The organism is Pseudomonas sivasensis (assembly GCF_013778505.1).
Taxonomy (GTDB): Bacteria; Pseudomonadota; Gammaproteobacteria; order Pseudomonadales; family Pseudomonadaceae; genus Aquipseudomonas; species Aquipseudomonas sivasensis.
Genome location: NZ_JAAOWU010000002.1, coordinates 113,476 through 337,668, shown reverse-complemented (window position 1 = coordinate 337,668; position 224,193 = coordinate 113,476). Strand labels below are relative to the sequence as shown.

The following is a 224,193-nucleotide window of genomic DNA, read 5'->3' as shown; positions in this document are numbered from 1 at the left end:
CGTGTGCTGTCGCTGCCCGGTACACCGCCGGAACCCGAACCTGTTTCACCGCTGCCTACGCAATTGCGTTGGGCTCAATAACTCACTTGTCCCGCGAAGGAAGAACACCATGACTATTAAAGCTATCAACGTGCGTAACCAGTTCAAAGGCACCATCAAGGAAATCGTAGTCGGCGACGTGCTGTCGGAAATCGACGTGCAGACCGCGTCCGGTATCGTCACTTCCGTGATCACTACTCGCTCGGTCAAAGAGCTGGAGCTGGTGATCGGCAGCGAAGTGATTGCCTTCGTGAAGTCGACTGAGGTGTCGATCGCCAAGTTGTGATCACTTGGACCGCTATCGGGAGCAAGCCCCCCTCCCACATTTTGAATGTGTTCACAGATCAATATGTGGGAGGGGCGGTGCGACGATTCGACTTGCCCCCGATGAGGCCCGCCCAGCCAACCCAGGGTTCAGCGCTTAGGCAGATACGCCGGTAAATACAGCCCCACATACGCATCAAACACACGCATCCCTTCCTCGGCCATCCGCGGCGTAATCAGCCCATGCTGATGCACCGAGCGCGCGTAGACGCGATCACTCAGTTCCAACGCCAGCGCAAACACATCCACATCAGTCGGCAAGGTCGGCACTTCGAAGTGACGGCTGAACACCGCCAGCATCAAATCCCCTAATTCCAGATCATGCTGACGATCCGCCTGGGTTACTTCGGTCAGCCCGTGCTGGGCCAGGATCAATTGGCGCGCGGCGGCGTCGTTGCTGTAGATGGTGAGCATGCGCTGCTCGACCACGTAGGACAGGTCCCGCCAGTGCTTGAGTGAGTCATGGTCGATGGGGGCCTGGATGGCCGCGCGGAATGCTGCGTGGACGTCAGCGGTTAATGCTTCCAGCAACGCGGGCACACTGGCGAAAAAGTGATACACCGACGACGGCGGAATCTGCGCGCGCTCGGCCACGCTGTAGATCGACAGGCCGGCCACGCCTTCGGCGGCCAGCAAGGTGCGGGCGGCGTCGAGAATCGCGTCGATCCGCGCCTGGCTGCGTGCGCGGGGTTTGCGAGGGGCGGCGGGGCGGGTGGTCATGGAAGTCTCCTACAAGGCAGCGGGCATTGTATGAGTAGGAGTCTGTGTTGTCTTCCAGGCCGCCATCGGGAGCAAGCCGCCTCCCACACTTTGATCTGTGAACATTCAAATGTGGGAGGGGGCTTGCCCCCGATGAGGCTGGCTCGGTCTTCTGGAAGAAACCCAAAAAAAACGCCGCAGACCATAAGGTCTGCGGCGCTCTTTTTTCTGCAGCCGTCGTTTAGACGGTATGCAGGTACCAGTTGTACTCAAGGTCGGAGATGGAGTGTTCGAACTCTTCCAGCTCACTTTCCTTACAGGCGACGAAGATATCGATGTATTTAGGGTCGATGTACTTGGCCATCACCTCGCTGTCGTCCAACTCGCGCAGGGCATCGCGCAGGTTGTTCGGCAGGCTCTGCTCGTTCTGCTCGTAGCTGTTGCCTTCCACGGGTGCGCCCGGTTCGATCTTGTTGGTCAGACCGTGGTGCACGCCTGCCAGGACCGAAGCCATCAACAGGTAAGGGTTGGCGTCGGCGCCGGCTACACGGTGCTCGATACGTACGGCGTCGGACGAGCCGGTCGGTACGCGAATCGCCACGGTGCGGTTATCCAGGCCCCAGCACGGCGAGTTCGGCACGTAGAACTGTGCGCCGAAACGACGGTAGGAGTTAACGTTAGGGCACAGGAACGCCATTTGGGCGGGTAGGGTCTCCAGCACACCGCCGATCGCGTGACGCAATGCGGCGTTCTGCTCGGGATCCTCGCTGGCAAAGATGTTCTTGCCGTCTTTGTCCAGAATCGAAATGTGTACGTGCAGCCCGTTGCCTGCCTGGCCTGGGTAAGGCTTGGCCATGAAGGTGGTGTCCATCTCATGGTCGTAGGCGATGTTCTTGATCAAGCGCTTGAGCAGTACAGCGTAATCGCACGCTTTGATCGGGTCGGCGACGTGGTGCAGGTTCACTTCGAACTGCGCCGGGGCACTTTCCTTGACGATGGCGTCAGCCGGGATACCTTGCTCTTTGGCACCTTCCAGGATGTCCTGGAGGCAGTCGACGTATTCGTCGAGGTCGTCGATCAGGTAGACCTGTGTCGAGTGCGGGCGTTTGCCGGAGATCGGCGAGCGGGGCGGTTGCGGGCGGCCGTTCACGTTCTCCTGGTCGATCAGGTAGAACTCAAGCTCGAAGGCAGCGCAGATGGTCAGACCGAGGTCGTCAAATTTGCTTACAACTTGGCGGAGCACTTCGCGTGGATCGGCGAAGAAAGGTTCACCTTCAAGTTCGTGCATGGTCATCAGCAATTGCGCGGTAGGGCGCTTTTGCCAAGGTTCATTGCACAGGGTGTCGGGGATTGGATAACAGATTCGGTCAGCATCACCGATGTCCAGACCCAGGCCGGTGCTTTCCACCGTCGAGCCGTTGATATCCAGGGCAAATAAAGAGGCAGGCAGGTTAATGCCCTTCTCGTAAACCTTGTGGAGGCTGGTGCGTTCGATGCGCTTACCGCGCACCACACCATTCATATCCGCAATTAGAAGGTCTACGTACAGAACCTCAGGATGATCCTTAAGGAACGCGTTCGCTTCGTTAAGCTGAACGGCACGCGGGGGTACCGACATGATGCAACACCTTTGTTGTTAAAAATATCAATCATTGATCTTTTCTGGTTTCAGTCAACCCGAACGGCATGCCGAAGTCAAGCGAGGCCTTTTTTGCCCTAAAAAAGCGCCGTGAAGGCATTTTTGGGGCTTTTTGGGGCGGTTTTTTGCATTTGATTCGCTTGGGACTCGCAGGCTTGAGCGGGCCGTGTTGTATTTTTTACGGGGGTGTTGTGTAAAAAAATGAACAAGGCTAAGCTCGATTCAAACCCATAACAGCAATAATACCGGGGTGCTTCATGTTTCACCTGCCGCCGCTCGGCGTCTCTGCCTGCTCCAGCCAGGCGTTGTCCGCAGTTCGTTCGCCCCGCGTGAATGTCCCTGCACCGGCCAATATTCTTGACGGCCAGTCCGACCTCTTCTTTGCCACCTCAACTGCCTCTGACCGGCTCCCGTCCACGGAACCGATCATGATTCTGCACGACTTTGGCGTGAGGAATGCAACGCTGCAGCAAATGGCAGGTAAGCTCCTACCCTGAATGAACAAAACGACGCGGATGCTGCGTCAACCAACGCCTGGCCTTTAATGGATGCCAGGAAACCCAGCCCAGAGGCATTTATGAGTAACAACCTCGACCAGCTCACCGATTGGTTGAAAGACCACAAGATCACAGAAGTCGAATGCATGATTGGCGACCTCACCGGCATCACCCGGGGCAAGATCTCGCCGACCAACAAGTTCATCGCCGAAAAAGGCATGCGCCTGCCCGAGAGCGTTCTGCTCCAGACCGTGACCGGCGACTATGTCGAAGACGACATCTATTACGAATTGCTCGACCCGGCCGATATCGACATGATCTGCCGCCCCGACCAGAACGCGGTATTCCTGGTGCCTTGGGCCATCGAGCCCACCGCCCAGGTGATCCACGATACCTACGACAAGCAAGGCAACCCGATCGAGCTGTCGCCGCGCAACGTGCTCAAGAAAGTCCTCAAGCTCTACGCCGACAAAGGCTGGCAGCCCATCGTGGCGCCGGAGATGGAGTTCTACCTGACCAAACGCTGCGAAGACCCTGACTTCCCGCTGCAACCGCCGATTGGCCGTTCCGGGCGCCCGGAGACCGGTCGTCAGTCCTTCTCTATAGAAGCCGCCAACGAATTCGACCCGCTGTTCGAAGACGTCTACGACTGGTGCGAACTGCAAGAGCTGGACCTCGACACGCTGATCCACGAAGACGGTACCGCGCAGATGGAAATCAATTTCCGTCACGGCGATGCGCTGTCCCTGGCTGACCAGATCCTAGTGTTCAAACGCACGATGCGTGAAGCAGCGCTCAAGCACAACGTGGCGGCCACCTTTATGGCCAAGCCGATGACCGGCGAGCCCGGCAGCGCGATGCACCTGCACCAGAGCATCATCGACATCGCGACTGGCAAGAACGTCTTCTCCAATGAAGACGGGAGCATGAGCCAGCTCTTCCTCAACCACATTGGCGGCCTGCAGAAATTCATCCCTGAATTGCTGCCGCTGTTTGCTCCCAACGTGAACTCGTTCCGCCGTTTCCTGCCCGACACCTCGGCGCCGGTCAACGTGGAATGGGGCGAAGAAAACCGCACCGTCGGCCTGCGCGTACCGGATGCCGGCCCGCAGAACCGCCGCGTAGAAAACCGCCTGCCGGGGGCCGACGCCAACCCTTATCTGGCGATTGCCGCCAGTTTGCTGTGCGGCTACATCGGCATGGTCGAAGGCCATAACCCGAGCGCACCGGTGGTAGGTCGTGGTTACGAACGACGCAACCTGCGTCTGCCGTTGACCATCGAAGACGCCCTGGAACGCATGGAAAACAGCAAGACCATCGAGAAATACCTGGGTCAGAAATTCATCACAGGCTACGTCGCGGTCAAGCGGGCCGAGCATGAAAACTTCAAGCGCGTGATCAGTTCGTGGGAGCGGGAATTCCTGCTCTTCGCCGTCTGATGCGCCGGGCGCACGGGGTAACCCGCGCGCCCTTAACTGAAAAGTCTAGGAGATTGGTATGTCCAGCAACAACCCGCAAACCCGTGAATGGCAAGCCTTGAGCAACGATCACCACCTGGCGCCGTTCAGCGACTTCAAGCAATTGAAAGAGAAAGGCCCACGGATTATCACCAAAGCCCACGGCGTTTACCTGTGGGACAGCGAAGGCAACAAGATCCTCGACGGCATGGCCGGCCTGTGGTGCGTGGCGATCGGTTATGGTCGCGATGAACTGGCTGACGCCGCCGCCAAGCAAATGAAAGAACTGCCGTACTACAACCTGTTCTTCCAGACCGCTCACCCGCCGGTGCTGGAGCTGGCCAAGGCCATTTCCGACATCGCACCCGCCGGCATGAACCACGTGTTCTTCACCGGTTCCGGCTCCGAAGGCAACGACACCATGTTGCGCATGGTCCGCCACTACTGGGCGATCAAAGGCCAGCCGAACAAGAAAACCATCATCAGCCGCAAGAACGGCTACCACGGCTCCACCGTGGCCGGCGCGAGCCTGGGTGGCATGACTTATATGCACGAACAGGGCGACTTGCCGATCCCGGGCATCACCCACATCGCCCAGCCGTACTGGTTCGGTGAAGGTAGCGACATGAGCCCCGAAGAGTTCGGGATCTGGGCCGCCAACCAGTTGGAAGAGAAGATCCTCGAATTGGGCGTGGACACCGTCGGTGCCTTTATTGCCGAGCCGATCCAGGGTGCCGGTGGCGTGATCGTCCCGCCCGCCACTTACTGGCCGCGCATCAAGGAAATCCTCGCTAAATACGACATCTTGTTTGTGGCCGACGAAGTAATCTGCGGGTTTGGCCGTACCGGTGAGTGGTTCGGTAGCGATTTCTACGACCTCAAGCCAGACATGATGACCATCGCCAAGGGCCTGACCTCGGGTTACATCCCTATGGGCGGCCTGATCGTGCGCGACGAAGTGGTCGAGGTGCTGAACGAAGGCGGTGATTTCAACCACGGGTTTACCTACTCCGGTCACCCGGTGGCCGCAGCGGTGGCCCTGGAAAACATCCGCATCATGCGTGATGAAAAAATCATCGAGCAGGTCAACAGCGAAACGGCACCCTATTTGCAGCGTCGTCTGCGCGAGCTCAATGATCACCCGTTGGTGGGCGAAGTTCGCGGAGTGGGTCTGTTGGGCGCCATTGAGCTGGTGCAGGACAAGGCCACGCGCAAGCGTTATGAAGGCAAAGGCGTGGGCATGATTTGCCGCAACTTCTGTTTCAACAATGGCCTGATCATGCGCGCCGTGGGCGACACCATGATCATTTCCCCGCCACTGGTGATCAGCAAGGCTGAGATCGACGAGTTGGTGACCAAGGCGCGCAAGTGCCTGGATCTGACTTTGGCGGCATTGCAGGGCTAAGTGCTAGGCTCAGTGCGCAGAGCACTGGGCAGTTATAAATGTAGGGGCTTTGGTTGAAAGCCCGCCCCTGAACTTGCCAGACTGTCGCCCTGTTTTGTTGCCCTCTGGAAGGGCCGCAGAACATGAAAAAACGTGGCCCAAAAAAGAAAAATTGGAGCATCACCAAATGAAGGCATTAGGTTTGAAGAACGCTGGCAAGACCCTCCTCGCCTTGTCCCTGATGGGCGCAATGGCGGGCGCGGCCCAGGCAGACGATAAGGTGCTGCACGTCTACAACTGGTCCGACTACATTGCACCGGACACCATCGCCAACTTTGAAAAAGAGTCGGGCATTAAAGTGGTGTACGACGTTTTTGACAGCAACGAAACCCTGGAAGCCAAGTTGCTGGCAGGCAAGTCCGGTTACGACATCGTCGTGCCGTCGAACAACTTCCTCGCCAAGCAGATCAAGGCCGGTGTCTACCAGGAGCTGGACACGTCCAAGCTGTCCAACTACAGCAACCTGAACAAGTCCCTGCTTAAAGCCGTGTCGGTCAGCGACCCGGACAACAAGCACGCCTTCCCGTACATGTGGGGTTCGATCGGCATCGGCTACAACCCGGAGAAGGTCAAGGCTGCGCTGGGCGTGGACAAGATCGACTCGTGGGACATCCTGCTCAAGCCTGAGAACATCGCCAAGCTCAAAAGCTGCGGCGTGAGCTTCCTCGATTCGCCGACCGAAATGCTGCCAATCGCGCTGCATTACCTGGGCCTGCCGACCGACAGCCAGAAGAAAGAGGACCTCAAGCAAGCCGAAGCGCTCTTCCTGAAGATCCGTCCTTCGATCGGCTACTTCCACTCCTCCAAGTACATCTCGGACCTGGCCAACGGCAACATCTGCGTGGCCGTGGGTTACTCGGGTGACATCCAGCAGGCTAAATCCCGCGCGGCTGAAGCCGGTGGCAAAGTGAAAGTTGCCTACGACATTCCGAAAGAAGGCGCTGGTAGCTTCTTCGACATGGTCGCCATCCCTAAAGATGCCGAAAACGTCGACGCCGCTTACAAGTTCATGAACTACCTGCTCAAGCCGGAAGTCATGGCGTCGATCACCAACAGCGTGCGTTTCCCGAACGGTAACGAGAAGGCCACCGCACTGGTCGACAAAGACATCACCAGCGATCCGGGCATCTACCCGCCAGCCGATGTGCAAGCCAAGCTCTACGCCATTGCTGACTTGCCAGCCGCAACTCAGCGTGAAATGACGCGCAGCTGGACCAAGATCAAATCGGGCAAGTAAGCCTTAAAACCTGTGGAAGGGGGCTTGCCCCCGATGGCGTTGTATCAGAAACACATGCGCAAGCTGACACACCGCCATCGGGGGTAAACCACCTCCCGCACATTAAATGACAGAAAGTTTTGCCGGATCGGTTTATCGAGGGTAAGTTGCGCGCCGGTTTTGTTGCCGGGCAACAACTTCAGGCCCAACTATTTAAGAGGACCTCCACTTGCCAATTTCTTTATTTCGCAAAGCCATGCTGGTGGGCGCAGGTGTCACGCTGGCTGTCAGCGTGCAGGCCGCATCGACGGTGCATATTTATAACTGGTCGGACTATATCGGTACCGACACCCTGGCCAACTTCGAAAAGGCCACCGGCATCAAGCCCGTGTATGACGTGTTTGATTCCAACGAAACCCTGGAAGGCAAGTTGCTGGCCGGACGTACCGGCTACGACGTAGTCGTGCCGTCCAACCACTTCCTCGGTAAGCAGATCAAGGCTGGGGCGTTTCAGAAACTCGACAAATCGCTGCTGACGAATTACGCAAATCTTGACCCGGCCTTGCTCAAACGCCTGGAAAAGAACGACCCAGGCAACCAGTACGCCGTGCCGTACCTCTGGGGTACCAACGGCATCGGTTACAACGTCGACAAAGTGAAGGAAGTGTTGGGCGTCGACAAGATCGACTCCTGGGCTGTGCTGTTCGAGCCGGAAAACATGAAGAAGCTGGCCACCTGCGGTGTGTCGTTCATGGACTCGGCAGATGAAATGCTGCCGGCGGTGCTCAACTACATGGGCCTGGACCCTAACAGCACCAACCCTGAAGACTACAAAAAGGCCGAAGAAAAGCTGCTTAAAGTACGGCCCTACGTGACCTACTTCCATTCGTCCAAATACATCTCGGACCTGGCCAACGGCAACATCTGTGTGGCGGCCGGTTTCTCTGGCGATGTGTTCCAGGCCAAAGCCCGTGCGGCTGAGGCAGGCAAGGGCGTGAACATCGCCTACGCGATTCCAAAAGAAGGCGGCAACCTGTGGTTTGACGTGCTGGCGATCCCCAAGGACGCCACCAACGTTAAACAGGCCCACGCCTACATCAACTATTTGCTGCAACCTGAGGTGATCGCCCAGGTCAGTGATTACGTCGGTTACGCCAACCCTAACCCAGGGGCGGACAAACTGATGGAGCAATCGATACGCACCGACGAAGCGGTTTACCCACCGCAGGCGGTTCTCGATAGGACATTCGTCAACTTCGAGCTACCCCCGAAAGTGCAACGTTTAATGACCCGTAGCTGGACCAAGGTCAAGACGGGCAAGTAAGGCTCAAATTATCCAAGGGTCGTCCGTATTGGGCGCTCTGCACTCTTTTTTTCTGGGAGTTTCGTAAATGGCAGTTGCCTCCGGCGCCTACAAGAAAGCCCTCGAAGGGGACCAGACACCGAAGAAGGTGTTGGTCAAAATCGACCGGGTCACGAAGAAGTTCGACGAGACGATTGCCGTGGACGATGTGTCCCTGGAAATCAAGAAAGGCGAGATCTTCGCCTTGCTCGGCGGTTCGGGTTCGGGCAAATCCACGCTGCTGCGCATGCTCGCAGGTTTCGAACGCCCGACCGAGGGTCGCATCTACCTCGACGGTGTGGACATCACCGACATGCCGCCGTACGAGCGGCCGATTAACATGATGTTCCAGTCCTATGCCCTGTTCCCGCACATGACCGTGGCGCAGAACATCGCCTTCGGCCTGCAACAGGACAAGATCCCCAAGGCCGAAGTCGACGCCCGCGTAGCCGAAATGCTCAAGCTGGTGCAGATGAGCCAGTACGCCAAACGCAAGCCGCACCAGTTGTCCGGCGGCCAGCGTCAGCGTGTGGCCCTGGCCCGCTCCCTGGCCAAGCGCCCGAAACTGCTGCTGCTCGATGAGCCCATGGGCGCCCTCGACAAGAAACTGCGTTCGCAGATGCAACTGGAGTTGGTGGAGATCATCGAGCGCGTCGGCGTGACCTGCGTGATGGTGACCCACGACCAGGAAGAGGCCATGACCATGGCCGAGCGCATCGCAATCATGCACTTGGGCTGGATCGCACAGATCGGCAGCCCGATCGATATCTACGAAACCCCTACCAGCCGCCTGGTGTGCGAGTTCATCGGCAACGTCAATATTTTCGACACCCAAGTGGTGGACGACGCCGAAGGCCACGCCGTGCTCAAGTGCCCGGACTTGGACCGCGACATCTACGTGGGCTACGGCATCGCCACCTCGGTGGAAGACAAGTCGGTGACCTACGCCATCCGCCCGGAAAAACTGCTGGTCACCACCGAAATGCCGACCTGCGAGCACAACTGGTCCAGCGGCAAGGTGCACGACATCGCTTACCTGGGCGGCCACTCGGTGTTCTACGTGGAACTGCCGAGCGGCAAGCTGGTGCAGTCCTTCGTCGCCAACGCCGAGCGCCGTGGTCAGCGGCCGACCTGGGGTGATCAGGTTTACGTGTGGTGGGAAGACGACAGCGGCGTGGTACTTCGCTCATGAACACAAAAAAGCTCAAGCGGCGCTTGAACCGCCTCGTCCCGAGCGGCAAGCAGGTGGTCATCGGGATTCCGTTCCTGTGGCTGTTCCTGTTTTTTGCCCTGCCGTTTTTCATCGTCCTGAAAATCAGCTTTGCCGAAGCCGACGTGGCAATCCCGCCGTACACCGAGATCTACACTTACGTTGAGCAAAAGCTGCAAGTGGTGCTGAACCTGGCCAACTACAGCTTGTTGGCAGGTGATGAGCTGTATATCGCTGCGTACCTGGGCTCGCTGAAGATGGCGTTCTTCAGCACGCTGCTGTGCCTGCTGATCGGCTATCCGATGGCGTATGCCATTGCCACTGCGCGCAAAGAGATGCAGACCGTGCTGGTGCTGCTGATCATGATGCCGACCTGGACCGCGATCCTGATCCGCGTGTATGCGTGGATGGGCATCCTCAGCAATAACGGCTTGCTCAATGGTTTCCTGATGTCCATGGGGCTGATCAACGAACCATTGCAGATCCTCAACACCAACATCGCGGTGTACATCGGCGTGGTCTATTCGTACCTGCCGTTCATGATCCTGCCGCTGTACGCCAACTTGGTGAAGCACGATCAGAGCCTGCTGGAAGCCGCATCCGACTTGGGTTCGAGCACCTTCAACAGCTTCTGGAAAATCACCGTGCCGCTGTCCAAGAACGGCATCATCGCCGGCTGCATGCTGGTGTTTATCCCGGTGGTGGGCGAGTTCGTGATTCCGGAACTGCTGGGCGGCCCGGAAACCCTGATGATCGGTAAAGTGTTGTGGCAAGAGTTCTTCAACAACCGTGACTGGCCGGTGGCGTCTGCCCTGGCGGTAGTGATGCTGGCGATCCTGATCGTGCCCATCATTCTGTTTAACCGCAGCCAAGCCAAAGAGATGGAGGGCAAGATATGAAGCGCGTCAGTTTCTCAAGCTTCATGCTGGTGGCGGGGTTGTTGTTCATCTACCTGCCGATGTTGATCCTGGTGATCTACTCGTTCAACGAATCCAAGCTGGTAACGGTGTGGGGCGGTTGGTCGATCAAGTGGTACGTGGGCCTGCTGGACAACACCCAGTTGATGGGCTCGGTGGCACGTTCCCTGGAAATCGCCTGCTACACGGCGGTGGCCGCTGTTGCGCTGGGTACGTTGGCGGCGTTTGTGCTGACGCGCATCAGCCAGTTCAAGGGCCGCACGTTGTTCGGCGGCCTGGTGACCGCGCCGTTGGTGATGCCGGAAGTGATCACCGGTCTGTCGCTGTTGCTGCTGTTCGTGGCTATGGCGCAGATGATCGGTTGGCCCCAGGAACGTGGCATCGTCACCATCTGGATCGCCCACACCACGTTCTGTGCGGCGTATGTGGCGGTGGTGGTGTCGGCGCGTTTGCGTGAGCTGGACCTGTCGATTGAAGAGGCGGCCATGGACCTCGGCGCGCGGCCTTGGAAGGTGTTCTTCCTGATCACCATCCCGATGATCGCGCCATCGTTGGCGGCAGGCGGCATGATGTCGTTTGCGCTGTCCCTGGATGACCTGGTACTTGCCAGCTTCGTCTCGGGCCCGGGTTCGACGACGTTGCCGATGGAGGTGTTCTCGGCGGTGCGTCTTGGGGTTAAACCTGAGATCAACGCCGTCGCCAGCCTGATTCTGTTGGCGGTGTCGTTGGTGACCTTCCTGGTGTGGTTCTTCAGCCGTCGTGCCGAAGAGATGCGCAAGAAGGCCATCCAGCAAGCCATCGAAGAAGCCGCTGCCGATGGTTGGCAGCAGCCGGACAGGCGTCGGGCTCCAGCGCCGGTCTAAAGGCCTGCGCGGTCCAAATGTGGGAGGGGGCTTGCCCCCGATGGCAGTGGGTCAGTCAATAGACGCAGTGACTGACACTCAGCAATCGGGCGCAAGCCCCCTCTCACATTTGATGCATTTCAGGTCCAAGGCGATTTGCGAATCACCTCGACAAAGTTCATCGGTTTGAACCCCGACTCCTGATCCACCAGCACATCCGTCTTCACGTTGCCAAACGTGGTCTGCGGGCGATGGCGCAAGCCATCGGCGAACGCACAGATGATGCACTCCTTGAACCCTTCACCCCGTGGATGCGCATGCACCACTGCTTCGCGCTGCTCACTGCTAAACGCGGCGTAGTCCATGCCCAGCACGTCCATCTCCACCCCGGCAGTCACCAGCGCGACGGTGGGGCGCAGATGCTGCGGCACACCTGGCGTAGTGTGCAGGGCGATGGACAGCCACACCTGTTCGATATCGTCATCGCTGAGCCCGTAAGGTTTGAGGAAGGCCGCCGCCGCGTTGGCGCCGTCCACTTCGAAACGCTCGTTATCGCTGCGATACCCTTCCACCAGGCCCAAGTCATGGAACATCGCGCCCACGTAGAGCAACTCCGGGTTATAGGCCAACTGCTTGCGCTCACCGCTCAATGCGCCGAATAGAAATACCCGCCGCGAGTGGTGGTAGAGCAGATCGGATTCGATGTCACGGATGTACTCGGTGGTGGCCTTGGCCAGGGCGCTGTCGGGGATCTTGATACCGGCGATGGTGGTGGTCATGGTTGCTCTCCTCTGGAAAGCAATCAGTTTGGTCGCTCGTCTGTGCAGCGGCCATCGCGGTGAGGGCGCGATCCCGGCCAATGTGCCGACACATCGTGCCAAGCAGAAATCGACTAGGGTGTAGCGGGCGATATCACTCTCGAAGCCTGCGAAAATCCCAATGTGGGAGGGGGCTTGCTCCCGATAGCGGTGGCTCAGTCAATAGATGCAGTGACTGACCCTCAGCAATCGGGAGCAAGCCCCCTCCCACAGGGTTTGCATTTTATTCCGCTAGAAAAAGGTGTCTGTGAGCATGCACAAGACCGTCGCCATCCTGATCTTCCCCGGCGTCCAGTCGCTGGATGTGACCGGCCCCATGGATGTGTTCTGCGAAGCCAACCGCTTTCTGCCGCCCCAGGATCACTACCAGATAGAGGTCATCGGGCTAGGCCACGGCACCATGGCCGCCTCCAATGGTTTGGCATTGCAGGCCCACCGGCATTACAGCGAAGCCCTGCAGGCCTATGACCTGCTGCTGGTCGCCGGTGGCCCGCAGTTGCCGTTCGAAGATTTCGGCTTGTCGTTCGATGATTGGCTGCGTGGCGCCAGCGCTCGGGCGCGACGTTTTGGCTCGATCTGCAACGGCGCCTTCATGCTGGCGCGCGCTGGATTGCTGGACGGAAAAACCGTCACCACCCATTGGAACTACGCCGCTGACCTGGCGCGCCTGTGCCCCTCGGCCCAGGTCGAAGCCGACCGCCTGTACGTCCAGCACGGCAACCTCTACACCTCGGCCGGGGTCACGGCGGGCATCGATTTGTCGTTGTACCTGCTGGCCCAGGACCACGGTCCGGAAGTGGCTTTGAGCGTGGCCAAGCGCCTGGTGGTGTTCACCCAGCGTTCGGGCGGGCAGTCGCAGTTCAGCCCGTTTCTTACACCCCACGCCGAAACCACATCGGCGGTAGCGCTGGTGCAGCTGTATGTATTGGCGAATTTGACCGGGGATCTGACCATCGCCGACCTGGCAAGGGCCGCCAATATGAGCGCGCGCAATTTTTCTCGGGTGTTTGCCCGTGAGGCGCAGGTTACGCCTGCGGAATTTGTTGAGCGGGCCCGGGTGGATGCGGCGCGGGTGATGCTTGAAAGTACTCACGCGCCATTGAAAACCGTGGCGTACCAATGCGGTTTTCGCGATGCCCAGCACATGCGCAGTGTGTTCAATCGCCGCCTGGGGGTGACGCCGCAGCAGTTTCGGCTCAACTTTGCGCCCCCAGCAACGGCGTAGACCAACTGTAGGCGTTGGCTTGCATAGGGCTATCGCGCCGGTAGTAGCTTCAAGGTGCCGCGCGTATTCGCCGTGACTTCCTCATCACTGAAATGCGCTTGCTCGTAACCGCCTTCGATATAGGTCTCTGCCTGGTCGCCATAGTGCTTGTCAAACGGCACACCGCTTTGACCGACCGGGTTGATCGTCAGCGCGTGGGCCACATCGGCGAAGTCGATCAGACGGCGGGTCGAAGGGCCGTAGGTCACCGGCCAGGGCGCTGGGCCGATGGCGGCCGACTGATTGTTCGGCACTTCGTGAGTGCCGGGCGCCGGGAAGGGGCCGACGTTGAGAATCAGGTCCAGCGGCTTTTGCGAACCCAGCGGATGGCCGTGGGTCAGGGTATGGGCCTTGCCCCACTGCCACTGTGTCGGGTCATCGCCGAAGGTGGCTTTCAGGTGCGTGAGGCTGTTGTCCCAGGCGAGTTTGACGGTGTCGGCGCGCTTGCCGTCCCACCAGGGTGAGTCCGGGTCGGCAGCCAGGCGGGGCAGGGCGGCGTCGATTACGCGGGTGGTGAGCAGGGTCTTGAACATGGCGTCACCCAGTTTCGGGTGGAAGGCTGCATCGGCGAGGTTGAACAGGAACTGGTTGAACAGCGTGGCACTGATGGAGTCGAGTGGGTAGTCACCCTTCCAGCTTGCAAGCTGTTCCACCTGTTTCAACTGTGCCGGGTCTTTGACCACCTCACGCAGCACCGGCAACAACGGCGCCAGCAGCCGCGGGCCGAAGGCGGTAGTGGTACCCAGTTGCAGGGCCTGGCTGTTGTTCACATCCCACTTCACGCTTTTGTCGCTTAACTGCGCGTTCAACTGCTGGCCACGGTCGGCCAGATTGTAATAGCCGGGGATTTCCATGCCGGTGGGTGATGCCGGTTGGGCATTGGCCGAGACCACATAGCCACGCGCGGGGTTTTCTTCCTGGGGGTTGGCGCTGAACGGGTAGAAGCCCAACTTGTCGGCCTGGGCGGTGCTGCCGTCGAGGATAAATCCAGGGTTGACGCCGGCCGGACGAATCGGCAACTGCGCCGCCGCCCACCAGCCGATATCGCCCTTGGCGTTGGCCCACACGATATTCAGCCCCGGCGCCGACACTTTGGCCGCCGCCGCACGGGCCTTGGTCAGGGTGTCGGCGCGGTTGAGCTGATAAAAGCCGTCGAGGATCGGGTTCTGGGTGTCGAGGAAGGCCCACCACATGGCGATGGGCGTCTTGCCGGCGCTCTCGCCGAGTACGTCATTGATAATCGGCCCGTGGGGCGACTGGCGCAGGGTGAAGGTGACTGGCGTCTGGCCCTTCACCGCGATCTGTTGTTCGCTGCTGGTCATGTCGACCCATTGGCCCTGGTACCAGACCTGGTTGGGGTTGTCCGGGTTGAGCTTCTCGGCGATCAGGTCGACGTCGTCGTTCTGGAACATCGTCAGGCTCCAGCCGAAATCCAGGTTGTGCCCCAGGAAGGCCACTGGCACCAGCGCGTTGTGATAGCCATACAGCTCAAAGCCCGGCGCCGACAGGTGCGCCTCGTACCACACCGACGGCACCGAGAAGCGGATATGCGGGTCACCCGCCAGTAGCGGCTTGCCGCTCTTGGTGCGGCTGCCGCTGATGGCCCAAGCGTTGCTGCCTTCGAACTGCGGCAAGCCGTTGTCGGCCAAGGCCTGTTCGCTCAGGGACGCGATGGCACCGAGGGTTTGCCAATCGCCGGCAGCCAGGTTGAGTGCGCCTTTGGGTTGCCAGTCGAGGTCGAACACTTTCAGGTAGTTACCGCCCAATTGGTCGCGAACGTAGGTCAACAAGGGCTCGGTGCGAAACGCGGCGGCAAAGCTGTAGGCCATATATCCGGCGACGCTGATGGTGTCTTCGGCGGTGAACCGGCGCTTGGGGATGCCCAGCACGTCAAACTCCATGGGGCTGGCGTGGGTGTCCTGATACTGATTGATTCCATCCAGATAGGCTTGCAGGGCCTTCCAGGACGCAGACTCGTGATCCATCTGCTCCACGTAGCTCAAGGCCCGCTCACGGATGCGCAGGCTGCGAAAAAGTTTGTCGGTCTCCAGCAGCTTGGGGCCGAGTACTTCGGCCAACTCTCCACGGGACAGGCGCCGCATGATCTCCATCTGGAACAACCGGTCCTGGGCGTGCACATAGCCCAGGGCGCGATACAGGTCTGTCTCGTTGTCGGCGCGAATATGCGGCACGCCACGGTCGTCGTAGCGCACCGTGACCGAGCCTTGCAGGTTGGCCAGCGTGACCGAGCCCTGGCGAGTGGGCTGCTTGCTGTACACGTACCAGCCGCCGCCGAGGGCGATCAGCACCAGCAGAACCGCGAGAACCCGCAAGACGCGCTTCATGAACTTTCCTTACCGGGAGTGGAGTGACTAACGATCTTCAGGCCACGAACAATAGCAGCCCACTGCCAAGGTGTGAGTGGCATTCACTTCGCGCCCCGCTTGGAGTGCCTTCAGGATCGGCTCGATAAAACTGTTGCTGGCGTTGCACGTCAGGCCTTCGCTGTACGGCCCGAAATACGCGAGCTTGCCCGTGCGATCCCAGATGCCCACGGCCGGGCTGGCCGGTACTTGGTCGGCGCCGGGCAGGGCGGTGAGGATCTTCATGCTGCGCAGGTTGTCTGGCAAACGGCCGTGGCTGTCAGGTTTTTGCAGGGCGTAGAACTCGACGCCTTGTGGCGCGTATTGCTCGATCAACTCGCCCAAGTGTTGCTGGTTACCGACGTTGCACGGGCAGGCCGGGTCCCAGAAGTGCACCAGGCGGATCGGGCCAGGCCCGCTCAGCTCGGCGGGCAGGCGCAGTGCATCGCCGGAAAACACCGCTGTGTGTTCGCTGAAGGCGCGCAGGTAGCGGCCCTGGAACCAGTCATACGCGGCCCACAGCGCGACAGCGCAGATGATCAGGATCAGGCTGGCGAACAGGGTGGTACGGTAGGGTTGTCGCATCCGGATCTATCCTCGAAGGTCGCGTAGCTTGCCATGCTTGTCCTGACAGATGAATATCGCAGCTCGATATTCATCTGCCCTGTGCGTTAAGTCTGGAACCCCTTATGCCCGTTACCTTTGACCCCGATCATCTGCGCGACAGCTTGCGACCCCTGGTGGATGCGCAACCGCTCAGCGCCGAAGCGCGGGTGTACCAGCGCTTTTATGGATTGGACCTGGCCGCGCGCAAAGTGCCGGCTGTGAGCCGCCTGGGGCGCTTTGAGGTGCGCGGGTTCGAGGTGGTGGGGCAGGTGTGGTCGCCCCCACAACCGGTGGCGACGATGTTTATGTTTCACGGCTTCTACGACCACATGGGCCTGTACCGCCACGTGGTGGACTGGGCGCTGGACCAGGGTTTTGTGGTGATCGCCTGCGACCTGCCGGGCCACGGCCTGTCCAGCGGCGCGCGGGCCAGCATCGATGATTTTGCGGTGTACCAGGAGGTGGTGCAGGCGCTGTTCGCCCAAGCCCAGGCGCTGAAATTGCCGCAGCCCTGGCATCTGTTTGGGCAGAGCACGGGCGGCGCGGTGGTGGTGGACCATTTGCTCAACCAGGGGGCCGACAGCCCGGCCCAAGGCAAGACCTTCCTGCTGTCACCATTAGTGCGGCCGCGTGCGTGGGGGTGGTCGCAGGTCAGTTATTACCTGCTGCGTCCGTTCGTCAAAGGTATCGCCCGGCGTTTCAGCGAGAACACTAACGACCCCGCCTTCAAGCCGTTCCTGGAGGCCGATCCGCTTCAGCCGCGCCAACTGCCCACCGCCTGGGTGGGGGCGTTGGCGCGCTGGATCAAGCGCATCGAAGCCGCACCGCGCAGCCCCCGGAGGCCGGTGATTGTGCAGGGTGAGGAAGACATGACGGTGGACTGGCAGCACAATTTGCAGGTGCTTCGGGGTAAGTTCGACCAGCCTGAGGTGCTGATGCTGAAGCGGGGAAGGCATCACCTGGCGAATGAGATTCCCGAGATTCGTGAAGAGTACTTCCGGTATTTGACAGACCATTTGAAATAACACAATCCAAATGTGGGAGAGGGCTTGCTCCCGATAGCGGTGCATCAGTCAGCTTATCTGTAGCTGACCCACTGCCATCGGGGGGCAAGCCCCCTCCCACATTTTCTACTGCGTCAGGCTTGAAGTGCTTTGGCCGACCGCCAGCCCCGCGCGAATCGCTGCCAGCGCCGCCTGGTAATACGCCTTACCTTCCGGCGACTCTGCAAACGTGGCGAACTCTTCCAGCTCCGGGTCGGACAAATCCCGATAGACGTACAGCAGGGTGTTGTTCAGATCCTTATCGATCTGCTGCATCAGCCGTTCACGTTGACCATTCAACATGCCCTGCGCCTGACCACCGCCCAGCAAACCGGGAATCATTTGGCTCAAACTGTCGGCCGCCACGCCGGCAATCGCCAGGCTGACTTCCGCACCGGCCTCGCGGGCGGGCAGGGCCTGGGCCAGGTGGCCGATGATCAGGCTGCGGGTGGCGTCGGCTTCGATTTTCGGCAGGCCTTGGGCGTTTTTGGCCAGCTGGTCGCGGCGGGTGGCCAGCAGCTCTGCGGCGACAATCTTGCGGCCCAGCGGTGATTGGAAGAACGCCAGGGCAGGCTTCGGATCCGCCAGGTTCTTGCGCAATTGCGCCTCGGCGCGCTGGTCCATGGCCTGGGCGGCAAAGCGCTTATTGCTGTTGTCCACCAGCGCCTGGTACACCGCCGGCGGCAGGCTATTGCGGTAGCGCTGCTGGGCGGCACTGAGGGCGTCATTGAAATGCGCACGTTGTTCGGCCCAGCCGGCGACCTTGTACAACTGGTCATGGCCGTCTGCCCAAGCGGGCAAAACGCAGAACATCAGCAAGGAAAAAAACAAACGACGCATATGGACTCCTGTCAGTCGGCCACTATTGTCCGTGTCGGGCGTAGGATTTGTCGAGAAGTCCTATCAGTCACCTGACTAAAGTGTATTGAGACGCTCGACGGCGCTGTCGGATTTGAAGGCGTATGGATACTATGCGCGCCATGCAAATACCCCTTGATCACCCCCTGCTGCAACGCATTGTCGACGACTTGGCCGAGAAAGGTTGGTCGCAGCAGAACGGCTTCCTGCCCCAGGCTCTGACCCTGGAACTGGCGGCTGAGTGCCGTAAACGTGCGGCCGAGGGTGAATTGGCACCGGCGGCGGTGGGGCGCGGACCATCCCAGGAGATCCGCGAGGGCATTCGCGGCGACCATATCCAGTGGCTGGAGGAGGGCGACGCCGCCGTCTGCGACAGCTACATGGCGTTGATGGACAGCCTGCGCCTGGCGATGAATCGAGGGCTGTTTCTCGGTCTGGAAGACTTCGAAAGCCACTTCGCGATGTACCCACCAGGGGCGTTTTACCTCAAGCACCTGGACCGTTTCCGCGACGATGACCGGCGCATGGTTTCGGCGGTGATCTACCTGAATGACGCCTGGCTGCCCGAGTATGGTGGCCAGTTGCGCATGTACCTCAAGGACGGTGTTGAATACGATGTGGTGCCTACCGGCGGTTGCCTGGTGGTGTTCCTGTCGGGCGAAGTGCCCCACGAAGTTATGCCCGCCACGCGCGAACGCCTGTCCCTGACCGGCTGGTTTCGGCGGCGGGGCAACGAGCCGTTTTAATCATGCAAAAGATACTGATCAGCCGCTGCCTGCTCGGGCACAAGGTGCGTTATGACGGCGGAGCCAGCGGGCCGTTCGATCAACTGGCTGCGTGGCAGGCCGAAGGCCGTGTGGTTGCGATCTGCCCGGAAGTGTCGGGCGGTTTGCCGACGCCCAGGCCCTCTGCCGAAATTCCCGGCGGGCAAGGCATCGATGTCTGGGAAGGTCGGGCCAAAGTACTGACTGCCGAGGGCGAAGACTTCAGCGCCGCCTTCCTAGACGGCGCCCGCCAAGCGTTGGCGCTGGTGCAGCGCCACAACATCCGCGTCGCCATCTTAAAGGCCAATAGCCCATCCTGCGGCAACCTGCTGACCTATGACGGCACCTTCACCGGCGTAAAGGTGAGCGGCGAGGGCGTCACGGCGGCGCTGCTCAAACGCCATGGGGTGCAGGTGTTCAGTGAGCTGGAGTTGCCGGAGGCGGCACAGGCGTTGGCGCTTCTGTAGAGGCATCCCCCTCTAACCACTTCTGCGACAGCGCTTTCAACCGGCCATCGTCCTTCACCCGCTTCAACGCCCCGTCCAGGCTGGTCTTGAACGCCGGGTTGCCTTTCTGGAACGGGATTGCCAGCTCGGGTTTCTCGCTATAAGCCTCGCTGAAATCGAACTGATCCTTAAGCTCGGCAGTCAGAGCGATATGGTTGATGGCCACGTCGTATTTGCCGGTGGCAACCCCTGGCAGCAGGTCGGCGCCATCAGTGGTGATAAACGAGGGGCGCACGTCCATTTCTTTAGCCAGCAGTTCTCCGAGTTCGACTTCAAAACCGGTGAGTTTTTCGCCTTCCTTGAAGTTATAGGGCGGGGTGTTGGCTTCAAGGGCGATGCGCAGTTCACCGCGATCATTGACGTCGTCGATCAGTTCGGCATGAGCCAAGGGGCTCAGAAGGGGAAGCAAAAGTAACAGGCCAGGCGAAAAGCGCATGGTCACTCCTAAAGAATTCGAATGTGCGAGACGCCGTTCAGCATCGCTTTGCTATGGTGGTGAGTGACTTGGACAGCAATTTATCGCGAAGTTGTCATAACCCTACAGATTTCACAGAAAAACTGGAGAAGCGAATGAAAGCCCTTTTGTCCCGTGCAACGATTGCCAGCCTGTTGCTGGGCGCCTCGGTGTTGGCAAATGCCGCTGATGTGCCTCGTACCCCAGCACCCAAGGGCGCGGAGGTGTTTATCGTCTCGCCCAAAGATGGCGCCACCGTCGACAAAACCTTCACTGTCAAATTCGGCGTCAAGGGCCTGGACCTGGAGCCGATCGACAAGCAGGTGCCTAACGCCGGCCACCACCACTTGCTGGTAGACCAGGACGTGCAGTCGCTTAAAGCCGACGAAGCCATTCCGGCCACTGCAACTTCGATTCACTTCGGCAAGGCGCAAACCGAAACCGAACTGACCCTGACTCCAGGCAAGCACACCCTGCAGCTGGTAGCTGGCGACAACGTGCATCGCCAGTTCGAACCCACTGTAGCGTCGAAAGTGATCACGGTTAACGTCAAGTAAGATGTGTTCAGACAAAAAAATGGGAGGCCCCTGCGGGTCTCCCATTTTTTTGTGCAGCGTTTAAAGCGTTAGAACAACACGCGGCTACGGATAGTGCCGTTGATGTGCTGCAGCTTCTCTTGCGCCAGGTCCGAGTACTCGGCGTCGACGTCGATCACCACGTAGCCAACCTTCTCGTTGGTCTGCAGGAACTGACCGGAGATGTTGATGCCGTTTTCCGCGAAGACCTTGTTGATCTCCATCATCACGCCAGGGATGTTCTGGTGGATGTGCAGCAGACGGTGCTTGCCAGGGTGAGCCGGCAGGGCCACTTCCGGGAAGTTCACAGACGATACCGACGTACCGTTGTCGCTGTACTTGACCAGCTTTTCCGAGACTTCCAGGCCGATGTTGGCCTGCGCTTCAGCGGTGGAGCCGCCGATATGCGGAGTCAGGATCACGTTGTCCAGGCCACGCAGTGGGCTTTCGAAGATATCGTCGTTGGAGCGAGGCTCCACCGGGAACACGTCGATGGCGGCGCCGATCAGGTGCTTGTCCTTGATCGCGTCGGCCAGGGCGTCCAGCTCGACCACAGTGCCGCGCGCGGCGTTGATCAGGATGCCGCCTTTCTTGATGGCGCGGATTTCCTTCTCGCCGATCATCCACTGGGTCTCAGCGGTTTCCGGAACGTGCAGGGTCACGATATCGGACATGCCCAGCAGCTCGGTCAGGCTCGACACCTGGGTAGCGTTGCCCAATGGCAGCTTGGTCAGGGTGTCGTAGAAGAACACCTGCATGCCCAGGCCTTCAGCCAGTACCGACAGCTGAGTGCCGATCGAGCCATAACCGACGATGCCCAGCTTCTTGCCGCGGATTTCGAAGGAGTTGGCCGCGCTTTTGATCCAGCCGCCACGGTGGCAGGAAGCGTTCTTCTCCGGGATGCCGCGCAGCAGCAGGATGGCCTCGGCCAGCACCAGCTCCGCAACGGAACGGGTGTTGGAGTACGGTGCGTTGAACACCGCGATGCCGCGTTCGCGCGCAGCGTTGAGGTCGACCTGGTTGGTGCCGATGCAGAAACAGCCGACAGCCACGAGTTTCTTGGCGTGATCGAAGATTTCTTCGGTCAGCTGAGTGCGGGAGCGAATGCCGATGAAGTGCGCGTCGGCGATCTTTTCCTTGAGCTGGGCTTCCGGCAGAGAACTGGTGATGTACTCAATGCTGGTGTACCCGGCGGCTTTCAGAACGTCGACAGCCGATGGGTGGACGCCTTCCAGAAGAAGGAACTTGATCTTGCTCTTATCGAGAGAAGTCTTGCTCATCTGCGTAAACCTGTATCCCGGAGAAAAATGGCAGGGAATCGAGCAGCGCAAGCTGACCCGGACGGCAGGAAAGCCGTCACCGCAGAAACGCCCTTGGGCTCTGTCCTGCGGGGGCGGTATGCTAGCATACGCGCCCCGCTAAACACCTATTCCTGCGACGTGAAGCGTTCTCAGGATGACCATGAATTGTTCGAGAGTTCTGTCGATGACCCATCCTGCCCTGATTGATGAGCTAAAGACCCTGGTTGAGCCCGGCAAAGTGCTGACCGACGCCGACTCCCTGGAGACTTACGGCAAGGATTGGACCAAGCACTTCGCACCCGCGCCCACCGCCATCGTGTTCCCCAAGACCATCGAGCAGGTACAGGCCATTGTCCGTTGGGCCAATGAGCACAAGGTGGCACTGGTGCCGTCTGGCGGTCGCACTGGCCTGTCTGCAGCTGCTGTTGCGGCCAATGGCGAAGTGGTCGTGTCCTTCGACTATATGAACCAGATTCTGGACGTGAACCTCACCGACCGCACCGCCGTGTGCCAGCCGGGCGTGGTCACAAAGCAGTTGCAGAACGTCGCCGAAGAAAAAGGCCTGTACTACCCGGTGGACTTCGCCTCGTCCGGTTCCAGCCAGATTGGCGGCAATATCGGCACCAATGCCGGCGGGATCAAGGTTATTCGCTACGGCATGACCCGTAACTGGGTCGCCGGCATGAAAGTCGTCACCGGCAAAGGCGATGTGCTGGAACTGAACCGCGACTTAATCAAGAACGCCACCGGCTACGACATGCGCCAGCTGTTCATCGGCGCTGAAGGCACCCTGGGTTTTGTGGTCGAGGCCACCATGCGCCTGGACCGTGCGCCGAAGAACCTGACCGCCATGGTGCTCGGCACCACCGACTTCGACTCGATCATGCCGGTGCTGCACGCGTTCCAGAGCAAGCTGGACCTGACCGCGTTCGAGTTCTTCTCCGACAAAGCCCTGGCCAAAGTGCTGGGTCGTGGCGATGTGCCGGCACCGTTTGAAACCGAGTGCCCGTTCTACGCACTGCTGGAATTCGAAGCCACTACCGAAGAAGTCGCCAACCACGCGCTGGAAACCTTCGAACACTGTGTCGAACAGGGCTGGGTGCTGGACGGCGTGATGAGCCAGAGCGAAACCCAACTGCACAACCTGTGGAAACTGCGCGAGTACATCTCCGAGACCATTTCCCACTGGACGCCGTACAAGAACGATATCTCAGTCACTGTCTCCAAAGTGCCAGCGTTCTTGAAAGAAATCGACGCGATCGTCGGCGAACACTATCCGGACTTCGAAATCGTCTGGTTTGGCCACATCGGTGACGGCAACCTGCACTTGAACATTCTCAAGCCGGAAAGCCTGAGCAAGGACGAGTTCTTCGCCAAATGCGCCACCGTGAACAAATGGGTGTTCGAGACCGTTGAGAAATACAACGGCTCTATCTCCGCCGAACACGGCGTGGGCATGACCAAGCGCGATTACCTGACGTACAGCCGTTCGCCGGTCGAAATTGAATACATGAAGGCCGTCAAAGCAGTGTTCGACCCGAACGGGATCATGAACCCTGGCAAGATCTTCGCTGTTTAACCGCCCCCCGAAGGAGTCGTTCCATGAGCTACCAGCACAAGTATGTCGACGGCACCAACATCCACTTCCCGGTGGGTAAAGTGGTGTGCATTGGCCGTAACTACGCCGAACATGCCAAGGAACTGGATAATCCAGTGCCGACCGAACCGTTGCTGTTCATCAAGCCCGGCAGCTGTGTCGTGGCGCTGGAAGGCGGTTTTGCCATCCCTGCCGACCGTGGCTCGGTGCACTACGAAGCGGAAATCGCGGTATTGATCGGCAAACCGTTGTCGAACAAGCCAAGCCGTGAAGAAGTGCTGGACGCCATCTCCGGCTTCGCCCCGGCCCTGGACCTGACACTGCGTGACAAACAGGCCGAGCTGAAAGCCAAGGGCCTGCCGTGGGAAATTGCCAAATCCTTCGACGGCGCGGCAGTGATCGCACCGTTCGTGGTGGGCAGCACTTTCCCGGACGTGACCGATATCGGCATTCGCCTGACCATCAACGGCGAAGTGCGCCAGGACGGCAACAGCTCGCAGATGCTCAACCCGATCATCCCGATGATCCAGCACATGGCCGGCTGCTTCTCGCTGCAGGCTGGTGATGTGATTCTCACCGGCACCCCGGCTGGCGTGGGTCCGCTGAATGTGGGTGATGAGTTGGTGTTGGAATTGGCGGGCGTGAATCGCTTCGACAGCAGCGTTCGATAAGCACCTGGCCAACGCGGTCAAACCTGTGGGAGGGGGCTTGCCTCCGATGGCGGTGTATCAGTTAAGTGGATGTTGACTGACGCGCTGCTATCGGGGGCAAGCCCCCTCCCACATTGGAGTTGTGTCGGCCGGTAAAGCCCCGGGTTTTTGCATTTTTTTCACACGCCATCCGGATAATCCCCAGCCTCCAGAGCGCGGGCCCGTCGATCCTGTGCTATCACCTAACGCTGACTTTCCGGAAAAAGCGCCCCATGGCCGTGTCCCTGCCCTCCGCCACACCCAAGCCGCGTTCCCGTTTTGCCCTGCGCTGGTATTCCTGGCTGTTTCTGGCGGGGGCCATCTTTTATGGCGTTGCCTGGGCCATGCATTGGGATGACCGCGGCGTGCTGTGGGTGCTGGAGCGCTTCGAGACGCCCACCGAGCGCAGTGAAAGCGTATGGCTGCCGGACTACCACGCGGTCATCGACGCCAAGGTGTTACCGGGAATGGAGAAGGACGAAGCCTCGGACGTCGCCTACAACCCGCAGACCAAAACGCTGTTTTCCGTCATGGGCAAAAACCCGTTCCTCGTTGAGTTGAGCCTGCAAGGCGATGTGCTCCGCAAGATGCCGCTCAATGGCTGGGAAAATCCGGAAGGCGTGACGGTCCTGGAAAACGGGCTGATGGCAGTGGTCGACGAGCGCCAGCACAGCCTGACCATCGTCAAGGTCGACGCGATGACCCAACAGTTGAACAAGGCTGATTTCCAGGCCTACGACCTGGGCCCGTCCAAAGACCAGAACAAAGCTTTTGAGGCGATCACCTGGGACAAGCGCAACCAGCAGCTGGTGTTGGGCGAGGAGCGCCCGCCGGCATTGTTTACCTGGAAAAGCGACGGCAGCCAGATCCTGAACGGCGATAAACAAAAACTCGCCAGCAAAGAACTGGACATGCGCAACCTCTCGGCCCTGGCTGTCGATCCGCGCACCGGCCACCTCCTTGCGCTTTCGGCCGACTCTCACCTGTTGCTGGAGCTGGACGAGAAGGGCGAACAAGTCAGCTTCATGACCTTGCTGGGCGGCTTCAATGGTCTCAACAAAACCATTCCTCGTGCGGAAGGGGTGACCATGGATGAGGAAGGCACTCTGTACATAGTGAGTGAGCCGAATCTGTTCTATCGTTTCGAAAAGCAGAAATAATCGACCAGTTACGTCGGATATTTCTCTATCAGCGGCATTCGCCAGACATCCGGGCGCGTTTAAGTTTAAATTCAGACAGGCGTGATATTCATTCGCCACTTTTGATTTTGAGCCCGCCCAATGCGCCGACTTGCCCGCCCCAAGCCCATTCTTTTTCTGTTCGTGCTGATCGCCTTGATCTGCGCCGGGGTCGCTGGGCAGCACTTTCGCTTGTTCGAGCGCGCTTGGTTCAATTGGCAGGCATGGCGTCATCCCGCCGATGAGCGTTCCATTGGCCTCGCCGATTACCGGGTAACGCTGGAGGCCCAAGTCATCGAGGGGCTCGATGACGATGTCTCGGCACTCACCTATGACCCTGTGCGCAAAAGCCTGTTTACCGTGACCAATCAAAACGCCGAACTGATCGAGTTGTCGCTGGACGGCAAGATCCTGCGGCGCATTCCCTTGGTGGGATTTGGTGATGCCGAGGCCGTGGAGTTCATCAGCGACAACATCTACGTCATCACCGATGAACGCCAACAGCGCCTGATCAAGGTGCATGTGGACGACGACACCCAGTTCCTCGACGCCGCGGATGCAGAGCAAATGACCCTGGGCCTGCATGTAGGTGGCAACAAGGGCTTTGAGGGGTTGGCCTATGACTCAGTGGGCAAGCGCCTGTTCGTGGCCAAGGAGCGCGATCCGATGTTGATCTATGAGGTCCACGGGTTTCCTCATTTCAAGCCGGAAAAAACCTACTCGGTGCACGTGATCAATAACCCCAAGCGTGACGCCGGGCTGTTTGTACGCGATCTGTCGAGCCTGCAATACGACGAGCGCAGCGGCCATCTGCTGGCGCTGTCGGATGAGTCATTTTTGGTGTTGGAACTGGATATCGACGGTCGCCCATTGAGCAGTCTTTCTCTACTCAATGGGCGCCATGGCCTGAAAAAACGTGTGCCTCAGGCCGAAGGGATCGCCATGGACGACGAAGGTACGTTGTACCTGGTCAGCGAGCCGAACCTGTTCTACGTGTTCAAGAAACCCAGTCCCTGACATACCGCCATTCGGGGGCAGGCCCCCTCCCACATTGGATTGGTGGTGTCCTCAGGCCTTGAGGGTTTTCACGCCTTCTGAAGTGCCCAAGAGCAGCACATCCGCCGGACGCGCAGCGAACAGGCCGTTGGTGACCACGCCGACGATGGCATTGATCTGCGTTTCAAGCTCCACCGGATTGGTGATCTGCATATTGAATACGTCGAGGATGATGTTGCCGTTGTCGGTCAGCACGCCTTCGCGGTACACCGGATCGCCGCCCAGCTTCACCAGCTCGCGGGCCACGTGGCTGCGGGCCATCGGGATGACTTCCACCGGCAGCGGGAATGCGCCGAGCACCGGTACCAGCTTGCTGGCGTCGGCGATGCAGATGAAGGTCTTGGCCACGGCCGCGACGATCTTCTCGCGAGTCAGGGCTGCGCCGCCGCCCTTGATCAGGTTCAGGTGCGCGTCGCTCTCATCGGCGCCGTCGACATAGAACTCCAGGTCGCTCACGGTGTTGAGCTCGTACACCGGAATGCCATGGCCTTTCAGGCGTGCGGCAGTGGCTTCGGAGCTGGCCACGGCGCCATCGAACGCGCCCTTGTGCTGGGCCAGCGCATCGATAAAGCAGTTGGCAGTGGAGCCGGTGCCGACACCGACGATGCTTTTGTCGTCGAGTTTAGGAAGGATTAAATCGACAGCGGCCTGTGCCACTGCCTGTTTGAGTTGATCCTGGGTCATGCGGGCTCCGGAACGGGCGGGGAGTAAAGAGGGGCGCGAGTATAACCCAACAAAACCTCGGGATTCGTGTGGTCGTACGGCCAAAAGCCGGGTTAGACTCCTCGGCCCTGCCCAACTCGCCCAGTGATTCCCGCCGATGCTTGAACAGTACGTCAAAAAGATCCTCACCTCGCGCGTTTACGACGTTGCCGTAGAAACCCCGCTGCAGACCGCCCGCCAGCTCTCCGAGCGGCTGGGCAACAAGGTCTGGCTCAAGCGCGAAGACTTGCAGCCGGTGTTCTCGTTCAAGATTCGCGGCGCGTACAACAAGCTGACTCAGTTGACGGCTGAAGAGCGCGCACGCGGCGTAGTCACGGCGTCGGCGGGCAACCATGCGCAGGGCCTGGCCCTGGCGGCCAAGGTGCTGGGGGTCAAGGCCACTATTGTGATGCCCAAGACCACCCCTGAGATCAAGGTCGAAGGCGTGCGCTCTCGCGGCGGTAAAGTGGTGCTGCATGGCGACTCTTTCCCAGAGGCGCTGGCCTACTCGCTGAAACTGGTCGACGAAAAAGGCTACGTCTACATTCACCCCTACGATGATCCGCACACCATTGCCGGGCAGGGCACCGTGGCGATGGAGATTCTGCGCCAGCATCCAGGGCCGCTGGATGCGATCTTCGTACCCGTGGGTGGCGGTGGTTTGATCGCGGGCATCGCGGCGTACGTGAAATACCTGCGCCCGGAAATCAAGGTCATCGGCGTCGAGCCGGACGACTCCAACTGCCTGCAAGCTGCCATGGCCGCGGGTGAGCGCGTGGTCTTGCCGACGGTTGGGATCTTTGCCGACGGCGTGGCGGTGGCGCAGATCGGCCAGCACACCTTTGAAATCTGCAAAGACTATGTCGACGAAGTGATCACCGTGAGCACCGATGAAATCTGTGCGGCGATCAAGGACATCTACGACGATACCCGCTCCATCACCGAGCCAGCAGGCGCGTTGGGTGTGGCCGGGATCAAGAAGTACGTTGAGACCCGTGGTGTCAGCGGCAAGACGTTCGTCGCCATCGACTCCGGGGCCAACGTTAACTTCGACCGCCTGCGCCACGTGGCTGAGCGCGCTGAGTTGGGTGAAGGCCGTGAAGCCATCATCGCCGTGACCATCCCTGAGAAACCGGGCAGCTTCAAGGCGTTCTGCGAGGCCGTGGGCAAGCGCCAGATCACCGAATTTAACTACCGTTACCACTCCGGCAGCGAGGCGCACATCTTTGTCGGCGTGCAGACCCACCCGGAAACCGACCCGCGCAGCGCGCTGATCGCCAGTCTCACCGAGCAGGGTTTCCCGGTGCTCGACCTGACAGAGAACGAACTGGCCAAGCTGCACATCCGCCATATGGTCGGTGGGCATGCCGCGCACGTCAGCAATGAAGTGGTGTTTCGCTTTGAGTTCCCGGAGCGTCCGGGGGCGCTGTTCAACTTTCTTAACAAGTTGGGCGGGCGCTGGAATATCTCGATGTTCCACTATCGCAACCACGGCGCGGCTGATGGTCGTGTGGTCGCCGGCCTGCAAGTGCCGGCGAACGAGCGTCACCTGGTACCGGCAGCGCTGGAGGCGATTGGCTACCCGTATTGGGATGAAAGTGATAACCCGGCCTACAAACTGTTCCTCGGTTGAGCGACTACGCTGATTGGGGGCAGCCTCTAAGGAATACGAAACATGGAAACCCTGATCACCCTGAAAGTTGTCCACATCGCGGCCACCGTGGTGTTGTTGCTCAGCGGCCTTGGCTTGGCGCTACTGGCCTGGCGTAAACGCAGCGCCGGCCCAGCCGTCACCGTGCAGCGTCCGTGGGCGTTTGTGTGGTTGCTGATGGGTATTTGTATGGTGAGCATGCCGTTCACCGGCTGGTGGCTGGTGCACCTGGTCGGCTGGCCATTGGGGCAGACTTGGATTCTGGGCTCCAGCATTCTCTACACCGTGGCGGCGCTGGCGTGGTTCTGGCTGGTGGCACGGCTCAATCGCTTGCGGAAAGGCGAGGGCGGCAGCCTGAATTTCACTCTGGTGCTGGCGGTGGTGAGCCTGGTGGGGTTTGTGGCGATTGCCGGGCTCATGGGCGCCAAGCCGGTTTAACGCGGTGAGGGCTTCTGTGGTGAGCGAGCTTGCCCCGCGCTGAGCTGCGAAGCGGCCCTGACAAAGGCCCGCATTTTTCCTGATAAGACCGGTTGGCAGGTTTTGGGGCTGCTTCGCAGCCCAGCTCGGGGCAAGCCCGCTCACCACGGTTACTCGCTACGCAGCGTAATCACCGGCCAACCACGTTTCTCGGCTTCAGCGCGCAGATTCGGATCCGGATCCACCGCCACCGGATGCGTCACTTGCTCCAATAGCGGCAGGTCATTCATCGAGTCGCTATAGAAGTAGCTGTCTTCCAGGCTATACCCCGTTTCTTCCAACCAACGATTCAAGCGCGTCACCTTGCCTTCTCGGAAGCACGGCACGTCAGTGCTGCGCCCAGTGTATCGGCCATCTTCCATCTCGCACTCGGTGGCGATGAGGGTTTCAACGCCCAGGCGTGCGGCAATTGGCGCGGTGACGAAACGGTTGGTGGCGGTGATGATCACCAGCTTGTCGCCAGCGGCGCGGTGCTTGGCCAGCAGTTCGACGGCCAGTGGCAGCATGATCGGCTCGATGCAGTCGCGCATATAGTCGTTGTGCCACTCATCCAGTTGGGCCATTTCGGTGCGGCCGAGGATTTCCAGGCAGAAATTCAGGTAGGCGGCGTTGTCCAGCTTGCCGGCCAGGTAGTCCTGATAGAACTCGTCGTTGCGGGCCTTGTAGGCTACCGGGTCGAGAATCCCGCGTTCGCACAGGTAATCGCCCCACGCGTGGTCGCTGTCACCGCCGATAAGGGTGTTGTCCAAGTCGAATAAAGCCAGGCGCATTGCAGTTACTCGCTGAAAAGTCTGTAAAAAGGCGTCCAGAATACGGTCTTTTCACAAGAGTGCACATAAGCTAAGAAGCCTCGTTGCCGCTTGCGCAACCTTTGTGGAACAATGCGGCGACATGCGTTTGCGAGGTTGTTGCCGTGATCGACCCCGATGGTTTCCGTCCTAATGTCGGGATTATTCTTACGAATGATGCCGGACAGGTGCTATGGGCTCGCCGAATCAACCAAGATGCCTGGCAGTTTCCTCAAGGCGGAATCAACCCCGACGAAACCCCTGAAGACGCCTTGTACCGTGAGTTGAACGAAGAAGTCGGCCTTGAGCGCGAAGATGTGCAGATTCTGGCCTGTACCCGTGGCTGGTTGCGCTATCGTTTGCCGCAACGCCTGGTGCGTACCCACAGCCAACCGCTGTGCATCGGCCAGAAGCAGAAATGGTTTCTCCTGCGCCTGATCTCCAACGAGCAGCGGGTGCGGATGGATTTGACCGGTAAACCGGAGTTCGATGGCTGGCGTTGGGTCAGCTATTGGTACCCGTTGGGCCAGGTGGTGACATTCAAGCGCGAGGTTTATCGTCGCGCTCTCAAAGAGCTTGCCCCGCGCCTTTTAGCGCGCGACTGACGACGGAGTTCGACCCCGAGCCATGCTCAATACGCTGCGCAAGATCGTCCAGGAAGTTAACTCCGCCAAGGATCTCAAGGCGGCGTTGGGGATTATTGTGTTGCGCGTCAAGGAAGCCATGGGCAGCCAGGTCTGCTCGGTTTACCTGCTGGACCCAGAGACCAATCGTTTTGTGCTGATGGCCACGGAGGGCTTGAACAAGCGCTCCATCGGCAAAGTCAGCATGGCGCCCAATGAAGGTCTGGTGGGCCTGGTGGGGACGCGTGAAGAACCCCTCAACCTTGAAAACGCGGCCGATCACCCGCGTTATCGCTACTTTGCCGAAACCGGCGAAGAGCGCTACGCGTCATTCCTCGGCGCACCGATCATTCACCACCGCCGCGTTGTCGGCGTGTTGGTCATCCAGCAAAAAGAACGTCGCCAGTTCGACGAAGGTGAAGAAGCCTTCCTCGTGACCATGAGCGCGCAGCTCGCCGGGGTTATTGCCCACGCCGAGGCCACGGGTTCGATTCGCGGCCTGGGCCGTCAGGGCAAGGGCATCCAGGAAGCCAAGTTCGTCGGCGTACCGGGTTCGCCGGGTGCTGCCGTCGGTACGGCGGTGGTCATGCTGCCACCGGCCGACCTGGATGTGGTGCCGGACAAGACCGTCAACGACATCGACGCCGAAATCAAACTGTTCAAGACCGCCCTGGAAGGCGTGCGCGCCGACATGCGCAACCTGTCGACCAAGCTGGCCACCCAGCTGCGCCCTGAAGAACGTGCGCTGTTCGACGTTTACCAGATGATGCTCGACGACGCGTCCCTCGGGAACGAAGTCAAAACCGTGATCAAGACCGGCCAATGGGCCCAGGGCGCACTGCGCCAAGTGGTCACTGATCACGTCAACCGTTTCGAATTGATGGACGACGCCTACCTGCGCGAGCGTGCCTCGGATGTGCGCGACCTGGGTCGCCGTCTGCTGGCTTACCTGCAGGAAGACCGCACTACCAACCTGGTCTACCCCGACAACACCATCCTGATCAGTGAAGAACTGACCGCTACCATGCTCGGCGAAGTGCCGGAAGGCAAACTGGTGGGCTTGGTCTCGGTTCTCGGTTCGGGTAACTCCCACGTCGCGATCCTGGCCCGCGCCATGGGCATTCCGACGGTGATGGGCCTAGTGGACCTGCCGTACTCCAAGGTCGATGGCATCGACATGATCGTCGATGGCCATCGTGGTGAAGTCTTCACCAACCCCAGCGACGTGCTGCGCAAGCAATACGCCGAAGTGGTGGAAGAGGAGAAACAACTGGCGCTGGGCCTGGATTCATTGCGCGAGTTGCCGTGCGTGACCACCGATGGTCACCGCGTACCGCTGTTGGTGAATACCGGACTGCTGGCCGACGTGGCCCGGGCGCAGCAGCGCGGTGCCGAGGGCGTGGGGCTGTACCGCACCGAAGTGCCGTTCATGATCAACCAGCGTTTCCCGAGTGAGAAGGAGCAGCTGGCGATTTATCGCGAGCAACTGCAAGCCTTCCATCCGTTGCCGGTGACCATGCGCAGCCTGGACATTGGCGGCGACAAGTCACTGTCGTATTTCCCGATCAAGGAAGACAACCCCTTCCTCGGCTGGCGCGGGATTCGCGTCACGCTCGACCACCCGGAAATTTTCCTCGTACAGACTCGCGCCATGCTTAAGGCCAGCGAAGGGCTGAACAACCTGCGCATCCTGTTGCCGATGATCTCCGGCACTCATGAGCTGGAGGAGGCGCTGCATTTGATCCACCGCGCCTGGGGCGAGGTGCGCGATGAAGGCGCTGACGTACCGATGCCGCCGATTGGCGTCATGATCGAAATTCCAGCGGCGGTGTACCAGGCCAAAGAACTGGCGCGGCAGGTGGACTTCCTGTCGGTCGGCTCCAACGACCTGACCCAATACCTGCTGGCCGTGGACCGCAACAACCCACGGGTAGCCGATCTCTACGACTATCTGCACCCGGCGGTGCTGCAAGCGCTGCAACACGTAGTGCGCGACGCCCATGCCGAAGGCAAGCCGGTGAGCATCTGCGGTGAAATGGCTGGTGATCCGGCGGCGGCGGTGCTGTTGATGGCGATGGGCTTTGACAGCCTGTCGATGAACGCCACCAACTTGCCGAAGGTGAAATGGATGTTGCGCCAAGTCGAGCTGAGTATGGCCAAGGATCTGCTGGCTGAGTTGATGACCATCGACAACCCGCAAGTTATCCACAGCTCGCTGCAATTGGCGCTGAAGAACCTTGGGCTGACACGGATGATCAATCCGGCCTCTGCCAAGACCCTCTAACGCCTGGCGGCGATCAAAAATGTGGGAGGGGGCTTGCTCCCGATGGCGGTGTGTCAGTACCAGATATTCTGACTGACACACTGCCATCGGGAGCAAGCCCCCTCCCACATTGGTTTTGTGGTGTGTCTAGAGCGTGAGTTCGACTTCCCCGAGTCGGCCACCATGGGGCCCAAAGCTACGCTCCACCATCCGCCGCGTGCCATCGGCATTTACAATCAGCGCCGTACTCGCCCGTGTTCCATAACTTGGGCTGGCGATAAATACGCTCGATAACAGGCTTTCAGTCGCCAACCCCACGCCGGTATCCGGCAACTCAGCAAAGGGCGCGATCTGCGGATCGCTCAGAATCTCCAGTAGCGCTTCGGGTTGCGGATTGTTCAGCAACTCACTCAGCGCAGCTTTGGCCTTAAGCAGTTTCGGCCAAGGCGTATCCAGCCCTGCGTTGGATAACCCGTACACGCCCGCTTTCAACTGCGTGGGCTCGGTGTGATTGGCGTTGTAATGCCACAACTCATCCCGCGTGCCCACCAGCAGGTTAAACCCGGCGTATTCAATCGATCGGCCGTTAACGTCGGCCAAGTAGTCGTCAATGGGCAGTGAACCACTGAGGAACCCCGCGACCAGTTCGCCGCGTGACTTTCGTGCCGGCGGTTGGTGGGGATCACGGATATTGGTCAGGGCAGCAAATCGCCCATCGGCATTCACGCCAAGCCAAGTGCCGCCTGCTTCCTGATCGCGACCGGCATAGATTTCGGGCACGTCCGGCCACTGGGCCAGCGGCAGACTGGGGCGGGCATAGAACTCGTCACGGTTGGCCGCGACGATCAGCGGTTGGGCGTGGCCCGGCCGCCAGGCGAAAACAATCAGGCACATCAGGCGATTCCCTTTTGTGTTTTTTGCCACTCTACCCACACCGGCAGCGGTGTTCCATCGTATCCAGTTGGGCCGCATGCCTTCCATCCGTTAACATGCCGGACTTGATTCGGGGGCTCCCATGGAATTTCTGCTGTATTTGCTGCTGGGCGCCTGTGCGGGTGTGCTCGCCGGGCTGTTTGGCGTGGGCGGCGGGATCATTATCGTGCCGGTGCTGGTGTTCAGCTTCACCTTGCAGGGCTTCGACCCGCAGGTGCTGACTCACTTGGCCGTAGGCACATCCTTGGCGACGATCATCTTTACCTCGGTCAATGCCGTGCGTGAGCACCACCGACGTGGCGCGGTGCGTTGGCCGATCTTTGTGTGGATGACCGTGGGCATCCTGATCGGTGCAGGTTTCGGTGCGCTGACCGCCGAGGCGATTTCCGGTCCGCATTTGCAGAAGATCATTGGCGTGTTCGCGCTGATCATCGCCGTGCAACTGGCCCTGGAGGTTAAGCCCAAGGCCAGTCGAACGGTGCCAGGCAAGGTCGGCCTGACCCTGGCCGGTACGGTGATTGGCTGGGCTTCGGCCATTTTCGGCATCGGCGGCGGCTCGCTGACCGTGCCGTTTTTGACCTGGCGCAGCGTGCCGATGCAACAGGCGGTGGCCACCTCGTCCGCCTGTGGCCTGCCGATTGCCCTGGCCAGTGCATTAAGTTTCATGATTCTGGGCTGGCATGACCCGCTGTTGCCCGCTCATAGTCTAGGGTTCGTGTATTTACCGGCGCTGCTGGGCATTGCCCTGACCAGTATGGTGTTTGCCCGCTTTGGCGCACGCCTGGCGCATCGGTTGTCGCCGCGGTTGCTCAAGCGGTTGTTCGCCGGCTTGCTGTTTTGCGTGGGCTTAAACTTTTTGCTGTAACGCAGACTTAATCGCGTCCGGGCATGGTCCGGTCGCCATAACGCATGATTTAACGAGGAGTCGCAATGCTGCCTTACCCGCAGATCGACCCGGTGGCTCTGGCCATCGGTCCGCTGAAAATCCACTGGTACGGGTTGATGTACCTGATCGGCATCGGCGGCGCCTGGCTGCTGGCCTCCCGCCGCCTGAACCGTTTCGACCCGACCTGGACCAAGGAGAAACTCTCCGACATGGTCTTCTGGCTGTCCATGGGGGTCATCGTCGGCGGGCGTCTGGGGTATGTGCTGTTCTACGATCTGTCCGCCTACATCGCCAATCCGACACTGATTTTCGAAGTGTGGAAGGGCGGCATGGCGTTCCACGGCGGGTTTATCGGCGTAATGATTGCTGCCTGGTGGTTCGGCCGCCGCAATGGCAAGTCGTTCTTCCAACTGATGGACTTCGTTGCGCCGCTGGTGCCGATTGGCCTGGGCGCCGGGCGTATCGGTAACTTCATCAACGCCGAGCTCTGGGGCAAGCCGACCGACGTGCCGTGGGCCATGGTATTCCCGCCGTTCAGCGACCCGGCACAACTGCCGCGCCATCCGTCGCAGCTATACCAGTTCGCACTGGAAGGTGTGGCACTGTTCCTCATTCTGTACATCTTCTCGCGCAAACCGCGCCCGACCATGGCCGTTTCCGGCATGTTCGCGCTGTTTTACGGCATCTTCCGTTTCATCGTCGAATTCGTACGTGTGCCGGATGCGCAACTGGGCTACCTCGCGTGGGGCTGGCTGACCATGGGTCAGGTGTTGAGCATCCCAATGATCCTCGTGGGCCTGGGCCTGCTGTGGTGGGCGTACAATCGCCCGCAGCCGCTGAAGAACACCGCGCTTTAAATTCGAATGCCGGGGCCTGCGTGCGGGCTCCGGCTTCAACGATACGGGTACTTACATGAAGCAATATCTCGAACTACTGAACGACGTCGTGACCAATGGCCTGACCAAGGGCGATCGCACCGGCACCGGCACCAAGGCCGTGTTCGCCCGTCAGTATCGGCATAACTTGGCCGACGGCTTCCCGCTGCTGACCACCAAGAAGCTTCACTTCAAAAGCATCGCCAATGAGCTGATCTGGATGTTGAGCGGCAACACCAATATCAAGTGGCTCAACGAAAACGGCGTGAAGATTTGGGACGAATGGGCCACCGAAGACGGCGACCTGGGCCCGGTCTACGGCGAGCAGTGGACTGCCTGGCCGACCAAAGACGGCGGCACGATCAACCAGATCGACTACATGGTGCACACGCTCAAGACCAACCCCAACAGCCGTCGCATTCTGTTCCACGGCTGGAACGTCGAATACCTGCCGGACGAAACCAAGAGCCCACAGGAAAACGCGCGCAACGGCAAACAAGCCCTGCCACCGTGCCACCTGCTGTACCAGGCGTTCGTGCATGACGGCCATCTGTCGATGCAGTTGTACATCCGCAGCTCCGACGTATTCCTTGGTCTGCCGTACAACACCGCGGCCCTGGCGTTGCTCACCCATATGTTGGCGCAACAGTGCGACTTGATCCCTCACGAGATCATCGTCACCACTGGCGATACCCATGCCTACAGCAACCATATGGAACAGATCCGGACCCAACTGGCGCGTACACCGAAGAAGCTGCCGGAGTTGGTGATCAAGCGTAAGCCGGCGTCGATCTACGATTACAAGTTCGAAGATTTTGAGATTGTGGGCTATGACGCTGATCCAAGCATCAAGGCCGATGTCGCTATCTAGCGTCTGACGCCGTCCAATGTGGGAGGGGGCTTGCCCCCGATTGCGGTGGGTCAGTCACCCAATACTTAACTGACCCACCGCCATCGGGGGCAAGCCCCCTCTCACATTTGGCCCGTTTAATGGCCGTGGCTTCTGCCTACATGTGAGGGCTCAGCCTCGCTGGCCTGCATACTCCCGCTGACCTCCAACTGCTGCAAAATCCCACAGTGATCCCCGCCGCCACAGCGTTGGCGCAAGTCCAGCAACTGCACCTGCAACGCCAATAGCCCGTCGATCCGCGCTTTCACATGGTGGATATGCTCGTCGACCAACGCATTCACGCTTTCGCATTGGTCCTGTGGACTGTCGCGTAGGCTGAGCAGGCTGCGGATTTCTTCGAGGGTCATGTCGAGGCTGCGGCAGTTGCGGATAAAGATCAGCCGCTCGGTGTGCGCCTGGGTGTACACGCGGTAGTTGGCGTCGGTGCGCGCCGGCGGCGGCAGCAGGCCTTCTTTCTCGTAATAACGGATGGTTTCCACCTGACAGTCAGTCAGTTTGGCCAATTCGCCGATCTTCATGGGAGCAATCTCCAAATGGGTGCTTGACCCTATAGTGGCTACAGGGTCTTTACTTGGCAACAGGCACCTTTACGGACGCGACCGAATGAGCGACTCCATCCACACCCCGCATAAACACGATCACGATCACGATCATGATCATGATCATGGCCCCAAGAAACTCACGCCTGTGCATAACCACGGCCACGGTGGTGCCTGCTGTTCCGGCACTCCAGCACCGGAGTTGGTGCAATTGAGCGAAGCGCCCACCGCCGGCTCGCGCCTCAGCACCTTCCGCATCGAAGCCATGGACTGCCCCACCGAGCAAACGCTGATCCAGAACAAACTGGGCAAGTTGGCGGGTGTGCAGCAACTGGAATTTAACCTGATCAACCGCATCCTCGGCGTCACCCACGACTTGCCGAGTACCGCGCCGATCATCGATGCCATCAAGTCCTTGGGCATGCAGGCCGACCCGATCGAGGAAGGTACCCCGGCTGCCGAACCGCCTGCCAAAAAACACTGGTGGCCGTTGGCGTTGTCCGGCGTCGGTGCGTTGGGCGCCGAAGTGCTGCACTTCACGAATGCCGCGCCGACGTGGGTCATTGCCCTCGTGGCGCTGGTGTCGATCCTCAGCGGCGGCCTCACCACCTATAAAAAGGGCTGGATCGCCCTGAAGAACCTCAACCTGAACATCAACGCCTTAATGAGCATCGCCGTGACGGGCGCGATCCTGATCGGCCAGTGGCCGGAAGCCGCCATGGTGATGTTCCTGTTCACCGTCGCCGAGCTGATTGAAGCCGAGTCCCTGGACCGTGCGCGCAATGCCATCAGCGGCTTGATGCAGATGACCCCGGAACAGGCCACGGTGCAGCAGGCCGACGGTAACTGGGTTGAGCAGGAGGTTAAAAGCATCGAACTGGGCGCCATCGTCCGGGTTAAACCCGGCGAGCGCATCGGCCTGGACGGTGAAGTCACCGCAGGTCAATCCACCATCGACCAGGCGCCGATCACCGGGGAAAGCCTGCCGATTGAAAAAACCGTGGGCGATAAAGTCTTCGCCGGCACCATTAACCAAGCCGGCTCCCTGGAATACAAAGTCACGGCAGCGGCCAATAACTCCACACTGGCGCGGATCATCCACGCCGTCGAGCAAGCACAAGGCGCACGGGCTCCGACCCAGCGCTTCGTCGACAGTTTTTCCAAGGTCTACACCCCGGCCGTCTTCCTGTTTGCCTTGGGTGTAGCGATTATTCCGCCGCTGTTCATGGCCGGTGTCTGGTTCGACTGGATCTACCGCGCCCTGGTGCTGCTGGTGGTTGCCTGCCCCTGCGCGTTGGTGATTTCCACTCCGGTGACGATCGTCAGCGGCCTGGCGGCGGCGGCGCGCAAAGGCATCCTGATCAAGGGCGGCGTGTACCTGGAGGGTGGTTACAAGCTCGACTACCTGGCGCTGGACAAGACCGGCACCATCACGCACGGCAAACCGGTGCAGACCGATTACTTGGCGTTGTTCCCAAACGTCGAGGACAGCGTACCGGCCCTCGCCGCCAGTTTGGCTGGGCGTTCTGACCACCCGGTGTCGTTGGCCATCGCGAATGCGGCTGTGGATAAAAACCTGCCGGTGCACGTTGTGGATAACTTCGAAGCCCTGGCCGGTCGTGGTGTGCGCGGCGATATCAAGGGTGAGACTTACCACCTGGGTAACCACCGTCTGGTGGAAGACCTCGGCCTGTGCTCGCCTGAGCTGGAAGAAAAGCTGTTCGCGCTGGAGAAGCAAGGAAAGTCCGTGGTGTTGCTGCTCGATAAGTCCGGCCCCCTGGCGCTGTTCGCCGTGGCCGATACCGTCAAGGACAGCAGTCGCGAGGCCATTCAGCAATTGCACGAGTTGGGCATCAAAACCCTGATGCTCACCGGCGACAACACCCACACCGCCCAGGCGATTGCGGCCCAGGTCGGCATCGACCAGGCTCAAGGCGACCTGTTGCCCACCGACAAACTGCAAGCCATCGAAACCCTCTACGGCCAAGGCCACCGGGTGGGCATGGTCGGCGACGGCATCAACGACGCCCCGGCCCTGGCCCGTGCCGAGATCGGTTTTGCAATGGCCGCCGCCGGTACCGACACTGCCATCGAGACTGCCGACGTGGCGCTGATGGACGATGATTTGCGCAAGATCCCGGCATTCATTCGTTTGTCGCGGCAAACGTCGAGTATCCTCAAGCAGAACATCGCCCTGGCGCTGGTGATCAAGGCGATCTTCCTCGCGGTCACTTTCCTGGGGATGGCCACCATGTGGATGGCGGTCTTCGCCGACATGGGCGTGAGCCTGCTGGTGGTGTTCAATGGCCTGCGCCTGTTGCGCAAATAAACGATGAGAGGGCGGTGTGCTGAGTGCTGAGCTGAAGGCGTTTTTTATGGTCGCCCGCCTGGGCAGCATTACCCAGGCGGCGAAAAAACTCGGCCTGAGCCAGCCCACAGTCACCACCCAGATCCGAAACCTGGAAAGCCAGTACGGCGTTGAGCTGTTCTACCGCGGTGGTCGCCGCCTCACGGTCAGTGACGACGGCGCCCGGTTGCTGCCGATGGTCAAGGCGTTGTTGCAGCAGGAAGCGGACATCGAGTTTTTCCTGCGCAACAGTGGTCAACTCCAGGGCGCTTTGCGCATTGCCGCGACAGCGCCGTATTACATCCTCGACCTGGTCAAAGCCTTTCGCGAACGCCTGCCCCATGTGGAGGTGTCGGTGGACATCGGCAATTCTCAGCAGGTACTCGAAGCGCTGGACGAGTACCGCGTAGACGTCGCCGCCTCTTCGCAGTTGCTGGAAGACCCGCGCCTGATCCGCCGCGTACTGGGCACCGATCCGCTGGTGTTGGCGGTGCACCGCAATCATCCCCTGGCCAAGCTTGATCATGTGCCATTGACTGCCCTGGCCGGACACACCTTATTGATGCGCGAAGCAGGTTCCACCACCCGACGGCTTACCGAGGAAATGTTGCAGGGTGCTGGGGTGAGCTATGGGCCGTTGCTGGAGATCGGCAGTCGCGAGTCAATCCGGGAGGCGGTGTTGCGCAATATCGGTATCAGCATCATTGCTCGACAGGAAGTGCCCCATGATCCGCAGTTGCGGGTGTTGACCATTGAGAATGCGCCGCAGATTCTGGAGTACCTGTACTGCCTCAAAGAACGAAAAGGCGCTCGCCTGCCGGCGGCGTTTCTAGGGTTGGCGCAGGAAATGTCGCCAATTTAGAGGTTTGGTGGCTGCCTTGAGGGCCAATCGGGGGCAAGCCCCCTCCCACATTTTGATCTGCGAACACATTCCAAGTGTGGGAGGGGGCTTGCCCCCGATTGCGGTAAACCAGGCACCCCCCACCAAATCACCTACACAAATCCACCAATACCACTATCACTCCCTTTTGCCTTTCTGCCACAAGAGGGACGCATTGCCCGCCTAGCATGGCCTTCATCAGTTCGATGAGGTGCCACCATGAACACAGTCCTGACCCAACCCGGCGCGCCAATGAAAGTGCGCGGTATCCAGAAACGCTTCGGCGCCTTTACCGCGCTGGACCACGTGTCCCTGGACGTCGCCGCCGGCGAGCTGGTGTGTCTGCTGGGTCCGTCTGGCTGCGGCAAGACCACCTTGCTGCGTTGCATCGCCGGCCTGGAGCGCCAGGACAGCGGCGAACTTTACCTGGGTGATCGCGATGTTTCCCTGCTGCCACCTCAGGCGCGGGACTACGGCATTCTGTTCCAGTCCTACGCGCTGTTTCCCAACCTGACCATCGAAGCGAACATCGGCTACGGCCTCACCGGCAGTGGTCGCGATGAAGTGCGCCAGTGTGTTGGGCAGATGCTGGAACTGGTCGGTCTGGTCGGCAGCGAAAAGAAATACCCCGGCCAGCTGTCCGGCGGCCAACAGCAGCGCGTTGCCCTGGCCCGCGCCTTGGCGCCGGCCCCTTCGTTACTGCTGCTGGACGAACCCATGTCCGCCCTTGACGCCCGCGTGCGTGAGCACCTGTGCACCGAGCTGCGCCAGCTGCAACGGCGCTTGGGCATCACCACGCTGATGGTCACCCACAACCAGGACGAAGCCATGTTGATGGCCGACCGTATTGCCGTAATGAACAACGGTAAGGTCGAGCAATACGCCACGCCCCAAGAAATTTACGACCGCCCGGCCACGCCGTTCGTGGCGGAGTTTGTCGGCCAGGGCAACTGGCTGCCGTTCAGCCGCAACAGTGCCAGCCATGCCCAGGTCGGCGGGATGAACATGCGCCTGGCCGAGGATGCCGGTGTGGCCACGTCCGGCCGCCTGTTCTGCCGACCGGAAGCCATCAGCGTCAACCCGCCAGTGCATGAAGAAAACCTGTTCGCGGCCAAGGTCCGCGAGATCACCTTCCTCGGCAACCGCTGCCGCATGAGCTTTGAACTGGACCAACTGCCGGGCCACCCGCTGCTGGCTGAACTGGCCCCGGAGGCGATGCCGCGCCTGGGCGCTCAAGACATCTGGGTCGCCTTGCCGCCGCGCAGCCTGCAGGTGTTTGCCTGAGATGGCCGCTGTCATGACCCTGCCGCGGCAAGTTTCCCGCGCCGAAACCGGCGACCGTATTTTTGTGCTCGGCGGCAAACTGCTCTGGCTGTGCCTGCTTAGTGTTGCCGTGTTGATGCCGCTGCTGGCGATCTTCTGGCGCGGCTTCAGCAGCGAGGCCGGGCAGGGCGGTGGCCTTGTGGCCGCTCGGGAATTAATCACCAGCGAGAACTTCCACTGGCTGCTGGGCAATAGCCTGAAAGTCTCCCTCAGCGTGGCGGCCATTGTCGTACCGCTGGCCTACCTGTTTGCCTACGCGCTGCAACGCACGTTGATTCCAGGCAAGGCGATCTGGCGAGGCCTGTCGCTGCTGCCGTTGATGGCACCGTCGATGCTGCCGGGCATTGCGCTGGTTTATCTGTTCGGTAATCAGGGCATGCTGCGCGGGCTGCTTTCGGACAACATCTACGGCTTCTGGGGGATTGTGCTCGGGGAAGTGATCTACACCTTCCCGCACGCGTTGATGATCCTGCTGTCGGCGCTGTCCCTGGCGGATGCGCGGCTGTTCGATGCCGCCTCCAGCATGGGCGCCAGCCCGGCACGGGCGTTTCGCAGCATCACCTGGCCGGCCACGCGCCAGGCGGTGTTCGCCGCATTCTGCCTGGTGTTCACCTTGACCATTACCGACTTCGGCGTGCCCGTGGTGGTCGGTGGTGATTACCAAGTGCTGGCGTTGGAAGCCTACAAGGCGGTGGTCGGTCAGCAACAATTCGGTCGCGGCGCGTTGATCGGCATGGTGTTGCTACTGCCGGCGCTGTTCAGTTTTGGCGTGGATGCGTGGTTGCGCCGGCGTCATGGCGACGCCATGAGTGGCCGTGCCCAGGTGTTCCAGCCCACGCCATCGCGGGTAAGGGATGGCTGCTACCTGGCCATCGTCCTACTGATCTGCGCGGTGTTGCTGCTGGTGTTCGGCATGGCGGTGTACTCCTCGCTGGTGAAATTCTGGCCGTACAACCTGTCGCTGTCGCTGAACCACTACCAGTTTGAAGACACGGCGGGCGGCGGCTGGCTGGCCTATCGCAACAGCCTGCGCATGGCCTTGTGCACGGCACTGATCGGCAGTGTGCTGATCTTCACCGGCGCCTATCTGATGGAAAAAACCAAAGGTCAGAAGGGCCTGAACCTGGCGCTGCGCATGCTCAGCTTTGTCCCGATGGCCGTGCCGGGTTTGGTGCTGGGCCTGGGCTACGTGTTCTTCTTCAACCTCAACGGCAACCCGCTGCACGTGTTCTACGGGACCATGACCCTGCTAGTGGTGTGCACCATTGCTCACTATTTGACCACTGCGCAGATGACCGCCACCACCGCGTTGCGCCAGCTGGACGCCGAGTTTGAAGCAGCCGCGCTGTCGCTCAAGGCGCCGCTGTACCGTCATTACCTGCGCGTCACCGTGCCGATCTGCCTGCCGGCGCTGCTGGATATCGTGCGCTACCTGTTTGTATCGGCGATGACCACCGTATCGGCCGCGATTTTTCTCTACAGCCCCGACACCATCCTCGCCGCCGTCGCCGTGTTGAACATGGACGACGCCGGCAATGTGGGCGGCGCGGCGGCCATGTCGACCCTGATCCTGTTCACCTCGGCCGGCGTCTCGCTGCTGCTGGCGTGGGCCTCACGTGGCGCGCTGCGCCGATCCCAAGCCTGGCGCCAGACCGCGCCCGGCCAATAACCCTTAAAGGAGGTATTCCATGTTCAAGCCCCTGACGCTGGTCGCTGCCGTACTCACTGCATTCAGCCTGAATGCCTTCGCCAAAACCGAACTGACCGTGTACACGGCCCTCGAAGCCGAGCAGTTGAAGACCTACAAAAAGGCGTTCGAGCAAGCCAACCCTGATGTTGAAATCAAGTGGGTACGCGACTCCACCGGCATCATCACGGCCAAGCTGCTGGCCGAGAAAGATCGCCCGCAAGCCGACGTGGTCTGGGGACTGGCGGCCTCCAGTCTGGCGATCCTCGACCAGCAGGGCATGCTCGACAACTACGCGCCTAAGGACCTGGACAAGATCGGCAAAAACTACCGCGACGCTGCCAACCCCCCGGCCTGGGTCGGCATGGACGTGTGGGCCGCGACCATCTGCTTCAATACCGTCGAAGCCGAGAAACAGGGCCTGACCAAGCCGGTGAGCTGGCAAGACCTGACCAAGCCTGAGTACAAGGGCAAGATCGTCATGCCCAACCCGGCATCGTCCGGCACCGGTTTCCTGGACGTAAGCGCGTGGCTGCAGACCTTCGGCGAGAAACAAGGCTGGCAGTACATGGACGACCTGCACCAGAACATCGGCCAGTACGTTCACTCCGGTTCCAAGCCTTGCAAGCTGGCGGCTTCGGGGGAATTCCCGATTGGTATTTCGTTTGAATACCCGGCGGTACAGCTCAAGCGCCAGGGCGCGCCGCTGGACATCATCCTGCCCAAAGAAGGCCTGGGTTGGGACATCGAAGCGACTGCCGTGATCAAGGGCAGCGCCCATGCCGACGCGGCGAAGAAACTGGCGGACTTTTCTGCCAGCCCTGCGGCGATGGAGTTGTACAAGGACAACTTTGCCGTGCTCGCCCAGCCGGGAATCGCCAAGCCGCAGACCGAATTGCCAGCGGACTACGAGCAGCGTTTGATCAAGAACGACTTCGGCTGGGCCTCCAAAAACCGCGACAGCATCCTGACTGAATGGCGTAAGCGCTATGACGGAAAGTCGGAGAAGGTAGCGGGTCAGTAAGGTTTTCGTTAGGGCTGATGGCCCTAGCGGGAGCAAGCCCCTCCCATAGTCGACCGAGTTCCTGCATGAGAATGCGGTCAACTGTGGGAGGGGGCTTGCCCCCGATGGCGGTCTTGAAAACAGGACATCACTAAATGACACACCACAGCGACCTGCTGATCATCGGCGCCGGCATCCTCGGCCTTTCCCACGCTTATGCAGCCGCCAAACGCGGCCTCAAGGTCAAAGTCTTCGAGCGCAGCGCCACGCCGTTGGGCGCCTCGGTGCGCAACTTCGGCCAGGCTCTGGTCACCGGCCAACCACCGGGGCCGATGCTCGACCTGGCGCGGGAAAGCCGTGCGATCTGGGGGCAGTGGGCGCAAGTCGCCGGGCTGCAACTTAAGCGCAACGGCTCGTACTTGTTCGCCCGCACCGAAGCTGAAGAACACCTGCTGGAAGCCTTCTGCGCCGGTCGCGCGCAGGAGTACGGCTATAACGTCGAGTTGCTGCAAGGCGCAGCAATGAAGGATCTGTACGGCGGCCAGTTCCGCCACCACCGCGCCGCGCTGCATGGCAAGGACGATCAACAGCTGTATTCGCGCGAGGCGATTCCGGCGCTGATCAACTACCTGACGCAAGCGCTGAACGTGGAGTTTCATTTCTCCACGCTCGTGCGCGACGTGGAGCCGGGGCAACTGCACAGCACGGCGGGGAGCTTTCGTGGCGAGCAGATCATCGTCTGCTCCGGCCACGATTACCAAACCCTGCTGGCCGAATCGATTGCGCCGCTCAACCCGCAGGTCTGTCGCCTGCAAATGCTGCGCGCTCGGCCGGTGCTCAACCTGAACCTGCAACACGCCTTGCTCACCGGCCTCAGTTGCGTGCATTACGGTGCTTTCGCCGACTTGCCGGAAGCCGCGCCGGTGCAGGCGCAGATCCTTCGCGAAGCACCGTACCTGCATGAGCATGGCATTCACTTGCTGATCAGCCCGACGCCTCACGGCGAACTGATCATCGGCGATTCCCACGAGTACGGCAGCGATGCGTCGCCCTTCAACGCCGAACAGGTCGACGACTGGATGATCGAACTGGCCCAGCAGACCCTGGGCTGCAAGATCCAGGTGGTGGAGCGTTGGCAGGGCGTTTATGGCTCGCGTGGACCGGCGCCGTTTTCGTTCTTGCGGGCGGCGCCAGGCGTGAGTGCAGCGTTGATGCACACCGGCGTGGGCATGAGCGTGGGACCAGCGATGGCCGAGCGCAATATCCGCGCGTTGTGTGGGGAGGCGTGATGAACCGGGAACAGGTGATTACCGACGTCTTCGGTTTGTACGAACAGCACGGCACGGCGGACTACATCGGCGAGCCGGTGTCGCAGATCGAACACATGTCCCAGACCGCGCAGTTGGCCATGGCAGAAGGTTTCGATGATGAAGTGGTATTGGCAGCGTTCTTTCACGACATCGGCCATCTCTGCGGCCAGGGCAACGCGAACATGGGTGGTTATGGCGTGGTCAGCCATGAGCGGTTGGGGGCGGATTACCTGCGTCGGGCAGGGTTCAGCGAACGCATGGCCAGGCTGGTGGAATATCACGTGCAGGCCAAGCGCTACCTGACCTTCAGTCAGCCGGATTACTACGCGCGCCTGAGCGAAGCCAGCCGTCGAACCTTGGCTTATCAGGGCGGCGTGATGACGGCCGATGAGGCACGGGCCTTCGAGCAAGACCCGCTCCATGCAATCAGCCTGCGCCTGCGCCACTGGGACGAATTGGCCAAGCAAATGCACGTGCCGGTGCTCGATCTGCGGGCACTCAAGGCCAAGGCCGCACGGCTACTGGCTGCGTAGATTGGCCTTACGCCAAACGCAGATACGCCGCCTAGAACGCCGGTGGTCGGCTCACTAAGGTGTTTGCTTCTTTAATTCAAGGAGCAACGCTGATGCGCTACTTAAAAGTGACGGCCCAGGACATGAGCGGCAATGGTCAGGCGGACACGGTTATCCTGCACTTCTATGAGCAGCAGGCAGGCTGTCCCGATGAGCTGATCCACGAGATCTTTGCGGTGGACATGAGCGCGGATGGCAGGGTCGACCTGCAATGGGCGGACGACCTTAACCCCATTACCCGCCCCAGCGGGTTGGAAAAGCATCGAGTGGACACCTTTGCCGACAGCTTTTTGAAGTTGAACTGGTTCAATCGGCGCAGCCATTGGCAGCGTACGTTGACGATGTACGTCGATCATTACGCAAAAGCAGGCACGCCCAACGCGGTCAAGCTGGACTTCCATGAGCGCACGGCGTCGCAGTGCAAGGGTTCGCTAATCTACAAGGCCGCCGCCTATGACGGTGATGGCGACGGGGTGCTGGAATCGTTTACCAACAGTGATATCGACCGCGACGGTATCGCGAACAAAGCCGATAAAGAGTTGATCCGCACGTTATGCACGGCTTTTCTGGGATTTGAGTGGTACGCGTCCCAGTAAGCGCAGTCACGCTTCATCGAGCCGTGCGGCCAGGGCTTCGACCTGCTCCTGACGCTCGGTCTGGCTCAGCTTGGCGTGGGGGTTGAGCGACGACCATTGCGGATGGGCACGGGCTTTGTGCAGCGCCTCCGGCAACTTGCCTTCGCGCCAGGTTTTGTCCTGGGGCGTATCGACCTTGATGCTGTGCATCGCCGCGTGGCCGCGCACGCTCAGGGCCTTGAGCAACTGGCGTTGGCGCAGGGCGAGCAGGCGCAGGACGCTATCATCGACGGTCAACTCGCGTTGGCCCTTGATCTTGCCCAGCAGGCGGCTGCCATAGCTGCGCGCGGTTTGCAGCGCGCCCCCGGCGATGGCACCGGCCAGGGCAGCGGCGCCCAGCGTCAGCCCGCCAACCAGCAGATCCACGCCGGCACCCGCCGCCGCGCCGGCAGCGATCCCGCCACCCACGCGCACGCCGAGTTGCTTGAGGGTTTCCGGGTTGAACAGGTCGTCGCCCCAGCGGCCATCCAGCAGCGGCAAGTCGCTGGCGGCCGCGTCTTGTGGGCGGAAACCGAACAGCTTGAGCAGAGCTTCCACACATTTTTGTTCGCGCTGGCGCACGGCCTTGCGCAAATCGCCGATGGCTTGCTGCTCATCTTCAGTGACCACGCTGCGCCTGCACGCGGCGCAGTCGATCAATAATTCGGCGATCAACCGCGCTGCGCTTTGCTGGCGGGCTTGGCGTTGGGCTTGCTGATCAAGGACCAAGCGTTCCAACTGCGGTCGTGCGTTTTCCAGCAGCAGGGCCAGACTTTCATACAGACGACGCTCGCCGTCTTCCGGCGGCGCGACGCTGTCGAAACGCACCAGCGCATGCAGGCCGAGGCGGGCCAGGGCTTCGCGCCAGTCCGGTTCGCGGTGGTCGCTGCTGCTGACGAAATTGAGCACCGGCAGCAAGGGTTTGCCGCAACTGGCCAGCACTTGCAGCTCATCGCGGTACTTGGCCAGCACCGGCTCGCGGGCATCAATCACATACAGACCGGCGTCCGAGGCCAGCAGTTGGCGCAGCACTTTGGCTTCCTGCTCGAAACGCTGGCGCGCTTCGCTGCCTTCGAGGAACCGCGCCAGGCGCGCCGGGCCGTCCAAGCGTTCGCCGGGTCGGTCGAGACGTTCCAGGTAATCAAGCAGGGCGATGGCATCTTCCAGGCCGGGCGTGTCGTACAGCTCCAGCAGGGCTTCGCCGTCCACCGACAGGCGCGCGCCTTCCACATGCCGCGTGGTGCTGGGACGATGGGAGACTTCACCGAAGCCCACATCCCGGGTCAGGGTGCGCAGCAGCGAAGTTTTGCCCACGTTGGTATGGCCGACCACGGCGAGTTTCAGCGGTTTAGTCATGACCGGTCTCCAGCCAGTTCAACGGCGCGCAGTCGGCGAAGGGCAGATCCAGTTGATGCAGCGCGGTGTGCCAATCGCCGAGGCGTTCGGCATCCAGCGCTTGGCCAGGCGGTGCTTGCAGCAGCCAGACGCGGGTGGCTGCGGCGCTGCGCGCGAGTTCGGCGATCAGCGCGAGGCTGCCGCGATCCGGCGAACGGCGGGGGTCGCAGGCGATGGCCAAGCGCGCGGGCGGGAAGCGGGTGAGCTGCTCCAACAGCTTGTTGCGCGATTCACGGCTGTCGAGGATGCCGGCGTTTTTCACTTGGGCTGGTAGCTTGGGCGGCCAGGGGTGTTGGTCGTCCAGCTCGATGGCCACCAGCAGGGCGCCGTCGCTTTCAAGCTCACTGACGCCGCCGGTCACGTGGTGCAGTTGCTCGGGCGCGGCGTCGTTGACGCCGAGGCGTTCACTGCTTGGCATCAGGCGTTCACGCAGTTGGCTATAGCCCGGTAGGTTCAGGTCCAGACGCAAGGCCGCGCGTCCTGCTTTCCAACGCCACAGGCACAACAGGGCGAGGATGATTCGGGGCAGCAGGCCGTAGACCAGCAACACGCCCACCAACCAAGCGGCCCAGGCTTGGCGGGCGCTTTCGATATTGAGGGCGGAGTCGCCGCTGGCGCGGATCATCTCGACGGTCGGTACATTGAAACCAAGCACAGCGGGCAGGGCGCCGAGGGCCTGGGTGACGGCGACGAAGGTGTCGGCACCGAGAATGGTGGTTTCCCACACAAAGCCGTAGCGCCTTGTGGCGAGCAGTGTCAGCAGAATGACCAGCGCGCAGAGCAATGCCAGCAGCCACAGTCCGTTGACCAGCACACCGACTGCCCAGCGATTGAGTTTCTGGCGCTGCAACAACAGCAATAACGCCGGGGCCAATTGCGCGGCCTTGGCGTCACGGGCGAGTTTTTCACTGAGCCACAGCCATAAGCGACCAAGGCTGGCGCTGTGCTCTCCAGCAAACAGCAGGCCCAGTGCCCAGCTTATCAACAGGATCAGGTTCAAACCGAGCAGGCTGCCCAGGGCCCAGAACACATTCACCGGGGTCAAACCGTTGCCCAGTGCCGCGAAGGCCAGCCCGGCGCCGCTAATAACGGCGACTAGCGCCAGCAGCACCAGTGCCAAACGCGCACCTTGCAGCCAGCGGGTGAGGGCGGCAGTCAGCCCATCGCGCTCGGCCAGATGCAAGGCGCGATGCTGGATGCGCGTCGGCAGATCGCCGCCAGCCGTGCGGGCCAGGCGGTTGGCTTCCAAGTCTTCCAGGGCGCCTGCGTGTTCTTCACGCAGGCGCACGGTTTCTGTCAGCCAGAGTTTTTGCAGCGGGTTCAGTGCAGTCACGCGCCGTCCTGTTGAGCAAGTGAGGTTGGAGCATAACCGCTAGGTCTTGGCTCTGGTATTCTCGTCGCCATGAAAAAAACTCTCCCTTTAAGCCTGATCGCGGCCCTCGGTGAAAACCGCGTGATCGGCGTCGATAACAGCATGCCCTGGCATTTGCCGGGGGATTTCAAATATTTCAAGGCCACCACCCTTGGCAAGCCAATCATCATGGGGCGCAAGACCTGGGATTCTCTGGGGCGACCGCTGCCTGGGCGCTTGAACCTGGTGGTCAGCCGTCAGACCGATCTTAAGCTTGAAGGTGCGGAAGTTTTTCCGTCACTCGATGCCGCCGTGGCGCGGGCTGAAGCCTGGGCGCTGGAGCAGGGCGTGGATGAGTTGATGCTGATCGGTGGCGCGCAGCTGTATGCGCAGGGGCTGGAGCAGGCGGATCGGTTATATCTCACGCGCGTGGCGCTGAGTCCGGAAGGGGATGCGTGGTTTCCGGAGTTTGATGCGAACCAGTGGACGTTGGTTTCCAATCTGCCAAACCCAGCCGAAGGTGATAAGCCGGCTTACAACTTCGAAGTCTGGGAAAAAGTCTAAAAGCATCGGGGGCGAGCCCCCTCCCACATTGAAGTGCATTCCAAATGTGGGAAGGGGCTTGCCCCCGATGGCGGTCTATCAGGCCTGCGCTAACTCCGCATGCTCATCTGCATCCAACAACGCCTTGTCCGTCTGCCCCATGATCTGGCTGGTAATTGCCCCTGCCGTCATCGAACCATTCACGTTCAACGCCGTACGGCCCATGTCGATCAGCGGCTCCACGGAAATCAGCAGCGCCACCAGTGAGACCGGCAAGCCCATGGCCGGCAGCACGATCAGTGCGGCAAACGTCGCACCGCCACCCACGCCAGCAACACCGGCCGAACTCAGGGTCACAATCGCCACCAGGGTCGCGATCCATAGCGGGTCCAACGGGTTGATGCCCACGGTCGGCGCCACCATCACCGCCAGCATGGCCGGGTAGAGGCCGGCGCAACCGTTCTGGCCGATGGTCGCGCCGAACGAAGCAGCGAAACCGGCGATGGATTGCGGAATGCCGAGGCGGCGAGTCTGCGCCTCAATGCTCAGCGGGATAGCCGCCGCGCTGGAACGGCTGGTGAAGGCAAACGTCAGCACTGGCCAGACCTTGCGGAAGAAGCGCAGCGGGTTGATCCCGGCCAGCGACAGCAGCAGGCCATGCACCACGAACATCAGGCCCAGGGCCAGGTACGACACCAGCACGAAACTGCCGAGCTTGATGATGTCTTGCAGGTTGGAACCGGCGACCACTTTGGTCATCAGCGCCAATACGCCGTACGGGGTCAGTTTCATCACCAGGCGCACCAGACGCATCACCCAGGCTTGCTGGGTGTCGATGGCGTTGAGCACTTTCTGGCCTTTTTCCACGTCATCCTTGAGCAGTTGCAGCGCGGCAACTCCCAGGAAAGCAGCGAAGATCACCACGCTGATGATTGACGTTGGCTTGGCGCGGGCCAAGTCGGCAAACGGGTTTGACGGCACAAACGAGAGCAGCAACTGAGGGATGTTCAGGTCGGCGACCTTACCTGCGTAATCACTCTGGATCACTTGCAGGCGCGCCATTTCCTGGGTGCCGGCCACCAGGCCCTCGGCGGTGAGGCCGAACAGGTTGGTCAAACCGATACCGATCAATGCCGCAATCGCGGTGGTGAACAGCAGCGTGCCGATGGTCAGGAAGCTGATCTTGCCCAAGGACGCTGCGTTATGCAGGCGCGCCACAGCGCTGAGGATCGAGGCAAATACCAGCGGGATCACGATCATTTGCAGCAACTGCACGTAGCCGTTACCGACTAGGTCGAACCAGCCGATGGAGGCCTTGAGCACCGGGTTGCCGGCACCGTAAATGCTGTGCAGCGCCACACCAAACGCCACGCCCAGGACCAGGGCAAACAGAACCTTCTTGGCGAGGCTCCAGTTTGTGCGACGGGTTTGTGCCAGGCCCAATAGCAGGGCCACGAACACGAGTAAGTTGAGAATCAGGGGCAGATTCATTGAAGCTCCGTTGAGAAGGCAGCCAATCGCGTGAGCCTGCGATTGCGAACCGGAAATCCTAACAGCTTGAAATATATTGATTTAATACCAATATGGAATGGTGACTGTCGTTTTTGGAATAAGCCTTTGACGCTCAGGCGTATGCCGTTGGCGGGATCAGGACGCGCGCGGTCGCGCTCAACATGGGAACTGTCACGAGGATTTGTTAGCGTCGATGTCTTTCACTCAGGGAGACAACGTCTATGAAGCTCGCCCCGAAACTACTGGTATCCGCCGCACTTTGCCTGGGACTCGCCAGCCAGGCGTTTGCCGCCACGGAGTTGAAACACTGGCCCGCACCTGCGGCCAAGCAACTGAACGACATGATCGCCGCCAACGCCAACAAGGGTAACTACGCGGTGTTCGACATGGACAACACCAGCTACCGCTACGACCTCGAAGAGTCCCTGCTGCCCTACATGGAAAACAAGGGCCTGATCACCCGCGACAGCCTTGATCCTTCGCTCAAGCTGATGCCGTTCAAAGACACGGCCGACCATAAGGAAAGCCTGTTCAGTTACTACTATCGCCTGTGCGAAGTGGACGACATGGTCTGCTACCCCTGGGTCGCCCAGGTGTTTTCCGGCTTCACCCTCAAGGAACTCAAGGTTCAGGTGGATGAGCTGATGGCGTCCGGCAAGCCCGTGCCGGTCAGCTATTTCGAAGGCGACGTGGTGAAGAAGTCCGAGGTGCAGCCGCCGAAAGTCTTCACCGGCCAGACCGAGCTGTACAACAAGCTGATGGAAAACGGCATCGAGGTGTACGTGATGACGGCCGCTTCCGAGGAACTGGTGCGCATGGTCGCGGCGGATCCGAAGTACGGCTACAACGTCAAACCTGAAAACGTCATCGGCGTGACCACCCTGCTCAAGGACCGCAAGACCGGCGAGCTGACCACCGCCCGCAAGCAGATCACCGCCGGCAAATACGATGAGAAAGCCAACCTTGGCCTGGAGCTGACCCCCTACCTGTGGACCCCGGCGACCTGGATGGCGGGTAAACACGCGGCGATCCTCACCTACATCGACGAATGGAAAAAACCGGTGATCGTCGGCGGCGACACGCCGACCAGCGACGGTTACATGCTGTTCCACGATGTAGACGTCGCCAAGGGCGGCGTGCACCTGTGGATCAACCGCAAAGACAAATACATGACTCAACTCAACGGCATGATGGCCAAGCATGCTGCGGCGCAGGCCAAGGAAGGGTTGCCGGTGACGGCGGATAAGAACTGGGTGATCGTCAAGCCGGATGAGATTCAATAACCACGGCTCTACGCCGGTAAATGTGGGAGGGGGCTTGCTCCCGATAGCAGGGTGCCAGTCGGTGCATGTGTTGACTGACCCATCTATATCGGGAGCAAGCCCCCTCCCACATTGTGATCCTCAGTGTTTTGGAGAATTGCTCCAGGCAAAAAAATGCCCCGCACTTGGCGGGGCATTTTTATTGGGGCGAGGCTTACAGGCCGTCGAGCATCGCCTTGTTACGCACAGCACCCTTATCGGCACTGGTGGCCAGCAGGGCGTAAGCCTTCAGCGCCGTGGTGACTTTGCGCGGACGCTTCTCCACTGGCTTCCAGCCTTTCTTGTCCTGCTCGACGCGGCGTGCAGCCAGTTCTTCATCGCTGATCAACAGGTTGATCGAACGGTTCGGAATGTCGATCAGCACCTTGTCGCCATCCTGCACCAGGCCAATCGCGCCACCGGCAGCGGCTTCTGGCGAAGCATGGCCGATGGACAGGCCCGAGGTGCCGCCGGAGAAGCGGCCGTCGGTCAGCAGGGCGCAGGCTTTGCCCAGGCCTTTGGATTTCAGGTAGGACGTCGGGTAGAGCATCTCCTGCATACCCGGACCGCCTTTCGGGCCTTCGTAGCGGATGATCACGATGTCGCCTTCTTTCACTTCGTCGGCGAGGATGCCGCGAACCGAGCTGTCCTGGCTTTCGTAGATCTTGGCGCGACCTTCGAAGACGTGGATGGACTCATCCACACCGGCGGTTTTCACCACACAGCCATCGAGGGCGATGTTGCCGTAGAGCACGGCTAGGCCGCCTTCTTGGGAGTAGGCGTGTTCGACACTGCGGATGCAGCCGTTTTCACGATCGTCGTCCAGGGTGTCCCAACGGGTCGACTGGCTGAACGCAGTCTGAGTCGGGATGCCCGCCGGGCCGGCCTTGAAGAAGGTATGCACGGCTTCGTCGTCAGTCTGGGTGATGTCCCACTTGGCGATGCCTTCGGCGAGGGACTTGCTGTGCACGGTCGGCAGGTCAGTGTGCAGCAGGCCGCCTCGGGCCAGAGAGCCTAAGATCGAGAAGATCCCGCCGGCGCGGTGCACGTCTTCCATGTGGTACTTCTGGATGTTCGGCGCGACTTTGCACAGTTGCGGCACGTGACGGGACAGGCGGTCGATGTCGCGCAGGTCGAAATCGATCTCGGCTTCCTGGGCGGCGGCCAGCAAGTGCAGGATGGTGTTGGTGGAACCGCCCATGGCGATGTCCAGGGTCATGGCGTTTTCGAACGCCTTGAAGTTGGCGATGTTGCGCGGCAATACCGAGTCATCGTTCTCGGTGTAGTAACGCTTGCACAGCTCGACGATGGTGCGGCCGGCCTGCAGGAACAGTTGCTCGCGGTCGCTGTGGGTCGCCAGGGTCGAACCGTTGCCCGGCAACGCCAGGCCCAGTGCCTCGACCAGGCAGTTCATCGAGTTGGCGGTAAACATGCCGGAGCACGAACCGCAGGTCGGGCAGGCGCTGCGCTCGTATTCCGCAACCTTCTCGTCAGAAGCGCTGGAATCGGCGGCGATGACCATGGCGTCGACCAGGTCCAGGCCATGGGAGGCGAGCTTGGTCTTGCCGGCTTCCATCGGGCCGCCGGAGACGAAGATCACCGGGATGTTCAGGCGCAGGGAGGCCATCAGCATGCCGGGGGTGATCTTGTCGCAGTTGGAGATGCAGACGATGGCGTCGGCGCAGTGGGCGTTGACCATGTACTCCACGGAGTCGGCGATGATCTCGCGGCTTGGCAGCGAGTACAGCATGCCGTCATGACCCATGGCGATGCCGTCATCCACGGCGATGGTGTTGAATTCTTTTGCTACGCCGCCAGCGCGTTCGATCTCGCGGGCGACCAGTTGGCCCAGGTCCTTGAGGTGGACGTGGCCCGGTACGAACTGGGTAAAAGAGTTGGCAATCGCGATGATCGGCTTCTTGAAGTCGTCATCTTTCATCCCCGTGGCACGCCACAGTGCGCGCGCGCCGGCCATGTTGCGGCCGTGGGTGGATGTTTTCGAGCGGTAATCAGGCATTGGAGCACTCCGGGCGGCTAATCGGTATCAAAGGGGAGTGAGCTTCTAGTGACGTCTGGAACACCCGAAAAATGGCCCTGGTGTCCGGAAGTTGCCGCAAACGTGACGGGATCGCCGTGCGCATTGGCCTTGAGCTCATAAACCCGCCGGGGGATGACTGGCGATGAATAGGGCCGATTCTACACCGCTGGCGGCTGGAGGGAACGGGGCAATACTCATGTCCGTGGGCTTTGTTTAGACTAGCGACCCTTTGCCCCCCACCCCTCTCCAAAGGAATTGGAATGCCCGGTATCCATCGTTTTCTTGGGTTTTACCTGCTGATCGGTCTGATCCAGGGAATCGTCTTCAATTACTCCGATCAGCTCTATCGCTTGAGCGAAACTCTGTTTTTTGTCACCTACACCGTTGTGTTGGTCGGCGGTACCACCTTGCAGTTGCTGGGGGAAAAAGCCCTGCGGTGGCGGTCACTGCTACCTACGCTGGCGTTCACCCTGTTGATGGGCGGCATGACGCTGTGGGTCTGTTACGGCCTCGACCATGTCGGCAATAGCCGTTGGGCGATCAATTCCTGGTTTATCAGCGTGATGTTGTTGAGTTATGTCTGTGCCACGTTTCTGTTCGCCTGGCCCGCCGAAAAAGGGCAGCGCTGGCGTTATGAGGACCTGTTTCAGCAGGCCTGGAACAGCGTGTTCATCGTGCTGTACGCCCTGATCCTGGTGGGGGTGTTCATGTTGTTGCTCAAGCTATGGGGCCGACTGTTCCTGATGCTGGGCATCGAATTTTTTGAGCATCACTTCTGGAGCCAGCGATTCCTGTGCATCAGCTTGCCGTTGGTGTTCGCCCTGGGCATGTACCTGGCGGCGCGCAGCGAGAAAGTCATCGGCCAGATGCGCGGCATGCTGTTCAGCGCCTGTGGCTTGTTGTTGCCGTTGATCGCCCTGATCAGTCTGCTGTTTACCCTGACTTTACCGTTCACCGGGCTCCAACGAATTTGGGCGACGGGTTATTCAACGCCCATTCTGCTGGTGCTGGCAGGTGCGCAGCTGTTCTTGCTCAACGGTGTTTTTCAGGAGGGTATTCAGCCTCGGCCGTACCCCAAATGGTTAACGCGTTTTATCGAGTTGAGCCTGCTGTGTCTGCCGATTCTCGCCGCCATCGCGTTTTATTCGAGCTGGCTGCGGGTGGAGCAATATGCCTTGTCGCCACAACGCTTCATTGCGCTGGCGGCGGCGCTATTGTGTGGCTTGTATGGCCTGGCGGCCGTTTGGGCGGTGGTGTTGCGTTCGCCGATCTGGCTCGCCAACTTGCGGGTGACCAACCCGGCCCTGGCGTTGCTGTTTTGTGGGCTGGTGGTGTTGGTCAATACGCCGATCCTCGATCCGGTACGTTTGAGCGTCGACGATCAGGTCCGGCGTTTGCTCGACGGGCGCACCAAGGCTGAAGCGTTCGATGCGGACTACTTGCGGTTTGGCCTGGAGAAAGCAGGCGAGGAGGCGTTTGCAAAGTTGCAGGTCGACTTGGATCAGGAACGCATTCTGGACCCGGATTCGCGCCGCGCCTTGCGTGAGCGGATGGACGACACGGCGCTGAGTTTCACCGAGCGTTATGCAAAGGAACAGGCGGAGCGGCCCAAGCCCGAACTGGAATGGATCGGCCCGGAGCCCAAAGGCAGCGAGCAATTTGCCGAGCTCAGCCTGAGCACGGACTCCCCTTGCGAGTTGGGTTGCGTGCTGTGGGCGGTCGACCTGGATCAGGATGGCCAACCCGAAGTGCTGGCAATGCCGAGCACCAGTTATCGTCACGACTCCAAGCCGCCACGCATTTTCGTGCTGGATGAGAAGGGCGAATGGGACGATCGTGGTCCGTTGTTGTGGACGCAGCTGCCGGACGGTTATGTCGACACGGAGACGCTGATCCACGATATCCGCGAAGGAAAGGTTTCGCTGGTCAAACCCCGTTATTTGCAGTTGCAGACCAGCGATATGCTGCTTACGCCGGTGATTCGGGAGCCTTAGCGGCCCGCACGGCTGTTGGTCATCAGCCCCCATAGGCTGAGCACAATGAACCCGATGGCGATGGTGATGAGCAGATAATCGCCGGCCTGGGCCAGTGCAGCGCTGCTGATGGCCGCCGTGAGAAACATGATGCTGTTCCCGGCCGATGCTGCGGTGCCCGCACTGCTTGAGAACAACAGCATCGCTGCGGAAATCGCAGCAGGCCGAACCAGGGTCACGGCCAGGGCGCTGATCAGCATTGGGATGAGCAAGGTCACGGTGCTGATGGCGTTCAGGCTCACGATCAGGGTTAACAGTGCGCCAGCAACGAGCAGTAGTCCGAGACCGATGTTGATTTGCCGGGACAGCGTCATGCGTTTTTGCAGGTGCGAGGCTGCGACGCCCCCGAGCAGGTAGGCCACGCCATACACCATCAGCACCAACGCATATTGGTACTCGGACAGCTTCAGCGCATCCATGAAAATCAGCGGTGTCACGCTGATCAAGGCGAAATAGCAGGCAAACACCAGGGCGGCGATCCACCAATAGCGCAGAAAGTCGCGATTGGCGGCGACTGCTTTGAGCGTGCCCAGGATCGAAACGGGTACGCGGTGCGGGCTGGCAGCCTGGGAAGGCAGAATGCAGAACGCATGGATCAACATGCCCAATGCCATGAGCGCAAACCCATAGAAGCTCCCTTGCCAGTCGAAGGTGGTTTGCAGCCAGGAGCCGATCAGTGGCGCTAGGGCGACAAACGAGCCGCTCAGGGTCATGTAATAGAGGCGTACCAGGGCTCGGTCCTGTTCATCGAACAGGTCTTCCACCAGTGCATGGCCCAACACGAAGAAGCCGCAGCCCATGGCCTGCACCGTGCGAAACAGCAGGAACGTCAGGTAATCCGGGGCCATTGCGCAGCCTATCGCCCCGAGGATCGACAGCGTGATGCAGCCGAGCAGCACTTCCTTGCGGCCCCATTTATCCGACAGCGGGCCAGTGACCAGTTGGGAGATCGAAAACACCAAAGTGAACAGGCTGATGGACAGTGCGATGTCTGCGCTGGGCGTATCGAACTGGGCAGACAGGGCGGGAAAAGAGGGCAGCAGGATATTGATCGGGAAGAAGCTGATCAGGGAAATGCAGGTGATTAGGATGAAGCGGGAGAGAGACGGCCCAGACATTGTTTTTGTTTTCCGGAGTAAAACCAGAAACCGATACTAGTCTGCGAAAAGTGGAATTCAATCAAAAGCGTTGAGAGAAATTTCCTGAATGGACGTGGCTTGCTTGGGTAGGAAACGTTTTCACGGCAACCACAAAACAAATGTGGGAGGGGGCTTGCCCCCGATTGCGTAGTGTCAGCGCCCTATTAGCTGGCTGACACACGACTATCGGGGGCAAGCCCCCTCCCACATTTTTATCTGTGCTTGCCTGTTAGCTATTCGGCAACAACCGGCACGTAATGCTCTTGATGTATCGTGTCTCGGCAATTGCCGGGTGCACCGGGTGATCCGGACCCTGGCCGCCACGCTCAAGCATCTGGATATTGCGGTCCAGATGACGGGCGCTGGTCAGCAGAATGTTCTGCAGGTCGTCTTCCGGCAGGTGCATGGAGCACGAGGCGCTTACCAGGATGCCGTCCTTGCTGAGCAGACGCATGGCTTGCTCGTTCAGGCGGCGGTAGGCGCCTTCGCCGTTCTTCATGTCTTTTTTGCGTTTGATGAAGGCCGGTGGGTCGGCGACGATCACGTCGAAACGCTCTTCGCTGGCTTTCAGTTCTTTCAGCGCTTCGAAGACGTCGCCTTCGATGCAGGTCATTTTTTCGGCAACGCCGTTCAGCGCAGCGTTGCGCTCTACGCCGTCGAGGGCGAAGGCGGAAGCGTCGACGCAGAACACTTCACTGGCCCCAAAGGCTGCTGCTTGCACGCCCCAGCCGCCGATGTAGCTGTACAGGTCGAGTACGCGTTTGCCTTTGGCGTAAGGGGCCAGGCGTGCGCGGTTCATGCGGTGGTCGTAGAACCAGCCGGTTTTCTGGCCTTGGATCACCGGGGCTTCGAATTTCACGCCGTTTTCTTCCAGCGCGACCCACTCAGGCACCAGGCCGAACACGGTTTCGACGTAGCGGTTGAGGCCTTCGGCGTCGCGCGCGGCGGAGTCGTTCTTGAACAGGATGCCGCTCGGCTTGAGCACTTGGGTCAGTGCAGCGATCACGTCTTCCTTATGGGCTTCCATGGTCGCCGAAGCGATCTGCACCACCAGGATGTCGCCGAAACGGTCGACTACCAGGCCCGGCAGCAGGTCGGAATCGCCGTAGACCAGGCGGTAGAACGGCTTGTCGAACAGGCGATCACGCAGTGACAGGGCAACGTTGATGCGGTGCACCAGCAGCGACTTGTCTAGCGGCAACTTGATATCGCGCGACAGCAGGCGTGCGCAGATCAGGTTGTTCGGGCTCATGGCCACGATGCCCAGGGTCTTGCCGCCGGCCGCTTCCAGGATAGCCTGGTCGCCTGCCTGGAAGCCGTGAAGAGGTGTGGCGGCCACATCGATTTCGTTGCTGTAGACCCACAGGTGGCCGTTGCGCAAACGACGATCGGCGTTGGCTTTGAGACGCAGGCTTGGCAGGGACATGACGTCGCTCCGGAAAAAAGAGCGGGAGTATACCTTGTTGCGTAGGAAATCGCGGCGCCGCCGGACATGTGGCCAGCACCCAAATTTGGTCCGGCTCCATCCGGTTTTTGAGGTGTCGGTCAGCTTTGCTTAGGGGGTAGAATCCTCGCCTAGCCCAGAGTGTGTACTTATGTCCCAAGAGCTTTCCGCCGAACAGATCCAGCAGGCCCTGCAAGGCATCAGCGTACCGCCCCAACCGCAAATCATGGTGGATTTGCAAATGGAGCAGTACATGCCTGACCCGGACCTGGAAGTGATCGCACGGTTGATCTCCCAGGATCCCGGCCTGTCCGGCGCGTTGCTGAAGATTGTCAACTCACCGTATTACGGCCTGAGCAACAAGATTGCCTCGATCCAGCGCGCAGTGAACCTGTTGGGCAGCCGGTCGATCATCAACCTGATCAACGCGCAGTCGATCAGGGGCGAGATGAGCGACGACACCATCGTCACCCTCAACCGCTTCTGGGACACCGCCCAGGATGTGGCCATGACCTGCCTCACACTGGCCAAGCGCACGGGTTCCCAGACCGTAGACGAGGCCTATGCCTTGGGCTTGTTCCACGATTGCGGGGTGCCGTTGATGCTCAAGCGCTTCCCCAACTATATGACCGTGCTGGAGCAGGCCTACGCCAATGCCGGCCCTGACTGCCGCGTGGTCGACACCGAGAACAATGCGTTCAACACCAACCATGCGGTGGTTGGCTACTACACCGCCAAGTCCTGGCGCCTGCCGGAACATGTGACCGATGCCATCGCCAACCACCACAACGCCCTGGCGGTTTTCAGCGATGAGTCGTCGCGCAACCCGCAGGTGAAGAACCTGCTGGCAATCCTGAAGATGGCCGAGCACATCTGCTCGTCCTACCGGGTGCTGGGCAACCAGTCGGTTGACCATGAGTGGAACGCCATCGGCCCTCTGGTGCTGGACTACGTGGGCCTGTCGGATTACGACTTCGAGAGTATGAAGTTGTCGATCCGCGAACTGGGCGCGCACTGACTCCCCCCTTCAAGAGGTACACATGCCCGAGTTACCAGAAGTCGAAACCACCCGGCGCGGGATTGCGCCGCACCTGGAAGGCCAGCGCGTCAGCCGCGTAGTGGTACGTGAGCGGCGCCTGCGCTGGCCAATCCCGGAAGACTTGGACGTGCGCCTGTCCGGGCAGCGCATCGTGCTGGTAGAGCGGCGGGCCAAGTACCTGTTGATCAATGCCGAGGTGGGCACCTTGATCAGCCACTTGGGCATGTCAGGCAATTTGCGCCTGGTGGAAGTCGGTATGCCAGCGGCCAAGCATGAGCATGTGGATATCGAGCTGGAATCGGGCATGGCCCTGCGCTACACCGACCCTCGGCGCTTTGGCGCGATGCTCTGGAGCCAGGATCCGCACAACCATGAGTTGTTGATCCGTCTGGGGCCGGAGCCGTTGACGGACCTGTTTGATGGCGAGCGCTTGTTTCAACTGTCCCGCAGGCGGTCGATGGCGGTTAAGCCGTTCATCATGGACAACGCGGTGGTGGTGGGCGTGGGCAATATCTATGCGACGGAAGCGCTGTTTGCGGCGGGGATTGATCCGCGTCGTGAGGCGGGTGGTATTTCACGCGGGCGGTATTTGAAGCTGGCGATTGAGATCAAACGCGTGCTGGCGGCCGCCATCGAGCGGGGCGGCACCACGTTGCGGGACTTTATCGGCGGGGATGGGCAGCCGGGGTATTTCCAGCAGGAGTTGTTCGTCTACGGCCGGGGTGGCGAGGCGTGCAAGGTCTGTGGGACTGAGCTGCGCAACGTGGTGCTGGGGCAGCGGGCGAGTGTGTTTTGCCCCAAGTGCCAGAGCTGATTGTTGTGTGATGGCGGATATAACCATCGGGGGCAAGCCCCCTCCCACATTTGAAATGCATTACATGTGGGAGGGGGCTTGCCCCCGATAAGGCCCTGACAGGCGCTGAAGAACCTCAGGCCTTACCGGTAATCTTCCGGTACTTCTCCATCAGTTCCTCTTCAGTCTCCGGACGCGCCTCATCCAGCGGAATGCAATCCACCGGGCACACCTGTTGGCACTGAGGTTCGTCATAGTGGCCGACACACTGGGTGCACAGGTTCGGATCGATCACGTAGATCTCCTCACCTTGGGAAATGGCAGCGTTCGGGCACTCGGGTTCGCAGACGTCGCAATTGATGCAATCGTCGGTGATGATCAGGGACATGGAAACTCCTGCCAGGGCTGTCAGCCAGGGCATCTGAAAACTAATGCGCGCAATTGTGCCGCATTGGCGCCCGCAGTGCGAGCCGGTCTGACTTGTGGCTTTTGATTTTTGTGGTGAGCGGGCTTGCCCCTCGCTGGGCTGCGAAGCGGCCCCAATCCAGGCGACCGGGGTTCACCTAAAGCTACGCAGTGCTCTTATTGGGGGCTTCTCAGCCCGGCGCGGGGCAAGCCCGCTCACTACAGGTAAACCGGCAAACCTCGGCTACTTCTTGAAGCGCAGCGTCAGCGCGTCCGCCACGGCAGGGTGCACGAACTTGGTGATATCTCCGCCCAAAGCAGCGATTTCACGGACTAAAGTCGAGGAAATGAACGAATAACGTTCCGAAGGCGTGAGGAACAGGCTCTCAACGTCCGGCGCCAGTTGGCGGTTCATGTTGGCCAGTTGGAATTCGTATTCGAAGTCCGATACCGCACGTAGGCCGCGCAGGAACACATTGGCGTTCTGCTCTTTGGCAAAGTGCGCCAGCAGCGTCGAAAAGCCCACGACTTCGACGTTAGGCAGGTGCTTGGTGACCTCACGCGCCAGCTCCACGCGCTGTTCCAGGGGAAACAGCGGGTTTTTCTTGGGGCTGGCCGCGACCGCGATGATCACATGGTCGAACAAGCGAGAGGCGCGTTCGACCAGATCGCCATGGCCTTTGGTAATCGGGTCGAAGGTTCCTGGGTACAACACTCGGTTCATCGCGTCGTCCTGGCGGAGTCCGTTGGGGAACCGGATGGTATCGCAGCCATCCCGGTCGGCCAAGTCGACTTATGTAGATACATGCCGCTGATCGAGCGTTTTTTCATGCTGTTTTCAGACGTTCGGCCAATGCTGTGGCCAGTTGGGCGGTCAATCCGTACACCGACAATTGGGGGTTGGCCCCAATGCTGGTGGGGAATAACGAGCCATCGTGGATCGACAGATTACGTAATTGGTGATGGCGACCCAGGCTGTCGGCCACGGCGTTTTTCGGGTCTTCGCCCATCGCACAACCGCCCATCACATGGGCGCTGCCCAGGGTCGTGCGATGCAGTTCCAGGTTCAAACCGTCAATCAGTTCGCGGGCTTGCGCCAAGGTGTTTACGTAGCGCGCATCGTGATGCAGCGGCTTGACCGACTTGGCGCCCGCTGCAAACTGAATTTCGGCCATGCTGTGAAAGGCCCGGCGCAGTCCGTCCCAGGCGTAGGGGGAAACTTGATAATCGAGAACGGGAGTGCCGTCGCCGCGCAAATCTACCGTTCCACCAGGGCTGTCGGGGTGAAAACCGTCGCGCAAAAGGGCGAGCATGGCGTGAGTATTCGGCAATTGGCTCATGTCCAGCGCATTCCCGGTGCCGTAGCCGCCGAACAGCGTGCTGGCCAATCCTGGGTGTAAGGGCGGCGCTTCCAGCTTGTAGGACATTTTGCCGGTCGTGCCGTCCTGCCATTGGAAGTGATCGGAGTAGATCGACTGCGGTGCACCGTAGAACGGGTTGATCACCTCGTCGAACAACCCGGCGGAGAAATTCACAAGGTGCAAAAAGGTGCGCTTGCCCAAGCGCGAGTGCGGGTCGGGTGCGTCCGAGCGCATCAGCAACGCCGGGCTGTTGATACCGCCGCCCGACAGCACGTAGTGTTTTGCCTTGACTGTGATCTTGCGCCCGGTCGGCGATACGCAGCGCTCATCCATGGCCACGCATTCCAGGCTGCTGATGGTGTCGCCGCTGTATTTGAGGTGTTCGGCGCGGGCCAGGTAGAGCAACTCGCCGCCTTTCTCCAGGGTGGACGGTATGGTGGTCACCAGCATCGATTGCTTGGCATTGACCGGGCAACCCATGCCGCAATAGCCCAGGTTGAAACAGCCACGCACATTGCGCGGGATCACATGCCAGCTGTAGCCAAGTTTTTCGCAGCCTTTGCGGATCACGTCATTGTTGGCGTTCGGCGGCATGGCCCAAGGCGCGATGCCCAGGCGTTGTTCCATTTTTTCGAACCACGGCGCCATCTCGGCGCTGCTGTGGCCTTTGACCGCGTATTCACTGGCCCAGTGAGAGAGGGTGGCGTCCGGGGTGCGGAAGCTGGAGGTCCAGTTGATCAACGTGGTGCCGCCCACTGCCCGACCCTGCAGGATAGTAATCGCGCCGTCCTTGCTCATGCGGCCGATGCCTTCCTGATACAGGCTGGTGTAGGCCTCGTCCTCCAGCAACTTGAAATCGCTGCTGGTCTTGAGTGGGCCTTCCTCGATCAGCAGCACTTTATAGCCGGCGGCGCTGAGGATCTCGGCCGTGGTGCCGCCACCGGCGCCGCTGCCGATGATGGCAACGTCGGCTTCCAGCGTCAGGTCATTGTCGAGGGCGGCGCCGTTGTGGGTTTTCCAGCCACGGGCCAGGCCTTCGCGGAACAGATCGGGTACGGGCATCAGGATCGTCTCTTGTTTTTATTGTTGGGGGGATGCGGATCAGATCTTCGGCGGGCCGGGATAGCCACAATGGGCCCAGGATGCGGGCTGGAAGTACCAGGCCATGATTACCAGCTTGAGCAATGAGCCCTGGCCCATGCGCAGCAGGTTCAGGTAGCTGTTTTCCCAGCGGTGCAGGAAGTTGTGGATCTGCTCTGTGCTGGCGTTCTCCCAACTGCCCCAGATACCGGTCAACGGACCTCGGGTGATGGCCATGCCCAATACGTCGAACAGCTGCTGGGTGAGCTTGAACATCTCGGGCGACAGGCGCTGCAGGCTGAAATCGAGTTTTTTCAGAGTGTCTTCGACGCCGTTGGCCACCTCCTGGGCGCTGGCTACACCTTCCAGCAATACCGGAATAACCGCGCGTAAAAACGGCAGATCGCTGCTGCGCAACAGGGCAAAGCCGCTGGCCGGTGTGCTGCTGGAACAGCCGCTGAGGCTGGCGCCAAGCCCGGCGGTGGCGAGGAAGGCGCTGGCGCACAGGCCGATTTTCAAGACGCCGCGCCGCGACAGCGCGGGTGAATCAGTCAGGCTAGGGTTCATTGTTATTGTTATCCCGTGGGTGGCGGTGTCAGCGAACGAACAGCTTCTGGATCAACTTCTGAATAGCCTTGCCATAAGGCGGGTAGATCAACTTAGCGGCGTTCAGGCGCTGCTTCACCAGCACACCCTTAGCCTTGCTGAAAGTCAGGAAACCTTCATGCCCGTGGTAATGGCCCATGCCCGAAGGGCCGATGCCGCCAAATGGCATGTCGTCCTGGGCCACGTGCAGCAGGGTGTCGTTCAGGCACACGCCGCCGGAATGGGTCTCGTGCAGCACTCTGTTCTGTTCGCCCTTGTCGTAGCCGAAGTAATACAGAGCAAGCGGGCGAGGGCGTTGGTTGATGTAGGCAAACGCCTGGTCGATACCGCGATACGGCACGATCGGCAGCACTGGGCCGAAGATCTCGTCCTGCATCACAGTCATGTCGTCGCTGACATCCAGCAGCAGGCTGTGGGCCATGCGGCGCGCCTGGCCTCGCTCGTACAGCGGAATCAGTGTCGCGCCTTTGTCGGTGGCGTCCTTGACGTAGCTATTGAGCCGAGCCAATTGCCGTTCATTGATGATTGCGGTGTAGTCCGGGTTGTCTGCCAGGGTCGGATAAAATCCGCGAACGGCTTTGCTGTAAGCCTCGACGAAGCCCTCGACACGGTCTTCCGGCACCAACACGTAATCCGGCGCCACACAGGTTTGCCCGGCATTCAAGGCTTTGCCGAAGGCGATGCGTTCGGCGGCGTCCTTGAGCGGTACATCGGCGGAAACGATGGCTGGCGACTTGCCGCCCAGCTCCAGGGTGACCGGCGTGAGGTGCTCGGCCGCTGCGCGCATCACGTGTTTGCCGATGCTGGTGGCGCCGGTGAACAGCAGGTGGTCGAAGCGCAGCTTGGAAAACGCCATGCCCACGTCGGCTTCCCCCAACACCACGCACACCAGATCCTCGGGGAAGATTTTCGCCAACAGGGTTTTGAGTAGTTCGCCGGTGGCGGGAGTGGACTCGCTGAGCTTGAGCATCACCCGGTTACCTGCCGCCAACGCGCCGACCAACGGCCCGATGGCCAGGTACAGCGGGTAGTTCCACGGCACGATCACCCCGACCACGCCCAGCGGTTGGTAAATGACCTTGGCTGAGGCCGGTTGAAAGGCAATGCCTACAGCACGGCGGGAAGGTTTCATCCAACCTTTGAGGTGTTTGCTGGCGTAGTGAATGCCATGCAGGCTTGGCATCAATTCGGCGAAAAGGGTCTCGTCGGCGCTGCGGTGGCTGAAGTCCTGGCTGATTGCGTTGATCAGCGCCTGACGCTCGTCGCTGAGCAGGTCGCGCAGGGCCTTGAGCCATTGCTGGCGTTGTGCTGCCGGCGGCATGGGGTTGGCGGCGTAGGCGCGACGTTGAGCGTCGAACAGGCCCTGGAGCTGATCCAGCACCTGGGAATCTTGCAGGTAGGCAACGTTGGCAGACATGGCGCAGCACCGATTGTTATTGGTCTGCCTGGATTTTTAGAGTCATTGCTCTAAATTGTCAAATAACATTGCGGCAACATGCAGATTTATCCTGGCAAGGATAGGTCGTAAGATGCGCCATCACGTGTATAGAAGCTGATTCCCCTATGGCACCACGAGTAAAGACCAGCGAGCGCATTGTGCAAACCAGCCTGGAGCTTTTTAACCAGCAGGGTGAGCGCAGTATCAGCACCAACCATATCGCCGCCCATATGGAAATTTCGCCGGGCAACCTGTACTACCACTTCCCCAACAAGCAGGCGATCATCGCCGTGCTGTTCCGTGAATACGAAGCGCTGGTAGACAGTTTTCTGCGTCCGCCACAGGGGCGCGCCGCGACGGTTCAAGACAAACGTTTCTACCTGCAGGCCCTGCTGGCCGGGATGTGGCGCTATCGCTTCCTGCATCGCGACCTTGAACATCTGCTGGAGAGCGATCCCGAGCTCGCCACCGGTTATCGGCGCTTTTCCCAGCGTTGCCTGACCCAAGGCAATGCGATCTACCGGGGGTTCGTAGACGCTGGCATCCTCAATATGGACCCTGTTCAAACCGAAGCACTGACCCTCAACGCCTGGATCATCCTCACGTCGTGGGTACGTTTTCTGTGCACCACCAATGAAAATTCTGCCCATTTGAGCGCCGAAGCCATCAAGCGCGGGGTGTATCAGGTGCTGGTGCTGGAGGCCGGTTTTGTCACGCCTCAGGCGAAAGAGGCTGTGGATGCGCTGTTCAAAGAGTTTTACGTGCCGCTGAACCAGGCACTGGAAGAAGTGAAGTAGGCCTTTCCCACTGCATTCGTAGGAGTTCGTCATGCCGCTTGCCCAACTGATCAGTCCCCAGCAATTGGCCGAGCGCCAGAAGTCGACCGGGCTGGTGATCCTGGACTGTCGTTTTGCCTTGGAAGACCCGGATTACGGACTTTGCAGCTACGCCGAAGGGCATATCGACGGCGCGCAATATGCCGACCTGGAACGCCATCTCAGCGGCCCGGTAATCAAGGGTGTGACCGGCCGCCACCCATTGCCGGCGGCGGACACTTTTGCCGAGCAATTGCGGGCCTGGGGCATCCATGCCAATACCGACGTGGTGCTCTATGACGACGGCCCCGGCGCATTTGCCGCCCGCGCCTGGTGGCTGCTGGCCTGGCTGGGCAAGCGCGATGGCGTGTTTATCCTGGATGGCGGCCTCAAGGCCTGGCATGTAGCTGGTTTCCCGTTGAGCCTGGACGCGCCGGTGACAGAGCCTGGCACCTTCGCGGGTACGCCGGACAATCATCTGTTGCTGGACGCCGAACACCTGCAAAAACGCTTGGGCCAACCCGGCCTGACCTTGATCGATGCCCGTGCCCAAGCGCGTTTTCGCGGTGACGTTGAACCTATTGATCCGATTGCCGGGCATATCCCCGGTGCGCAATGTGCGGCGTTCAACGAAAACCTGGGCAGCGATGGACGTTTCCTGCCGGCCGACCAACTCAGGCAACGCTTCGCCGCGCAGTTGCAAGGCCGCTCGCCGGAAGATCTGGTGGCGTACTGCGGCTCGGGTGTGACGGCCTGCCACAACCTGTTCGCCCTGAGTCTGGCGGGTTATCCGTTGGGCAAGTTGTATGCGGGGTCGTGGAGCGAGTGGATTACCGATCCTGCGCGGGCAATTGCGACTGGCGACTGATTTACCGGTCGTGTAAACCCAATCCAAATGTGGGAGGGGGCTTGTCCTCGATTACGGAGTATCAGTCGACACATTATTGACTGTTCCACCGCAATCGGGGGCGAGCCCCCTCCCACATGTTTAACCGTGTTTTGACAGTAACCATTGGGGAATACGCCGCTCCAGGTAGTAGCTGGGGCGTTTCAGTGAGCCATCGACGAAGCCCACGTGCCCACCTTTGGCCGTCAGCTCAAACTCGGTGCACGCCGACAGCTCGCTGGCCTCGGGCAAGCTGTGGGCGAATACGAACGGGTCGTCGGCAGCCTGGATAATCAACGTCGGCGTGCGTATAGCACCCAGGTAGTAGCGACTCGACGCGCGGCGGTAATAGTCCTCGGCACTCAAGAACCCGTGCAGCGGCGCCGTGACCCGGCCATCGAAGTCCCAGAAGGTACGCATCTTCTCCAGTGAGCCGAGCGCATCCAGGGTTTTCAGCCCGTCCTCCCGACCATCCTGCAAAAACTGACGCTGCTTGACGCGGATATACGCGAGCATCTCGCGCATGAAGTGCTTCTGGTAAACGCGCGAGAAGCCTATCCCGATGCGGTCCGCACACTGGTCCAGGCGAAACGGCACCGACACCGCCGCCGCGCCTTGCAGCCCGGATGCCTCGCCGGTTTCCCCCAGGTGCTTAAGCAGCACATTGCCACCCAGCGAATAACCCACCGCATACAGCGGCGCCAGCGGCCGCTTGGCGCGTAGATGCGCAATGGCGGCGGCCAGGTCTTCGCTGGCGCCCGAGTGATAGCTGCGGGCCAACAGGTTGGGCTCGCCCGAGCAACCACGCCAGTTCAAGGCCGCACTGGCCCAGCCTTGCGCTGCGAGGACTTTTTGCAGGCCGGCTACATAGGGGGAATTGGACGAGCCGGTCAGCCCATGCAGCACCAGCACCAACGGCGCCTGCGCGTCATGCGGGCCATGCCAGTCGAGGTCAAGAAAGTCGCCGTCTTCCAGCCATAGGCGTTCGCGTTGGCGTTCGATATGGGTGGTAGGGCGCCACAGCGGCCCCCACAGGGTTTGCAGGTGAGGGTTGCCGAGGCCGAAGGCGGGGGTGAATTTTTCAGAGGAAGGGGTCATGCAGATCTCTGTGGCAAGCGCGTTTGCTGTGGTGAGCAGGCTTCTGTGGTGAGCGGGCTTGCCCCGCGCGGGGCTGCGGAGCGGCCCCAGACCAAGCGACCGAGTTCTAGCTGATGGTGCGCGGTGTTTTTATTGGGGCTGCTCCGCAGCCCCGCGCGGGGCAAGCCCGCTCACCACAAAAGCTGGATTACTCTCAGTTCTCGACCAACCGATGCCACAACGCGTAATACACCCGCCCGGATTTCTGCTCCCGGTGCAGTCGCCACGCGCCCGGCAGTCCCAAGGAAGATGGCGCAGTCTCGCTTTCAGTGTAGATCCAAGCGTCGGGCGCCAGCCATTGGCGTTCTTCCAGCAGCGTGCACACGGTCGGCAAGAGGTTCTGGTTAAACGGCGGGTCGAGGAACACTACGTCGTACTCGCTGGCCGCCTGGGTTTCCAAGTAGCGCAGAGCATCGGCAGTTTGTACCTGGCCATTGGTGCAACGCAGGGTGCCCAGGTGTTCCTTGAGGCTGGAGACCGCCACATTGCTGGCATCCAGCGCCTGTGCCTGAGACGCGCCACGGGACAAAGCTTCCAGGAACAGTGCGCCACTGCCAGCGAACGGGTCCAAGACCTTAGCGCCCGCGATATACGGCGCGAGCCAGTTGAACAGGGTTTCACGCACGCGATCCGGCGTTGGGCGCAGGCCCACGACATCGGGGAAGCTCAGCTTGCGGCTGCCCCATTCACCGCCAATGATGCGCAGTTGGCCCACACCGTTGTGTACGTTGTGGACAGGTTTTTTCGGGCGAGATGAACTGGCCATTAATGCTCCGGAACCCCGAGCGGCTGCTCGGCGGGTTTATCAGTGGGGGGCGGTAGTGGCTTTTGCGCAATCGTCGGGCCGGCGGTCACGATGACCATCTTATCGGCGCTCAAGTGTTTATTCATTGCAGCCTTGACCTGCTCTACGGTCAGGGCCTGGGATTGTTTCATGAAATCTTCCAGATAGCTCAGCGGCAGGTTGTAGAAACCCATGGCGCCCAGCTGACCGACGATATCGGCGTTGCTGGCGGTAGACAGCGGGAAGCTGCCGGCCAGCTCGCGCTTGGCGTCATCCAGCTCTTTTTGCGTCGGACCGTTCTTGAGGTAATCGGCCACGACGTCTTCGACCAGGCGCAGGGTGCCGCCGCTCATTTCGGCGCGTGTCTGCAGGTTGATCATGAACGGACCGCGTACCTGCATCGGTGAAAAACCGGAGTAAACACCGTAGGTCAGGCCACGCTTTTCACGTACTTCGCTCATCAAACGGGTACCGAAGCCACCGCCGCCGAGGATCTGGTTACCCAGGGACAGGGCCGCGTAGTCCGGGTCGGCGCGGTCGATGCCGAGTTGGGCGAACAGCAAGTGCGTCTGCTTGGATGGGAACTCGATATGGCTCAGGCCGGCCTTTGGTTCAGTCGGCTGGGCAATCTTCGCCAGGGCCGGGCCTTTAGGCAGCGATGCGGACACCTTTGCGGTCATGGCTTCAGCTTCGGCGCGGGTCAGGTCGCCTACCACCGCAATCACCGCATTACCGGCGGCGTACGCCTTGGCGTGGAACGCCTGCAACTGCGCCAGGTTAATTTTCGGCACGCTTTCAGGTGTGCCTTCGCTCGGGTGCGCATAAGGGTGATCGCCGTACAAGCGCTTGAACAGCTCCAGGCTGGCGAGTTTGCCGGGGTTTTGCTTCTGATATTCGAAGCCGGCGAGGATCTGATTCTTGATGCGGGCCAGGGAGTCGGCCGGAAAGGTCGGCTTGCCGATCACGTCGTCAAACAGCGCCAGGGCGGCGTCGCGTTTATCGCTGGCACTCAGGCTGCGCAGGGATACCAGTGCCATGTCGCGGTAAGCGCCATTACCGAAGTCGGCGCCCAGGCCTTCAAAACCACTGGCGATCTGGCTGACGTCCTTGCCCGGTATGCCTTCGTTGAGCATGGCGTTGGTCATCAACGCCAGGCCCTGCACATCGCCATCCTGGCTGCTGCCGGCGGCGAACAGGATGCGCATGTCGAACATCGGCAGTTCATGCGCCTCAACAAACAGCACCTTGGCGCCTTCGGCGGTGGTCCAGGTTTGCACGTCGAGCTTGCGGTTGGTGGGTGCCTTGCCGTCCAACTCCGCCAAGGATTGCAGTTTGTTGGCTGACTGGGCTTTTTCAAGCGCCGGGCTCGCGACCGATTCACTTGGGCGCAGGAAATACACGGCGCTCGCCGCGATCAGGGTAACGGCGATCAGGCCAGGCAGGATCAGGCTTTTGCGATCACTCATGAGCAGTCTCCTCAGGCAGAACATGGGCGACGCTCAGACGCTCGCGGGTGAAATAAGTACGCGCGGCCTTCTGGATATCTTCAGGCGTCACGCTTTGCAGGTCGGCGAGTTCACTGTCCATCAGCTTCCAGGACAGGCCGACAGTTTCCAGGGAGCCGATGGCCGTGGCCTGGCTGGTGATGGAGTCACGCTGATAGACCAGGCCGGCGATGACCTGAGCGCGGATGCGTTCCAGTTCTTCGGCGGTTGGCGGCTTGGCTTTGAGTTCTTCGAGCAGTCGCCACAGGCCGGCTTCGGCTTGGGCAACGGTCTTTTTCTTCTGCTGGTTTGGGGTGGCCGACAGCATGAACAGGGTGTCGCCGCGGGTATAAGCGTCGTAATTGGTGGAGGCGGCCGAAACCAGCTCTTCACCGCGTTCCAACTGCTCCGAGATGCGCGCACTGTAGCCGCCATCCAGCAGGGCCGAAATCAGGCGCAGGGCTTGCACCGAGCGTTTGTCTTCGGCAGTCGCCAGGCCAGGAACGTTGAAACCGAGCATCACGCTCGGCAATTGGGTCTGCACGTGCATCGTCAGCAGGCGCTCGCCGGGTTCAGCCAGCTCCATCGGGATCTTCGCGGGCGGTACGTCACGCTTGGGGATCGGGCCAAAGTAGCGTTGGGCCAGGTTTTTCACCTCGTCCGGAGTTACGTCGCCGACTACCACCAGGGTGGCGTTGTTCGGCACGTACCAGGATTGGTACCAGTGGCGCAGTTCTTCGACCTTCATGCGGTCCAGATCGGCCATCCAGCCGATGGTCGGCGTGTGGTAGCCGCTGGCCGGGAAGGCCATGGCCTTGAAGCGCTCGTAGGCCTTGGACATCGGGTTGTCGTCGGTGCGCAGGCGACGTTCTTCTTTAATAACCTCGATTTCGCGGCTGAACTCGTCGGCCGGTAGACGCAGGCTTGCCATGCGGTCGGCTTCAAGTTCGAAGGCCACGCCCAGGCGGTCACGGGCCAGGACTTGGTAATAAGCGGTGTAGTCATCGCTGGTGAACGCGTTTTCTTCGGCACCCAGGTCGCGCAGGATCAGCGAGGCTTCGCCGGGGCCGACTTTGGCGCTGCCCTTGAACATCATGTGTTCCAAGGCGTGGGACAAACCAGTCTGGCCCGGGGTTTCGTAGCTCGAACCCACTTTGTACCAAACCTGGGAAACCACCACAGGGGCGCGATGATCTTCGCGCACGACGACCTTGAGGCCGTTGTCCAGGGTGAATTCATGGGTGGGTTGTGGGTCGGCAGCCAAGGCTGTAAGAGGCAGACAAACTGTGCTGAACAGCAGGCCTGCGGCGCGGCGGGCTAGAGCATTCATTCGTTTTTAAACCTGTTGGGCTGCCCGCTTGGTCTTAGCGTCAGCGGGCGAGGAGGTGCTAGGATACTGGTCGAATATACGGACGGCCACTGCGGCAGTCTTGTTGAGGCCCTATTTAGGCCTTACAAAATGTTGCGCATGAACGAGCTGGCTAAAAAACAGTCTGTTACGCATCGAATTTTATTTACCGACGTGCCGCTCTGGCACTTCGCTACCTTGAGATAGCCGTCTCCATGTTTGGTTCCAACGACGACAAGAAGACCCCAGCTGCGGCTGGCGAGAAGAAAGGCCTGTTCGGATGGCTGCGCAAAAAGCCGCAGGAAACCGTTGTGGAACAGCCACAGGTTCAAGCTGAGCCGATCCCCGAACCTATAGTAGAAGCCGAGCCGGTTGCCGAAGTGCCTGCGCCGGTGGTGTTGCCGATGGCTGAGCCGGTGTTGCAGCCAGTGGTTGAGGCCGAGCCTGAGCACAAGCCGTGGCCTGAGTTGCCAGTGGCCGAAGAGCCCGTGGCGTTGGTCGAAGACATACAGGCTGAGCACGTGGCCCCGCCGATTCCTGCGGTGGTTGAGCCGGTCGAGGTGGTGGCCGAAGCGCCACTCGCCGTGGAAGTCCCGGTTCCTGCGCCTGTTGTGGCCGCTGAGCCTGCCCAAGTTATCGAGGTTGTAGAGCCAGAGCCGATCGCCCCACCCGCCGAAACAAGCAAGACCGGCTTCTTCGCTCGTCTCAAGCAAGGCCTGAGCAAGACCAGCGCCAGCATCGGCGAAGGCATGGCCAGCCTGTTCCTGGGCAAGAAGGTCATCGATGACGAACTGCTGGAAGACATTGAAACCCGTCTGCTGACCGCCGACGTGGGCGTCGAAGCCACCGCGGTGATCATCCAGAGCCTGACCCAAAAGGTCGCACGCAAGCAGCTGACCGATGCCGATGCACTCTACAAATCCTTGCAGGCCGAACTGGCGGCGATGCTCAAGCCCGTGGAAGCACCGCTGGTGATCACCCCGAACAAGCCGTTCGTGATCCTGGTAGTGGGCGTCAACGGCGCCGGCAAGACCACCACCATCGGCAAACTGGCCAAGAAACTGCAATCGGAAGGCAAGAAAGTCATGCTCGCTGCCGGCGACACCTTCCGCGCCGCTGCCGTTGAGCAATTGCAGGTCTGGGGTGAGCGCAACAAGATTCCGGTGATCGCCCAGCACACGGGTGCCGATTCCGCCTCGGTGATCTTCGACGCCGTGCAAGCCGCCAAGGCTCGTAACATCGATGTGCTGATCGCGGATACCGCTGGTCGTCTGCACACCAAAGACAACCTGATGGAAGAGCTGAAGAAAGTCCGCCGCGTTATCGGCAAGCTCGACGCTGACGCGCCGCACGAAGTGCTGCTGGTGCTGGACGCCGGTACCGGCCAGAACGCTATCAGCCAGGCCAAACAATTCAACCAGACGGTCCAACTGACCGGCCTCGCGTTGACTAAGCTCGACGGCACGGCCAAAGGCGGTGTGATCTTCGCCTTGGCCAAGCAGTTCGGGTTGCCGATTCGTTATATCGGCGTCGGTGAAGGCATCGACGACCTGCGCACCTTTGAAGCCGAACCCTTTGTACAGGCACTGTTTGCCGAGCGGGAGCGTTCATGATTCGATTCGAACAGGTCGGTAAACGCTATGCCAACGGGCATGTCGGCTTGCATGAGCTGAGCTTTCGAGTGCGTCGCGGCGAGTTCTTGTTTGTCACCGGTCACTCGGGGGCCGGCAAAAGTACGCTGTTGCGCCTGCTGCTGGCCATGGAACGCCCGACTACCGGCAAGTTACTGCTCGCCGGCCAGGACCTGGCCACCATCAGTAATGCGCAGATCCCGTTCCTGCGCCGCCAGATCGGCGTAGTGTTCCAGAACCACCAGTTACTGTTCGATCGCACGGTGTTCAACAACATTGCGCTGCCGCTGCAGATTCTTGGGTTGTCCAAGGCCGAAATCGTCAAGCGTGTGGACTCGGCCCTGGAGCGCGTGGCGCTGTCGGACAAGACCGACCTCTACCCCGGCGACCTCTCGACTGGTCAGCAGCAGCGCGTCGGCATCGCCCGCGCCATCGTCCATCGCCCGGCCTTGCTGCTGGCGGACGAACCTACCGGTAACCTCGACCCGCGTCTGGCGGCCGAGATCATGGGGGTGTTCGAAGACATCAACCGCCTGGGCACCAGCGTATTGATCGCCAGCCACGACCTGGCGTTGATCGCCCGCATGCGCCACCGCATGCTGACCCTGCAGCGCGGTCGCCTGATCGGTGACGGGGAGGCTGGCGTATGAGTGCCACACGTAGCCCTAAGGTTTCCGAGCGCGTTGCGCCAAAACCGGCCGACCCGCAACCGAAAAAGAAAAAACACGACGATGACGACGGCCCGGACTTCAGCACCTTGCTGCGCGCCTGGATCGAAAGCCACCGCGCCAGCCTGCTGGACAGCTTGCGCCGTCTGGGCAAACAGCCGATCGGCAGCTTTTTCACCTGCCTGGTGATGGCTGTGGCCTTGAGCCTGCCAATGGGCTTGTCGCTGCTGCTTAATAATGTGGAGCGTTTGGGCGGTTCCTGGCAGCGTGCGGCGCAGATTTCGCTGTACTTGAACCTGGATGCCAGTACCAAGGAAGGCGAAGCGCTACGGGACGATATCAAGCATATGCCGGGCGTCGCGGACGCCGAGTACGTTAGCCGCGACCAGGCCCTTGAGGAGTTCCAACAGCAGTCCGGCCTGGGCGAGGCGCTTAAAGAGCTGCCGCAGAACCCACTGCCCGGCGTGGTGCTGGTGACCCCGAATGAAGTCGACAAGCCGGCCCTTGAAGCCCTGCGGCAAAAACTCGCAGAGATGCCGAAGGTGCAACAGGCGCAACTTGATCTAGTCTGGGTAGAGCGCCTGGCGGCGATCCTCAAGCTTGGCGACCGTTTTGTGTTCGGCCTGGCGGTGCTGTTGGTGTCTGCATTACTTTTGGTGATAGGTAATACCATTCGTCTTCATATTGAAAACCGTCGCATCGAGATAGAAGTGATTAAACTGGTCGGCGGCACGGACAGCTATGTGCGTCGGCCTTTTCTGTACATGGGCGCGCTTTATGGCCTGGGTGCGGGGATTTTGTCCTGGGGCGTGCTGGCGTTCGGCCTGAACTGGCTGAACGACGCAGTCGTTGGGCTTGCCGGCTTGTACGGCAGTGATTTTGCCCTGGCCGGGGTACCGGTGGCCGATGGTCTGTCGCTCTTGCTTGGCGCGGTATTGTTGGGTTATATCGGTGCCTGGATTGCGGTCGCACGGCATTTACGTGAGCTGGCACCGAAGTAGTTAATGTCAGATTAATGTGGTTTCGTTTGTATTGACCGTATCAGTGGTTTAGGGAACTTGTCCTACGGTTCCCGGTCAATTTTCGCAGTGCTGAACTGCACGAGTTATGTGAGTCGGAGGTTTTTTCGTATGACCACTTCTTTGCAACCTGCTTATGCCTTGGTCCCTGGTGCGAACCTGGAAGCCTATGTGCACACGGTCAACAGCATTCCATTGCTGACGCCCGAGCAGGAGCGTGAACTGGCCGAGAGTCTCTACTATGAGCAGGATTTGGGGGCGGCTCGGCAGATGGTGCTCGCCCACCTGCGTTTTGTCGTACATATCGCCCGTAGCTATAGCGGCTACGGGTTGGCCCAGGCTGACCTGATTCAGGAAGGCAACGTCGGCCTGATGAAGGCTGTAAAGCGCTTCAACCCTGAGATGGGCGTGCGCCTGGTGTCGTTTGCCGTGCACTGGATCAAGGCGGAAATCCACGAGTTCATCCTGCGCAACTGGCGCATTGTGAAAGTCGCGACCACCAAGGCCCAGCGCAAGCTGTTCTTCAACCTGCGTAGCCAGAAGAAACGCCTGGCGTGGCTGAACAACGAGGAAGTCCACCGCGTGGCCGAAAGCCTCGGTGTGGAGCCCCGTGAAGTGCGCGAAATGGAAAGTCGCCTGACCGGCCATGACATGGCCTTCGATCCGGCCGCGGAAGCGGACGACGACAGCGCCTTCCAATCGCCGGCCAACTATCTGGAAGACCACCGGTACGACCCGGCGCGTCAACTGGAAGACGCCGACTGGAGCGACAATTCCAACCACAACCTGCACGAAGCGCTGGAAGTGTTGGACGACCGCAGTCGTGACATCCTCTACCAGCGCTGGCTGGCGGAAGAAAAAGCCACGCTGCACGACTTGGCGCAGAAGTACAACGTGTCGGCCGAGCGAATTCGTCAGCTTGAGAAAAGCGCGATGAACAAGCTGAAGTTGTCGATCGCCGCTTAAAAGCGCCGCTTAAAAATGTGGGAGGTGGCTTGCCCCCGATAGCAGAGTGTCAGTCGACATTAAAATGACTGATCCAACGCTATCGGGAGCAAGCGTCCTCCCACATTTTTTTGTGTTGTATCAGTCGGACCAAGGCGCTTTGCGCGAGTTGTTCAGTTCCACCAGATAACCATCTCCGCCTAGCTGGCTCATCTGCTGGCGAATCCACGCCGCCCGCCGCGCCACATAAGCGGTCGGGTGGCTGGCACTCCATACCCGTGGGTTAGGCAACACCGCCGCTAAATAGCTGGCCTGCTGCCGGGACAAGCCCTTGGCGCTTACGCCGAAGTGATGCCGTGCCGCCGCCTCCGCGCCGAATACGCCTTCATCCCATTCCACGCTATTGAGGTACACCTCAAGAATCCGTTGCTTGGGCCACAGCACCTCGATCAACCCGGTAAACCAGGCCTCCAGCCCTTTGCGCAAATAACTGCGGCCAGCCCACAGGAACAGATTCTTCGACACCTGCTGACTCAATGTACTGGCGCCGCGAATCGAACCGCCGCGCTCGTTGTGCAGGATCGCCGCCTGGATCGCGCCGAAATCAAAGCCCCAATGCTGCGGGAAGCGCTGGTCTTCACCGGCCATCACCGCCACTTTGAGCTCATCGGAGATCTCGTCCCACGGCACCCAGGTGCGCTGCAGGTCAATGGGTTCGCCGTCGAACCAGGATTCGACCTTGCGCTCCACCATCAGGGCGGTGAAGGGCGGCGGGACGACACGAAACAGCAGCACCAGCAAAACACTGCCGATGGCAAACCATTTCACGACGTTGAGAAAGCGTTTGAATAGGAGACGCAGCATAGAGATGGCTTGGCCGAACCCGTTGAGCGGGCCATTATACAGACCCTGCCCGATGAGTCTGACTGGAGTTCCCTATGCTGCGTAGCTTTCTGATGCTGGCCGCGTTTTTCGGCTTCACCGGTGTGGCCTTGGGCGCGTTTGCCGCCCACGGCCTGAAAAACCGTCTGAGCGCCGAGTACCTGGCGATCTTCCATACCGGAGTCACCTATCAACTGGTGCACACACTGGCGCTGTTCGGCGTGGCGTTGCTGGCCGCCCATCTTCCCGGTCGCCTGGTGACTTGGGCCGGTATCTCGTTTGTCATCGGTATCCTGCTGTTTTCCGGCAGCCTCTACGTGCTGACCATGACCGGTATCAGCAAGCTCGGCATCATCACGCCGTTCGGTGGCCTGGCGTTCTTGCTCGGCTGGTTCTTCCTCGGTTTGTTTGCCTGGCGCTTGCAGGTCGTCTGACCAAGGGACTTGGGCCGGCAACGCCAATCAAGCTAGAATGCTGGCCCCTAAAAACGATGGCGGCCCGCGGCATGCGCATTCTGTTGAACGGCGAATCCTTTGAACTGCCCGACGGTGAAACCGTTTCGGCCCTGCTGACCCGTCTGGACCTGACCGGGCGTCGCGTCGCAGTGGAGCTCAACCTGGATATCGTTCCGCGTAGCCTCCACGCCGAGACTGCGCTCACCGAAGGTGATCAGGTTGAAGTGGTCCACGCCATCGGCGGCGGCTAGTCGCCTGCCCGAATTCTGCAGAACCTCACCCCATTTCGAGGATTTCCCATGAGCATCGTTCGTAGCGACAAGCCCTTCGTCCTGGCCGGTCGTACCTACCAGTCCCGCTTGCTGGTCGGCACCGGCAAGTACCGCGACATGGAAGAAACCCGCCTGGCCATCGAAGCCTCGGGCGCTGAAATCGTGACCTTCGCCGTACGCCGCACCAACCTCGGTCAGATCGAGGGCGAGCCGAACCTGCTCGAAGTGCTGTCGCCGGATCGCTACACCTTCCTACCGAACACAGCCGGTTGCTATGACGCCATTGAAGCCGTGCGCACCTGCCGCCTGGCCCGTGAGCTGCTTGATGGTCACAACCTGGTGAAGCTGGAAGTGCTGGCCGACCAGAAAACCCTGTTCCCCAACGTGATCGAAACCCTCAAGGCCGCTGAGACGCTGGTCAAGGAAGGCTTCGACGTGATGGTCTACACCAGTGATGACCCGATCATCGCCCGTCAATTGGCGGAAATCGGCTGCATCGCCGTGATGCCGCTGGCCGGTCTGATCGGTTCCGGCCTGGGTATCTGCAATCCGTACAACCTGCAGATCATCCTCGAAGAAGCCAAGATTCCCGTACTGGTGGATGCGGGCGTAGGCACTGCCTCCGACGCGACCATCGCCATGGAGCTGGGTTGCGACGCTGTGCTGATGAACTCCGCCATCGCCCATGCTCAGCAACCGATCATGATGGCCGAAGCCATGAAACACGCCATCGTCGCAGGCCGCCTGGCTTACCTCGCCGGGCGCATGCCGAAAAAACTCTACGCCAGCGCCTCTTCGCCGCTGGATGGTCTGATCAAGTAAGAGCCATTGATGACTGAATCAAACGAAACGCCGAACACCGTGGAAGAAGCAGGCGACGAGTCCAAGCATCGCCGCATCAAGAGCTTTGTGATGCGCGCCGGTCGTATGACCGAAGGCCAGCAAAAGGGTCTGGAGCAGGGCACGCCGCTGTTCGTATTGCCCTTGGCCGATGCGCCCGTGGACTACGACCAAGTGTTTGGCCGTTCGGCCCCGCGCTCACTGGAAATCGGCTTCGGCATGGGCCACTCCCTGCTGGAAATGGCCGCTGCCGCGCCGGACCAAGACTTCATTGGCGTGGAAGTACACCGCCCAGGTGTTGGCGCACTGCTTAACGGCGTCCTGACTCAAGGCCTGACTAACCTGCGGGTCTACGACTGCGACGCGATTGAAGTGCTTAACCGTTGCATCGCCGACAACAGCCTTGACCGCCTGATGCTGTTCTTCCCGGACCCATGGCATAAATCCCGCCACCACAAACGCCGCATCGTCCAGGCTTCCTTCGCGGAACTGGTGCGCAGCAAGCTCAAGGTTGGCGGCATCCTGCACATGGCCACCGACTGGGAGCCGTATGCCGAATACATGCTGGAAGTGATGGACGTTGCCCCTGGATACCGCAACCTGGCCGAAGATGGCAAATGCGTGCCGCGCCCGGCTGAGCGTCCGATCACCAAGTTCGAACGTCGCGGCGAGCGGTTGGGGCATGGGGTTTGGGATTTGAAGTTTGAGAAGTTGGCGTAACTCGCCACTGGCGTGAAATGCAATTCAATGTGGGAGGGGGCTTGCCCCCTCCCACAGTTGTTTTGTGTTGGATTTGAGGTCAGCGGCGATCGGCGACGACGCCAATCAACACCAGCACCACCACCAACACCGGCGCCAGGCTGTAGTTATTGAACTGGCTCAAGCCCCGCACAATCCACGGTGTGGCGTAGATCAATGCAGCGCCGCTGCCGACCATGCACACCAATGCCATCAGCGGGACGCGCAAGGCGCCGGCGATGCTGCCCAGGCGTGCTTCGACCCAGCCCTTGATATCTGCGCCGAACAGCACCAGCAAACAGCCCACGAGCGCTAGGGAGATTTCCGACAGGTTGCTGCGGCTCCAGCGGGATACGGTGGCGAGCAGGTCGAGTACCAAATCCATTCGAATTCCTTAGAGCGTCAGCTCAAAAACTTCTGCAACAGGTCATTGAGAAAGAGTTGCCCGCGATCAGTGGCCGCCAGGCGTGACGGTTCGACCTGCATTAAGCCACTTTGTTCTGCCTCGCGACGTGCCTCGTCGAGGCTCGTCAGGTCGAGGCCCGTGCGCTCGGCGTAGAGCCTGGCGTCGACGCCGTCGGTGAGGCGCAGAGCGTTCATCAGAAACTCGAAAGGTAGCTCGTCATTGGTCAGCTCCTTCGCCCCAGCCTGGAAGCTTTTGGCCAGGTTCAGGTAGTCCTTTGGCGCGCGGGTCTTCCAGGTGCGCACGATGCGCCCGTCCGGATGGCTGAGCTTGCCGTGGGCGCCGGCGCCGATGCCGATAAAGTCGCCGAAGCTCCAGTAATTCAGGTTATGCCGCGCCGGGCGGCCCGGTTGGGCATAGGCTGACACTTCGTATTGGGCGTAACCGTGCTCGGCCAGCAGTGCCTGGCCTGCTTCCTGGATGTCCCAGAGGGTGTCGTCTTCTGGCAGCGCCGGCGGCTGGTTCCAGAACACCGTGTTGGGTTCCAGGGTCAACTGGTACCAAGACAAATGCGTGGGTTTGAGCGCGATGGCCTGGCGCAGGTCGCTGAGGGCGTCGTCCAGGGACTGATCGGGCAAACCGTGCATCAGGTCCAAGTTGAAGTTATCAAATCCGGCCTGGCGCGCCATCCCGGCAGCGCGTACAGCTTCGTCGCCATTGTGGATACGGCCCAGGGCCTGAAGTTTTTCCTGCTGGAAGCTCTGGATACCGATGGACAGGCGGTTGATCCCCAGCTTGCGGTACGCCACGAACTTCTCTTGTTCGAACGTGCCGGGGTTGGCTTCCAGGGTGATCTCGATATCGCCGGCAAACGGGATGCGCGCTTCCACGCCTTTGAGCAGGCGACCCAGTGCTGCAGCGCTGAACAGGCTTGGGGTGCCACCGCCGAAGAAGATCGAACTCAGTTCCCGGCCGTAAACGGCATGCAGATCCTGATCGAGGTCGGCCAACAGTGCGTCCACGTACTCTTCTTCCGGCAGCACTTTGCTTGCGGTGTGAGAGTTGAAGTCGCAATACGGGCATTTACGTACGCACCACGGGATGTGTATATACAGCGCCAGGGGCGGCAGCACGGGCAAGGCCGCCCGAGGTGTTTGCGCGCCGCCGTGGATCAGCGGCAGCGCCTGGGTGTCGTGGGTCATTTCAGGCTCAGGCGTTGGCGCAGCAAATCCATTGCGCGGGCTCGGTGGCTGATCTGGTTCTTGTCGGCCGGGCTCAGTTCGGCGCTGGAGACATTGCGCTCTGGCACCCAGAACAGCGGGTCATAGCCAAAACCATGCTCACCGCTGGCCGCATGCAGGATGCGCCCGTGCCACAGGCCTTCGCAAAGGATCGGCAACGGGTCGTCCGCATGGCGCACCAGGGCCAGCACGCAGACGAACTGCGCGCCGCGTTCGGCGTCCGGCACGTCCTTGAGGGCGTCCAGCAACTTGGCGTTGTTGGCCGCGTCACCTTTGCCATCGGCGTAGCGCGCCGAATAGATGCCAGGGGCTCCGCCGAGAAAATCCACCGCCAGGCCAGAGTCATCCGCCAGCGCCGGAAGGCCCGAGATACGCGCCGCATTGCGCGCCTTGAGGATGGCGTTCTCGACGAACGACAGGCCTGTCTCTTCCGGCTCGACCTGGCTGAACTCGCCAATCGAGCGCAGTTGCACGGAGTCGCCGAGCATGGCCTGCAGTTCTTTGAGTTTGCCGGCGTTATGGCTGGCGAGTACGAGCTGGGTAAGGTTCATCATTCCGCCGGAAACAGTTCCTGGTTGAATTGGAAGCTATGGGCTTTGCCGCCGGTTTCAACGTTGATGGTAAACGTCTTGTATTCCCGCTGGGTCACGGCGTAGGGCGCGAGATAATTGATCCCGCCTTTTTCGTTGATTTGCTTGAAGGTGAGGATCTCGCTCTTGCCGCCCAGATCCTTGATGGTGCCCGTTACTTGTGCGGCCACGGGGGTCACGCCCTTGATCACGGTCACATTGATCAAGCCCTTTTCCTTACTGCGTACCACGCCGACTTTCTGGGCGGTTTCCGGTTGCAGGAAGCTGGAGGTGAAGGTGTTGTAGTGAACGGTGATATCGCCGAAGTCTTTCTTGCGATTTGCGTCGATAGCGTCGGCTGCCAAGGCGTTGGCACCCAGGCAAGCGGTCAGTAGAAAAATAGCCAAGCGACTCATGAGCGCCCCTCTGGAAAATGATTAGACGGCAATTTTGTGGTCGGTCAGGCCAGGACTGCTGACCCGGTAGATACCGATTTCGCCCAACAGGTTGGGCCATAGTTTACTCGCCCAGCCGTGACGGTGCTGTTGATCGACGGCAAGTCGGTTAATCACTTTGGCTTCACGCTCGCCACACAGCGCTTCGAAGTCTTCGAAGGTGCAGAAGTGGATGTTCGGCGTGTTGTACCAGGTGTAAGGCAGGAAATCCGACACCGGCATGCGACCCTTGGTCGCCAGGTACCAGCGGCAGCGCCAGTGGCCGAAGTTAGGGAAGGTGATGATGCACTCGCGACCCACGCGCAGCATTTCGTCGAGGATACGGTCAGGGTAGTGCACCGCTTGCAGGGCTTGGGTCATCACCACGATGTCGAAGCTGTTGCTGGCAAAGTTACCCAGGCCCTTGTCCAAGTCCTGCTCGATCACGTTGATGCCCTTGGCCACGCACTGGGCGATGTTGTCCGGGTCGTTTTCCAGGCCATAGCCGGTGACTTGCTTGTTGTCGCGCAGCCAGCTCAGCAGTTCGCCATCGCCGCAGCCCAGGTCAAGCACGCGGCTGCCGGCGGGGATCCATTCTTGGATGATTTCCAGGTCGGCTCTCATGGCGTTCTCACACTGTAATCCGGTTCATGTAATTGCCGAACGCCTGCAAGTAACGCGGGATCGGAATCAGGAAGGCGTCGTGGCCTTGCGGCGCATCGATCTCCAGGTAGCACACGTCTTTGCGTGCGGCCATCAGTGCATCCACCAGCTCGCGGGAGCGGGCCGGGGAGAAGCGCCAGTCGGTGGTGAACGACATCACGCAGAACTTGGCCGTGGCGCCTTCGAAGGTTTTCGCCAGGTCATCGTCGTGGTTGGCCGCCGGGTCGAAATAGTCCAGGGCCTTGGTCATCAGCAAATAGGTGTTGGCGTCGAAACGCCCGGAGAACTCCTCGCCCTGATAACGCAGGTAGCTCTCGACCTGGAATTCGACGCTGTGGAAATCGTAGTTGAGCTTCTCGCTCTTGAGACCACGGCCGAATTTTTCGCCCATGGAGTCATCGGACAGGTAGGTGATATGCCCGACCATCCGCGCCAGCATCAAGCCGCGCTTGGGAATCACGCCCGCTTCCTGGAACGAACCGCCGTGGAACTCGGGGTCGGTGAGGATCGCCTGGCGCGCCACTTCGTTGAAGGCGATGTTTTGCGCCGACAACTTGGGGGCCGAGGCGATGGCCAGACAATGGCGTACGCGATCAGGGTAGGTGATGGTCCATTGCAGTGCCTGCATCCCGCCCAGGCTGCCACCGATCACGGCGGCCCACTGGTTGATGCCCAACAAATCGGCAAGACGCGCTTGGCTGTGTACCCAGTCTTCCACGGTCAGCACCGGGAAGTCGGCGCCGAACGGCTTGCCGGTTTCCGGGTTGATACTGCTGGGGCCAGTGGAGCCGTTGCAGCCGCCGAGGTTGTTCAGGCTGACCACGAAGAATTTGTTGGTGTCGATGGGCTTGCCGGGACCGATACAGCTGTCCCACCAGCCGGGCTTGCGCTCGTCGGCACTGTGGAAGCCTGCTGCGTGGTGATGACCGGACAAGGCGTGGCAGATCAGCACGGCGTTGCTCGCCGTGGCGTTCAGTTGGCCATAGGTTTCGTAGATCAGGTCGTAGGCGGGCAGAGAACGGCCGCAGGCCAGGGCCAGGGGTTCGCTGAAGTGCGCCACTTGGGGCACGACCAGACCAACAGAATCGGGGGGAAAGGCAGCTGGCATCGACCCTGCTCTCGTTTAAATGAGGCGTAAGTCTAAAGACCACTGCACCCAGCGGCAAGCAAAGGCCTGCGCGCTGCGAAATGAGGGAGGGAGCAAGCTCCTCCCTCATTTGTTTGCGTCAGATCAGCAGGCGCAGAATCTCAGGCATCCCGGTCATGGTGGCCAGGTTGTTGATCACCAGCATGTCCAGCAGCTTGAGCACCATGAACGCCAGGATCGGCGAGATATCCAGGCCGCCCAGGTTCGGCAGCAGGCGGCGGAATGGCGCCAGGGCGGGCTCGCAGATCTGGTTCACCAGTTCGGCGCCAGGGTTGTGGCTACCCGGGGCGACCCAGGACAGGATCACGCTGATGATCAAGGCGAAGAAGAAAATCTTCAGGAACAGCGCGGTCACGCCGATGATTGCCCAAATCAGCAACTGTATGAAATTGCCGGTGGTGCCGTACGTCAGCAGCAGTGTCAGCGCCATCAAGGCCAACTGCACCAGGATCGCCAGCACCAGCGACGACATATCCAGGCCGAACAGGCTCGGGATCACCCGGCGCAACGGCTTGAGCAGCGGCTGGGTCGCCTTGACGATGAACTGGCAGAGCGGGTTGTAGAAGTTGGCACGTACCAGTTGCAGCACGAAACGCAACAGCACGATCAGCAGGTAGAGGCTGCCGAGGGTTTGCAGCACGTAGACGGCTGCGGTGTTCAAACCAATCATATTGGCTCCTTAGTTGCCCAGTTGTTCGGCCATTTCGGCCGATCGGTGCGCAGCGGCACCCAATGCTTTTTCCACCAGGGCTTCAAAGCCCCCGGCCTGGAACGATTCAATGGCGGCCTGCGTCGTGCCGCCTGGTGAGGTCACGCGACGGCGCAGCTCGGCGGCATCCGCATCGCTGGACACGGCCATCTTCGCGGCGCCCAAGGCGGTCTGCTCGGACAGTTGCTCAGCGACTTCCCGTGGCAGGCCGAGTTTCACGCCGGCGGCGGTCATGGCTTCAATCAGCAGGAAGAAGTACGCCGGGCCGCTGCCGGAGACGGCGGTGACCGCGTCCAGTTGTTGTTCCTGATCCAGCCACAGGGCAATGCCCACGGCGGACAGCAGCTCCTGGGCCTGGTCACGTTGTTCGGTGCTGACCTCGGCGGTGGCATACAAACCGCTGACGCCTTGGCGCAGCAGAGCCGGAGTGTTGGGCATGCAACGCACGATGGGCTGGGCCCCCAGCCACTTCTTCATGCTGGCGCAGGTTATGCCGGCAGCGATGGACACCACCAACTGATGCGGTTGCAGATTTGGGCGCAGTCTTTCGCAGACGGCCTTCATGGCTTGTGGCTTGACCGCCAGCACGATCACGTCGACGCCTTGGATGGCCTCGGCATTGTCGGCAAAGGTGTCGATACCGTGCTCGGCGCTGACGCGCGCACGGGTGTCGGCGCCCGGGTCGCTGGCGCGGATCTGCGCGGCGTCCAGGCCCTTGGCCCGTAGGCCGCCGATCAGGCTGGCCGCCATGTTACCGGCGCCGATAAAGGCAATACGCGTGTTGCTCATGACAGGTCCTTATTCAGAGGGAGGTCAGCCATTTCACGGCTGGCCGTAATCACGGGCGCCAAATAGGGCGGTACCGATCCGCACCCAGGTGGCGCCTTGGGCGATGGCCGACTCAAGGTCGTGGCTCATGCCCATGGAAAGCGTGTCGAGCGGCAGGTTCAGGCTGTTTTGCAGGTCGCGAACGGTAGCGAACGCTGCATCTTGCTCGGTCCGATCTTCAGTCGGCTCGGGGATTGCCATCAGGCCACGCAGCGTCAAGCGCGGCAGGGCACTGATGGCATTGGCCAGGGCCGGCAAGTCGGCGGGCGTGCAGCCGGACTTGCTGGCTTCGCCGCTGACATTGACCTGGATACAGATGTTCAGCGGCGGCAGGTCGGCCGGGCGTTGTTCGGACAGGCGTTGTGCAATTTTGAGGCGGTCCACGGAATGCACCCAAGCGAAGTTCTCGGCGATAGCGCGCGTCTTGTTCGATTGAATGGGGCCGATGAAGTGCCAACTCAAGGGCAGGTCGGTTAATTCAGCCTGTTTGCCCAGGGCTTCCTGCAGATAGTTTTCGCCGAATTCGAGCTGCCCGGCGGCATAGGCTTCGCGCACTGCTTGGGCGGGTTTGGTCTTGCTCACGGCCAGCAGGTGGATGCTGCTTGCGTCACGTTGCACGGCGTCGGCTGCGGCGCGGATGCGCTGGCTAACCAGGCCGATGTTGTCTGCTATCGTCGACATTCAAGATGCGCCCGTGGATATGGAGTCCGCGGCATTCTACTGGAAATGGAAAGCCCTATGGATATCACTGAATTACTGGTGGCCGGCGTGCGCCGTGGCGCCTCCGACCTGCACCTGTCGGCGGGGCTGGCGCCGATGTGGCGAATCGATGGCGAAGTCTGGCCGATGGATTGGCCGGTGCTTTCTGCCCCGCAAGTCGCGGATTTATTGAGCCCTTTGCTCAATCAATACCAGCAAAAGGATTTCGAAACATCTCTTGAAACGGATTTTGCCTTCGAGCTGCCGGGTGTAGCGCGCTTCCGGGCCAACGTATTCCAACAGGATCGCGGCATGGGCGCGGTGTTTCGTACTATTCCGGCCGAAGTCCAGAGCCTGGATAGCCTGGGTCTCGGGGCGGTGTTCCAACGCATCGCCCAATTGCCACGTGGCCTGGTGCTGGTGACCGGACCCACTGGCTCCGGCAAGTCCACCACTCTGGCGGCAATGATCGATTACCTCAATCAGCATCGGCGCCAGCACATCCTTACGCTCGAAGACCCTATCGAATTTATCCACAGGCCGAAAATCGCGCTGATCAACCAGCGCCAGGTGCACCGCGACACCCACAGTTTTTCGGTAGCCCTGCGTTCGGCGCTGCGTGAAGACCCCGATGTGATCCTGGTGGGCGAACTGCGTGACCTGGAAACCATCCGCCTGGCCCTGACGGCGGCTGAAACCGGGCATCTGGTATTTGGCACCTTGCACACTACCTCCGCGGCAAAGACCGTGGATCGGCTGGTCGACGTGTTCCCGGCCGGCGAAAAGGCCATGGTCCGCTCAATGTTGTCGGAGTCGTTGCAGGCGGTGGTGTCACAGGTGCTGGTGAAGAAGCTCGGCGGCGGGCGCGTGGCGGCCCATGAAATCATGTTGGGCACGCCAGCCATTCGTAATCTGATTCGTGAGGACAAGGTGGCGCAGATGGTCTCGGCTATCCAGACCGGCGGGGCGTTGGGGATGAAGACATTGGATATGAGTTTGAAGGCGTTGGTCACGCAGGGCGTGATCAGCCGGGAAGAGGCGCTGGAGAAGGCGAGGGTGCCTGGGGATATCTAAGATCGGGAGATATAAGGAGATCCAAATGTGGGAGGGGGCTTGCTCCCGATTGCAGTGGGTCAGGTACAGATAAACTGACTGATTCACCGCGATCGGGAGCAAGCCCCCTCTCACATTGACGACTGCATTTCAGCTTGAAATCAGCGTTGAACCACTCGCAAGGTGTTCTGCTCTTTCGGCAGAACCCGCTTGGCAATCACGTAGTTCTTGTCCCAAAACGGCTTTTTCAACGTGTCGATGCTGACCGACTTGCCACGACGCGGTGCGTGGATAAAACGGTCATTGCCCAAGTAGATGGCAACGTGATTGACCTGGCGGCTCTTCAATTTGAAGAACAGCAGATCACCTGGTTTCAGGTCCTTGCGATCAACCTTCTGCCCGTGGCCGGCGGCCATGGCATTGGAAGTGCGCGGCAGATCCACGGCGGCTACGTCGTTGAACGCATATTTCACCAGGCCGCTGCAGTCGAACCCTTTACTTGGGCTGCTGCCGCCCCAACGATAAGGTGTACCGAGCACGTTTACGGCGCGGCTGAGGACGTTGCTGCTTTGCTTGGTGTTGACTGCCACGAGGCCGGGAACTGCTTTACCGTGCGCCTTGCTCAATTGAGTCGGGCGGCTGACGGTCGGCTTTACCGATTTGGCAGTGCTTGGCGTGCTGTGGACTTTAGGGGTGAAACCGTTAACGTTCGGAAGTCGTTGCTCACGATTGGTGGCGTGGGCGGCCAATGGCATTAATAGGCAAATGGTTAGCCATGTCTTTAAAAATGGTCGCATTAGGCGTGGCTCTTATGGGTTTGCGCGCAACTTTATAACAGCTTTTTGTGTCGTTCTCAGGCCGTTTGTCGACTGAACCTTGACGTCAAAATCAGGAAATACGCGACGATTCGCCGCAATTGTCCTACACAGGTCAGGTGGCATAAGGCTTTCAGGGCAGTGAAGATACCATTTGCCGTACGTCGGGCGCCCGTAAAAAAGTCACAAAGAAAATGAAAAAATTTATCTATCGAAGCAAAAGAGGTACGTCATGAACACCTATCAACAGGTTGGGCCGCAACAAGACACCCACAGCAAGGTGATCGGTTACCTGCTCTGGATTTTCGGGTTTACCGGCGCGCATCGTTTTTATTACGGCAAACCTGTCACCGGGACGATTTGGTTTTTTACCCTTGGCCTGCTGGGTATCGGCTGGCTGATCGACCTGTTCCTGATCCCGGCCATGGACCGTGAAGCCGACCTGCGTTTTACCGCCGGTCCCATCGAATACAACGTGGCGTGGATTCTATTGGCGTTTCTGGGGGTGTTCGGCGTGCACCGCATGTACCAGGGCAAATGGATCACCGGCCTGATCTACCTGCTGACCGGTGGCTTGTTCCTGGTGGGGGTGCTGTATGACTTCTGGACGTTGAATACCCAGGTTTCGATCCGCAATGCAGAGCGCAACGGGGGACGCTGATTTCTCAGGCTTTATAGAGAACTAAATGTGGGAGGGGGCTTGCCCCCGATTGCAGTGGGTCAGCAATAAATGAGCTGACTGATCCACCGCTATCGGGGACAAGCCCCCTCCCACTTTTTTTGCGTGCCCGCTTTAGGCCTGGTAGCTGATGCGCCCATCCACCAAGGTGTAGCGCACGCTCGCCGGCAGGCTATGGCCGATGAACGGGCAGTTTTCACCCTTGGACAGCCAGTGCTCCCCGGCAACCGTGGAGCTGGCCGTGTCAAACAGCACCAGATCCGCTGCGGCACCCACGGCCAAGTTGCCGGCCGGCAGGCGCAAGGCTTCGGCCGGGCCAGCGCTCAGGCGCTGGAGCAGCGTCGGCAAGTCGAGCAGGCCATCCTCCACCAGCGTCATCGCCAGTGGCAGCAACAGCTCCACACTGCTGATCCCCGGCTCGGTCGCGCCAAACGGTGCGAGCTTGGCATCGCGCTCGTGGGGCTGGTGGTGGCTGGAAATCGCCGAAACCACACCGGATTTGACCGCGGCACGCAAACCGTCACGGTCGGCCAGGGTGCGCAGGGGCGGTTGCACGTGGTACAGGCTGGAGAAGTCGATCAGCGCTTCATCCGTGAGGATCAATTGGTACAGCGCCACATCCGCAGTCACCGGCAGACCGCGAGCCTGGGCCTGTGCAATCAGGGCCACGCCCCGGGCACTGGTGAGTTGGCTGAAGTGCGCGCGTACGCCGCTTTGTTCCACCAGCAGCAGGTCACGGGCAAGAGCGACGGTTTCGGCGGTTTCCGGAATACCCGGCAGGCCGAGGAAACTGGCGACGGCGCCTTCATGGGCCAAGCCGCCTTCGGCCAGGTCGCGGTCCTGGGAGTGGAAGATCACCGGCAGATCGAAGGTGGCCGCGTATTCCAGGGCGCGGCACAAGGTGCGGGTACTGCGGAAGCTCTCAAGACCGTTGCCGAAGGCCACGCAACCAGCGTCGCGCAGGGCGATCAATTCGGCGAGTTGTTCGCCTTCCAGACCTTTGCTCAGGGCGCCGATGGGGAACACTTTGCAATTGCCAGCTTCGCGGGCACGGTCGAGGATCAATTCGGTCACGGCCGACGTATCGAGGATCGGCTTGGTGTGCGGCGGGCAGCACAGGCTGGTCACGCCACCGGCCGCAGCGGCGCGGGTTTCGCTGGCGATGCTGCCTTTACGGCTGTAACCCGGCTCGCGCAGGGCGACGTTCAGGTCCACCAGCCCAGGCGCGGCCACCAGGCCTTTGGCGTCGATGGTCTGGCTGGGGGTGAAATCGCTGGGGGCGCCGCCGATGGCGATGATCTTGCCGGCTTCCAGATGAAGATCGGTGACTTGATCCAGGCCACTGGCCGGGTCGATAACGCGAGCGCCAAGAATGCTGAGCTTCACTGGGCGTTCTCCTGCTCGAATTGACGTTGCGCGGTTTGCCCGCTCATGGCCATGGACAACACCGCCATGCGCACGGCGATGCCGTAGGTCACCTGGTTGAGAATTACCGACTGGTTGCCATCGGCCACCGCCGACTCAATCTCCACCCCTCGGTTGATCGGACCCGGGTGCATCACGATGGCATCCGGTTTGGCGCCGGCCAGGCGCGCGGTGGTCAGGCCGAACAAGCGGTAGAACTCACCCTCGCTCGGCAGCAAGCCACCGGACATACGCTCGCGTTGCAGGCGCAACATGATCACCACGTCTACATCCTTGAGGCCTTCGGCCATGTCGGTGTAGACCTTCACGCCGTACTGCTCAATGCCGATGGGGAGCAGGGTTTTCGGCGCGATCACGCGGATGTCCGGGCAACCCAGGGTTTTCAGGGCCAGCATGTTCGAGCGTGCTACCCGCGAGTGCAGGATGTCGCCGACGATGGCCACCGATAGGTTTTCAAAGCTGCCCTTGTGCCGACGGATGGTGAGCATGTCGAGCATGCCTTGGGTCGGGTGGGCGTGACGGCCGTCGCCGCCGTTGATGATCGCTACCTGCGGGCACACGTGCTCGGCGATGAAGTGCGCGGCGCCGGAGTCGCCGTGGCGCACCACGAACATATCGGCGGCCATGGCTTCCAGGTTACGCAGGGTGTCGAGCAGGGTTTCGCCCTTGCTCGCCGACGAAGTGGACACGTTCAGCGTGATCACGTCGGCCGACAGCCGCTGGGCCGCCAGTTCAAAGGTGGTGCGAGTGCGGGTGGAGTTTTCGAAGAACACGTTGCAGATGGTTTTGCCGCGCAGCAACGGGACTTTCTTCACCGCCCGGCCACCGACTTCGAGGAATGAGTCGGCGGTGTCGAGGATTTCGGTGAGCAGTTCGCGGGGCAAACCGTCGAGGGACAAAAAGTGTTGCAACTGGCCCTGAGCATTGAGCTGCAGCGGGCGCTTGGCATCTAGAGGCGTCATCGCGGGGACTCTTTACAAGGCGGTTTAAAGGGCGAGGTCTTGCAGTTCGAGTTCGAGCGGCGTTGGACCGGACAATTTTACCCGTTGCTGGGCTTGCAGCGACAGGGTCGCGCCAACCACATCCGGGCTGATAGGCAACTCGCCGGCGTCCAGATCCAGCAGGCAGACCAGCGTGATGCTGGCCGGGCGGCCGTAGTCGAACAGTTCGTTCATGGCGGCGCGGATGGTACGGCCGCTCATCAGCACGTCGTCGATCAACACCAGGTGCTGGCCTTCGACTTCGAACGGCAGGGCCGAGGGCTGCACTTGCGGGTGCAGGCCGTTCTGGCTGAAGTCATCACGGTAGAAGGACACGTCGAGGGTGCCCAGTGGCGAGTCGCTGCCCAGTTCGTCCAGTAACGCCTGAGCGACCCACACACCGCCGGTGCGAATACCGATAAAGCGCGGTTCGCTGATTCCGCGGTGTTCCAGGTGCGCTTTGAGGCGTAATGCCATCTGGCTGATCAGTTCGGCGGGATTGGGCAGGCTCATGGTGGCTCCTTCAAGGCCTTGCTGTAGGCAAGTTCCGGGCTCAAACGTAAGAAGACGCGGCAAGCCGCGTCAGTCAGGATTCAAATAAAGCGGTGTTTTCGTCCAGCCAGCCCTGCAACAGCAAGGCGGCGGCGATGGCGTCTACGGGGTTGTCGCGGTAACTGCCCTTCTGGCCGCCACGGTCGCGGCGTTCACCCTTGGCTTCAAAGGTGGTCAGGCGTTCATCGTGGGTATAGAAGGGGATGTTGTAACGACCATTGAGGCGACGGGCGAATTTTTCGGCGCGCAGGCACATCTCGCTGGGGGTGCCGTCCATGTTCAGGGGCAGGCCGACCACCACCGCGTCGGGCTTCCATTCCTTGATCAGGGCTTCGACCTGATTCCAGTCCGGTATGCCGTTCTGGGCCTTGAGGGTGCACAACTCGCGGGCCTGGCCGGTGATCACCTGGCCGACCGCTACGCCGATCTGTTTGGTGCCGTAGTCAAAACCGAGGATCAGACGCAAGGCCATCAGGCGTGCCCCGCCTGGCTGGTCAGCAGGCTGAGGTTGACCCGCAACTTGGCGGCGGCCGCTTCCAGGCGCAGTTCACTGGCCGTGTTGAACAGGATGTCGGCGTCGAAGGGGCAGGTCAGCCAGGCATTGCTGGCCAGTTCGGCCTCCAGTTGCCCTGCTTCCCAACCGGCGTACCCCAAGGTGATAACGCTTTGCTCTGGGCCTACACCGTCGGCGATGGCGAACAACACGTCCTGGGAGGTGGACAGCGACACACCGTCCAGGTCCACCGTGGCCTGGAACGTCGGCCCGGTCGGGTGCAGTACAAAGCCGCGATCAGTTTGTACCGGCCCGCCGATGTAGATCGGCACCGATTGGCAACGGGCCGGCGGATCGATCTCCGGACGCAGTTGCTCAAGGATATCGGCCAGGTTCAGCGCTTGCGGGCGGTTCACCACCAACCCCATGGCACCATTGGCCGTGTGCTCGACGATGTAGGTCAAGGTCTGCGCAAAGTTCGGGTCGGCCATATGGGGCATGGCGATCAGGAATTGGTGCTTGAGGTAGGTCGGGCTGACATTTTTCATGTCCGCTAGTGTGGCGTTGGAGGGGCGAACTGACAAGCTGGAGTTACCTGTGGCAGGACATGTCTGATCAGTTGCTGGAGAGCCGATCGCCCTTGGCAAACTTCCAGGTACGGATGATTTCCAGGCGGTCCACGTCATTCAGGTCGCCTGTAAACGGGGCAAAGGGCGCGGCCAGGCGCACGATGCGTTGGGCGGCCTGGTCCAGCAGCGGTTGGCCGGAGGACTCCAACACCTGCACTTCATATAAGGTGCCGTCGCGGTTGATCGATACCAATAGACGCAAGTTGCCGTAGATCTGCTGGCGCCGCGCTTCTTCTGGGTAGTTGAGGTTGCCGATGCGCTCGACCTTCTTACGCCACTCGTCTTTATACCAGGCGCCTTTGTCGCGCATGGTCGAGGCGGCATTCAAGCGGTAGATGCGTGGGCGTTTGGCGTACAACTGCTGTTCGTTAGCCAGTTCGGCTTCCAGGCTGGAGATTTCGTCGGACAGGGTCGAGCTGTCGAAGGTAGGCGCCGGTTTGACGGGCTCCGGCTGCGGCTCGGTCTTGGTTTTTTCGCGTTGGACCGGGGCTTTTTGCGGTTTGGGTGCGATGGTGGCCACCGTAGGCTTGGGCGTAGCCTGCTTGACCTCGGGCTTCGGCGCAGGAGGTGGCGTGACTTTATTGACCTTGTTGTCCTGGAACGGCGCCAGTTCGGTGGTCTTGGGGATGGCTTTCTTGTCGAGGGTGCCGCTGCCCTGTTGATTGTCCTGGGCTAGAAAATCTGCCTTCTCGGGCTTCTTTTCACTCTTGAACGTGGCCAGGGTGATTTCCAGGGTCTTGGTGATCTGCTTGGGTTCGACCATGGTGAAGCCCACGCCAAGGAGCAAGGCCAAATGAATCAAGGCAGCCAGAAACAGGGTAAATCCGAGCCGATCAGCCGGGCGCACGCCGCTGTGGGAGAGTTCGGGGGGCAGATCGGACGGGAGTGTCATGACAAAAGAACCAACATCGCGCGTTTCACAGGTGGCGCATGATAACGCAATGTTGGTGTGTGTCCGGCTGTTCTATATCACTTGGCTGCGAGCTTGCGCTCAATGGCGGCCATCAGCATTTCGCCGATGTTCGTGCCAAATGCATTGTCTATCTCGCGAATACAGGTCGGGCTGGTGACGTTGATTTCGGTGAGATTTTCACCAATTACGTCAAGGCCTACAAACAGCAGGCCTTTTTCCCGCAAGGTCGGGCCAACTTGGCTAGCGATCCAGCGATCCTTATCCGATAAAGGCCGTGCTTCACCGCGCCCACCTGCCGCCAGGTTGCCTCGGGTCTCGCCTGCCGCCGGGATACGCGCGAGGCAGTAGTCCACCGGTTCGCCGTCGATCATCAGGATGCGCTTGTCGCCGTCCTTGATCGCCGGCAGGTAAGCCTGGCCCATGATCTGCTGGGTGCCCAGGGCGGTCAGGGTTTCCAGGATCACCGACAGGTTCGGGTCGCCTGCGCGGTGACGGAAGATCGACGTACCGCCCATGCCGTCCAACGGCTTGAGGATCACATCGCCGTGTTTGGCGGCGAATTCACGCAGCACATCGGCGCGGCGGCTGACCACGGTCGGGGGTGTGCACTGCGGGAACAGCGTGGCGAACAGCTTTTCATTGCAGTCGCGCAGACTTTGCGGCTTGTTGACGATCAGCACGCCGGCGCGCTCGGCCTGCTCCAGCAGATAGGTGGAGTAGACGAATTCCATGTCGAACGGCGGATCCTTGCGCATCAGGATCACGTCCAGGTCGCTCAGGGGGCTGTCGATTTCGTCCGAAAGCTCGAACCATTTTTCCGGGTTGGCGAACACCTGCAGCGGGCGCATGCGCGCGCGGGCCTCGCCGTCGCCCTGGTACAGATCGCGCTGCTCCATATAGAACAGGGTCCAGCCGCGGGCCTGGGCGGCCAGAAGCATGGCCAGCGAGCTGTCCTTTTTATAGGAAATGCTGGCGATAGGGTCCATGACAATGCCGACGCGAACGCTCATGGGGGATTTCCTCTAGCAAATTGGGCGCATAAAAGTGGCGTCAGAGTGGCGCTGCGGCTGTTGTGGGTCAAGGAAAAACCACCTGGCGGGTGCCTCGATAGATTGCTCTCCGAGACTGTGCTAAAAAGACTGCCACAGCGCAGCAGCCCTTGAAATCCAAGGCCTGCGGCGATCATCCTGTGCAACATCAGGCAGTACACACCGAAAACCGACTCGCTGTGGCGATGGTAGAGCAGATATGGAACAGCATTCCAACGCCTTGAGAGTGATGGTGATCGACGATTCGAAAACGATCCGCCGCACCGCCGAGACGCTGTTGAAGAACTCGGGGTGCGAGGTCATTACGGCCATCGACGGTTTCGATGCCCTGGCGCGGATTGTTGATCATCACCCGCACATTATCTTTGTAGACATCATGATGCCGCGCCTGGATGGTTATCAGACCTGCGCCCTGGTGAAGAACAACCCGGCGTTCAAGTCGATTCCGGTGATCATGTTGTCCTCCAAGGACGGTCTGTTCGACAAGGCCAAGGGGCGCATCGTGGGTGTCGATCAGTTTTTGACCAAGCCTTTCAGCAAGGAAGAACTGCTGGGTGCAATCAAGGCCTATGTGCCGGGGTTCGCCGCAGTAGAACAAGCACACTGACGCCGCCCCACGAGGGCCGGCGCCGACCAATGTAGTGGGGAAAACCATGGCACGTGTTCTGATCGTCGACGATTCGCCGACCGAAATGTACAAACTCACCGGCATGCTGGAAAAGCACGGCCACCAAGTCCTCAAGGCCGAGAACGGTGCGGACGGCGTGGCCCTGGCTCGCCAGGAAAAGCCCGACGCAGTGCTGATGGACATCGTGATGCCTGGCCTCAATGGCTTCCAGGCTACTCGCCAACTGTCCAAGGAGCCGGAAACCAACGGCATCCCGATCATCATCATCACCACCAAGGATCAGGAAACCGACAAGATCTGGGGCGCGCGCCAGGGTGCAAAGGACTACCTGACCAAGCCTGTGGACGAAGAAACCTTGATCGCCACCCTGAACAAGGTGTTGGCCGGCTGACGGCACGCCATCATGACCGAGTCGCAAACCGCCTTTGAGCTGCTGCTGGACATCGACCGCCGCTGCCGCCTGCTGGCCGCCGACCTGCCGTCCCAGGAAACCCGCCTGCAACGCTGGAGCGGTATCGGCTTTCGCCTGGGGCAACATTGGTATGTGGCGCCCATGGGCGAAGTAGCCGAAGTCCTGCATGAACCACGTTGCACTTTAATGCCTGGGGTCAAGGCCTGGGTCAAAGGGGTTGCTAACCTGCGCGGGCGCCTGCTGCCGGTGATGGACCTGGGTGGCTTCCTCGGCCTTGCGCTGTCCAAGGCGCGCAAGCAACGGCGGGTGCTGGTGGTGGAGTACAACGATCTGTTTGTCGGGCTGCTGGTGGATGAGGTGGTGGGGATGCAGCATTTTGCACAAGACGCCTTGCTGGCGAACACCAGCCCTGGCGCGCCGTTTATCCAGGGTCACTTCGAGGGTGATCCGCTGTGGCAGGTCTTCAGCCCCTTCGCCCTGGCCCAGGCCCCAGGCTTCATGGATGTCGCCGCATGACCACCGCTACCACGCCCAAACCCCAGGCCGGCTCGCGCAGCCGTTCACAGATCATCGTGCTGTTTATCGCACTGATCGTGTTCATCATGCTGCTGTTCGCCAACTTCGCGTACCTCAACACCCAGTCTACCTACGACAAACAGTACATCGGCCACGCCGGTGAACTGCGAGTGCTGTCCCAACGCATTGCCAAGAACGCCACCGAAGCCGCCGCTGGCAAGGCCGCTGCTTTCAAGCTGTTGGGAGATGCGCGAAACGATTTTGCCCAGCGCTGGGGCTACCTGAAAAAAGGCGACCCGCAAACCGGCTTGCCCGCGGCACCCAGTGCGGTCCGTGCCGAGATGCGTGCTGTGCAGACCGATTGGGAAGCGCTGCTGAAAAACACCGACGCGATCCTCGCCAGCGAGCAGACCGTACTGTCCCTGCATCAAGTGGCTGCGACCCTCGCTGAAACCGTGCCGCAATTGCAGATGGAGTCGGAGAAGGTCGTCGACATCCTGCTGCAACGTGGCGCCCCGGCCAGCCAGGTGGCCTTGGCCCAACGCCAGTCGCTGCTGGCCGAACGTATCTTGGGTGCGGTCAACACCGTGCTGGCCGGCGACGAAACCGCCGCGCAGGCCGCCGACACCTTTGGCCGTGATGCCGCCCGCTTTGGTCAGGTCCTCAATGGCATGCTCAACGGCAACCCTGGGCTGCGCATCACCCAAGTCGAAGACCACGATGCCCGCGCGCGGCTGGCGGACATTGCCGAGCTGTTCGAATTTGTCTCTGGCTCCGTGGATGAAATCCTCGAAACCTCGCCGCAGCTGTTCCAGGTGCGTGCCTCGGCGAGCAATATTTTCAACCTGTCGCAAACCCTGCTTGATGAAGCCTCGCACTTGGCTATCGGGTTCGAAAACCTCGCCAGCGGGCGCAGTTTCGACACCATCGGCGGGTATGTGCTGGGCCTGTTGGCGCTGGCCTCGATCATCCTGATTGGCCTGGTGATGGTGCGTGAGACCAACCGCCAACTGCACGAGACTGCCGAGAAGAACGAGCGCAACCAAAACGCGATCATGCGCTTGCTGGATGAAATCGAAGACCTGGCCGACGGTGACCTCACTGTGACGGCTTCGGTGACCGAAGACTTCACCGGCACTATCGCCGACTCGATCAACTATTCCGTGGACCAACTGCGCGATTTGGTCGCGACGATCAACCTCACCGCCGGCCAGGTCGCCGGTGCTGTGCAAGACACCCAGGCCACTGCCATGCACCTGGCCCAGGCCTCCGAGCATCAGGCCCAGCAGATCGCCGAAGCCTCCACCGCGATCAACCAGATGGCCCAATCCATCGACCAAGTGTCGGCCAACGCCGCCGAATCTTCGGCAGTGGCGGAGCGCTCGGTAGAGATCGCCAACAAGGGCAACGAGGTGGTGCACAACACCATCCACGGCATGGACAACATCCGCGAACAGATCCAGGACACCGCCAAGCGTATTAAGCGTTTGGGTGAATCGTCCCAGGAGATTGGCGACATCGTCAGCCTGATTGACGACATCGCCGACCAGACCAATATCCTCGCCCTCAACGCCGCCATCCAGGCGAGCATGGCCGGGGATGCCGGGCGCGGTTTTGCGGTGGTGGCCGATGAGGTGCAGCGATTGGCCGAGCGCTCGTCGGCTGCCACGCGGCAGATCGAAACCCTGGTGCGGGCGATCCAGACCGACACCAACGAGGCGGTCATCTCCATGGAACAGACCACCACCGAAGTGGTGCGCGGTGCACGGCTGGCCCAAGACGCGGGCGTGGCATTGGAAGAGATCGAAGGCGTATCGAAGACCTTGGCGGCGCTGATCCAGAGCATCTCCAATGCGGCGCAGCAACAGACGTCCTCGGCAGGGCAGATCTCCCTGACCATGAACGTGATCCAGCAAATCACTACGCAGACGTCGTCGGGTTCCACCGCCACTGCCGAAAGCATCGGCAATTTGGCGAAGATGGCGAGCCAGTTGCGCAGGTCGGTCTCGGGTTTCACCTTGCCTGCGGCCAAACAGGTTGATGATTGAAATGCAGTCAAAGTGTGGGAGGGGGCAAGTCGAATCGTCGCACCGCCCCTCCCACATGTGATCTCCATCTGTCTGGAGATCCAGGCAACCCACGAATTCTAAGCGGAGCAGTTATGGTTGATCGGCACGACTACGTGGCCCTCGAATGGGTCAAGGGCGACATTGCCGAAACCCTGAAACAGGCCCGTTCGGCGCTGGATGCGTTTGTCGAAACCCATGACGATGACGTGATCAGCCAATGCCTGGCCGGTATCCACCAGGTGCATGGTGCGCTGCAAATGGTCGAGTTCTATGGCGCAGCGCTGCTGGCCGAAGAGATCGAAGAACTGGCCCTTGCGCTAAAGGCCGGGCGGGTCAGTCAGCGCGATGAAAGCATCCGTCTTCTGCAACAGGCCCTCGGCCAACTGCCGCTGTACCTCGACCGCGTGCACAGCGCCCGCCGCGATCTGCCGTTGGTGGTGTTGCCGCTGCTCAACGACCTACGCAGCGCACGGGGTGAAAGCCTGCTCTCGGAAACCAGCCTGTTCAGCCCACAATTGCTGTCGATCGCGCCGCTGCCCGATGAAACCCTGACCCAGCGCGCGCCGCCTGAGCTGCATGAGCAACTGCGTCAATGGCACCAGTTGCTGCAACAGGCGTTGGCCGGGTTGCTGCGTGAAGACCACGGCCCAAGCAATCTGGAAGACATGGCGCGGGTGTTCGCACGCCTCGAAGCCCTCTGCCAGGGCGCGCCGTTGTTGCCGTTGTGGCAAGTGGCTTCGGCGCTGGTCGAGGGCATGCTCACCGGTGTGGTCGCCAACAGCCCGGCTTTGCGCAGCTTGCTCAAGGCCAGTGACAAACAACTCAAGCGCCTGCTCGCCCAGGGCATAGGCGGCATCAACCAATCTGCGCCGGATGAGTTGCTCAAGAGCCTGTTGTTCTACGTCGCTAAAGTCACCCGGCCAACGCCGCGCATGCAAAGCCTGAAAGAGCGATACGGCCTGGATGAAGCCTTGCCCGACAGCACGGTGGTCGACGCCGAGCGCGCCCGCCTGGCCGGGCCGGACCGCAATGCCATGGGCTCAGTGCTCGGTGCGTTGTGCGAGGAACTGGTGCGGGTCAAGGAACGCCTCGACCTGTTCGTGCGCAGCGACCGCCAACACACCAGCGACCTTGATGCGCTGCTGGCGCCGCTGCGGCAGATCGCCGATACCTTGGCGGTGCTGGGGTTCGGTCAGCCGCGCAAAGTCATCATCGACCAGCTTGCGGTAGTACTGAGCCTGGCCCAAGGCCAACGCGAACCCAACGACGCCGTGCTGATGGATGTCGCTGGCGCGCTGCTCTACGTCGAAGCCACCTTGGCGGGAATGGCCGGCACCGTCGAGCCGGAAAGCCGCGAAGAAAGCCGCCTGCCCACTACCGACCTGACCCAGATTCACCAGTTGGTGATCCGTGAGTGCTGCCAGTGCCTGAAGCAGGCTAAAGAACTGGTGATCGACTGCATGGAAGCCGACTGGGACCGTCGGCGCCTGGAATCGCTGCCGGAGTTGCTGAGCCAGGTGCGTGGCGCGTTGGCGATGATTCCGCTACCGCGTGCAGCGAGCCTGATGCGCGGGTGCGCCGACTACGTCGATGAGCAGTTGATGGTCAACGAAGGCCCGCCGGCAGAGGCGCAACTGGAGCATTTTGCCGATGTGATCAGCAGCTTGGAGTACTACCTCGAACGCATGCTCCAAGACCCCGACGCGGCGGGTGAACGGGTATTGGAACTGGCCACCCAAAGCCTGGCGACGCTGGGCTACCTGCCCGCCGAGAAACCCTGGCGCCAGGCGTTGGTCGCTCCCGATGGTGCGTTGTCGAGCGAGGTCACGCCCAGCCAGTCGCAGTTCGACGCACTGGCCAACCCTACCTCGCGCCTCAATCCGCCGGCCCTGCAACGCCCCGGTAGTCTGCTGCCGCCGCCAGCCGATGAAGCGCCTATCGACGATGAACTACGCGAAGTCTTCCTTGAAGAGACTGACGAAGTTCTCGAAGTGCTGCACCGCCACCTGCCCAACAGCGCGGACAAAACCGCCCAAGGCGAAATGCGCCGCGCTTTCCACACGTTGAAAGGCAGTGGTCGCATGGTGCGCGCCCTGGTCCTGGCCGAGTTGGCCTGGGCTGTTGAAAACCTGCTGAACCGTGTGCTGGAACGCAGTGTGGCCCTAGGCCCCGAGATCCAGCAGGTGCTGGATGACGCCGTGGCCCTGCTGCCGGAGTTGATCTCCGACTTTGCGACGGACGACCAACACCAACGCGACGAGGTCGACGCCTTGGCCGCTCGCGCCCACGCCTATGCCAGCGGCGGCGCCCTATCTGCTGGCGAACCCCACGACCCGATGCTGCTGGAAATTTTCCGCAACGAAGCCCAGAGCCATCTGGACAGCCTCAACCACTTCCTGCAACAGGCCGCCGAGCATGTGCCGCTGCAGGTCAGCGATGAGCTGCAACGCGCGCTGCACACTCTCAAGGGCAGTGCGTACATGGCCGGCGTGTTGCCGATTGCCGAGCTGGTGCGCCCACTGGATCACCTGACACGCGAATACAAGGCCCATCGTCTGCCGCTGGACCTGGACGAGGTGGAGTTACTGCTGGAAGCCGAAGCTCTGTTCCAGCGTGGCTTACGCCAACTGGATCGCGACCCTCTGGTGCCGATCAGGGGCGCGGCCGATTTGATTGGCCGCACCCAAGCCCTGCTTGACCATCAGTTGGCAACGCTGCTCGACGCGCCCAACACCGGCTTGCGCATCAAGCGTGACCCGCAACTGATCGCCAACTTCCTGGCCCAGGGCATGGATATCCTGCTCGACGCCGAAAGCCTGCTGCGTCGTTGGCAACAGCACCCCGGCGAGCGCCAGGAACTCACGGCGTTGCTGGATGAACTGACCACGCTGGGAGAAGGGGCACACATCGCCGACCTGCACCCTATCGACGAACTGTGCGAAGCCTTGCTCGACCTCTATGGCGCGGTGGAAGAGAGCAGTCTGGCCGTCAGCGAGCGGTTTTTCCGGGAGGCCGAACAGGCCCATGAAGCGCTGATCAACATGCTTGACCAACTGGCCGCCGGGCAGGAAATCAGCCTGGCCCCGGCACGGGTCGAGGCCCTGCGCGAATTGCTGGACGGAGCCCTGGACCCGTCCGCCACCGGCCTGATCAAAAGTGACGGTAACCGCGCCCTGAGCATCGCTGAACTCGGTGCCGCCACCGCGCAGTTGGAGCATGAAACGGCGATGGACGATGAGATCGTCGAGATCTTCCTCGAAGAAGCCGTGGACATTCTCGACAGCGCCGGGCAGTCCCTCAAGCGCTGGCTGCTGGAGCCCGAAAACGCTGCACCGTTGTCCTCGTTGCAGCGCGACCTGCACACCCTCAAGGGCGGCGCGCGCATGGCTGAAATCGGCCCGGTGGGCGATCTGGCCTATGAGTTGGAATGCTTTTACGAAGGCCTGGTTGACCGTCGCTACAGCTACAGCGCCGAGTTGTCTCAAGTGCTGATGGCCAGCCATGAACACCTGGCCTTGCAGCTGGAAGAACTGCACCACCACCAGCCCTTGAGCGACAGCGTCGAGCTGGTTGCCAAGCTTCGGGAGCTGCGACAGAGCAGTACGCCCGCGACCCAGGCGCCAGCGCCTGAAACGGCGGGCGCCGACCCGGAATTGCTGGATATCTTCCTCGAAGAAGCGGCCGACATTCTCGACAGCTCGGGCAGCGCGTTGCTGCGCTGGCAGGCCGAGCCGAACAATCGCCAGGAAGTCGAAACCCTGTTGCGCGACCTGCACACCCTAAAGGGCGGCGCGCGCATGGTCGAGATCGGGCCGATTGGTGACTTGGCCCATGAGCTTGAGTTTCTGTACGAAGGGCTGTCCGCCGGTTTGCTCGCGCCGTCGGCTGAGCTGTTCGCGCTGCTGCAAGGCTGCCATGACCGCCTGGCGCAGATGATCGACGCCGTGACGGATGGGATGCCGGTGGGCTCCGTGGACAAGCTCATCGAACGCATCAAAAGCCTGGTGCACCCCAGCGTAGAGCCAGTGGTGCCGGTGGCGTTGCCCGCAGGCAAGGCCGAAGCGGTCGCTGATCCTACCGCCGACATGGTGAAAATCTCCGCCGACCTGCTGGACGACCTGGTCAATCTGGCGGGTGAAACCTCGATCTTCCGTGGCCGCATCGAACAGCAGGTCAACGACGCGCGCATTGCGTTGAACGAGGTGGAAACCACCATTGAGCGAATGCGCGATCAACTGCGCCGCCTCGACACCGAAACCCAAGGTCGCATTCTCAGCCGCCAACAGGCCGAGGCCGAACGCCTGGGCTACGAAGACTTCGATCCGTTGGAGATGGACCGCCATTCGCAGTTGCAGCAACTGTCCCGCGCGTTGTCCGAATCCGCCTCCGACCTGCTCGACCTGAAGGACACCCTCGACCGTCGCAACGAGGATGCGCACGACCTGTTGCAGCAACAGGCACGCATCAACACCGAGTTGCAGGAAGGCCTGATGCGCACGCGCATGGTGCCGTTCGAGCGTATGTTGCCGCGCCTCAAACGCATCGTGCGCCAGGTGGCGGGCGAGTTGGGCAAGGACGTGGAATTCATCGTCGGCAATGCCGAGGGTGAGATGGACCGCAACGTGCTTGAACGCATGGCGGCGCCCTTGGAGCACATGCTGCGCAACGCCGTCGACCATGGCCTGGAGTCCCGCGATGTGCGGCTGCTGGCCGGTAAGCCGGAAAAGGGCCGCATCACCCTGGACCTGACCCACGAAGGCGGCGATATCGTTTTCGACATGCGCGACGACGGCGCCGGCGTGCCCCTCGAAGCGGTGCGGCGCAAGGCGATCAAGCGCGGGTTGCTCGCCCCTCATCAAGAGATCAGCGACCGCGACGTGTTGCAGTTCATCTTGCAGCCGGGGTTTTCCACTGCGGAAAAGATCACGCAGATTTCCGGGCGTGGTGTGGGCATGGACGTGGTGCATGAAGAAGTGCGCCAGCTCGGCGGCTCGATGTTCATTGAGTCGACGCCGGGCGAGGGCGTGCATTTTCGGATTCGTCTGCCGTTCACCGTGTCGGTCAACCGCGCGCTGATGGTGCAATGCGCCGACGACCAATACGCAATCCCGCTCAACACCATCGAAGGGCTGGTGCGTGTGCTGCCCCATGAGCTGGCGGGGCACTACCAGCAAGATCCGCCGCGTTATGAATACGCAGGCCAGCGCTACGAACTGTTTTACCTCGGCGACCTGCTGCATACCGTGGCCCGTCCGAAACTGCTGGGCCAGTACCAGCCGGTGCCGGTGCTCTTGGTGCAGTGCAATGAGCGGCGTGTTGCGGTGCATGTGGATGCCATGGCCGGCACGCGGGAAATCGTGGTCAAGGGCCTGGGGCCGCAGTTCGCGGGGGTGCAAGGCTTGTCCGGCGCGACCATCCTCGGCGACGGCCGCGTGGTGCTGATTATCGACTTGCTGGCGCATATCCGCGCCCGCCAACCGGCCTTGCCGGCGCAGTCGGTGGATGCGCCACTGATCCTCAACGACCCGTTGAAAAAACGCCCCTTGCTGGTGCTGGTAGTGGACGACTCGGTTACCGTGCGCAAAGTCACCAGCCGGCTGCTGGAGCGCAACGGCATGAACGTGCTCACTGCCAAAGACGGCATCGACGCCCTGGCTGTGCTTGAAGAACACACCCCGGACTTGATGCTGCTCGACATCGAAATGCCGCGCATGGACGGCTTTGAAGTGGCCACGCAAGTGCGCAACGACCCGCGCTTGATGCGCCTGCCGATCATCATGATCACCTCCCGCACCGGCCAGAAACACCGCGACCGCGCCATGGCGATCGGCGTCAACGAATACCTCGGCAAGCCGTATCAAGAGTCGGTGCTGCTGGAAAGCATCGCCTATTGGAGCAAGTCCCATGCTTGACCACCGCACCAGCCAACTCACCGGCCTGCTGCTGCCCCTGGCCGACCGTCACCTGGTACTGCCCAACGTCGCCATCGCCGAGTTGATCGACTTCCAACGCGGCGAACCGGCCAGCGACGCACCGCCGTGGTATTTGCGGCAAGTGACGTGGCGGGATCGGCAGATTCCGTTGATCAGTTTCGAAGCCGTGTGCGGCGAGGCCAGCGTGACCGGCGAACGCTCGCGGATCGTGGTGTTGAATGCGCTGGGCGGGCGGACGACGTTGAAGTTTATTGCGCTGGTGATCCAGGGTATTCCGCGGTCGTACAAGCTCGATAGCGAGTTGAGCTATGTGGACGTGCCGCTGTGCCCGCTGGAACTGGCAGCGGTGCAGGTGGGGGAGCATGTGGCGAAGGTGCCGGATTTGATGGGGCTTGAGGCGCTGCTGGTGGAGTCCGGGTTGGCCTGAGTGGCGCATTCTCCATGAGAAATGAAAGGCCCCTGTGGTGAGGGCGGTTTCCCGTTCAGAGACGCTGCAGCAGATGAAAATCAGCAATCAGCATACCCGCGAGGTACACCATCAAAATCACCACGCCGGCGTCCAACAAACGCCAGACCTTTGCCGAACGAAATAGCCCCGTCAACCTTTGGCATCCCAACGCCAAAACCACAAACCATACCAGCGACGCGGTCATTGCTCCGCCGGCAAAGAACGCTTGTTGGCTGACGGGCTTTGCCGCACCAATAGAGCCAATTAGCACCACGGTATCCAGCCAAGCATACGGATTGGCAAATCCAAGTATCACCGCCGTGCGCAGTAATCCGCGCTGTGAGGTGAGGTTGCTTTGAGTATCTGGCATCGACTGGTTACGCACACAAGCCAATAACCGCTGCCAGCCAAACCACAACAGATAGGCCGCTCCCGACAGCAGCAGTAACGCCACCAAACCTGGCTTGCTGCCGAGCAACGAGCCCAAGCCCATGACCCCAAGAGCGATGAGGATGATATCGGCGAACACGCATACCGCCACCACACCCCAGACAGGGCTGCGACTGACACCCTGGCGAATAACCAGGGTGTCCTTCGGTCCAGGAGCGGCGAACAGTCCGATGCCCAGTAGAAGACCTTCGAGATAAAAGACGTTGAGGTCTGGAGTCATGAAGTGCTCGACCGCCTGGGTATCAGTTCAATTGAAGGGGTTGATTACCGAAACCGGTATGGCGCGCGTTGGCGGCGCTTTTCAAGTCGATCGGCTGGTGGCGGAAAAAGCCTCTCAGTTCCTGCTCTGCATCAGGGTTGACGAAGTAAATGAGAGAGCTGCGTGGCATTGGTCTCCGAGGAGTCAGAACCGCGTGGTATGCAGCGGGAATTGCATAGTCTGAGAGGTCAGTCAGTAACGATCCGGCCAAGATTGCAACCTCGTTCTCCAAGAGGCGTACCGGCTCCAGCGAGCTGCCTCGAACCAGGACGAGGCCATCACGAGTCGGCTTGATAAATGACAACAGATGACCATCCTCATGAGGGTCCTGAGCAAACTGGCGCTGATCCGACCCGGAATTAGCTCCATAGACACACAGTTGCAGATAGGACGTTGCACGCAAAGAGTTCAACGAAGTGGCTCCAAACTCCGCGCAAATTCCGTCCATCAATTCCTGGGCAAGCTCGCTGATCTGTTGTTCAAAAGCATTAACGGCGGCAAAAAATTCACTTCGTGTGAATTCAAACGCTCTTCGTTTTGATGAATGCGCAGGCCAGTAACAAAATCGCTCACACAGGTCTGGCTGATCCTCAAGGCTCGAGTACTCAGCGCCAAAGGGGAAAAATCCATCGGTGTCTTTCGCGAAGGAAAACGAGGCCTTGGTGGCTGGCGATATTGCGGAGTATCCCTCAACGATTTTTTTGTAATCCAGCAGCATCGCTTCTGATATTTGCAGGGTGCCAAAGCCTGTTTGAGCAACGGATTTACAGCACGCTTTGATGTGGTTCATGGCTATATCCAAAGGTAGATGTAAAGGAATGCAACAAACACTGGGTTCGCAAGCAGGCGAGAAACTACGACACTGGATATGACTGACTAAAAGGGCCCCATCCATGTCCTTCACAACTTCGCCAGCAGGCGGCGAGTGTGCATGGTTCAAGACACGTGGCGGCGGACAGGTTGTCTTTTTTGGCGGACAAAGAAATGACGTTCACCTAAAAATGGGAACCGCAAACTTCGTATGAATATAAGAACGCGAGATACCCTCAGGTCGCTGGTTGCACGGCGCAGCCGAGAGTTGGGCAAGCCCCTGACTGCGCTGGCCAAGGAGGCGGGAATTTCCAGAACCTACCTGTACGGTCTATCGGCTGGAGCTTCCAGGGACCCGTCGGTGCGCACGCTGATCAAGCTGGCGAAGGCATTGCAGGTTTCTCCCTTGCTGCTGTTTCGCTACTTCGCTGACCTGACAGGTGCGCCCGGTAATGCGTGCTCAATGGCTACCACCAATCGGGCTGCAGGTATTGATGATCCGGAGGACGTTGCGGTGTTCAATGCCGATGTCACGACGCCTGATCAAACCGTCGTGTTGCCGGGGGAAGTTTTTCAGAAAACCTGGGAGATTCAGAACCTGGGCACACGACCCTGGCGCGGGCGACGACTGGTGCGTGTTGATGGGGAATACGTTATTGCCCGCCGCGCAGATCCACAAGGCCAGTTGGAGGTAGTGATGGATATTCATCTGCGCAGCCTGCACAGCGAGCTCCCGATTGCCGATACGCTGCCGGGCCAGCCGGTGCATATCAGTGTGGAATTTGCAGCACCCAGGGAGACTTGTACGGTGGCTTCAGTCTGGAGAATCGAGGATGAACAGGGGAAACCTTGTTACGGGCCTGCGTTCATTTTGCATGTGGTGGTTAACGTCATGGCACGTTGAGCGTCCGGTCGGATTTTTCCTTAATCAATCCGCGCAAACGGCTCAAGCATCGGCTGCTCCCGATGCTCGGCCTGCCACAAGTCGTAGGCGCTTTGCATCGATAATCATAACTGCGCAGTACTTACGCCGACTCGCTCCAACCGGACGGCAAGGTCCGGGCTTACGGGGGCGTGGCCATGCAAGATCCTTGAAAAAGTATCGCGGGCGAAGCCAAGGCGCCTGGCCATTTCGGTGATAGCAATACCGAGGGCCGGGACTACATCCTCAAGCAGAATTTCGCCTGGGTGAGGTGGGTTGTGCATACGCAGATTGGGTTTAGAGTTCGGATTCACGATGGTCGCCCGTGGTGGGCTTGGACGAAAAAAGGCTAGAGAGACAGGTTCCGAGCAACAACCTGAACATCTTGTAGGAATGGAGTGCGGTTATTGTCGGCGAGTTCTGCATTTGGATTTATCGGGTTTCCAGGCCTGAGCGCGGTGGCTAAGTTCTACGCTCCTCACTGCCACCAAGGCCCCGAAAATGATCGTACCGTTAATGCCGCCTGGTGTTTCAATACTTGAAAACATGGCGACAGCCAAGTGCAAGGGCACTCATCTCAAGCCCGGTTCGGCATTCGCCTATTCGTGGTTTTATTCCCAGGTTCGTGCAGCCGGTCCATGGAACTACAAGAAGCGAGGGCGTCAGTACGAAGCTTTTGGTAATTTCAATTATGGTGCTACAGGTACGGTACTCGGCATTCCCGAGCATGTTCTGTTGCGGGCAGCCGGCGTCGCTCAAACATTCGCAAAAACCACCAAGCCGGAGTTTGGATCATGGTGGGGCGGTGACCCTTTTGGCGATGATCCCCAAGATCAATATTGGATAAAGAGGGGGATTGAGTATGCAATTTCTCAGGGCTACTAAGGGGCTCTTGCCGGTCCTGCGTAACTGTCTTCTGGTGGCCTGCCTGATATACATCGGGGGCAATTGGATCATGTCATCCGGTACGCCTGACCTGGACGAAGTGGTTTTGAAGCACTCCTTGGGCAATGGCAGCTCAATTTATGGTGCGCGTGACGGGCAGGGCGGCGCGACGGTGGGCTTTTCCTACAGGTACTACGTGCATAAGGACCTGCGTAATGATCACGAAATACTCACGTCACTGGTCTCGGCACATCCATTTCTAAAAACCAAAGAGCCTGATGTGCAAGTGAACCAGGTGGATGGAGTCATCCACCTCATTGTCCGTGGGGAGGTTTATGAGTACCGCAGCTACCCGCTTGAAGCTTTGGGGGCTGTGAGCATCGACATGAGGTTGTAGGCCTGCTGGCTTCGGATTTTTCCTGCACGATTTTGGGCCGTGCATGAACTTGTCGCGTGCAGTCCGCGCGCCTAGTCTTCGGCGCACCAACGCCCATAGCCATTCAGCGGGTGTTTTTTATGCCTGCTGTATTTGTTGTGGCGGCTGTGCGTGGGAGATCCTTCGGGGTCTGCCGGGGTCCGATATGCCCGGTCTTGCACACCGGCGCACCGCTGCCACCTTAATTCGCGTGCAAGCGAAAGAGCGCAGCCTCCATCACATATCGGCGTTGTAAATCATGGTCAAACCTACCCCCAATCCTCCCGCAAACCTCTTCACCGTAAACCCCCACCAAAACACCGAAACCCTGCTGTTCAACGCCAGCGAAACCCTGTCCTCCCTCAACGCACTCACCTGCAACCTGGCCTTCGACCTGGACACTTCCCAGCGCGCCATCTTGCTCGGGATCCAGCAAATGGCCGAGTTGGGGCAGTTGTTGGTGGATCGGGCGCTGGAGCAGGTCAGCCCTTCGCTGTAAAAGGTCCCAAGCAGGGACTGATCAGTCTTTTTTTGAGACCGCACTCTCACAGACATCAGTGAGCAAATGTGGGAGGGGGCTTGCCCCCGATGGCTGAGTGTCAGTTGAAACATCACTTAGCTGACCCACCGCCATCGGGAGCAAGCCCCCTCCCACATGTTGATCTTCTTTGGGCTCAGGTCAGTGTTTGCAGGTGTTCCATTACTCTAACCGTAACGATCCATCGCTAAGCTTGATTGATGGCTCCCGGATTCACTCCTAAGGTAAGCCTCACGACAGCTAACCTCGTGGAGCGACCATGACAACAACAATAACCCCCGACTCGCGCTGGACGCGGCGGCGCGACGAGAAGCAGCGGCGGCTCGGGCTGGTCAAAAAGTACGCAGACGGCGCGGTGCTGCCCAGCGACAAGATTGTTGAGGCGCTTGAGGCGCTGATCCTCCCCGGCGACCGCGTGGTGCTGGAAGGCAATAACCAGAAGCAAGCCGACTTCCTCTCGCGCTCGCTGGCCAAGGCCGACCCGGCCAAGCTTCACGATTTGCACATGATCATGCCCAGTGTCGGGCGGTCCGAGCACCTGGACCTGTTTGAAAAGGGCATCGCCCGCAAGCTGGATTTCTCCTTCGCCGGCACCCAATCCCTGCGCATCAGCCAGTTGCTGGAAGACGGCCTGCTGGAAATCGGCGCGATCCACACCTACATCGAACTCTATGCACGGCTGGTGGTGGACCTGATCCCCAACGTGGTGCTCTCCGCCGGTTTCATGGCCGACCGTGCCGGCAATATCTACACCGGCGCCAGCACCGAAGACACTCCGGCGCTGATCGAACCCGCCGCGTTCAGCGATGGCATCGTGATCGTGCAGGTCAACCAGTTGGTGGATGACGTCACCGATTTGCCTCGCGTCGACATCCCCGCCAGTTGGGTGGATTTTGTGGTGGTGGCCGACAAGCCGTTCTACATCGAGCCGCTGTTCACCCGCGACCCGCGCCATATCAAACCGGTGCATGTGTTGATGGCGATGATGGCGATCCGTGGCATCTACGAAAAACACAATGTGCAATCGCTCAACCACGGCATCGGTTTCAACACCGCCGCCATCGAATTGATCCTGCCCACCTACGGCGAATCCCTGGGCCTTAAGGGCAAGATCTGCCGCAACTGGACCCTCAACCCGCACCCCACGCTGATCCCCGCCATCGAAAGCGGTTGGGTGGAAAGCGTGCATTGCTTTGGCACCGAGCTGGGCATGGAGAACTACATCGCCGCCCGCCCGGATGTGTTCTTCACCGGCCGCGACGGTTCGATGCGCTCCAACCGCATGTTCTGCCAATTGGCCGGCCAGTACGCAGTGGACCTGTTTATCGGCGCCACCCTGCAAGTCGACGGCGACGGCCATTCCAGCACCGTTACCCGTGGCCGCCTCGCCGGTTTCGGTGGGGCGCCGAACATGGGCCATGACCCGCGCGGTCGCCGCCATGGCACGCCGGCGTGGCTGGATATGCGCCACGACGATGCGCCGGTTGCGCTGCTGGAACGCGGCAAAAAGCTCGTGGTGCAGATGGTCGAGACCTTTCAGGAAGGCGGCAAACCCACCTTCGTCGACACCCTCGACGCCGTGGAAGTGGCACGCAAAAGCGGCATGCCCCTGGCGCCGATCATGATTTACGGTGACGACGTCACCCACCTGCTCACCGAAGAAGGCATTGCCTACCTGTACAAGGCGCGCTCCCTGGAAGAACGCCAGGCGATGATCGCCGCCGTCGCCGGGGTGACCGCCATCGGCATGCGCCATAACCCGAAGGACACAGCACGCATGCGTCGCGAAGGCCTGATCGCCTTGCCCGAAGACTTGGGCATCCGCCGCACCGACGCCACCCGCGAGTTGTTGGCCGCCAAGAGCGTGGCCGACCTGGTGGAGTGGTCCGGTGGCCTGTACAACCCGCCCGCCAAATTCAGGAGCTGGTAAATGCGCGCTCTCAAACTGCATGAACTCAGTCTTGCGGATCGCCTGGCGGATATGGCCGTCGATGCGCTGATCGATGAAGCGGACCTGTCGCCTAAACCCGCCCTGGTGGACCGTCGCGGCAACGGCGCCCACAGTGATTTGCACTTGGGGCTTATGCACGCCTCGGCGCTGTCGTTATGGCCGATGTTCAAGGAAATGGCCGAAGCGGCGATTGAAATCGGTGAGGTCGGCTTGCCTCTGCGCGAAGCCCTCGGTCGTATTGGCCGTGAGGGTGAGCAAGCGATGCTCACCACCACTCAGGGTGTGAATACCCATCGCGGCGCGATCTGGGCGCTCGGCTTGCTCACTGCTGCGGCAGCCTTGGAGCCCCGCGCTGTAACGCTGAACGCGGCCAGATTAGCCCTGCTCAACGACCGCTACGCCCCACAGCCACTGAGCCACGGCGCCCAGGTCGCGCAACGCTACGGCGCGCGCGGTGCCCGTGAAGAAGCGCAGCTTGGCTTCCCCTCGGTGATGCAGCGCGGCCTGCCGCAACTGCACAAAAGTCGCCGCCAAAACGCCGGCGAACAGAACGCACGCCTGGACGCCTTGCTCGCGATCATGACCGATCTGGCCGACACCTGCGTGCTCTATCGCGCCGGCCTGGAAGGCCTGCATGCCATGCAGCGCGGCGCTCAGGCCGTGCTCGATGCTGGCGGCAGCGCTAGCCTCGCCGGGCGCCGCCAACTGCATGAGCTGGACCACCAACTGCTGGCCCTGAATGCCTCCCCCGGTGGCGCCGCCGACCTGTTGGCCGCCTGCCTGTTTATCGACCGCCTCGACGGAGCGTTGTGATGGAAACCTTATCCTTTGAATTCCCCGCCGGGCAGCCGCCAAAAGGCCGTGCGCTGGTGGGTTGCGTCGGCTCGGGCGACCTGGAAGTGCTGCTGGAGCCGGGCACGGCCGGCACGTTGACCATTCAAGTACAGACCTCGGTGAATGGCGCCGGACAACGCTGGCAGCACCTGTTCGAACGCATCTTCCAAGAGCAGACACCACCCGCCCTGAACATTGATATCCACGACTTCGGCGCCACCCCCGGCGTGGTGCGTTTGCGCCTGGAGCAGGGTTTCGAGGAGATCGGCCATGACTGACTTGCTCGCTAAACACAGCTTCGTGGAACTGGGTGCGCGGCAGCGGGCCAAGGCCTTGTTGGATGCCGGCACCTTTCGCGAACTGATTGACCCGTTCCAGCGGGTCATGTCGCCCTGGCTCAGCCGCCAAGGTGTGGTGCCCCAGGCCGATGACGGGGTGGTGATCGCCAAGGGCAGTATCGGCGACTTGCCTGTGGTGATTGCAGCCATTGAGGGCAACTTCCAGGGCGGCAGCCTCGGTGAAGTGGGCGGCGCGAAAATCGCTGGCGCCCTGGAGTTGGCAGCTGAAGACAACCGCAAGGGCATCCCGACCCGCGCGGTGCTGCTCCTGGAAACCGGCGGCGTACGCTTGCAGGAAGCCAACCTCGGCCTGGCCGCAATTGCCGATATACACGCGGCGATTGTCGACCTGCGCCAGTACCAGCCGGTGATCGGCGTGGTGGCGGGCAGCGTTGGTTGTTTCGGCGGCATGTCCATCGCGGCCGGGCTGTGCAGCTACCTCGTCGTGACCCGCGAAGCGCGCCTGGGCCTCAATGGTCCGCAGGTGATCGAACAGGAAGCCGGGTTGGAAGAATACGACTCCCGCGACCGTCCCTTTATCTGGAGCCTCACGGGTGGCGAGCAACGTTTCAACAGCGGCCTGGCCGACCGTTACGTGGCCGACGATGTGGCGCAGATCCAACAGACGGTCAGCGCGTTGCTGCAGCAAGGCGTGCCCGCCCAACAGCGCAGTCGCCAGGCTGATTATTACCTCACACGCTTGGCCGAGCTGGACGCCGTACCGCAAATCGACCCGGCGACGGTACGCGAGCTGTATCAAGGAGAACGCTCATGAGAGGTTTGCAGTGGTTCAACGCATTGAGCGCCGGCGCTCCACCTGTAGACGGTTTTCCCGCGTCGCTGAGGGTTGCCGACGGTGTATTGGGTGAGCAAAAGGTGCGCTTTGTCGCCGTGGTGACTGACGCGCAAAACCGCTTCCCTCGGGCGCGCAATGGCGAAGTCGGCCTGCTCGAAGGCTGGGGCCTGGCCAAGGCCGTCGATGAAGCCATCGCCCGCGGCGACAAGCGCCCGCTCATCGCCATCGTCGATGTGCCCAGCCAAGCCTACGGCCGTCGCGAAGAAGCCCTCGGCATCCATCAGGCCCTGGCCGCTGCCGCCGACAGCTATGCCCGCGCTCGCCTCGCCGGCCACCCGGTGATTGCGCTGCTGGTGGGCAAGGCCATGTCCGGTGCGTTCCTGGCCCACGGTTACCAAGCCAACCGCCTGATCGCCCTGCGCGATCCTGGTGTGATGGTGCACGCCATGGGCAAGGCCTCGGCTGCGCGGGTGACCCTGCGCAGTGTCGAAGAGCTGGAAGCCCTGGCCGCCAGCGTGCCGCCCATGGCCTATGACATCGACAGCTATGCCAGCCTCGGATTGCTGTGGGAGACCTTGTCGGTGAGCCAGATTGAACAACCGACAGCGGACGATGTGGTGCGGGTCAGTGAATGTCTGGCGAGTGCAATCAAGGACATTGGCACACCCGATTTGAGCGGACGCCTCGGCGCCACTAATCGCACCGCTTCCAGCCACGTGCGCGAGTTGTTGCGGGAGCAATGGTGAACGCGCACGACCTGCTCTGGGGCATGACCCCGGCGCATCTGCCCGTTGACGCACCGGCCTGGGCGGTGGACGCGATCAGCGCCGGTCACCCGGTAGTGGTGCGTCGCGCGCTCGCCGAGCCGGGCCAGGTGGCGGTCGGCGTGCGTGGACGTTTGCGCGAACAGCGTTTTGCCGCCGTGATGCCGATTGCAGCGGTGCGTCGGCGTGTGGTGCCGGAGGCGTTGCGCGCCGTGATCTCGACGCGGGATTTACCTGCGTTGCACGCATTGCAGCAGTTGCGCCCGGTGCTGGCCCAGACAAGCTGGGGCGTCAGCGGCAGTGCGGGTTTTGAGTTGGCGACCGGCATTGAGGCGCTGCATGCTGAGAGTGATCTGGATTTGATCCTGCGCGCGCCTGAGCCGCTGGATCGCAATGACGCGCGGGCTCTTCTGGAACGACTGGATAAGGCGGTGTGCAGCGTAGACCTGCAATTGCAAACCCCGTTCGGCGCCGTCGCGTTGCGCGAGTGGGCCGGGCCATCCCGCCGCGTATTACTCAAAACCACCAGCGGTGCGCACCTTGTAATCGACCCCTGGCAGGATGTGGCATGAGCAGCCTGCTGGTGTTTCCGGGGCAGGGCGCCCAGCGCACGGGCATGCTCCAGGCGCTGCCTGCCGACATCCTGGCCGAAGCCAGCGATGCCCTGGGCGAAGACGCGCGCCTGCTCGATTCCGCGCAAGCCCTGGCCAGTACCCGCGCCGTGCAGCTGTGCCTGTTGATTGCCGGCGTTGCCCACGCCCGTCTGTTGGATCGCACCCCGGATTACGTGGCGGGCCTGTCCATCGGTGCCTATCCGGCTGCGGTCATCGCTGGTGCGCTGGATTTTCCCGATGCGGTAAAGCTTGTGAGCCTGCGCGGCCAACTGATGCAAAGCGCTTATCCACGCGGCTACGGCATGACCGCGATCATCGGCGTGGAGTTATCCACCGTCGAAAACATCCTCGCCGACATCCACAGCCCCGAAACCCCGGTATACCTGGCCAATATCAACGCCGATAACCAGAGCGTGATCGCCGGCAGCGACGATGCCATGAAGCGTGTTGCCGCGCGCATCAAGGGCAATGGCATCGCCAAGCGCCTGGCCGTCAGTGTGCCGTCCCATTGCGCGCTGCTGGAGCAACCGGCCGAGGCCCTGGCCCAGGCGTTTGTCCCGCTCAAGGCGCCGCGCATCACCTACCTGAGCAGCACCCGCGCGCGGCCGATCCACAACCCCGAACACCTTTGCGACGACCTGGCCTTCAACATGTGCCGCGTTGTCGACTGGCGCGGCACCTTGCAAAGCGCCTATGAGCGCGGCGTGCGCCTGCAAATCGAACTGCCCCCGGGCGCCGTGCTCACCGGCCTGTCACGCCGCGTGTTCGAACAAGGCACGGTGATCGCCTGTGAAGGCGCACGCCTGGATACCTTGCAGGCCCTGCTGGAAGAGGAGGAGCGCCGCCACCGATAAAGCACTACCCAAGGCTGTCGAATCACAAAAACAACAATTTCGATCGAGCACTTCGAGGACAACAACAATGATTATTTACGGTGTGGCATTGCTGGCGATCTGCACGCTTGCAGGTGTGATCATGGGCGACATGCTCGGCGTGTTGCTTGGCGTCAAATCCAACGTGGGCGGGGTGGGCATCGCCATGATCCTGCTGATCTGCGCCCGCCTGTGGATGCAAAAACGCGGCGGCATGACCAAGGAATGCGAGATGGGCGTCGGCTTTTGGGGCGCGATGTATATCCCCGTGGTGGTGGCGATGGCCGCGCAACAAAACGTCGTGACCGCCTTGCACGGCGGCCCGGTCGCGGTGCTGGCGGCCATTGGTTCGGTGGTGGTCTGTGGTTGCACCATTGCCTTGATCAGCCGTACCCACAAGGGCGAGCCTCTGCCCGCCGAAGAGCCGCTGATCGTGCCTGCGGGAGGTCGCTGATATGTGGGATCTCATCGAAAAAGGTTTGGAACATAACGGCCTGATCACCGCGTTTGCCTTTGTTGGCGTGGTGATGTGGGTTTCTGTGGTGCTGTCCAAGCGCCTGACGTTCGGGCGTATCCATGGCTCGGCGATTGCCATCGTCATCGGCCTGATCCTGGCCTGGGTCGGCGGCACCATTACCGGCGGGCAAAAAGGCCTGGCGGACCTGGCGCTGTTCTCCGGTATCGGCCTCATGGGCGGCGCGATGCTGCGCGACTTCGCCATCGTTGCCACGGCGTTTGAGGTGCAAGCCACCGAAGCGCGCAAGGCCGGGATGATCGGTGTGATTGCGCTGCTGCTGGGCACGATCCTGCCGTTTATCGTCGGCGCCAGCATGGCCTGGGTGTTTGGCTATCGCGACGCGATCAGCATGACCACCATCGGCGCGGGTGCCGTGACCTACATCGTCGGCCCGGTGACCGGTGCGGCGATTGGCGCGACCTCGGATGTGATGGCGCTGTCCATTGCGACCGGGTTGATCAAGGCGATCCTGGTGATGGTCGGTACACCGGTGGCGGCGCGTTGGATGGGCTTGGATAACCCGCGTTCGGCGATGGTGTTTGGTGGCTTGGCCGGCACCGTGAGCGGCGTGACGGCTGGGCTGGCGGCAACGGACCGACGGTTGGTGCCTTATGGTGCATTGACGGCCACGTTCCACACCGGGCTTGGGTGTTTGCTTGGGCCTTCGCTGCTGTACTTCATTGTGCGTGGGTTGGTTGGCTAGCTTTGGAAGTTGTGTTGTCTGGTTGGGCCTCATCGGGGGCAAGCCCCCTCCCACATTTTGAATTGTGAACACATTCAAGTGTGGGAGGGGGCTTGCCCCCGATGGCTATCTCAAGCCTGCCGATTGGCGTACATCCGACACTCCGCCAACAACGCCAGCAAATTTGGGTCACGTTCCTTGGCCTTCAGAAACACCACGCCGATCTGCTGCTGCAACCGATACCTGGCTTGCAGCGGTATCAGCTTCACGCGGTTTTCATACACCGCCGCAATCCGTCCCGGCAACAACGCATAGCCCACGCCTGAGCTGACCATGCTCAACAGCGTGAAGATGTCATTGACCTGCATCGCCACCTTCGGCTCGAACCCCGCTTGCTTGAACACTCGGTTGCCATCCTGGTGGGTGGCGAAGCCTTGGGTGAGGGTGATGAAGGTAGCGTCGCGCACGTCGGCCAGGTCGATTTCGTGATCACGGTCGAAAGGTGAATCCGCCGGAGTGGCGAGGAAGATGTCGTCGGAGAACAGCGCGATCTGCTCGCAGTCGGGGTCGTTGGCCTGTTCATCGAGGGAGATCAGGATCGCGTCCACTTCCATGTTCTTGAGCTTGTAGAGCAGGTCGAAGTTGGAACCCAGGATCAGGTCGATATTGAGCTCGCTGCGACGAATCTTCAGGCCCATGATCAGTTGCGGCACGGTCTTGACCGTCAGCGAATACAGCGAGCCCAACTTGAAGCGCTCGGCCGAGAAGCCGGCGGCTTCGCGGGTCAGGCGCACGCTGTCGACCACATCGGCCACCAGTTTCTGTGCGCGCTCTTCGAGGACGTAGGCGCTTTCCAGCGGGGTGAGGTTGCGGCCCTCGTGTTTGAACAGCGGGCAGCGCAGTGCATTTTCCAGCGAGTGGATGGCGCGGTGCACGCTGACATTGCTGGTTTGCAGTTCGGCAGCGGCGCGGGCCAGGTTGCCGGTGCGCATGAACGCCAGGAAGATTTCCAGCTTTTTGAGGGTGAATTCTTCGTCGATCAGCATGGCCGTGGGCTCTTGTTCGAATGCCGTCGATTGTGCCCGCAAAACCGCGCGGCGTCGCCGGAACGTCATGCGACGCTTGCACTCTTATGCCCAAGGCGGGAGGCTTGCCGCCAGCTGTTAACGGTTACAGGAGGTCGGTGACACATGTACCACGGGGAACGATTCAACGCCTGGAGCCATTTGCTCGGTGCAGTCGCGGCGTGTATTGGCGCTGTGTGGATGTTGGTGGTGGCGAGCCTGGATGGCAGCCCCTGGAAGATCGTCAGCGTGGCGATTTACGGCTTTACGTTGATGGTGCTGTACAGCGCGTCGACCGTGTACCACAGCGTGCAAGGTCGGCGAAAAGAGATCATGCAGAAGGTCGATCACTTTTCGATCTACCTGTTGATCGCCGGCAGCTACACGCCGTTTTGCCTGGTGACCCTGCGCGGCCCGTGGGGCTGGACGCTGTTCGGCATCGTGTGGGGGCTGGCGGTGATTGGTATCCTGCAAGAGATCAAGCCGCGCTCTGAGGCGCGCATCCTGTCCATTGTGATCTATGCGGTGATGGGTTGGATCGTGCTGGTGGCAGTCAAGCCGTTGATCGCCGCGCTGGGGACGGCGGGGTTTACCTGGCTGGCGGCGGGCGGGGTGTTGTACACCGTGGGCATCATTTTCTTTGCCCTGGAGGACCGCCTGCGGCATTCCCATGGGATCTGGCATCTGTTTGTGATCGGCGGCAGCCTGCTGCACTTTGTGGCGATCATGCATTACGTGCTTTGAATGTGAGAGGGGCGATGTCTTTAGAGGCGTCCCAACAACTCGCATGACCGCTTGCCCAAGATCTCCAGCAGATTGGCCAGCATATGCGGCGGCGGTCCGTCGGCGCGGGTCAGGGCATACAGGGTGATCGGCAGCGGCGGGGTGAGCGTGCGGATGCAAGTGGTGGCCGTGGAGGCGCCCAGCGCGGTGAACGGGTCGATCACCGTTAACCCCGCGCCGGACTCCACCATCGCGCGCGCCAGCGAATAGGTTTGCACCGAGATCGTCACCCGGGGCGCAGGGTCGACATTCTCCAGGTAGCTGTCGAGTTTTGCCGCCAGCGGGTCGGCGCTGGACAGGCCAATCAGCGGCGCGCCCGCCAAGTCGGCCAATGGCAGGGGCTGATGCAGCTCAGTCTCCGGCCAATAGCCTTTGGACGCCAACGCCACCAGCACACCGTTGGCCAACACCTGGGTGGTCAACCCTGGATGGCCGGAGAAGTTGAGCGTCAGTGCCAGATCAATCTCGCGCATCAACAACTTTTGCACCAGTTCGCGGCTGTGGTCGCTGGACAGTTCACAGGCCATGTCCGGATAGTCGCGCTTCCATTCCAGAATCGCCGGCGGCAGCAGCGACAGTGCCAGGGCGGGGGTTGCGCCGATGCGCACACTTTGCCCCGGCGCACGACGCAAGCTCTTGGCCAGACGCCGCACCCCTTGCAGGCTCGCGGTGACTTTCTCCACTTCACTCTCCAGCGCCAGTGCTTCCGGCGTGGGTTGCAACTTGCCGCGTACGCGCAGGAACAATGGGAAGCCCAGTTGCAGCTCTGCGTGCTGCAACACTTTGGTTACTGCCGGCTGCGACACGTGCAGCAATTGCGCGGCGGCGCTGACGGAGCCGGTCTGGCGGATTGCCTGGAAGATTTCGATATGACGCAGGCGCATGGCAAGTCCATAACCTTTGTTTATAGGTGAGCCATCTTTATTCATTGTCGGCGGCCTGTCACCTGCCCCTACGCTTGAGCCTACTTAATCGATGGCGAGGGGGCGGGGATGGCCAGGCAGGTTTGCATCATTGGCGGTGGAGTCATTGGCTTGGCGAGTGCGTATGCGCTGGTGCGTGCCGGCCATGAAGTGACGGTGATCGACGCTCGCGACCGACTGGGCAGCGAAACCAGTTTCGCCAACGGCGGGCAACTGTCCTACCGCTATGTCGCGCCGTTGGCTGATGCCGGAGTGCCGCTGCAAGCGCTTGGCTGGCTGGTGCGCGGTGACTCTCCGTTGAAATTGCGCCCACGCCTCGATCCCCAGCAATGGCGTTGGATGGCGGCGTTTATCGGCGCATGCCGAGGTTCGGTGAATAAGCGTAATGCGGAGCACCTGCTGCGCTTGGCCTCCTTGAGCCAACGCACGTTGCAGCAATGGCGCGAGGATGACCACCTGGACGGTTTCGACTGGCGGCGCAATGGCAAGCTGGTGACTTTCCGCGATAGCCGTTCATTCGCGCATGCGCGCAGCAAGGTCACGGATATTTTGCAGCAGCAGGTATGGTCCGCCGCCGATTGCGCGCGGCTGGAGCCTGCGCTGGCGGGCGATGGGTTTGTCGGCGGCATCTACACGCCGAACGAGGAAGTCGCGGACTGTCACGCGTTCTGCCAACGATTGGCGGCGCGGCTTGAGGCCTCTGGGCGCTGCCGATTTTTGTTGGGGCGCAAGGTGACCGGGATTCGTCACGCGGACGGCGCGGTACAAGCCATCGAATTGGCGGATGAAGTGATGCCGGTCCAGCACCTGGTATTGGCCGCGGGGTATCGCAGCGCCGAGTTGGGGTTGCCGGGGCTTTCGCTGCCGCTGTATCCGCTGAAGGGCTACAGCCTGAGCGTGCCGATTGGCCCGCAGCACCAGGCGCCGAATGTGAGCATCACCGACTACGACCGCAAGATCGTCTACGCGCGCATCGGCGAACAACTGCGGGTGGCGGCGATGGTGGATATCGTCGGTTTCGACGCGGGCCTGGAGCCCAAGCGTTTGGCCCTGATCAAGCGCCAGGCGGTCGAGACGTTCCCTCTGGGCGGCGACTATGCCCGTGCGGTCGAGTGGGCCGGCATGCGCCCGGCCACGCCTACCGGTGTGCCGCTGATTGGCGCCAGCGTTTATCGCAACCTGTGGCTGAACCTGGGCCACGGCGCCCTGGGGTTTACCCTGGCATGCGGCAGCGGCCAACTGTTGGCCGAGCTGATCGGTCGGCACGCCCTTTCCATTGATATGCAGGGCCTGACGCCCCGCGCCGCTTGAGGATGTAACCATGACCATCAATCGAATCAGCAGCAACGAGCGTCTTTCTGGTGCCGTGACTTTCAAGGACTTGGTGTTCTTGTCGGGTCAGGTACCGGGTGACGGTCAGGATGTCGCGACACAAACCCGCGAAGTGCTGGCCAAAATCGACGGGTTACTGGCCCAGGCGGGCAGCGACAAGGACCATCTGCTCAATGCGACCATTTACCTCAAAGACATCGGCACCGGTTTTGCGCCAATGAACGAGGTGTGGTCGGCGTGGCTGTCGCCGGGGATGGCGCCCACGCGAACCACCCTGCAGGCGGAGCTGGCGCGACCGAGTGTGTTGGTGGAAATCAGTGTCATCGCTGTACGTAAATAACCAACGGAGTAGAACAATGAAAAAAATCCTGTTGACCGGTTGTACCGTGGGGCTGTTGTTTGGGGCTCAGGTTCAGGCAAATGAACCGGCGCTGAACGGCACGTTGAGCAAGATCGCCAACGCCAAGTCCATCACCCTGGGCTATCGCGATGCGTCGGTGCCGTTTTCCTATGTGGGGGATCACAGCGGCAAACCCATGGGTTATTCGGTGGACCTGTCGAGCAAGATCGTCGAGCGCATCCAGCAGAAAACCGGAGTGGCCGACCTCAAGGTGAAGTACAACCTCGTGACGTCCCAGACGCGAATTCCGCTGGTGCAGAACGGCACCGTTGACTTGGAATGCGGTTCCACCGGAGTGACCGCCGAGCGCCAGAAGCAGGTGGCATTTTCCTATGGGTTATTTATGTGAAAGGCCAGTTGCTGACGGCTAAAGACAGCGGCATCAAAGGCTTCACCGACCTTGCCGGCAAGAACGTGGTGACCACTGCCGGCACCACCAACGAACGTTTTCTCAAGAGCTACAACGCCGAGCACAAAACCAATATGTTCGTGATCAGCGCAAAGGATCATGGCGAAGCGTTCAAGATGCTGGAGACGGGCCGCGCCGTGGCGTTTTATATGGACGACGCGCTCCTCTACGGCGAACGCGCCAAAGCCAAGGACCCGCACAAATGGGTGGTGGTGGGCGAGGAGCAGTCGCGGGAGATCTACAGCTGCATGGTGCGCAAGGACGATCCGCAGTTTCTTGCGGTGGTCAACGAGACCCTCGGCGACCTGTACCGCTCGGGGGAGATCAACGGGATTTACCAGCGCTGGTTTGAACAGCCGATTCCGCCCAAGGGCTTGAACCTGGAATTCCCGATGACCAGCGAGTTGAAGGCGATTATTGCCAAGCCGGTGAGTGATCCGGTGGAGTAAGAAGGGGTAACTCAATCGTAATGTGGGAGGGAGCAAGTCCCTCCCACATTACGGTCGTTTTTGCAGCTGTGGGCTAGAAGTCGCCCCAGAGTTGTTGGGCGACGGCCAGCGCTACCACTGGCGCGGTCTCGGTACGTAGCACCCGTGGGCCGAGACGGGCGGCATGGAAGCCGGCGGCTTGGGCGGTGTCGACTTCATTGTCCGTCAACCCGCCTTCCGGCCCGATCAGAAACGCCAGGCTCGCAGGCTTGGCATGGCTGACCATCGGCTCTGCCACCGGGTGCAGCACCAGCTTCAGATCCGCCTCGACCTGCTTCAGCCAGTCCGCCAGCAACAGCGGTGGGTGAATCACCGGCACCGTCGAACGCCCGCATTGCTCGCACGCACTGATCGCCACCTGGCGCCAGTGCAGCAGGCGTTTGTCAGCGCGTTCGTCCTTGAGTCGCACTTCGCAGCGGTCGCTGAAAATCGGGGTGATTTCGTTGACCCCCAGTTCAGTGGCTTTCTGGATTGCCCAATCCATGCGCTCGCCCCGGGACAGGCCCTGGCCAAGGTGGATGTGCAGCGGCGATTCGGTCTGGCCCGTGAAGCTTTCGGTGAGTTGTACGGTGACGCGTTTTTTCCCGACCTCCAGCAATGTGCCGCGAAACTCCAGGCCGGAGCCGTCGAACAATTGCACGGCGTCGCCCTCGACCATGCGCAGCACGCGGCTGATGTAATGCGCCTGGGCTTCTGGCAGTTCATGGTCACCGAGGCTCAGCGGGGTGTCGGTGAAAAAGCGGGACAGTCTCATGTCTGTTCTCTGAAGAATTTAGGTAGGAACCATCAGCCCGGGTCGCGAAAGCCTGGGTGGAAGTCTTTTGGCACGGCGACGCTGACCTTGCTATTGGTCGCGATATCGATGCCTTCGCTGGCAACGGTGGCGAGGAAGTCGATCTGCTCCGGCGTAATCACATACGGCGGCAGGAAATACACCACGCTGCCCAATGGCCGCAGCAGCGCACCACGTTCCAGGGCATGCTCGAACACCTTCAAACCACGGCGCTCCTGCCACGGATAGGCGGTTTTGGTGGCCTTGTCCTGGACCATTTCGATGGCCAATACCATGCCGGTCTGGCGCACTTCCGACACATGGGGATGATCGACCAGGTGGGCAGTGGCGGTTGCCATACGCTGGGCCAGGGCCTTGTTGTTTTCGATGACGTTGTCTTCTTCGAATATATCCAGGGTCGCCAGGGCCGCCGCGCACGCCAGCGGGTTGCCGGTGTAGCTATGGGAGTGCAGGAACGCGCGCAGGGTCGGGTAGTCGTCGTAGAAGGCGTCGTAGACATCATCTGTGGTGACCACCGCCGCCAACGGCAGGTAACCGCCGGTGAGGGCCTTGGACAAGCACAGGAAGTCCGGACGGATGCCGGCCTGTTCACAGGCGAACATCGTGCCGGTACGGCCGAAGCCCACGGCGATTTCGTCGTGGATCAGGTGCACGCCGTAGCGGTCGCAGGCTTCGCGCAGCAGCTTCAGATACACCGGGTGGTACATGCGCATGCCGCCTGCGCCCTGGATCAGTGGCTCGACGATCACGGCGGCGACGGTGTCATGGTTGTCGGCCAGGGTCTGTTCCATGGCCAGGAACATAGTGCGCGAGTGCTCTTCCCAGCTCATGCCCTCGGGGCGCAGGTAGCAGTCCGGGCTTGGCACCTTAATGGTGTCGAGCAGCAGCGCCTTGTAGGTTTCGGTAAACAGCGGCACGTCGCCCACCGACATCGCAGCGATGGTTTCGCCGTGGTAACTGTTGGTCAGGGTGACGAAGCGCTTTTTGTTCGGCAAACCGCGGTTGAGCCAATAGTGGAAGCTCATCTTCAGCGCGACTTCGATGCACGACGAACCGTTATCGGCATAGAAGCAGCGGGTCAGGCCTTCGGGGGTCATCGCGACCAGGCGTTCGGACAGTTCGATCACCGGCTGGTGGCTGAAGCCGGCGAGGATCACGTGTTCCAGTTGGTCGACCTGGTCCTTGATGCGTTGGTTGATGCGTGGGTTGGCGTGGCCGAACACGTTGACCCACCAGGAGCTGACAGCGTCGAGGTAGCGCTTGCCTTCGAAGTCTTCCAGCCAGACGCCTTCCCCGCGCTTGATCGGGATCAGCGGCAGCTGCTGGTGGTCTTTCATCTGGGTGCAGGGATGCCACAGCACGGCGAGGTCGCGTTGCATCCACTGGTTGTTCAAGCCCATCGGTGATCTCCTCGAAGCGGTCCTGCGAACGGCGCAGGCGAAACAATCGCGCAAGCCTATGCAATGGAGGCCTGGGTCACAAGCCATTGTGGGGAATTCGGAGTAAACGCGGGACGGACTGTCACGTTTGTTAGGGATAGTCCTTAATCCTTGGTTAACTTATTGTGCATACGCTCTAGATCGTATTTCTCGATATTTCAAAGCAAAATTTTCCGCTTTAATTCGATAGGTAAATCGCTAGTCTTGGGCGCAGCTCTTACGGGATTAAGTACATGCAGCTACGTAACTCACCGGCCCGTTATGGCTGGGTCAGTATGATTTTGCACTGGGGTGTGGCCCTGGTTGTGTTCGGTCTGTTCGCCCTGGGTTTGTGGATGGTTGGGCTCGACTACTACAGCGCCTGGCGCAAAGACGCGCCGGACCTGCACAAGAGCATTGGCATCACGCTGTTCGCCATCATGCTGGTGCGTATCGTCTGGCGCCTGATCAGCCCGCCACCACCGCCGTTGGCCAGTTACAGCCGCTTGACCCGCATCGGTGCCGCGTTCGGCCACGCGTTCCTTTATCTCGGGCTGTTTGCCGTGATGATTGCCGGATACCTGATTTCCACCGCCGATGGTGTCGGTATCCCGGTGTTTGGCCTGTTTGAAATTCCTGCCGTGGTTTCCGGTCTACCGGACCAGGCAGACAACGCGGGCTTGGTGCATTTGTACCTGGCCTGGGTGCTCGTGGTTTTCGCCGGCTTGCACGGCGTGGCTGCGTTGAAACACCACTTTATCGATCGTGATGCGACCCTCACGCGAATGCTGGGGCGCAAAGCCTGATGTTCAACCTCGACTCACAAGGAATATAAAGCATGTTGAAGAAGACCCTCGCCGCTCTGGCAATCGGTACAGCGCTGCTGTCTGCAGGTCAGGTGATGGCCGCTGACTACAAAATCGACAAGGAAGGCCAACACGCCTTCATCGACTGGAAAATCAGCCACCTGGGCTACAGCTTCATCCACGGTACCTTCAAGGACTGGGATGGTACGTTCAGCTGGGATTCCGCCAAGCCTGAAGCCAGCAAAATCGCCGTCGACGTGAAAACCGCCAGCCTGTGGTCCAACCACGCTGAGCGTGACAAGCACATCGGCAGTAAGGACTTCCTGGACGTTGCCAAGTTTGCTGACGCCAAGTTCGTATCTACCGCTGTTAAATCCACCGGCGAAAAAACTGCTGACGTGACCGGCGACCTGACGTTCCACGGCGTGACCAAGCCTGTGACCTTCAAGGCTACCTTCAACGGTGAAGGCAAGGATCCATGGGGCGGCGAGCGTGCGGGCTTCAACGCCACCACTACGCTGGACCTGAACGACTTCGGCATCAAAGGCCCGGGCCCGTCTTCGCAGACTGTTAACCTGGACATCTCGCTGGAAGGTGTTAAGCAGAAGTAATTTCTGCCCACAGCAGGGCTCATTCTTTTTTGTTGAGTCCAAAAAAATGCCCCGTCTCGAAAGAGGCGGGGCATTTTTTATGGAGCTTTGAAACTCAGCGGTTGCGAGTCAGCAGCGCTGGTTTTTCACCACGAGGGCGGCCTGGCAGTTGATCCAACTGCTCAGGTGTCGGGAAGCGGTCAGCTTTCGACTCCTTGTGGATGATCTTCGGCGCTGGGCCACCGCGCGGGTTTTGCACGGCTGGCTCGGACGAACGAGGCTGGTCGTCACGGGCTGGGCGGCGGTTGTTGCTGCGCGAATCTTCGCGGCGGGCCTGGCCGTCACGCGGTGCACCGCTACGCGGGCCGCTGCGTTTGGCAGGCGGGGTGCCGGTGGTGCCGCCGCTGCTGTTGCGCGGACCGTTCTGGCGCGCGCCCTGTGGCTGGCCGCCACGGGGTGCACCAGTGCCTGCGCCGGCACCCTGTGCTGGGGCACCTGGACGACGGCCACGGCCTTGGGCCGGTTTGGCCTGTGGCACGTAGTCGACGCGGTTACCGAAGTTATCCACGTCGTCGTCGAGGAATTCGTCCGGGGCACGGTCGGCTGCAGCGCGCGGCGGTTGGCTCGGCTGACGCTGTTCACGGGCCGGGGTACCTTCACGAGGCTTCTGCTCGCGGGCTGGGCGTTCGCCACGGCCGTTGGTTGGCGCTTTTTCCTTGCCGCCTTTGTCTTTGCCTTTGTCGCGACGACCACCGCCACCACCGCCGCCGTTCGGGCCATCGCCCTTCGGACCGCGTGGGTTGCGTGGGTTACGCACGTCAGGACGTTCGCGCACTTCAGGCTTTTCGGCCTCTACAGCGCTGGCATCAAAGCCCATCAGGTCGCCATCGGCGATTTTCTGCTTGGTCATGCGCTCGATGCTTTTCAGCAGTTTTTCTTCGTCCGGTGCTACCAGGGAAATGGCTTCACCCGAACGACCGGCACGGCCAGTACGGCCGATACGGTGCACATAGTCTTCATCGACGTTTGGCAGCTCGAAGTTGACCACGTGTGGCAACTGGTCGATATCCAGGCCGCGTGCAGCGATATCGGTCGCTACCAGGATGCGTACGCTGCCGGCCTTGAAGTCAGCCAGGGCTTTGGTGCGCGCGTTCTGGCTCTTGTTCCCGTGGATGGCGACGGCGGTGAGGCCGTGCTTGTCCAGGTATTCAGCCAGGCGGTTGGCGCCGTGTTTGGTACGGGTGAACACCAGCACCTGCTCCCACGCACCGTGGGTGATCAGGTGGGCCAGCAGCGAGCGCTTGTGGCTGGCGGCCAAGCGGAAGACGCGTTGCTCGATACGCTCGACCGTGGTGTTCGGCGGCGTGACTTCGATGCGCTCCGGGTTGTGCAGCAGCTTGCCGGCCAGGGCGGTGATGTCTTGGGAGAACGTTGCCGAGAACAGCAGGTTCTGACGTTTGGCCGGTAGGCGGGCGAGGACTTTTTTCACGTCATGGACAAAGCCCATGTCGAGCATGCGGTCGGCTTCGTCCAGCACGAGGATTTCCACGTGGGACAAATCGACGCTGCCTTGGCCGCACAGGTCGAGCAAGCGACCAGGGCATGCCACCAGCACGTCAACACCACGGGACATGGCCTGAACCTGTGGGTTCATGCCGACGCCGCCGAAGATGCAGGCGCTGACGAACTTCAAGTCGCGGGCATACAGCTTGAAGCTGTCGTGCACTTGGGCGGCGAGTTCGCGGGTAGGGGTCAGAACCAGTACGCGTGGTTGGCGCGGGCCGTGACGCTGGGATTTGTCCGGGTGACCGTTGGGGAACAACCGCTCCAGAATCGGGAGGGCGAAGCCGCCGGTTTTACCAGTACCTGTCTGAGCCGCAACCATCAGGTCGCGACCTTGCAACACGGCGGGAATGGCCCGCTGTTGCACCGGAGTAGGCTCGGTATAGCCCGCTGCCTCGATGGCGCGGACTAAAGCCTCGGAGAGACCGAGGGAAGCAAAGGACATGAGTAATCCTGTTTTAGTTAGGGCTTGGCCCAAAGGGATAATCTTGCCGGGCGTGAATGGCGCTTAGGGGAGCGCAATCCCGTCCGGTCCTGCTGCGTCTGGCGGGCACTCCACCGGCTCGCGCGGGCTGAAAGCTGCGCAGTAGCGGGGTTGGGTGCCTTTTTCAAGACCTCAGCGGCCGGGCGTAAGCCTGGCGGGAAGGCCGGAGTATAGCAGAGCAATCACGGTGCGCCGCTTTCCTGCTGCTCAACGGTGTGTCCGGACGCCGTAATCGCTTCGAATCCACCATATTTGGCGCTCAATGCCGTGTAGGCCGGCTCCTGTTTGAAGCGTTTGAGCTCGGCGGCAAAGCGTTGCACCAGCAGGTCCATGCCTGCGCCACGACGTACGGCGAGGTACTGCTGCTGGCGGCTGACGACAACGGGGGCCTGGCTGACCTTGCCTTCCAGGCCCAGTGTCTTGATCACGTGCTGGCCAACCCGGCGGTCGGTGATCACAAGGTCGATGCGCCCCAGCAATAATTTGCCGAAGTTGGCTTCATGGCTGGGGGCCGGCTCGCGGTTGAATAAGGTGGAGTCGCTGAAGGGTAATCCGTACAGGTAGCCTGGCGACGTGCCGACTGTGAGGCCACGCAAGTCGTCGAGGCTTTGGACCGGATGCGGACGGTCGTTGGCGTAGAACATTACGAACTCCACTTCCGACAGCGGTTCGCTGGGGTACAGCAGCAGGGCGTCGCGGTCGTGGCTGTGGAAAATATCCAGCGCGCCATCGGCATGGCCTTGATCAAGCATGGCCAGACAGCGCTTCCAGGGCAGGAACTGCCATTGCACTTCGACCCCCAGGCGCTGGAATACGATCACCGTCGTTTCGTAATCCAGCCCGTGCATGGCGCCGTCTTCTTCATACACATAAGGCGCCCAGGGCTCGGTGACAATGCGCAGTTTCTCGCCGTAAGCGGCCAGGCTCAGGCAAGTGAAAAACGCGGCGATCAACAGCTTCAGAATGACAGGCATGCCCTGAGGTTACGACGCCCGTGCGTTAAAGAGAAGCTCTGGCTTAAGCTTCTGCGGGCCGCTCTATTTTGTGGGCGAGGTCATCAGGTGTTCATAGATGGCTGCGCGTCGCTCCCCCAGAATCAGGCGCACCACGGGGTTGGCGAACCAGTGTTCGAGTTGGTGTGCGTCCACCGGGCATTTCTGGCGTTCTTCCTGGTTTTGAAGGGCTTTTTCCCACCAAACTGGGCCGCAGGCCTTGTCGAATTCATTTTCGTGCTCGTAGCAGCCGTAGAGAATCTCACGGATGAACTGCTGCTTGCGCTTGGGCAGCGCCAGGGTGATCAGTTTGTACATCAGGCGCTGCAAGCGTGGTGGGCGGGGCAGGTGGGCGGAGACCTTGCGTGTATCGGCCAGGGCCTGGGTGCAGAGAGGGTCGGCGGCATGCTTGGTTACCCACGCCTTGACCTTGGCCCGGAACAACTGCTTGCGGCTCCAATAGTGATGGATCAGGTCCGGGCACTGGCGCACGTTGAGCGTGCGGTACGCGGCTACTGACAGGCAGAACTCTTCGAGGGTGTAGGCGCCGTGAGCCATGGGGAACAGCTCATCCATCAACTCGATCGAACGGTCCAGAATGTGCGCGTCTTGCCGGGTCAAGCCCATCACGCCTGAGTTGAGCAGCCACATATCATCGTCGGCGAGGCCTTTGTCGGCCAGGTACTTGGCCAGGGCTTCATACAGTACGCTTTCGCGGTTGTCGCCATACTTGGCCTGGAAGGCGTTGCACAGCACGGTGCCCGGTGTTACGCGCTCGAACAATGCCATGGGCGAGTCGTGGAAAAATGTATCGGTGTCGATCAGCAGCGCCAGTTCCGCCGTTTCCAGCACCTGACGCAACAGCACATGTTTGGTACGGAAATGGTAGCCGTGGGGTTCGCTCCAGCGTTGTCGCGTGGCGCTGTCCAATGTGTGGACCTGTACTGGCAAGCCACGGTACGGGGCCGGGTTGTCGCTGAACACTTGGATGTCTAACGGCATATCCTGAGGCCCGCCCAGTTGGGCAACGGCACTGGCGATGCTGAATACGGCTTCCTGATGGTAGGTCTCGGCGCCGAATACCAGGTAAATCAGCTGGGGGCGAGGAGTCGGGGACGCTGTATTCATTTACTGCTGGCTTCCTTTCCGGGGACATGTAGACAAAAAAAGCCCCCGTGATAACGAGGGCCGGGAACTGCTATTAAACCGGCTTAGCGTGGCAGTTTAAGGTTGTTCCAGATAGCGAGGCTCGGCTCAGCCTGGTTCAGGGTATAGAAGTGCAACCCCGGCGCGCCACCTTGTAACAAACGTTCACACATTTCGCTGATGACCTGTTCGCCGAACGCCTGGATGCTCTTGACGTCGTCGCCGTAGGCTTCCAGTTGCTTGCGCACCCAGCGTGGGATTTCGGCACCGCAGGCGTCGGAGAAACGTGCCAGCTTGCTGTAGTTGGTGATCGGCATGATGCCCGGCACGATCGGGATGTTCACACCCATGGCCCGTACGCGCTCTACGAAATAGAAGTAGCTGTCGGCGTTGAAGAAGTACTGAGTGATCGCGCTGTCGGCGCCAGCGTTGGCCTTGCGCACGAAATTCTGCAGATCGTCTTCGAAATTGCGCGCCTGAGGATGCATCTCCGGATAAGCCGCCACTTCGATATGGAAGTGATCGCCGCTTTCTTCACGGATGAAGCTCACCAGGTCATTGGCGTAGCGCAGCTCACCGCTGGCCATGCCCATGCCGGAGGGCAAGTCGCCGCGCAGGGCGACGATGCGCTGAATGCCGGCTTGTTTGTATTGGGTCAGCAGGCCGCGCAGGTCGTCCTTGCTGTCGCCCACGCACGACAAGTGCGGCGCGGCGGGAACTTTGACTTCGCTTTCCAGCTGCAACACGGTGTTGATCGTGCGATCACGGGTCGAGCCGCCAGCGCCGTAGGTGCAGGAGAAGAAGTCGGGGTTGTAGCTTGCCAACTGTTTGGCAGTCGCCATCAGTTTTTCATGCCCAGCATCGGTCTTGGTGGGAAAGAACTCGAAGCTGTAGCGACGGTCTTGGGACATGGTCATACCCTTTGAAACTCAGAAGCCGGAGTGTGTACACCGTCAATGTGGGAGCGGGCTTGCTCGCGAATGCGGTATGTCAGTGAAGAATAAGTTGACTGAAGCACCGCATTCGCGAGCAAGCCCGCTCCCACATAAAGCCCGCTCCCCTTAAGATAGAGAGCGGGCACAGGCAAATCAGTAGCGGTAAGCGTGCGGCTTGAACGGGCCTTCGACGGTCACGCCGATGTAGTCGGCCTGGGTCTTGGTCAGTTGAGTCACTACGCCGCCGAAGCCGCGGACCATTTCCAGGGCCACTTCTTCGTCGAGTTTCTTCGGCAGTACTTCCACGGTCAGGCGCTCGGCTTTCTGGGCTGGCGACAGGTCGGCGTACTTCTGGCCGAACAGGAAGATCTGGGCCAGTACCTGGTTGGCAAATGAACCATCCATGATGCGGCTCGGGTGGCCGGTTGCGTTGCCCAGGTTAACCAGACGGCCTTCGGCCAGCAGGATCAGGTAGTCATCGTTCTGCGGGTCGAAATCGCCAGCGCCGGTACGGTGAACCTTGTGTACCTGCGGCTTCACTTCTTCCCATGCCCAGTTCTTGCGCATGAAAGCGGTGTCGATCTCGTTGTCGAAGTGACCGATGTTGCAGACAACGGCGCGCTTCTTCAGGGCTTTGAGCATGTTCGCGTCGCAAACATTCACGTTACCGGTGGTGGTCACGATCAGGTCGATCTTGCCCAGCAGGGCTTTGTCGATGCTCGCTTCGGTGCCGTCATTGACGCCGTCGATGAACGGCGAAACCACTTCGAAACCGTCCATGCAGGCTTGCATGGCGCAGATCGGGTCGACTTCGGAGACCTTAACGATCATGCCTTCCTGGCGCAGGGACTGGGAAGAACCCTTACCCACGTCACCGTAGCCGATCACCAGGGCTTGCTTGCCCGACAGCAGGTGGTCGGTGCCGCGCTTGATGGCGTCGTTCAGGCTGTGACGGCAGCCGTACTTGTTGTCGTTCTTGCTCTTGGTCACCGAGTCGTTGACGTTGATGGCCGGGATCTTCAGCTCGCCCTTGGCCAGCATGTCCAGCAGGCGGTGTACGCCGGTGGTGGTTTCTTCGGTGACGCCGTGGACACGGTCCAGGATCGCCGGGTATTTCTTGTGCAGCAGCTCGGTCAGGTCGCCGCCGTCGTCGAGGATCATGTTGGCGTCCCAAGGCGCGCCATCTTTGAGGATGGTTTGTTCCAGGCACCACTCGTACTCTTCTTCGGTCTCGCCTTTCCAGGCATAAACCGCGATACCGGCAGCGGCGATAGCTGCGGCGGCCTGGTCTTGAGTCGAGAAGATATTGCAGGACGACCAGCGTACTTCGGCACCCAGGGCAACCAGGGTTTCGATCAGCACGGCAGTCTGGATGGTCATGTGGATGCAGCCGAGGATCTTCGCGCCTTTGAGTGGTTGCTCAGCGGCGTACTTGCGGCGCAGACCCATCAGGGCTGGCATTTCGGATTCGGCGATAAAGGTTTCGCGACGGCCCCAGGCAGCGAGGGACATGTCGGCGACTTTGTAGTCGGTGAAATCTGCAGGCGTGTTGACAGCGCTCATGAAGAGCCTCCATTCGTAGTGTGCGAATGGGCGCCGTTGTGCGTTTAGTATCAGGCCAGGGGAATCAGGCCGGACAACGCCCCATCCGAGCCTGACAGGCCTAGCCTGCTGCAGCGCCCCTCGGACAGGTGGCGGGAGAACGGTATCAATCGAAGATGACCGTTTTGAAACGGGGGCGATTATAGCCGTGTGCGCCAGACTTCCCAAGCCTTTCTGTCGGCGGCATGAAGATCGTTCATGGGCTTGATAGGCAATGGCTCATAGAGCTTGGGCCTGGGCTCTGCCATGATGTCGCCCATCATTCGGCAAGACGCTTTGGAGTGACCATGAACTTCCACACCCGCAAATGGGTAAAACCTGAAGACCTCAACCCCAACGGCACCCTGTTCGGTGGCAGCCTGCTGCGCTGGATCGACGAAGAAGCAGCCATCTACGCCATTGTCCAACTGGGCAACCAACGGGTGGTGACCAAGTACATCTCCGAAATCAACTTCGTCAGTGCCTCGCGCCAGGGCGACATCATCGAACTGGGCATCACCGCCACCGAGTTCGGCCGCACCTCCATCACCTTGACCTGTGAAGTGCGCAACAAGATCACCCGCAAGAGCATCCTCACGGTTGAGAAAATGGTCTTCGTCAACCTCGGCGAAGACGGATTGCCGGCGCCTCACGGGCGTACCGAGATCAAGTACGTCAAAGACCAGTTCCAGGACGACGGCGTCAGCGAATAATCCTGCGTCGGACCAGTGAACGCTATTGATCGGCCATAGGTCGTACCTGAACACCGCCCCCCCGTTCAGGTATCGCCATGGCCACGCAACAAGACGGCAAGACCCCCAACTTATCCCAGGAAGAGCAACAGGACGTCGACGACAACCAGCCGCCCCGCGCTGCGGTCCTGCATGAAATTATCCGCACCCAGGGAGATCAGGAGCTGGAGCGCAGTGTTGCCGCTTTGTGGTGGTCGGCACTGGCGGCCGGACTGACCATGGGCCTGTCGCTGATGGCCATGGGATTGCTCAATTCACGTCTTCCCGAGGGTGAAGCCTTCAAGGTGATTGCCAGCTTCGGCTACTGCGCGGGATTCCTCGCGGTAATCCTTGCGCGGCAGCAACTGTTCACCGAAAACACCCTGACCGCGGTGCTGCCGGTGATGAGCAAGCCGACCTTTGGCAATGCCGGGCGCCTGTTACGGCTGTGGTCGGTGGTGCTGGTGGGTAATCTTTGCGGCACCCTGTTGGTGGCGTATGTGATGCTGCACTTGCCGATCTTCGACACAAAGACCGACCAGGCCTTCCTGGAAATCGGGCGCAAGATCATGGAGAACGACACCGGCCAGATGTTTGCCAAAGGCATCGTCTCCGGCTGGATGATCGCCACCATGGTGTGGATGATCCCGTCGATGGAAAGCGCCAAGATGTGGATCATCATCCTGATCACCTACCTGATGGCGCTGGGGGATTTCACCCATATCGTGGTGGGGTCTGCGGAAGTGTCTTATCTGGTATTCGCCGGCGAGTTGCCGTGGAAGGATTTCTGGCTGGTGTTTGCCGGCCCGACTCTGGCCGGCAACATCATCGGTGGCAGCTTTATCTTTGCCTTGATCAGCCATGCGCAGATTCGCAGTGAAGGCAGCTTGCCGGGTAAGAAGGCTGCGGACCCAAGGCATCCGCAACCTATCGACAAGGATCAGTGAGCGTCAGGCGTGGCCTGGGGGTCGTCCCGGGTCACGCGTTTGACCAGTTTGCCGATGCTCAAACCCTGCAGCAGGATCGACGACAGCACCACGATGTAGGTGATGCTCAGCAGCAGATCGCGCTCCGGCCCCAGTGGCAGGGCCAGAGCCAGTGCCACCGAAACCCCGCCGCGCAAGCCGCCCCAGGTGAGGATGCGGATGGTGCCGCGCGGCACGGTACGCCAGCGGCGCAGCAGCAGGATCGCCGGGGCCACAGTTAGCAGGCGTGAGAGCAGGATCGCCACTGCCAGCAAACTGGCCGCGAATACGTGCAGCCAATTGAACGGCAACAGCAGCAATTCCATGCCGATCAGCGCAAACAGCAGAGCGTTGAGCATGTCGTCGAGCAATTCCCAGAAACCGTCCAGGTAGCGACGGGTCATGTCGTTCATCGCCAGCTTGCGCCCGAGGTTACCGATGATCAGCCCGGCCACCACCATCGCAATCGGGGCGGAGACGTGCAGCTCGGTGGCCATTGCTGAGCCGCCGATCACCAGGGCGAGGGTCAGCATGACTTCGATCTGGTGCTGTTCGATGCTCTTGATCATTAGGTAGACCAGATAGCCGATCAGCCCCCCGAACGCCACGCCGCCAACGGCTTCATGGACAAACAACATGGCTGTGGCGCCCACGGTAGGCGTCTCGCCCAATTGTGCGATGCCCAGCAGCACGGTAAATACCACCACCGCTGTACCGTCGTTGAACAGCGACTCGCCGACGATGGTGGTTTTCAGCGGTTTCGACGCATTGGCGGTTCGCAATACACCGAGTACCGCAATCGGGTCCGTGGGTGAGATGAGTGCGCCGAACAGCAAGCAGTAGAGGAAGCTCACGTGCCAGCCGAACAGGGCAAAAATGTAGTACGCCAGACTGCCGATCACTACGGTGGCGATCAACACGCCGAAGGTTGCCAGCAGGCCGATGGGCCAGCGGTAGCTGCGCAGATCGTTGAGGTTGACGTGCAAAGCGCCGGCGAACAGCAGGAATGACAGCATCCAGTTCATCAGCAAGTCGCCGAAGTCGATCTGGCCGATCAGTTGCTGGATACGCTCCTCAAGGCCTGGGTAGCCGAGCACGCTCAAGCCTTGCAGGATCAGGGAAAACAGCAGGGCCGTGACCATCACACCGATGGTGGGCGGCAGTCCGATAAAACGGAAGTTCACATAGGTGAGCAGGGTGGTGAGGCAAATGAAGGCGGCGACAAGTTCAAGCATCCGGGGTCCTTGGAGTGGGAAAGATCAGTCATGAGTGGGTGGATGGACCGCCGCAGCGGCCTGAGGTTGCAGGCAGGGCGCAAAACACCGGTAGAACCTTTTGGCGTGTGGCGGCTCATAGCGGTGGGTGCGGCTTGCCAGAATTGGTGCTAAAACTCTAATTTCTGTTTCAAATTAAAAATAGAAAACTAAAAGGGAATCAGTGATGACGGTAGCTTTCTGGTGTGTGTTGATCGCAATTTTCTTGCCTTACCTGTGCACAGGGTTGGCCAAGTTCAGTCAGGGCAAGTTCGGGCCTCGGCAGAACCATGACCCTCGCGCTTTTCTGGAGACTCTCGATGGGTTCGCTCGGCGCGCCCACAACGCCCAGCTCAACAGCTTTGAAGTCACCCCGGCATTTGCGGCGGCGGTGATTATCGCGCACCTGGCGGGTACGGCCGAACTGGTGACCATCAATGTACTGGCCGTGCTGTTTATCACCAGCCGCCTCTTGTACATCATTTGCTACGTGGCCGATTGGGCGATCCTGCGTTCACTGGTGTGGTTCGTGGGCATGGCGTTGATTGCGAGTTTCTTCTTTGTCTCGATCTGAGCCGTGACGCAGATCCACTTGTGAGGGGCGGCAAGTCCAACCGCCCCCACAGTTGATCTAGAGTATCTCCGGCACCTGCGGCAACGCTGCGCCCTTGGGCCATAGCATCCAGATTTGCCCTTGCTGCTTCATGTTCCCCGCCAGCTCACCTGCCGCATCGCCGGTGCCCCAGAACAAATCCGCACGCACCTCACCGGTAATTGCACCGCCGGTGTCCTGGGCCGCGACCGGTCGAACGATCGGCGAACCATCGGGCTTTGTCGTCGACAGCCACAGCAGGCTGCCCAGCGGGATGACTTTGCGATCCACCGCCACGCTGTAGCCGGCGGTCAACGGCACGTTCAGCGAGCCACGTGGGCCTTCGTTGCTGTCGGGGCGAGCACTGAAGAACACGTAGCTGGGGTTGCTCGCCAGCAGTTCCGGGATTCGCTCCGGGTGCGCCTTCGCCCAGGCGCTGATGGCGCCCATGGTCACGTCTTCTTTTTTCAACTCGCCTTGCTCCACCAGCCAGCGGCCGATAGGGCGGTAGGGATAGCCGTTCTGGTCGCCGTAACCGACGCGCAGTTGGCGCCCGTCTTTCAATTGAATGCGGCCTGAACCCTGGATTTGCAGAAATTGCAGGTCCATCGGGTTGGTCAGCCAGGCGATCGGCTTAGCTGTGGAGCCTTGGCCGTTGATGGCGCTGGCATCGTCATAAGGCTTGAGCACGCGACCTTCAAGACGACCGCGCAGGCGCTTGCCTTTCAGTTCAGGATAAATGCTTTCCAGGTTGACGATGATCAGGTCATCCGGCACGCCATACACCGGCACGTGGGCGGTGGCAGTCTTGGTCAGGCTGCCGGGGTAGACCGGTTCGTAGTAGCCGGTGATTAAACCGTTAGGGGTGTTCTCGGACGAGCGCAAGCCGAACACATCCAGACGCTCCTTGAGAAAACCTCGCACCGCCACAGCATTGCCCGGCACGCTGGCCGCTGCCGCGCAGGTCGCGCCCCATACAGGGTCGGTCTTCAGGCGCTGGCAAGCACTGCGCCAGGACTCAAAGCCGGCCAGCAGGTCGCTGTCGGACACCGCCGGCAGTGCTTCCCAAGGTGCGTTTACATAGGTGGCGACGGCGTGGGGTTTGGCAACTTCATCTTTGGCCGTGTCTTTGCCGGTGTCCTTGCCCGCGTCGCAGCCGGCCAGCAGCGCAATCATCGGCAGAGCCCATGCCAGGCGGCGGCTCCAGGGTTTCAATGTGAGACTCATACATGTAATTCCTGAAACGGTTGCCCGCGCCGTAGCGCCGTTGGGCAACCCTTATTATTAATAGGGCTATTGGTCTTTGCGGGTGGGGCGAGGATACTGGCCGCCGTTTCCCGTGACCCTGAGCCACCATGACTTTTAAAAAATTGACGGTTGTATTGTTGGCCTGCCTGGCAGTGTCTGCCTGCGGCGGTGTTGATCCGAATTCGCCCTTGGGCCAGCGCAAGGCGATCTTCAAGCAGATGCTCAAGACCGGCGAAGACCTGGGCGGCATGTTGCGCGGACGCATTGCGTTCGACGGCGCGAAATTCGCTGAGGGCGCGGTCAAGCTCGATGCGTTGTCCCATGAACCTTGGAAACACTTTCCGAGCGTGCGCGAGGAAGATCACACCAGCGCCAAGGATGACGTGTGGCAAAAACAAGCGCAATTCCAGCAGTTGGCCCGCGACCTGGAGGCGGCCACCGGTGAATTGGTGATCGCCAGCCAAGTGCAGCCCTACAAGGCCAGTAACCTTTCCCCTGCCGTACAGAAAGTCGAAGATGCCTGCAGTGCCTGCCATAAACAGTTTCGGGACCACTGACCGGTTTTACTGGTCAAGTTCTTCCACGGCGTCCTGCAGTTCCTTGCGGGACTCGGCAAGTTTGTCCTTACGCTTGTTGATCTTCTCCGCGTCGCCCTTTTTCATTGCCTTGTCGAGGTCCGCCTGACGGCGGCTGACGTCGTGCTTGGCGTCAAGCACCTTGTTTTCCCGCTCCTTGCGCAGCGAGGCGTCGGTGCAATTGGCGGTGACTTCGCTCAGCGCTTTTTCCAGGCCGGCTTGTTGGTCGCTGTTGCCATGGGCCTTGGCTTGTTCGATCTGGGTGCTGATGGCTTGGCGCTTAGCGGCGCAGCCAGTGAGTTGGGGGGCTTCTTCGGCAGCCAGCAGCGGCGTGGCCATAAAGCTTGCGACGGTCAGCAGGGCAAAAGGGGCGAGGAATTTCATGTGGAGCTCCAGATTCGCAAAGGGCAGGGTGAATTCTGCGGTGGTTTAAAGGTGGCTGGGGGCGCGTTCAAAACCCGTCTATTCCGGCCACACGTAATGTTTCAGCCAAGGACTGTACCTGCGGGTCGCGAAAAAAAGCGCTCAGTTGCGCTGCACGAGCCGGACCTATGCCATCGATCTCCAACCAGGCCTGGGTGTCTCTGGCAACCAGTGTCTGCCAGTTTCCTTCCAGGTTGCTGCGGGCCGCAGGCGGCACACCCAAGGCTTTTAGCCATTGTGCAAAGGGTCGTTGCCGAGCGCTGTGAAGGCTGTCGAGCAGTCGGGTGCGGCTGCGCTCACCCAAGCCATCAATGTTAGCAAGCTCTGCCGCATCCAGGGTTAACCAATCGAGAAAGCCTGCGATTAGACCGGCCTGGATCAATACGTTCCACGTCTCGCGACCCATGTGCGGCAGCGCCAAGCCCTGGTTGCTGCTCAGCCAGGTCAGGCGTGCGAGCAACTGTTCTTCGCAGCCTGGGTCCAGTTGCCAGCAACTCAGGGCGTGAAAGTCTCGCGGGTCGGGCACTGGCAGGTCGATCCGCTTGGGATTGCGCAGGATCACGTGGTCCAACCGAGGGATCACCTGGCCCGCCAGGCTGATGGATACTTGGTCGCCAGGGCGAATATCCAGCGCTTGCCAGTGTTTCAAGGAGCCGACGCTGACACGGCGGATCTGTCGGTCGTCCAGCCGCACCGGCTCCAACTCCAGAATGGGGGTGATGCGCCCCGTGCGGCCGATCTTGAACTGCACCTTGCGTACCAGAGCCAGCGCCTTGGAAGTCGGGTACTTCCAGGCGACCGCCCAATAGGGGGCGCTGACTTGCCAGCGTTTGCCGGGCGCTCGTGATGCTTGGTGCAGCACCACTCCATCACTGGCGAAGGGCAGTGAGTGGTTGTACCAATACATGCGCCAGTGCGCGGCTTCGGTGAGAGTTCGGATGGGCTGGCTGTAACGCAGGCTGTCGGTGAAACCCCATCGTGCCAGGGTGGCCAGGCGCTCGGTAAATACGCTTGGGCCGTCCGGCCAGGCCCAGACAAACAGGCCTATACCAGCGGCGTCGGCGTCACTCAGCTGTCGACGGTTCATCAGGCCGGCCACCTTGCTGCGGGCATTGAGCCCACCAGTGGTCGATTGCACGTGGTCGTCCAAGCGCCAATAGAGCTCGCCTTGCAGTACCACGTCGATGGGCTCCGGCAGTTGCTGGACAATGCCGGGGATCCTGCGGGCGGAAGCTGACCAGTCCTGACCAAGTGCGCCATCGCCGCGGCTGATCACTTGCTCCAACCGGCCCTGACGATACACCAGCGTCACTGCAACCCCGTCGACCTTGGGTTGAATCCACACGTCTTGTCGGCTATCGAGCCAGGCACCGACGGCCTGTTCATCCAGCAGTTTTTCCAGGCCAGTATGAGCAACGGGATGCCGGAAGGTGCCCCGAGCGCCGGCCAGCGGGTTGTCAGGTTTTGCGAGGGTTTGAGGGAAGCACTGGCGCCAATGGGCCAGGCGCTGGCGGGCTTGGTCGTAGAGTTCATCGTGGACGGGTGATTGGCCGAGGCGGTGGTAGCTGTCGTCCCACAGACGGACCTGTTCGGCCAGGGTGTCGACCTGGGTTCTGGCCTCATCGGTACAGGCTTCGGCCCATGCCAAAAAGGGCAACGCGCTGAGTGACAGAGCAATCAGTAAACGCATCATGAGCATCCTTGCTCGGAAAGGGTGCCCAGCCTAAATGAACCTCCCGGCCACAAAAAAGCCCCTACAGTGCGGGGCTTTTTACCGGGTGTTTCTGCTTACTTGAACAGACCGCCCAAGGCTTTCACGGCATCCGGCTTGTCAGCCTTGGCTTCCTGGGTTTGCTGCTTGGCATCGGCTTTGGCCTGGGCTTCAGACAGTTTGTCACAACCTTTGTTGATCTGGTCTTGCGCCGCTTTGAAGGCCTTCACTTTGAAGGTGTCTTTGCTGGCTTCGGCCGCATCGATCTTGGTTTGCAGGTCTGCGGCTTGCTTCTGGCAGTCGCCGGAGTTACCGCCACCCAACTGGGAGCTCAGGGCGCCACTCAGTGCGCTCAGGTCGGCGGCGTGGGCCGGCAGGGCGAACAGGCTGAGCAGAAGGGCAGCAGGGGCGAGCGTGGAGATGCGCATGAAAAACCTCAATGTTCGATTGCCTGCGCGCGTGTCTATCCCGGGCTGACGCAGGGCAATATCCAAATAAGGTAGAGGGCCCGAGAGGGCGCGGATTCTAGAGGGCCATCATTGGGTCTGCAAGGTTTGGATCCAAAAAATGTGAAGGTGATCGCGCAGGCAATAAAAAACCCTGCCGGGCGAACCCGGCAGGGCTTTTGGGTGCAACGCGTGCTTACAGGCCGGCGGCGGTGCGCAGGTCGTTGGCGCGGTCGGTTTTTTCCCACGTGAAGGTGGTGAAGGTGTCGTCGCCGACGGTCTTCTGCTCCGGGGTGCGGCCGAAGTGGCCGTAGGCTGCGGTTTCCTGGTACATCGGGTGCAGCAGGTCGAGCATGGTGGTGATCGCGTAAGGGCGCAGGTCGAAGATCTCACGCACCAGCTTAACGATCTTGTCGTCGCTGATCTTGCCGGTACCGAAGGTATTCAGCGAGATCGACGTAGGCTGGGCCACACCAATGGCGTAGGACACCTGGATCTCGCAACGCTCGGCCAAGCCGGCAGCGACGATGTTCTTGGCCACATAACGACCTGCGTAAGCGGCCGAACGGTCAACCTTGGACGGATCTTTACCGGAGAACGCGCCGCCGCCGTGGCGAGCCATGCCGCCGTAGCTGTCGACGATGATCTTGCGACCGGTCAGGCCACAGTCGCCCACCGGGCCACCGATGATGAACTGGCCAGTCGGGTTGATGTGGAACTGGGTGTCTTTGCTCAGCAGCTCGGCCGGCAGTACGTGCTTGACGATCAGCTCCATCACGCCTTCACGCAGGTCGGCGTAGGACACGTCCGGGTTGTGCTGGGTCGACAATACGACAGCGTCGATACCGACGACTTTGCCGCCTTCATAGCGGCAGGTCACCTGGGACTTGGCGTCCGGGCGCAGCCATGGCAGCAGGCCGGATTTGCGGGCTTCTGCCTGGCGCTGTACCAACTGGTGCGAGAAAGTGATCGGTGCAGGCATCAGCACGTCGGTTTCGTTGCTGGCATAGCCGAACATCAGGCCTTGGTCGCCGGCACCCTGGTCTTCCGGCTTGGCACGGTCGACACCCTGGTTGATGTCTGGGGACTGCTTGCCGATGATGTTCATCACGCCGCAGGTCGCGCCGTCGAAGCCGACGTCGGAGCTGGTGTAGCCGATGTCGGTGATCACGTCACGGACGATCTGCTCCAGGTCAACCCAGGCGGTGGTGGTCACTTCGCCAGCGATGATCGCTACACCGGTTTTCACCAGAGTCTCGCACGCCACACGGGCGAACTTGTCTTCAGCAATGATGGCGTCCAGCACCGCATCAGAAATCTGGTCGGCGATTTTGTCCGGATGCCCTTCAGACACGGACTCGGAGGTGAAAAGGGAGTATTCGCTCATCTCGATGTTTTCCTGATATTACCGATGGTGAGTGTCGCCAGCCGGTCGCTGAAAATGGCGAACCTGGATCTGGAAACCATTACGTAAGCCTACATAGAGGCTTTCCCCGGGAACGAGCCCCGCAGCGGTGGCCCAACGGGCCAGATCGTCCTGTTCAAAACCCAACCAGAGATCACCGCAGGCCTCCCTGGCCCAATTCTGGTTGTGGCTGCATAAATCCGTAACCAACAGGCTACCGCCGGGGTGCAGCAACCCGGCCATTTGCTTTAACGCGTCGGCGGGGGCGGCGAAATGGTGCAAGACCATGTTCAGCACCACGCAGTCGGCTTTGATCTGTGTGCCGCTCAAAGCGTCAGCCAGTTGCAGGGTCACATTGCGCAGCGATTCACGCTCGCACAACTGGCGCGCCAGTTCGAGCATCGCCGGGCTGTTGTCCAGCGCGGTTACCTGATGAAAGCGGCGCGCCAACTCCGGCAGAAAACCGCCGTCCCCAGGCCCGACTTCCAACGCGGTCGCCTCATCACTGAAGCTCAGCTTGTCCAATAGCGCCAGCACGCTGTCGCGGTACTGCGGCAGGCCGGCGATCAAGTCTTGCTGCGCGCGAAACTTCTCAGCCACCCGTGCGAAAAAATCCTGACTCGCCGCTGCGCGTTGCCCGTGAACCTGGCCGATACGCGACTGTACGTCGGTTGGCAGGCTCAGGTTGTCGACTTCTTCGAGCAGGGAGGCGTGCAGCTTGCCGCCGAGCAGGTCGGTGTGGGGCAGGGCGCGGCGGTAAAAAATTGCATTGCCTTCGCGGCGTGTGGCCACTAGGTCGGCCTGGGACAGCACCTTCAAATGGTGGCTCATGCCGGACTGGCCAATGGCGAAGATCTGCGCCAGTTCCAGGACGCCGAAGGAATCGTTTGCCAGTGCGCGCAAGACGTTCAGACGCAACGGGTCGCCAGCGGCCTTGCACAAGGCTGCCAGTTCATCGCCGTCGTCGGGACGCAGTGAGGGCACGGGTAGATTCATAAGGGCAGCAGTCTAGTGACGGGTGGATATCCTCGCAAGGTCAATATCAAAAAGTTTTGATATTGATCGATAAGTGGCGGTTATAAGCAGCCGCTATAACTTTTAGACGAACAAGTAGGCGGTCAATGCAGGCGATTGCTGCGCAAAGCACAGGAAAAACAGCCACAAGTGACTATCTGTCATTGCCCGCAGGCGGTGGCTGAGGGAAAATGCCGGTCCTTTTTTCCGTTTCTTTTAATCATTCACTCTTCAAAATCCTCAGGAGAACAGCGATGCCCAGCCGTCGTGAGCGTGCCAACGCCATTCGTGCCCTCAGCATGGATGCCGTGCAAAAAGCCAACAGCGGCCATCCCGGTGCCCCGATGGGCATGGCGGATATCGCCGAGGTACTTTGGCGTGATTACCTGAAACACAACCCGAGCAACCCGTCCTTCGCCGACCGTGACCGCTTCGTGCTGTCCAACGGCCACGGCTCGATGCTGATCTACTCGCTGCTGCACCTGACCGGCTACGACGTCACCATCGATGACCTCAAGAGCTTCCGCCAGCTGCATAGCCGCACTCCGGGTCACCCTGAGTTCGGCTACACCCCAGGCGTCGAGACCACCACCGGTCCCCTGGGCCAAGGCCTGGCCAACGCCGTAGGTTTCGCACTGGCTGAAAAAGTCCTGGGCGCGCAATTCAACCGTCCTGGCCACGACATCGTCGATCACCACACCTACGTGTTCCTGGGTGATGGCTGCATGATGGAAGGCATTTCCCACGAAGTCGCTTCGCTGGCCGGCACGCTGGGCCTGGGCAAGCTGATCGCCTTCTACGATGACAACGGCATCTCCATCGACGGCGAAGTCGAAGGCTGGTTCACCGACGACACCCCTAAGCGTTTCGAAGCCTACAACTGGCAGGTGATCCGCAATGTCGACGGCCACGATCCGGAAGAGATCAAGACTGCCATCGACACCGCTCGCAAGAGCGCGCAGCCGACCCTGATCTGCTGCAAGACCACCATCGGCTTCGGTTCGCCGAACAAGCAAGGTAAAGAAGACTGCCACGGCGCCCCACTGGGTGACGCGGAAATCGCCTTGACCCGTGAAGCGCTGAAGTGGAACCACGGCCCGTTCGAAATTCCGGCCGACATCTACGCCGAGTGGAGCGCCAAGGAAAAAGGCCTGGCGGCCGAAGCCGAGTGGGACCAGCGTTTTGCTGCCTACTCCGCCGAATTCCCAGAGCTGGCCAATGAGCTGGTTCGCCGCCTCGCTGGCGACCTGCCTGCCGACTTCTCGGAAAAAGCCTCGGCCTACATCGCCGAAGTCGCGGCCAAGGGCGAGACCATCGCCAGCCGTAAAGCCAGCCAGAACACCCTGAACGCCTTTGGCCCACTGCTGCCTGAGTTCCTCGGCGGTTCGGCTGACCTGGCCGGTTCCAACCTGACCCTGTGGAAAGGTTGCAAAGGTGTCTCGGCCGAAGACGCCAGCGGCAACTACATGTACTACGGCGTGCGCGAGTTCGGCATGAGCGCCATCATGAACGGCGTGTCCCTGCACGGCGGCCTGGTGCCTTACGGCGCAACCTTCCTGATGTTCATGGAATATGCGCGCAACGCGGTACGTATGGCTGCGCTGATGAAGAAGCGTGTGATCCATGTCTACACCCACGACTCCATCGGTCTGGGCGAAGACGGCCCGACGCACCAGCCGGTCGAGCAACTGACCAGCCTGCGCACCACGCCGAACCTGGATTGCTGGCGCCCAGCCGACGCGGTGGAATCCGCCGTGGCATGGAAGCACGCCATCGAGCGTAAAGACGGCCCTTCGGCGCTGATCTTCTCCCGTCAGAACCTGCAGCACCAAGTGCGTACCGACGCACAGATCGCCGACATCAGCCGTGGCGGCTACGTGCTCAAAGACTGCGTGGGTGAGCCGGAGCTGATCCTGATCTCCACCGGTTCCGAAGTGGGCCTGACCGTTCAGGCCTACGACAAGCTGACTGCCCAAGGCCGTAACGTGCGCGTTGTGTCCATGCCGTGCACCAGCGTGTTCGAAGCCCAGGATGCTGGCTACAAGCAATCGGTCCTGCCGTTGCAGGTCAGCGCGCGTATCGCCATCGAAGCGGCTCACGCCGACTACTGGTACAAGTACGTGGGCCTGGAAGGCCGCGTGATCGGCATGACCACCTACGGTGAGTCGGCGCCGGCTCCAGCCTTGTTCGAAGAGTTCGGTTTCACCCTGGAAAACATCCTGGGTCAGGCTGAAGAGCTGCTGGAAGACTAAGTCAGTCTGCGTTGTCTGAACTGGCGCTATCGCGGGCAAGCCCGCTCCCACATTTGGATCGCGGTCTAATGTGGGAGCGGGCTTGCCCGCGATGGCGATAGTGCATTCAGCACCGAACTAACCTTGATCGAGAACCCCATGCCCCAACCGCGTCCCTACAAAGTTGCACTCAACGGCTACGGCCGCATTGGTCGTTGCGTCTTGCGTGCTCTGTTCGAGCGAGGGGCGGCAGCCGGGTTTGAAATTGTCGCGATCAACGATTTGGCCGACATGGCCAGCATCGAATACCTGACACGCTTTGACTCCACCCACGGCCGCTTCCCCGGCGAAGTGCGGGTTGAGGGCGATTGTCTGCATATCAAAGGCGACTGCGTAAAAGTACTGCGCAGTGCCACCCCCGAGGGCATCGACTGGGCGGCGCTGGGCGTCGACCTGGTGTTGGAATGCTCCGGTGCCTACAACACCCGCGCCGATGGCCAGCGTTTTCTCGACGCCGGCGCGCCGCGTGTGCTGTTTTCCCAGCCGATGGCCAGCGAGGCGGATGTCGACGCCACCATCGTCTATGGCATCAACCAGGATTGCCTGACCGGCCATGAGCTGCTGGTGTCCAACGCCTCCTGCACCACCAACTGCAGCGTGCCGCTGTTACGCCTGTTGGATCAGGCGATTGGCATCGATTACGTATCGATCACCACCATCCACTCGGCGATGAACGACCAGCCAGTGATCGACGCCTATCACCACGAAGACCTGCGCCGTACGCGTTCGGCGTTCCAGTCAGTGATTCCGGTGTCCACCGGCCTGGCCCGTGGCATCGAACGCCTGCTGCCGGAACTTGCCGGGCGAATTCAGGCCAAAGCCGTACGGGTGCCGACGGTAAACGTGTCTTGTCTGGACATCACCATGCAAACCGTCAGCGACACCGATGCGGTGGAGGTCAACCGGATTCTGCGCGATGCCGCCACCAGCGGCCCGCTCAAAGGCTTACTGGCCTACACCGAGTTGCCCCACGCCAGTTGTGACTTCAACCATGACCCGCATTCGGCAATTGTCGATGCCAGCCAGACCCGCGTTTCCGGCCCGAGGCTGGTGAATATCCTGGCCTGGTTCGATAACGAATGGGGTTTTGCCAACCGCATGCTGGATGTTGCAGAACACTATCTGCACGTTGCCTCATCAAAACCTGCCCTTTAAATAAGTCAATTCAGGAACTGCGACCCATGACCGTGTTGAAGATGACCGACCTCGATCTGCAAGGTAAGCGCGTACTGATTCGCGAAGACCTCAACGTCCCAGTCAAGGACGGTGTTGTCACCAGCGATGCGCGAATCCGGGCTTCGCTGCCGACCATCAAGCTGGCCCTGGAAAAAGGCGCGGCCGTAATGGTCTGCTCCCACCTGGGTCGTCCGACCGAAGGTGAGTTCTCGGAAGAAAACAGCCTCAAGCCTGTGGCCGATTACCTGAGTGAGGCCCTGGGCCGCACAGTGCCGTTGGTGTCTGACTACTTGGGTGGCGTTGACGTCAAGGCCGGCGACATCGTGCTGTTCGAAAACGTGCGCTTCAACAAAGGCGAGAAAAAGAACAGTGACGAACTGGCCCAGCAATACGCAGCCCTGTGCGACGTATTTGTGATGGATGCGTTCGGTACGGCTCACCGTGCTGAGGGTTCCACCCACGGCGTGGCCAAGTTCGCCAAGGTCGCGGCTGCTGGCCCGCTGCTGGCTGCTGAACTGGATGCACTGGGCAAGGCCCTCGGCGCACCGGCTCAGCCGATGGCTGCCATCGTGGCTGGCTCCAAGGTGTCCACCAAGCTGGACGTGCTCAACAGCCTCAGCCAGATCTGCAACCAATTGATCGTCGGTGGTGGCATCGCCAACACCTTTCTGGCCGCAGCCGGCCACCCGGTGGGCAAGTCCCTGTATGAACCGGACCTGCTGGATACCGCTCGCGCCATCGCTGCCAAGGTCAGTGTGCCGTTGCCGGTAGATGTGGTGGTTGCCAAGGAATTCGCTGAAAGCGCCGCCGCCACCGTCAAGCTCATCGCTGACGTGGCTGCCGACGACATGATCCTGGACATCGGGCCGCAAACCGCAGCCAACTTCGCCGAACTGCTGAAAGCCTCCCAGACCATTCTGTGGAACGGCCCGGTCGGCGTGTTCGAGTTTGACCAGTTCGGCAACGGCACCAAAGTGCTGGCCAATGCCATCGCTGAAAGCTCGGCGTTCTCCATCGCCGGCGGTGGCGACACCCTGGCGGCCATCGACAAATATGGTGTGGCTGACCGTATCTCCTACATTTCTACCGGTGGCGGCGCGTTCCTTGAATTCGTCGAAGGCAAAGTGCTGCCCGCCGTTGAAGTGTTGGAAGCCCGAGCCAAAGGCTAAGGCCCGTGATCAGGAAAAGGAGCATTCCCATGATCAAGTCGTTGGCACTGTTGATCGCAGCGGGCCTTCTGGCCGGCTGCGGCAGCACGCCAAGCGCGGCGCAGGAGGCTGGAAAGCCGTTGCCTGTGCAGAAAAAGAGCTGCTACCAGGCCGATTGGCAAGCCGAGACCATGCCGGTGATCAACAAGCGCATCGGCAACGAACGGCTGGAGAAATACGACTCCGCGCCCAACGGTCAGGAACAGGGTTGCCCTTGACGGGTCTGATCAACTAACCGACAGCATCGGCGGCCTCTGGCGCCGCTGCGAGGATTGGCAATGAAAGGCGTTTTCGCCCTGGCAGCCCTGGCCCTACTGGCCGGTTGCAGCAGCATGAACATGTTCAACAAGGCAGAGCCTGCCGATAAGTGGACCACTTGGACCTGCGACAGCAAGGCCGAGGTCAACTGGCGATTTACCAACCAGGCCCGCAGCGAGGTGGATGTACGCCTCGGCGGTTCCGACCAGGTTTACCGCCTTAAACAGGACGTTGCCGCTTCGGGCGTGCTGTACAGCAACGACCAGTTGGCGTTTCACACCAAGGGTGAGGAAGGCCTGGTTTACTGGGTTGTCACCGACGATTTGATCGGGCGGGGCTGCAAGGCCCAGTAAACAGAACACGGTCTCGAATGTATTGAGATCCAAATGTGGGAGGGGGCTTGCTCCCGATTGCGGTGGGTCAGTCACCGAAGTCAGCGACTGATAGATCGCTATCGGCAGCAAGCCCCCTCCCACATTGATTCGGTTCCAAATGACGAGCCGGACACTGCAATAACGATTCAGCAGGCCAGGCATGCAAAACCTGACCGGCAATAACTTGAATAGCAGCCGCCGCTACGGCAGGCTTGCACGATTAACGACCCTCGACCGGGAGAGACAACACAATGGCACTTATCAGCATGCGTCAAATGCTGGACCACGCAGCCGAGTTCGGCTACGGCGTCCCAGCCTTTAACGTCAACAACCTTGAGCAGATGCGCGCCATCATGGAAGCCGCTGACAAGACCGACTCCCCAGTGATCGTCCAGGCTTCGGCCGGTGCCCGCAAATACGCCGGTGCTCCATTCCTGCGTCACCTGATCCTCGCCGCAATCGAAGAATTTCCGCACATCCCGGTGTGCATGCACCAGGACCACGGCACCAGCCCTGACGTGTGCCAGCGCTCCATCCAACTGGGCTTCAGCTCGGTGATGATGGACGGCTCCCTCGGCGAAGACGGCAAGACCCCAACCGACTACGAATACAACGTGCGCGTAACCCAGCAAACCGTAGCCCTGGCTCACGCCTGCGGCGTCTCGGTTGAAGGCGAACTGGGCTGCCTGGGTTCCCTGGAAACCGGCATGGCCGGCGAAGAAGACGGCATCGGCGCCGAAGGCGTGCTTGATCACAGCCAAATGCTGACCGATCCGGAAGAAGCCGCTGACTTCGTCAAGAAGACCCAGGTCGATGCCCTGGCCATCGCCATCGGCACCAGCCACGGCGCCTACAAGTTCACCAAGCCGCCTACCGGCGACGTGCTGGCCATCGACCGCATCAAGGAAATCCATAAGCGCATCCCTAACACCCACTTGGTGATGCACGGTTCTTCCTCGGTCCCGCAAGAGTGGCTGGCGATCATCAACCAGTACGGCGGCGACATCAAAGAAACCTACGGCGTACCGGTTGAAGAAATCGTTGAAGGCATCAAGCACGGCGTGCGCAAGGTCAACATCGACACCGACCTGCGCCTGGCGTCCACCGGCGCGATGCGTCGCCTGATGGCCACCAACCCGAGCGAATTTGACCCGCGTAAATTCTTCGGCGCCACCGTAACCGCGATGCGTGATGTGTGTATCGCTCGCTACGAAGCCTTCGGCACTGCCGGCAACGGCTCGAAGATCAAGCCGATCTCGCTGGAAGCGATGTACCAGCGTTACCTGAAAGGTGAGTTGAACGCTAAGGTGAACTAAGCCTCAAGCGTTTAAAAAGAAGCCCGCTGCGATGCGGGCTTTTTTGTGGCTGGGATTTGATCAGCTTGAGTGTGGGAGCGAGGTAACGGCGTCTTCCTCGTGCTGATCAGGCACTGCCTACGCTAAATGAGGCTGATTTGTTCACTCGTGATCAATATCCAACTTCGCAAACGTCACCTTCGCGCCTTCCTTGCTGTCCCCGCTGTTGTCCTGCACATACGCGCCGGCCTTGAAGTACAGCGGCTTGCTGCCCCACGCTGCGCCAATGCGCTCGTTCCATTCACTGTCGGCGGCGTACACGCTGAGCAGCCCGGCTTTGTTGAGGTTGATCACGTAGGTAAAGCTTTTCTCCAGCGGCACATTGGACGCGACGATGACTACGCGGCTTTCACCTTCATCCGGGCGCATGCGCACTTTGGCGACGATGTTGCCGGTCTGGGTCTTTTCCTTGAACTGGTATTCGAGCTTGATCAGCGGTTTTTGGCTGTCATAGGCGTGGATCTGGCCGATGACGATCTTGCCGCTGGACGGTACTTGGTTCACGGCCAAGGTGGCGCGCAGGAAGTTGTCGGCTTCGGGGTAGGTCCAGTTTCGCAAGCGCCCGTCGGCGTAAGTTTCGCGCAGCTCACTGCGTGGGTAGATGGCGTTTTCGGTGCGGGTGCCGGTGACGGGTGTCCAGAACTGCACGTTGCTGCCTTCGGCCTGGAAGTACTGGTCGTTGAAGCCGCTGAGCAGCTTTGGGGTGTCGATAGTCGCGGGGGGCGAGCCGACCGGAATGCTCAGGTTCCAAGTGGAGAGGTCGATCATGGCGTTGGCCTTTTACAGGGGGTGAAGGCTTTGGCCCGTGGGCCTTACAGGTTCTTTATAGGCGGTGGCCGGCCTGTTGTTAAACATTTGCTGGCAATTTATTGGCGCCAAATGAATGCCAAAAAGCCATGTTTCCCATGAACCGTGGGCTGTAGAGGTTGACCGTTAGTCGGCTGAGTGAACTTTGGCGCAATGATGGCATCCACGTCACTTCTGATTTTCAGTATCCAGGGCTAGAGTGAGCCCTCAATGTTTATCCGTGTTTTCTCTCAGAAGTGACCGGAGTAGACCTAAGGAAGAGACTCAGCATGGAATGCGCTCCACCTCATGGCGATGGCAGTTCGGTTCTTCTGGTCGTCGATGACTACCCGGAAAACCTGATCAGCATGCGTGCGCTGCTACAACGTGATGACTGGCAGGTGGTCACCGCGGAATCCGGGTTGGAAGCTCTGGAGGTGCTGCTGCAGCATGAAGTGGACCTGGTATTGCTTGATGTAATGATGCCCGGCATGGACGGCTTTGAAGTCGCCCGCCTGATGCGTGGCAACCAGCGCACACGCATGACCCCTATTATCTTCCTGAGTGCCAACGCCCAGTCGCCCGCCGCCGTGCTGGAAGGCTATGCCAGTGGCGCCATCGACTACCTGTTCAAACCCTTCGACCCGCATATTCTCAAGCCCAAGGTCCAGGCGTTGCTGGAGCATCAGCGCATTCGCCGGGCTTTGCAGCGCCTGAGCCATGATCTGGAGTCAGCCCGGGCCTTTAATGCCTCGGTGTTGGATAACGCCGCCGAGGGCATCCTGGTGGTGAGTGAGGAGGGCGTGATCGAATACGCCAACCCGGCGATCTCGCGCCTGCTCAATGCCCCGATCCAAGAGTTGCAGGGCCAGGAATTCCTGAGTTTCATGCAAAAGCCCCATGTGCCCACGTGGCTGGATTCGCAGATGTACGCCGGTTACCGCAAGGGCGAAACCTGGCGCCTGCACGATGCGCTTCTGCGCACCGGCCGTGGCCAGCAGGTGCCGGCGGCGTTGTCATGCGCGCCACTGCCCGCCGAACAGAAGGCCATGGTGGTGACGGTGCTGGATATGTCCGAAGTGCGCCACCTGCATCAGCAGTTGGAATTCCAAGCCGTTACCGACCCGCTGACCGGGCTGCTGAATCGACGCGGCTTCCACCAGGCTGTGGAGAACACGCTGTTGCGCAGTGAGCGCACAGAGCAGTCCTTGGTGTTGCTGTACCTGGACCTCGACGGTTTCAAGCGCGTCAACGATTCTTTGGGCCATGATGCGGGCGACCGGGTTTTACGCTGGGTTTCGGAGCAATTGCAGGGCGGCTTGCGCTCCTACGACATTATCGGCCGCATGGGCGGTGATGAATTTACTGCGCTGCTGGAGTTGGAATTCCCAGAGCAGGCGGCAAAAATTTCGGAAAAACTGATCGAACGAGTCTCTGTTTGTCAGCAGGTTGACGGTTTGGATGTGATGCTCGGCGTGAGCATTGGCATTGCTACCTTCCCGGACTGCGGTTCGGACCTGAATGGTTTGCTGCGTGCGGCCGACATCGCCATGTACGAAGCCAAGCGCGCGGGCCGTCAGCAGTATCGCTATTACGACCAGGAAATGAACGGCCGCGCGCGCTCGCGGCTGATGCTCGAAGACAGCGTGCGTACGGCCATTCAAAACAAGGATTTCACCCTGGTCTACCAGCCTCAGGTCTCTCTGGCTGATGGGCGCCTGCGCGGTGTCGAGGCGTTATTGCGTTGGCAACACCCCAGCGTCGGCGATGTACCTCCTGGGCTGTTTTTACCGCTGCTGGAGGAAGCGCGGCTGATCAGCCAACTGAGCGCGTGGATTTATCAACAGGTCGCTGCCCAGCGTCAGGTGTGGCAAAGCACCTTCGACGATGAATTGGTGCTGAGCGTCAGCCTGAGTAGCAGCCAGTTCAATATGCCCAACCTGGCTAACCAGTTGCAGCAGGTGATGGAGCGACATGGGCTTCAGGCTGGGCAGTTGGAGGTGGAAATCGGCGAGGATTGCCTGATGAGTAGCTTGGAAGAGGCCACCAAGCAGCTCAAGTTACTGCGCCGAATCGGGGTGCGCATCGCTTTGGATGACTTTGGTTCGGGACAATGCTCCCTGGCGCATCTGCGTGACTTGGAGTTCGACACCCTCAAACTCGATCCGCAATTAGTCGCGCGCCTGCCGGGGTCGGTGAGGGACGCAGCGATGGCACGCAGCATTATCGAACTGTGCGGGCATTTTGATGTGCTGGTGGTGGCCGAGGGTGTGGAAACTCAGGAGCAAGCTCAGTGGCTCAAAGCCCATGGCTGCCCATTTATCCAGGGACCGTGGGCGGCGCACCCCCTGATGGCCGACGAAGTGGTCGACTGGTCACGCGCCCGCCTGCGCTGAATTCGCTACACTGGCGCCCATTCGAACCCTGTTGCAGACCTCAATGACCGCGCTGAAATACCTCCAGGCTTACCCCGCAGCCCTCCAGGAGCAAGTACGTCAACTGATCGCCAAGGACCAGTTGGGCGCTTACCTGGAGCAGCGTTATCCCGAGCGTCATGCGGTGCAGAGCGACAAAGCCCTGTACGCCTACGCACTGGCGTTGAAGCAGGAACACCTGCGCAATGCGCCAGCGATCGACAAAGTGCTGTTCGATAACCGCCTGGATCTGACCCACCGCGCCCTCGGGCTGCACACCACGATTTCGCGGGTGCAGGGCGGCAACCTCAAATCCAAGAAAGAGATCCGCATTGCTTCACTGTTCAAGGACGCCGCTCCGGAATTTTTGCGCATGATCGTGGTGCACGAGCTGGCGCACTTTAAGGAATCGGACCACAACAAGGCGTTCTATAAACTTTGCGATTACATGATGCCGGGCTACCACCAGGTGGAATTCGACCTGCGGGTGTACCTCACGTATCGCGACCTGCAGGGTAAGCCCTGACCGCACAAGGCGACTGACCATGGATGTGAGCAAGACCAAAAGCAGCTTCTACCGCCGCCTGTACGTGGCGTACCTGATCGACAGCGGGCTCGCCAGCAGTGTGCCGGCGCTGACCGACGTCACCGGTATGCCCCGGCGAACGGCGCAGGACACGATTGCGGCGTTGGCAGACCTGGATATCGTGTGTGAATTCGAACAGGAAGACGGCGCCCGCAACCATGCAGGGCACTATCGGATTCGCGACTGGGGCGCGATTGATCGGGGGTGGATCGAGGTGAATCTCGACCAGATCAAGCGGGTTCTGGGTTATCCCTGAGTTTGGCGGTGGCTGGTCTGGCGCTATCGGGAGCAAGCCCCCTCCCACATTTGAATGTATTCACACATTCAAATGTGGGAGGGGGCTTGCCCCCGATGGCGGCCTTAAGCGCGCCGCATACCAATATGTGGAATGTCATCCTCCAGGTATTCCTCACCCGCCACCACAAACCCATACCGCCCGTAATAGCCCTGCAAATGCGCCTGGGCTGACAGGAAGATCGGCGTCTCAGGCCAGGTCTCCTCAATCTGCTTGAGAGTTTCTTCCATCATCTCGTGCCCCAGCCCGGTACCCCGTGCCGCCGGTGCGACGATCACCCGACCGATAACCACATCGCCACCTTGGGATTCCGGATCCAGCAGGCGCAGGTAGGCCATCAGTTCATCGTCTTTCCAAGCCATCAGGTGGTGGGTATCACCCGTCAGATCCTGCCCGTCGATGTCCTGATAAACGCACTTCTGCTCGACAACGAAAACCTCGCAGCGCAAGCGCAGGATGGCGTATAGCTGCTCCTTGCCCAGGTCGGTGTGATGTTTGCAGACCCAATCGACTGTCATGGTGTGTTCTCACGTAAATGTCTGTTTTGGATAGTAGGCGCGACGGGCTTCGGTGTCTAAATCAACTATTTTTGTGAATGAAATCAATTTGCCACTATTGAGTGCAGGCGGCGGCCGTTTCTTTGTGTAATCTGAGCTAATGTTAGAACCTCAGGCGCAGCCTGAGCTAAGGCCACCGCCTGTCCGCCAAGGATTTTGAGCATGCCGCGATTCTCTCGTGCCGTTGCTTTGATTGGAGTGTTGCTGCTGGCAACGCCTGCATGTGCACAGCGCCTGCGCCTGGTCGCGGATGCCTGGCCGCCCTTTACCGATGCCACGCTGATCAACGGGGGCTTGGCCACTGATATTGTCAGCACGGCCTTGGCGCGCGCGGGCTATGCCAGCGATTTCGAGCAGGTGCCCTGGGCTCGCGCGCTGATGGGCGTGGGTGACGGGCGCTATGACGTGCTGGTCAACGCCTGGTACGACGACGCGCGTACGCACTTGGGGCAATTCTCCGGCGAATACCTGCTCAACCGCGTGCGTTTTATCAAGCGCCGTGACGACCCCATCGAGTTTCAGAACCTGCAGCAACTGCACGACTATCCCATCGCGGTGGTACGTGGTTATGCGTATTCAGCGGCGTTCGATGGGGATGCGCAGTTGCAGAAAGTGCCTGTGCATAACTTCGCCATGGCCGTGCGCATGCTGGCGGCGCAGCGGGTGCGGCTGACGGTGGAGGATGAATATGTGGCGCGCTTTTACCTGGCACGGGAGTCGGCCCGGGTGCGTAATACGGTGGAGTTCCTGCCACAGCCGCTGAGTGAAAACAGCCTGCATATTCTGGTGAGCCTGAAGAACCCTGAGCACGCGCAGATTGTGGCGAGCTTTGACCGGGAGATTGCCAAGATGAAGGTCGATGGCAGTTATGCGCGGTTGATGAAGGCCCATGGCATGTAGTGCCTGTGCGGGCCTCATCGGGAGCACGTCGAATCGTCGCACCGCCCCTCCCACATTTGGACCGTGTGAATCCGATCAAGTGTGGGAGGGGCTTGCCCCCGATAGCGGCCTAAGCCGCGCTGGTATCTTTGATCAGGTGCGCCGCCAAGGTGCGCAAAGGCCCCAACTGCCGGCAAATCAAGGCCAACTGTGTCTGCACCAATCGCTGCCCTTCATCAATCTCATCCGGCATCTGCTCCAAGTCCGCCGCCAGGGCTTCCTCGGCGTCGCTTTGGATCGCAATGGGTTGCTTGTTGGCCAAACCAGTCGCGATTTCATCGATGCTCGCAGCGAGGGTTTTACCCGCGCCGTCGATCAGATGCTCGCGCACCTCAGCCGGCAATGGCGTATCGCGGTGGGCTCCTAGGCCTGACAAGTAGCTGAGCAAGGTGTGGGACAACACCAGGAAACGGAAGCCCACATCCGCCTCCTTACGGAAATGCCCCGGCTCCATCAACATGTTCGCCAGCGTGGTGGACAGCGCCGCATCGGCGTTGTGCGCGTTGCGGCGGGCCAGGCGATAGGCCAGGTCGTCGCTTTTGCCGGCGGCGTATTGCTGCATGATCTGGCGCAGGTAGATGCTGTTGCAGGTCAGGGTGTTGGCCAGCACTTTGTTCAGGCGACGGCCTTGCCAGTCCGGCAGGAACAGGAACACGGCCAGGCCGGCGATTAAACTGCCGAGCAAGGTATCGAACAGCCGTGGCAAAAACAGCCCGTAGCCATCCCCCACCTGGTTAAAGCAGAACAGCACCATCAGGGTGATTGCTGCCGTGGCCAGGGTGTAGCGGGTGGTGCGGTTGATAAAGAACACCAGGCCGGCAGCGATGGCGAACATCGATTGCACCAAGGGGCTTGGGAACAGGTCGAACAGCGCCCAGGCCACGGTGAGGCCGATAGCGGTGCCGATGATCCGCTGGCCGAGCTTGCGCCGCGTCGCACCGTAGTTGGGCTGGCACACAAACAGGGTGGTGAGGATGATCCAATAACCTTGGGAGGCGTGGATGGCATGCAAGGTGCCGTAGCCGATGGTCAGCGCCAGTGACAGGCGCAACGCGTGTCGGAACAGCAGCGACGTCGGCGTGAGTTGGGTGCGCAGGCGCGTCCACATTTCTTTGAGGTTGCGCGGCGCGCGGTCCAACAGGTTGCTGTCGGTGGCGTCGGCCAGGGCGTCGGGGTTGCTCGCGTCGCCGAGCAGGCGGTCAAGGGTGGACAGGTTGGCCGCCAGGGCGCGCAGCGAACGCAGCAGGCCGCGCCAGGCCGGGTTGCTCTGGATGCGCAAGTGTTCCAGGGAGGCGTTCAGGTCGCTCAGGGCTTCGGCGAAGCTGTCGTCATAGATGAACGGTTGGCGCAGTTGGATCGACTCGGCCAGGGCCTGGCAGGCCTTGCCTTGTTGGCGCAGCAAGCGCTGACAGCGGAACAGCACATCGCTGTGGAAGAACGCATCGGCCAGGGCGTTGTAAGGGTAGTGGGATGAGCTGGCGCGTTCGTGGATGTCCTGGGCCAGGAAATACAGCTTGAGGTAGCGACTGACCTTCGACCCCGGTCGGCCATTGCCCACGCGGTGCAGGATGATTTCTTTCGCGGCATTCAGCGCGGCCACCACCCGGCCATTTTGCTGGGCAAGTTCCAGGCGGCGCGCCTCCACATCCAACTGGCGGATTGGTTCAAACAGCGACGACTTGAGCTTGAGGTAGCGCCCCAACTCGCGGAACAGCCGCGCCAGGCTCTGCTGCACCGGCTGGTTGGAAAACAGCGCCTGCCACAGCACCGACAACGCGCCGTACCAGGCCGCACCGGCCACCAGCAGCAACGGCTCATGCCAGAAATCACTGACGGCGCCGCCGCGCTGGTCCACGCCGATCATGGTGTAGACCGACAGGATTAACGTGGCCGACGCAATCGCGCCATAGCGTTCGCCCAGCGCCCCGAGCATCGTCAGGCCGAACGTCGCCAGGGCCAGGGAGATGGCGAAAATCCAGGGGTAAGGGAACAGCAATTCCACCGACAGCGCGGCGATGCTGAAGCACACCAGCGTTACTGCCAGGGCATTGAGGCGGCCCTGCCAACTGTCGTCGGTCTCAGCCAGGGCGCTGGCGATAATCCCCAGGAACAGCGGGATCAGCAGCGTCATTTCATCCTGATACCAGCACAGCGCCATGCTGCCGGTGAGGGCGATGAATACCCGAATGCTGTAACTGAATTTATCCAGCGCCCACAGGCGCCGCATAGACTGCTTGAACGAGGTCGATGACATGAAGTCGTGAGTCTTCCGGGACGATGCCGTTAAATTGAGCCATCAGTGACGCCACGGCAAGGGTGGTGATCACATCTGACAACAAATTATTCGCAGGCACACCTCAAATCAAAATGTGGGAGGGGGCTTGCCCCCGATTGCAGTGTGTCAGCCAGAATATCGGTGACTGATGCACCGCTATCGGGGGCAAGCTCCCTCCCACATTTTTTACTGCGTCGTGTCAAACAAACTGCGCGGCCGCGTAACCGGAAGCCCACGCCCACTGGAAGTTAAACCCGCCCAGATGGCCGGTCACGTCCAGCACTTCCCCAATAAAGTACAAGCCAGGGCTTTTCAGCGATTCCATGGTTTTGGACGACACTTCCCGCGTGTCCACCCCACCCAACGTCACCTCGGCGGTGCGATAGCCCTCGGTGCCCGCCGGCACCAGCTGCCAGCTCCCCAGCTTCTGCGCGATGTCGGCAATTTCGGCGTGGGTGTACTGCTTCATCGGCTTGGACGCAAACCAGGTGTCCGCCAGCAGGTTGGCCATCTTCTTGGTGAAGATCTCACCCAGCAGGGTTTTCAGCTCGCTGTTGGGGCGCTCGACCTGTTGCTGTTGCAGCCAGGTGTGGGCGTCTTGGTCGGGCAGCAGGTTGATTTCCACGGTGTCGCCGGATTCCCAATAGGAGGAAATCTGCAAGATCGCCGGACCGCTCAGGCCACGGTGGGTAAATAGAATGTTCTCGCGAAAGCTCTGGTCGTTGCAGCTGACCAGACAGTCCACGGAGGTGCCGGACAACTCGCCGCACAAGTCCTTGAGCTGATCAGTGATGGTGAACGGCACCAGCCCGGCGCGGGTTGGCAGCAGTTCGTGACCGAATTGCTTGGCCACTTGATAACCAAAACCGGTGGCGCCCAGGGTCGGAATCGACAAGCCGCCGGTGGCGATCACCAGGGATTCGCAGCGCAACTCACCCAGCGTGGTTTGCAACTGGTAGCCGCCGTCGACCTTGGCAATCTCCTGGATCGACGTGTCCAAGTGCATGCTCACGCCGGTCTGGATGCATTCGTCGAGCAGCATGCCGAGGATGTCGCTGGACTTGTTATCGCAGAACAACTGGCCCAGCTTCTTCTCGTGATATGGCACGCCGTGCTTGTCCACCAGCCCGATAAAGTCCCACTGGGTGTAGCGGGCCAGGGCGGATTTGCAGAAGTGCGCGTTGTGCGAGAGGAAGTTGGCCGGCTCGGTGTACATATTGGTGAAATTGCAGCGGCCACCGCCGGACATCAGGATCTTCTTGCCGGCCTTGTTCGCATGGTCGATCAGCATCACCTTGCGCCCGCGCCCGGCGGCGGTCAGTGCGCACATCAAGCCTGCGGCGCCGGCGCCAATGATCACAACTTCGGTCGAGCGCAAAACGGTGTCCTCATACAAATTCTGATTTGGAATGCAGTTAATGTGGGAGGGGGCTTACCCCCGATAGCGGCGGTTCAGTCACAGCTATATTGACTGACACTCCGCTATCGGGGGCAAGCCCCCTCCCACATTGGATCTCCATTGGTGCGGAGATGGTGTTACAGGATCCGAACGCGCAACGAACGGCCTTTGATCTTGCCGTCATTCAAACGCTGCAACGCTTGCTTGGCGATTCCGCGCTCAACAGCCACAAAGGCCTGGAAGTCAAAGATCGCGATCTTGCCGACCTGGGCGCCCGGGATGCCGGCTTCGCCGGTCAGTGCGCCGAGGATGTCGCCCGGACGTACTTTGTCTTTACGGCCTGCGGCGATGCACAGGGTGCTCATCACCGGCAGCAACGGACCGCCGCTTTGCGGCTTGAGGTTGTCCAGTTGGTCCCAGTTCAGCGGCGACTTCTGCAGTTGCTCGATGGCCTGGGCGCGGTGCGCTTCGGACGGCGCCACCAGGCTGATTGCGATGCCGGTCTCGCCCGCACGACCGGTACGGCCGACGCGGTGGATATGGATTTCCGAGTCGCGGGCCAGTTCGACGTTGATCACCATGTCCAGCGCGTCAATGTCCAGGCCACGGGCGGCGACGTCGGTGGCGACCAGCACCGAGGTGCTGCGGTTGGCGAACATCGCCAGCACCTGGTCACGGTCGCGCTGTTCCAGGTCGCCATGCAGGCCAACGGCGGAAATGCCCTTGGACGTCAGGTGGTCGACGGTTTCCTGTACTTGCTGCTTGGTGAAGCAGAACGCCACGCAGGAAGCCGGGCGGAAATGCGCCAGCACCTTGGTCACGGCGTCCATGCGTTCTTCCGGGGAGATCTCGTAGAAACGCTGCTCGATCTGGTCGTCGGAGTGGAACGCTTCGGCTTTCACTTGCTGCGGCGCGCGCATGAACTTCGAGGCCAACTGCTTGATGCTCACCGGGTAGGTGGCCGAGAACAGCAGGGTTTGGCGGCGTGGTGGGGTCTTGCTGATGATGTCTTCGATCGCGTCGTAGAAGCCCATGTCGAGCATGCGGTCGGCTTCGTCGAGGATCAGGGTGTTCAAGCCGTCCAGCACCAGCGAACCTTTGCGCAGGTGTTGCTGGATGCGGCCCGGGGTGCCGACGATCACGTGGGCGCCGTGCTCAAGGGAGGCGATCTGCGGACCGAGGGACACGCCGCCGCACAGGGTCAGGACCTTGATGTTGTCTTCGGCGCGGGCCAGGCGACGGATTTCCTTGGCGACCTGGTCGGCCAGTTCACGCGTCGGGCACATCACCAGCGCCTGGCAGCCGAAGTAGCGCGGGTTGATCGGGTTCAACAGGCCGATACCGAATGCAGCGGTCTTGCCGCTGCCGGTCTTGGCCTGGGCAATCAGGTCCAGCCCTTTGAGGATCACCGGCAAGCTTTGCGCCTGGATCTGCGTCATCTCGACATAACCCAGCGAGTCGAGGTTAGCCAGCATGGCGGCGGACAGGGGCAAAGTATTAAAAGCGGTGGCGATGGTAGTCACGGGACTGGCTCTGCAAAACAAAATGTCGCGCAGTGTACCAGCCCTGTGGGAATTTCCCCGCAAGTTCTAGACGAGACGCCGCTTAATGCTCGATATGTTGGTCCGGGTTGACCACCCGTTTGCCGTCTGTTGGCGACAGTTGCAGGAAGATCGCCGCCGCCAGCATCGCCATGATGCCCACGGTGAGGAAGGTCAACTGGAAGGCGCCCAACACACTTTCCACGCCATCATTGCCCGATTCGGCAGTGAAGCCGCCGAGCAGCGCACCGGCGCAGGCCACGCCCAGGCTCAGAGACAGTTGCGCCACCACCGAAAGCAAACTGTTGCCGCTGCTGGCCTGAGCGTCGTCGAGGTCGATCAGGGTCACGGTGTTCATCGCGGTGAATTGCAAGGAGTTGATCGCCCCCAGCACCGCGAGCATGCCCAGCAGCAAAGGGTAGGGCGTCTGTTCCGTAACCAGACCCATGCTGGCGAGCATCATCCCCAGCGCCAGGGTATTGCCGGTGAGCACGATGCGATAACCCAGGCGCTCGATCAACGGACGCGCTACGGACTTGGCAAACATCGCCGCCGCCGCCAGGGGCAGCATGCTCATGCCGGCTTGCGATGGCGAATAACCCAGCGCTACCTGCAACAACAGCGGCACCAGGAACGGCAGCGCGCCGCTGCCCAAGCGGGCGAACAGGTTGCCCAGAATGCCCACCGCAAACGTGCGCGTCTTGAACAGCACCGGCGAGAACAGCGCATTGTCGATATGCCCGGCCCGCAGCCAATACGCCGCCAGGCACGCCAGCCCGCCGAACAGCAGCAACATCACCCGCAGGTGCGGAAGATGCAGTTCGCCCAGGCCTTCCATAGCGATGGTGATCAACACCATCGCCGCGCCGAACAGCAAAAAGCCGAGGCCATCAAAGCGTGTGCGCTCGCTGCCGCGCAGGTCGGGGATGAATTTCCACACGGCGTAGCAGCCGATCATGCCCACCGGCAGGTTGATCAGGAAGATCCAGTGCCAGGTCAGGTATTGCACCATCCAGCCGCCCATGGTTGGGCCGAGCAATGGGCCGAGCAGGCCAGGAATGGTGATGAAGCCCATGATCCGCACGAGCTCGGAGCGCGGGTAAGCGCGGAGAACGACCAGCCTTCCGACCGGCAGCATCAGCGCGCCGCCCAAGCCTTGGATCACCCGCGCACCCACCAGCATGGTCAGGCTGCTGGACAAGGCGCACAGCAAGGAGCCGATGCTGAACAGCATGATCGCGCCAAAGAAGATTTTCTTAGTGCCGAAGCGGTCGGCAATCCAGCCGGACGCCGGGATCAGCAGGGCGACGGTGAGCATGTAGGCGATCACCACACCTTGCATACGCAGCGGGTTCTCGGCGAGGTCCCGCGCCATTGCCGGCAGCGCCGTATTCAGAATCGTCCCGTCCAGCGACTGCATGAAGAAGGCAATCGCCACCACCCAGGGGAGCCAGCGGGCGGTCTTGTCATCGAGCGGGACGCGATTCGGCATGGGAACCCTTTTGTTAGCAGGCTATGTGTTGGCGATTATGCGCCATTCGTCGCGCTTTTTCCCACTGGCGGTTCGTCTAAGTCCGACAACACCGCGTGCTCGCCCACCAAAAAATTCAGCAGCGCGCGGTGCACCGATAACGCGGCCTCGCGGGACTCCAGATCAAGCAAATGACCGGTGTGCTCGGCCACTGCAAAGCTGCTGCGGGCCACGTAATGCTTGAACAGCTGGGCTTCGGCGGCCGGGGTGTATTCGTCCAGGGCGCCGTTGAGGAAATGCACCGGCGTTTCAATCTGCCGCAGTGCTGGCAGGTAGTTGCCGTCGCCCAGGCCGAGTACCTGATGGATATGGAAGCGCGCCTGGCGGTACTCGGTGGTGGCCATGGTCGACAGGTGACGGTGGTTATTTCGTTTGAGCCGGGGCGAGAGGTATTTGCCGACCGTCTCGTTGAGCAAGTGGCCGACAGCGGATTTGTCATCGGCCTCGATCAGCACACGCACGCGCTCCACGTAGTCGAGCATGGGTTGGTTGAGGTTGGGCGCCAGGGCCATCACCACCGAGCTTTCGATGGACGGCGGGTTGTGCGCGAGGGTCAGCAGCGTGGAGATGCCACCCCAGGAGGCCGATACCAGGTGGTTGACCTCGAAGCGTTCCACCAGGGCGCGCAGCATCTGCACTTCGTCGTCTTTGGTCACTAGGTCCAGGTCGGTGTTGTGCTCGCGGGAATAGCCGGAGAATGGCAAATCGAAGAGCAGCACATTGAAATGCTCGGCCAGGCATTTGCTGGTGCGGGCGAAGGAGCGGGTGGTGGAGAGCGCGCCATTGACCATCAGTACCGTTTTCTTTTGCGGGTCGTGACCCAGTTGCTCCATGTGAACGTTGTAGTGTTTGAACAGCTTTTGTATGACGAAACTTCCATGGTTCATCGCAGTACTTCCAGTATGTGGCGGTATGCCACTAGCTGTTATAGCGAGGTTTTTTGCAGGCGACAACAGGCCGCCCGTGCAAACGGACAGGAAGAGAATTTACGGTAGGAAGGGCCGAAACCGGGATGTCTGAAATCAGCACAAAACACTGTGGGAGGGGCTCCTCCCACAGGCATTTGATGTTTAGAGAGTCAGGGTCAGGCGTTTTACCAAGGCCCCCGGCAACAGGTTGGATGCAGTGTTGCGCTGTCCGTAGGTGCTGGCCGACAGTAGCAACTCGCGCTCAGCGGTGAGGGCTTCCAACTGCGAGCCGAGCAGGCTGTAGACGCTGTCATCAAACCGCATGGTGCTGACCGGCGCTTTGATCTCGCCGTCTTCCACCCAGAACGTGGCGAAGCGCGTCATGCCGGTGAGGCGGGCGGCGGGCAGGTCTGAATAGTTCAGGTACCACAGGTTGCTGATGTACAGCCCGGTGCCGAGTTGTTTGAGGATGTCAGCTTCGGCCAGGCTGCCCGCTGCCATCTGCAAGGCACTGGGGGATTCGTCGCTGCTGGCGCCGTTGGTGCTGAGACCATATTCGGCGGCACTGCGCGAGTTAACCAGTTGGCCTTCGGCCTTGCCCGCGTTGATCAGCGTGACATCGCCGCGCGGGTAGCCCTCGCTGGAAAACGCCTGGCTCAGGGAGCCGCTGACGTGTTCGTTCACTGTTACCAGCGGGCTGAGGTGTTGCTCGCCCGCGTACAGCTTTTGCAGTGAGCTGCCTTTGCTGGCGATGGCCTGTGCGGAGAAACCACCCCAAGTGATGATGCTGATGATTTCTTCCAGCGCCGCCGGGGCGAGGTAGGCGCGATACTGCCCGGGCGCCAGGGTGTGCAACGGTCGACCGAGGAACTCAAGCTGGTTGCGGGCCTGTTCCAAGCGGCGGGCAAACTCGGCGCTGTCCCAGGTGTGCCCGGCATAGTTGGCCTTTACCGCTTCGCCGTTGGCATGGAACAGGCTGAAGTCGAAGTTGAAGCTATTGGCCTGGTGCCAGCCGAATGCCCCATCGGAACTGGCAAAGCCACGGCTGATCGGCCCGGCGGCGTAGATGCCGACCAAGTCCACGCCGTCAGTGGCCTGGCTGATGTCCTCCAGCACGAGGGCCAGGTCGGGCAACGGCTGGGCCTGTTCGTTGTGGCTGTGCCAGGCATCGTGGTTGAGCAACAGATACGGGTCATGGGGCAGCAACGGCAAGGTTTCGCGCAGTTGTTGCAGGCCATCGGCGAGGCGCTGGCGGTCCAGCTCAGGCGTGCCGGCCAGGGTGATAGCGAGGTCGGCGTGGCGGCCATCGTTGATCAGTTTCAGGTTGAGGCTGGCCTGTTGCACTTGTCCGGCCTGGCGCACCTTGGCGTGGTTGAACCGCACGAACTCGGACGCCTCGGCCGCATAGCTCAGGTGAAATTGTTCCTTTTCGGTGATGGCCTGCTTGAGCCACTCCACCAATGCCTTGAAGGTATTCATCAGGCATCTCCCCCAAATACGTCAATGTTGCTGAACACACACGCGGGTGAGGCGTGGCCGACACGGATCACCTGGTTGGGTTCGCCCTTGCCGCAGTTCGGCGTGCCCAGCACCTTGGTGGTGCTGGCGTCACCCACGGCGCTGAGCTTGCGCCAGAACTGCGCGGAAATAGCTCGGTAGTTGGGATTCTTCACCACGCCCTTGAGCTCACCGTTTTCAATCAACTGGCCCCATTCGCAGCCGAACTGGAATTTGTTGCGCGCATCGTCGATGGACCATGAACGGTTGGTCGACATCAGGATGCCGTTTTCGATGCCGCCAATCAGTTGCGCCAGGCTCTTGTCGCCGGCTTCGATATTCAGGTTGGCCATGCGGTCGATCGGCGCGCGGTTCCAACTGCTGGCGCGGCTGTTGGCTACGCCGCTCATGCCGGATCGAAATTGCGACAGTGCCCCACCCAGCGGCTTGATCAACAGCCCTTCGCGTATCAGGAATTGCTTGCTGGCGGCGGTGCCGTCGTCGTCATGGCTGTAGCTGGCGAGCTGCTCGGGAATGTTCGGGTCGAACGTCACATTGAGCAGCTTGGAGCCGTATTGCAGGTGGCCAAAGTCGCTGGCCTTCACAAAACTGGTGCCGGCGTAGTTGCGCTCGTCGCCGAGAATACGGTCCAGTTCCAGCGGGTGGCCGATGGACTCGTGGATCTGCAGGATCATCTGGTCAGGCATCAGCAGCAGGTCGCGCGGGCCTTGGGGCGTGTTCGGCGCCAGCAGCAGTTGCAGGGCTTCGTCGGCAATGCGCGGGGCCGCGCCGACCAGGCCGAAACGGTTGATCACCTCAAACCCGCCTTGCTGGCCAAAGTTGCTGCCGCCGAGGGTGCGGGTCTGGCTGTCGTTGCCGTCAAAGGCTGTAACGTTGACGCCAGGGAACACAAAACGCTGGGCCTGGCGCAGCTCGGCGCCGGCAGTATTGAGGTAGATCTGCTCGACGTGGGTCAGACCCAGGCTGACGTCCCAACTGACCAGGCGCTCGTCCTTGGGCACGGCGGCCGATTCGTCGCCAAGCAGGTGATAGCAGTCACTTAGGGACGGGAAGGCTTGGTCGAGGTCAGGCGACAGATAGTCGGCGATGTCGCTGGAGACGTGTTGGTCGCGCACATCCAGCAGGGCGTGAGGCTTGATCTGCCGGGCTTGCTGTTCGGCGCGCTCAAGGGCGGCTTGCAGGCCGGCAAGGGAAATGTCGTTGGTCGCGGCGTAGGCTTCGACACCGTCGAGACGCACGGTGAGCATGGCGCCTTCGTCGTTGCTCAAGTGTGGCGGTTCGGCGACGTTCTTGCGCACCGACAGGTACTGGCCGGATTCGCGAACGTAGCGTAGGGAGAAGAAATCGGCGGTAGTGCGCAGGGCACTGAAATGCCGTTTGAGTGTGGCGTGGTGTTCGAACATGGGGCCTTCCTTGTGGGCAGCTCAGCGCGGGCAGGCAAACAGAGTAGGCCTGGGCTGGGGGCTGATCAAGGAAAGTGTAGAGGTAAGGTTTGCAGTGCCTGATCGGGCCCTATCGGGGGCAAGCCCCTTCCCACACTTGATTTGTGAATACATTCAAATGTGGGAGGGGGCTTGCCCCCGATGAAGGCACCGCAGTGAATCAGTTACTGCGCAGTCGGCCCCACTTCACGCAACGGCTTGCCACGCACCGGCGCATCGCCTGCCACGTAGTAATCCGCCGTGCTGCGCGGCAGTGGCTGGCGACCACGGATCTTGTCGGCGATTTTTTCGGCGATCATGATCGTCGGCGCGTTCAGGTTACCGGTGGTGATGATCGGCATGATCGAGGCATCGACCACACGCAGACCTTGCATGCCATGCACGCGACCTTCGCCATCCACCACGGCCATTTCGTCGGTGCCCATCTTGCACGAGCAGGATGGGTGGAACGCGGTTTCGGCGTGCTCACGGATGAACTTGTCCAACTGCTCATCGGTTTGCACATCGATGCCCGGGCTAATTTCGCGGCCACGGTATTGATCGAGGGCCGGCTGCTGCATGATTTCACGGGTCAGGCGAATGCCATCGCGGAATTCCTGCCAGTCCTGCTCGGTGGCCATGTAGTTGAAGAGGATGCTCGGGTAGTCCCGTGGGTTCTTCGACTTCAGTTGTACGCGGCCACGGCTCGGCGAGCGCATGGAGCCCATGTGTGCCTGGAAACCGTGCTCTTTCACACCGTTGCTGCCGTTGTAGTTAATCGCTACCGGCAGGAAGTGATACTGGATGTTCGGCCATTCGAATTCTTCACGGGTACGGATAAAACCGCCCGCTTCGAACTGGTTGCTGGCGCCGATACCGGTGCCGTTGAACAGCCATTCGGCACCGATGGCCGGCTGGTTGTACCAGAGCAGCGACGGGTACAGCGACACCGGCTGAGTGCACGCATATTGCAGGTACAGCTCAAGGTGGTCCTGCAGGTTTTCGCCGACGCCAGGCAGGTCATGGACCACCGGGATGTCGAGGCTTTCCAGCAATTTGGCCGGGCCCACGCCGGAGCGTTGCAGCAGTTGCGGCGAAGCGATTGCGCCGCTGCACACCAGCACTTCTTTACGCGCACGGGCTTCAACGCGCTCTTCGGCGGCACCGATCAGGTAACGCACGCCAACGGCACGCTTGCCTTCGAACAAGACTTTGTCGGTGAGGGCGTGGGTGACGATGGTCAGGGTCGAACGCTTCTTGGCCGTGTCCAGGTAACCGCGCGCGGTACTGGCGCGACGGCCGTTAGGCGTGACGGTACGGTCCATCGGGCCGAAGCCTTCCTGCTGGTAGCCGTTCAAGTCTTCGGTACGCGGGTAACCGGCCTGCACGCCCGCTTCAACCATGGCGTGGAACAGCGGGTTATTGCCGGCTTTAGGCGTGGTCACGCTGACCGGGCCATCGCCGCCATGCCAGTCGTTCGGGCCGATGTCGCGGGTTTCAGCCTTGCGGAAATACGGCAGGCAATCGAGGTAGCTCCAGTCTTCCAGACCTGGCAGCTTCGACCAATTGTCGTAGTCCATGGCGTTGCCGCGGATGTAGCACATGCCGTTGATCAGCGAAGAGCCACCCAGGCCCTTGCCGCGACCGCATTCCATCCGACGGCCGTCCATGTGTGGCTCTGGATCGGTCTCGTAGGCCCAGTTGTAGCGGCGGCCTTGCAGCGGGAACGCCAGGGCGGCGGGCATTTGGGTACGGAAGTCGAGGCGGTAGTCGGGGCCGCCGGCTTCCAGCAGCAGGACGGTGACGCCTTCGTCTTCGGTCAGACGGGTCGCCAGGGTATTACCGGCGGAGCCGGCACCCACAATGATGTAGTCGTATTCTTGGGACATTGAATGCACCCTCTTTGATGTGTGGTCAGGTCGGGCCTCATCGGGGGCAAGCCCCCTCCCACATGTGATCGGGTTCACACCGTCAAAGGTGGGAGGGGGCTTGCCCCCGATGGCGGCCTCAAAGGCAACGCAAGGCTCGGGTCTTAGAACACCGAGGCGTAATCGCCCAGCTCAACCTGTACCGATTTGATGCGGGTGAAGTTATTCAGCGAGCTGATGCCGTTCTCACGGCCAACACCCGATTGCTTGTAGCCGCCGACCGGCATTTTTGCGTCGGACTCGCCCCAAGCGTTGATCCAGCAGATACCCGCTTCCAGTTGATGAATCACGCGGTGAGCGCGGTTCAGGTCTTTGGTGACCAGGCCGGCGGCCAGACCGAAGTCGGTGTCGTTGGCGCGGCGGATCACTTCTTCTTCGGTTTCGTAGGTGAGGATGCTCATCACCGGGCCGAAGATTTCTTCACGCACGATCACCATGTCGTCGGTGCAGTCGGTGAAGACAGTCGGTGCCACGAACGCGCCTTTGGCGAAGTCGCCGTCGGTCAGGCGGTCGCCGCCGCACAGCAGGCGGGCGCCTTGCTCTTTGCCTTTGGCGATGTAGCCCAGCACGCTTTCCATGTGGGCGAAGCTGACCAGCGGACCGAAGTTGGTGTTGTCGTCTTGCGGGTCGCCAACGCGGATGCGCGCAACACGCTCAACGATCTTGGCTTCGAACGCCGCTTGCAGGTGCTTAGGCACGAACACGCGAGTGCCGTTGGTGCAGACCTGACCGGAGCTGTAGAAGTTGGCCATCATCGCGATGTCGGCCGCACGATCCAGGTCGGCGTCTTCGAACACGATCAGCGGCGACTTGCCACCCAGTTCCATGGTCACTTCTTTGAGCGAAGAGCTCGACGCGCTGGCCATGACTTTCTTGCCGGTGTCGGTGCCGCCGGTGAACGAGACTTTCTCGATGCGTGGGTGCTCGGTCAGCCAGGTGCCGACTTCACGGCCGCTGCCAGTCAGTACGTTGAACACGCCAGCTGGAACGCCAGCCTCGGTGTAGATCTCAGCCAGTTTCAAGGTGGTCAGCGAAGTGACTTCGCTTGGCTTGAAGATCATCGCGTTACCGGCAGCCAGGGCCGGTGCGGATTTCCACAGGGCGATCTGGATCGGGTAGTTCCACGCGCCGATACCGGCGACCACGCCCAGCGGCTCGCGGCGGGTGTAGACAAACGAGGTGTCGCGCAGTGGGATCTGCTCGCCTTCGATGGCTGGCACCAGGCCTGCGTAGTATTCCAATACGTCAGCGCCGGTGACGATGTCGACGTACTTGGTTTCGGAGAAGGATTTGCCGGTGTCCAGAGTTTCCAGGGCGGCCAGCTCGTCGTTGCGCTCGCGCAGGATGTCGACGGCCCGACGCAGAATGCGCGAACGCTCCATGGCGGTCATGGCGGCCCAGATTTTCTGGCCTTTTTCGGCGCTGACCACGGCACGTTCAACGTCTTCTTTCGTTGCGCGTTGCACTTGGGCGAGAACTTCACCGTTAGCCGGGTTGATGGCTTCGAAGGTGGCATCGCTGCCAGCGTCGCTGTAGCCGCCGTCAATGTAGAGTTTTTGCAGGTCGAAACGGGCCATAAAGTCCTCGCAAGTGCATAAGTGGTTGGCGTTACCCGCCGCTAAGTGGGCCATAAGGGTGTGGCAACACTGAGCGGCAGACGTTCAGGGGTTGAGCGTTTATAAGGGCTCTAACTCACCTGCTTGGCCAATTGGAAATCCATGTATTCGTAAGCGATCCGTTGCGCTTGCGCCGTGTCGAAAGCGTCTCCCGACAGGGCGCCGCGCAACCACAAACCGTCGATCAACGCCGCCAGGCCTCGGGCTGCTTTGCGTGCATGCGGCAGCGGCAGCGTTCGGCGGAACTGGCAGCACAGGTTGGAATACAGACGTTGATCGTTGATCCGCTGCAACCTGTGCAATGACGGGTGGTGCATGCTGGTTGCCCAGAAGGCCAACCAGGTTTTCATTGCCGGGCCGTTGACCTGGCTGGCATCGAAGTTGCCCTCGATGATCACCTGAAGGTGTGCCCGTGGGCTGTCGTCCGTGAGCGCAAGCCTGCGTTCGTGGACGTTCTCAATCAGCGCGTTCATCAGGTAGCGCATCGTCGCTGCAATAAGGCCGTTCTTGTCCTTGAAGTAGTGACTGATGATGCCGTTCGAAACGCCGGCCAAACGGGCGATCAGCGCAATGCTGGCATCTCCCATTCCGACCTGATCGATGGCCGTCAACGTGGCTTCGATCAACTGTTGGCGGCGTATGGGTTGCATACCGACCTTGGGCATGTAGCACCTCTCCTTAGGCCTGCCGACGGGCGATGAACGTTCGTCGACTTGAAGGCCAGTCTATTTTGTTTTGATTGAACGTTCAATCAACAAAGAATAAGCTCTGCGACAAATGGTCGCTGCCTACAGGTATTTCCTACGTGAGGGCGGCGACATCTGACACCTGGGAAACCCTTGAAACAGGCCGCATAAGCGCCTGGCACCGCATCGACGGGGCGCAAGAATTTTCGGGGTGTCTTTATAACACCCGTCCGTCGACTGCCGAAAAATCGATGGCCTGGGATAACCGTTGCCTTGTGTTTCTCTCTCGCACTGCCCGGAGCATCTGCGCCATGAGTTCTGCCTCTCTTATAAAGACCCCGCCGGAAAAGGTGCGGGTCAACGGTTGGGTGTTCTACACCTCCACCGCGCTGATTCTGTTGTTGACTGCCATTCTGATCATCGCCCCGCAGGAGGCCGGGCGCATGCTCGGCGTAGCCCAGGCGTGGCTTTCCAAAAGCTTCGGCTGGTACTACATGGTGGTCATCGCCGCCTATCTCGTATTCGTAGTCGGCCTGGCGTTTTCGTCCTACGGCAAGTTGAAACTGGGCAGCAAGGACGACACCCCGGATTTCAGCTACGGCGCCTGGGCCGGCATGTTGTTCTCGTCGGGCATCGGCATCTCGCTGCTGTACTTCGGCGCCTCGGAGCCGTTGGATCACTACTTCAACCCGCCTGAAGGCGCGGCCGCCAGCAATGGCGCCGCTCGCCAGGCGTTGCAACTGACCTTCCTGCATTGGGGCTTGCATGGCTGGGCGATCTACGCCTTGGTCGGCCTGGCCGTGGCGTACTTTGCGTACCGCCATAACCAGCCGCTGGCGTTGCGTTCGGCGTTGTACCCGCTGATGGGCGAGCGTTGGGTCAAAGGCGCGGCGGGCCACGCGGTGGACGGTTTCGGCATGTTCGTGACCCTGCTGGGCCTGGTAACCAACCTGGGGATCGGTTCGTTGCAGGTGTCGTCCGGGTTGGAAAACTTGTTCGGCATGGAACACAGCAACACCAACCTGCTCATCGTGATCATCGTGATGAGCACCGTCGCCACCATCGCTGCCGTGTCGGGTGTGGAGAATGGCATTCGTCGCCTGTCCAACCTCAACATCGTGCTGTTCAGCGGTTTGCTGATCTTCGTGCTGCTGTTCGGCCCGACCCTGCACCTGCTCAATGGCCTGGTGCAGAACACCGGTGATTACCTCAACGGCATCGTGCTGAAGACGTTTGACCTGTATGTGTATGAAGGCGACGGTGAAAAAACCGAGCGCTGGATGGGCCTGTGGACGCTGTTCTACTGGGCCTGGTGGATTTCCTGGGCGCCATTTGTAGGTATGTTCATCGCGCGTATTTCCCGTGGTCGCACGGTGCGTGAACTGGTGGCCGGCGTGCTGCTGATCCCGCTGGGCTTTACCCTGGCGTGGCTGTCGATCTTTGGTAACTCGGCGCTGGACCTGGTGCTGAACCAAGGGGCGGTGGAGTTGGGCAAGACGGCGCTGGAACAACCGTCCATGGCCATCTACCAACTGCTGGAGCACTACCCAGCGTCGAAAATCGTCATTGGTGTGTCGATCTTCGTAGGCTTTGTGCTGTTCCTGACCCCGGCGGATTCCGGCGCGGTGATGATGGCCAACCTTTCCTGCAAAGGCGGCAACGTGGATGAAGATGCGCCGCACTGGCTGCGGATCTTCTGGTCGGTGGTGATCACTCTGGTGACCATCGGTTTGCTGTTTGCCGGCAACTTCGAAGCCATGCAAACCATGGTGGTGTTGGCGGGGCTGCCGTTCTCGGTGGTGCTGATTTTCTTCATGTTTGGTCTGCACAAGGCCATGCGCCAGGACGCGGCGATCGAACAGGAGCAGGCGCAACTGGCTGAACGCGGGCGTCGTGGTTTCAGCGAGCGTTTGACGGCACTCGACCTGCAACCGAGCCAGGGCACTGTGCAGCGCTTCATGGACAAGCACGTCACGCCAGCGCTGGAAGAGGCGGCGGTCGCGTTGCGTGAGCAAGGGTTGGAAGTGCAGACGCTGTTGGGCAAGTCCAAGCGTTGCATCGGTGTGCGGATCGAGATGGAAGAGGGCAACCCGTTCGTTTATGAAGTGAGCCTGGATGCTTACTCGTCGGCGCCGAGCGACCTGCCTGAAGAAGAACGCACCCGCTATTACCGTGCCGAGGTGTACCTGCACAACGGGCCTCAGGAATACGACCTGATGGGCTTCGCCCAGGAACAGATCACCCGGGACGTGCTCGATCAGTTTGAAAGCCATCGGCAGCTCCTTGGCCGTGTCTATAGCTGATGCTTTGAAAGCCCGGTGGTGTTGTCACTGACACCACGGGGCAAAAAAATGTGGGAGGGGGCTTGCCCCCGATTGCAGTGTGTCAGTCAGTTCATCTGTTACTGATCCACCGCTATCGGGGGCAAGCCCCCTCCCACATGTTTGACCCAGTTTCTCCAATGGCGTTTGCGGTGTTTGCTAGCCCAGGTTTTTGCCCAGCAGGGCGTGGTAGAGCTCACTGTCACCCAGGATCCCCACCACCTGGTTGTTGTCATGCAACACCAGCTTGTTCCCTGTCTGGTAACGAATCTGCAGCGCATCACGCATGCCGATATTCGAATCCACCAGCGTCGGTACTCGGCCCAGGCCTTCTACTGCTTGCCCCGGTGCCCAGTTCTGCAGGTTCATCACCACGCCATTCTGACGGGCGCCCTGGATAGTATTGCCCTCGGCCAGGTCCAGCCACGAGTCGCCGCCCGGATCGAGGCACACCGAGCCGTTCACTCGCGTGCAGTTGTCCAGCGTGCGCATCAGGCTGCGGCCGCACAGCACGTTCAGCGGGTTGGTGTGGGCGACGAAGGTACGCACATAGTCGTCCGCGGGGTTGAGTACGATCTCTTCCGGCACGCTGTACTGAATGATCTTGCCGTCTTTCATGATCGCGATGCGGCTGCCCAACTTGAGCGCCTCGTCGAGGTCGTGACTCACGAACACGATGGTCTTGCTCAGCTTGCGTTGCAGTTCCAGCAACTCGTCCTGCAAGCCCTGGCGGATCAGCGGGTCGAGGGCGGAGAAGGGTTCGTCCATCAGCAGAATATCGGCGTCCATCGCCAACGCACGGGCCAGGCCAACACGCTGCTGCATACCGCCGGAGAGTTCGTCCGGCTTCTTGTTGCGCCACTGGGTCAGGCCCACCAGCTCAAGTTTCTCGTCCACCAGCTTGCGCCGTTCTTTCTCCGGACGGCCCTGCATTTCCAGGCCGAAACTGATGTTTTCACGCACTGTCAGCCAAGGCATCAGGGCAAACTTCTGGAACACCATGGCGATGCGCTTGGTGCGCATCATTTTCAGCTCGGCAGGGGTGCAGGAAGCGATGTCGATCTGGCGACCTTCATGCTCCACAAACAGCTGGCCACGGCTCACGGTGTTAAGGCCGTTGATGCAACGCAGCAAGCTCGATTTGCCGGAGCCCGACAGGCCCATCAGCACACAGATTTCACCTTTCTCGATATCCAGGCTGGCTTTTTCAACGCCGACAATCTGCCCGGTCTTTTTCAGAATCTCGTTGCGATGCATGCCCTGGTCGAGCAGCTTGAGTGCTTCGCGTGGGTCTTTGGAGAAGATCACGTCGACATTGTCGAATCGGATAATGCTCATGCATCACCCCCTACTTTGGCGTCGGGTTGTTTGCAGATGCGGTCGAGCATGATGGCCAGCAACACGATTGCCAGGCCCGCTTCAAAGCCCAGGGCGATGTCGGCGGTGTTCAGCGCGTTGACCACTGGCTTGCCGAGGCCATCGGCGCCTACCAGCGCGGCGATCACCACCATCGACAGCGACAGCATGATGCATTGGGTAATGCCGGCGGCAATGCTCGGCATGGCGTGGGGCAGTTCAATGCGCGAGAGCAACTGACGGCGCGAGCAGCCAAAGGCTTTGCCGGCGTCCATCAACTCTTGCGGTACATCGCGGATACCCAGGTAGGTCAGGCGGATCGGCGCGGCAATGGCGAATACCACCGTGGAGATCAACCCAGGCACCACACCCAGCCCGAAGAGGGTCAGGGTAGGGATGAGGTAGACGAAGGTCGGTACGGTCTGCATCAGATCGAGCACCGGCCGCATCATGGTGTAGAACATCGGTTTGTGCGCGGCAACAATGCCCAGCGGCACACCGATGACCACGCAGACCAGGGTGGCGAACAGCACCTGCGCCAGGGTCTCCATGGTTTCCTGCCAGTACCCCAGGTTGAGGATCAGCAGGAAGGAGGCGATGACAAAAACCGTCAGTCCCCATTTACGTTGAATAAAGTGAGCCAGCAGCGCAATCAGACCGATCAATGCCAGCGGATTGAACCAGGTCAGCGCAAACGTCACGCCGTGGATCATCGTTTCCAGTGTCGATGCGATTGCGTCGAAGTAGTTGGCACCGTGTTGGGTCAACCAATCGACGAAGGCAGCGATGTACTGGCCTAGTGGGATTTTCTGTTCAGTCAGCATGGTAGTGAATGTCCACATGCGAAGAGGGAATACATCCCGGGGCAGCGTACCGCCCCGGGGTCAGCAGTATTACTTGGCGAGATACGCTTTGACGGCCTCCAGACCTGGTTTGCCATCGACGGTGGTGACCCCTGCAAGCCAGGTGTCGAGTACTTCTGGGTTCTTTTTCAGCCAGGCCTTGGCGGCGGCGTCGGGCTTCATCTTGTCGTCAAGGACGTTACCCATCAGGGTGCTTTCCATGTTCAAGGTGAACGACAGGTTTTTCAGCAGTTGGCCAACGTTGCTGCATTCCTGGGTATAGCCCTTGCGGACGTTGGTGTAGATGGTGGCCTGGCCGTAGTTGGGGCCGAACGAATCGTCACCCCCGGTCAGGTACTTCATCTTGAAACGGGTGTTCATCGGGTGCGGTTCCCAGCCGAGGAACACGATGGCCTGGTCGCGCTTGGAGGCGCGTTCCACCTGCGAGAGCATTCCGGCTTCGCTGGATTCGACCACTTTGAAGCCGGCGGTTTTCAGGCCGAAGGCGTCTTTATCGATCAGCGTCTGGATGGTGCGGTTGCCGTCGTTGCCCGGCTCGATGCCGTAGATCTTGCCGCCCAACTCATCCTTGAATTTGGCGATATCGGCGAAGTCTTTCAGACCTTTGTTGTACAGCGCCTCGGGGACCGCCAGGGTGTACTTGGCGTTCTCCAGGTTGGCGCGCACGGTTTCCACGGTGCCGGCATCACGGTACTGCTTGATGTCGTTTTCCATGGTCGGCATCCAGTTGCCGAGGAAAATATCCATATTCTTGCCGTCGGCCAGGGACTTGTAAGTCACCGGTACCGAAATCATCGTGGTGCGCGGCTTGTAGCCCAGGCCCTTGAGGATTTCGCTGGTGGTCGCGGTAGTGACGGTAATGTCGGTCCAGCCGACATCGGAGAAGTTGACGGTCTTGCACTGTTCCGGTTCTGCAGCGTGCGCCATGACGGGAAGACTCAGCATGGCGGCCAACAACAACGAGGGTGAACCTTTCATCTGGGTAGACTCCTGTGTTTTTTCTGGCGGCCTTCGCCGCGCTTTATAAGTGTTGCGGTTGGAGCGTGCGACAACAGCTCTGCCACGGTGCCTTGCAAACGAGTCGAGACTGATCATGTACCAGTGAAAATCTGACGCCTACAGGGGGCGTCGTATCCAGTACAGGGAGGGTCGCATCCAGTGTCGGTGACGTCGCTTACAGGTTTTTCCCAAGGCAAAACCGCAGTTTTTGCCCATCTTCGCCGCTGAAAACGGCCAAAACAGGCGATCGCACGCGAGCGACGCTGGTGAGCATGGGTGCGTCGGTGTGAGACGCCGTGACGGCAGATAAAACCTTGATGATGCCGCCATCTGGGCGATCTGAGCGTAGCAGCTTGTTCAAGTCCGGCCCGTGCTTATCGAGGAGTTCCACGTTAATGGCTATCAGCGTTTTCGACCTGTTCAAGATCGGCATCGGGCCTTCTAGTTCTCACACCGTCGGCCCCATGCGCGCCGCGGCGTTGTTCGTCCAAGCACTGCGTGAACGTGAATTGTTGGAACAAGTACGGCGCGTCGAAGTTCAGCTGTACGGCTCGTTGTCGGCCACCGGCATCGGCCACGGCAGCGACACCGCAACCATCATGGGCCTGATGGGCGAGTGGCCGGATGCAATTGATCCGTCGCAGATCGGCCTGCGCATCCACACCCTGCGCGAGACCGACACACTGCTGCTGGACGGGCGTTTGCCGGTGCCGTTTGTATGGGCACGGGACATGCGCCTGCTCGATGAGAACCTGCCGTTCCACCCCAACGCCATGACCTTGGTGGTAGTTGGTGATGATGGCGAGCTGCACCGCGACACCTACTACTCAGTGGGCGGTGGTTTCGTGGTGGATGAAGCCCAGGCCCGAAGCGGCGTGGCGGATATGGACCGCACCGAATTGCCCTATGACTTTTCCAGCGCGGTGGAGTTGTTGCAGTTGTGCAAGACCCACAACCTGCGCGTTGCCGAGTTGATGCTGGCCAACGAAAAGGTATGGCGCTCCGAAGAAGAAATCCGCAACGGCCTGATGAAGCTTTGGCGCGCCATGCAGGCGTGCGTGGAGCAGGGCCTCAAGCACGAAGGCATCCTGCCTGGCGGACTTAACGTGCGTCGCCGCGCGGCCAAGTTGCACCGCAGCCTGCAGGAGTTGAACAAGCCCAATGTGATTGGCTCGACGTTGAGCGCTATGGAGTGGGTCAACCTGTTCGCCCTCGCGGTCAACGAAGAAAACGCCGCGGGTGGGCGCATGGTCACCGCGCCCACCAATGGCGCGGCGGGGATTATTCCGGCGGTGCTGCACTACTTCATGAAGTTCAGCGACGAAGTCACCGAAGCCAACGTGGTCGACTACCTGCTCAGTGCTGCGGCGGTAGGGATTCTGTGCAAGAAGAACGCCTCGATCTCGGGTGCCGAAGTCGGTTGCCAGGGGGAAGTGGGTTCTGCGTGTGCCATGGCCGCGGCCGGGCTGGCCGAGATTCTTGGCGCTACGCCGGAGCAACTGTGCAACGCCGCCGAAATTGGCCTGGAACACAACCTCGGCCTGACCTGCGACCCCGTGGGTGGGTTGGTGCAAGTGCCGTGCATCGAGCGCAATGCGATTGCGGCGGTAAAAGCGATCAACGCGGCGCAAATGGCCTTGCGTGGCGACGGTCAGCACTTTATTTCCCTGGACCGGGTAATCCGCACCATGCGCGATACCGGGGCAGATATGCATGACAAGTACAAAGAGACATCGCGGGGTGGGTTGGCGGTCAGTGCAGTGGAGTGCTGATGAGCTTGTTGTGATGAACAGGGCCTTAGTGATGAACAGGGCTTTTGTGGTGAGCCGGGCTTTTGTGGTGAGCGGGCTTGCCCCGCGCTGGGTGGCGAAGCCGCCCCAATCAATAAAGGCACCACATAGTTTCAGATAAAACCCGGTCGCCTGATTTTGGGGCGGCTTCACCACCCAGCGCGGAGCAAGCCCGCTCACTACAAGTGAACACTCCAACCAAAATCGCCACCTTTTAGCGCGTCGCAAACAGATAAGTAGCTCCCGAACGATTTTCCCTCCGACCACCCGTCACCTGTGCATGGGGTGACAGACTTCTCCTACGCCCGCAAAGCGCCTTCCCACAAGTGCTACCGATCTGCTCACACCCCTTAGCAGTGCTGCTCCTACGTCCCTTTTCGGCCGTATCCCGCACTTCCTGCGCGGGCTTATATAGACACGTCATAAGGTCGTTTTCAGGAGTTATTGAATAGCCATTCAATTTTAGGCATGGCATTTGCTCTATCTATTTAAAGCGTCGCCTTCCTGAGGCCGACCGCCATAACAAGAGCCTCGCCTGAGGCCAACACCCGCTTAGTGTGAGGAGATACCGCGATGACGTCGTTCAACTCAGGGGCCCAACCCCAGAACCGTGCGCCTCAATCCATCGGCTTTTTGCTGTTGGACAATTTCACGCTGATTTCCCTGGCGTCAGCCGTGGAACCGCTGCGCATGGCCAACCAATTGTCCGGTCGCGAGTTGTATCGCTGGACAACCCTGAGTGTCGACGGCAACCAAGTCTGGGCCAGCGACGGTCTGCAAATCACCCCCGATGCCTCCATGCACAAAGCTCCGGCCCTGGACACCGTCATCGTGTGCGGCGGCGTGGGTATTCAGCGCACCGTTACCCGTGAACACGTGTCGTGGCTGCAAAGCCAGGCGCGCCAGTCCCGCCGTCTTGGCGCCGTCTGCACCGGCAGTTGGGCCCTGGCTTGCGCCGGCCTGCTTGATGGGTTTGATTGCAGCGTGCACTGGGAATGCCTGGCGTCGATGCAGGAAGCCTTCCCGCGCGTGGCCATGAGCACACGCCTGTTCACCCTCGACCGCAATCGCTTCACCAGCTCCGGCGGCACCGCGCCGCTGGACATGATGCTGCACCTGATCAGCCGCGATCATGGCCGCGAACTGTCGGCAGCGATCTCCGAGATGTTTGTGTACGAGCGCATCCGCAACGAACAGGATCACCAGCGTGTGCCGCTCAAGCACATGCTGGGCACCAACCAGCCGAAGCTGCAGGAAATTGTGGCGTTGATGGAAGCCAACCTGGAAGAGCCGATCGATCTGGACGAACTGGCGGTGTACGTCGCCGTGTCGCGGCGCCAGCTGGAGCGCCTGTTCCAGAAATACCTGCACTGCTCGCCGTCGCGCTACTACCTCAAACTGCGCCTGATCCGTGCACGGCAGTTGCTCAAGCAAACGCCGATGTCGATCATCGAAGTGGCCTCGGTGTGCGGGTTTGTGTCTACGCCGCACTTCTCCAAGTGCTACCGCGAATACTTCGGCATTCCGCCACGGGATGAGCGCGTCGGTTCCAACACCACCCAGCAGGTGGCGATGATGCCGATTCCGCAGGCGCTGGTGTTGTCACCGTTGGCCGGGCCGATGTCGGCGTTGAGTCAGGCGCGCAATGAGTCGACTTTTGCGAGCGTGCGGCTTTAGACCGAGTTGACTGCATCGGGAGCAAGCCCCCTCCCACATGGGAATGGATTCCAAGTGTGGGAGGGGCGGTGCGACGATTCGACTTGCTCTCGATAGCGTTCTATCAGACACCAGAGTTCTGCTTGAACTGCACCAAAGCCGGCAACAGCTGCTTATCAATCGCCTGACGCACCGCCGGCAGGATCGTCGCGCTGCCGCTGTACATCTGTTCCACCATGCCCTTGAGCGCTTTAGCCCGTGCTTCGCTCAAACCGCGCACGGCGCACTCGCAGGCCTGCTCAGCGGTGGCGCCGCTGGACACGTCGAAACCCAGTGAGCGCAGTTGGCCCAGCAGGTCATCCTGGTCAATCAAATCCGCATGCATCATGACGTTTATCCTGGTGAGGGGAGCGAGGTCTGACTGGGATTCTGGTAGCCGCCCATGCGGTCGGCAAGGGCAGAATGCGCGAATGCCTCAGATGGCTATGAGCGTGTCGTTTTCGGGCCATTTGCCAACCGCACTTATCGGCACACTGAACCCAGGCACACAGCTTGACGGTTTGGTCACCCTCGGGATGTACGGCTCACACAAGGCACTCTGCCCCGATCCACTCCACATTGGATCGGGGTTTTTTTTGCTTATTGTCTGACCGGCAAACCGATGACACGGCCAAGCAGGGCAGGCTTGGGCAGGTCAGCCTGTGCAGCGCTGACAGTGATGATTTTTTCCAGCGTCGCCTCGGTAAACGGCGCCGAATGCGGGCCGGCCAGATCGACGTGCAAGAGCATCTGTTCGTTACCCGCCAGCGCCCGCTCTTCGCCCACAAGATGCAGGCTGTGATAGAGGTGCAGCCGCTTGGCGTCATGGGCGATCAGTTGGGTATGCACCTCAACCTCGGCGCCGAGTTTCACCTCATGCAGGTAGTTCAGGTGCAGTTCCAGGGTGAACAGCGAGTGGCCGCTGGCGTCGCGGTTTTCGCTGTCCAGGCCCAACGTGTCCATCAGCGCGTCGGTCGCGTAGCTGAAGATCAGCAGGTAGAACGCGTCGCGCAGGTGGCCGTTGTAGTCGACCCACTCGGGGAGGATTGCTGTGGTGTAGGTCGTCAGTGCAGGCATGGAAAACTCCCGGATCAGTACTCGGTCAAAATGTGGGAGGAGCTTGCCCCCGATAGCGGTGTGTCAGTTGCCAGATTTCTTGACTGATCCAATGCTATCGGGGGCAAGTCGAATCGTCGCACCGCCCCTCCCACGTGGGTTATTCGGCGAAAGTCATACCGTGCTTGGCTTTGGTGGTTTTTACCGCTTCCAGCACCGCCAACAGGCAATCATCACGATAGCGTTCCAGTGCCGAAATGCTGTGTGTACCCAACTGATCGCTAGTGCCATCCACCACATCATCAATCAGTTTGTCAGTCAGCTCGGGCGCTGGCAGATACGTCCACGGCAACTGCAGTGCCGGACCAAACTGCACCATGAAATGCCGCATCCCCGCATCGCCGCCCGCCAGGGTGTAGGTCAGGAAGGTGCCCATGAACGACCAGCGCAACCCTGCGCCAAAGCGGATGGCATCGTCGATTTCGCCGGTGGTCGCCACGCCGTCATTCACCAGGTGCAACGCTTCACGCCAGAGCGCTTCGAGCAGGCGATCGGCAATGAAGCCCGGTACTTCCTTACGCACATGCAACGGGCGCATGCCGAGGGATTCGTACACCTTGATCGCGGCTTGAATAGCGTCGGGCGCGGTGTTTTTGCCGCCGACCACTTCCACCAATGGCAGCAGGTAAACCGGGTTGAACGGGTGGCCGACCACGCAGCGCTCAGGGTGGGTCGAGCCCTCGTAAAACTCGCTCGGCAATAGGCCTGAGGTGCTGGAGCCGATCAATGCATTGGGCTTGGCTGCTGCGCTGATCTTGCTGTGCAATTCCAGCTTCAGCTCCAGGCGTTCTGGGGCGCTTTCCTGGATGAAGTCAGCGTCTTTTACGCACTCTTCAATGGTGGCGACAAAGCGCAGGCGGTCTTGGGATGCGCCGGGTGCGAGGCCTTTTTTCTCAAGCGCTCCCCATGCGTTGGCAACGCGTTTGCGCAGGGCGGCTTCGGCGCCGGGGGCCGGGTCCCAGGCGATTACATCAAGGCCGTGGGCGAGGGCGCGGGATACCCAGCCACTGCCGATGACACCGCTGCCGAGCGCGGCGAAGGTTTTGATTTCGGTGATAAAGCTCATGGCACATTCCTAAAGAGGTTGGTAATCCCCTGTGGGAGGGGCTTGCCCCCGATAGCGGTGTGTCAGTCGATACAGCTGGTGCTGATCCTCCGCCATCGGGGGCAAGCCCCCTCCCACATGTTGATCAGCGGCGTTTGGTGAGGCCCATCTTTGCCCGGCCCTCTGCGGGGGTCATGACTCGCGCGCCCAAGCGGCTGAGGATCTCACTGGCCCGTTCCACCAACTGCCCATTGGTCGCCAGCACGCCCTTGTCCAGCCACAGATTGTCTTCCAGGCCTACCCGCACATTGCCGCCCAGCAGCACCGCTTGCGCCGCCATCGGCATTTGCATGCGGCCGATGCCGAAGCCCGCCCACACTGCGTCGGCGGGCAGGTTGTCGACCATGGCTTTCATGGTGGTGGTGTCGGCCGGCGCGCCCCATGGGATGCCCAGGCACAGTTGGAACAGCGGGTTGTCGAGCAGGCCTTCCTTGATCATCTGCTTGGCGAACCACAGGTGGCCGGTGTCGAAAATTTCCAGCTCAGGCTTAACGCCCAGCTCTTGAATACGTTTGGCGCCCGCCCGCAGCTGCGCCGGGGTGGAGACGTAAATCGTGTCGCCGTCGCCAAAATTCAGGGTGCCGCAGTCCAGGGTGCAGATTTCCGGCAGCAGTTCTTCCACATGGGCCAGGCGCGTCAGCGGGCCGACCAGGTCGGTATTGGGGCCGAACTCCATCGGGTTCTCGCCGCCGCCAATCTCCAGGTCGCCGCCCATGCCGGCGGTGAGGTTGACGATGATGTCGATGTCCGCCTCGCGGATGCGCTCCATCACTTCGCGATACAGCGCCACGTCGCGGCTGAACTTGCCGGTTTCGGGGTCACGCACATGGCAGTGCACCACGGTGGCGCCGGCCTTGGCGGCTTCAACCGCTGCGGCTGCGATTTGTTTGGGGGTGACCGGCACGTGTGGGCTTCTGGCGGTCGTGTCGCCAGCACCGGTGAGTGCGCAGGTGATGATGACGTCGTGATTCATGAGACGGTTCCTTACAGGCGTGGTGATGCCGTTCGCAGCCGTGTCTGGCTGCGAAGCAGTGGTTGAAAGGGTGTTACTTGCCGGTCAATTGCAGGTTGGCGGCGGCCGGTTTGCCATCGAAGGTGGTCACGCCTTCCAGCCAGCGAGCCTGGTCTTGAGGGTGATCCTTGAGCCACTGCTTGGCCGACTCGATAGCGTCCTTGTGATCCAGCAACGGCTGCATCATTCGGCTCTCGTCGGCCGCGGTGAAGGTCAGGTTGGTCAGCAGTTTGTGCACATTGGGGCACTGCTCGGCGTAGGTCGGCGAAGTGACGGTCCAGACGGTCGCCATGCCTTCGTTCGGGCCCAGGGCGTCGTCGCTGCCGGTGAGATAAGTCATCGCCACGTTGACGTTCATCGGGTGCGGCGCCCAGCCAAAAAACACCACGGCTTCCTTGCGGCGAACGGCGCGGTCGACGGCGGCGAGCATGCCGGCTTCGCTGGATTCCACCAGTTGGAATTTGCCCAGGCCGAACTGATTCTTGGCGATCATCGCCTTGATCTGGGTGTTAGCCCCTGAGCCCGGCTCGATGCCGTAGATCTTGCCACCCAGTTCTTTTTCGAATTTGGCGATATCGGCGAAGGTTTTCAGGCCCTTGTCCGCCAGGTAAGTCGGCACGGCGAGGGTGGCGCGGGCGTCTTCCAGGCTTGGTTTGTCGAGGACTTTGACTTGTTTGGCGTCGACAAATGGCGTGATGGTCTGGGTCATCAGCGGGTTCCAGTACCCCAGGAACAAGTCCAGGCGCTGGTCGCGGATACCGGCGAAGATGATTTGCTGGGAGGCGCTGGTTTGTTTGGTCTTGTAGCCGAGGCCGTCGAGCAGTACTTGGGTCATGGCGCTGGTGGCGATGACGTCGGTCCAGTTCACCACGCCCATGCGCACGTTCTGGCATGAAGCGGCATCCGCTGCCATCACATTGGTGCTCAAAATGGTGCTGGCGCTGAGTGCAAGCACGCAGCGGCTGATCAGTCGATTCATGGTGGATCCCTCGGCAGGTCGTTATTGTGGGGTCCGGCGTCTTTGTGCGCCGTGCAGCCAAGTTACGCAAGCCAGGGGCCAGCAAAACGCACGGCGGCGACCACCTCTTGCACTGCAGCGACCTGCCCCCTTGAATCCGCCCCTGAACGGGAGTATCACAGTGCCACGCTGCCCGTCCGACGAGAGCGCCACCATGTCCCAGGATTTCTACTTTCTGCTGATGCCGGGGTTTTCGGCCATTGGTTTTATCTCCGCGCTGGAACCGCTACGGGTGGCCAACCGCTTTCGTGGCGAGCTGTACCGCTGGCATGTGCTGAGTGCCGATGGCGGCGCGGTGTTGGCGAGCAATGGCATGTCGGTCAACGCGGACGCCGGGCTGGAACCGCTGAAAAAAGGGGCGACCTTGCTGGTGGTGGCCGGCTTTGAACCGCTGCAGTTCGCCACCCCCGCCCTGGAACACTGGCTGCGTCGCCTCGACCACGACGGCGTGACCCTTGGCGCCATTGATACCGGCGCCTGCGTCCTCGCCGAAGCCGGCCTGCTTGACGGCCATCGCCTGACCCTGCACTGGGAAGCCATCGACGCGTTCAAGGAGTCCTATCCTAACCTGACCGTCACCCAGGAACTGTTCGAGATCGACCGCCGCCGCATCACCTGCGCCGGCGGCACCGCGTCCATCGACTTGATGCTCGACCTGATCGCCCAGGCCCACGGCCCTGAGCTGGCGATCCAGGTCTCCGAACAGTTTGTACTCGGCCGTATCCGCCCGCGCAAAGACCACCAGCGCATGCAGATCGCCACGCGCTACGGCATCAACAACAAAAAATTGGTGCAAGTGATCGGTGAAATGGAGCAACACACCGAACCGCCCTTGAGCACCTTGGCCCTGGCCGAAGCGATCAAGGTGACTCGGCGCCAGTTGGAGCGGCTGTTTCGCCTGCATCTGAATGACACGCCCAGCAACTTCTACCTCGGCCTGCGTCTGGAAAAGGCCCGGCAACTGCTGCGCCAGAGCGATTTAAGCGTGCTGGAAGTCAGCATTGCCTGTGGGTTTGAGTCGCCGTCGTATTTCACGCGCAGCTATCGCGCTAGGTTTGCGAAGTGCCCGAGGGAGGATCGGCGACGGGAGGTGGTTTGACGGGCAATTATAGTCAATTATACTCGTGGCTATAATTTATAGTCATTTCCATAATTGAGTATAAAACCATGACCAAGAACAGCGGTTTCGTGTTCCGCCGCCCAGTCCTGGCGCGCAGCATTGCCGATGGTCTTGTGGGGGCCGGTATTCAGGATTTCACTTCCGGCCTGTTTCTCGCAGCGCCGCGCCGCACCGGTAAGAGTACTTTTTTACGCGAAGACCTGATCCCGGAGTGTCAGCTTCGGGGCTGGCTGACCGTGTACGTGGATTTGTGGGCCGACAAGGAAAAGGACCCCGCCGAGTTGATCGCCAGCGCCATAGCTGCTGCGCTGGTTCCCTATGAAAAGGGCATTCGTAAGCTGGCCAAGAATATCGGGATCGAGAAGCTCAGCTTTCTGCGTACCCTGTCCTGGGATTTCAGCAAGCCGCAATTGCCGGTCGGCGCCACGTTGACCCAAGCCTTGGAGTTGCTCCACAGCGTTGCGCAAAAAACCGTCGTGCTGGTGATAGACGAAGCGCAGCACGCATTGACCAGCGATTCGGGTATCAACGCGATGTTCGCGCTCAAAGCTGCCCGGGACCAACTCAACCAGGGCCGTGACGAGGAGGGCAGCGGGTTGCATCTCGTGTTCACGGGCTCCAATCGCGACAAACTGGCCCATTTGGTGCTGGGCAAAAGCCAACCGTTTTTCGGCTCCAGCATTACGCCGTTTCCGTTGCTGGGCAAAGAGTTCACCCAGGCCTACACCGTGCACCTCAATGCGCACTTGGCCCAAGACAATCAATTCAGTGCTGCGGATATCGACGAAGCCTTCGAGTTGGTCGGTCGTCGTCCCGAAATGCTGCGCACGATCATCGGCGAAGTGGCGTTGGAGTTGGGCGAGGCCAGCAATCTGGGCGAACTGCTGCACAGTCGCGCCGAACTGCTGCGCGCGGGTGTATGGACCGAATTCGAAAGCGCTTGGAACGCCCTGACGATCCCGCAGCGTGCGGTGTTGGAGGTGATGGTGGAGCGCTCACACAACAACGAACCTTTTGCGCCGTTTACCGACAGCACACTGATAGCGGTCAGCAAGGCATTGGAGGACATGGGCAGCGACGTGGTGCCGGGCACCCAGACCATTCAGGCCTGTATCGATGCGTTACGCGATAAGGAGTTGGTGTGGAAGTCGAGCCGGGGTGGGTATGCCCTGGAGGACAAAACGTTCGGCGACTGGCTGCGGCACAAGCGCCATACACCCCACTGAAGACACCCCAGACCCAGTGTGGGAGGGGGCTTGCTCCCGATAGCGGTATGTCAGCCAGTGCATGAGCAAGCTGATCCACCACCATCGGGAGCAAGCCCCCTCCCACGGTGGATTTCGGCGTGGCTTATTTCTTCAGCAGGGCGGAGCACGCGGTCTTGAAGGCCTCATGCTGATACTTGTTCAACGTCGCCGGCAGTTCAAAGGTGTGCTTCTTGTTCTGCGCATTGATGGTCTGCGGCGACAGCAACGTCACCTCAACCCCCTCCAGCAGTTGAAACACCCCTTCAATCTTGAACGTGGTCGGGCCACCGGCGAATTCGCCTTTTTTGCTGCGTTTCTTGATCGCGATGCGATTGACGGCGTTGGCCTGCACGAAGGCCTTCACCTGGGCGGCAAAGGCTTTGACGTTGGCCGCTTCATCATCGTCTTCAAGGGCGATTTTCTTGGTAGCCAGGGCGACGTGGCTCAGCGCCTGGTTGTCCAGGGAGGCGACAGCGATGATGGCTTCGCTGCCTTTGATTTCGATGCCGCAAATTGTCATTCAATAGCCTATTGAGAAGAGGAGGACTGGGTAGCCGGTATCAGTAATGCCTGTCTTCCTCTTTATGCTGATAAATCTGGTGGATCGTCCAGAACATCAGGATAAGGCACACAATCATCAAGCCGGCGCTGACGCTCATAATGTAGAAGTTAGGTGAGCTCGATTTCAGGTTCGCCTTGATGCTATGCACCGTCGGGAACCATTTTGAATACACCACCTCGACCGGACCGCCAACCTTGTAGCCACGGTCTTCGACGTAGCTGCTGTTGTTCACCATGCCTTCTACGCGCTGGCCTTCATGATCGAACGCATAGTACACATTGGTGCTTGAGTCCCGTGGGCCGATGCTTTCAAGTTGAATGATTTGCCCGATGGTCTCTACGGGCGCCGCTTTGATCAGCGCATAGGGTGCGCCCCGGTCTTTGGACAAAAACAGCATCAGCGCCAATGCCAGCATGGCGAAAAACAGCAACGTGGCGCGCGTGAACAGGAAGTCTCGTTGCGCTTCGCGTGGGTAGTACATGTGACGTCCTTTTCAATTGTTTTTAACGATTCAGACCTACTCATTCCTGCCCAATCGACTCCAAAAACTCCGACCGCTCATCACTCATCCGCGCCAGGCAGTCATTTTGCGCAATCGCATAGGCTTTGGTGCCGGTCACTGCCGGGAAGGTGTCCACCGCGCAATCGGCGTCACGTAGTTTTTCCCACTTCTGCTGGGCGTCCTTCAGACGAGCGGTAATGTCGGCGAGCTTGGTCTTGTCGCTGCCATAGGTAGAACCCATGCGTTCCAGCAGGCCCTGATAGTTGTCTTTCAACAATTGTTCGGCGGTGGTTTTGTTGTAAGTGGCGCATTCCAGGGTTTGCTTGTCGTTTTCGATGCCATCGCACGGCGTGCTGTCGGTGTCTTCAGCCGCGTGGACGCCGGTTGCGATGAGTGCCAAAGCCAGGAAAATCGATTTCATTGCGCCGTCTCATATCAGGTGATGCAGGAATTCTGGCTCAAGCGTAAGACAAAGAACAGTCGCCAGTCAGAGCTGTCATGTAGGCCTTTGTCGCGGATTGACGCTTTCGGCAATTCCCCTGTCGTTTTTGCACCCGGCTCAGGTTGCCCCTGGGCATATGCTGGCCCCAAAGCGCCGGCAGACGATTCGGCGCATGAATCGCCAATAAGGGGACGCCTGATGAGCCCAGCCGAATTGCACGCCGACAGCATCGTTATCGACGGGCTGATTATTGCCAAGTGGAACCGCGACCTGTTCGAGGACATGCGCAAAGGTGGCCTCACCGCCGCCAACTGCACCGTGTCGGTGTGGGAAGGGTTTCAGGCCACCATCAATAACATCGTCGCCAGCCAGACCCTGATCCGCGAGAACAGTGACCTGGTGATCCCGGTGAAAACCACCGCCGACATCCGTCGCGCCAAGGAACTGGGCAAGACCGGCATCATTTTCGGCTTCCAGAATGCCCACGCGTTTGAAGACCAACTCGGCTACGTCGAGATCTTCAAGCAGCTCGGCGTTGGTGTGGTGCAGATGTGCTACAACACCCAGAACCTGGTCGGCACCGGTTGCTACGAGCGTGACGGCGGCCTGTCGGGCTTCGGGCGCGAGATCGTCGGCGAGATGAACCGCGTCGGCATCATGTGCGACCTGTCCCACGTCGGCTCCAAAACCTCCGAAGAAGTCATCCTCGAATCGAAAAAGCCGGTGTGCTACTCCCACTGCTTGCCTTCCGGTCTTAAAGAGCACCCGCGCAACAAGTCCGATGCAGAGCTGAAGTTCATCGCCGACCACGGCGGCTTTGTCGGCGTGACCATGTTCGCGCCGTTCCTCGCCAAGGGCATCGATTCGACCATCGACGACTACGCCGAAGCCATCGAATACACCATGAACATCGTCGGCGAAGACGCCATTGGCATCGGCACCGACTTCACCCAGGGCCATGGCCAGGATTTCTTCGAAATGCTGACCCATGACAAGGGCTACGCCCGCCGCCTGACCAGCTTCGGCAAGATCATCAACCCGCTGGGCATCCGCACCGTGGGCGAGTTCCCCAACCTCACCGAAACCCTGCTCAAGCGCGGCCACAGCGAGCGCGTGGTGCGCAAGATCATGGGCGAGAACTGGGTCAACGTGCTCAAGGACGTCTGGGGCGAATAAGCCACCGCTGACACTTCTTTACCCTCGGCCATCCGGCGCCGAGGGCATCCAAACGAATTTTCTGGAGTTAAGTTTCCATGGCCAAGATCGCCCCTCAATTGCCTATCGAAGTCGACAGCGAAACCGGTGTCTGGACCTCCGACGCCCTGCCGATGCTGTACGTGCCGCGCCATTTCTTCGTCAACAACCACATGGGCATCGAAGAAGTCCTGGGCGCTGACGCCTACGCCGAAATCCTCTACAAAGCAGGCTACAAATCCGCTTGGCACTGGTGTGAAAAAGAAGCTGAATGCCACGGCCTGGAAGGCGTCGCGGTGTTTGAACACTACATGAAGCGCCTGTCGCAACGCGGCTGGGGCCTGTTCAAAATCCAGGACATCGACCTGGATAAAGGCACCGCCAGCGTCAAGCTCGAACATTCGGCATTTGTCTACGTGTACGGCAAGGTCGGGCGCAAAGTGGACTACATGTTCACCGGCTGGTTTGCCGGCGCGATGGACCAGATTCTTGAGGCCCGTGGCAGCAAGATCCGCACTGTGGCCGAACAAGTCTACGGAGGCTCCGAAGAGGGCCACGATGACGGCTTGTTCACCGTCAAGCCGTTGTAAGCCGAGGACCGTGCCATGGCTTTCGAAGCAATGTTCCAGCCGATCCAGATCGGCAAACTGACCATCCGCAACCGCGTGCTCAGCACCGCCCACGCCGAGGTGTATGCCACCGACGGCGGCATGACCACCGATCGCTATGTGAAGTACTACGAAGAGAAAGCCAAGGGCGGTATTGGCCTGGCGATCTGCGGCGGTTCCTCGGTGGTCGCCATCGACAGCCCCCAGGAATGGTGGAGTTCGGTGAACCTGTCCACCGACCGCATCATCCCGCACTTCCAGAACCTGGCTGACGCCATGCACAAGCATGGCGCCAAAATCATGATCCAGATTACCCACATGGGCCGTCGCTCGCGTTGGGACGGCTTTAACTGGCCGACCCTGATGTCGCCGTCCGGTGTACGTGAGCCGGTGCACCGCGCGACCTGCAAGACCATCGAGCCGGAAGAGATCTGGCGCGTGATCGGCAACTACGCCAGTGCCGCCAAGCGTGCCAAGGCCGGTGGCCTTGACGGTGTGGAACTGTCGGCAGTGCACCAGCACATGATCGACCAGTTCTGGAGCCCGCGGGTCAACAAGCGTACCGACGAATGGGGCGGCACCTTCGAAGGCCGCATGAAGTTCGGCCTGGAAGTGTTGAAAGCCGTGCGCGCGGAAGTCGGTGATGACTTCTGCGTGGGCATGCGCCTGTGCGGTGACGAGTTCCACCCGGACGGCCTGTCCCACGAGGACATGAAGCAGATCGCCAAGTATTACGACGACACCGGCATGCTCGATTTCATCGGCGTCGTCGGCTCGGGTTGCGACACCCACAACACCCTGGCCAACGTAATCCCGAACATGAGCTACCCGCCGGAGCCGTTCCTGCACCTGGCGGCCGGTATCAAGGAAGTGGTCAAGGTTCCAGTGCTGCACGCGCAGAACATCAAGGACCCGAACCAGGCCACGCGCATCCTTGAAGGCGGCTATGTGGACATGGTCGGCATGACCCGTGCACACATCGCTGACCCGCACTTGATCGCCAAGATCAAGATGGGCCAGATCGACCAGATCAAACAGTGCGTCGGCGCCAACTATTGCATCGACCGCCAGTACCAGGGCCTGGATGTGCTGTGCATCCAGAACGCCGCGACGTCCCGTGAATACATGGGCGTGCCGCACATCATCGAGAAATCCACCGGACCGAAACGCAAGGTCGTCGTAGTCGGCGCCGGCCCAGCCGGGATGGAAGCTGCGCGTGTAGCAGCCGAACGTGGCCACGAGGTAACCCTGTTCGAGAAGAAAGAATTTATCGGCGGGCAAATCACCACTGCTTCCAAGGCTCCGCAACGCGACCAGATCGCGGGGATCACGCGCTGGTTCCAACTGGAACTGGCGCGCTTGAAAGTCGACCTGCGCCTGGGCGTGGCGGCCGATGCCGAGACCATCCTGGACCTGCGTCCAGACGTGGTGGTGCTGGCGGTCGGCGGGCATCCGAACATCGAGCAGAACGAACACTGGGGCGCGGCCGAAGGCCTGGTGGTGAGCAGCTGGGACGTGCTCGACGGCAAAGTCGCGCCGGGCAAGAACGTGCTGGTCTACGACACCATCTGCGAATTCACCGGCATGTCGGTTGCGGACTTCCTCGCGGACAAAGGCAGCCAGGTGGAAATCGTCACCGACGACATCAAGCCGGGCGTGGCGATTGGCGGTACGTCGTTCCCGACCTACTACCGCAGCATGTACCCGAAAGAAGTGATCATGACCGGCGACATGATGCTGGAAAAGGTCTACCGCGAAGGCGACAAGCTGGTGGCGGTGCTGGAGAACGAATACACCGGCGCCAAAGAAGAGCGGGTAGTGGACCAGGTGGTGGTCGAGAACGGCGTGCGTCCGGATGAAGCCATCTACTACGGGCTCAAGGAAGGTTCGCGCAACAAGGGTCAGATTGACGTTGAAGCCTTGTTCGCGATCAAGCCGCAGCCGTGCCTGAGCGAGGCGGGCGAGGGGTACTTGCTGTTCCGCATCGGTGACTGTGTGGCACAGCGAAATACCCACGCTGCCATCTATGACGCCCTGCGCCTGTGCAAGGATTTCTGACACCACAGGGCCAAAAATGTGGGAGGGGGCTTGCCCCCGATAGCGGTGGGTCAGCGACAACTGTACCAACTGACAGTCCGCCATCGGGGGCAAGCCCCCCTCCCACATTCGGGTCAGTTTCGCATTAGATTTGTGTGGTCTGTGGGAGCTTCACCATGTTGAACACCTTGCTGCCTATTCTCTTGTTCGCCGCCTTGGGCCTTGCCGTCCTCGGCGCCCTGCGCCGGGTGAACATGTGGCGCCGTGGCCGCGCGTCCAAAGTCGACCTGCTGGGCGGCCTGCTGGCCATGCCCAAGCGCTACATGGTCGACTTGCACCACGTGGTCGCCCGCGACAAATACATCGCCAACACCCACGTCGCCACGGCCCTGGGCTTTGTGCTGTCGGCACTGCTGGCGATTCTGGTGCATGGCTTCGGCCTGCAAAACCGTATCCTCGGCTACGCCTTGCTGCTGGCCTCGGTGTTGATGTTTGTCGGCGCCACCTTCGTTTACCTGCGCCGGCGCAATCCGCCGTCGCGCCTGTCCAAAGGCCCATGGATGCGCCTGCCGAAAAGCCTGATGGCGTTCTCGGTGAGCTTCTTCCTGGTGACCTTGCCCGTGGCCGGGATTCTGCCGGCGGACTTCGGCGGTTGGTTGCTGGCTGCGCTCTTGAGTGTGGGTGTGCTGTGGGGCGTGTCCGAAATGTTCTTTGGCATGACCTGGGGCGGCCCGATGAAACACGCCTTCGCCGGTGCCCTGCACCTGGCCTGGCACCGTCGCGCCGAACGTTTTGGCGGTGGTCGTTCCACCGGTTTGAAGCCGCTGGACCTCAGCGATAAAACCGCGCCGTTGGGCGTGGAGAAACCCAAGGATTTCACCTGGAACCAACTGCTCGGCTTCGACGCCTGTGTGCAGTGCGGCAAGTGCGAAGCGGCGTGCCCGGCCTTTGCCGCCGGCCAGCCGTTGAACCCGAAAAAGCTGATTCAGGACATGGTGGTCGGCCTGGCCGGCGGCACCGATGCCAAATTCGCCGGCAGCCCATACCCAGGCAAAGCCATTGGCGAACACAGCGGCAATCCGCATCAACCGATCGTCAACGGCCTGGTGGACGCCGAGACCCTATGGTCCTGCACCACCTGCCGCGCCTGCGTGGAAGAGTGCCCGATGATGATCGAGCACGTGGACGCCATCGTCGACATGCGCCGCCACCTCACCCTGGAAAAAGGCGCCACGCCGAACAAAGGCGCCGAAGTCCTGGAAAACCTGATCGCCACCGACAACCCTGGCGGTTTCGCACCGGGCGGTCGCCTGAACTGGGCGGCGGATTTGAACCTGCCGTTGCTCAGCGACAAAAGCAGCGTTGACGTGCTGTTCTGGGTCGGTGATGGCGCCTTCGACATGCGCAACCAACGCACCTTGCGCGCTTTCGTCAAAGTGCTCAAAGCAGCCAAAGTCGATTTCGCCGTGCTCGGCCTAGAAGAGCGCGACAGTGGCGACGTGGCGCGACGCCTGGGCGATGAAGCGACGTTCCAACTGCTGGCTACGCGCAATATCCAGACCCTGGCCAAGTACAGCTTCAAGCGTATCGTCACCTGCGATCCGCACAGTTTCCATGTGCTGAAAAACGAGTACGGCGCCTTCAACGGCAACTACCGCGTACAGCACCACAGCACTTTCATGGCCGAGCTGATCGGCGAGGGCGCGCTGAACCTGGGCCAGCACAAAGGCAACAGCGTGACCTACCACGACCCTTGTTACCTGGGCCGCTATAACGGCGAATACGAGGCGCCGCGCGAAGTGCTGCGGGCGCTGGGGATTGAGGTCAAGGAGATGCAACGTTCGGGCTTCCGCTCACGTTGCTGCGGCGGTGGCGGCGGCGCGCCGATCACCGACATCCCCGGTAAGCAACGTATCCCCGACATGCGCATGGACGACATCCGCGAAACCGGCGCCGAGCTGGTGGCGGTGGGCTGTCCACAATGCACTGCGATGCTTGAAGGTGTAGTCGAGCCGCGTCCGTTGATCAAGGATATCGCCGAGCTGGTGGCCGATGCGTTGCTTGACGAGGCGTCGCCAGCCAAAGCTCCCATCAAACGTGAACCTGCGGAGGTGCACTGATGAGCGACATTATCCGCCGCGACCCACGGGCCGAATGGATCGCCCGTAACCGCCTGCACCCGTTGCATGCGGCGATGCAGCCGGTACAACACAGCTGGATGGGGCCGAACGGCGTTATCCGCAAAAACGTACATGGCGTCGGTTTTATCGGCCCTAACGGCATCAAGCGCATCGACCGCAGCGGCGCCCAGCAGGGTGGCGTGACCAAGCGTACGGCGGCGATTGAAGTGCAGTTGCCGCTGCATCAGGTGCCTGCGCCGGCGTTCTATATCAACGTGGTGCCGGACATGGTCGGCGGCCGCTTGAGCAGCCACGACCGCGACCTGCTAGGCCTGGCGCGGCAACTTGCCGGCAGCGACGGTGCGGTGTTGGCGGTGGTGTTTGGCGAGCATAAGGAAAACGCGTTCGCCACGGCCGGTGTCGACCGTCTGCTGGTGCTGGACGGCCACGAATTCGACGGTTATTCACCAGAACAACGCGTGCAGGGTTTGCGGGCTGTGGATAACCAGTTCAACCCACGCCATTGGTTGCTGCCCGACAGCCGCAGCGGCGGTGGTGAGCTGGGTCGGCGGTTTGCCGCGAGCCTCAAGGAGCGCCCGGCCACGCGGGTGTGGCAGATCAAGGGCGACGAGTGCATCGGCCGCGCCGGCGCTGGCCAGGAAGACCTGGCGCGGCCACTGCCGCGCCTGATCCTCGCCGCCGTCGAATGTGCCGATCCGGTCAGCGACACACGTCATGAAGTCTTGCCCGTGGAGTTATCCACAACCCTGGCACGCAGCCTTCCGCGCATCGAAGACCTCGGCGCGGTGGCGGTGGACCCGGCGGCGATCCCTATGGCCGAGGCCGAGTTTATTTTCTCTGGCGGCAACGGCGTGAAGGATTGGAACCTGTTCCACCAAACCGCTGCTGCCCTGGGCGCCACCGAAGGCGCGTCGCGTGTAGCCGTGGACGACGGCTTTATGGCCCGCGATCGCCAGGTCGGCGCCAGCGGCACCTGGGTCACCGCACGGGTGTATGTGGCCGTGGGGATTTCCGGGGCAATCCAGCACCTGCAAGGCATCGGTGCCTGCGACAAGGTGGTGGCGATCAACCTCGATCCGGGTTGCGACATGATCAAGCGTGCCGACCTGTCGGTGATCGGCGAAAGCGCCGTGATACTGCAAGCCTTGATCGATGCGGTCGAGGCCTACCGCAACGGCGCCAAGCGCGATGCGGCTTGAGGACATGACTATGACCACGAATGTAATCAGCCTGGTGTCCATCGGCGCCCACCCCACTTCCGGGCGCCCGCGCCGGGCAGAGCAGGATGCGCGAGCCGTTGAACTCGGCCTGCAAATGGCTGGGGATAAGTTGCAGGTGCTGCACGCGGGCAATATCGCCGAACCCACCTTGCGCAGCTACTTGGGCATGGGCTTGCCGCAACTGCATGTACTCGAACAACCGGAGGGTGCCGATGCCTTGCCGGTACTCAGCGATTATCTGCGCGAGGCAGGCGCCCAGGTGGTACTCACCGGCAGCCAGGCCGAAACCGGTGAAGGCTCGGGCATGCTGCCGTTTCTGCTGGCCGAGCAATTGGGCTGGCCGCTGGTTGTCGGGTTGGCTCAGGTGGAGTCCATCGAAGGCGGCGTTGCTCATGTGCTGCAAGCCTTGCCGCGTGGGCAGCGGCGGCGCTTGAAGGTGCGCTTGCCGTTTTTGGCGACTGTGGATAACGCCGCGCCCAAGCCTCGGCAGAGCGCCTATGGCCCGGCACAGCGCGGTGAGTTGGCAGCCCATGAGGTTGAAGTTGAAGCCGATGAGTTATTTACAGGCGCGGTGCTGCAACCGGCCAAGCCTCGTCCCACACGCCTCAAGGTGATCAAAGCCAAAAGCGGCGCCGACCGCATGAAAGCCGCTACGGCCAAGGCCAGTGGTGGTGGTGGGCAAGTGCTCAAAGGTGTCAGCGCCGAGGAAGGCGCCCAAGCCATTCTCAAGTTGCTCATAGAAGAAGGCGTCGTGCGCTAACCCACCAACACTGCAAGACCAATGTGGGAGGGGGCTTGCCCCCGATAGCGCTGTGTCAGTCACAGATGTACTGAACTGATCCACCGCCATCGGGGGCAAGCCCCCTCCCACATTTTTATCTCCATCAGGTTCTGAGGTTAAGGGGTGGCTGGCGCGGGTTTCGGCACCAGCTCCGGCAGCGGTGGCGGCAGCGGCTGCCAGGTGGCATCCGGCTGTTGCATCGGCGGTGGCAGGGCCTGTGTAGGGTCGCCGCCCATCGGCTTGAGGATCATTTTGTCGGTGGTGTCGCGCAGGATCATGCCCTGGGTTGAGCTGCGCGCTTCGGTGCCGCTGTGAAAGGTGCTGATCTGGGAAATCGGCAGGTCGAGGTTGCGTTCGATCCTCGGCGTCAGCAGCAGGATGATCTCAGTTTTCTGCTGAGTGTTCTGGTTAGTGCCGAACAGCTTCTTGCCGATCCACGGGATCTGGCTCAACCACGGCAGCCCCGAACCTTCATCGATATCCGAGGTGCGGATCAGCCCCGAGACGATCTGGGTTTCGTTGTTGCGCGCGGTCAGCAGGGTCTTGGTGGAGCGTGAGCCCAGTTCGAAGGTGGCTGGCACGTTTTCCGAGCCGGGAATGCGCTTGGTGATGTGGCTCATTTCCACGTTCAGCTCCAGGTTCACCTCATCGCTCAGGCTGATATTTGGCTTGACGGAGATCTGCAGCCCCACGTCCTGATAAGACACCGATGAGGTGGTGATCTGATTGGCGGTGGTGGTGGTCACCACCGGGATCTTGTCGCCGATATTCACCTGGGCTTCTTCACGATTGCGCACCCGCACCCTGGGGTTGGCCAGGGTCACGGTGTTGCCGCTGCGCTGCAGCATATTGATACGCGCCGATGTGCTGCCCGAATCCAGCAGGATGTTGTCACCGTTGATCCCGCGCAACGCGCTGATGGGGATACCTGCGAGCCCGGCGGGCACGTTGGCCAGGTTGCCTACCGACAAGCCGATACCTTCCGGGTACTGGATGCCCAGGTTCAATTCGTCGGTCAGGCTGACCTCCAGCACCTGGATATCGATGGTCACTTCCGACTGGGCAATGTCGATGGCTTCCACCAGTTTTTCCACGGCGCTGAGGGTGTCCAGCCCATCGCGCACAATCACCGCATTCAGGCGCTCGTCTACCAACACCTCCTTGGGCTTGAGCACCTGCTTGATCTCGGCGGCGATGACCTTGGGGTCGCCATGGCTGAGGTAGAAGGTGCGGACGGCCAACTCACGGTATTCACGTTCTTTGTCCGGGCGGCGGGGGTAAACCAGGATGGTGTTGGCGTTGAGGATTTTCTTGTCCAGCCCTTGGGTGGTCAGCAGCAGGTTCAGCGCATCTTCGGCGGTGGTTCGGCTGGCGGTCATGCTTGCCGAGGCGCTGGGATTGACGTCTTTGTCGATGACGAAGTTGACCCCCGAGAGTCGCGCGATGGTCTCGAAAATCGTGGTCAGGCTCTGGGCGCTGAACTCCAGGCTCAGGGGTTTGCGCATGGCCTCGGAAAGGTCGGCGCTGAGGTAGTCGGCGCTGACCAGCTCGCGTGTCAGGGCATTGCGAAAGTCCAGGGCCTCTCGGTAGTTGGGCTTTTGCGCGATGATCCGGCGCACCAGGTTGAGCGCCTCCACTGGGTTTGCGCGTTTCATTTCGTAGGCCTGCGCCAGTTGTGGGCGCAGTTGTTTCATCGCCTGGATGCTCTGGATTTCCTGGCGTGCGCCGAGGTTGCTGGGGTCGTATTTGAGGATGGTTTCCAGGGCGCGGATGGCGGCCGCGTCGTCTCCACGCATCAGTGCGGTACTGGCCTCGCGGCTGTACTGGGCCACCAGCAACTCCAGTTTGCTGAAATTGGCGGTGCGCAGTTGCACGTCGTCCGGGTCTTGTTTGGCTTCGGCTTGCAGCACTTCCACCGAGCGGATGATGTCGCCCTTTTGGCGCAACTCATCGCTTTCTTTGATTGCGCGTTGGGTCTGGCACGCGCTGAGCAGAGCCAGGGTCAGGCTCAAGTAAATCCATGTACGTAACGCCATGATCGTGTCCCGCCCTGGTCAGTGAGTGTCAAGCCGCAAGGTGCTGACATGCTTGAGCGGCATGTAGGTCAGCACCACGGTCGTATCGGTCAGCTTGTCCAGTCGGTAGTGCGAGTCGAGCATCTTGCCGGGCACGATGCGCCCCGGCACCGAGCAGCGGTTGCACAGCGTGTATTGGCGATCATTACCGCGCAGCACGACGATTTTCGATTGGTTCTCATAACGCCACTGCGCGCTCACGCTGAAGGGCAGCGCAGGTGGTTTGGGCGGTGCGGTGTCGACTGGAATGGGTGGCGGCGCAGGTGTCCAGGTTTGGGTGGGGAACAGGTCGACCGTCTCAGCCAAGGTTGGCGCTGAGGGTGACGCTGGCGTCGTGGGGTTGATCTGCGGCGTGGTCGTCACGGGTGACGATGCAGGGGCAGGGCTGTCCACCGTGTCCTGCCAGAACAGCCAGCCACAGCTGATCAGGGTCAATAACAGAAGCACGCGCAAATACAGTGGCAGCTTCATTCCACCACCCCCAGCACACTGACCTTGAGGTTGATGTCCAGCATGCCACTGCTGATGTCTTTGCGCTCCAGGGTCACGCGCTCGATGCGCACGGCGGGCTCGTTCGAGAGGTCGACCAGGGCATTGCGCAATAAGGCGTAGGGGCCGGAGAGCGGGATCTCCACGTCCAGCCGTTGCAGCCCTGTGTCGCCGGGCGCGGAGTAGGCCAGCGTGGTCTGTTCGATGGCAAAGCCGTAGCGGCTGAGCACACCCAGCAGCGTTTCCAGGCGGGGGGCAAAGTCCTGCGCGCTGGGTAAGCGCTCGACCACCGCCGGTTCGGTGACTTGCACATCCTGAGGCTGTTCATCGATGCCGGCCTGCAGTTCCTGGCGGCGCAGGTTGTCGCTGATGCCTGCCGGGTAGATCACCGTCACTTCGATCACCAGCGCCGCCATCATGGCCCCCACCGCCAGCAGGCCCCAAAATCCCAGGCGCTGTTGCCACTGGGTCAGTTGCCAGCGCAGGCGCGGCAGGTGGCGAGTAAGGGTATGCATGGGCACTACCCCGCGCCAACGGTGAGTTTGACCTGCACCGGGTGTTGCGGGTCGTTGGCCTTGCGGGCGCTTTGTTGCAGGTTCACCTGTACACCGGGTTGCGCCTTGAGTCGCTCGGCAAATCGAAAGGCGTCGCCCAGCACTTTGGCTTCCAGGTCCAGATGAATCAGTTGGGCCTGTGTGTTGATCTCGACGCGGGTCAGGGCGATGTCTCGGGACCAGGCTTGGGCCACGGCATCCATCAGTGCGAAGGGGGTGGCCTTTTGTTGGGCGAACGTGGACAACTGCTGTTTTTGCGTGGGCGACAGGCGAATGGCGGCCTGGATCAACTGCTCCTGACGGCGAGTCAGCTGGATGAAGTGCTGCTCCAATGCGTCGGTCTTTTGTTGCTGTTGCTCCATGCGTTGCCAGTGCTGCCAGGTGTTGAACAGCAGGGCGGCCGCGCCCAGCCATAGGACAGTCACCCACGGCCGGCGGGTGGCGCTGGCGCGTAGGAAATCCACGTGTGGCCCTTGAGGCGTACGCAGGTGCTGCCAGACAGTCGCGAGCCTGGATTTCATGCAGACGACTCCTCCAGCCAGGGGTGCACCGGACCCAACCGGTTTTCCGCCGGGGTGTTGGTGACTACCAAGGTGGCAGCGGCATGCCGCTCCACCAGGAGGTCGGCGGTGAACAGGTTGTCGCTCAAGGTGCTGCCGCGTGGGGTGGGTATGACGCAGACCTGATCGATCACACCCTGTTGTCGATAGAGGCAACTGAGGCTTTCGGTTTCGGGCACCGCCAGCACACAGTCGGCCGGTAAGTGCCGCCAATACCGCTGCGCCACCGCTGTCAGCAATGGCATACACGTCACCAGCGGCAGGCGACGCAGCTTGAATAGCTCACGCAGGTCGTGCAGCAGCTCCCGATGCATCGCGACCGCCAGGCGCTCATGGCCGAAGGCGCTGTCCGCCACGTGTATCTGCCACTGCTCAGGGTCGATGCCGGCTTGTTGGCTGAACGTGGCCTCGGCGAATCCTTGCCAATCGTCTGCGCTGTACAACCCGGTTTGCCACCCCAGCATCAGGTAATGCACATGGGGAAATCCCAGCAGCACCGTGGCGCGGTCCAGGAACCCTACGCGGCCGCGCGGCGCCTGTTCCAACAGCTCGGCGCAGGCGGCCAAGGGCACGCCTTCATGTTGCGCGCGCCACACCGGCGCACCGCGCCAGCGCGGGCGCGCGGCCCACTCGGCACCGGTGCTGTGCAGCCACACCACATGCTCAATAAAGGGAAATGACACGGTGGATCTCCTTGAGCGTGGTATCGCCCTGGGCGGCATGGGCCAGGGCGATATCGCGGATAAATACGTGGCCGGCTTCACGCGCCAGTTCACGCAGGCTGGAGGCCGAATTGCGGTTGAGCAGGCCCTCCTTGATGCTGTCGGTCAGCGTCAGCACTTCAGCCAGGGCGAGCCGGCCGCGATAGCCGGTGTGGCGGCAGGTCTCGCAGCCTGTGCCCACACGGTAGTGGCCCTGTCTGAGTTGGGCGTCAGGCAGTTGGGCGAGGCGGACAATATCGGGGTCGGGCTCGGCGTCGACGCCGCAGTCCGGGCAGATGCGCCGCACCAGGCGCTGGGCGACCACGCCGTTGAGGGCTTCGACAAAACTGGCCGGGTCCACGTCCATATAGGTAAAGCGCTCCAGCACACTGAACGCGCTGTTGGCGTGCACCGACGACAGCACCAGGTGCCCGGTCAGCGCCGCCTGCACCGCGATGCCGGCGGTTTCGCCGTCGCGGATTTCCCCCACCAGAATCGTGTCCGGGTCGTGGCGCAGGATCGAGCGCAGGCCACGGGCGAAGGTCAGGCCCTTCTTGTCGTTGACCGGAATTTGCAGCACGCCGGGCAGTTCGTATTCCACCGGGTCTTCGATGGTGATGATCTTTTTCTCGCCGGTATTGGTCTCCGACAGGGCGGCGTACAGCGTGGTGGATTTGCCGCTGCCGGTGGGGCCGGTCACCAGCAACATGCCATAGGGTTCGCTGGCCAATACGCGGATGCGCGCGATGGTGTCGGCGCTCAGGCCAAGGGTTTCCAAGCTCAGGGATTCGCCGCGCTGGGACTTGTCGAGAATCCGCAGCACCGCATCTTCGCCGTGGATGCTGGGCATGATCGACACACGAAAATCCACCTCGCGGCCCTGGATCTTCATCTTGAAGCGTCCGTCCTGGGGCACCCGCCGCTCGCCGATATCCAGCTCCGACAGCACCTTGATCCGCGACAGTGCCTGCTCGGCCATGTCCAGGCCGCTGGCCTGGCCCATCTGCTGCAACACGCCGTCGATACGGTATTTGATCACCAGGCCCTGGGGCGTGGTTTCCACATGGATGTCACTGGCGCGGCTTTGCAGCGCATCGAACAACATGGAGTTGACCAGGCGCACCACTGGGTTGTCGTCGCGGGCGATGCTGCTCAATGAAATTTCCTGGGCGGCCTGGCTGACACGGGCGCTTTCATCGTCGCTGCCGAAGGGTTGCATGACCCGTTGGCTGGCTTCGGCCAGGGTCAATTGAGCTTTCACCGCGCCGGGCAGGCTCATGGCGAGGGGTAATTGGCGCAAGGTTTTGGAGGACTGCAACCAGTGTCGGCTGGCCAGGGTGAACGGGTCGCCCAGTACCAGGCAGGGCTCACCGTGGTTATCCACAGGCAGCGCGTTATGGATCAGTGCCTGGGGCAATGCCAGCAGATCAAAACGCCAGTTTTCACTGAGGGTTTGCGGGGCGATGGCAAGCAGGCCGAGGGGCTGGGCGATAGTGCTTAATTGGTCGGGTGCTTTTTCCAGGACCTCCCGCAGGTAATCGGACAAGGGGATGCCTCGTTGTGCCGCAAGCGCTTGCCATTGCAGTGTCTGCTCACTCATCGCGTTACCCCTGAATGGAACCCGCCAGTTCGAAAATCGGCATGTACAGCATGAACACGATCAAGCCGATCAGCCCGCCCACCACCAGCATCAACAGTGGCTCGAACACCTTGCTGAACACCTCAATGGCGCGCTCCAGTGCCTCATCGTGAAACTGCGCGATGCGCTCACACATGGCCGCCAATTCGCCGCTTTGCTCGCCCACCCGCAATAGGCGTTCGGCGACGGCGGTGGTCAGTTGATGGCGGGCGAGGGCGGTAGAGAGGGGTTGGCCGGCCTGGATATCGGTCATGGCTTGGCGCAAGGCGCCTTGACGTTCCACGGGCAGTAGCGCGCCGGACAATTCCACCGCCGTGACCACCGGCATTCCGCCCATCAGCAACATGCCTGCGGTGCGATAAAACCGCGCGAGCACAAACAGCGTGCGCTGGGCTCCCAGGCTGGGGATTTTCCAGAACAGGCCCGCTGCGCGACGCTTGAACCCGGCGCTGCGAAACATCAGCACCAGTGCGGCGATGACCAGCACCAAGCCGACCAGCATCTCCAGGCTATGGGCGTCCACCAGCGCGCCCCACCACACCATGAAGCGCGCGGTGGCTGGCAGGTCGGTGACCGCATCGAATACCGAGGCGAAGCGCGGGATCACGAAAAACAGCAGAAACAGCAGGATCAACGCGCCCACGCTGAGCACCACCAAGGGGTACATCAGGGCGCCGCTGACGCGCTTTTTGACGGTTTCCAAATGCGCTTCGAAATGATGATAGCGGCGCAGGGCCACGGCCAATTGGCCGCTGTGCTCGGAGGACGCCACGGTGGCGATCAACAGCGAAGGAAACGTCTGTGGCTTGAGCTGCATCGCCTTGGACAGTGAGTTGCCTTCATACATGGAGGCGAGCAGATCGCTCATGACCTGTCGGTTGACGCCCGGCGGCGCCTTGTCGCGCAGGGTTTCCACCGCTTCCACCAGCACCAGTCCGGCGTCCAGCAGCACCACCAGTTCCTGGATAAACAGGCCAAGGGCGAACGTGCTGCGGCGACTCGGCAGTTTGAGTTGGCGGCGGGCTTTGAGCGAGATGACTTGCACACCCTCGGCCTGCAGTTGCCGGCGCGCCTGGGAGAGGTCCACGGCGTGCAGTTGCAGGGACTGCAAATGGCCGTCGCGGATGATGCGTGCGTCGACGTCGATCATGGTGCCTGCCTCGCCAGTTGTTGGCGTTGTTGCAGTAACTCACCGTAGTAGCGCCACACCGCCCGGGCGTAGCGCGAGCGCTGCGCCTGGCGATCCGACTTGGCCCCGGCGTTGTAGGCGCCGACTGCCTGCCAGCCATAGCCCTGTTCGCGGATAAACCCGGCGAGGATCCACGCGCCGACCATCACGCTGGTGCAGGGCTGGGTAATCAGGTGTTGTTCGGTGATGCCCCATTGCGCGAGCGCAGGCAAGTGACGGCTGTTGATTTGCATCAGGCCGATGTCCTGGCTGCCGTCACTGTTGACGTTACGCGCGTGTGGGTTGAGGCCGGACTCGACCTTGGCGATGGCGTACAGCAGAAGCGGGTCAACGTGGTAACGGCTGGCCGCCAATTGCCAGCAGTTGGCCTGGGCAACGCCCATGCAGCACAACAGGGTTAAGGCAAGCGGCAGGCGGCGCATGGTGGGTCACAGCCCGTAGACGATGTCGGCGTAGGTGTTCTCACCGCCGGCTTTGCCGTCTCGGCCCAGGCAGATGATCTCTGCGTCGTTGGGCGCAGTACCGGGGTTCTTGAAGAGGTAAGGGTTGCCCCATGGGTCTGGCGGCAGTGACTTGAGGTACGGCCCTTGCCAATTGTTCGCGTTGGCGGGGCGCGTCGTGAGCGCATTCAGGCCGAGTGTTTCGTCGGGGTAGGTGCCATTGTCCAAGCGGTACTGATGCAAGGCATCGGCAAGGGACTTCATCTGCCCCTGGGCTGTTTGCACCTTGGCCAGTTCCAATCGATCAAACATCTTCGGCCCGACGTAGCTGGCGAGCAGGGCGATGATCAGCAGGACTACCAGCAGCTCAAGCAAGGTGAAACCGCAGGAGCGGGTGCGGAAAAAGGCGCGACTGTACATGGAGATACCCTGTGGGAGTGCCAAGGCACGGCGGTTGTGTAGCCATCTCCCGGCCCGCGTTTGAGCGGGCACCGCCGGTAGTACTGCATCGCTATTCGAATTACACCTCTACAACTGTAGCGTTCGTCGATATAAGGCGCCGTGAGGCGCCCTATAACGTTTGGCTCTTGGGGTTATCGAGTTAATGAATATGCGCGTCGGCTTATTTCATCTCATCCCAAGCCTGGTCCCATGCAGTGCCGGTCCCCGGTGCATAAGCCCATGCCGCGCCCGCACACCAGGCGGTGTAAGGATGCGGTTTGCAGCGATAGTTCTTGCCGCGGTTGCTCACGGTGTCTCCGGCTTTGTACGGTGTGCCCTCTACGTAGGCCGGATATTCTCCGCCGCCGCTGTCTGGAGTCACCGTGAAGTCGAACTCCGCCTGGCTGGTCTTGCCGTTTTGCTGGTCGCGCACATTCAGGCGTGCCTTGAACGGGGTCGCTTCTGTGACGGTGTAGGCGGTCCCGCTGACGTTGGCGGCGTTCTGCGCCCCGGTCATCCCAGGCACCGCCCATTGGTAGAGCAGTTGCCCGTTGCTGCCGGTCGAGCCCGTGCCACTGAAGGTAAAAGCCTGTCCGGACTTCAACGAAGTGGGGCCGGTAATACGGGCAACCGGTGGCGCTGGGTTAACAGGCGTTTCCCCACCCGGAATGATGGCCATCGCCTTGGAGTAACCCTCGGCCAGGACGAACACCGAGTTAGCCCTTGGGTCGGCTGAGTTGAACACAATGGTGGCGCCGTCTTTCTCCCCGATTTTGGCGATACTCGAATTGACCTGACCGGCCAATTGCTGGCCCCAGACTTTCGCGTCCAAATTGGCCTGGGTGATCGGCAGGGTTATGTCGACGACTTCCTTGGCTTGCGGGGTGTTGTCGAGGATGCGGAAGTGCACGGCGTCACCGGGCTTGAGATCATTCATCACGGTGTCGATGAATTGGCCAAGATCGTACCAGCGCTCTGGAACGGCGGCGCCGACGAGGTTGATATCGCTGCAGTTGTAGAACCCTTCCCCGGCCGGGTCAATGCGCTGCCATTGCACAAAGAGCGTCGCCTTGCCGGACTGCTGTGCCGGAACCGGAACTGACATCTTGAAGTAGCCCGAAGCCGAAATAGCCGGTGGCTTGTTGCCCCAGTTGGTTTGCGCGACCGTGAATTGCTCGGTGTGGATAAGGGTTAAGTCATTCCAGGTCAAGGGCGCGCGGGTAGGGTCAAAGCCTGGTTTGGTCAGGAACACCCGCGCAAAACTGGGCACGTGGGGCGCCGTGCCAATGATGCGCACGTCCATCTTGCCGTTTTGAGGCGTCACGTCGGTGCGGTGCCAATCATCCGACACCAGGTTCAGACCGTCTTTTTTGCTGTCGGCTGCCGAGCAGAGCGTGCCGTCGGGCACCTCCCGTTTGACGGTCTCCAGGTCTTCATAACCGGGGGCTCGGATCAAATGCGCGACTTCATTCCATTGCTGGCCTGGGTACTGTCCACTTTTCCTGGCCAAGGCTGCGCACCCAGCGTCGCTGGGGCTACCTGACCAAAAGTCCGGGAGCATCTTGCAGTAGATCTGTCGTGCGACGGGGGTATCCACGCCGCCATGGGCTATCGCTAGCGCCGGCATCAGAATTGCCAGTGCGAGCACCCAGTTAATCAAGTTCCTTGTGTAGCGCTGTAGGTTATTCATGTTGTAGTCCGCCTCAATTCAGATAGAAAAGTTCCGAACGGCTGGAACGATCAGTGTGTGTGCAAGGGCATCATTGGTTGGGCTGGTCTCCACGGGGAGCGCTGGGGATTGGAGGGTTACTCTGTCCAGGGCCGTACAGAAACACCCACCCTTGATAACTGCCTTGCCCTGTAAAACTCTGATTGATCACCGCAAAGTTGCTTTGCTTGAACGGCGTGCCGCTGGCGTTGCTGAACACGCCCATGATCGTTTCACCCGGCCCCGGGACCACGCCCCAATCGGCGGTGCCGGTCAGCGGGTCGTCATAGACCCGGCGCAGGTAGCGCTTGATGGTCGGTTGGCGGCGGTCCAGCACCAAATCTTCGAGGGACTTGGGGAACGTATTACCGGCGGCGTAGTACAGGCCGATCGCCCGCCGAATCTCATTGCCTCGCGCCAGCAGTTCCAACTCACGCTCGCGCTGCAACACGCTGGACCACAGCGTGCCTGTTTCCATCAACATCACCGCCACCACGGCCACTGTCACCAACATGCCCATGAACACCGAGCCGTCCTGGCTGTGTTTACCAGTCTGCATAGGCGCTCCCGTCGTGGGCGCTGCCGGGCGCACCGCTGCGCACGTCGCCCAGGCCTTGTTCGTCGGAGGGTTGCAGTTGCCAGGTGTCGCGCTTGCCGGTGAGCGGGTCCATGGGGATTTCGCGCAAATAGCGCCGGTCGACCAGGGCTTGCAGGGACTCGGGATTGTTGCCGTGGTCTTCACGGTATTGGTCCAGGGCCTGGCGGATGGAGGACAGGTTATGGCGCAGCACGGTTTCCTGGGCCTTGGCGTGCTGGCGAAAATACTGGGGCGTCACGAGGGTCATGAGGGTGGCGATGATAGCCATCACCACCAGCAACTCGATCAGGGTAAAACCCCGATTACCACTGGCTGTATGACGTTCCATTCAAACTCTCCCGAGTGCTGCGGGACGAAACGTCGAATACATCTTCCCCCTCTTGTGGGTTATCAGCGGTGCTCTTGTAACTGCGCAGTTGCCAGGTTTGCGCGGGCAACAGTTCCGGACACTCGCAGACGGGGTCGCGGGGGATGCGGCGCAGGAAGAAGAGTTTTTTGCCTTTGAGATCGGTCTTGTCCGTGACCCCCTCGACTAATGCTTGGAGGGAGGGTGGATAACCGCTGTAGCTGATACTTTTTTCAATACGTCCGGCGTCGCTGGCTTCTTTGTAGGCGTCGATCCCACGGCGTATTTCCCGCAACGAGCGTTGCAGGTCAAGTTCCCTGTCGCGTTTACCCATCAACGCCGTCAGCGGATAAGCCACTGTCGAAAGCGTGGCCAGTAAGGCCAGCGTCAGTAGTAATTCAATCAGCGTAAAACCTTTGGCGCAGTGATGGCTGGAATGACCCCGCCCTATCACTGATCTATCTCCCTCTATCGCGCCAAGGACTTCTGCATTAACCCAGGCCAATGGATATAACTGCAAAAGTGAGTGTAGATGAACTTTGAATCTGAGTATTTTTTGTACAGTTGGCCGATAAGCGGTGGTTACCCACAATCACTGTGCACGTGCCTGTGGATAAGGTGTTTGTGGTTGTCCACAGAGCTTGTAAATCAAGGCCTACAGCGCGCTGTACGAAAAACAACCAGGCTAAGTGGCGGTTTTTACAGGCGTTTTGATGTGGATAAGGACGCTGCCCATTCTCGACTTGCCCCCAAACTCTGTTGGCGGTTCTGTGGATAAGATGTTCGCTATCAGCTACAGGCCATATAAACAGCGGCTCTCAGTGAGTTGGTTGTATTTTGATCAATTCGGCCTTTTTGTTCCGCTAAACCGGTAGATGCCCCGGTTTATGAAGGTTTGAGGCGGTTTTCCACAGCGTCGCCAGAGTTGCACCCAAAGTCTGTTGGCGGATCTGTGGATAAGGTGTTTGCGTACCGCTGTGGGCTTTGTATTACGTGGCTTGCAGACTATTGATCATAAATTGATCAAAGCAGGGCGAAACCCGTGGAGTTGAATAAGTCACGGATTTTCTTCAGTTAATTTTGGACAAGTAAGCCAGTTGCCCACAATTACTGTGGGTGGCTTTGTGGATAAGTTGTTGGGTAAAGGCTGGAGGGCGCGCTGGCAGAGGCTTGCGAGAGATTTGATCAAATATTGAGCAGTGTGAGGTTCAAGTGCGGGAGGGGGCTTGTCCCTCTCCCACCTTGTTGAGCTGCGGGTATCGGTTATTCGTGTGCAGCCACGCCTTTGAGGTAAGGCGCCGGTGCAGCGCCCAGATTGCTCAGCAGGCGCTCGCTGTACCAGTCCACAAAGTTCACCACGCCGAACTCATAGGTCTTGGAGTACGGCCCTGGCTGGTAAGCGGTGGAGTTGATCCCGCGCTGGTTCTCTTCGGCCAAGCGACGGTCCTGGTCGTTGGTGGCGTCCCACACTTGGCGCATGCGCTCCACGTCGTAGTCCACGCCTTCGACGGCGTCCTTGTGCACGATCCACTTGGTGGTGACCATGGTTTCCTGGGCGCTGATTGGCCACACGGTGAACACGATGATGTGATCGCCCATGCAGTGGTTCCAGGAATGCGGCAGGTGCAGGATGCGCATCGAGCCCAGATCGGGGTTTTTGATGCGGCCCATCAGCTTGGCGCAGCCTTGCTTGCCGTCCAGCGTCATCGACACAGTGCCCTTGAGCAGCGGCATGCGCACGATGCGGTTGCGCAGGCCGAAGCTGGCGTGGGCGTAAGGAATTTTTTCCGCGTCCCAAGCGGCTGCGGAGGCGGCCACGTGGTCCTTGAACGCCTGGTCGGCGCGCGGGTCGGTGACATCGTCCCATTCCAGCAGGGTCTTGAGCAGTTCCGGGTGCGAGGCGTTGCAGTGGTAGCACTCGCGGTTGTTTTCCAGCACCAGCTTCCAGTTGGCTTTTTCCATCAAGGTGGTTTGCACCGCCACCTTGGTGTTCTCCATGTCGTACGGTTCCATGTAGTGGTTCAGGGTCGACAGGAAGTCATCAATGGCCGGCGGGTTCTCGGCCAGGCTGATGAAGATGTAGCCACCGGCGGTCTTCACGTTCACCGGCTTCAAACCGTACTGCTTCATGTCGAAGTCGGCGCCCATTTCGGTACCGGCAAACAGCAGGCGGCCGTCCAGCTCGTAAGTCCACTGGTGGTAGTGACACACGAGTTTGGCGACCTTGCCCTTGTCACTGGTGCACAGGCGCGAACCGCGATGGCGGCAGACGTTGTGGAACGCATGCACCACGCCTTCGGCGCCACGAATCACGATGATCGGGTTCTTGCCGATTTGCAGGGTCAGGTAGTTACCCTTGGCGGGAATTTCGCAGGTCATGCCGGCGATCAACCACTCTTTCTGGAAAATCTCCTGCATGTCGATATCAAACAGCCGGTCATCAGAGTAGAACGGCTGCGGCAGCGAAAACGTGCGCTCGCGCTCTTGCAGCATTTGCGCGGTGGCCTTGCGTGCGGGTTCCAGCGGATCGCCCAAGCTTAAGGTTGCGGTGACGTCCATCGTGTGTGTCCTCATGGCCATTCTGTGTGGCCGGCGAATAGTGGCTACGGTTGATGCTATGCAAGGCGTAAAGAAAGCGTAGTTGTTGGGTGCGAGTGTGGGGCCGGCGTTGCGACGATCCTTATCCATGGGCGACATGGCCCAATCTGATCCCGACGCGCAACCCCCTGTCGTTGGGGGCTGGTCGCGATAAGTATGTGAATGTCGCAGATAGGTAAATGGGTGGTTCTCGCGTTACGCAGAATCGCCACCATAAAGCCGAATATCGGCAGTGGAGAATCAGCATGTCCAACAGTTTCCTGAATCCAGTAACTACCCAGACCTGGGCCAATGGTCGGCACATCGTCCGTTGCGTCAAAGTCATCCAGGAAACCTGGGACGTGCGCACCTTTTGCTTCATGGCCGACCAGCCGATCCTGTTCTTTTTCAAGCCGGGGCAATTTGTCACCCTGGAGCTGGAAATCGAAGGCCAGCCGATCATGCGCTCGTACACGATTTCGAGCTCGCCCTCGGTGCCTTACAGCTTCTCGGTGACCATCAAGCGTGTGCCGGGCGGCAAGGTGTCCAACTGGCTGCACGACACGCTGCACGAAGGCCAGGAACTGGCGGTACACGGACCGGTGGGGTTGTTCAACGCCATCGACTTCCCAAGCCCCAAAGTCTTGTACCTCAGCGGCGGGGTGGGGATTACTCCCGTGATGTCCATGGCGCGTTGGTTCTACGACACCAACGCCAATGTCGACATGACCTTTATCCACAGCGCCCGCTCGCCCAAAGACATCATTTACCACCGCGAGCTGGAGCACATGGCGTCGCGGATCGATAACTTCAGCCTGCACCTGATTTGTGAGAAGCACGGTCTGGGCGAGCCTTGGGCCGGTTATCGGGGCTACCTGAACCACAAGATGCTCGAACTGATGGTGCCCGACTTCCTGGAGCGCGAAGTGTTCTGCTGCGGCCCGACGCCGTACATGAACGCGGTCAAGCGCCTGCTGGAAGTGGCCGGGTTCGACATGGCGCGCTATCACGAGGAATCCTTCGGTGCGACGCCGCCGGAAGCTCGTGCCGATGCGGTGGAACAAGCCGAACAAGCGGCCGACGCGCCGGAAATCGATTTGGCAGACCTGCATCAGGTGGAATTCATTTCGTCAGGCAAGAGCATCCGCGTGGCGCCGGGCGAAACCGTGCACGCAGCGGCGGCCAAGCTTGGGCTGTTGATCCCGAAAGCTTGCGGCATGGGTATTTGCGGAACGTGCAAGGTGATGAAGCTGGGCGGGGAGGTCGAGATGGACCACAACGGCGGGATCACCGAGGAAGACGAAGCCGACGGTTACATCCTGTCGTGCTGCAGCGTGCCGAAGGGGGATGTGCGTATCGAGTTCTGATTGCTCAAGCAGGCACAACACAGTCCAAATGTGGGAGGGGGCTTGCTCCCGATAGCAGAGTGTCAGCCACTGCATGTGCAAGCTGACCCACTGCCATCGGGAGCAAGCCCCCTCCCACATTTTTTATGCACATCAGTGAGTGATTGTCAGGCGCCCATGACTTCGCGGACGTCTGCGGCCAGTTCGCGCACGCGCTCTTCCTCCAGGCACAACACAGTCCACATGTGGGAGGGGGCTTGCTCCCGATAGCAGAGTGTCAGCCACTGCATGTGCAAGCCGACCCACCGCCATCGGGAGCAAGCCCCCTCCCACATTTTTTATGTACATCAGTGAGTCATTGTCAGGCGCCCATGACTTCGCGGATGTCTGCGGCCAGTTCGCGCACGCTCTTCCTCCAGGCACAACACAGTCCACATGTGGGAGGGGGCTTGCTCCCGATAGCAGAGTGTCAGTCACTGCATGTGCAAGCTGACCCATCGCCATCGGGAGCAAGCCCCCTCCCACATTTTTTTATGTACATCAGTGAGTCATTGTCAGGCGCCCATAACTTCGCGGATGTCTGCGGCCAGTTCGCACACGCTCTTCCTCCAGGCACAACACAGTCCAGATGTGGGAGGGGGCTTGCTCCCGATAGCAGAGTGTCAGCCACTGCATGTGCAAGCTGACCCACCGCCATCGGGAGCAAGCCCCCTCCCACATTTTTTATGTACATCAGTGAGTCATTGTCAGGCGCCCATAACTTCGCGGATGTCTGCGGCCAGTTCGCACGCGCTCTTCCTCCAGGCACAACACAGTCCAAATGTGAGAGGGGGCTTGCTCCCGATAGCAGAGTGTCAGCCACTGCATGTGCAAGCTGACCCACCGCCATCGGGAGCAAGCCCCCTCCCACATTTTTTATGCACATCAGTGAGTGATTGTCAGGCGCCCATGACTTCGCGGACGTCTGCGGCCAGTTCGCGCACGCTCTTCCTCCAGGCACAACACAGTCCAAATGTGGGAGGGGGCTTGCTCCCGATAGCAGAGTGTCAGCCACTGCATGTGCAAGCTGACCCACCGCCATCGGGAGCAAGCCCCCTCCCACATTTTTTTATGTACATCAGTGAGTCATTGTCAGGCGCCCATGACTTCGCGGATGTCTGCGGCCAGTTCGCGCACGCTCTTCCTCCAGGCACAACACCGTCCAAATGTGGGAGGGGGCTTGCTCCCGATAGCAGAGTGTCAGCCACTGCATGTGCAAGCTGACCCACCGCCATCGGGAGCAAGCCCCCTCCCACATTTTTTATGCACATCAGTGAGTCATTGTCAGGCGCCCATGACTTCGCGGATGTCTGCGGCCAGTTCGCGCACGCGCTCTTCCTGCAGGCACAACACAGTCCAAATGTGGGAGGGGGCTTGCTCCCGATAGCAGAGTGTCAGCCACTGCATGTGCAAGCTGACCCGCCGCCATCGGGAGCAAGCCCCCTCCCACATTTTTTATGTACATCAGTGAGTCATTGTCAGGCGCCCATGACTTCGCGGATGTCTGCGGCCAGTTCGCGCACGCTCTTCCTCCAGGCACAACACAGTCCACATGTGGGAGGGGGCTTGCTCCCGATAGCAGAGTGTCAGTCACTGCATGTGCAAGCTGACCCATCGCCATCGGGAGCAAGCCCCCTCCCACATTTTTTTATGTACATCAGTGAGTCATTGTCAGGCGCCCATAACTTCGCGGATGTCTGCGGCCAGTTCGCGCACGCGTTCTTCCTCGGTATCCCACGCGCACATGAATCGCGCGCCGCCTTTACCGATGAAGGTGTAGAAGCGCCAGCCCTTGGCGGTCAACGCGGCAATGGCTGGTTCCGAGAGTTGCAGGAATACGCCGTTGGCCTGTACCGGGAACATCAATTCCACGCCCGGAATATCCGCCACCAGGCTGCTAAGCAGTTGTGCGCAGTGGTTGGCGTGGCGTGCATGTTTGAGCCAGGCGTCGTTTTCCAGCAGCCCCACCCATGGCGCCGACAGGAAGCGCATTTTCGACGCGAGCTGGCCGGCCTGTTTGCAGCGGTAGTCGAAGTCTTCGGCCAGCTTGTGGTTGAAGAACAGGATCGCTTCCCCCACGGCCATGCCGTTTTTGGTGCCGCCAAAGCACAGTACGTCCACACCGGCTTTCCAGGTCAGGTCTGCTGGCGAGCAGCCGAGGAAGGCGCAGGCGTTGGAAAAGCGCGCGCCGTCCATGTGCAGGTTCAGGCCCAGTTCTTTGCAAGTGGCGCTGATGGCGCGGATTTCTTCCGGGGTGTACACGCTGCCGACTTCAGTGGCTTGGGTCAGGGTGACTACGCGCGGTTTAGGGTAATGGATGTCTTGGCGTTTGAGCGCGATCTCGCGGATCGATTCCGGGGTCAGCTTGCCGTTTTCGGTGCGGGCTACGAGCAGCTTGGAGCCGTTGGAGAAAAACTCTGGCGCGCCGCATTCGTCGGTTTCGACGTGGGCCGTTTCCGAGCAAATCACGCTATGGTAGCTCTGGCACAAGGAGGACAGCGCCAGTGAGTTGGCGGCGGTGCCGTTGAAGGCGAAGAACACTTCGCAGTCGGTTTCGAACAGGTTGCGGAAACCGTCGGCGGCGCGGTGGGTCCATTCATCATCGCCATAGGCGCGTTGATGGCCTTGGTTGGCTTGTTCCATGGCGGCCCAGGCTTCCGGGCAAATGCCCGAATAGTTGTCACTGGCGAATTGTTGGCTCTTGTCGGTCATGGCCCATTCCTGTGGTCGATGTTGGTGCGCACTTTAACCAAGATTGTCGGGCGTACGCACGCTCTGTAAATGCAAAGTCACTGGGGAATTATGCACGGTACTGAAACGATACCTGTCGGACGTGTCCGTGATGGCGCTTTGGATTTGCTCAAGTGGCTGGCGCTGCTGAGCATGGTGCTCGACCACCTGCGTTATGTCGGCTTGAGCCTCGATGGCCTCTACGTACCGGGGCGCCTGGCGTTCCCGTGGTTTTGCCTGGCGATTGCGGCGAACCTGCACCGCGTCGCAAACGCACCGGTGACTGGGCATTGGCGTTACCTGGGCTGGCTGCTGCTGTTCAGTGTGATCAGCGAAGTGCCGTACCGGATGTTTATCGACGATGCCGATACGTTGAATGTGCTGCCGACCTTGGCCTTGGGCTTGCTGGTTGCCCGAGGATGGCAGCAGAAGGCGCTTATTGATCGAGGATTGGCGTTGATCGCCGCCACGATAGCGGCAGTATTTTCATCCCACTTAATGTTCGATTTCTTTGGTGTATTGCTGCCATTGGCGATGCTGCTGGTGTTTAGTCGGCCTTGGTATTTCAGTGTGTTGCCGGGCCTGGTCTGCGTCGCGGCCAACCAGTGGCAGATCCTACTCAATAGCGGCACGCCGGTGGCGCTGTTGGGGTTGGCTGCATGCCTGATTGCGCCATTGGCCGGATTGGTCTTATTGCGACATGCCAAAAGCGCCGGGCCCCCGGCCATGCGTCGTTGGGCGTATGTGCTCTATCCCGCGCATTTCCTGCTGCTGCTACTCCTTCGCAAGTTCATCACCTGACCCATTGTGGGAGGGGGCTTGCTCCCGATAGCGGTGGATCAGTTTGCACATGCTGTGGCTGACACTCCGCTATCGGGAGCAAGCCCCCTCCCACATTTGTTCTGTGTTGTTCCGGCAATGTCGTAAACGCACCTTTGCGTGGCGTCCGTAGGCATTTGGCCTGTCTGCGCCAGCCCTACCATCGCATCAAAGGGCCCTGCGACGGGCCTCAACAATACGAAAGGCTGGGAGAGACGCGATGTTCAGCAAACAAGACCAGATCCAGGGATATGACGACGCACTGCTGGCGGCCATGAATGCCGAAGAGCAGCGTCAGGAAGATCATATCGAGCTGATCGCGTCGGAGAACTACACCAGCAAGCGTGTGATGGAAGCTCAAGGCAGCGGCCTCACCAACAAATACGCCGAAGGCTACCCAGGCAAGCGCTACTACGGCGGCTGCGAGCACGTGGACAAGGTTGAAGCCCTGGCCATCGAGCGCGCCAAGCAACTGTTCGGCGCCGATTACGCCAACGTGCAGCCACACTCCGGTTCGTCTGCCAACAGCGCTGTGTACCTGGCGTTGATCAATGCCGGCGACACCATCCTGGGCATGAGCCTGGCCCACGGCGGTCACCTGACCCACGGCGCCAAAGTGTCGTCCTCGGGCAAGCTCTACAACGCGGTGCAGTACGGCATCAACACGGATACCGGCTTGATCGACTACGACGAAGTCGAGCGCCTGGCCGTCGAGCACAAGCCGAAAATGGTGGTGGCCGGTTTCTCTGCCTACTCCAAGACCCTGGATTTCCCACGTTTTCGCGCCATCGCTGACAAAGTCGGCGCGCTGCTGTTCGTCGACATGGCCCACGTCGCCGGCCTGGTCGCCGCCGGCCTGTACCCGAACCCACTGCCCTACGCAGACGTGGTCACCACCACCACCCACAAAACCCTGCGCGGTCCACGTGGCGGTTTGATCCTGGCCAAGGCCAACGAAGAAATTGAAAAGAAACTCAACGCCGCCGTGTTCCCTGGCGCCCAGGGCGGCCCGCTGATGCATGTGATCGCCGGCAAGGCCGTGTGCTTCAAGGAAGCCCAGGAGCCAGGCTTCAAGGTCTACCAGCAGCAGGTGATCGACAACGCCCAGGCCATGGCCGGCGTGTTTATCAAACGCGGCTACGATGTAGTGTCCGGCGGCACCGATAACCACTTGTTCCTGGTCAGCCTGATCCGTCAGGGCCTCACCGGCAAAGAGGCGGATGCCGCCCTCGGTCGCGCCCACATCACCGTCAACAAAAACGCCGTGCCGAATGACCCGCAGTCGCCGTTCGTGACCTCGGGCCTGCGCATTGGCACCCCGGCGGTGACCACGCGCGGTTTCAAAGTGACGCAGTGTGTTGAGTTGGCTGGTTGGATCTGCGACATCCTCGACAACCTCGGCGATGCCGACGTCGAGGCCAACGTGGCCAAGCACGTGTCTGCCCTGTGCGCTGATTTCCCGGTTTATCGCTGAGCGCGGTTTTGGAGTAATGACTATGCAACGCTACTCGGGCTTCGGCCTCTTCAAGCACTCCCTCAGCCACCACGAAAACTGGCAGAAGATGTGGCGCACGCCGACCCCGAAAAAGGTCTACGACGTGGTTATCGTCGGCGGCGGCGGGCATGGTCTGGCGACCGCCTACTACCTGGCGAAAGAGCACGGCATCACCAACGTGGCCGTGGTCGAGAAAGGCTGGCTGGGCGGCGGTAACACCGCGCGCAACACCACCATCGTGCGTTCCAACTACCTGTGGGATGAGTCGGCGCACCTGTACGAACACGCGATGAAACTGTGGGAAGGCCTGTCCCAGGACCTGAACTACAACGTGATGTTCTCTCAGCGTGGCGTCTACAACCTGTGCCACACCCTGCAGGACATCCGTGATTCCGAGCGCCGTGTGAGCGCCAACCGCCTCAACGGCGTGGACGGCGAACTGCTCAATGCCAAGCAAGTGGCCGACGAGATTCCGTACCTGGATTGCTCCAAGAACACCCGCTACCCGGTGCTTGGCGCCACCGTGCAACGTCGCGGCGGCGTGGCCCGTCACGATGCCGTGGCCTGGGGCTTTGCCCGCGCCGCTGACGCACTCGGCGTGGACCTGATCCAGCAGACCGAAGTGATCGGTTTCCGCAAGGAAAACGGCGTGTGCATCGGTGTGGAAACCAACAAGGGCTTTATCGGCGCCAAGCGCGTCGGTGTGGTGACGGCGGGTAACTCCGGCCACATGGCTTCGCTCGCCGGTTTCCGCCTGCCGATCGAATCCCACCCGCTGCAAGCGTTGGTGTCGGAGCCGATCAAGCCGATTATCGACAGCGTGATCATGTCCAACGCCGTGCACGGTTACATCAGCCAGTCCGACAAGGGCGACCTGGTGATCGGCGCCGGTATCGACGGCTACAACGGCTACGGCCAGCGCGGCTCGTACCCGGTGATCGAACACACCATCCAGGCCATCGTCGAGATGTTCCCGGTGCTGTCGCGCGTGCGCATGAACCGTCAGTGGGGCGGCATCGTTGACACCACGCCGGACGCCTGCCCGATCATCTCCAAGACCCCAGTGCCGAACATGTTCTTCAACTGCGGTTGGGGCACCGGTGGCTTCAAGGCTACGCCGGGCTCAGGCAACGTGTTTGCCGCGAGTCTCGCCAAGGGTGAAATGCACCCATTGGCTGCACCTTTCTCCATCGACCGTTTCCACAACGGTGCGTTGATCGACGAACACGGCGCTGCGGCCGTCGCCCACTAACAGGAGAAATTTCCTATGTTGCATATCTTCTGTCCTCACTGTGGCGAACTGCGCTCCGAAGAGGAATTCCACGCGTCCGGCCAAGCGCACATCCCGCGCCCGCTGGACCCGAATGCCTGCACCGACGAGCAGTGGGGCGACTACATGTTCTTCCGCGACAACCCGCGCGGCCTGCATCACGAACTGTGGATCCATGCCGCCGGTTGCCGCCAATATTTCAACGCGACCCGCGACACCGTGACCTACGAAATTCTTGAAACCTACAAGATCGGTGAGAAGCCGCAATTCACCGCCAAGGCCTCTGGAGAGAAGGTATGAGCCAGATCAATCGCCTGTCCAACGGTGGCCGGATCGACCGGAATAAAGTCCTGACCTTCAGCTTCAACGGCCAGAGCTACAAAGGCTTTGAAGGCGATACCCTGGCCGCTGCATTGCTGGCCAACGGCGTCGACATCATTGGCCGCAGCTTCAAGTACTCGCGTCCACGGGGCATCTTTGCTGCCGGCGCTGAAGAGCCAAACGCGGTGCTGCAGATCGGCGCCACCGAAGCCACGCAAATCCCTAACGTGCGCGCCACGCAACAGGCGCTGTACCAAGGCCTGGTCGCCACCAGCACCAACGGCTGGCCGAGCGTCAACAACGACATGATGGGCATTCTCGGCAAGGTCGGCGGCAAGCTGATGCCGCCGGGTTTCTACTACAAAACCTTCATGTACCCGCAATCGTTCTGGATGACCTACGAGAAGTACATCCGTAAGGCCGCAGGGCTGGGTCGCTCGCCGACCGAGAACGACCCGGACACCTACGACAACTTCAACCGTCACTGCGACGTGCTGGTGGTCGGCGCAGGCCCCGCCGGCCTCGCTGCTGCACTGGCTGCTGCGCGCAGCGGTGCCCGCGTGATCATCGCCGATGAGCAGGAAGAGTTCGGCGGTTCGCTGCTTGATTCCCGCGAAAGCCTCGACGGCAAGCCGGCCACTGAATGGGTCGCGAGTGTCATCGCTGAACTGAAATCCCTGCCGGACGTGGTGCTGCTGCCCCGCGCCACTGTCAACGGCTACCACGACCATAACTTCCTGACCATTCACGAGCGCCTCACCGATCACTTGGGTGACCGTGCGCCGATTGGTGTGGTGCGCCAGCGCATCCACCGCGTGCGTGCCAAGCGTGTGGTCCTGGCGACCGGTGCTTGCGAGCGTCCGCTGGTGTACGGCAACAACGACGTGCCGGGCAATATGCTCGCGGGTGCGGTTTCCACCTACGTGCGTCGCTATGGCGTAGCACCGGGTAAAAAGCTGGTGCTGTCGACCAACAACGACCACGCTTACCGCGTTGCGCTGGACTGGCTCGATGCCGGTCTGCAAGTGGTGGCGGTGGCTGATGTGCGCCACAACCCACGCGGCGCGCTGGTTGAAGAAGCTCGCGCCAAAGGTATTCGTATCCTCACCGGCAGCGCCGTGATCGAGGCTCGTGGCACCAAGCGCGTCACCGCTGCGCGTATCGCCGCGATCGACGTCAAGGCGCATAAAGTCACCAGCCCTGGCGAGTGGCTGGACTGCGACCTGGTGGCCAGCTCCGGCGGCTACAGCCCGGTGGTCCACTTGGCCTCGCACCTGGGTGGCAAGCCGACCTGGCGCGAAGACATCCTCGGTTTTGTACCGGGCGAAGCACCGCAGAAACGTGTGTGCGTCGGTGGCATCAATGGCGTCTACGGCCTTGGCGATTCCCTGGCGGATGGTTTTGAAGGCGGCGTACGCGCGGCCAGCGAAGCCGGTTTTGCCCCGGTGGAAGGTACGCTGCCAAAAGCCTTGAGCCGTCTGGAAGAGCCAACCCTGGCGCTGTTCCAAGTGCCTCACGAGAAAGCTACCGCACGGGCGCCGAAGCAATTTGTCGACCTGCAGAACGACGTCACCGCCGCCGCCATCGAACTCGCCACCCGCGAAGGTTTCGAGTCGGTGGAACACGTCAAGCGCTACACCGCGTTGGGCTTCGGCACCGACCAGGGCAAGCTCGGCAACGTCAACGGCCTGGCGATTGCCGCACGCTCGCTGAACGTGACCATTCCGCAGATGGGCACCACCATGTTCCGCCCCAACTACACGCCGGTGACCTTCGGCGCGGTAGCGGGCCGGCACTGTGGGCACATCTTCGAACCCGTGCGCTACACCGCGCTGCAAGCCTGGCACGTGAAAAACGGCGCCGAGTTTGAAGACGTTGGTCAGTGGAAACGCCCGTGGTACTTCCCGCGCAACGGTGAAGACCTGCACGCCGCCGTGAAACGCGAATGCCTGGCCGTGCGCGACAGCGTCGGCCTGCTGGATGCGTCCACCCTCGGCAAGATCGACATCCAGGGCCCGGATGCGCGTGAGTTCCTCAACCGCATCTACAGCAACGCCTGGACCAAGCTCGATGTGGGCAAGGCGCGTTACGGCCTGATGTGCAAGGAAGACGGCATGGTCTTCGACGACGGCGTCACCGCCTGTCTCGCCGACAACCACTTCCTGATGACCACCACCACCGGCGGCGCCGCCCGTGTGCTGCAGTGGCTGGAAATCTACCAACAGACCGAATGGCCGGACCTCAAGGTGTACTTCACCTCGGTCACCGACCATTGGGCGACCATGACCCTGTCCGGTCCTAACAGCCGCAAGCTGCTGGCCGAAGTCACCGACATCGACCTGGACAAGGACGGTTTCCCGTTCATGACCTGGAAAGAAGGCCTGGTAGGCGGTGTGCCGGCGCGGGTGTTCCGTATCTCGTTTACCGGTGAGCTGTCGTACGAAGTCAACGTGCAGGCCGACTACGCCATGGGCGTGCTGGAACAGATCGTCGCGGCCGGCAAGAAGTACAACCTGACCCCGTACGGCACCGAAACCATGCACGTACTGCGGGCCGAGAAGGGCTTCATCATCGTCGGCCAGGACACCGACGGCTCGATGACCCCGGACGACCTGAACATGGGCTGGTGCGTTGGCCGCACCAAACCGTTCTCGTGGATCGGCTGGCGTGGGATGAACCGTGAAGACTGCGTGCGCGAAGAGCGTAAGCAACTGGTGGGCTTAAAGCCGATCGACCCGACTGTGTGGCTGCCGGAAGGCGCGCAACTGGTGTTCGATCCGAAGCAGTCGATCCCGATGAAGATGGTCGGCCACGTCACCTCAAGTTATGCGCATAACTCCCTGGGCTATTCGTTTGCCATGGGCGTGGTGAAGGGCGGCTTGAAGCGCATCGGCGAGCGGGTGTTCTCACCCCAGGCGGATGGCAGCGTGATCGAGGCGGAGATTGTGTCTTCGGTGTTCTTTGATCCTAAGGGTGATCGGCAGAACATCTGATAGACCGCGGCGCGGCCATCGGGAGCAAGCCTCCTCCCACATTTTGATGGGTGAATACTTTCAAATGTGGGAGGGGGCTTGCCCCCGATGAGGCCAGAACAGTCACCCCAGAATTCAGATAGGTGCTTTATGACAGCAGCCAATGTTTACCAACAACGCCCCACCTCCGGCGCCAAGGCCGAGTCGTCGCTGCACCATGCCGACCTCGCCAGCCTGGTCGGTAAGGGCCGCAAGAACGCCGGCGTGACCGTGCGTGAAAAGAAACTCCTCGGCCACCTGACCCTTCGTGGTGACGGCCATGACGCAGCCTTCGCCGCCGGCGTGCACAAGGCCCTGGGCATCGAACTGCCCGGCGCCCTGCAGGTCATCGTCAAAGGCGAAACCAGCCTGCAATGGCTCGGCCCGGATGAGTGGTTGCTGATCGTGCCAAGCGGTGAGGAATTCGCCGCCGAACAAAACCTGCGCGCCGCTCTGGGTGATTTGCATATCCAGGTCGTCAACGTCAGCGGCGGTCAGCAGATCCTTGAACTGAGCGGCCCGAACGTGCGTGATGTGCTGATGAAATCCACCAGCTACGACGTGCACCCCAACAACTTCCCGGTGGGCAAGGCAGTGGGCACGGTGTTCGCCAAGTCGCAATTGGTGATCCGCCACACGGCTGAAGACACCTGGGAACTGGTGATTCGTCGCAGCTTCTCGGATTACTGGTGGTTGTGGCTGCAAGACGCCTCGGCCGAATTCGGCCTGAGCGTTCAAGCCTGATCGAGTGGGCGCTTTTGTGGCGAGGGGGATTGCCCCCCGTTGGAGCGCGCAGCGGTCCCACTGTCCCACTAAGGTCAGCTCATTTTTTCTGCAATAACCGAGTGGCGGGTTTTGGAGCTGCTTCGCAGCTCAACGGGGACAAGCCCCCTCGCCACAAGGGCCTGAGGATTCCAGTATGAGCCGCGCACCCGATACATGGATTTTGACCGCCGACTGCCCCAGCGTGCTCGGCACGGTGGACGCGGTCACCCGCTATCTGTTCGAACAGGGCTGCTACGTCACCGAGCACCATTCGTTCGATGACCGTCTCTCGGGTCGGTTTTTTATTCGCGTCGAATTCCGCCAGCCGGACGGCTTCGACGAGCAGGCTTTCCGCGATGGCCTGGCCACGCGCGGTGAAGCCTTTGGCATGATCTTCGAGCTGACGGCGCCGAACTACCGGCCAAAAGTGGTGATCATGGTCTCCAAGGCCGATCACTGCCTTAACGACCTGCTGTACCGCCAGCGTATCGGTCAGCTGTCTATGGATGTGGTCGCAGTGGTGTCCAACCATCCCGATCTCAAACCTTTGGCCGACTGGCATCAAATTCCCTACTACCATTTCCCCCTCGACCCCAACGACAAACCGTCCCAGGAGCGTCAGGTGTGGCAGGTGATTGAAGAGACGGGCGCCGAACTGGTTATCCTTGCGCGCTACATGCAAGTGCTGTCGCCGGAGCTGTGCCGCAAGCTGGACGGCAAGGCCATCAATATTCACCACTCGTTGCTGCCGGGGTTCAAGGGCGCCAAGCCTTATCACCAGGCGTACAACAAGGGCGTGAAACTCGTCGGCGCTACGGCGCATTACATCAACAACGATCTGGACGAAGGTCCGATCATCGCCCAAGGCGTGGAGGTGGTGGATCACAGCCACTATCCAGAGGATTTGATTGCCAAGGGGCGGGACATCGAAGGGCTGACATTGGCGCGGGCGGTGGGGTATCACATTGAGCGGCGGGTGTTCTTGAATGCCAATCGGACGGTGGTGCTCTGACTGCCGCCATCGGGAGCAAGCCCCCTCCCACATTCGACCGCATTCCAAAGGTAGAACTCGGTCAACTGTGGGAGGGGGCTTGCCCCCGTTGAGGCCCTCACAAACAACGCAATAACAGCATCTGTACCCGAGCACTTAAACGCGCTGCCCACCCAACGGGCAACGCAGTTCCATAAAAACAACAGCGAGGTGAAAGCATGTCTGGTAATCGTGGTGTCGTGTATCTCGGCAACGGCAAGGTCGAAGTACAGAAAATCGACTATCCCAAAATGCAGGACCCCCGTGGCAGGAAGATTGAACACGGCGTCATCCTGCGCGTGGTCTCCACCAACATCTGCGGCTCCGACCAACACATGGTGCGCGGCCGCACCACCGCCCAGACCGGCCTGGTGCTCGGTCACGAGATCACCGGTGAAGTGATCGAGAAGGGCAGCGACGTCGAAAACCTGAAGATCGGTGACCTGGTTTCCGTCCCCTTCAACGTCGCCTGCGGCCGCTGCCGCTCCTGCAAAGAACAGCACACCGGCGTGTGCCTGACCGTCAACCCGGCCCGTGCCGGTGGTGCTTATGGCTACGTCGATATGGGTGACTGGACCGGTGGCCAGGCCGAGTACGTGCTGGTGCCATACGCCGACTTCAACCTGCTGAAACTGCCCGACCGTGACAAGGCCATGGAGAAAATCCGTGACCTGACCTGCCTCTCCGACATTCTCCCCACCGGCTACCACGGCGCGGTGACTGCTGGCGTTGGCCCTGGCAGCACCGTCTACATCGCCGGCGCCGGTCCCGTCGGCCTGGCAGCTGCTGCGTCTGCACGCCTGCTGGGCGCGGCGGTGGTGATCATCGGCGACGTCAACTCCATCCGCCTGGCCCACGCCAAGGCCCAGGGTTTTGAAATCGTCGACCTCTCCACCGACACCCCATTGCACGAACAAATCGCCGCGCTCCTCGGCGAGCCCGAAGTGGACTGCGCGGTTGACTGCGTAGGCTTTGAAGCACGCGGTCACGGTCACGACGGCGTCAAGGCCGAAGCCCCGGCCACGGTGCTCAACTCACTGATGGGCGTGGTGCGTGTGGCGGGCAAGATCGGTATCCCCGGCCTGTACGTCACCGAAGATCCAGGTGCTGTGGATGCCGCCGCGAAAATGGGCAGCCTGAGCATCCGCTTCGGCCTGGGCTGGGCCAAATCCCACAGCTTCCACACTGGGCAAACGCCAGTAATGAAGTACAACCGCCAACTGATGCAGGCGATCATGTGGGACCGTATCAACATTGCTGAAATCGTCGGTGTGCAGGTGATCAGCCTGGATGACGCACCACGTGGGTATGGCGAGTTCGATGCGGGCGTGCCGAAGAAGTTTGTGATTGATCCGCATAAGTTGTTTAGTGCGGCGTAGTTGATAGATAAGGGCGACTTAGAGTCGCCCTTTTTTTGTGGAGATCAAGCTTTTATTAACAGCCAACTGATAAACATCGTCAGGGCTGATAGATGGGTAATGAGTGAGGGTATAACCATCCAGCATCTGAGGCGTCTTGGGATCTTTTCAATATCCTCCGTGACTATCAGGTTTCTCCATTGAAATAATTTTGGCAGAAGAATAACCGTGGCCACGACATATAGGCGTACGTGTCTCCCCTCAAAGTGCAAACGGCGCAGAGTATGTTGCGTCCCCACGATGTATGTGCTGCGTTGCAGATAATGTTCCGCTGCGTCGAGCTTATCGAACATGACATAAAAGTTGAGTGGGAGGCTGAGTAGCATGATGGCTCCTGACAACATACCGATAAATGTCGGATCCATTTAGCCTCCCCAAGTTTTGTGGCTCAGTTTGAGCAACGGATAAGGCTGTGGCCGCTCATTGATAAATGCGTAAGGTCCCTGCATCGCGTACACCTCCAAGACTGAGGCGCACGACTATATGAAGACGCCAAGGCGGGTGTAAGACGTTGGCCGAGGCGCTGGTAGAGTTTCGGAAACGAACTACGAAAGATCAGGCTTACACCTACCTTTTGTGGTGAGCGGGCTTGCCCCGCGCTGGGCTGCGAAGCGGCACCAAACCCTTATGGTGAAAGGAGGATTGTTGGGGGCGGGCGCGAGGCTACTGCGCCCCCCGAAGCAGCAAGTTCGGGGGAAGTACAACCTCCAATTGCTGCAGGTAATCAGCCTGGATGACGCGCCGCGTGTTTACGGCGGTTTTGATGCGGTTGTGCCGAAAAAGTTTGTGATTGATCCGCATAAGTTGTTTAGTGCGGCGTAAGACTTGGAGTAAATATAAGGGCGCCAAGGGTGCCCTTGTTTTTTTGGCGTGTCAGTAATAAGCAAAATATCCACTTATTACCATGGTTGTGAATGATGTAAGTGCTATGAGTGAGGGTATGACCATCCAGTACTTGAGGTTTTTGGGGATTT

Annotated in this window: 214 protein-coding genes, 2 pseudogenes and 1 riboswitch (2 of these 217 cut by a window edge); of the genes and pseudogenes, 110 read left to right on the top strand and 106 right to left on the bottom strand. The window is 60.6% G+C overall.

The window, feature by feature from the left end:
* Positions 1–81 carry the final stretch of an aliphatic sulfonates ABC transporter ATP-binding protein gene (gene ssuB / locus G9Q84_RS05115; RefSeq protein WP_032884247.1) on the top strand. 726 nt of this gene lie to the left of the window's left edge, so 81 of the gene's 807 nt are visible here — the last part of the coding sequence; its start codon lies off the left edge, out of view; its stop codon occupies positions 79–81.
* A gap of 28 nt (positions 82–109) precedes the next feature.
* Complete coding sequence (locus G9Q84_RS05110) at positions 110–325, top strand: TOBE domain-containing protein (protein WP_003176783.1); 216 nt, start codon at positions 110–112, stop codon at positions 323–325.
* Positions 326–453: 128 nt separating this feature from the next.
* Here G9Q84_RS05110 and G9Q84_RS05105 read toward each other — a convergent pair whose 3' ends face one another.
* Positions 454–1,083, bottom strand: a complete 630-nt coding sequence (locus tag G9Q84_RS05105) for a TetR/AcrR family transcriptional regulator (RefSeq protein ID WP_032884245.1) — start codon at positions 1,081–1,083, stop codon at positions 454–456.
* A 220-nt stretch (positions 1,084–1,303) separates the two neighbouring features.
* The gene (locus tag G9Q84_RS05100) at positions 1,304–2,680 is read right to left on the bottom strand and encodes a glutamine synthetase family protein (RefSeq protein WP_003213894.1); all 1,377 of its coding nucleotides are present in this window, start codon (positions 2,678–2,680) and stop codon (positions 1,304–1,306) included.
* A gap of 278 nt (positions 2,681–2,958) precedes the next feature.
* Here G9Q84_RS05100 and G9Q84_RS05095 point away from each other — a divergent pair, with 278 nt between their 5' ends.
* The 8 genes from G9Q84_RS05095 to G9Q84_RS05060 all read left to right on the top strand — a co-directional run bounded on the left by G9Q84_RS05095 (position 2,959) and on the right by G9Q84_RS05060 (position 11,647).
* Positions 2,959–3,198: a hypothetical protein gene (locus G9Q84_RS05095; RefSeq protein ID WP_032884242.1), complete on the top strand. Its 240-nt coding sequence runs from the start codon at positions 2,959–2,961 to the stop codon at positions 3,196–3,198.
* A gap of 80 nt (positions 3,199–3,278) precedes the next feature.
* The gene (locus G9Q84_RS05090; protein WP_032884240.1) at positions 3,279–4,637 is read left to right on the top strand and encodes a glutamine synthetase family protein; all 1,359 of its coding nucleotides are present in this window, start codon (positions 3,279–3,281) and stop codon (positions 4,635–4,637) included.
* Positions 4,638–4,695: 58 nt separating this feature from the next.
* Complete coding sequence (locus tag G9Q84_RS05085) at positions 4,696–6,060, top strand: aspartate aminotransferase family protein (protein WP_181642983.1); 1,365 nt, start codon at positions 4,696–4,698, stop codon at positions 6,058–6,060.
* A 181-nt stretch (positions 6,061–6,241) separates the two neighbouring features.
* Positions 6,242–7,336: a polyamine ABC transporter substrate-binding protein gene (locus G9Q84_RS05080; RefSeq protein ID WP_032884518.1), complete on the top strand. Its 1,095-nt coding sequence runs from the start codon at positions 6,242–6,244 to the stop codon at positions 7,334–7,336.
* Positions 7,337–7,544: 208 nt separating this feature from the next.
* Complete coding sequence (locus G9Q84_RS05075) at positions 7,545–8,639, top strand: polyamine ABC transporter substrate-binding protein (RefSeq protein WP_032884236.1); 1,095 nt, start codon at positions 7,545–7,547, stop codon at positions 8,637–8,639.
* 67 nt (positions 8,640–8,706) lie between these two features.
* Complete coding sequence (locus G9Q84_RS05070) at positions 8,707–9,849, top strand: ABC transporter ATP-binding protein (protein WP_003195240.1); 1,143 nt, start codon at positions 8,707–8,709, stop codon at positions 9,847–9,849.
* A complete protein-coding gene (locus tag G9Q84_RS05065) occupies positions 9,846–10,766 on the top strand; it encodes an ABC transporter permease subunit (RefSeq protein WP_032884234.1) in 921 nt (306 codons plus the stop codon). The genes G9Q84_RS05070 and G9Q84_RS05065 overlap by 4 nt, the downstream gene beginning before the upstream one ends.
* Entirely contained in the window at positions 10,763–11,647 is an 885-nt protein-coding gene (locus G9Q84_RS05060; protein ID WP_032884233.1) for an ABC transporter permease subunit, read from the top strand. Before G9Q84_RS05065 ends, G9Q84_RS05060 begins: the two co-directional genes overlap by 4 nt.
* Positions 11,648–11,766: 119 nt before the next feature.
* Here G9Q84_RS05060 and G9Q84_RS05055 read toward each other — a convergent pair whose 3' ends face one another.
* A complete protein-coding gene (locus G9Q84_RS05055) occupies positions 11,767–12,405 on the bottom strand; it encodes an HD domain-containing protein (protein WP_181642982.1) in 639 nt (212 codons plus the stop codon).
* Positions 12,406–12,697: 292 nt separating this feature from the next.
* Between G9Q84_RS05055 and G9Q84_RS05050 the strand changes: the two genes are divergently transcribed.
* Positions 12,698–13,669: a GlxA family transcriptional regulator gene (locus tag G9Q84_RS05050; protein ID WP_181642981.1), complete on the top strand. Its 972-nt coding sequence runs from the start codon at positions 12,698–12,700 to the stop codon at positions 13,667–13,669.
* A 29-nt stretch (positions 13,670–13,698) separates the two neighbouring features.
* Here the strand turns inward: G9Q84_RS05050 and G9Q84_RS05045 are convergent, their stop codons facing one another.
* Both G9Q84_RS05045 and G9Q84_RS05040 read right to left on the bottom strand, forming a co-directional pair.
* A complete protein-coding gene (locus G9Q84_RS05045; RefSeq protein WP_181642980.1) occupies positions 13,699–16,053 on the bottom strand; it encodes a penicillin acylase family protein in 2,355 nt (784 codons plus the stop codon).
* A gap of 27 nt (positions 16,054–16,080) precedes the next feature.
* The gene (locus G9Q84_RS05040; protein WP_032884222.1) at positions 16,081–16,656 is read right to left on the bottom strand and encodes a DUF6436 domain-containing protein; all 576 of its coding nucleotides are present in this window, start codon (positions 16,654–16,656) and stop codon (positions 16,081–16,083) included.
* A gap of 104 nt (positions 16,657–16,760) precedes the next feature.
* On the opposite strand from G9Q84_RS05040, the gene bipL reads away from it, so the two are divergent.
* Positions 16,761–17,702: a phospholipase BipL gene (gene bipL / locus G9Q84_RS05035; RefSeq protein WP_032884220.1), complete on the top strand. Its 942-nt coding sequence runs from the start codon at positions 16,761–16,763 to the stop codon at positions 17,700–17,702.
* A 105-nt stretch (positions 17,703–17,807) separates the two neighbouring features.
* Here the strand turns inward: bipL and G9Q84_RS05030 are convergent, their stop codons facing one another.
* The gene (locus G9Q84_RS05030; protein ID WP_078050614.1) at positions 17,808–18,560 is read right to left on the bottom strand and encodes a DUF2059 domain-containing protein; all 753 of its coding nucleotides are present in this window, start codon (positions 18,558–18,560) and stop codon (positions 17,808–17,810) included.
* Positions 18,561–18,691: 131 nt separating this feature from the next.
* Between G9Q84_RS05030 and G9Q84_RS05025 the strand changes: the two genes are divergently transcribed.
* A complete protein-coding gene (locus G9Q84_RS05025) occupies positions 18,692–19,324 on the top strand; it encodes a 2OG-Fe(II) oxygenase (RefSeq protein WP_181643046.1) in 633 nt (210 codons plus the stop codon).
* Between the two features lie 2 nt (positions 19,325–19,326).
* Positions 19,327–19,809, top strand: a complete 483-nt coding sequence (locus tag G9Q84_RS05020; RefSeq protein WP_032884217.1) for a 2-thiouracil desulfurase family protein — start codon at positions 19,327–19,329, stop codon at positions 19,807–19,809.
* Here G9Q84_RS05020 and G9Q84_RS05015 read toward each other — a convergent pair.
* Positions 19,760–20,284 carry a transporter substrate-binding domain-containing protein gene (locus G9Q84_RS05015; protein ID WP_095185156.1) on the bottom strand — a complete coding sequence of 175 codons (525 nt, stop codon included), beginning with the start codon at positions 20,282–20,284 and terminating at the stop codon, positions 19,760–19,762. The two genes, G9Q84_RS05020 and G9Q84_RS05015, sit on opposite strands and share 50 nt — an antisense overlap.
* 134 nt (positions 20,285–20,418) lie before the next feature.
* Here G9Q84_RS05015 and G9Q84_RS05010 point away from each other — a divergent pair, with 134 nt between their 5' ends.
* Positions 20,419–20,859: a DUF4399 domain-containing protein gene (locus G9Q84_RS05010; RefSeq protein ID WP_032884216.1), complete on the top strand. Its 441-nt coding sequence runs from the start codon at positions 20,419–20,421 to the stop codon at positions 20,857–20,859.
* Positions 20,860–20,927: 68 nt separating this feature from the next.
* Here G9Q84_RS05010 and serA read toward each other — a convergent pair whose 3' ends face one another.
* Complete coding sequence (serA, locus tag G9Q84_RS05005; protein ID WP_003176761.1) at positions 20,928–22,157, bottom strand: phosphoglycerate dehydrogenase; 1,230 nt, start codon at positions 22,155–22,157, stop codon at positions 20,928–20,930.
* A 205-nt stretch (positions 22,158–22,362) separates the two neighbouring features.
* On the opposite strand from serA, the gene G9Q84_RS05000 reads away from it, so the two are divergent.
* The 4 genes from G9Q84_RS05000 to G9Q84_RS04985 all read left to right on the top strand — a co-directional run bounded on the left by G9Q84_RS05000 (position 22,363) and on the right by G9Q84_RS04985 (position 26,659).
* Positions 22,363–23,757 carry an FAD-binding oxidoreductase gene (locus tag G9Q84_RS05000; RefSeq protein WP_032884215.1) on the top strand — a complete coding sequence of 465 codons (1,395 nt, stop codon included), beginning with the start codon at positions 22,363–22,365 and terminating at the stop codon, positions 23,755–23,757.
* 23 nt (positions 23,758–23,780) lie between these two features.
* Positions 23,781–24,446, top strand: coding sequence for a fumarylacetoacetate hydrolase family protein (locus G9Q84_RS04995; protein ID WP_032884213.1), 666 nt, complete (start codon positions 23,781–23,783; stop codon positions 24,444–24,446).
* A gap of 251 nt (positions 24,447–24,697) precedes the next feature.
* Positions 24,698–25,624: an SdiA-regulated domain-containing protein gene (locus tag G9Q84_RS04990; protein WP_181642979.1), complete on the top strand. Its 927-nt coding sequence runs from the start codon at positions 24,698–24,700 to the stop codon at positions 25,622–25,624.
* 120 nt (positions 25,625–25,744) lie between these two features.
* On the top strand, positions 25,745–26,659 hold the full coding sequence (locus G9Q84_RS04985; protein WP_181639293.1) for an SdiA-regulated domain-containing protein: 915 nt from the start codon (positions 25,745–25,747) through the stop codon (positions 26,657–26,659).
* 51 nt (positions 26,660–26,710) lie between these two features.
* On the opposite strand, the gene rpiA is transcribed toward G9Q84_RS04985, so the two are convergent.
* On the bottom strand, positions 26,711–27,382 hold the full coding sequence (gene rpiA, locus G9Q84_RS04980) for a ribose-5-phosphate isomerase RpiA (RefSeq protein WP_017253881.1): 672 nt from the start codon (positions 27,380–27,382) through the stop codon (positions 26,711–26,713).
* Between the two features lie 136 nt (positions 27,383–27,518).
* Between rpiA and ilvA the strand changes: the two genes are divergently transcribed.
* Positions 27,519–29,033, top strand: coding sequence for a threonine ammonia-lyase, biosynthetic (gene ilvA / locus G9Q84_RS04975; RefSeq protein ID WP_181642978.1), 1,515 nt, complete (start codon positions 27,519–27,521; stop codon positions 29,031–29,033).
* 42 nt (positions 29,034–29,075) lie between these two features.
* Complete coding sequence (locus G9Q84_RS04970; protein ID WP_095185153.1) at positions 29,076–29,489, top strand: DUF2269 family protein; 414 nt, start codon at positions 29,076–29,078, stop codon at positions 29,487–29,489.
* Positions 29,490–29,638: 149 nt separating this feature from the next.
* On the opposite strand, the gene G9Q84_RS04965 is transcribed toward G9Q84_RS04970, so the two are convergent.
* Positions 29,639–30,298, bottom strand: coding sequence for a histidinol-phosphatase (locus G9Q84_RS04965; protein ID WP_181642977.1), 660 nt, complete (start codon positions 30,296–30,298; stop codon positions 29,639–29,641).
* Positions 30,299–30,441: 143 nt separating this feature from the next.
* Here G9Q84_RS04965 and G9Q84_RS04960 point away from each other — a divergent pair, with 143 nt between their 5' ends.
* Both G9Q84_RS04960 and ptsP read left to right on the top strand, forming a co-directional pair.
* On the top strand, positions 30,442–30,921 hold the full coding sequence (locus tag G9Q84_RS04960) for an RNA pyrophosphohydrolase (RefSeq protein ID WP_003176750.1): 480 nt from the start codon (positions 30,442–30,444) through the stop codon (positions 30,919–30,921).
* Between the two features lie 22 nt (positions 30,922–30,943).
* Positions 30,944–33,223, top strand: coding sequence for a phosphoenolpyruvate--protein phosphotransferase (gene ptsP, locus G9Q84_RS04955; protein ID WP_032884201.1), 2,280 nt, complete (start codon positions 30,944–30,946; stop codon positions 33,221–33,223).
* Between the two features lie 126 nt (positions 33,224–33,349).
* Here the strand turns inward: ptsP and G9Q84_RS04950 are convergent, their stop codons facing one another.
* A complete protein-coding gene (locus G9Q84_RS04950; RefSeq protein ID WP_181642976.1) occupies positions 33,350–34,096 on the bottom strand; it encodes an NRDE family protein in 747 nt (248 codons plus the stop codon).
* 121 nt (positions 34,097–34,217) lie between these two features.
* Here G9Q84_RS04950 and G9Q84_RS04945 point away from each other — a divergent pair, with 121 nt between their 5' ends.
* The 3 genes from G9Q84_RS04945 to G9Q84_RS04935 all read left to right on the top strand — a co-directional run bounded on the left by G9Q84_RS04945 (position 34,218) and on the right by G9Q84_RS04935 (position 36,767).
* Positions 34,218–35,000 carry a sulfite exporter TauE/SafE family protein gene (locus tag G9Q84_RS04945; protein WP_032884198.1) on the top strand — a complete coding sequence of 261 codons (783 nt, stop codon included), beginning with the start codon at positions 34,218–34,220 and terminating at the stop codon, positions 34,998–35,000.
* 65 nt (positions 35,001–35,065) lie between these two features.
* Positions 35,066–35,878 carry a prolipoprotein diacylglyceryl transferase gene (lgt, locus tag G9Q84_RS04940; protein ID WP_032884196.1) on the top strand — a complete coding sequence of 271 codons (813 nt, stop codon included), beginning with the start codon at positions 35,066–35,068 and terminating at the stop codon, positions 35,876–35,878.
* A 55-nt stretch (positions 35,879–35,933) separates the two neighbouring features.
* Positions 35,934–36,767 (top strand): thymidylate synthase, encoded by an 834-nt coding sequence (locus G9Q84_RS04935; RefSeq protein WP_015886389.1) that lies wholly within the window; start codon positions 35,934–35,936, stop codon positions 36,765–36,767.
* Between the two features lie 116 nt (positions 36,768–36,883).
* On the opposite strand, the gene cadR is transcribed toward G9Q84_RS04935, so the two are convergent.
* A complete protein-coding gene (gene cadR, locus G9Q84_RS04930; protein WP_032884195.1) occupies positions 36,884–37,324 on the bottom strand; it encodes a Cd(II)/Pb(II)-responsive transcriptional regulator in 441 nt (146 codons plus the stop codon).
* Positions 37,325–37,409: 85 nt separating this feature from the next.
* Here cadR and G9Q84_RS04925 point away from each other — a divergent pair, with 85 nt between their 5' ends.
* The 8 genes from G9Q84_RS04925 (at position 37,410) to G9Q84_RS04890 (ending at position 47,063) form a co-directional block, all read left to right on the top strand.
* A complete protein-coding gene (locus G9Q84_RS04925; protein WP_181642975.1) occupies positions 37,410–39,674 on the top strand; it encodes a heavy metal translocating P-type ATPase in 2,265 nt (754 codons plus the stop codon).
* Between the two features lie 16 nt (positions 39,675–39,690).
* Entirely contained in the window at positions 39,691–40,554 is an 864-nt protein-coding gene (locus tag G9Q84_RS04920; RefSeq protein ID WP_181642974.1) for a LysR family transcriptional regulator, read from the top strand.
* Positions 40,555–40,791: 237 nt separating this feature from the next.
* On the top strand, positions 40,792–41,856 hold the full coding sequence (locus G9Q84_RS04915) for a putative 2-aminoethylphosphonate ABC transporter ATP-binding protein (RefSeq protein WP_181642973.1): 1,065 nt from the start codon (positions 40,792–40,794) through the stop codon (positions 41,854–41,856).
* Position 41,857: 1 nt separating this feature from the next.
* Positions 41,858–43,564, top strand: a complete 1,707-nt coding sequence (locus tag G9Q84_RS04910; RefSeq protein WP_032884190.1) for a putative 2-aminoethylphosphonate ABC transporter permease subunit — start codon at positions 41,858–41,860, stop codon at positions 43,562–43,564.
* Between the two features lie 19 nt (positions 43,565–43,583).
* Complete coding sequence (locus G9Q84_RS04905; protein WP_032884187.1) at positions 43,584–44,606, top strand: putative 2-aminoethylphosphonate ABC transporter substrate-binding protein; 1,023 nt, start codon at positions 43,584–43,586, stop codon at positions 44,604–44,606.
* A 134-nt stretch (positions 44,607–44,740) separates the two neighbouring features.
* Complete coding sequence (locus G9Q84_RS04900; protein ID WP_095185148.1) at positions 44,741–45,874, top strand: TIGR03364 family FAD-dependent oxidoreductase; 1,134 nt, start codon at positions 44,741–44,743, stop codon at positions 45,872–45,874.
* Positions 45,874–46,428, top strand: a complete 555-nt coding sequence (locus G9Q84_RS04895; RefSeq protein ID WP_181642972.1) for a phosphonate degradation HD-domain oxygenase — start codon at positions 45,874–45,876, stop codon at positions 46,426–46,428. Before G9Q84_RS04900 ends, G9Q84_RS04895 begins: the two co-directional genes overlap by 1 nt.
* Before the next feature lie 92 nt (positions 46,429–46,520).
* A complete protein-coding gene (locus tag G9Q84_RS04890) occupies positions 46,521–47,063 on the top strand; it encodes a hypothetical protein (protein WP_181642971.1) in 543 nt (180 codons plus the stop codon).
* A 6-nt stretch (positions 47,064–47,069) separates the two neighbouring features.
* Here the strand turns inward: G9Q84_RS04890 and G9Q84_RS04885 are convergent, their stop codons facing one another.
* The gene (locus G9Q84_RS04885) at positions 47,070–48,437 is read right to left on the bottom strand and encodes a DUF3482 domain-containing protein (RefSeq protein WP_181642970.1); all 1,368 of its coding nucleotides are present in this window, start codon (positions 48,435–48,437) and stop codon (positions 47,070–47,072) included.
* The gene (locus tag G9Q84_RS04880; RefSeq protein WP_181642969.1) at positions 48,430–49,809 is read right to left on the bottom strand and encodes a DUF2868 domain-containing protein; all 1,380 of its coding nucleotides are present in this window, start codon (positions 49,807–49,809) and stop codon (positions 48,430–48,432) included. The genes G9Q84_RS04885 and G9Q84_RS04880 overlap by 8 nt, the downstream gene beginning before the upstream one ends.
* 69 nt (positions 49,810–49,878) lie before the next feature.
* Here G9Q84_RS04880 and G9Q84_RS04875 point away from each other — a divergent pair, with 69 nt between their 5' ends.
* Positions 49,879–50,391: a dihydrofolate reductase gene (locus G9Q84_RS04875; protein WP_095185145.1), complete on the top strand. Its 513-nt coding sequence runs from the start codon at positions 49,879–49,881 to the stop codon at positions 50,389–50,391.
* Positions 50,392–50,469: 78 nt separating this feature from the next.
* On the opposite strand, the gene G9Q84_RS04870 is transcribed toward G9Q84_RS04875, so the two are convergent.
* On the bottom strand, positions 50,470–51,861 hold the full coding sequence (locus G9Q84_RS04870; protein WP_181642968.1) for an L-cystine transporter: 1,392 nt from the start codon (positions 51,859–51,861) through the stop codon (positions 50,470–50,472).
* Positions 51,862–52,103: 242 nt separating this feature from the next.
* Between G9Q84_RS04870 and G9Q84_RS04865 the strand changes: the two genes are divergently transcribed.
* Complete coding sequence (locus G9Q84_RS04865; RefSeq protein ID WP_095185144.1) at positions 52,104–53,165, top strand: HAD family hydrolase; 1,062 nt, start codon at positions 52,104–52,106, stop codon at positions 53,163–53,165.
* 193 nt (positions 53,166–53,358) lie between these two features.
* Here G9Q84_RS04865 and ilvD read toward each other — a convergent pair whose 3' ends face one another.
* The gene (ilvD, locus tag G9Q84_RS04860) at positions 53,359–55,200 is read right to left on the bottom strand and encodes a dihydroxy-acid dehydratase (RefSeq protein ID WP_032884175.1); all 1,842 of its coding nucleotides are present in this window, start codon (positions 55,198–55,200) and stop codon (positions 53,359–53,361) included.
* A gap of 281 nt (positions 55,201–55,481) precedes the next feature.
* On the opposite strand from ilvD, the gene G9Q84_RS04855 reads away from it, so the two are divergent.
* Complete coding sequence (locus G9Q84_RS04855; RefSeq protein WP_032884173.1) at positions 55,482–57,215, top strand: DUF4153 domain-containing protein; 1,734 nt, start codon at positions 55,482–55,484, stop codon at positions 57,213–57,215.
* Here G9Q84_RS04855 and G9Q84_RS04850 read toward each other — a convergent pair.
* Together G9Q84_RS04850 and G9Q84_RS04845 are read right to left on the bottom strand one after the other, a co-directional pair.
* The gene (locus tag G9Q84_RS04850) at positions 57,212–58,372 is read right to left on the bottom strand and encodes an MFS transporter (RefSeq protein WP_181642967.1); all 1,161 of its coding nucleotides are present in this window, start codon (positions 58,370–58,372) and stop codon (positions 57,212–57,214) included. The two genes, G9Q84_RS04855 and G9Q84_RS04850, sit on opposite strands and share 4 nt — an antisense overlap.
* Positions 58,373–58,622: 250 nt before the next feature.
* Positions 58,623–59,819, bottom strand: coding sequence for a class I SAM-dependent rRNA methyltransferase (locus G9Q84_RS04845; protein ID WP_003213799.1), 1,197 nt, complete (start codon positions 59,817–59,819; stop codon positions 58,623–58,625).
* A 169-nt stretch (positions 59,820–59,988) separates the two neighbouring features.
* Between G9Q84_RS04845 and G9Q84_RS04840 the strand changes: the two genes are divergently transcribed.
* The gene (locus G9Q84_RS04840) at positions 59,989–60,855 is read left to right on the top strand and encodes an HDOD domain-containing protein (RefSeq protein ID WP_032884170.1); all 867 of its coding nucleotides are present in this window, start codon (positions 59,989–59,991) and stop codon (positions 60,853–60,855) included.
* A gap of 22 nt (positions 60,856–60,877) precedes the next feature.
* Positions 60,878–61,690 carry a bifunctional DNA-formamidopyrimidine glycosylase/DNA-(apurinic or apyrimidinic site) lyase gene (gene mutM, locus G9Q84_RS04835; protein WP_095185142.1) on the top strand — a complete coding sequence of 271 codons (813 nt, stop codon included), beginning with the start codon at positions 60,878–60,880 and terminating at the stop codon, positions 61,688–61,690.
* A gap of 115 nt (positions 61,691–61,805) precedes the next feature.
* Here the strand turns inward: mutM and G9Q84_RS04830 are convergent, their stop codons facing one another.
* The 5 genes from G9Q84_RS04830 to G9Q84_RS04810 all read right to left on the bottom strand — a co-directional run bounded on the left by G9Q84_RS04830 (position 61,806) and on the right by G9Q84_RS04810 (position 66,538).
* Positions 61,806–62,057, bottom strand: a complete 252-nt coding sequence (locus G9Q84_RS04830; RefSeq protein WP_032884168.1) for a YfhL family 4Fe-4S dicluster ferredoxin — start codon at positions 62,055–62,057, stop codon at positions 61,806–61,808.
* A 261-nt stretch (positions 62,058–62,318) separates the two neighbouring features.
* Positions 62,319–62,798, bottom strand: coding sequence for a pantetheine-phosphate adenylyltransferase (gene coaD, locus G9Q84_RS04825; protein WP_003176711.1), 480 nt, complete (start codon positions 62,796–62,798; stop codon positions 62,319–62,321).
* A 103-nt stretch (positions 62,799–62,901) separates the two neighbouring features.
* A complete protein-coding gene (locus G9Q84_RS04820) occupies positions 62,902–64,497 on the bottom strand; it encodes a GMC family oxidoreductase (RefSeq protein ID WP_032884166.1) in 1,596 nt (531 codons plus the stop codon).
* A gap of 39 nt (positions 64,498–64,536) precedes the next feature.
* Positions 64,537–65,082, bottom strand: coding sequence for a twin-arginine translocation pathway signal protein (locus G9Q84_RS04815; RefSeq protein WP_095185140.1), 546 nt, complete (start codon positions 65,080–65,082; stop codon positions 64,537–64,539).
* Positions 65,083–65,110: 28 nt separating this feature from the next.
* Positions 65,111–66,538, bottom strand: a complete 1,428-nt coding sequence (locus G9Q84_RS04810) for a coniferyl aldehyde dehydrogenase (RefSeq protein ID WP_181642966.1) — start codon at positions 66,536–66,538, stop codon at positions 65,111–65,113.
* A gap of 146 nt (positions 66,539–66,684) precedes the next feature.
* On the opposite strand from G9Q84_RS04810, the gene G9Q84_RS04805 reads away from it, so the two are divergent.
* Positions 66,685–67,356, top strand: a complete 672-nt coding sequence (locus G9Q84_RS04805) for a TetR/AcrR family transcriptional regulator (protein WP_032884162.1) — start codon at positions 66,685–66,687, stop codon at positions 67,354–67,356.
* Between the two features lie 31 nt (positions 67,357–67,387).
* Complete coding sequence (locus tag G9Q84_RS04800; protein ID WP_032884160.1) at positions 67,388–68,242, top strand: sulfurtransferase; 855 nt, start codon at positions 67,388–67,390, stop codon at positions 68,240–68,242.
* Between the two features lie 120 nt (positions 68,243–68,362).
* On the opposite strand, the gene G9Q84_RS04795 is transcribed toward G9Q84_RS04800, so the two are convergent.
* The 4 genes from G9Q84_RS04795 to G9Q84_RS04780 all read right to left on the bottom strand — a co-directional run bounded on the left by G9Q84_RS04795 (position 68,363) and on the right by G9Q84_RS04780 (position 72,995).
* Positions 68,363–69,358 carry a hydrolase gene (locus G9Q84_RS04795; protein ID WP_099601699.1) on the bottom strand — a complete coding sequence of 332 codons (996 nt, stop codon included), beginning with the start codon at positions 69,356–69,358 and terminating at the stop codon, positions 68,363–68,365.
* A 193-nt stretch (positions 69,359–69,551) separates the two neighbouring features.
* Positions 69,552–70,163, bottom strand: coding sequence for a 16S rRNA (guanine(966)-N(2))-methyltransferase RsmD (gene rsmD, locus G9Q84_RS04790; RefSeq protein WP_032884156.1), 612 nt, complete (start codon positions 70,161–70,163; stop codon positions 69,552–69,554).
* Positions 70,163–71,647, bottom strand: coding sequence for a M16 family metallopeptidase (locus tag G9Q84_RS04785; protein WP_095185136.1), 1,485 nt, complete (start codon positions 71,645–71,647; stop codon positions 70,163–70,165). Before G9Q84_RS04785 ends, rsmD begins: the two co-directional genes overlap by 1 nt.
* Positions 71,640–72,995, bottom strand: a complete 1,356-nt coding sequence (locus G9Q84_RS04780) for a M16 family metallopeptidase (RefSeq protein WP_032884151.1) — start codon at positions 72,993–72,995, stop codon at positions 71,640–71,642. The genes G9Q84_RS04785 and G9Q84_RS04780 overlap by 8 nt, the downstream gene beginning before the upstream one ends.
* A gap of 233 nt (positions 72,996–73,228) precedes the next feature.
* On the opposite strand from G9Q84_RS04780, the gene ftsY reads away from it, so the two are divergent.
* The 4 genes from ftsY (at position 73,229) to rpoH (ending at position 77,297) form a co-directional block, all read left to right on the top strand.
* Entirely contained in the window at positions 73,229–74,626 is a 1,398-nt protein-coding gene (ftsY, locus tag G9Q84_RS04775; protein WP_181642965.1) for a signal recognition particle-docking protein FtsY, read from the top strand.
* Complete coding sequence (ftsE, locus tag G9Q84_RS04770; RefSeq protein ID WP_003213784.1) at positions 74,623–75,294, top strand: cell division ATP-binding protein FtsE; 672 nt, start codon at positions 74,623–74,625, stop codon at positions 75,292–75,294. Before ftsY ends, ftsE begins: the two co-directional genes overlap by 4 nt.
* Positions 75,291–76,313 (top strand): permease-like cell division protein FtsX, encoded by a 1,023-nt coding sequence (gene ftsX, locus G9Q84_RS04765; RefSeq protein WP_181642964.1) that lies wholly within the window; start codon positions 75,291–75,293, stop codon positions 76,311–76,313. Before ftsE ends, ftsX begins: the two co-directional genes overlap by 4 nt.
* A 129-nt stretch (positions 76,314–76,442) precedes the next feature.
* On the top strand, positions 76,443–77,297 hold the full coding sequence (rpoH, locus tag G9Q84_RS04760; RefSeq protein ID WP_003176698.1) for an RNA polymerase sigma factor RpoH: 855 nt from the start codon (positions 76,443–76,445) through the stop codon (positions 77,295–77,297).
* A 120-nt stretch (positions 77,298–77,417) separates the two neighbouring features.
* Here the strand turns inward: rpoH and mtgA are convergent, their stop codons facing one another.
* Positions 77,418–78,140, bottom strand: a complete 723-nt coding sequence (mtgA, locus tag G9Q84_RS04755) for a monofunctional biosynthetic peptidoglycan transglycosylase (protein ID WP_032884148.1) — start codon at positions 78,138–78,140, stop codon at positions 77,418–77,420.
* A gap of 74 nt (positions 78,141–78,214) precedes the next feature.
* Here mtgA and G9Q84_RS04750 point away from each other — a divergent pair, with 74 nt between their 5' ends.
* The 4 genes from G9Q84_RS04750 (at position 78,215) to trmB (ending at position 80,445) form a co-directional block, all read left to right on the top strand.
* Positions 78,215–78,592, top strand: coding sequence for a DUF423 domain-containing protein (locus G9Q84_RS04750; RefSeq protein WP_181642963.1), 378 nt, complete (start codon positions 78,215–78,217; stop codon positions 78,590–78,592).
* A gap of 71 nt (positions 78,593–78,663) precedes the next feature.
* Positions 78,664–78,864 (top strand): sulfur carrier protein ThiS, encoded by a 201-nt coding sequence (gene thiS / locus G9Q84_RS04745; protein ID WP_032884144.1) that lies wholly within the window; start codon positions 78,664–78,666, stop codon positions 78,862–78,864.
* A gap of 48 nt (positions 78,865–78,912) precedes the next feature.
* Complete coding sequence (locus tag G9Q84_RS04740) at positions 78,913–79,707, top strand: thiazole synthase (protein ID WP_032884143.1); 795 nt, start codon at positions 78,913–78,915, stop codon at positions 79,705–79,707.
* A gap of 9 nt (positions 79,708–79,716) precedes the next feature.
* Positions 79,717–80,445 (top strand): tRNA (guanosine(46)-N7)-methyltransferase TrmB, encoded by a 729-nt coding sequence (gene trmB / locus G9Q84_RS04735; protein WP_032884142.1) that lies wholly within the window; start codon positions 79,717–79,719, stop codon positions 80,443–80,445.
* Between the two features lie 79 nt (positions 80,446–80,524).
* Here the strand turns inward: trmB and G9Q84_RS04730 are convergent, their stop codons facing one another.
* From G9Q84_RS04730 to G9Q84_RS04690, 9 genes are all read right to left on the bottom strand, one after another.
* Positions 80,525–80,848, bottom strand: a complete 324-nt coding sequence (locus G9Q84_RS04730; RefSeq protein ID WP_032884141.1) for a DUF3392 domain-containing protein — start codon at positions 80,846–80,848, stop codon at positions 80,525–80,527.
* A 17-nt stretch (positions 80,849–80,865) separates the two neighbouring features.
* Positions 80,866–82,068, bottom strand: a complete 1,203-nt coding sequence (hemW, locus tag G9Q84_RS04725) for a radical SAM family heme chaperone HemW (RefSeq protein ID WP_242461393.1) — start codon at positions 82,066–82,068, stop codon at positions 80,866–80,868.
* Positions 82,065–82,661 (bottom strand): RdgB/HAM1 family non-canonical purine NTP pyrophosphatase, encoded by a 597-nt coding sequence (gene rdgB, locus G9Q84_RS04720; protein WP_025859581.1) that lies wholly within the window; start codon positions 82,659–82,661, stop codon positions 82,065–82,067. The genes hemW and rdgB overlap by 4 nt, the downstream gene beginning before the upstream one ends.
* The gene (locus G9Q84_RS04715) at positions 82,658–83,092 is read right to left on the bottom strand and encodes a DUF4426 domain-containing protein (RefSeq protein ID WP_032884139.1); all 435 of its coding nucleotides are present in this window, start codon (positions 83,090–83,092) and stop codon (positions 82,658–82,660) included. Before G9Q84_RS04715 ends, rdgB begins: the two co-directional genes overlap by 4 nt.
* A gap of 21 nt (positions 83,093–83,113) precedes the next feature.
* Positions 83,114–83,734, bottom strand: coding sequence for a methionine biosynthesis protein MetW (gene metW, locus G9Q84_RS04710; RefSeq protein ID WP_181642962.1), 621 nt, complete (start codon positions 83,732–83,734; stop codon positions 83,114–83,116).
* Positions 83,735–83,741: 7 nt separating this feature from the next.
* Positions 83,742–84,881, bottom strand: a complete 1,140-nt coding sequence (gene metX / locus G9Q84_RS04705) for a homoserine O-succinyltransferase MetX (RefSeq protein WP_095185132.1) — start codon at positions 84,879–84,881, stop codon at positions 83,742–83,744.
* Between the two features lie 118 nt (positions 84,882–84,999).
* A complete protein-coding gene (locus G9Q84_RS04700; RefSeq protein WP_032884137.1) occupies positions 85,000–85,590 on the bottom strand; it encodes a YggT family protein in 591 nt (196 codons plus the stop codon).
* Positions 85,591–85,599: 9 nt separating this feature from the next.
* Positions 85,600–86,418: a pyrroline-5-carboxylate reductase gene (gene proC / locus G9Q84_RS04695; RefSeq protein ID WP_181642961.1), complete on the bottom strand. Its 819-nt coding sequence runs from the start codon at positions 86,416–86,418 to the stop codon at positions 85,600–85,602.
* A gap of 33 nt (positions 86,419–86,451) precedes the next feature.
* The gene (locus G9Q84_RS04690) at positions 86,452–87,138 is read right to left on the bottom strand and encodes a YggS family pyridoxal phosphate-dependent enzyme (RefSeq protein WP_032884134.1); all 687 of its coding nucleotides are present in this window, start codon (positions 87,136–87,138) and stop codon (positions 86,452–86,454) included.
* Between the two features lie 57 nt (positions 87,139–87,195).
* Between G9Q84_RS04690 and G9Q84_RS04685 the strand changes: the two genes are divergently transcribed.
* Positions 87,196–88,230 (top strand): type IV pilus twitching motility protein PilT, encoded by a 1,035-nt coding sequence (locus tag G9Q84_RS04685; RefSeq protein WP_122756281.1) that lies wholly within the window; start codon positions 87,196–87,198, stop codon positions 88,228–88,230.
* 140 nt (positions 88,231–88,370) lie between these two features.
* Here the strand turns inward: G9Q84_RS04685 and G9Q84_RS04680 are convergent, their stop codons facing one another.
* Entirely contained in the window at positions 88,371–89,006 is a 636-nt protein-coding gene (locus G9Q84_RS04680) for a C40 family peptidase (RefSeq protein WP_032884130.1), read from the bottom strand.
* Positions 89,007–89,256: 250 nt separating this feature from the next.
* Here G9Q84_RS04680 and G9Q84_RS04675 point away from each other — a divergent pair, with 250 nt between their 5' ends.
* Complete coding sequence (locus G9Q84_RS04675) at positions 89,257–89,685, top strand: NINE protein (RefSeq protein ID WP_027606088.1); 429 nt, start codon at positions 89,257–89,259, stop codon at positions 89,683–89,685.
* 132 nt (positions 89,686–89,817) lie between these two features.
* Here the strand turns inward: G9Q84_RS04675 and G9Q84_RS04670 are convergent, their stop codons facing one another.
* The 7 genes from G9Q84_RS04670 to gshB all read right to left on the bottom strand — a co-directional run bounded on the left by G9Q84_RS04670 (position 89,818) and on the right by gshB (position 95,705).
* Positions 89,818–91,089, bottom strand: a complete 1,272-nt coding sequence (locus tag G9Q84_RS04670; protein WP_181642960.1) for a dihydroorotase — start codon at positions 91,087–91,089, stop codon at positions 89,818–89,820.
* Positions 91,086–92,090 carry an aspartate carbamoyltransferase catalytic subunit gene (locus G9Q84_RS04665; protein ID WP_015886339.1) on the bottom strand — a complete coding sequence of 335 codons (1,005 nt, stop codon included), beginning with the start codon at positions 92,088–92,090 and terminating at the stop codon, positions 91,086–91,088. Before G9Q84_RS04665 ends, G9Q84_RS04670 begins: the two co-directional genes overlap by 4 nt.
* 24 nt (positions 92,091–92,114) lie before the next feature.
* On the bottom strand, positions 92,115–92,621 hold the full coding sequence (gene pyrR / locus G9Q84_RS04660; protein WP_095185129.1) for a bifunctional pyr operon transcriptional regulator/uracil phosphoribosyltransferase PyrR: 507 nt from the start codon (positions 92,619–92,621) through the stop codon (positions 92,115–92,117).
* A 73-nt stretch (positions 92,622–92,694) separates the two neighbouring features.
* Positions 92,695–93,132 (bottom strand): Holliday junction resolvase RuvX, encoded by a 438-nt coding sequence (ruvX, locus tag G9Q84_RS04655; RefSeq protein ID WP_099601691.1) that lies wholly within the window; start codon positions 93,130–93,132, stop codon positions 92,695–92,697.
* Entirely contained in the window at positions 93,132–93,701 is a 570-nt protein-coding gene (locus tag G9Q84_RS04650; RefSeq protein ID WP_032884125.1) for a YqgE/AlgH family protein, read from the bottom strand. The genes ruvX and G9Q84_RS04650 overlap by 1 nt, the downstream gene beginning before the upstream one ends.
* 67 nt (positions 93,702–93,768) lie before the next feature.
* Entirely contained in the window at positions 93,769–94,674 is a 906-nt protein-coding gene (locus G9Q84_RS04645) for an energy transducer TonB (protein WP_032884124.1), read from the bottom strand.
* Positions 94,675–94,751: 77 nt separating this feature from the next.
* Entirely contained in the window at positions 94,752–95,705 is a 954-nt protein-coding gene (gene gshB, locus G9Q84_RS04640) for a glutathione synthase (RefSeq protein WP_032884123.1), read from the bottom strand.
* 238 nt (positions 95,706–95,943) lie between these two features.
* On the opposite strand from gshB, the gene pilG reads away from it, so the two are divergent.
* From pilG to G9Q84_RS04610, 6 genes are all read left to right on the top strand, one after another.
* Positions 95,944–96,351: a twitching motility response regulator PilG gene (pilG, locus tag G9Q84_RS04635; protein WP_095185125.1), complete on the top strand. Its 408-nt coding sequence runs from the start codon at positions 95,944–95,946 to the stop codon at positions 96,349–96,351.
* A gap of 46 nt (positions 96,352–96,397) precedes the next feature.
* Complete coding sequence (gene pilH, locus G9Q84_RS04630) at positions 96,398–96,763, top strand: twitching motility response regulator PilH (RefSeq protein ID WP_014720320.1); 366 nt, start codon at positions 96,398–96,400, stop codon at positions 96,761–96,763.
* Positions 96,764–96,775: 12 nt separating this feature from the next.
* Complete coding sequence (locus G9Q84_RS04625) at positions 96,776–97,300, top strand: chemotaxis protein CheW (protein ID WP_032884121.1); 525 nt, start codon at positions 96,776–96,778, stop codon at positions 97,298–97,300.
* Positions 97,297–99,348 (top strand): methyl-accepting chemotaxis protein, encoded by a 2,052-nt coding sequence (locus G9Q84_RS04620; RefSeq protein WP_032884120.1) that lies wholly within the window; start codon positions 97,297–97,299, stop codon positions 99,346–99,348. The genes G9Q84_RS04625 and G9Q84_RS04620 overlap by 4 nt, the downstream gene beginning before the upstream one ends.
* A 113-nt stretch (positions 99,349–99,461) precedes the next feature.
* A complete protein-coding gene (locus tag G9Q84_RS04615; RefSeq protein WP_181642959.1) occupies positions 99,462–105,281 on the top strand; it encodes an Hpt domain-containing protein in 5,820 nt (1,939 codons plus the stop codon).
* Entirely contained in the window at positions 105,274–105,729 is a 456-nt protein-coding gene (locus G9Q84_RS04610; protein ID WP_032884118.1) for a chemotaxis protein CheW, read from the top strand. Before G9Q84_RS04615 ends, G9Q84_RS04610 begins: the two co-directional genes overlap by 8 nt.
* 55 nt (positions 105,730–105,784) lie before the next feature.
* On the opposite strand, the gene G9Q84_RS04605 is transcribed toward G9Q84_RS04610, so the two are convergent.
* Together G9Q84_RS04605 and G9Q84_RS04600 are read right to left on the bottom strand one after the other, a co-directional pair.
* Positions 105,785–106,420 carry a LysE/ArgO family amino acid transporter gene (locus tag G9Q84_RS04605; protein ID WP_032884116.1) on the bottom strand — a complete coding sequence of 212 codons (636 nt, stop codon included), beginning with the start codon at positions 106,418–106,420 and terminating at the stop codon, positions 105,785–105,787.
* 22 nt (positions 106,421–106,442) lie between these two features.
* Complete coding sequence (locus tag G9Q84_RS04600) at positions 106,443–107,249, bottom strand: 2OG-Fe(II) oxygenase family protein (protein WP_032884115.1); 807 nt, start codon at positions 107,247–107,249, stop codon at positions 106,443–106,445.
* 288 nt (positions 107,250–107,537) lie between these two features.
* Here G9Q84_RS04600 and G9Q84_RS04595 point away from each other — a divergent pair, with 288 nt between their 5' ends.
* Positions 107,538–108,173, top strand: a complete 636-nt coding sequence (locus tag G9Q84_RS04595) for an NBR1-Ig-like domain-containing protein (RefSeq protein WP_242461392.1) — start codon at positions 107,538–107,540, stop codon at positions 108,171–108,173.
* A 20-nt stretch (positions 108,174–108,193) separates the two neighbouring features.
* Here G9Q84_RS04595 and G9Q84_RS04590 read toward each other — a convergent pair.
* A pseudogene (locus G9Q84_RS04590) lies at positions 108,194–108,481 on the bottom strand (HigA family addiction module antitoxin).
* Positions 108,482–108,692: 211 nt separating this feature from the next.
* Between G9Q84_RS04590 and G9Q84_RS04585 the strand changes: the two are divergent.
* From G9Q84_RS04585 to madM, 12 genes are all read left to right on the top strand, one after another.
* Positions 108,693–109,076, top strand: coding sequence for a polymorphic toxin type 44 domain-containing protein (locus tag G9Q84_RS04585; protein ID WP_241149729.1), 384 nt, complete (start codon positions 108,693–108,695; stop codon positions 109,074–109,076).
* Positions 109,054–109,473 (top strand): hypothetical protein, encoded by a 420-nt coding sequence (locus tag G9Q84_RS04580; protein WP_032884113.1) that lies wholly within the window; start codon positions 109,054–109,056, stop codon positions 109,471–109,473. The genes G9Q84_RS04585 and G9Q84_RS04580 overlap by 23 nt, the downstream gene beginning before the upstream one ends.
* Before the next feature lie 277 nt (positions 109,474–109,750).
* Positions 109,751–109,990 carry a DUF6124 family protein gene (locus G9Q84_RS04575; RefSeq protein ID WP_181642958.1) on the top strand — a complete coding sequence of 80 codons (240 nt, stop codon included), beginning with the start codon at positions 109,751–109,753 and terminating at the stop codon, positions 109,988–109,990.
* Between the two features lie 298 nt (positions 109,991–110,288).
* The gene (gene mdcA / locus G9Q84_RS04570; RefSeq protein ID WP_122681977.1) at positions 110,289–111,959 is read left to right on the top strand and encodes a malonate decarboxylase subunit alpha; all 1,671 of its coding nucleotides are present in this window, start codon (positions 110,289–110,291) and stop codon (positions 111,957–111,959) included.
* Positions 111,960–112,793 (top strand): triphosphoribosyl-dephospho-CoA synthase, encoded by an 834-nt coding sequence (locus G9Q84_RS04565; RefSeq protein WP_122756286.1) that lies wholly within the window; start codon positions 111,960–111,962, stop codon positions 112,791–112,793. It abuts the gene before it with no gap.
* Positions 112,793–113,092 carry a malonate decarboxylase subunit delta gene (locus tag G9Q84_RS04560; RefSeq protein ID WP_181642957.1) on the top strand — a complete coding sequence of 100 codons (300 nt, stop codon included), beginning with the start codon at positions 112,793–112,795 and terminating at the stop codon, positions 113,090–113,092. The genes G9Q84_RS04565 and G9Q84_RS04560 overlap by 1 nt, the downstream gene beginning before the upstream one ends.
* Positions 113,085–113,927: a biotin-independent malonate decarboxylase subunit beta gene (locus tag G9Q84_RS04555; protein ID WP_032884108.1), complete on the top strand. Its 843-nt coding sequence runs from the start codon at positions 113,085–113,087 to the stop codon at positions 113,925–113,927. The genes G9Q84_RS04560 and G9Q84_RS04555 overlap by 8 nt, the downstream gene beginning before the upstream one ends.
* Positions 113,924–114,694, top strand: coding sequence for a biotin-independent malonate decarboxylase subunit gamma (mdcE, locus tag G9Q84_RS04550; protein WP_181642956.1), 771 nt, complete (start codon positions 113,924–113,926; stop codon positions 114,692–114,694). Before G9Q84_RS04555 ends, mdcE begins: the two co-directional genes overlap by 4 nt.
* Positions 114,688–115,284: a malonate decarboxylase holo-ACP synthase gene (locus G9Q84_RS04545; RefSeq protein ID WP_181642955.1), complete on the top strand. Its 597-nt coding sequence runs from the start codon at positions 114,688–114,690 to the stop codon at positions 115,282–115,284. The genes mdcE and G9Q84_RS04545 overlap by 7 nt, the downstream gene beginning before the upstream one ends.
* On the top strand, positions 115,281–116,180 hold the full coding sequence (mdcH, locus tag G9Q84_RS04540) for a malonate decarboxylase subunit epsilon (RefSeq protein ID WP_181642954.1): 900 nt from the start codon (positions 115,281–115,283) through the stop codon (positions 116,178–116,180). Before G9Q84_RS04545 ends, mdcH begins: the two co-directional genes overlap by 4 nt.
* 67 nt (positions 116,181–116,247) lie before the next feature.
* Positions 116,248–116,652 (top strand): malonate transporter subunit MadL, encoded by a 405-nt coding sequence (madL, locus tag G9Q84_RS04535; RefSeq protein ID WP_027606068.1) that lies wholly within the window; start codon positions 116,248–116,250, stop codon positions 116,650–116,652.
* A gap of 1 nt (position 116,653) precedes the next feature.
* Complete coding sequence (gene madM / locus G9Q84_RS04530) at positions 116,654–117,418, top strand: malonate transporter subunit MadM (RefSeq protein ID WP_181642953.1); 765 nt, start codon at positions 116,654–116,656, stop codon at positions 117,416–117,418.
* Between the two features lie 110 nt (positions 117,419–117,528).
* Here the strand turns inward: madM and G9Q84_RS04525 are convergent, their stop codons facing one another.
* Positions 117,529–118,443 carry a LysR family transcriptional regulator gene (locus tag G9Q84_RS04525; RefSeq protein WP_032884099.1) on the bottom strand — a complete coding sequence of 305 codons (915 nt, stop codon included), beginning with the start codon at positions 118,441–118,443 and terminating at the stop codon, positions 117,529–117,531.
* A gap of 144 nt (positions 118,444–118,587) precedes the next feature.
* Between G9Q84_RS04525 and trhA the strand changes: the two genes are divergently transcribed.
* On the top strand, positions 118,588–119,205 hold the full coding sequence (gene trhA / locus G9Q84_RS04520) for a PAQR family membrane homeostasis protein TrhA (RefSeq protein ID WP_032884097.1): 618 nt from the start codon (positions 118,588–118,590) through the stop codon (positions 119,203–119,205).
* 20 nt (positions 119,206–119,225) lie between these two features.
* Here trhA and G9Q84_RS04515 read toward each other — a convergent pair whose 3' ends face one another.
* Complete coding sequence (locus tag G9Q84_RS04515) at positions 119,226–120,128, bottom strand: LysR family transcriptional regulator (protein WP_181642952.1); 903 nt, start codon at positions 120,126–120,128, stop codon at positions 119,226–119,228.
* Between the two features lie 108 nt (positions 120,129–120,236).
* On the opposite strand from G9Q84_RS04515, the gene G9Q84_RS04510 reads away from it, so the two are divergent.
* From G9Q84_RS04510 to G9Q84_RS04500, 3 genes and pseudogenes are all read left to right on the top strand, one after another.
* A complete protein-coding gene (locus G9Q84_RS04510) occupies positions 120,237–121,478 on the top strand; it encodes a D-amino acid dehydrogenase (protein ID WP_095185116.1) in 1,242 nt (413 codons plus the stop codon).
* A 10-nt stretch (positions 121,479–121,488) separates the two neighbouring features.
* Positions 121,489–121,839 carry a RidA family protein gene (locus G9Q84_RS04505; RefSeq protein WP_032884091.1) on the top strand — a complete coding sequence of 117 codons (351 nt, stop codon included), beginning with the start codon at positions 121,489–121,491 and terminating at the stop codon, positions 121,837–121,839.
* 16 nt (positions 121,840–121,855) lie between these two features.
* A pseudogene (locus G9Q84_RS04500) lies at positions 121,856–122,757 on the top strand (transporter substrate-binding domain-containing protein).
* Between the two features lie 73 nt (positions 122,758–122,830).
* On the opposite strand, the gene G9Q84_RS04495 reads toward G9Q84_RS04500, so the two are convergent.
* Together G9Q84_RS04495 and G9Q84_RS04490 are read right to left on the bottom strand one after the other, a co-directional pair.
* Positions 122,831–123,550, bottom strand: coding sequence for a 16S rRNA (uracil(1498)-N(3))-methyltransferase (locus G9Q84_RS04495; protein ID WP_032884087.1), 720 nt, complete (start codon positions 123,548–123,550; stop codon positions 122,831–122,833).
* Between the two features lie 32 nt (positions 123,551–123,582).
* Complete coding sequence (locus G9Q84_RS04490) at positions 123,583–124,989, bottom strand: adenosylmethionine--8-amino-7-oxononanoate transaminase (protein WP_032884084.1); 1,407 nt, start codon at positions 124,987–124,989, stop codon at positions 123,583–123,585.
* Positions 124,990–125,261: 272 nt separating this feature from the next.
* Between G9Q84_RS04490 and G9Q84_RS04485 the strand changes: the two genes are divergently transcribed.
* Positions 125,262–125,813, top strand: a complete 552-nt coding sequence (locus G9Q84_RS04485; RefSeq protein ID WP_032884081.1) for a cytochrome b — start codon at positions 125,262–125,264, stop codon at positions 125,811–125,813.
* Positions 125,814–125,845: 32 nt separating this feature from the next.
* Positions 125,846–126,424: a YceI family protein gene (locus tag G9Q84_RS04480; protein WP_095185113.1), complete on the top strand. Its 579-nt coding sequence runs from the start codon at positions 125,846–125,848 to the stop codon at positions 126,422–126,424.
* A gap of 94 nt (positions 126,425–126,518) precedes the next feature.
* Here G9Q84_RS04480 and G9Q84_RS04475 read toward each other — a convergent pair whose 3' ends face one another.
* From G9Q84_RS04475 to ahcY, 5 genes are all read right to left on the bottom strand, one after another.
* Positions 126,519–128,411 carry an RNA helicase RhlE2 gene (locus G9Q84_RS04475; protein ID WP_032884076.1) on the bottom strand — a complete coding sequence of 631 codons (1,893 nt, stop codon included), beginning with the start codon at positions 128,409–128,411 and terminating at the stop codon, positions 126,519–126,521.
* Between the two features lie 221 nt (positions 128,412–128,632).
* Entirely contained in the window at positions 128,633–129,424 is a 792-nt protein-coding gene (locus tag G9Q84_RS04470; protein ID WP_032884074.1) for a substrate-binding periplasmic protein, read from the bottom strand.
* A 63-nt stretch (positions 129,425–129,487) separates the two neighbouring features.
* Entirely contained in the window at positions 129,488–130,570 is a 1,083-nt protein-coding gene (locus G9Q84_RS04465) for a hypothetical protein (RefSeq protein ID WP_032884073.1), read from the bottom strand.
* 83 nt (positions 130,571–130,653) lie between these two features.
* A complete protein-coding gene (gene metF, locus G9Q84_RS04460; protein WP_032884515.1) occupies positions 130,654–131,499 on the bottom strand; it encodes a methylenetetrahydrofolate reductase [NAD(P)H] in 846 nt (281 codons plus the stop codon).
* A gap of 177 nt (positions 131,500–131,676) precedes the next feature.
* Entirely contained in the window at positions 131,677–133,086 is a 1,410-nt protein-coding gene (gene ahcY / locus G9Q84_RS04455; protein ID WP_032884071.1) for an adenosylhomocysteinase, read from the bottom strand.
* A gap of 21 nt (positions 133,087–133,107) precedes the next feature.
* A riboswitch (S-adenosyl-L-homocysteine riboswitch) is annotated at positions 133,108–133,214 on the bottom strand.
* 198 nt (positions 133,215–133,412) lie between these two features.
* Between ahcY and G9Q84_RS04450 the strand changes: the two genes are divergently transcribed.
* Positions 133,413–133,817 carry an acyl-CoA thioesterase gene (locus G9Q84_RS04450; protein ID WP_032884068.1) on the top strand — a complete coding sequence of 135 codons (405 nt, stop codon included), beginning with the start codon at positions 133,413–133,415 and terminating at the stop codon, positions 133,815–133,817.
* 77 nt (positions 133,818–133,894) lie between these two features.
* Positions 133,895–134,782 (top strand): formate/nitrite transporter family protein, encoded by an 888-nt coding sequence (locus G9Q84_RS04445; protein WP_032884067.1) that lies wholly within the window; start codon positions 133,895–133,897, stop codon positions 134,780–134,782.
* Here the strand turns inward: G9Q84_RS04445 and G9Q84_RS04440 are convergent.
* Entirely contained in the window at positions 134,776–136,035 is a 1,260-nt protein-coding gene (locus G9Q84_RS04440; protein WP_032884066.1) for a cation:proton antiporter, read from the bottom strand. The genes G9Q84_RS04445 and G9Q84_RS04440 overlap by 7 nt on opposite strands.
* 205 nt (positions 136,036–136,240) lie before the next feature.
* Here G9Q84_RS04440 and G9Q84_RS04435 point away from each other — a divergent pair, with 205 nt between their 5' ends.
* Positions 136,241–136,627: an MAPEG family protein gene (locus tag G9Q84_RS04435; RefSeq protein ID WP_032884065.1), complete on the top strand. Its 387-nt coding sequence runs from the start codon at positions 136,241–136,243 to the stop codon at positions 136,625–136,627.
* A gap of 57 nt (positions 136,628–136,684) precedes the next feature.
* Here the strand turns inward: G9Q84_RS04435 and mltA are convergent, their stop codons facing one another.
* A complete protein-coding gene (gene mltA, locus G9Q84_RS04430) occupies positions 136,685–137,872 on the bottom strand; it encodes a murein transglycosylase A (RefSeq protein ID WP_181642951.1) in 1,188 nt (395 codons plus the stop codon).
* Positions 137,873–138,000: 128 nt separating this feature from the next.
* On the opposite strand from mltA, the gene G9Q84_RS04425 reads away from it, so the two are divergent.
* Positions 138,001–138,450 carry a c-type cytochrome gene (locus G9Q84_RS04425; RefSeq protein WP_032884063.1) on the top strand — a complete coding sequence of 150 codons (450 nt, stop codon included), beginning with the start codon at positions 138,001–138,003 and terminating at the stop codon, positions 138,448–138,450.
* A 6-nt stretch (positions 138,451–138,456) separates the two neighbouring features.
* Here the strand turns inward: G9Q84_RS04425 and G9Q84_RS04420 are convergent, their stop codons facing one another.
* The 5 genes from G9Q84_RS04420 to G9Q84_RS04400 all read right to left on the bottom strand — a co-directional run bounded on the left by G9Q84_RS04420 (position 138,457) and on the right by G9Q84_RS04400 (position 143,449).
* On the bottom strand, positions 138,457–138,852 hold the full coding sequence (locus G9Q84_RS04420; protein WP_032884062.1) for a DUF1090 domain-containing protein: 396 nt from the start codon (positions 138,850–138,852) through the stop codon (positions 138,457–138,459).
* A gap of 67 nt (positions 138,853–138,919) precedes the next feature.
* Positions 138,920–140,584, bottom strand: a complete 1,665-nt coding sequence (ligB, locus tag G9Q84_RS04415; RefSeq protein WP_181642950.1) for an NAD-dependent DNA ligase LigB — start codon at positions 140,582–140,584, stop codon at positions 138,920–138,922.
* Positions 140,585–140,679: 95 nt separating this feature from the next.
* Positions 140,680–141,030 carry a DUF1090 family protein gene (locus G9Q84_RS04410; RefSeq protein WP_032884059.1) on the bottom strand — a complete coding sequence of 117 codons (351 nt, stop codon included), beginning with the start codon at positions 141,028–141,030 and terminating at the stop codon, positions 140,680–140,682.
* A gap of 214 nt (positions 141,031–141,244) precedes the next feature.
* The gene (gene metK, locus G9Q84_RS04405; RefSeq protein WP_032884058.1) at positions 141,245–142,435 is read right to left on the bottom strand and encodes a methionine adenosyltransferase; all 1,191 of its coding nucleotides are present in this window, start codon (positions 142,433–142,435) and stop codon (positions 141,245–141,247) included.
* 18 nt (positions 142,436–142,453) lie between these two features.
* A complete protein-coding gene (locus G9Q84_RS04400) occupies positions 142,454–143,449 on the bottom strand; it encodes an ArsR/SmtB family transcription factor (protein ID WP_032884056.1) in 996 nt (331 codons plus the stop codon).
* Between the two features lie 272 nt (positions 143,450–143,721).
* On the opposite strand from G9Q84_RS04400, the gene tkt reads away from it, so the two are divergent.
* The 6 genes from tkt to fba all read left to right on the top strand — a co-directional run bounded on the left by tkt (position 143,722) and on the right by fba (position 150,090).
* Complete coding sequence (gene tkt, locus G9Q84_RS04395) at positions 143,722–145,719, top strand: transketolase (protein ID WP_099601676.1); 1,998 nt, start codon at positions 143,722–143,724, stop codon at positions 145,717–145,719.
* 138 nt (positions 145,720–145,857) lie between these two features.
* Positions 145,858–146,913 carry an erythrose-4-phosphate dehydrogenase gene (epd, locus tag G9Q84_RS04390; RefSeq protein ID WP_032884053.1) on the top strand — a complete coding sequence of 352 codons (1,056 nt, stop codon included), beginning with the start codon at positions 145,858–145,860 and terminating at the stop codon, positions 146,911–146,913.
* A gap of 26 nt (positions 146,914–146,939) precedes the next feature.
* Complete coding sequence (locus G9Q84_RS04385) at positions 146,940–148,103, top strand: phosphoglycerate kinase (protein ID WP_032884052.1); 1,164 nt, start codon at positions 146,940–146,942, stop codon at positions 148,101–148,103.
* 29 nt (positions 148,104–148,132) lie between these two features.
* Positions 148,133–148,360: a hypothetical protein gene (locus G9Q84_RS04380; protein ID WP_032884051.1), complete on the top strand. Its 228-nt coding sequence runs from the start codon at positions 148,133–148,135 to the stop codon at positions 148,358–148,360.
* 60 nt (positions 148,361–148,420) lie between these two features.
* On the top strand, positions 148,421–148,753 hold the full coding sequence (locus tag G9Q84_RS04375; RefSeq protein ID WP_181642949.1) for an MliC family protein: 333 nt from the start codon (positions 148,421–148,423) through the stop codon (positions 148,751–148,753).
* A gap of 272 nt (positions 148,754–149,025) precedes the next feature.
* Positions 149,026–150,090 (top strand): class II fructose-bisphosphate aldolase, encoded by a 1,065-nt coding sequence (gene fba / locus G9Q84_RS04370; RefSeq protein ID WP_032884050.1) that lies wholly within the window; start codon positions 149,026–149,028, stop codon positions 150,088–150,090.
* A gap of 141 nt (positions 150,091–150,231) precedes the next feature.
* Here the strand turns inward: fba and G9Q84_RS04365 are convergent, their stop codons facing one another.
* Positions 150,232–150,897: a polysaccharide lyase family 7 protein gene (locus G9Q84_RS04365; RefSeq protein WP_032884045.1), complete on the bottom strand. Its 666-nt coding sequence runs from the start codon at positions 150,895–150,897 to the stop codon at positions 150,232–150,234.
* Between the two features lie 308 nt (positions 150,898–151,205).
* Here G9Q84_RS04365 and G9Q84_RS04360 point away from each other — a divergent pair, with 308 nt between their 5' ends.
* The 3 genes from G9Q84_RS04360 to G9Q84_RS04350 are packed head-to-tail and all read left to right on the top strand — an operon-like array spanning position 151,206 to position 154,171.
* A complete protein-coding gene (locus tag G9Q84_RS04360; protein ID WP_181642948.1) occupies positions 151,206–153,311 on the top strand; it encodes a putative bifunctional diguanylate cyclase/phosphodiesterase in 2,106 nt (701 codons plus the stop codon).
* A gap of 43 nt (positions 153,312–153,354) precedes the next feature.
* Positions 153,355–153,855 (top strand): M48 metallopeptidase family protein, encoded by a 501-nt coding sequence (locus G9Q84_RS04355; RefSeq protein WP_032884043.1) that lies wholly within the window; start codon positions 153,355–153,357, stop codon positions 153,853–153,855.
* A 19-nt stretch (positions 153,856–153,874) separates the two neighbouring features.
* Positions 153,875–154,171: a winged helix-turn-helix domain-containing protein gene (locus G9Q84_RS04350; RefSeq protein WP_032884042.1), complete on the top strand. Its 297-nt coding sequence runs from the start codon at positions 153,875–153,877 to the stop codon at positions 154,169–154,171.
* Positions 154,172–154,275: 104 nt separating this feature from the next.
* Here the strand turns inward: G9Q84_RS04350 and G9Q84_RS04345 are convergent, their stop codons facing one another.
* Positions 154,276–154,728, bottom strand: coding sequence for a GNAT family N-acetyltransferase (locus G9Q84_RS04345; protein WP_095185098.1), 453 nt, complete (start codon positions 154,726–154,728; stop codon positions 154,276–154,278).
* A 201-nt stretch (positions 154,729–154,929) separates the two neighbouring features.
* Between G9Q84_RS04345 and G9Q84_RS04340 the strand changes: the two genes are divergently transcribed.
* Positions 154,930–155,667: a substrate-binding periplasmic protein gene (locus tag G9Q84_RS04340; protein WP_032884040.1), complete on the top strand. Its 738-nt coding sequence runs from the start codon at positions 154,930–154,932 to the stop codon at positions 155,665–155,667.
* 109 nt (positions 155,668–155,776) lie between these two features.
* On the opposite strand, the gene yccS is transcribed toward G9Q84_RS04340, so the two are convergent.
* From yccS to betI, 10 genes are all read right to left on the bottom strand, one after another.
* A complete protein-coding gene (gene yccS / locus G9Q84_RS04335; protein WP_032884039.1) occupies positions 155,777–157,960 on the bottom strand; it encodes a YccS family putative transporter in 2,184 nt (727 codons plus the stop codon).
* Between the two features lie 220 nt (positions 157,961–158,180).
* On the bottom strand, positions 158,181–159,359 hold the full coding sequence (locus G9Q84_RS04330; RefSeq protein WP_181642947.1) for a BaiN/RdsA family NAD(P)/FAD-dependent oxidoreductase: 1,179 nt from the start codon (positions 159,357–159,359) through the stop codon (positions 158,181–158,183).
* 158 nt (positions 159,360–159,517) lie between these two features.
* On the bottom strand, positions 159,518–160,855 hold the full coding sequence (gene dbpA / locus G9Q84_RS04325) for an ATP-dependent RNA helicase DbpA (RefSeq protein WP_233897098.1): 1,338 nt from the start codon (positions 160,853–160,855) through the stop codon (positions 159,518–159,520).
* Between the two features lie 130 nt (positions 160,856–160,985).
* On the bottom strand, positions 160,986–162,413 hold the full coding sequence (mdtD, locus tag G9Q84_RS04320; RefSeq protein WP_032884036.1) for a multidrug transporter subunit MdtD: 1,428 nt from the start codon (positions 162,411–162,413) through the stop codon (positions 160,986–160,988).
* Between the two features lie 35 nt (positions 162,414–162,448).
* Positions 162,449–163,339, bottom strand: a complete 891-nt coding sequence (locus tag G9Q84_RS04315; protein ID WP_032884035.1) for an alpha/beta fold hydrolase — start codon at positions 163,337–163,339, stop codon at positions 162,449–162,451.
* Between the two features lie 183 nt (positions 163,340–163,522).
* Complete coding sequence (locus G9Q84_RS04310; protein WP_122756298.1) at positions 163,523–164,839, bottom strand: TldD/PmbA family protein; 1,317 nt, start codon at positions 164,837–164,839, stop codon at positions 163,523–163,525.
* Positions 164,839–166,281, bottom strand: coding sequence for a TldD/PmbA family protein (locus G9Q84_RS04305; RefSeq protein WP_181642946.1), 1,443 nt, complete (start codon positions 166,279–166,281; stop codon positions 164,839–164,841). The genes G9Q84_RS04310 and G9Q84_RS04305 overlap by 1 nt, the downstream gene beginning before the upstream one ends.
* A gap of 203 nt (positions 166,282–166,484) precedes the next feature.
* Positions 166,485–168,188, bottom strand: coding sequence for a choline dehydrogenase (gene betA, locus G9Q84_RS04300; protein ID WP_032884032.1), 1,704 nt, complete (start codon positions 168,186–168,188; stop codon positions 166,485–166,487).
* A gap of 143 nt (positions 168,189–168,331) precedes the next feature.
* Complete coding sequence (gene betB / locus G9Q84_RS04295; protein WP_032884031.1) at positions 168,332–169,804, bottom strand: betaine-aldehyde dehydrogenase; 1,473 nt, start codon at positions 169,802–169,804, stop codon at positions 168,332–168,334.
* 110 nt (positions 169,805–169,914) lie between these two features.
* Positions 169,915–170,508 (bottom strand): transcriptional regulator BetI, encoded by a 594-nt coding sequence (gene betI, locus G9Q84_RS04290; protein WP_032884029.1) that lies wholly within the window; start codon positions 170,506–170,508, stop codon positions 169,915–169,917.
* 389 nt (positions 170,509–170,897) lie between these two features.
* Between betI and G9Q84_RS04285 the strand changes: the two genes are divergently transcribed.
* Positions 170,898–172,832 (top strand): BCCT family transporter, encoded by a 1,935-nt coding sequence (locus tag G9Q84_RS04285; RefSeq protein ID WP_233897097.1) that lies wholly within the window; start codon positions 170,898–170,900, stop codon positions 172,830–172,832.
* A 177-nt stretch (positions 172,833–173,009) separates the two neighbouring features.
* Here the strand turns inward: G9Q84_RS04285 and choV are convergent, their stop codons facing one another.
* The 4 genes from choV to G9Q84_RS04265 form a co-directional block, all read right to left on the bottom strand.
* Positions 173,010–174,188 carry a choline ABC transporter ATP-binding protein gene (choV, locus tag G9Q84_RS04280; protein WP_032884027.1) on the bottom strand — a complete coding sequence of 393 codons (1,179 nt, stop codon included), beginning with the start codon at positions 174,186–174,188 and terminating at the stop codon, positions 173,010–173,012.
* Positions 174,185–175,030: a choline ABC transporter permease subunit gene (choW, locus tag G9Q84_RS04275; protein ID WP_003194913.1), complete on the bottom strand. Its 846-nt coding sequence runs from the start codon at positions 175,028–175,030 to the stop codon at positions 174,185–174,187. The genes choV and choW overlap by 4 nt, the downstream gene beginning before the upstream one ends.
* Positions 175,031–175,099: 69 nt before the next feature.
* Positions 175,100–176,047 (bottom strand): choline ABC transporter substrate-binding protein, encoded by a 948-nt coding sequence (locus tag G9Q84_RS04270; protein WP_032884025.1) that lies wholly within the window; start codon positions 176,045–176,047, stop codon positions 175,100–175,102.
* Between the two features lie 196 nt (positions 176,048–176,243).
* Positions 176,244–176,429, bottom strand: coding sequence for a hypothetical protein (locus tag G9Q84_RS04265; protein WP_181642945.1), 186 nt, complete (start codon positions 176,427–176,429; stop codon positions 176,244–176,246).
* 34 nt (positions 176,430–176,463) lie between these two features.
* Here G9Q84_RS04265 and G9Q84_RS04260 point away from each other — a divergent pair, with 34 nt between their 5' ends.
* Both G9Q84_RS04260 and gbdR read left to right on the top strand, forming a co-directional pair.
* On the top strand, positions 176,464–177,840 hold the full coding sequence (locus tag G9Q84_RS04260) for an L-serine ammonia-lyase (protein WP_181642944.1): 1,377 nt from the start codon (positions 176,464–176,466) through the stop codon (positions 177,838–177,840).
* Positions 177,841–178,431: 591 nt separating this feature from the next.
* Positions 178,432–179,535 (top strand): choline metabolism transcriptional regulator GbdR, encoded by a 1,104-nt coding sequence (gbdR, locus tag G9Q84_RS04255; protein WP_032884022.1) that lies wholly within the window; start codon positions 178,432–178,434, stop codon positions 179,533–179,535.
* Between the two features lie 103 nt (positions 179,536–179,638).
* Here the strand turns inward: gbdR and G9Q84_RS04250 are convergent, their stop codons facing one another.
* The 5 genes from G9Q84_RS04250 to G9Q84_RS04230 all read right to left on the bottom strand — a co-directional run bounded on the left by G9Q84_RS04250 (position 179,639) and on the right by G9Q84_RS04230 (position 183,765).
* On the bottom strand, positions 179,639–179,902 hold the full coding sequence (locus tag G9Q84_RS04250) for a hypothetical protein (RefSeq protein WP_032884020.1): 264 nt from the start codon (positions 179,900–179,902) through the stop codon (positions 179,639–179,641).
* A 251-nt stretch (positions 179,903–180,153) separates the two neighbouring features.
* Positions 180,154–180,630 (bottom strand): thioesterase family protein, encoded by a 477-nt coding sequence (locus G9Q84_RS04245; RefSeq protein ID WP_181642943.1) that lies wholly within the window; start codon positions 180,628–180,630, stop codon positions 180,154–180,156.
* A gap of 139 nt (positions 180,631–180,769) precedes the next feature.
* Entirely contained in the window at positions 180,770–181,735 is a 966-nt protein-coding gene (locus G9Q84_RS04240) for an L-carnitine dehydrogenase (RefSeq protein ID WP_181642942.1), read from the bottom strand.
* Between the two features lie 124 nt (positions 181,736–181,859).
* The gene (gene cdhC / locus G9Q84_RS04235) at positions 181,860–182,747 is read right to left on the bottom strand and encodes a 3-dehydrocarnitine:acetyl-CoA trimethylamine transferase CdhC (protein ID WP_122682001.1); all 888 of its coding nucleotides are present in this window, start codon (positions 182,745–182,747) and stop codon (positions 181,860–181,862) included.
* Between the two features lie 73 nt (positions 182,748–182,820).
* Complete coding sequence (locus G9Q84_RS04230) at positions 182,821–183,765, bottom strand: choline ABC transporter substrate-binding protein (protein ID WP_181642941.1); 945 nt, start codon at positions 183,763–183,765, stop codon at positions 182,821–182,823.
* Positions 183,766–183,958: 193 nt separating this feature from the next.
* Here G9Q84_RS04230 and G9Q84_RS04225 point away from each other — a divergent pair, with 193 nt between their 5' ends.
* Entirely contained in the window at positions 183,959–184,903 is a 945-nt protein-coding gene (locus G9Q84_RS04225; RefSeq protein WP_181642940.1) for a GlxA family transcriptional regulator, read from the top strand.
* 68 nt (positions 184,904–184,971) lie between these two features.
* On the top strand, positions 184,972–186,150 hold the full coding sequence (locus G9Q84_RS04220; RefSeq protein WP_181642939.1) for an AAA family ATPase: 1,179 nt from the start codon (positions 184,972–184,974) through the stop codon (positions 186,148–186,150).
* 124 nt (positions 186,151–186,274) lie between these two features.
* Here the strand turns inward: G9Q84_RS04220 and G9Q84_RS04215 are convergent, their stop codons facing one another.
* From G9Q84_RS04215 to G9Q84_RS04205, 3 genes are read right to left on the bottom strand one after another with little or no spacing between them, the layout of a single operon-like run.
* Positions 186,275–186,691, bottom strand: coding sequence for a DUF3010 family protein (locus tag G9Q84_RS04215; RefSeq protein ID WP_181642938.1), 417 nt, complete (start codon positions 186,689–186,691; stop codon positions 186,275–186,277).
* A gap of 40 nt (positions 186,692–186,731) precedes the next feature.
* Positions 186,732–187,214, bottom strand: coding sequence for a hypothetical protein (locus G9Q84_RS04210; RefSeq protein ID WP_122754262.1), 483 nt, complete (start codon positions 187,212–187,214; stop codon positions 186,732–186,734).
* A gap of 40 nt (positions 187,215–187,254) precedes the next feature.
* Positions 187,255–187,656, bottom strand: a complete 402-nt coding sequence (locus tag G9Q84_RS04205) for a lysozyme inhibitor LprI family protein (RefSeq protein ID WP_032884009.1) — start codon at positions 187,654–187,656, stop codon at positions 187,255–187,257.
* A 219-nt stretch (positions 187,657–187,875) separates the two neighbouring features.
* Between G9Q84_RS04205 and G9Q84_RS04200 the strand changes: the two genes are divergently transcribed.
* From G9Q84_RS04200 to etfB, 6 genes are all read left to right on the top strand, one after another.
* A complete protein-coding gene (locus tag G9Q84_RS04200) occupies positions 187,876–188,853 on the top strand; it encodes a dipeptidase (RefSeq protein WP_032884008.1) in 978 nt (325 codons plus the stop codon).
* A gap of 77 nt (positions 188,854–188,930) precedes the next feature.
* Positions 188,931–189,461, top strand: a complete 531-nt coding sequence (locus G9Q84_RS04195; protein WP_005792152.1) for a DUF5943 domain-containing protein — start codon at positions 188,931–188,933, stop codon at positions 189,459–189,461.
* A gap of 15 nt (positions 189,462–189,476) precedes the next feature.
* Complete coding sequence (dgcA, locus tag G9Q84_RS04190) at positions 189,477–191,537, top strand: dimethylglycine demethylation protein DgcA (protein WP_122756304.1); 2,061 nt, start codon at positions 189,477–189,479, stop codon at positions 191,535–191,537.
* Between the two features lie 155 nt (positions 191,538–191,692).
* Positions 191,693–193,636 carry a dimethylglycine demethylation protein DgcB gene (dgcB, locus tag G9Q84_RS04185; RefSeq protein WP_122682006.1) on the top strand — a complete coding sequence of 648 codons (1,944 nt, stop codon included), beginning with the start codon at positions 191,693–191,695 and terminating at the stop codon, positions 193,634–193,636.
* Positions 193,636–194,856 carry an electron transfer flavoprotein subunit alpha gene (etfA, locus tag G9Q84_RS04180; RefSeq protein WP_181642937.1) on the top strand — a complete coding sequence of 407 codons (1,221 nt, stop codon included), beginning with the start codon at positions 193,636–193,638 and terminating at the stop codon, positions 194,854–194,856. Before dgcB ends, etfA begins: the two co-directional genes overlap by 1 nt.
* A 10-nt stretch (positions 194,857–194,866) precedes the next feature.
* A complete protein-coding gene (gene etfB / locus G9Q84_RS04175; protein WP_181642936.1) occupies positions 194,867–195,637 on the top strand; it encodes an electron transfer flavoprotein subunit beta in 771 nt (256 codons plus the stop codon).
* A 137-nt stretch (positions 195,638–195,774) separates the two neighbouring features.
* Here etfB and G9Q84_RS04170 read toward each other — a convergent pair whose 3' ends face one another.
* From G9Q84_RS04170 to gbcA, 14 genes are all read right to left on the bottom strand, one after another.
* Positions 195,775–197,694: a secretin N-terminal domain-containing protein gene (locus G9Q84_RS04170; RefSeq protein WP_181642935.1), complete on the bottom strand. Its 1,920-nt coding sequence runs from the start codon at positions 197,692–197,694 to the stop codon at positions 195,775–195,777.
* 18 nt (positions 197,695–197,712) lie between these two features.
* Positions 197,713–198,204, bottom strand: coding sequence for a hypothetical protein (locus tag G9Q84_RS04165; protein ID WP_181642934.1), 492 nt, complete (start codon positions 198,202–198,204; stop codon positions 197,713–197,715).
* Positions 198,201–198,737, bottom strand: coding sequence for a hypothetical protein (locus G9Q84_RS04160; RefSeq protein ID WP_181642933.1), 537 nt, complete (start codon positions 198,735–198,737; stop codon positions 198,201–198,203). Before G9Q84_RS04160 ends, G9Q84_RS04165 begins: the two co-directional genes overlap by 4 nt.
* Positions 198,738–198,742: 5 nt before the next feature.
* On the bottom strand, positions 198,743–199,297 hold the full coding sequence (locus G9Q84_RS04155) for a hypothetical protein (protein WP_181642932.1): 555 nt from the start codon (positions 199,295–199,297) through the stop codon (positions 198,743–198,745).
* Complete coding sequence (locus G9Q84_RS04150; protein WP_181642931.1) at positions 199,294–200,019, bottom strand: hypothetical protein; 726 nt, start codon at positions 200,017–200,019, stop codon at positions 199,294–199,296. The genes G9Q84_RS04155 and G9Q84_RS04150 overlap by 4 nt, the downstream gene beginning before the upstream one ends.
* Positions 200,000–201,637: a GspE/PulE family protein gene (locus G9Q84_RS04145; protein WP_122754267.1), complete on the bottom strand. Its 1,638-nt coding sequence runs from the start codon at positions 201,635–201,637 to the stop codon at positions 200,000–200,002. Before G9Q84_RS04145 ends, G9Q84_RS04150 begins: the two co-directional genes overlap by 20 nt.
* 4 nt (positions 201,638–201,641) lie before the next feature.
* Positions 201,642–202,826, bottom strand: a complete 1,185-nt coding sequence (locus tag G9Q84_RS04140) for a type II secretion system F family protein (RefSeq protein ID WP_181642930.1) — start codon at positions 202,824–202,826, stop codon at positions 201,642–201,644.
* Positions 202,823–203,287 (bottom strand): transglycosylase SLT domain-containing protein, encoded by a 465-nt coding sequence (locus tag G9Q84_RS04135; RefSeq protein ID WP_032883995.1) that lies wholly within the window; start codon positions 203,285–203,287, stop codon positions 202,823–202,825. Before G9Q84_RS04135 ends, G9Q84_RS04140 begins: the two co-directional genes overlap by 4 nt.
* A gap of 6 nt (positions 203,288–203,293) precedes the next feature.
* Complete coding sequence (gene gspG, locus G9Q84_RS04130; RefSeq protein WP_095185080.1) at positions 203,294–203,725, bottom strand: type II secretion system major pseudopilin GspG; 432 nt, start codon at positions 203,723–203,725, stop codon at positions 203,294–203,296.
* Positions 203,726–203,927: 202 nt separating this feature from the next.
* Complete coding sequence (locus tag G9Q84_RS04125) at positions 203,928–205,436, bottom strand: lytic polysaccharide monooxygenase (RefSeq protein ID WP_181642929.1); 1,509 nt, start codon at positions 205,434–205,436, stop codon at positions 203,928–203,930.
* 70 nt (positions 205,437–205,506) lie between these two features.
* Positions 205,507–206,013 carry a type II secretion system protein gene (locus G9Q84_RS04120; RefSeq protein ID WP_178075193.1) on the bottom strand — a complete coding sequence of 169 codons (507 nt, stop codon included), beginning with the start codon at positions 206,011–206,013 and terminating at the stop codon, positions 205,507–205,509.
* Positions 206,000–206,380, bottom strand: a complete 381-nt coding sequence (locus G9Q84_RS04115) for a type II secretion system protein (protein ID WP_032883989.1) — start codon at positions 206,378–206,380, stop codon at positions 206,000–206,002. Before G9Q84_RS04115 ends, G9Q84_RS04120 begins: the two co-directional genes overlap by 14 nt.
* The gene (locus G9Q84_RS04110) at positions 206,355–206,849 is read right to left on the bottom strand and encodes a prepilin-type N-terminal cleavage/methylation domain-containing protein (protein ID WP_181643044.1); all 495 of its coding nucleotides are present in this window, start codon (positions 206,847–206,849) and stop codon (positions 206,355–206,357) included. Before G9Q84_RS04110 ends, G9Q84_RS04115 begins: the two co-directional genes overlap by 26 nt.
* A gap of 812 nt (positions 206,850–207,661) precedes the next feature.
* Positions 207,662–208,957: a glycine-betaine demethylase subunit GbcA gene (gene gbcA / locus G9Q84_RS04105; RefSeq protein WP_032883986.1), complete on the bottom strand. Its 1,296-nt coding sequence runs from the start codon at positions 208,955–208,957 to the stop codon at positions 207,662–207,664.
* A 284-nt stretch (positions 208,958–209,241) separates the two neighbouring features.
* Between gbcA and gbcB the strand changes: the two genes are divergently transcribed.
* Positions 209,242–210,342, top strand: coding sequence for a glycine-betaine demethylase subunit GbcB (gene gbcB, locus G9Q84_RS04100; RefSeq protein WP_032883983.1), 1,101 nt, complete (start codon positions 209,242–209,244; stop codon positions 210,340–210,342).
* A gap of 146 nt (positions 210,343–210,488) precedes the next feature.
* On the opposite strand, the gene G9Q84_RS29510 is transcribed toward gbcB, so the two are convergent.
* From G9Q84_RS29510 to G9Q84_RS04095, 3 genes are all read right to left on the bottom strand, one after another.
* A complete protein-coding gene (locus tag G9Q84_RS29510; RefSeq protein ID WP_274602989.1) occupies positions 210,489–210,611 on the bottom strand; it encodes a hypothetical protein in 123 nt (40 codons plus the stop codon).
* 1,033 nt (positions 210,612–211,644) lie between these two features.
* Entirely contained in the window at positions 211,645–211,767 is a 123-nt protein-coding gene (locus G9Q84_RS29505; RefSeq protein WP_274602988.1) for a hypothetical protein, read from the bottom strand.
* 264 nt (positions 211,768–212,031) lie between these two features.
* Positions 212,032–213,072, bottom strand: coding sequence for a threonine aldolase family protein (locus G9Q84_RS04095; RefSeq protein ID WP_032883981.1), 1,041 nt, complete (start codon positions 213,070–213,072; stop codon positions 212,032–212,034).
* A 90-nt stretch (positions 213,073–213,162) separates the two neighbouring features.
* Between G9Q84_RS04095 and G9Q84_RS04090 the strand changes: the two genes are divergently transcribed.
* From G9Q84_RS04090 to fdhA, 8 genes are all read left to right on the top strand, one after another.
* Positions 213,163–213,891, top strand: a complete 729-nt coding sequence (locus G9Q84_RS04090) for a TraX family protein (protein ID WP_181642928.1) — start codon at positions 213,163–213,165, stop codon at positions 213,889–213,891.
* Between the two features lie 238 nt (positions 213,892–214,129).
* Entirely contained in the window at positions 214,130–215,383 is a 1,254-nt protein-coding gene (glyA, locus tag G9Q84_RS04085; protein WP_181642927.1) for a serine hydroxymethyltransferase, read from the top strand.
* Positions 215,384–215,405: 22 nt separating this feature from the next.
* Entirely contained in the window at positions 215,406–216,656 is a 1,251-nt protein-coding gene (locus G9Q84_RS04080; protein ID WP_010207084.1) for a sarcosine oxidase subunit beta, read from the top strand.
* Between the two features lie 15 nt (positions 216,657–216,671).
* The gene (locus G9Q84_RS04075) at positions 216,672–216,974 is read left to right on the top strand and encodes a sarcosine oxidase subunit delta (protein WP_003194855.1); all 303 of its coding nucleotides are present in this window, start codon (positions 216,672–216,674) and stop codon (positions 216,972–216,974) included.
* Positions 216,971–219,988, top strand: a complete 3,018-nt coding sequence (locus tag G9Q84_RS04070) for a sarcosine oxidase subunit alpha (protein WP_032883975.1) — start codon at positions 216,971–216,973, stop codon at positions 219,986–219,988. The genes G9Q84_RS04075 and G9Q84_RS04070 overlap by 4 nt, the downstream gene beginning before the upstream one ends.
* A gap of 129 nt (positions 219,989–220,117) precedes the next feature.
* Positions 220,118–220,750 carry a sarcosine oxidase subunit gamma gene (locus tag G9Q84_RS04065; RefSeq protein ID WP_032883974.1) on the top strand — a complete coding sequence of 211 codons (633 nt, stop codon included), beginning with the start codon at positions 220,118–220,120 and terminating at the stop codon, positions 220,748–220,750.
* 175 nt (positions 220,751–220,925) lie between these two features.
* Complete coding sequence (purU, locus tag G9Q84_RS04060) at positions 220,926–221,783, top strand: formyltetrahydrofolate deformylase (RefSeq protein WP_032883972.1); 858 nt, start codon at positions 220,926–220,928, stop codon at positions 221,781–221,783.
* Between the two features lie 197 nt (positions 221,784–221,980).
* Positions 221,981–223,180 carry a formaldehyde dehydrogenase, glutathione-independent gene (gene fdhA / locus G9Q84_RS04055; protein WP_005792122.1) on the top strand — a complete coding sequence of 400 codons (1,200 nt, stop codon included), beginning with the start codon at positions 221,981–221,983 and terminating at the stop codon, positions 223,178–223,180.
* A 912-nt stretch (positions 223,181–224,092) separates the two neighbouring features.
* On the opposite strand, the gene G9Q84_RS04050 is transcribed toward fdhA, so the two are convergent.
* Positions 224,093–224,193 carry the 3' portion of a hypothetical protein gene (locus G9Q84_RS04050; RefSeq protein WP_181642926.1) on the bottom strand. The gene runs 259 nt beyond the window's last position, so the window shows 101 of its 360 coding nt (coding positions 260–360); its start codon lies beyond the right edge, outside the window; it ends in the stop codon at positions 224,093–224,095.

What these genes read in the sequence shown, in the direction of transcription:
- G9Q84_RS05110 (WP_003176783.1), top strand. Translation starts at nt 110, where the DNA reads ATGACTATTAAAGCTATCAACGTGCGTAACCAGTTCAAAGGCACCATC.
- G9Q84_RS05105 (WP_032884245.1), bottom strand. Translation starts at nt 1,083, where the DNA reads ATGACCACCCGCCCCGCCGCCCCTCGCAAACCCCGCGCACGCAGCCAG.
- G9Q84_RS05100 (WP_003213894.1), bottom strand. Translation starts at nt 2,680, where the DNA reads ATGTCGGTACCCCCGCGTGCCGTTCAGCTTAACGAAGCGAACGCGTTC.
- G9Q84_RS05095 (WP_032884242.1), top strand. Translation starts at nt 2,959, where the DNA reads ATGTTTCACCTGCCGCCGCTCGGCGTCTCTGCCTGCTCCAGCCAGGCG.
- G9Q84_RS05090 (WP_032884240.1), top strand. Translation starts at nt 3,279, where the DNA reads ATGAGTAACAACCTCGACCAGCTCACCGATTGGTTGAAAGACCACAAG.
- G9Q84_RS05085 (WP_181642983.1), top strand. Translation starts at nt 4,696, where the DNA reads ATGTCCAGCAACAACCCGCAAACCCGTGAATGGCAAGCCTTGAGCAAC.
- G9Q84_RS05070 (WP_003195240.1), top strand. Translation starts at nt 8,707, where the DNA reads ATGGCAGTTGCCTCCGGCGCCTACAAGAAAGCCCTCGAAGGGGACCAG.
- G9Q84_RS05065 (WP_032884234.1), top strand. Translation starts at nt 9,846, where the DNA reads ATGAACACAAAAAAGCTCAAGCGGCGCTTGAACCGCCTCGTCCCGAGC.
- G9Q84_RS05060 (WP_032884233.1), top strand. Translation starts at nt 10,763, where the DNA reads ATGAAGCGCGTCAGTTTCTCAAGCTTCATGCTGGTGGCGGGGTTGTTG.
- G9Q84_RS05055 (WP_181642982.1), bottom strand. Translation starts at nt 12,405, where the DNA reads ATGACCACCACCATCGCCGGTATCAAGATCCCCGACAGCGCCCTGGCC.
- G9Q84_RS05050 (WP_181642981.1), top strand. Translation starts at nt 12,698, where the DNA reads ATGCACAAGACCGTCGCCATCCTGATCTTCCCCGGCGTCCAGTCGCTG.
- G9Q84_RS05045 (WP_181642980.1), bottom strand. Translation starts at nt 16,053, where the DNA reads ATGAAGCGCGTCTTGCGGGTTCTCGCGGTTCTGCTGGTGCTGATCGCC.
- G9Q84_RS05040 (WP_032884222.1), bottom strand. Translation starts at nt 16,656, where the DNA reads ATGCGACAACCCTACCGTACCACCCTGTTCGCCAGCCTGATCCTGATC.
- bipL (WP_032884220.1), top strand. Translation starts at nt 16,761, where the DNA reads ATGCCCGTTACCTTTGACCCCGATCATCTGCGCGACAGCTTGCGACCC.
- G9Q84_RS05030 (WP_078050614.1), bottom strand. Translation starts at nt 18,560, where the DNA reads ATGCGTCGTTTGTTTTTTTCCTTGCTGATGTTCTGCGTTTTGCCCGCT.
- G9Q84_RS05025 (WP_181643046.1), top strand. Translation starts at nt 18,692, where the DNA reads ATGCGCGCCATGCAAATACCCCTTGATCACCCCCTGCTGCAACGCATT.
- G9Q84_RS05020 (WP_032884217.1), top strand. Translation starts at nt 19,327, where the DNA reads ATGCAAAAGATACTGATCAGCCGCTGCCTGCTCGGGCACAAGGTGCGT.
- G9Q84_RS05015 (WP_095185156.1), bottom strand. Translation starts at nt 20,284, where the DNA reads ATGCGCTTTTCGCCTGGCCTGTTACTTTTGCTTCCCCTTCTGAGCCCC.
- G9Q84_RS05010 (WP_032884216.1), top strand. Translation starts at nt 20,419, where the DNA reads ATGAAAGCCCTTTTGTCCCGTGCAACGATTGCCAGCCTGTTGCTGGGC.
- serA (WP_003176761.1), bottom strand. Translation starts at nt 22,157, where the DNA reads ATGAGCAAGACTTCTCTCGATAAGAGCAAGATCAAGTTCCTTCTTCTG.
- G9Q84_RS05000 (WP_032884215.1), top strand. Translation starts at nt 22,363, where the DNA reads ATGACCCATCCTGCCCTGATTGATGAGCTAAAGACCCTGGTTGAGCCC.
- G9Q84_RS04995 (WP_032884213.1), top strand. Translation starts at nt 23,781, where the DNA reads ATGAGCTACCAGCACAAGTATGTCGACGGCACCAACATCCACTTCCCG.
- G9Q84_RS04990 (WP_181642979.1), top strand. Translation starts at nt 24,698, where the DNA reads ATGGCCGTGTCCCTGCCCTCCGCCACACCCAAGCCGCGTTCCCGTTTT.
- G9Q84_RS04985 (WP_181639293.1), top strand. Translation starts at nt 25,745, where the DNA reads ATGCGCCGACTTGCCCGCCCCAAGCCCATTCTTTTTCTGTTCGTGCTG.
- rpiA (WP_017253881.1), bottom strand. Translation starts at nt 27,382, where the DNA reads ATGACCCAGGATCAACTCAAACAGGCAGTGGCACAGGCCGCTGTCGAT.
- ilvA (WP_181642978.1), top strand. Translation starts at nt 27,519, where the DNA reads ATGCTTGAACAGTACGTCAAAAAGATCCTCACCTCGCGCGTTTACGAC.
- G9Q84_RS04970 (WP_095185153.1), top strand. Translation starts at nt 29,076, where the DNA reads ATGGAAACCCTGATCACCCTGAAAGTTGTCCACATCGCGGCCACCGTG.
- G9Q84_RS04965 (WP_181642977.1), bottom strand. Translation starts at nt 30,298, where the DNA reads ATGCGCCTGGCTTTATTCGACTTGGACAACACCCTTATCGGCGGTGAC.
- ptsP (WP_032884201.1), top strand. Translation starts at nt 30,944, where the DNA reads ATGCTCAATACGCTGCGCAAGATCGTCCAGGAAGTTAACTCCGCCAAG.
- G9Q84_RS04950 (WP_181642976.1), bottom strand. Translation starts at nt 34,096, where the DNA reads ATGTGCCTGATTGTTTTCGCCTGGCGGCCGGGCCACGCCCAACCGCTG.
- G9Q84_RS04945 (WP_032884198.1), top strand. Translation starts at nt 34,218, where the DNA reads ATGGAATTTCTGCTGTATTTGCTGCTGGGCGCCTGTGCGGGTGTGCTC.
- lgt (WP_032884196.1), top strand. Translation starts at nt 35,066, where the DNA reads ATGCTGCCTTACCCGCAGATCGACCCGGTGGCTCTGGCCATCGGTCCG.
- G9Q84_RS04935 (WP_015886389.1), top strand. Translation starts at nt 35,934, where the DNA reads ATGAAGCAATATCTCGAACTACTGAACGACGTCGTGACCAATGGCCTG.
- cadR (WP_032884195.1), bottom strand. Translation starts at nt 37,324, where the DNA reads ATGAAGATCGGCGAATTGGCCAAACTGACTGACTGTCAGGTGGAAACC.
- G9Q84_RS04925 (WP_181642975.1), top strand. Translation starts at nt 37,410, where the DNA reads ATGAGCGACTCCATCCACACCCCGCATAAACACGATCACGATCACGAT.
- G9Q84_RS04915 (WP_181642973.1), top strand. Translation starts at nt 40,792, where the DNA reads ATGAACACAGTCCTGACCCAACCCGGCGCGCCAATGAAAGTGCGCGGT.
- G9Q84_RS04910 (WP_032884190.1), top strand. Translation starts at nt 41,858, where the DNA reads ATGGCCGCTGTCATGACCCTGCCGCGGCAAGTTTCCCGCGCCGAAACC.
- G9Q84_RS04905 (WP_032884187.1), top strand. Translation starts at nt 43,584, where the DNA reads ATGTTCAAGCCCCTGACGCTGGTCGCTGCCGTACTCACTGCATTCAGC.
- G9Q84_RS04900 (WP_095185148.1), top strand. Translation starts at nt 44,741, where the DNA reads ATGACACACCACAGCGACCTGCTGATCATCGGCGCCGGCATCCTCGGC.
- G9Q84_RS04895 (WP_181642972.1), top strand. Translation starts at nt 45,874, where the DNA reads ATGAACCGGGAACAGGTGATTACCGACGTCTTCGGTTTGTACGAACAG.
- G9Q84_RS04890 (WP_181642971.1), top strand. Translation starts at nt 46,521, where the DNA reads ATGCGCTACTTAAAAGTGACGGCCCAGGACATGAGCGGCAATGGTCAG.
- G9Q84_RS04885 (WP_181642970.1), bottom strand. Translation starts at nt 48,437, where the DNA reads ATGACTAAACCGCTGAAACTCGCCGTGGTCGGCCATACCAACGTGGGC.
- G9Q84_RS04875 (WP_095185145.1), top strand. Translation starts at nt 49,879, where the DNA reads ATGAAAAAAACTCTCCCTTTAAGCCTGATCGCGGCCCTCGGTGAAAAC.
- G9Q84_RS04870 (WP_181642968.1), bottom strand. Translation starts at nt 51,861, where the DNA reads ATGAATCTGCCCCTGATTCTCAACTTACTCGTGTTCGTGGCCCTGCTA.
- G9Q84_RS04865 (WP_095185144.1), top strand. Translation starts at nt 52,104, where the DNA reads ATGAAGCTCGCCCCGAAACTACTGGTATCCGCCGCACTTTGCCTGGGA.
- ilvD (WP_032884175.1), bottom strand. Translation starts at nt 55,200, where the DNA reads ATGCCTGATTACCGCTCGAAAACATCCACCCACGGCCGCAACATGGCC.
- G9Q84_RS04855 (WP_032884173.1), top strand. Translation starts at nt 55,482, where the DNA reads ATGCCCGGTATCCATCGTTTTCTTGGGTTTTACCTGCTGATCGGTCTG.
- G9Q84_RS04850 (WP_181642967.1), bottom strand. Translation starts at nt 58,372, where the DNA reads ATGTCTGGGCCGTCTCTCTCCCGCTTCATCCTAATCACCTGCATTTCC.
- G9Q84_RS04845 (WP_003213799.1), bottom strand. Translation starts at nt 59,819, where the DNA reads ATGTCCCTGCCAAGCCTGCGTCTCAAAGCCAACGCCGATCGTCGTTTG.
- G9Q84_RS04840 (WP_032884170.1), top strand. Translation starts at nt 59,989, where the DNA reads ATGTCCCAAGAGCTTTCCGCCGAACAGATCCAGCAGGCCCTGCAAGGC.
- mutM (WP_095185142.1), top strand. Translation starts at nt 60,878, where the DNA reads ATGCCCGAGTTACCAGAAGTCGAAACCACCCGGCGCGGGATTGCGCCG.
- G9Q84_RS04830 (WP_032884168.1), bottom strand. Translation starts at nt 62,057, where the DNA reads ATGTCCCTGATCATCACCGACGATTGCATCAATTGCGACGTCTGCGAA.
- coaD (WP_003176711.1), bottom strand. Translation starts at nt 62,798, where the DNA reads ATGAACCGAGTGTTGTACCCAGGAACCTTCGACCCGATTACCAAAGGC.
- G9Q84_RS04820 (WP_032884166.1), bottom strand. Translation starts at nt 64,497, where the DNA reads ATGCCCGTACCCGATCTGTTCCGCGAAGGCCTGGCCCGTGGCTGGAAA.
- G9Q84_RS04815 (WP_095185140.1), bottom strand. Translation starts at nt 65,082, where the DNA reads ATGAACCCTAGCCTGACTGATTCACCCGCGCTGTCGCGGCGCGGCGTC.
- G9Q84_RS04810 (WP_181642966.1), bottom strand. Translation starts at nt 66,538, where the DNA reads ATGTCTGCCAACGTTGCCTACCTGCAAGATTCCCAGGTGCTGGATCAG.
- G9Q84_RS04805 (WP_032884162.1), top strand. Translation starts at nt 66,685, where the DNA reads ATGGCACCACGAGTAAAGACCAGCGAGCGCATTGTGCAAACCAGCCTG.
- G9Q84_RS04800 (WP_032884160.1), top strand. Translation starts at nt 67,388, where the DNA reads ATGCCGCTTGCCCAACTGATCAGTCCCCAGCAATTGGCCGAGCGCCAG.
- G9Q84_RS04795 (WP_099601699.1), bottom strand. Translation starts at nt 69,358, where the DNA reads ATGACCCCTTCCTCTGAAAAATTCACCCCCGCCTTCGGCCTCGGCAAC.
- rsmD (WP_032884156.1), bottom strand. Translation starts at nt 70,163, where the DNA reads ATGGCCAGTTCATCTCGCCCGAAAAAACCTGTCCACAACGTACACAAC.
- G9Q84_RS04785 (WP_095185136.1), bottom strand. Translation starts at nt 71,647, where the DNA reads ATGAGTGATCGCAAAAGCCTGATCCTGCCTGGCCTGATCGCCGTTACC.
- G9Q84_RS04780 (WP_032884151.1), bottom strand. Translation starts at nt 72,995, where the DNA reads ATGAATGCTCTAGCCCGCCGCGCCGCAGGCCTGCTGTTCAGCACAGTT.
- ftsY (WP_181642965.1), top strand. Translation starts at nt 73,229, where the DNA reads ATGTTTGGTTCCAACGACGACAAGAAGACCCCAGCTGCGGCTGGCGAG.
- ftsE (WP_003213784.1), top strand. Translation starts at nt 74,623, where the DNA reads ATGATTCGATTCGAACAGGTCGGTAAACGCTATGCCAACGGGCATGTC.
- ftsX (WP_181642964.1), top strand. Translation starts at nt 75,291, where the DNA reads ATGAGTGCCACACGTAGCCCTAAGGTTTCCGAGCGCGTTGCGCCAAAA.
- rpoH (WP_003176698.1), top strand. Translation starts at nt 76,443, where the DNA reads ATGACCACTTCTTTGCAACCTGCTTATGCCTTGGTCCCTGGTGCGAAC.
- mtgA (WP_032884148.1), bottom strand. Translation starts at nt 78,140, where the DNA reads ATGCTGCGTCTCCTATTCAAACGCTTTCTCAACGTCGTGAAATGGTTT.
- G9Q84_RS04750 (WP_181642963.1), top strand. Translation starts at nt 78,215, where the DNA reads ATGCTGCGTAGCTTTCTGATGCTGGCCGCGTTTTTCGGCTTCACCGGT.
- thiS (WP_032884144.1), top strand. Translation starts at nt 78,664, where the DNA reads ATGCGCATTCTGTTGAACGGCGAATCCTTTGAACTGCCCGACGGTGAA.
- G9Q84_RS04740 (WP_032884143.1), top strand. Translation starts at nt 78,913, where the DNA reads ATGAGCATCGTTCGTAGCGACAAGCCCTTCGTCCTGGCCGGTCGTACC.
- trmB (WP_032884142.1), top strand. Translation starts at nt 79,717, where the DNA reads ATGACTGAATCAAACGAAACGCCGAACACCGTGGAAGAAGCAGGCGAC.
- G9Q84_RS04730 (WP_032884141.1), bottom strand. Translation starts at nt 80,848, where the DNA reads ATGGATTTGGTACTCGACCTGCTCGCCACCGTATCCCGCTGGAGCCGC.
- hemW (WP_242461393.1), bottom strand. Translation starts at nt 82,068, where the DNA reads ATGACCCACGACACCCAGGCGCTGCCGCTGATCCACGGCGGCGCGCAA.
- rdgB (WP_025859581.1), bottom strand. Translation starts at nt 82,661, where the DNA reads ATGATGAACCTTACCCAGCTCGTACTCGCCAGCCATAACGCCGGCAAA.
- G9Q84_RS04715 (WP_032884139.1), bottom strand. Translation starts at nt 83,092, where the DNA reads ATGAGTCGCTTGGCTATTTTTCTACTGACCGCTTGCCTGGGTGCCAAC.
- metW (WP_181642962.1), bottom strand. Translation starts at nt 83,734, where the DNA reads ATGAGAGCCGACCTGGAAATCATCCAAGAATGGATCCCCGCCGGCAGC.
- metX (WP_095185132.1), bottom strand. Translation starts at nt 84,881, where the DNA reads ATGCCAGCTGCCTTTCCCCCCGATTCTGTTGGTCTGGTCGTGCCCCAA.
- G9Q84_RS04700 (WP_032884137.1), bottom strand. Translation starts at nt 85,590, where the DNA reads ATGATTGGTTTGAACACCGCAGCCGTCTACGTGCTGCAAACCCTCGGC.
- proC (WP_181642961.1), bottom strand. Translation starts at nt 86,418, where the DNA reads ATGAGCAACACGCGTATTGCCTTTATCGGCGCCGGTAACATGGCGGCC.
- G9Q84_RS04690 (WP_032884134.1), bottom strand. Translation starts at nt 87,138, where the DNA reads ATGTCGACGATAGCAGACAACATCGGCCTGGTTAGCCAGCGCATCCGC.
- G9Q84_RS04685 (WP_122756281.1), top strand. Translation starts at nt 87,196, where the DNA reads ATGGATATCACTGAATTACTGGTGGCCGGCGTGCGCCGTGGCGCCTCC.
- G9Q84_RS04680 (WP_032884130.1), bottom strand. Translation starts at nt 89,006, where the DNA reads ATGCGACCATTTTTAAAGACATGGCTAACCATTTGCCTATTAATGCCA.
- G9Q84_RS04675 (WP_027606088.1), top strand. Translation starts at nt 89,257, where the DNA reads ATGAACACCTATCAACAGGTTGGGCCGCAACAAGACACCCACAGCAAG.
- G9Q84_RS04665 (WP_015886339.1), bottom strand. Translation starts at nt 92,090, where the DNA reads ATGACGCCTCTAGATGCCAAGCGCCCGCTGCAGCTCAATGCTCAGGGC.
- pyrR (WP_095185129.1), bottom strand. Translation starts at nt 92,621, where the DNA reads ATGAGCCTGCCCAATCCCGCCGAACTGATCAGCCAGATGGCATTACGC.
- ruvX (WP_099601691.1), bottom strand. Translation starts at nt 93,132, where the DNA reads ATGGCCTTGCGTCTGATCCTCGGTTTTGACTACGGCACCAAACAGATC.
- G9Q84_RS04650 (WP_032884125.1), bottom strand. Translation starts at nt 93,701, where the DNA reads ATGAAAAATGTCAGCCCGACCTACCTCAAGCACCAATTCCTGATCGCC.
- G9Q84_RS04645 (WP_032884124.1), bottom strand. Translation starts at nt 94,674, where the DNA reads ATGACACTCCCGTCCGATCTGCCCCCCGAACTCTCCCACAGCGGCGTG.
- gshB (WP_032884123.1), bottom strand. Translation starts at nt 95,705, where the DNA reads ATGAGCGTTCGCGTCGGCATTGTCATGGACCCTATCGCCAGCATTTCC.
- pilG (WP_095185125.1), top strand. Translation starts at nt 95,944, where the DNA reads ATGGAACAGCATTCCAACGCCTTGAGAGTGATGGTGATCGACGATTCG.
- pilH (WP_014720320.1), top strand. Translation starts at nt 96,398, where the DNA reads ATGGCACGTGTTCTGATCGTCGACGATTCGCCGACCGAAATGTACAAA.
- G9Q84_RS04625 (WP_032884121.1), top strand. Translation starts at nt 96,776, where the DNA reads ATGACCGAGTCGCAAACCGCCTTTGAGCTGCTGCTGGACATCGACCGC.
- G9Q84_RS04620 (WP_032884120.1), top strand. Translation starts at nt 97,297, where the DNA reads ATGACCACCGCTACCACGCCCAAACCCCAGGCCGGCTCGCGCAGCCGT.
- G9Q84_RS04615 (WP_181642959.1), top strand. Translation starts at nt 99,462, where the DNA reads ATGGTTGATCGGCACGACTACGTGGCCCTCGAATGGGTCAAGGGCGAC.
- G9Q84_RS04610 (WP_032884118.1), top strand. Translation starts at nt 105,274, where the DNA reads ATGCTTGACCACCGCACCAGCCAACTCACCGGCCTGCTGCTGCCCCTG.
- G9Q84_RS04605 (WP_032884116.1), bottom strand. Translation starts at nt 106,420, where the DNA reads ATGACTCCAGACCTCAACGTCTTTTATCTCGAAGGTCTTCTACTGGGC.
- G9Q84_RS04600 (WP_032884115.1), bottom strand. Translation starts at nt 107,249, where the DNA reads ATGAACCACATCAAAGCGTGCTGTAAATCCGTTGCTCAAACAGGCTTT.
- G9Q84_RS04585 (WP_241149729.1), top strand. Translation starts at nt 108,693, where the DNA reads ATGATCGTACCGTTAATGCCGCCTGGTGTTTCAATACTTGAAAACATG.
- G9Q84_RS04580 (WP_032884113.1), top strand. Translation starts at nt 109,054, where the DNA reads ATGCAATTTCTCAGGGCTACTAAGGGGCTCTTGCCGGTCCTGCGTAAC.
- G9Q84_RS04575 (WP_181642958.1), top strand. Translation starts at nt 109,751, where the DNA reads ATGGTCAAACCTACCCCCAATCCTCCCGCAAACCTCTTCACCGTAAAC.
- mdcA (WP_122681977.1), top strand. Translation starts at nt 110,289, where the DNA reads ATGACAACAACAATAACCCCCGACTCGCGCTGGACGCGGCGGCGCGAC.
- G9Q84_RS04565 (WP_122756286.1), top strand. Translation starts at nt 111,960, where the DNA reads ATGCGCGCTCTCAAACTGCATGAACTCAGTCTTGCGGATCGCCTGGCG.
- G9Q84_RS04560 (WP_181642957.1), top strand. Translation starts at nt 112,793, where the DNA reads ATGGAAACCTTATCCTTTGAATTCCCCGCCGGGCAGCCGCCAAAAGGC.
- G9Q84_RS04555 (WP_032884108.1), top strand. Translation starts at nt 113,085, where the DNA reads ATGACTGACTTGCTCGCTAAACACAGCTTCGTGGAACTGGGTGCGCGG.
- mdcE (WP_181642956.1), top strand. Translation starts at nt 113,924, where the DNA reads ATGAGAGGTTTGCAGTGGTTCAACGCATTGAGCGCCGGCGCTCCACCT.
- G9Q84_RS04545 (WP_181642955.1), top strand. Translation starts at nt 114,688, where the DNA reads ATGGTGAACGCGCACGACCTGCTCTGGGGCATGACCCCGGCGCATCTG.
- mdcH (WP_181642954.1), top strand. Translation starts at nt 115,281, where the DNA reads ATGAGCAGCCTGCTGGTGTTTCCGGGGCAGGGCGCCCAGCGCACGGGC.
- madL (WP_027606068.1), top strand. Translation starts at nt 116,248, where the DNA reads ATGATTATTTACGGTGTGGCATTGCTGGCGATCTGCACGCTTGCAGGT.
- madM (WP_181642953.1), top strand. Translation starts at nt 116,654, where the DNA reads ATGTGGGATCTCATCGAAAAAGGTTTGGAACATAACGGCCTGATCACC.
- G9Q84_RS04525 (WP_032884099.1), bottom strand. Translation starts at nt 118,443, where the DNA reads ATGCTGATCGACGAAGAATTCACCCTCAAAAAGCTGGAAATCTTCCTG.
- trhA (WP_032884097.1), top strand. Translation starts at nt 118,588, where the DNA reads ATGTACCACGGGGAACGATTCAACGCCTGGAGCCATTTGCTCGGTGCA.
- G9Q84_RS04515 (WP_181642952.1), bottom strand. Translation starts at nt 120,128, where the DNA reads ATGCGCCTGCGTCATATCGAAATCTTCCAGGCAATCCGCCAGACCGGC.
- G9Q84_RS04510 (WP_095185116.1), top strand. Translation starts at nt 120,237, where the DNA reads ATGGCCAGGCAGGTTTGCATCATTGGCGGTGGAGTCATTGGCTTGGCG.
- G9Q84_RS04505 (WP_032884091.1), top strand. Translation starts at nt 121,489, where the DNA reads ATGACCATCAATCGAATCAGCAGCAACGAGCGTCTTTCTGGTGCCGTG.
- G9Q84_RS04495 (WP_032884087.1), bottom strand. Translation starts at nt 123,550, where the DNA reads ATGAGACTGTCCCGCTTTTTCACCGACACCCCGCTGAGCCTCGGTGAC.
- G9Q84_RS04490 (WP_032884084.1), bottom strand. Translation starts at nt 124,989, where the DNA reads ATGGGCTTGAACAACCAGTGGATGCAACGCGACCTCGCCGTGCTGTGG.
- G9Q84_RS04485 (WP_032884081.1), top strand. Translation starts at nt 125,262, where the DNA reads ATGCAGCTACGTAACTCACCGGCCCGTTATGGCTGGGTCAGTATGATT.
- G9Q84_RS04480 (WP_095185113.1), top strand. Translation starts at nt 125,846, where the DNA reads ATGTTGAAGAAGACCCTCGCCGCTCTGGCAATCGGTACAGCGCTGCTG.
- G9Q84_RS04475 (WP_032884076.1), bottom strand. Translation starts at nt 128,411, where the DNA reads ATGTCCTTTGCTTCCCTCGGTCTCTCCGAGGCTTTAGTCCGCGCCATC.
- G9Q84_RS04470 (WP_032884074.1), bottom strand. Translation starts at nt 129,424, where the DNA reads ATGCCTGTCATTCTGAAGCTGTTGATCGCCGCGTTTTTCACTTGCCTG.
- G9Q84_RS04465 (WP_032884073.1), bottom strand. Translation starts at nt 130,570, where the DNA reads ATGAATACAGCGTCCCCGACTCCTCGCCCCCAGCTGATTTACCTGGTA.
- metF (WP_032884515.1), bottom strand. Translation starts at nt 131,499, where the DNA reads ATGTCCCAAGACCGTCGCTACAGCTTCGAGTTCTTTCCCACCAAGACC.
- ahcY (WP_032884071.1), bottom strand. Translation starts at nt 133,086, where the DNA reads ATGAGCGCTGTCAACACGCCTGCAGATTTCACCGACTACAAAGTCGCC.
- G9Q84_RS04450 (WP_032884068.1), top strand. Translation starts at nt 133,413, where the DNA reads ATGAACTTCCACACCCGCAAATGGGTAAAACCTGAAGACCTCAACCCC.
- G9Q84_RS04445 (WP_032884067.1), top strand. Translation starts at nt 133,895, where the DNA reads ATGGCCACGCAACAAGACGGCAAGACCCCCAACTTATCCCAGGAAGAG.
- G9Q84_RS04440 (WP_032884066.1), bottom strand. Translation starts at nt 136,035, where the DNA reads ATGCTTGAACTTGTCGCCGCCTTCATTTGCCTCACCACCCTGCTCACC.
- G9Q84_RS04435 (WP_032884065.1), top strand. Translation starts at nt 136,241, where the DNA reads ATGACGGTAGCTTTCTGGTGTGTGTTGATCGCAATTTTCTTGCCTTAC.
- mltA (WP_181642951.1), bottom strand. Translation starts at nt 137,872, where the DNA reads ATGAGTCTCACATTGAAACCCTGGAGCCGCCGCCTGGCATGGGCTCTG.
- G9Q84_RS04425 (WP_032884063.1), top strand. Translation starts at nt 138,001, where the DNA reads ATGACTTTTAAAAAATTGACGGTTGTATTGTTGGCCTGCCTGGCAGTG.
- G9Q84_RS04420 (WP_032884062.1), bottom strand. Translation starts at nt 138,852, where the DNA reads ATGAAATTCCTCGCCCCTTTTGCCCTGCTGACCGTCGCAAGCTTTATG.
- ligB (WP_181642950.1), bottom strand. Translation starts at nt 140,584, where the DNA reads ATGATGCGTTTACTGATTGCTCTGTCACTCAGCGCGTTGCCCTTTTTG.
- G9Q84_RS04410 (WP_032884059.1), bottom strand. Translation starts at nt 141,030, where the DNA reads ATGCGCATCTCCACGCTCGCCCCTGCTGCCCTTCTGCTCAGCCTGTTC.
- metK (WP_032884058.1), bottom strand. Translation starts at nt 142,435, where the DNA reads ATGAGCGAATACTCCCTTTTCACCTCCGAGTCCGTGTCTGAAGGGCAT.
- G9Q84_RS04400 (WP_032884056.1), bottom strand. Translation starts at nt 143,449, where the DNA reads ATGAATCTACCCGTGCCCTCACTGCGTCCCGACGACGGCGATGAACTG.
- tkt (WP_099601676.1), top strand. Translation starts at nt 143,722, where the DNA reads ATGCCCAGCCGTCGTGAGCGTGCCAACGCCATTCGTGCCCTCAGCATG.
- epd (WP_032884053.1), top strand. Translation starts at nt 145,858, where the DNA reads ATGCCCCAACCGCGTCCCTACAAAGTTGCACTCAACGGCTACGGCCGC.
- G9Q84_RS04385 (WP_032884052.1), top strand. Translation starts at nt 146,940, where the DNA reads ATGACCGTGTTGAAGATGACCGACCTCGATCTGCAAGGTAAGCGCGTA.
- G9Q84_RS04380 (WP_032884051.1), top strand. Translation starts at nt 148,133, where the DNA reads ATGATCAAGTCGTTGGCACTGTTGATCGCAGCGGGCCTTCTGGCCGGC.
- G9Q84_RS04375 (WP_181642949.1), top strand. Translation starts at nt 148,421, where the DNA reads ATGAAAGGCGTTTTCGCCCTGGCAGCCCTGGCCCTACTGGCCGGTTGC.
- fba (WP_032884050.1), top strand. Translation starts at nt 149,026, where the DNA reads ATGGCACTTATCAGCATGCGTCAAATGCTGGACCACGCAGCCGAGTTC.
- G9Q84_RS04365 (WP_032884045.1), bottom strand. Translation starts at nt 150,897, where the DNA reads ATGATCGACCTCTCCACTTGGAACCTGAGCATTCCGGTCGGCTCGCCC.
- G9Q84_RS04360 (WP_181642948.1), top strand. Translation starts at nt 151,206, where the DNA reads ATGGAATGCGCTCCACCTCATGGCGATGGCAGTTCGGTTCTTCTGGTC.
- G9Q84_RS04355 (WP_032884043.1), top strand. Translation starts at nt 153,355, where the DNA reads ATGACCGCGCTGAAATACCTCCAGGCTTACCCCGCAGCCCTCCAGGAG.
- G9Q84_RS04350 (WP_032884042.1), top strand. Translation starts at nt 153,875, where the DNA reads ATGGATGTGAGCAAGACCAAAAGCAGCTTCTACCGCCGCCTGTACGTG.
- G9Q84_RS04345 (WP_095185098.1), bottom strand. Translation starts at nt 154,728, where the DNA reads ATGACAGTCGATTGGGTCTGCAAACATCACACCGACCTGGGCAAGGAG.
- G9Q84_RS04340 (WP_032884040.1), top strand. Translation starts at nt 154,930, where the DNA reads ATGCCGCGATTCTCTCGTGCCGTTGCTTTGATTGGAGTGTTGCTGCTG.
- yccS (WP_032884039.1), bottom strand. Translation starts at nt 157,960, where the DNA reads ATGTCATCGACCTCGTTCAAGCAGTCTATGCGGCGCCTGTGGGCGCTG.
- dbpA (WP_233897098.1), bottom strand. Translation starts at nt 160,855, where the DNA reads ATGCTGGCTAACCTCGACTCGCTGGGTTATGTCGAGATGACGCAGATC.
- mdtD (WP_032884036.1), bottom strand. Translation starts at nt 162,413, where the DNA reads ATGCCGAATCGCGTCCCGCTCGATGACAAGACCGCCCGCTGGCTCCCC.
- G9Q84_RS04315 (WP_032884035.1), bottom strand. Translation starts at nt 163,339, where the DNA reads ATGAACCATGGAAGTTTCGTCATACAAAAGCTGTTCAAACACTACAAC.
- G9Q84_RS04310 (WP_122756298.1), bottom strand. Translation starts at nt 164,839, where the DNA reads ATGAATACCTTCAAGGCATTGGTGGAGTGGCTCAAGCAGGCCATCACC.
- G9Q84_RS04305 (WP_181642946.1), bottom strand. Translation starts at nt 166,281, where the DNA reads ATGTTCGAACACCACGCCACACTCAAACGGCATTTCAGTGCCCTGCGC.
- betA (WP_032884032.1), bottom strand. Translation starts at nt 168,188, where the DNA reads ATGTCCCAAGAATACGACTACATCATTGTGGGTGCCGGCTCCGCCGGT.
- betB (WP_032884031.1), bottom strand. Translation starts at nt 169,804, where the DNA reads ATGGCCCGTTTCGACCTGCAAAAACTCTACATTGACGGCGGCTACAGC.
- betI (WP_032884029.1), bottom strand. Translation starts at nt 170,508, where the DNA reads ATGCCCAAGGTCGGTATGCAACCCATACGCCGCCAACAGTTGATCGAA.
- choV (WP_032884027.1), bottom strand. Translation starts at nt 174,188, where the DNA reads ATGAGCATTATCCGATTCGACAATGTCGACGTGATCTTCTCCAAAGAC.
- choW (WP_003194913.1), bottom strand. Translation starts at nt 175,030, where the DNA reads ATGCTGACTGAACAGAAAATCCCACTAGGCCAGTACATCGCTGCCTTC.
- G9Q84_RS04270 (WP_032884025.1), bottom strand. Translation starts at nt 176,047, where the DNA reads ATGAAAGGTTCACCCTCGTTGTTGTTGGCCGCCATGCTGAGTCTTCCC.
- G9Q84_RS04260 (WP_181642944.1), top strand. Translation starts at nt 176,464, where the DNA reads ATGGCTATCAGCGTTTTCGACCTGTTCAAGATCGGCATCGGGCCTTCT.
- gbdR (WP_032884022.1), top strand. Translation starts at nt 178,432, where the DNA reads ATGACGTCGTTCAACTCAGGGGCCCAACCCCAGAACCGTGCGCCTCAA.
- G9Q84_RS04250 (WP_032884020.1), bottom strand. Translation starts at nt 179,902, where the DNA reads ATGATGCATGCGGATTTGATTGACCAGGATGACCTGCTGGGCCAACTG.
- G9Q84_RS04245 (WP_181642943.1), bottom strand. Translation starts at nt 180,630, where the DNA reads ATGCCTGCACTGACGACCTACACCACAGCAATCCTCCCCGAGTGGGTC.
- G9Q84_RS04240 (WP_181642942.1), bottom strand. Translation starts at nt 181,735, where the DNA reads ATGAGCTTTATCACCGAAATCAAAACCTTCGCCGCGCTCGGCAGCGGT.
- cdhC (WP_122682001.1), bottom strand. Translation starts at nt 182,747, where the DNA reads ATGAATCACGACGTCATCATCACCTGCGCACTCACCGGTGCTGGCGAC.
- G9Q84_RS04230 (WP_181642941.1), bottom strand. Translation starts at nt 183,765, where the DNA reads ATGAATCGACTGATCAGCCGCTGCGTGCTTGCACTCAGCGCCAGCACC.
- G9Q84_RS04225 (WP_181642940.1), top strand. Translation starts at nt 183,959, where the DNA reads ATGTCCCAGGATTTCTACTTTCTGCTGATGCCGGGGTTTTCGGCCATT.
- G9Q84_RS04220 (WP_181642939.1), top strand. Translation starts at nt 184,972, where the DNA reads ATGACCAAGAACAGCGGTTTCGTGTTCCGCCGCCCAGTCCTGGCGCGC.
- G9Q84_RS04215 (WP_181642938.1), bottom strand. Translation starts at nt 186,691, where the DNA reads ATGACAATTTGCGGCATCGAAATCAAAGGCAGCGAAGCCATCATCGCT.
- G9Q84_RS04210 (WP_122754262.1), bottom strand. Translation starts at nt 187,214, where the DNA reads ATGTACTACCCACGCGAAGCGCAACGAGACTTCCTGTTCACGCGCGCC.
- G9Q84_RS04205 (WP_032884009.1), bottom strand. Translation starts at nt 187,656, where the DNA reads ATGAAATCGATTTTCCTGGCTTTGGCACTCATCGCAACCGGCGTCCAC.
- G9Q84_RS04200 (WP_032884008.1), top strand. Translation starts at nt 187,876, where the DNA reads ATGAGCCCAGCCGAATTGCACGCCGACAGCATCGTTATCGACGGGCTG.
- G9Q84_RS04195 (WP_005792152.1), top strand. Translation starts at nt 188,931, where the DNA reads ATGGCCAAGATCGCCCCTCAATTGCCTATCGAAGTCGACAGCGAAACC.
- dgcA (WP_122756304.1), top strand. Translation starts at nt 189,477, where the DNA reads ATGGCTTTCGAAGCAATGTTCCAGCCGATCCAGATCGGCAAACTGACC.
- dgcB (WP_122682006.1), top strand. Translation starts at nt 191,693, where the DNA reads ATGTTGAACACCTTGCTGCCTATTCTCTTGTTCGCCGCCTTGGGCCTT.
- etfA (WP_181642937.1), top strand. Translation starts at nt 193,636, where the DNA reads ATGAGCGACATTATCCGCCGCGACCCACGGGCCGAATGGATCGCCCGT.
- etfB (WP_181642936.1), top strand. Translation starts at nt 194,867, where the DNA reads ATGACCACGAATGTAATCAGCCTGGTGTCCATCGGCGCCCACCCCACT.
- G9Q84_RS04170 (WP_181642935.1), bottom strand. Translation starts at nt 197,694, where the DNA reads ATGGCGTTACGTACATGGATTTACTTGAGCCTGACCCTGGCTCTGCTC.
- G9Q84_RS04165 (WP_181642934.1), bottom strand. Translation starts at nt 198,204, where the DNA reads ATGAAGCTGCCACTGTATTTGCGCGTGCTTCTGTTATTGACCCTGATC.
- G9Q84_RS04160 (WP_181642933.1), bottom strand. Translation starts at nt 198,737, where the DNA reads ATGCATACCCTTACTCGCCACCTGCCGCGCCTGCGCTGGCAACTGACC.
- G9Q84_RS04155 (WP_181642932.1), bottom strand. Translation starts at nt 199,297, where the DNA reads ATGAAATCCAGGCTCGCGACTGTCTGGCAGCACCTGCGTACGCCTCAA.
- G9Q84_RS04145 (WP_122754267.1), bottom strand. Translation starts at nt 201,637, where the DNA reads ATGAGTGAGCAGACACTGCAATGGCAAGCGCTTGCGGCACAACGAGGC.
- G9Q84_RS04140 (WP_181642930.1), bottom strand. Translation starts at nt 202,826, where the DNA reads ATGATCGACGTCGACGCACGCATCATCCGCGACGGCCATTTGCAGTCC.
- G9Q84_RS04135 (WP_032883995.1), bottom strand. Translation starts at nt 203,287, where the DNA reads ATGCGCCGCCTGCCGCTTGCCTTAACCCTGTTGTGCTGCATGGGCGTT.
- gspG (WP_095185080.1), bottom strand. Translation starts at nt 203,725, where the DNA reads ATGTACAGTCGCGCCTTTTTCCGCACCCGCTCCTGCGGTTTCACCTTG.
- G9Q84_RS04125 (WP_181642929.1), bottom strand. Translation starts at nt 205,436, where the DNA reads ATGAATAACCTACAGCGCTACACAAGGAACTTGATTAACTGGGTGCTC.
- G9Q84_RS04120 (WP_178075193.1), bottom strand. Translation starts at nt 206,013, where the DNA reads ATGCAGACTGGTAAACACAGCCAGGACGGCTCGGTGTTCATGGGCATG.
- G9Q84_RS04115 (WP_032883989.1), bottom strand. Translation starts at nt 206,380, where the DNA reads ATGGAACGTCATACAGCCAGTGGTAATCGGGGTTTTACCCTGATCGAG.
- gbcA (WP_032883986.1), bottom strand. Translation starts at nt 208,957, where the DNA reads ATGGACGTCACCGCAACCTTAAGCTTGGGCGATCCGCTGGAACCCGCA.
- gbcB (WP_032883983.1), top strand. Translation starts at nt 209,242, where the DNA reads ATGTCCAACAGTTTCCTGAATCCAGTAACTACCCAGACCTGGGCCAAT.
- G9Q84_RS29510 (WP_274602989.1), bottom strand. Translation starts at nt 210,611, where the DNA reads ATGCAGTGGCTGACACTCTGCTATCGGGAGCAAGCCCCCTCCCACATG.
- G9Q84_RS29505 (WP_274602988.1), bottom strand. Translation starts at nt 211,767, where the DNA reads ATGCAGTGGCTGACACTCTGCTATCGGGAGCAAGCCCCCTCCCACATT.
- G9Q84_RS04095 (WP_032883981.1), bottom strand. Translation starts at nt 213,072, where the DNA reads ATGACCGACAAGAGCCAACAATTCGCCAGTGACAACTATTCGGGCATT.
- G9Q84_RS04090 (WP_181642928.1), top strand. Translation starts at nt 213,163, where the DNA reads ATGCACGGTACTGAAACGATACCTGTCGGACGTGTCCGTGATGGCGCT.
- glyA (WP_181642927.1), top strand. Translation starts at nt 214,130, where the DNA reads ATGTTCAGCAAACAAGACCAGATCCAGGGATATGACGACGCACTGCTG.
- G9Q84_RS04080 (WP_010207084.1), top strand. Translation starts at nt 215,406, where the DNA reads ATGCAACGCTACTCGGGCTTCGGCCTCTTCAAGCACTCCCTCAGCCAC.
- G9Q84_RS04075 (WP_003194855.1), top strand. Translation starts at nt 216,672, where the DNA reads ATGTTGCATATCTTCTGTCCTCACTGTGGCGAACTGCGCTCCGAAGAG.
- G9Q84_RS04070 (WP_032883975.1), top strand. Translation starts at nt 216,971, where the DNA reads ATGAGCCAGATCAATCGCCTGTCCAACGGTGGCCGGATCGACCGGAAT.
- G9Q84_RS04065 (WP_032883974.1), top strand. Translation starts at nt 220,118, where the DNA reads ATGACAGCAGCCAATGTTTACCAACAACGCCCCACCTCCGGCGCCAAG.
- purU (WP_032883972.1), top strand. Translation starts at nt 220,926, where the DNA reads ATGAGCCGCGCACCCGATACATGGATTTTGACCGCCGACTGCCCCAGC.
- fdhA (WP_005792122.1), top strand. Translation starts at nt 221,981, where the DNA reads ATGTCTGGTAATCGTGGTGTCGTGTATCTCGGCAACGGCAAGGTCGAA.